At 35.9% G+C, this 230686-nt stretch carries 213 protein-coding genes, 1 pseudogene and 5 riboswitches (2 of these 219 cut by a window edge); of the genes and pseudogenes, 157 read left to right on the top strand and 57 right to left on the bottom strand.

Going from position 1 to position 230686, the window contains the following annotated elements; all coding sequences use genetic code 11:
• On the top strand, positions 1-2 hold a 2-nt sliver of the coding sequence (gene ilvB, locus DFR57_RS02005; RefSeq protein ID WP_114351455.1) for a biosynthetic-type acetolactate synthase large subunit. It extends 1672 nt beyond the left edge of the window; a 2-nt sliver of its 1674-nt coding sequence is all that appears in the window; its start codon lies beyond the left edge, outside the window; its stop codon straddles the left edge of the window (only 2 of its three bases are visible, at positions 1-2).
• A 288-nt stretch (positions 3-290) separates the two neighbouring features.
• Here ilvB and DFR57_RS02000 read toward each other — a convergent pair whose 3' ends face one another.
• The 4 genes from DFR57_RS02000 to DFR57_RS01985 all read right to left on the bottom strand — a co-directional run bounded on the left by DFR57_RS02000 (position 291) and on the right by DFR57_RS01985 (position 5475).
• A complete protein-coding gene (locus DFR57_RS02000) occupies positions 291-1952 on the bottom strand; it encodes a glycerol-3-phosphate dehydrogenase/oxidase (RefSeq protein ID WP_114351454.1) in 1662 nt (553 codons plus the stop codon).
• Between the two features lie 209 nt (positions 1953-2161).
• Positions 2162-3652, bottom strand: a complete 1491-nt coding sequence (glpK, locus tag DFR57_RS01995) for a glycerol kinase GlpK (RefSeq protein WP_114351453.1) — start codon at positions 3650-3652, stop codon at positions 2162-2164.
• Positions 3653-3969: 317 nt separating this feature from the next.
• The gene (locus DFR57_RS01990; RefSeq protein WP_114351452.1) at positions 3970-4512 is read right to left on the bottom strand and encodes a glycerol-3-phosphate responsive antiterminator; all 543 of its coding nucleotides are present in this window, start codon (positions 4510-4512) and stop codon (positions 3970-3972) included.
• A gap of 147 nt (positions 4513-4659) precedes the next feature.
• Entirely contained in the window at positions 4660-5475 is an 816-nt protein-coding gene (locus DFR57_RS01985) for a ZIP family metal transporter (RefSeq protein ID WP_114351451.1), read from the bottom strand.
• 179 nt (positions 5476-5654) lie between these two features.
• Between DFR57_RS01985 and DFR57_RS01980 the strand changes: the two genes are divergently transcribed.
• The 5 genes from DFR57_RS01980 (at position 5655) to DFR57_RS01960 (ending at position 9102) form a co-directional block, all read left to right on the top strand.
• Entirely contained in the window at positions 5655-5975 is a 321-nt protein-coding gene (locus DFR57_RS01980) for a lmo0954 family membrane protein (RefSeq protein ID WP_245937355.1), read from the top strand.
• Between the two features lie 19 nt (positions 5976-5994).
• Positions 5995-6624 (top strand): PspA/IM30 family protein, encoded by a 630-nt coding sequence (locus DFR57_RS01975; RefSeq protein WP_114351449.1) that lies wholly within the window; start codon positions 5995-5997, stop codon positions 6622-6624.
• A gap of 78 nt (positions 6625-6702) precedes the next feature.
• Positions 6703-7422, top strand: coding sequence for a cell wall-active antibiotics response protein LiaF (gene liaF, locus DFR57_RS01970; protein ID WP_114351448.1), 720 nt, complete (start codon positions 6703-6705; stop codon positions 7420-7422).
• The gene (locus DFR57_RS01965; RefSeq protein ID WP_114351447.1) at positions 7419-8459 is read left to right on the top strand and encodes a sensor histidine kinase; all 1041 of its coding nucleotides are present in this window, start codon (positions 7419-7421) and stop codon (positions 8457-8459) included. The genes liaF and DFR57_RS01965 overlap by 4 nt, the downstream gene beginning before the upstream one ends.
• On the top strand, positions 8452-9102 hold the full coding sequence (locus DFR57_RS01960; protein WP_114351446.1) for a response regulator: 651 nt from the start codon (positions 8452-8454) through the stop codon (positions 9100-9102). Before DFR57_RS01965 ends, DFR57_RS01960 begins: the two co-directional genes overlap by 8 nt.
• 13 nt (positions 9103-9115) lie before the next feature.
• Here the strand turns inward: DFR57_RS01960 and DFR57_RS01955 are convergent, their stop codons facing one another.
• From DFR57_RS01955 to DFR57_RS01945, 3 genes are all read right to left on the bottom strand, one after another.
• Positions 9116-9715: a YpmS family protein gene (locus tag DFR57_RS01955; RefSeq protein ID WP_114351445.1), complete on the bottom strand. Its 600-nt coding sequence runs from the start codon at positions 9713-9715 to the stop codon at positions 9116-9118.
• A 24-nt stretch (positions 9716-9739) separates the two neighbouring features.
• The gene (locus DFR57_RS01950; RefSeq protein WP_114351444.1) at positions 9740-10684 is read right to left on the bottom strand and encodes a GDSL-type esterase/lipase family protein; all 945 of its coding nucleotides are present in this window, start codon (positions 10682-10684) and stop codon (positions 9740-9742) included.
• A 239-nt stretch (positions 10685-10923) separates the two neighbouring features.
• The gene (locus tag DFR57_RS01945; RefSeq protein ID WP_114351443.1) at positions 10924-12645 is read right to left on the bottom strand and encodes a PLP-dependent aspartate aminotransferase family protein; all 1722 of its coding nucleotides are present in this window, start codon (positions 12643-12645) and stop codon (positions 10924-10926) included.
• Between the two features lie 98 nt (positions 12646-12743).
• Positions 12744-12849, bottom strand: a riboswitch (SAM riboswitch).
• Between the two features lie 240 nt (positions 12850-13089).
• Between DFR57_RS01945 and DFR57_RS01940 the strand changes: the two genes are divergently transcribed.
• The 5 genes from DFR57_RS01940 to DFR57_RS01920 all read left to right on the top strand — a co-directional run bounded on the left by DFR57_RS01940 (position 13090) and on the right by DFR57_RS01920 (position 19358).
• A complete protein-coding gene (locus DFR57_RS01940; protein ID WP_170132874.1) occupies positions 13090-13551 on the top strand; it encodes an Hsp20/alpha crystallin family protein in 462 nt (153 codons plus the stop codon).
• Between the two features lie 110 nt (positions 13552-13661).
• On the top strand, positions 13662-15104 hold the full coding sequence (cls, locus tag DFR57_RS01935; RefSeq protein WP_114351441.1) for a cardiolipin synthase: 1443 nt from the start codon (positions 13662-13664) through the stop codon (positions 15102-15104).
• A 150-nt stretch (positions 15105-15254) separates the two neighbouring features.
• Positions 15255-16079 carry a VOC family protein gene (locus DFR57_RS01930; protein ID WP_170132873.1) on the top strand — a complete coding sequence of 275 codons (825 nt, stop codon included), beginning with the start codon at positions 15255-15257 and terminating at the stop codon, positions 16077-16079.
• Positions 16080-16137: 58 nt separating this feature from the next.
• Positions 16138-18015, top strand: a complete 1878-nt coding sequence (locus DFR57_RS01925; protein WP_114351439.1) for an ABC-F family ATP-binding cassette domain-containing protein — start codon at positions 16138-16140, stop codon at positions 18013-18015.
• 101 nt (positions 18016-18116) lie between these two features.
• Positions 18117-19358, top strand: a complete 1242-nt coding sequence (locus tag DFR57_RS01920) for an aminopeptidase (RefSeq protein WP_114351438.1) — start codon at positions 18117-18119, stop codon at positions 19356-19358.
• 304 nt (positions 19359-19662) lie between these two features.
• Here DFR57_RS01920 and DFR57_RS01915 read toward each other — a convergent pair whose 3' ends face one another.
• The 5 genes from DFR57_RS01915 to DFR57_RS01895 all read right to left on the bottom strand — a co-directional run bounded on the left by DFR57_RS01915 (position 19663) and on the right by DFR57_RS01895 (position 23512).
• The gene (locus DFR57_RS01915) at positions 19663-20853 is read right to left on the bottom strand and encodes an IS110 family RNA-guided transposase (RefSeq protein WP_114351437.1); all 1191 of its coding nucleotides are present in this window, start codon (positions 20851-20853) and stop codon (positions 19663-19665) included.
• A gap of 491 nt (positions 20854-21344) precedes the next feature.
• Positions 21345-21854 carry a YfiT family bacillithiol transferase gene (locus tag DFR57_RS01910; RefSeq protein ID WP_114351436.1) on the bottom strand — a complete coding sequence of 170 codons (510 nt, stop codon included), beginning with the start codon at positions 21852-21854 and terminating at the stop codon, positions 21345-21347.
• A gap of 111 nt (positions 21855-21965) precedes the next feature.
• Positions 21966-22949, bottom strand: coding sequence for a DUF4003 family protein (locus DFR57_RS01905; protein ID WP_114351435.1), 984 nt, complete (start codon positions 22947-22949; stop codon positions 21966-21968).
• A 53-nt stretch (positions 22950-23002) separates the two neighbouring features.
• Positions 23003-23287 carry a hypothetical protein gene (locus DFR57_RS01900; RefSeq protein WP_114351434.1) on the bottom strand — a complete coding sequence of 95 codons (285 nt, stop codon included), beginning with the start codon at positions 23285-23287 and terminating at the stop codon, positions 23003-23005.
• Complete coding sequence (locus tag DFR57_RS01895) at positions 23288-23512, bottom strand: helix-turn-helix transcriptional regulator (RefSeq protein ID WP_114351433.1); 225 nt, start codon at positions 23510-23512, stop codon at positions 23288-23290. It lies immediately after the preceding gene.
• A gap of 273 nt (positions 23513-23785) precedes the next feature.
• Between DFR57_RS01895 and DFR57_RS01890 the strand changes: the two genes are divergently transcribed.
• Positions 23786-24490 (top strand): phosphatase PAP2 family protein, encoded by a 705-nt coding sequence (locus tag DFR57_RS01890; protein WP_114351432.1) that lies wholly within the window; start codon positions 23786-23788, stop codon positions 24488-24490.
• A gap of 57 nt (positions 24491-24547) precedes the next feature.
• On the opposite strand, the gene recQ is transcribed toward DFR57_RS01890, so the two are convergent.
• Entirely contained in the window at positions 24548-26683 is a 2136-nt protein-coding gene (recQ, locus tag DFR57_RS01885) for a DNA helicase RecQ (protein ID WP_114351431.1), read from the bottom strand.
• Positions 26684-26862: 179 nt separating this feature from the next.
• On the opposite strand from recQ, the gene DFR57_RS01880 reads away from it, so the two are divergent.
• Positions 26863-28719, top strand: a complete 1857-nt coding sequence (locus DFR57_RS01880; RefSeq protein WP_114351430.1) for a cation:proton antiporter — start codon at positions 26863-26865, stop codon at positions 28717-28719.
• Positions 28720-28741: 22 nt separating this feature from the next.
• Here the strand turns inward: DFR57_RS01880 and DFR57_RS18180 are convergent, their stop codons facing one another.
• Positions 28742-28906, bottom strand: coding sequence for an SE1832 family protein (locus DFR57_RS18180; RefSeq protein ID WP_170132872.1), 165 nt, complete (start codon positions 28904-28906; stop codon positions 28742-28744).
• Positions 28907-29239: 333 nt separating this feature from the next.
• Between DFR57_RS18180 and DFR57_RS01875 the strand changes: the two genes are divergently transcribed.
• The 3 genes from DFR57_RS01875 (at position 29240) to dctP (ending at position 32325) form a co-directional block, all read left to right on the top strand.
• The gene (locus DFR57_RS01875) at positions 29240-29809 is read left to right on the top strand and encodes a TRAP transporter small permease (protein WP_114351429.1); all 570 of its coding nucleotides are present in this window, start codon (positions 29240-29242) and stop codon (positions 29807-29809) included.
• A gap of 34 nt (positions 29810-29843) precedes the next feature.
• The gene (locus DFR57_RS01870; protein WP_114351428.1) at positions 29844-31115 is read left to right on the top strand and encodes a TRAP transporter large permease; all 1272 of its coding nucleotides are present in this window, start codon (positions 29844-29846) and stop codon (positions 31113-31115) included.
• 115 nt (positions 31116-31230) lie between these two features.
• Positions 31231-32325 carry a TRAP transporter substrate-binding protein DctP gene (gene dctP / locus DFR57_RS01865; RefSeq protein WP_245937354.1) on the top strand — a complete coding sequence of 365 codons (1095 nt, stop codon included), beginning with the start codon at positions 31231-31233 and terminating at the stop codon, positions 32323-32325.
• A gap of 58 nt (positions 32326-32383) precedes the next feature.
• Here the strand turns inward: dctP and DFR57_RS01860 are convergent, their stop codons facing one another.
• Entirely contained in the window at positions 32384-33466 is a 1083-nt protein-coding gene (locus DFR57_RS01860) for an AI-2E family transporter (protein WP_114351426.1), read from the bottom strand.
• A 187-nt stretch (positions 33467-33653) separates the two neighbouring features.
• Between DFR57_RS01860 and DFR57_RS01855 the strand changes: the two genes are divergently transcribed.
• The 4 genes from DFR57_RS01855 (at position 33654) to DFR57_RS01840 (ending at position 38548) form a co-directional block, all read left to right on the top strand.
• Positions 33654-35387 (top strand): phospho-sugar mutase, encoded by a 1734-nt coding sequence (locus DFR57_RS01855; protein ID WP_114351425.1) that lies wholly within the window; start codon positions 33654-33656, stop codon positions 35385-35387.
• Between the two features lie 256 nt (positions 35388-35643).
• Entirely contained in the window at positions 35644-36429 is a 786-nt protein-coding gene (locus DFR57_RS01850; protein ID WP_114351424.1) for a TerC family protein, read from the top strand.
• A 103-nt stretch (positions 36430-36532) separates the two neighbouring features.
• Positions 36533-36979 (top strand): OsmC family protein, encoded by a 447-nt coding sequence (locus DFR57_RS01845; RefSeq protein ID WP_114351423.1) that lies wholly within the window; start codon positions 36533-36535, stop codon positions 36977-36979.
• Positions 36980-37150: 171 nt separating this feature from the next.
• A complete protein-coding gene (locus tag DFR57_RS01840; RefSeq protein WP_114351422.1) occupies positions 37151-38548 on the top strand; it encodes an L-cystine transporter in 1398 nt (465 codons plus the stop codon).
• 42 nt (positions 38549-38590) lie between these two features.
• Here DFR57_RS01840 and DFR57_RS01835 read toward each other — a convergent pair whose 3' ends face one another.
• Positions 38591-41665, bottom strand: coding sequence for an efflux RND transporter permease subunit (locus DFR57_RS01835; RefSeq protein ID WP_114351421.1), 3075 nt, complete (start codon positions 41663-41665; stop codon positions 38591-38593).
• Positions 41666-41833: 168 nt separating this feature from the next.
• On the opposite strand from DFR57_RS01835, the gene DFR57_RS01830 reads away from it, so the two are divergent.
• Together DFR57_RS01830 and DFR57_RS01825 are read left to right on the top strand one after the other, a co-directional pair.
• On the top strand, positions 41834-43075 hold the full coding sequence (locus DFR57_RS01830; protein WP_114351420.1) for an aminopeptidase: 1242 nt from the start codon (positions 41834-41836) through the stop codon (positions 43073-43075).
• Positions 43076-43269: 194 nt separating this feature from the next.
• Positions 43270-44295 (top strand): acyltransferase family protein, encoded by a 1026-nt coding sequence (locus DFR57_RS01825; protein ID WP_114351419.1) that lies wholly within the window; start codon positions 43270-43272, stop codon positions 44293-44295.
• A gap of 500 nt (positions 44296-44795) precedes the next feature.
• On the opposite strand, the gene nagE is transcribed toward DFR57_RS01825, so the two are convergent.
• Positions 44796-46241: an N-acetylglucosamine-specific PTS transporter subunit IIBC gene (nagE, locus tag DFR57_RS01820; RefSeq protein ID WP_114351418.1), complete on the bottom strand. Its 1446-nt coding sequence runs from the start codon at positions 46239-46241 to the stop codon at positions 44796-44798.
• 543 nt (positions 46242-46784) lie between these two features.
• Here nagE and nagA (DFR57_RS01815) point away from each other — a divergent pair.
• The 5 genes from nagA (DFR57_RS01815) (at position 46785) to DFR57_RS01795 (ending at position 51378) form a co-directional block, all read left to right on the top strand.
• Positions 46785-47966 (top strand): N-acetylglucosamine-6-phosphate deacetylase, encoded by a 1182-nt coding sequence (gene nagA / locus DFR57_RS01815; protein ID WP_114351417.1) that lies wholly within the window; start codon positions 46785-46787, stop codon positions 47964-47966.
• A gap of 5 nt (positions 47967-47971) precedes the next feature.
• Positions 47972-48694 carry a glucosamine-6-phosphate deaminase gene (nagB, locus tag DFR57_RS01810; protein WP_114351416.1) on the top strand — a complete coding sequence of 241 codons (723 nt, stop codon included), beginning with the start codon at positions 47972-47974 and terminating at the stop codon, positions 48692-48694.
• Between the two features lie 107 nt (positions 48695-48801).
• The gene (locus DFR57_RS01805) at positions 48802-49524 is read left to right on the top strand and encodes a GntR family transcriptional regulator (RefSeq protein ID WP_114351415.1); all 723 of its coding nucleotides are present in this window, start codon (positions 48802-48804) and stop codon (positions 49522-49524) included.
• Between the two features lie 21 nt (positions 49525-49545).
• Positions 49546-50445 (top strand): N-acetylmuramic acid 6-phosphate etherase, encoded by a 900-nt coding sequence (gene murQ / locus DFR57_RS01800; RefSeq protein WP_114351414.1) that lies wholly within the window; start codon positions 49546-49548, stop codon positions 50443-50445.
• A 33-nt stretch (positions 50446-50478) separates the two neighbouring features.
• On the top strand, positions 50479-51378 hold the full coding sequence (locus DFR57_RS01795; RefSeq protein WP_114351413.1) for a Gfo/Idh/MocA family protein: 900 nt from the start codon (positions 50479-50481) through the stop codon (positions 51376-51378).
• Between the two features lie 72 nt (positions 51379-51450).
• Here DFR57_RS01795 and DFR57_RS01790 read toward each other — a convergent pair whose 3' ends face one another.
• From DFR57_RS01790 to DFR57_RS01775, 4 genes are all read right to left on the bottom strand, one after another.
• Positions 51451-52323 (bottom strand): fructosamine kinase family protein, encoded by an 873-nt coding sequence (locus DFR57_RS01790; protein WP_114351507.1) that lies wholly within the window; start codon positions 52321-52323, stop codon positions 51451-51453.
• Positions 52324-52578: 255 nt separating this feature from the next.
• Positions 52579-53490 carry a VOC family protein gene (locus tag DFR57_RS01785; protein WP_114351412.1) on the bottom strand — a complete coding sequence of 304 codons (912 nt, stop codon included), beginning with the start codon at positions 53488-53490 and terminating at the stop codon, positions 52579-52581.
• Positions 53491-53516: 26 nt separating this feature from the next.
• Positions 53517-54032 (bottom strand): SRPBCC family protein, encoded by a 516-nt coding sequence (locus DFR57_RS01780; RefSeq protein WP_114351411.1) that lies wholly within the window; start codon positions 54030-54032, stop codon positions 53517-53519.
• Between the two features lie 128 nt (positions 54033-54160).
• Entirely contained in the window at positions 54161-54487 is a 327-nt protein-coding gene (locus tag DFR57_RS01775; protein WP_114351410.1) for an ArsR/SmtB family transcription factor, read from the bottom strand.
• A gap of 271 nt (positions 54488-54758) precedes the next feature.
• Here DFR57_RS01775 and DFR57_RS01770 point away from each other — a divergent pair, with 271 nt between their 5' ends.
• Genes DFR57_RS01770 through DFR57_RS01760 form a run of 3 tightly spaced genes read left to right on the top strand, consistent with a single transcriptional unit; the run spans position 54759 to position 56852 of the window.
• A complete protein-coding gene (locus tag DFR57_RS01770; RefSeq protein ID WP_114351409.1) occupies positions 54759-56096 on the top strand; it encodes a sodium-dependent transporter in 1338 nt (445 codons plus the stop codon).
• Between the two features lie 36 nt (positions 56097-56132).
• Positions 56133-56444, top strand: a complete 312-nt coding sequence (locus DFR57_RS01765) for a YwdI family protein (protein WP_114351408.1) — start codon at positions 56133-56135, stop codon at positions 56442-56444.
• 36 nt (positions 56445-56480) lie between these two features.
• Positions 56481-56852: a DUF423 domain-containing protein gene (locus DFR57_RS01760; RefSeq protein WP_114351506.1), complete on the top strand. Its 372-nt coding sequence runs from the start codon at positions 56481-56483 to the stop codon at positions 56850-56852.
• On the opposite strand, the gene DFR57_RS01755 is transcribed toward DFR57_RS01760, so the two are convergent.
• From DFR57_RS01755 to hemQ, 3 genes are all read right to left on the bottom strand, one after another.
• Positions 56836-57099, bottom strand: a complete 264-nt coding sequence (locus DFR57_RS01755; RefSeq protein ID WP_114351407.1) for a hypothetical protein — start codon at positions 57097-57099, stop codon at positions 56836-56838. The genes DFR57_RS01760 and DFR57_RS01755 overlap by 17 nt on opposite strands.
• 274 nt (positions 57100-57373) lie before the next feature.
• A complete protein-coding gene (gerQ, locus tag DFR57_RS01750; protein WP_114351406.1) occupies positions 57374-57790 on the bottom strand; it encodes a spore coat protein GerQ in 417 nt (138 codons plus the stop codon).
• Positions 57791-57987: 197 nt separating this feature from the next.
• Positions 57988-58734, bottom strand: coding sequence for a hydrogen peroxide-dependent heme synthase (hemQ, locus tag DFR57_RS01745; protein WP_114351405.1), 747 nt, complete (start codon positions 58732-58734; stop codon positions 57988-57990).
• 226 nt (positions 58735-58960) lie between these two features.
• On the opposite strand from hemQ, the gene pta reads away from it, so the two are divergent.
• The 3 genes from pta to menC all read left to right on the top strand — a co-directional run bounded on the left by pta (position 58961) and on the right by menC (position 62303).
• Positions 58961-59935 carry a phosphate acetyltransferase gene (gene pta, locus DFR57_RS01740; protein ID WP_114351404.1) on the top strand — a complete coding sequence of 325 codons (975 nt, stop codon included), beginning with the start codon at positions 58961-58963 and terminating at the stop codon, positions 59933-59935.
• A 150-nt stretch (positions 59936-60085) separates the two neighbouring features.
• Entirely contained in the window at positions 60086-61021 is a 936-nt protein-coding gene (locus DFR57_RS01735) for an NERD domain-containing protein (RefSeq protein WP_114351403.1), read from the top strand.
• A 169-nt stretch (positions 61022-61190) separates the two neighbouring features.
• Positions 61191-62303 (top strand): o-succinylbenzoate synthase, encoded by a 1113-nt coding sequence (gene menC / locus DFR57_RS01730; protein WP_114351505.1) that lies wholly within the window; start codon positions 61191-61193, stop codon positions 62301-62303.
• A gap of 19 nt (positions 62304-62322) precedes the next feature.
• On the opposite strand, the gene DFR57_RS01725 is transcribed toward menC, so the two are convergent.
• Positions 62323-63150, bottom strand: coding sequence for a lipoate--protein ligase family protein (locus DFR57_RS01725; protein ID WP_114351402.1), 828 nt, complete (start codon positions 63148-63150; stop codon positions 62323-62325).
• 128 nt (positions 63151-63278) lie between these two features.
• On the opposite strand from DFR57_RS01725, the gene DFR57_RS01720 reads away from it, so the two are divergent.
• Both DFR57_RS01720 and DFR57_RS01715 read left to right on the top strand, forming a co-directional pair.
• Positions 63279-64574: an HD domain-containing protein gene (locus DFR57_RS01720; protein WP_114351401.1), complete on the top strand. Its 1296-nt coding sequence runs from the start codon at positions 63279-63281 to the stop codon at positions 64572-64574.
• A 36-nt stretch (positions 64575-64610) separates the two neighbouring features.
• Positions 64611-65105, top strand: coding sequence for a YwgA family protein (locus DFR57_RS01715; RefSeq protein WP_114351400.1), 495 nt, complete (start codon positions 64611-64613; stop codon positions 65103-65105).
• Between the two features lie 456 nt (positions 65106-65561).
• On the opposite strand, the gene DFR57_RS01710 is transcribed toward DFR57_RS01715, so the two are convergent.
• Positions 65562-65753 carry a hypothetical protein gene (locus DFR57_RS01710; protein WP_114351399.1) on the bottom strand — a complete coding sequence of 64 codons (192 nt, stop codon included), beginning with the start codon at positions 65751-65753 and terminating at the stop codon, positions 65562-65564.
• A gap of 113 nt (positions 65754-65866) precedes the next feature.
• Positions 65867-66133, bottom strand: a complete 267-nt coding sequence (locus tag DFR57_RS01705) for a 2-hydroxymuconate tautomerase (RefSeq protein ID WP_281270452.1) — start codon at positions 66131-66133, stop codon at positions 65867-65869.
• 55 nt (positions 66134-66188) lie between these two features.
• Here DFR57_RS01705 and DFR57_RS01700 point away from each other — a divergent pair, with 55 nt between their 5' ends.
• Positions 66189-66713, top strand: a complete 525-nt coding sequence (locus DFR57_RS01700) for a YwhD family protein (RefSeq protein WP_114351398.1) — start codon at positions 66189-66191, stop codon at positions 66711-66713.
• A gap of 156 nt (positions 66714-66869) precedes the next feature.
• Here DFR57_RS01700 and DFR57_RS01695 read toward each other — a convergent pair whose 3' ends face one another.
• A complete protein-coding gene (locus tag DFR57_RS01695) occupies positions 66870-69131 on the bottom strand; it encodes a transglycosylase domain-containing protein (RefSeq protein ID WP_245937351.1) in 2262 nt (753 codons plus the stop codon).
• Positions 69132-69397: 266 nt separating this feature from the next.
• Here DFR57_RS01695 and speE point away from each other — a divergent pair, with 266 nt between their 5' ends.
• The 5 genes from speE to argS all read left to right on the top strand — a co-directional run bounded on the left by speE (position 69398) and on the right by argS (position 74453).
• Positions 69398-70225 (top strand): polyamine aminopropyltransferase, encoded by an 828-nt coding sequence (gene speE, locus DFR57_RS01690; protein WP_114351397.1) that lies wholly within the window; start codon positions 69398-69400, stop codon positions 70223-70225.
• Positions 70226-70237: 12 nt separating this feature from the next.
• Positions 70238-71110: an agmatinase gene (gene speB / locus DFR57_RS01685; RefSeq protein WP_114351396.1), complete on the top strand. Its 873-nt coding sequence runs from the start codon at positions 70238-70240 to the stop codon at positions 71108-71110.
• A 151-nt stretch (positions 71111-71261) separates the two neighbouring features.
• Complete coding sequence (locus tag DFR57_RS01680; protein ID WP_114351395.1) at positions 71262-72338, top strand: AimR family lysis-lysogeny pheromone receptor; 1077 nt, start codon at positions 71262-71264, stop codon at positions 72336-72338.
• On the top strand, positions 72331-72780 hold the full coding sequence (locus DFR57_RS01675) for a YwiB family protein (protein WP_114351394.1): 450 nt from the start codon (positions 72331-72333) through the stop codon (positions 72778-72780). Before DFR57_RS01680 ends, DFR57_RS01675 begins: the two co-directional genes overlap by 8 nt.
• A gap of 5 nt (positions 72781-72785) precedes the next feature.
• Positions 72786-74453, top strand: a complete 1668-nt coding sequence (argS, locus tag DFR57_RS01670) for an arginine--tRNA ligase (RefSeq protein ID WP_114351393.1) — start codon at positions 72786-72788, stop codon at positions 74451-74453.
• Positions 74454-74599: 146 nt separating this feature from the next.
• Here argS and DFR57_RS01665 read toward each other — a convergent pair whose 3' ends face one another.
• Positions 74600-75109 carry a MepB family protein gene (locus DFR57_RS01665; protein ID WP_114351392.1) on the bottom strand — a complete coding sequence of 170 codons (510 nt, stop codon included), beginning with the start codon at positions 75107-75109 and terminating at the stop codon, positions 74600-74602.
• A gap of 240 nt (positions 75110-75349) precedes the next feature.
• On the opposite strand from DFR57_RS01665, the gene DFR57_RS01660 reads away from it, so the two are divergent.
• Positions 75350-76141 (top strand): GNAT family N-acetyltransferase, encoded by a 792-nt coding sequence (locus DFR57_RS01660; protein WP_114351391.1) that lies wholly within the window; start codon positions 75350-75352, stop codon positions 76139-76141.
• Positions 76142-76206: 65 nt separating this feature from the next.
• On the opposite strand, the gene DFR57_RS01655 is transcribed toward DFR57_RS01660, so the two are convergent.
• On the bottom strand, positions 76207-76371 hold the full coding sequence (locus DFR57_RS01655; RefSeq protein ID WP_114351390.1) for a XapX domain-containing protein: 165 nt from the start codon (positions 76369-76371) through the stop codon (positions 76207-76209).
• A 270-nt stretch (positions 76372-76641) separates the two neighbouring features.
• Between DFR57_RS01655 and DFR57_RS01650 the strand changes: the two genes are divergently transcribed.
• From DFR57_RS01650 to wecB, 22 genes are all read left to right on the top strand, one after another.
• On the top strand, positions 76642-77229 hold the full coding sequence (locus tag DFR57_RS01650; RefSeq protein ID WP_114351389.1) for a P-loop nucleotide/nucleoside kinase family protein: 588 nt from the start codon (positions 76642-76644) through the stop codon (positions 77227-77229).
• 461 nt (positions 77230-77690) lie between these two features.
• Positions 77691-78266 carry a DNA-directed RNA polymerase subunit delta gene (rpoE, locus tag DFR57_RS01645; RefSeq protein ID WP_114351388.1) on the top strand — a complete coding sequence of 192 codons (576 nt, stop codon included), beginning with the start codon at positions 77691-77693 and terminating at the stop codon, positions 78264-78266.
• Between the two features lie 269 nt (positions 78267-78535).
• Positions 78536-80131, top strand: coding sequence for a CTP synthase (locus tag DFR57_RS01640; protein ID WP_114351387.1), 1596 nt, complete (start codon positions 78536-78538; stop codon positions 80129-80131).
• Between the two features lie 250 nt (positions 80132-80381).
• Positions 80382-80747: a response regulator gene (locus tag DFR57_RS01635; RefSeq protein ID WP_114351386.1), complete on the top strand. Its 366-nt coding sequence runs from the start codon at positions 80382-80384 to the stop codon at positions 80745-80747.
• A gap of 206 nt (positions 80748-80953) precedes the next feature.
• Positions 80954-81814 (top strand): class II fructose-bisphosphate aldolase, encoded by an 861-nt coding sequence (locus DFR57_RS01630; RefSeq protein ID WP_114351385.1) that lies wholly within the window; start codon positions 80954-80956, stop codon positions 81812-81814.
• 442 nt (positions 81815-82256) lie between these two features.
• Complete coding sequence (locus DFR57_RS01625; protein WP_114351383.1) at positions 82257-83543, top strand: UDP-N-acetylglucosamine 1-carboxyvinyltransferase; 1287 nt, start codon at positions 82257-82259, stop codon at positions 83541-83543.
• Between the two features lie 441 nt (positions 83544-83984).
• Positions 83985-85271 (top strand): transcription termination factor Rho, encoded by a 1287-nt coding sequence (gene rho, locus DFR57_RS01620; protein WP_114351382.1) that lies wholly within the window; start codon positions 83985-83987, stop codon positions 85269-85271.
• 184 nt (positions 85272-85455) lie between these two features.
• Complete coding sequence (locus DFR57_RS01615) at positions 85456-85701, top strand: type B 50S ribosomal protein L31 (protein WP_114351381.1); 246 nt, start codon at positions 85456-85458, stop codon at positions 85699-85701.
• Positions 85702-86126: 425 nt separating this feature from the next.
• Positions 86127-86744: a thymidine kinase gene (locus DFR57_RS01610; protein ID WP_114351380.1), complete on the top strand. Its 618-nt coding sequence runs from the start codon at positions 86127-86129 to the stop codon at positions 86742-86744.
• Between the two features lie 98 nt (positions 86745-86842).
• Positions 86843-87913, top strand: a complete 1071-nt coding sequence (prfA, locus tag DFR57_RS01605; RefSeq protein ID WP_114351378.1) for a peptide chain release factor 1 — start codon at positions 86843-86845, stop codon at positions 87911-87913.
• Positions 87914-87916: 3 nt separating this feature from the next.
• Positions 87917-88846, top strand: a complete 930-nt coding sequence (gene prmC, locus DFR57_RS01600) for a peptide chain release factor N(5)-glutamine methyltransferase (protein WP_114351377.1) — start codon at positions 87917-87919, stop codon at positions 88844-88846.
• A gap of 71 nt (positions 88847-88917) precedes the next feature.
• Positions 88918-89586, top strand: a complete 669-nt coding sequence (gene spoIIR / locus DFR57_RS01595; protein ID WP_114351376.1) for a stage II sporulation protein R — start codon at positions 88918-88920, stop codon at positions 89584-89586.
• 70 nt (positions 89587-89656) lie between these two features.
• On the top strand, positions 89657-90070 hold the full coding sequence (locus DFR57_RS01590) for a GNAT family N-acetyltransferase (protein ID WP_114351374.1): 414 nt from the start codon (positions 89657-89659) through the stop codon (positions 90068-90070).
• A 133-nt stretch (positions 90071-90203) separates the two neighbouring features.
• Positions 90204-91247 carry an L-threonylcarbamoyladenylate synthase gene (locus tag DFR57_RS01585; RefSeq protein WP_114351373.1) on the top strand — a complete coding sequence of 348 codons (1044 nt, stop codon included), beginning with the start codon at positions 90204-90206 and terminating at the stop codon, positions 91245-91247.
• 71 nt (positions 91248-91318) lie between these two features.
• The gene (locus DFR57_RS01580; RefSeq protein ID WP_114351370.1) at positions 91319-91861 is read left to right on the top strand and encodes a manganese efflux pump MntP; all 543 of its coding nucleotides are present in this window, start codon (positions 91319-91321) and stop codon (positions 91859-91861) included.
• A 243-nt stretch (positions 91862-92104) separates the two neighbouring features.
• Entirely contained in the window at positions 92105-92692 is a 588-nt protein-coding gene (locus tag DFR57_RS01575; RefSeq protein WP_114351369.1) for a low molecular weight protein arginine phosphatase, read from the top strand.
• Positions 92693-92725: 33 nt separating this feature from the next.
• Positions 92726-94021 (top strand): methyl-accepting chemotaxis protein, encoded by a 1296-nt coding sequence (locus DFR57_RS01570; protein WP_114351368.1) that lies wholly within the window; start codon positions 92726-92728, stop codon positions 94019-94021.
• A gap of 33 nt (positions 94022-94054) precedes the next feature.
• Positions 94055-94495, top strand: coding sequence for a ribose 5-phosphate isomerase B (gene rpiB / locus DFR57_RS01565; protein WP_114351367.1), 441 nt, complete (start codon positions 94055-94057; stop codon positions 94493-94495).
• Positions 94496-94517: 22 nt separating this feature from the next.
• Positions 94518-95054: a TIGR01440 family protein gene (locus tag DFR57_RS01560; RefSeq protein WP_114351366.1), complete on the top strand. Its 537-nt coding sequence runs from the start codon at positions 94518-94520 to the stop codon at positions 95052-95054.
• A gap of 176 nt (positions 95055-95230) precedes the next feature.
• A complete protein-coding gene (glyA, locus tag DFR57_RS01555; RefSeq protein ID WP_114351365.1) occupies positions 95231-96466 on the top strand; it encodes a serine hydroxymethyltransferase in 1236 nt (411 codons plus the stop codon).
• A 479-nt stretch (positions 96467-96945) separates the two neighbouring features.
• Positions 96946-97575 (top strand): uracil phosphoribosyltransferase, encoded by a 630-nt coding sequence (gene upp, locus DFR57_RS01550; RefSeq protein WP_114351364.1) that lies wholly within the window; start codon positions 96946-96948, stop codon positions 97573-97575.
• 21 nt (positions 97576-97596) lie between these two features.
• Positions 97597-98742: a non-hydrolyzing UDP-N-acetylglucosamine 2-epimerase gene (wecB, locus tag DFR57_RS01545; protein ID WP_114351363.1), complete on the top strand. Its 1146-nt coding sequence runs from the start codon at positions 97597-97599 to the stop codon at positions 98740-98742.
• Between the two features lie 140 nt (positions 98743-98882).
• Here the strand turns inward: wecB and DFR57_RS01540 are convergent, their stop codons facing one another.
• On the bottom strand, positions 98883-99281 hold the full coding sequence (locus DFR57_RS01540; protein ID WP_114351362.1) for a hypothetical protein: 399 nt from the start codon (positions 99279-99281) through the stop codon (positions 98883-98885).
• Positions 99282-99612: 331 nt separating this feature from the next.
• Here DFR57_RS01540 and DFR57_RS01535 point away from each other — a divergent pair, with 331 nt between their 5' ends.
• From DFR57_RS01535 to fabZ, 23 genes are all read left to right on the top strand, one after another.
• The gene (locus DFR57_RS01535) at positions 99613-101724 is read left to right on the top strand and encodes a S8 family serine peptidase (RefSeq protein WP_114351361.1); all 2112 of its coding nucleotides are present in this window, start codon (positions 99613-99615) and stop codon (positions 101722-101724) included.
• A 293-nt stretch (positions 101725-102017) separates the two neighbouring features.
• Entirely contained in the window at positions 102018-102206 is a 189-nt protein-coding gene (locus DFR57_RS01530) for an AtpZ/AtpI family protein (RefSeq protein WP_114351502.1), read from the top strand.
• A gap of 2 nt (positions 102207-102208) precedes the next feature.
• Positions 102209-102577 carry an ATP synthase subunit I gene (locus DFR57_RS01525; protein WP_114351360.1) on the top strand — a complete coding sequence of 123 codons (369 nt, stop codon included), beginning with the start codon at positions 102209-102211 and terminating at the stop codon, positions 102575-102577.
• Between the two features lie 22 nt (positions 102578-102599).
• Entirely contained in the window at positions 102600-103325 is a 726-nt protein-coding gene (gene atpB / locus DFR57_RS01520; RefSeq protein ID WP_114351501.1) for a F0F1 ATP synthase subunit A, read from the top strand.
• 47 nt (positions 103326-103372) lie between these two features.
• Positions 103373-103585: a F0F1 ATP synthase subunit C gene (gene atpE, locus DFR57_RS01515; protein WP_089742974.1), complete on the top strand. Its 213-nt coding sequence runs from the start codon at positions 103373-103375 to the stop codon at positions 103583-103585.
• Positions 103586-103796: 211 nt separating this feature from the next.
• A complete protein-coding gene (atpF, locus tag DFR57_RS01510; RefSeq protein WP_114351500.1) occupies positions 103797-104261 on the top strand; it encodes a F0F1 ATP synthase subunit B in 465 nt (154 codons plus the stop codon).
• Positions 104258-104800 (top strand): F0F1 ATP synthase subunit delta, encoded by a 543-nt coding sequence (locus DFR57_RS01505; RefSeq protein ID WP_114351359.1) that lies wholly within the window; start codon positions 104258-104260, stop codon positions 104798-104800. The genes atpF and DFR57_RS01505 overlap by 4 nt, the downstream gene beginning before the upstream one ends.
• Before the next feature lie 21 nt (positions 104801-104821).
• Positions 104822-106330 (top strand): F0F1 ATP synthase subunit alpha, encoded by a 1509-nt coding sequence (gene atpA / locus DFR57_RS01500; RefSeq protein WP_114351358.1) that lies wholly within the window; start codon positions 104822-104824, stop codon positions 106328-106330.
• Between the two features lie 46 nt (positions 106331-106376).
• Complete coding sequence (gene atpG, locus DFR57_RS01495) at positions 106377-107240, top strand: ATP synthase F1 subunit gamma (protein WP_114351357.1); 864 nt, start codon at positions 106377-106379, stop codon at positions 107238-107240.
• A gap of 65 nt (positions 107241-107305) precedes the next feature.
• The gene (gene atpD, locus DFR57_RS01490) at positions 107306-108709 is read left to right on the top strand and encodes a F0F1 ATP synthase subunit beta (protein WP_114351356.1); all 1404 of its coding nucleotides are present in this window, start codon (positions 107306-107308) and stop codon (positions 108707-108709) included.
• 78 nt (positions 108710-108787) lie between these two features.
• A complete protein-coding gene (locus DFR57_RS01485; protein ID WP_114351355.1) occupies positions 108788-109189 on the top strand; it encodes a F0F1 ATP synthase subunit epsilon in 402 nt (133 codons plus the stop codon).
• Between the two features lie 501 nt (positions 109190-109690).
• Positions 109691-109924 (top strand): DUF1146 family protein, encoded by a 234-nt coding sequence (locus DFR57_RS01480; protein WP_114351354.1) that lies wholly within the window; start codon positions 109691-109693, stop codon positions 109922-109924.
• Positions 109925-110008: 84 nt separating this feature from the next.
• A complete protein-coding gene (locus tag DFR57_RS01475) occupies positions 110009-110758 on the top strand; it encodes a YwmB family TATA-box binding protein (RefSeq protein ID WP_114351353.1) in 750 nt (249 codons plus the stop codon).
• 34 nt (positions 110759-110792) lie between these two features.
• Positions 110793-112121: a UDP-N-acetylglucosamine 1-carboxyvinyltransferase gene (gene murA, locus DFR57_RS01470; protein WP_114351352.1), complete on the top strand. Its 1329-nt coding sequence runs from the start codon at positions 110793-110795 to the stop codon at positions 112119-112121.
• 208 nt (positions 112122-112329) lie between these two features.
• Positions 112330-113394, top strand: a complete 1065-nt coding sequence (gene spoIID, locus DFR57_RS01465) for a stage II sporulation protein D (RefSeq protein WP_114351351.1) — start codon at positions 112330-112332, stop codon at positions 113392-113394.
• A 93-nt stretch (positions 113395-113487) separates the two neighbouring features.
• The gene (spoIIQ, locus tag DFR57_RS01460; RefSeq protein WP_114351350.1) at positions 113488-114411 is read left to right on the top strand and encodes a stage II sporulation protein SpoIIQ; all 924 of its coding nucleotides are present in this window, start codon (positions 113488-113490) and stop codon (positions 114409-114411) included.
• A gap of 820 nt (positions 114412-115231) precedes the next feature.
• The gene (locus DFR57_RS18540) at positions 115232-115363 is read left to right on the top strand and encodes a hypothetical protein (protein ID WP_281270450.1); all 132 of its coding nucleotides are present in this window, start codon (positions 115232-115234) and stop codon (positions 115361-115363) included.
• Positions 115364-115764: 401 nt separating this feature from the next.
• The gene (gene spoIIID, locus DFR57_RS01455) at positions 115765-116040 is read left to right on the top strand and encodes a sporulation transcriptional regulator SpoIIID (protein WP_114351349.1); all 276 of its coding nucleotides are present in this window, start codon (positions 115765-115767) and stop codon (positions 116038-116040) included.
• Positions 116041-116240: 200 nt separating this feature from the next.
• Positions 116241-117239 carry a rod shape-determining protein gene (mreB, locus tag DFR57_RS01450; RefSeq protein ID WP_114351348.1) on the top strand — a complete coding sequence of 333 codons (999 nt, stop codon included), beginning with the start codon at positions 116241-116243 and terminating at the stop codon, positions 117237-117239.
• Positions 117240-117279: 40 nt separating this feature from the next.
• Positions 117280-118104: a flagellar hook-basal body protein gene (locus tag DFR57_RS01445; RefSeq protein ID WP_114351347.1), complete on the top strand. Its 825-nt coding sequence runs from the start codon at positions 117280-117282 to the stop codon at positions 118102-118104.
• A gap of 30 nt (positions 118105-118134) precedes the next feature.
• Positions 118135-118962: a flagellar hook-basal body protein gene (locus DFR57_RS01440; RefSeq protein WP_114351346.1), complete on the top strand. Its 828-nt coding sequence runs from the start codon at positions 118135-118137 to the stop codon at positions 118960-118962.
• A 59-nt stretch (positions 118963-119021) separates the two neighbouring features.
• A complete protein-coding gene (locus DFR57_RS01435; protein ID WP_245937348.1) occupies positions 119022-119351 on the top strand; it encodes a DNA-directed RNA polymerase subunit beta in 330 nt (109 codons plus the stop codon).
• Positions 119352-119471: 120 nt separating this feature from the next.
• Positions 119472-119888: a 3-hydroxyacyl-ACP dehydratase FabZ gene (fabZ, locus tag DFR57_RS01430; RefSeq protein ID WP_114351345.1), complete on the top strand. Its 417-nt coding sequence runs from the start codon at positions 119472-119474 to the stop codon at positions 119886-119888.
• A 187-nt stretch (positions 119889-120075) separates the two neighbouring features.
• Here fabZ and DFR57_RS01425 read toward each other — a convergent pair whose 3' ends face one another.
• Complete coding sequence (locus DFR57_RS01425) at positions 120076-121017, bottom strand: NERD domain-containing protein (protein ID WP_170132870.1); 942 nt, start codon at positions 121015-121017, stop codon at positions 120076-120078.
• A gap of 202 nt (positions 121018-121219) precedes the next feature.
• On the opposite strand from DFR57_RS01425, the gene DFR57_RS01420 reads away from it, so the two are divergent.
• The 4 genes from DFR57_RS01420 to DFR57_RS01405 all read left to right on the top strand — a co-directional run bounded on the left by DFR57_RS01420 (position 121220) and on the right by DFR57_RS01405 (position 126623).
• Positions 121220-121516, top strand: a complete 297-nt coding sequence (locus tag DFR57_RS01420) for a hypothetical protein (protein ID WP_114351343.1) — start codon at positions 121220-121222, stop codon at positions 121514-121516.
• 236 nt (positions 121517-121752) lie between these two features.
• Positions 121753-122652, top strand: a complete 900-nt coding sequence (locus DFR57_RS01415) for a TetR/AcrR family transcriptional regulator (protein ID WP_114351342.1) — start codon at positions 121753-121755, stop codon at positions 122650-122652.
• On the top strand, positions 122653-123537 hold the full coding sequence (locus DFR57_RS01410) for an efflux RND transporter periplasmic adaptor subunit (protein WP_114351341.1): 885 nt from the start codon (positions 122653-122655) through the stop codon (positions 123535-123537).
• Positions 123534-126623: an efflux RND transporter permease subunit gene (locus tag DFR57_RS01405; RefSeq protein ID WP_114351340.1), complete on the top strand. Its 3090-nt coding sequence runs from the start codon at positions 123534-123536 to the stop codon at positions 126621-126623. Before DFR57_RS01410 ends, DFR57_RS01405 begins: the two co-directional genes overlap by 4 nt.
• Before the next feature lie 52 nt (positions 126624-126675).
• Here DFR57_RS01405 and DFR57_RS01400 read toward each other — a convergent pair whose 3' ends face one another.
• Positions 126676-127359, bottom strand: coding sequence for a hypothetical protein (locus DFR57_RS01400; protein ID WP_114351339.1), 684 nt, complete (start codon positions 127357-127359; stop codon positions 126676-126678).
• Positions 127360-127540: 181 nt separating this feature from the next.
• Between DFR57_RS01400 and DFR57_RS01395 the strand changes: the two genes are divergently transcribed.
• The 11 genes from DFR57_RS01395 (at position 127541) to DFR57_RS01345 (ending at position 143220) form a co-directional block, all read left to right on the top strand.
• Positions 127541-128734, top strand: a complete 1194-nt coding sequence (locus DFR57_RS01395) for a glycosyltransferase family 4 protein (protein ID WP_114351338.1) — start codon at positions 127541-127543, stop codon at positions 128732-128734.
• Positions 128735-128747: 13 nt separating this feature from the next.
• Entirely contained in the window at positions 128748-130028 is a 1281-nt protein-coding gene (locus tag DFR57_RS01390) for a glycosyltransferase (protein WP_114351337.1), read from the top strand.
• A gap of 33 nt (positions 130029-130061) precedes the next feature.
• Positions 130062-131318, top strand: a complete 1257-nt coding sequence (locus DFR57_RS01385) for a nucleotide sugar dehydrogenase (protein ID WP_114351336.1) — start codon at positions 130062-130064, stop codon at positions 131316-131318.
• A gap of 25 nt (positions 131319-131343) precedes the next feature.
• Positions 131344-132153 carry an ABC transporter permease gene (locus DFR57_RS01380; RefSeq protein ID WP_114351335.1) on the top strand — a complete coding sequence of 270 codons (810 nt, stop codon included), beginning with the start codon at positions 131344-131346 and terminating at the stop codon, positions 132151-132153.
• Positions 132154-132167: 14 nt separating this feature from the next.
• Complete coding sequence (locus DFR57_RS01375) at positions 132168-133088, top strand: ABC transporter ATP-binding protein (protein WP_114351334.1); 921 nt, start codon at positions 132168-132170, stop codon at positions 133086-133088.
• A 32-nt stretch (positions 133089-133120) separates the two neighbouring features.
• Entirely contained in the window at positions 133121-133363 is a 243-nt protein-coding gene (locus DFR57_RS01370; RefSeq protein WP_147269764.1) for a hypothetical protein, read from the top strand.
• Between the two features lie 5 nt (positions 133364-133368).
• On the top strand, positions 133369-136089 hold the full coding sequence (locus DFR57_RS01365; protein WP_114351332.1) for a glycosyltransferase family 2 protein: 2721 nt from the start codon (positions 133369-133371) through the stop codon (positions 136087-136089).
• Positions 136090-136296: 207 nt separating this feature from the next.
• Positions 136297-139755, top strand: a complete 3459-nt coding sequence (locus DFR57_RS01360) for a glucosaminidase domain-containing protein (protein WP_114351331.1) — start codon at positions 136297-136299, stop codon at positions 139753-139755.
• A 79-nt stretch (positions 139756-139834) separates the two neighbouring features.
• A complete protein-coding gene (locus DFR57_RS01355) occupies positions 139835-140653 on the top strand; it encodes a glycosyl transferase family 2 (RefSeq protein WP_114351330.1) in 819 nt (272 codons plus the stop codon).
• A 30-nt stretch (positions 140654-140683) separates the two neighbouring features.
• The gene (locus tag DFR57_RS01350) at positions 140684-142156 is read left to right on the top strand and encodes an MBOAT family O-acyltransferase (protein ID WP_114351329.1); all 1473 of its coding nucleotides are present in this window, start codon (positions 140684-140686) and stop codon (positions 142154-142156) included.
• Positions 142157-142173: 17 nt separating this feature from the next.
• Positions 142174-143220, top strand: coding sequence for a hypothetical protein (locus DFR57_RS01345; RefSeq protein ID WP_114351328.1), 1047 nt, complete (start codon positions 142174-142176; stop codon positions 143218-143220).
• Between the two features lie 152 nt (positions 143221-143372).
• Here the strand turns inward: DFR57_RS01345 and DFR57_RS01340 are convergent, their stop codons facing one another.
• From DFR57_RS01340 to DFR57_RS01325, 4 genes are all read right to left on the bottom strand, one after another.
• Positions 143373-143897 (bottom strand): hypothetical protein, encoded by a 525-nt coding sequence (locus DFR57_RS01340; protein WP_114351327.1) that lies wholly within the window; start codon positions 143895-143897, stop codon positions 143373-143375.
• 246 nt (positions 143898-144143) lie between these two features.
• A complete protein-coding gene (locus DFR57_RS18635) occupies positions 144144-144347 on the bottom strand; it encodes an IS3 family transposase (RefSeq protein WP_114351498.1) in 204 nt (67 codons plus the stop codon).
• A complete protein-coding gene (locus DFR57_RS01330; RefSeq protein WP_281270460.1) occupies positions 144287-144886 on the bottom strand; it encodes an IS3 family transposase in 600 nt (199 codons plus the stop codon). The genes DFR57_RS18635 and DFR57_RS01330 overlap by 61 nt, the downstream gene beginning before the upstream one ends.
• A 1128-nt stretch (positions 144887-146014) precedes the next feature.
• Positions 146015-148117, bottom strand: a complete 2103-nt coding sequence (locus DFR57_RS01325) for a polysaccharide pyruvyl transferase family protein (protein WP_114351325.1) — start codon at positions 148115-148117, stop codon at positions 146015-146017.
• Positions 148118-148287: 170 nt separating this feature from the next.
• On the opposite strand from DFR57_RS01325, the gene DFR57_RS01320 reads away from it, so the two are divergent.
• Both DFR57_RS01320 and DFR57_RS01315 read left to right on the top strand, forming a co-directional pair.
• Complete coding sequence (locus DFR57_RS01320) at positions 148288-152274, top strand: S8 family serine peptidase (protein WP_114351324.1); 3987 nt, start codon at positions 148288-148290, stop codon at positions 152272-152274.
• Positions 152275-152526: 252 nt separating this feature from the next.
• Complete coding sequence (locus DFR57_RS01315; RefSeq protein ID WP_114351323.1) at positions 152527-153600, top strand: glycosyltransferase family 4 protein; 1074 nt, start codon at positions 152527-152529, stop codon at positions 153598-153600.
• A 23-nt stretch (positions 153601-153623) separates the two neighbouring features.
• Here DFR57_RS01315 and DFR57_RS01310 read toward each other — a convergent pair whose 3' ends face one another.
• The gene (locus DFR57_RS01310; protein ID WP_245937347.1) at positions 153624-154655 is read right to left on the bottom strand and encodes an LCP family glycopolymer transferase; all 1032 of its coding nucleotides are present in this window, start codon (positions 154653-154655) and stop codon (positions 153624-153626) included.
• Positions 154656-154939: 284 nt separating this feature from the next.
• Here DFR57_RS01310 and DFR57_RS18175 point away from each other — a divergent pair, with 284 nt between their 5' ends.
• From DFR57_RS18175 to DFR57_RS01295, 4 genes are all read left to right on the top strand, one after another.
• Entirely contained in the window at positions 154940-155089 is a 150-nt protein-coding gene (locus DFR57_RS18175) for a hypothetical protein (protein WP_170132869.1), read from the top strand.
• 163 nt (positions 155090-155252) lie between these two features.
• On the top strand, positions 155253-155477 hold the full coding sequence (locus DFR57_RS01305) for a DUF1659 domain-containing protein (protein ID WP_114351322.1): 225 nt from the start codon (positions 155253-155255) through the stop codon (positions 155475-155477).
• Between the two features lie 36 nt (positions 155478-155513).
• Positions 155514-155726, top strand: coding sequence for a DUF2922 domain-containing protein (locus DFR57_RS01300; RefSeq protein ID WP_114351321.1), 213 nt, complete (start codon positions 155514-155516; stop codon positions 155724-155726).
• A 61-nt stretch (positions 155727-155787) separates the two neighbouring features.
• On the top strand, positions 155788-155925 hold the full coding sequence (locus DFR57_RS01295; protein WP_114351496.1) for a YvrJ family protein: 138 nt from the start codon (positions 155788-155790) through the stop codon (positions 155923-155925).
• Positions 155926-156009: 84 nt separating this feature from the next.
• Here DFR57_RS01295 and DFR57_RS18535 read toward each other — a convergent pair whose 3' ends face one another.
• Both DFR57_RS18535 and DFR57_RS01290 read right to left on the bottom strand, forming a co-directional pair.
• Positions 156010-156132 (bottom strand): hypothetical protein, encoded by a 123-nt coding sequence (locus DFR57_RS18535; RefSeq protein WP_281270448.1) that lies wholly within the window; start codon positions 156130-156132, stop codon positions 156010-156012.
• Positions 156133-156137: 5 nt separating this feature from the next.
• A complete protein-coding gene (locus tag DFR57_RS01290; RefSeq protein ID WP_114351320.1) occupies positions 156138-157418 on the bottom strand; it encodes a helix-turn-helix domain-containing protein in 1281 nt (426 codons plus the stop codon).
• Positions 157419-157831: 413 nt separating this feature from the next.
• On the opposite strand from DFR57_RS01290, the gene DFR57_RS01285 reads away from it, so the two are divergent.
• The 24 genes and pseudogenes from DFR57_RS01285 to DFR57_RS01170 all read left to right on the top strand — a co-directional run.
• Entirely contained in the window at positions 157832-158407 is a 576-nt protein-coding gene (locus DFR57_RS01285; RefSeq protein WP_114351319.1) for a nitroreductase family protein, read from the top strand.
• A 522-nt stretch (positions 158408-158929) separates the two neighbouring features.
• Positions 158930-159448 carry a 5' nucleotidase, NT5C type gene (locus tag DFR57_RS01280; RefSeq protein ID WP_114351318.1) on the top strand — a complete coding sequence of 173 codons (519 nt, stop codon included), beginning with the start codon at positions 158930-158932 and terminating at the stop codon, positions 159446-159448.
• 186 nt (positions 159449-159634) lie between these two features.
• Positions 159635-160801: an N-acetylglucosamine-6-phosphate deacetylase gene (gene nagA, locus DFR57_RS01275; RefSeq protein ID WP_170132868.1), complete on the top strand. Its 1167-nt coding sequence runs from the start codon at positions 159635-159637 to the stop codon at positions 160799-160801.
• 145 nt (positions 160802-160946) lie between these two features.
• Positions 160947-161035: riboswitch (cyclic di-GMP riboswitch) on the top strand.
• Positions 161036-161172: 137 nt separating this feature from the next.
• Positions 161173-161799 (top strand): response regulator transcription factor, encoded by a 627-nt coding sequence (locus tag DFR57_RS01270; RefSeq protein ID WP_114351316.1) that lies wholly within the window; start codon positions 161173-161175, stop codon positions 161797-161799.
• Positions 161800-162087: 288 nt separating this feature from the next.
• A complete protein-coding gene (locus tag DFR57_RS01265) occupies positions 162088-162852 on the top strand; it encodes a YveK family protein (protein ID WP_114351315.1) in 765 nt (254 codons plus the stop codon).
• Complete coding sequence (locus DFR57_RS01260; protein ID WP_114351314.1) at positions 162827-163519, top strand: CpsD/CapB family tyrosine-protein kinase; 693 nt, start codon at positions 162827-162829, stop codon at positions 163517-163519. The genes DFR57_RS01265 and DFR57_RS01260 overlap by 26 nt, the downstream gene beginning before the upstream one ends.
• Before the next feature lie 353 nt (positions 163520-163872).
• Positions 163873-164631 (top strand): tyrosine-protein phosphatase, encoded by a 759-nt coding sequence (locus DFR57_RS01255; RefSeq protein WP_114351313.1) that lies wholly within the window; start codon positions 163873-163875, stop codon positions 164629-164631.
• Between the two features lie 197 nt (positions 164632-164828).
• Positions 164829-165596 (top strand): tyrosine-protein phosphatase, encoded by a 768-nt coding sequence (locus tag DFR57_RS01250; protein WP_114351312.1) that lies wholly within the window; start codon positions 164829-164831, stop codon positions 165594-165596.
• A gap of 106 nt (positions 165597-165702) precedes the next feature.
• Entirely contained in the window at positions 165703-166584 is an 882-nt protein-coding gene (galU, locus tag DFR57_RS01245) for a UTP--glucose-1-phosphate uridylyltransferase GalU (protein ID WP_114351311.1), read from the top strand.
• Between the two features lie 42 nt (positions 166585-166626).
• The gene (locus tag DFR57_RS01240) at positions 166627-168456 is read left to right on the top strand and encodes a polysaccharide biosynthesis protein (RefSeq protein WP_114351310.1); all 1830 of its coding nucleotides are present in this window, start codon (positions 166627-166629) and stop codon (positions 168454-168456) included.
• A gap of 1411 nt (positions 168457-169867) precedes the next feature.
• Positions 169868-171118 carry a DegT/DnrJ/EryC1/StrS family aminotransferase gene (locus tag DFR57_RS01235; protein ID WP_114351309.1) on the top strand — a complete coding sequence of 417 codons (1251 nt, stop codon included), beginning with the start codon at positions 169868-169870 and terminating at the stop codon, positions 171116-171118.
• Between the two features lie 4 nt (positions 171119-171122).
• A complete protein-coding gene (locus DFR57_RS01230; RefSeq protein WP_114351308.1) occupies positions 171123-171752 on the top strand; it encodes a sugar transferase in 630 nt (209 codons plus the stop codon).
• A gap of 15 nt (positions 171753-171767) precedes the next feature.
• Positions 171768-172499: a GNAT family N-acetyltransferase gene (locus DFR57_RS01225; protein ID WP_114351307.1), complete on the top strand. Its 732-nt coding sequence runs from the start codon at positions 171768-171770 to the stop codon at positions 172497-172499.
• Between the two features lie 513 nt (positions 172500-173012).
• Complete coding sequence (locus DFR57_RS01220) at positions 173013-174173, top strand: glycosyltransferase (protein ID WP_114351306.1); 1161 nt, start codon at positions 173013-173015, stop codon at positions 174171-174173.
• 19 nt (positions 174174-174192) lie between these two features.
• Complete coding sequence (locus tag DFR57_RS01215; protein WP_114351305.1) at positions 174193-174990, top strand: glycosyltransferase family 2 protein; 798 nt, start codon at positions 174193-174195, stop codon at positions 174988-174990.
• A 643-nt stretch (positions 174991-175633) separates the two neighbouring features.
• Positions 175634-176137 carry a hypothetical protein gene (locus tag DFR57_RS01210; protein ID WP_114351304.1) on the top strand — a complete coding sequence of 168 codons (504 nt, stop codon included), beginning with the start codon at positions 175634-175636 and terminating at the stop codon, positions 176135-176137.
• 35 nt (positions 176138-176172) lie between these two features.
• Positions 176173-177027 carry a hypothetical protein gene (locus DFR57_RS01205; protein ID WP_114351303.1) on the top strand — a complete coding sequence of 285 codons (855 nt, stop codon included), beginning with the start codon at positions 176173-176175 and terminating at the stop codon, positions 177025-177027.
• Positions 177024-178220, top strand: a complete 1197-nt coding sequence (locus DFR57_RS01200; protein ID WP_114351302.1) for a glycosyltransferase — start codon at positions 177024-177026, stop codon at positions 178218-178220. Before DFR57_RS01205 ends, DFR57_RS01200 begins: the two co-directional genes overlap by 4 nt.
• A gap of 21 nt (positions 178221-178241) precedes the next feature.
• The gene (wzx, locus tag DFR57_RS01195) at positions 178242-179675 is read left to right on the top strand and encodes an O-unit flippase-like protein (RefSeq protein WP_114351301.1); all 1434 of its coding nucleotides are present in this window, start codon (positions 178242-178244) and stop codon (positions 179673-179675) included.
• Positions 179672-180235, top strand: coding sequence for an acyltransferase (locus tag DFR57_RS01190; protein ID WP_114351300.1), 564 nt, complete (start codon positions 179672-179674; stop codon positions 180233-180235). The genes wzx and DFR57_RS01190 overlap by 4 nt, the downstream gene beginning before the upstream one ends.
• A 24-nt stretch (positions 180236-180259) precedes the next feature.
• Positions 180260-180682 (top strand): serine O-acetyltransferase, encoded by a 423-nt coding sequence (locus DFR57_RS01185; protein ID WP_114351495.1) that lies wholly within the window; start codon positions 180260-180262, stop codon positions 180680-180682.
• A 749-nt stretch (positions 180683-181431) separates the two neighbouring features.
• Entirely contained in the window at positions 181432-182412 is a 981-nt protein-coding gene (locus DFR57_RS01180) for an SDR family oxidoreductase (RefSeq protein ID WP_114351299.1), read from the top strand.
• A gap of 38 nt (positions 182413-182450) precedes the next feature.
• Complete coding sequence (locus DFR57_RS01175; RefSeq protein WP_114351298.1) at positions 182451-183731, top strand: nucleotide sugar dehydrogenase; 1281 nt, start codon at positions 182451-182453, stop codon at positions 183729-183731.
• A 1319-nt stretch (positions 183732-185050) separates the two neighbouring features.
• Positions 185051-185173 (top strand): annotated as a pseudogene (locus DFR57_RS01170) (ATP-binding protein); the annotation flags it as partial.
• Between the two features lie 141 nt (positions 185174-185314).
• A riboswitch (cyclic di-GMP riboswitch) is annotated at positions 185315-185399 on the top strand.
• Between the two features lie 378 nt (positions 185400-185777).
• On the opposite strand, the gene DFR57_RS01165 reads toward DFR57_RS01170, so the two are convergent.
• The gene (locus tag DFR57_RS01165; RefSeq protein WP_281270458.1) at positions 185778-186485 is read right to left on the bottom strand and encodes an AAA family ATPase; all 708 of its coding nucleotides are present in this window, start codon (positions 186483-186485) and stop codon (positions 185778-185780) included.
• Positions 186486-187062: 577 nt separating this feature from the next.
• On the opposite strand from DFR57_RS01165, the gene pseB reads away from it, so the two are divergent.
• The 5 genes from pseB to pseI are packed head-to-tail and all read left to right on the top strand — an operon-like array spanning position 187063 to position 191539.
• Positions 187063-188043 carry a UDP-N-acetylglucosamine 4,6-dehydratase (inverting) gene (pseB, locus tag DFR57_RS01160; protein ID WP_114351494.1) on the top strand — a complete coding sequence of 327 codons (981 nt, stop codon included), beginning with the start codon at positions 187063-187065 and terminating at the stop codon, positions 188041-188043.
• Between the two features lies 1 nt (position 188044).
• Complete coding sequence (gene pseC / locus DFR57_RS01155) at positions 188045-189214, top strand: UDP-4-amino-4,6-dideoxy-N-acetyl-beta-L-altrosamine transaminase (RefSeq protein ID WP_114351296.1); 1170 nt, start codon at positions 188045-188047, stop codon at positions 189212-189214.
• A gap of 8 nt (positions 189215-189222) precedes the next feature.
• On the top strand, positions 189223-189954 hold the full coding sequence (locus tag DFR57_RS01150; protein ID WP_114351295.1) for a cytidylyltransferase domain-containing protein: 732 nt from the start codon (positions 189223-189225) through the stop codon (positions 189952-189954).
• Positions 189955-189957: 3 nt separating this feature from the next.
• Positions 189958-190500, top strand: coding sequence for a UDP-4-amino-4,6-dideoxy-N-acetyl-beta-L-altrosamine N-acetyltransferase (gene pseH, locus DFR57_RS01145; RefSeq protein WP_114351294.1), 543 nt, complete (start codon positions 189958-189960; stop codon positions 190498-190500).
• The gene (gene pseI / locus DFR57_RS01140; protein ID WP_114351293.1) at positions 190493-191539 is read left to right on the top strand and encodes a pseudaminic acid synthase; all 1047 of its coding nucleotides are present in this window, start codon (positions 190493-190495) and stop codon (positions 191537-191539) included. Before pseH ends, pseI begins: the two co-directional genes overlap by 8 nt.
• A 113-nt stretch (positions 191540-191652) precedes the next feature.
• Here pseI and DFR57_RS01135 read toward each other — a convergent pair whose 3' ends face one another.
• Complete coding sequence (locus DFR57_RS01135) at positions 191653-192267, bottom strand: pseudaminic acid biosynthesis-associated methylase (RefSeq protein ID WP_114351292.1); 615 nt, start codon at positions 192265-192267, stop codon at positions 191653-191655.
• A 325-nt stretch (positions 192268-192592) separates the two neighbouring features.
• Complete coding sequence (gene pseG / locus DFR57_RS01130) at positions 192593-193666, bottom strand: UDP-2,4-diacetamido-2,4,6-trideoxy-beta-L-altropyranose hydrolase (RefSeq protein WP_114351291.1); 1074 nt, start codon at positions 193664-193666, stop codon at positions 192593-192595.
• Positions 193667-193942: 276 nt separating this feature from the next.
• Here pseG and DFR57_RS01125 point away from each other — a divergent pair, with 276 nt between their 5' ends.
• From DFR57_RS01125 to DFR57_RS01100, 6 genes are all read left to right on the top strand, one after another.
• Positions 193943-194869, top strand: a complete 927-nt coding sequence (locus DFR57_RS01125; RefSeq protein WP_114351290.1) for an ArsR/SmtB family transcription factor — start codon at positions 193943-193945, stop codon at positions 194867-194869.
• A 359-nt stretch (positions 194870-195228) separates the two neighbouring features.
• Positions 195229-196524, top strand: coding sequence for an extracellular solute-binding protein (locus DFR57_RS01120; protein WP_114351289.1), 1296 nt, complete (start codon positions 195229-195231; stop codon positions 196522-196524).
• Positions 196525-196606: 82 nt separating this feature from the next.
• Positions 196607-197488, top strand: coding sequence for a carbohydrate ABC transporter permease (locus DFR57_RS01115; RefSeq protein ID WP_114351288.1), 882 nt, complete (start codon positions 196607-196609; stop codon positions 197486-197488).
• Complete coding sequence (locus DFR57_RS01110; protein ID WP_114351287.1) at positions 197489-198352, top strand: carbohydrate ABC transporter permease; 864 nt, start codon at positions 197489-197491, stop codon at positions 198350-198352. It abuts the gene before it with no gap.
• Between the two features lie 15 nt (positions 198353-198367).
• Entirely contained in the window at positions 198368-200131 is a 1764-nt protein-coding gene (locus tag DFR57_RS01105; protein ID WP_114351286.1) for a glycoside hydrolase family 2 protein, read from the top strand.
• A gap of 88 nt (positions 200132-200219) precedes the next feature.
• Entirely contained in the window at positions 200220-201215 is a 996-nt protein-coding gene (locus tag DFR57_RS01100; RefSeq protein WP_114351285.1) for an acyltransferase family protein, read from the top strand.
• A gap of 166 nt (positions 201216-201381) precedes the next feature.
• Here DFR57_RS01100 and DFR57_RS01095 read toward each other — a convergent pair whose 3' ends face one another.
• The 3 genes from DFR57_RS01095 to DFR57_RS01085 all read right to left on the bottom strand — a co-directional run bounded on the left by DFR57_RS01095 (position 201382) and on the right by DFR57_RS01085 (position 204915).
• On the bottom strand, positions 201382-201987 hold the full coding sequence (locus DFR57_RS01095; protein ID WP_114351284.1) for a DUF624 domain-containing protein: 606 nt from the start codon (positions 201985-201987) through the stop codon (positions 201382-201384).
• A 57-nt stretch (positions 201988-202044) separates the two neighbouring features.
• Positions 202045-203049 carry a response regulator transcription factor gene (locus DFR57_RS01090; protein ID WP_114351283.1) on the bottom strand — a complete coding sequence of 335 codons (1005 nt, stop codon included), beginning with the start codon at positions 203047-203049 and terminating at the stop codon, positions 202045-202047.
• Between the two features lie 120 nt (positions 203050-203169).
• The gene (locus tag DFR57_RS01085; protein ID WP_114351282.1) at positions 203170-204915 is read right to left on the bottom strand and encodes a sensor histidine kinase; all 1746 of its coding nucleotides are present in this window, start codon (positions 204913-204915) and stop codon (positions 203170-203172) included.
• 140 nt (positions 204916-205055) lie between these two features.
• Between DFR57_RS01085 and DFR57_RS01080 the strand changes: the two genes are divergently transcribed.
• From DFR57_RS01080 to DFR57_RS01050, 7 genes are all read left to right on the top strand, one after another.
• Complete coding sequence (locus DFR57_RS01080) at positions 205056-206381, top strand: ABC transporter substrate-binding protein (protein WP_114351281.1); 1326 nt, start codon at positions 205056-205058, stop codon at positions 206379-206381.
• Positions 206382-206525: 144 nt separating this feature from the next.
• On the top strand, positions 206526-207395 hold the full coding sequence (locus DFR57_RS01075) for a carbohydrate ABC transporter permease (protein WP_114351280.1): 870 nt from the start codon (positions 206526-206528) through the stop codon (positions 207393-207395).
• A 30-nt stretch (positions 207396-207425) separates the two neighbouring features.
• On the top strand, positions 207426-208307 hold the full coding sequence (locus tag DFR57_RS01070) for a carbohydrate ABC transporter permease (protein ID WP_114351279.1): 882 nt from the start codon (positions 207426-207428) through the stop codon (positions 208305-208307).
• 132 nt (positions 208308-208439) lie between these two features.
• A complete protein-coding gene (locus tag DFR57_RS01065) occupies positions 208440-210773 on the top strand; it encodes a glycoside hydrolase family 2 TIM barrel-domain containing protein (protein WP_114351278.1) in 2334 nt (777 codons plus the stop codon).
• 89 nt (positions 210774-210862) lie between these two features.
• Entirely contained in the window at positions 210863-211999 is a 1137-nt protein-coding gene (locus tag DFR57_RS01060) for a Gfo/Idh/MocA family protein (RefSeq protein WP_114351277.1), read from the top strand.
• Between the two features lie 271 nt (positions 212000-212270).
• Positions 212271-212789, top strand: coding sequence for a sigma-70 family RNA polymerase sigma factor (locus tag DFR57_RS01055; protein WP_114351276.1), 519 nt, complete (start codon positions 212271-212273; stop codon positions 212787-212789).
• Positions 212790-212878: 89 nt separating this feature from the next.
• Positions 212879-213475 carry a Fic family protein gene (locus tag DFR57_RS01050; RefSeq protein WP_211315328.1) on the top strand — a complete coding sequence of 199 codons (597 nt, stop codon included), beginning with the start codon at positions 212879-212881 and terminating at the stop codon, positions 213473-213475.
• 66 nt (positions 213476-213541) lie between these two features.
• Here DFR57_RS01050 and DFR57_RS01045 read toward each other — a convergent pair whose 3' ends face one another.
• From DFR57_RS01045 to DFR57_RS01035, 3 genes are read right to left on the bottom strand one after another with little or no spacing between them, the layout of a single operon-like run.
• Positions 213542-214465: a polysaccharide deacetylase family protein gene (locus tag DFR57_RS01045; RefSeq protein WP_114351275.1), complete on the bottom strand. Its 924-nt coding sequence runs from the start codon at positions 214463-214465 to the stop codon at positions 213542-213544.
• A gap of 12 nt (positions 214466-214477) precedes the next feature.
• Positions 214478-215845 carry a glycosyltransferase family 2 protein gene (locus DFR57_RS01040; protein ID WP_114351274.1) on the bottom strand — a complete coding sequence of 456 codons (1368 nt, stop codon included), beginning with the start codon at positions 215843-215845 and terminating at the stop codon, positions 214478-214480.
• Positions 215845-216732 (bottom strand): glycoside hydrolase family 16 protein, encoded by an 888-nt coding sequence (locus DFR57_RS01035; protein ID WP_170132866.1) that lies wholly within the window; start codon positions 216730-216732, stop codon positions 215845-215847. Before DFR57_RS01035 ends, DFR57_RS01040 begins: the two co-directional genes overlap by 1 nt.
• 779 nt (positions 216733-217511) lie before the next feature.
• Here DFR57_RS01035 and psiE point away from each other — a divergent pair.
• Positions 217512-217958, top strand: a complete 447-nt coding sequence (gene psiE, locus DFR57_RS01030) for a phosphate-starvation-inducible protein PsiE (RefSeq protein ID WP_114351272.1) — start codon at positions 217512-217514, stop codon at positions 217956-217958.
• Between the two features lie 336 nt (positions 217959-218294).
• Here psiE and DFR57_RS01025 read toward each other — a convergent pair whose 3' ends face one another.
• Both DFR57_RS01025 and DFR57_RS01020 read right to left on the bottom strand, forming a co-directional pair.
• Positions 218295-218714 (bottom strand): DUF3237 family protein, encoded by a 420-nt coding sequence (locus DFR57_RS01025; RefSeq protein WP_114351271.1) that lies wholly within the window; start codon positions 218712-218714, stop codon positions 218295-218297.
• A gap of 29 nt (positions 218715-218743) precedes the next feature.
• Positions 218744-219670, bottom strand: coding sequence for an alpha/beta hydrolase (locus tag DFR57_RS01020; protein WP_114351270.1), 927 nt, complete (start codon positions 219668-219670; stop codon positions 218744-218746).
• 375 nt (positions 219671-220045) lie between these two features.
• Between DFR57_RS01020 and DFR57_RS01010 the strand changes: the two genes are divergently transcribed.
• On the top strand, positions 220046-221212 hold the full coding sequence (locus DFR57_RS01010; protein WP_114351268.1) for a nucleotide sugar dehydrogenase: 1167 nt from the start codon (positions 220046-220048) through the stop codon (positions 221210-221212).
• 126 nt (positions 221213-221338) lie between these two features.
• On the opposite strand, the gene mnmH is transcribed toward DFR57_RS01010, so the two are convergent.
• Together mnmH and selD are read right to left on the bottom strand one after the other, a co-directional pair.
• On the bottom strand, positions 221339-222376 hold the full coding sequence (gene mnmH, locus DFR57_RS01005; protein WP_114351267.1) for a tRNA 2-selenouridine(34) synthase MnmH: 1038 nt from the start codon (positions 222374-222376) through the stop codon (positions 221339-221341).
• Between the two features lie 30 nt (positions 222377-222406).
• Entirely contained in the window at positions 222407-223450 is a 1044-nt protein-coding gene (selD, locus tag DFR57_RS01000; RefSeq protein ID WP_425450931.1) for a selenide, water dikinase SelD, read from the bottom strand.
• A gap of 278 nt (positions 223451-223728) precedes the next feature.
• Here selD and DFR57_RS00995 point away from each other — a divergent pair, with 278 nt between their 5' ends.
• The 4 genes from DFR57_RS00995 (at position 223729) to panF (ending at position 226549) form a co-directional block, all read left to right on the top strand.
• Positions 223729-224310 (top strand): transposase, encoded by a 582-nt coding sequence (locus DFR57_RS00995; RefSeq protein ID WP_245937346.1) that lies wholly within the window; start codon positions 223729-223731, stop codon positions 224308-224310.
• A gap of 17 nt (positions 224311-224327) precedes the next feature.
• A complete protein-coding gene (locus DFR57_RS00990; RefSeq protein ID WP_114351266.1) occupies positions 224328-224657 on the top strand; it encodes a hypothetical protein in 330 nt (109 codons plus the stop codon).
• Positions 224658-224792: 135 nt separating this feature from the next.
• Positions 224793-225086: a YhdT family protein gene (locus tag DFR57_RS00985; protein ID WP_114351265.1), complete on the top strand. Its 294-nt coding sequence runs from the start codon at positions 224793-224795 to the stop codon at positions 225084-225086.
• The gene (gene panF / locus DFR57_RS00980; protein ID WP_114351264.1) at positions 225083-226549 is read left to right on the top strand and encodes a sodium/pantothenate symporter; all 1467 of its coding nucleotides are present in this window, start codon (positions 225083-225085) and stop codon (positions 226547-226549) included. Before DFR57_RS00985 ends, panF begins: the two co-directional genes overlap by 4 nt.
• A gap of 202 nt (positions 226550-226751) precedes the next feature.
• On the opposite strand, the gene DFR57_RS00975 is transcribed toward panF, so the two are convergent.
• From DFR57_RS00975 to DFR57_RS00960, 4 genes are all read right to left on the bottom strand, one after another.
• Positions 226752-227669 (bottom strand): aldo/keto reductase, encoded by a 918-nt coding sequence (locus DFR57_RS00975; protein WP_114351263.1) that lies wholly within the window; start codon positions 227667-227669, stop codon positions 226752-226754.
• A gap of 59 nt (positions 227670-227728) precedes the next feature.
• Positions 227729-228136: a VOC family protein gene (locus tag DFR57_RS00970; RefSeq protein WP_114351262.1), complete on the bottom strand. Its 408-nt coding sequence runs from the start codon at positions 228134-228136 to the stop codon at positions 227729-227731.
• Positions 228137-228185: 49 nt separating this feature from the next.
• Positions 228186-229130, bottom strand: a complete 945-nt coding sequence (locus tag DFR57_RS00965) for an aldo/keto reductase family protein (protein ID WP_114351261.1) — start codon at positions 229128-229130, stop codon at positions 228186-228188.
• A gap of 220 nt (positions 229131-229350) precedes the next feature.
• The gene (locus tag DFR57_RS00960) at positions 229351-229749 is read right to left on the bottom strand and encodes a hypothetical protein (protein WP_245937345.1); all 399 of its coding nucleotides are present in this window, start codon (positions 229747-229749) and stop codon (positions 229351-229353) included.
• Between the two features lie 444 nt (positions 229750-230193).
• Positions 230194-230311: riboswitch (SAM riboswitch) on the top strand.
• A gap of 77 nt (positions 230312-230388) precedes the next feature.
• Positions 230389-230497, top strand: a riboswitch (SAM riboswitch).
• An 85-nt stretch (positions 230498-230582) separates the two neighbouring features.
• Between DFR57_RS00960 and DFR57_RS00955 the strand changes: the two genes are divergently transcribed.
• Positions 230583-230686, top strand: the start of a protein-coding gene (locus DFR57_RS00955; RefSeq protein WP_114351260.1) for a thiolase family protein. Its footprint extends 1060 nt past the window's final position; only the first 104 of its 1164 coding nucleotides appear in the window; the start codon lies at positions 230583-230585; the stop codon falls past the right edge of the window.

The raw sequence follows: 230686 nt of genomic DNA, 5'->3' as shown, positions 1-230686 counted from the left end.
AGAGTACTTAGCGTAGTCTATAAAACTTTCAATGAAATTCAAATAAAAAAGTGATACTTCCCCTTTAATCGGAAGTATCGCTTTTTCTTAAAATGTAAATAAGCTTCAATCTTAATTTTTTTTAGCTTTATTAACTTAGAGATTATAAATAGGTACTCCAACTATATTTTTCAGCGAGACTTATACAGGGTTCTCTTTAACCTAATCTTAGCAAGATAAGGCGAATCAATCCTATTTTGCCTCGATAAAAAACGCATAGCTTGAAGAACGAACGTACCTTTCATTAAAAATTATTCACTCTCTACTGGGTTTTTAGCCTCAAAAAGTAGCTGGTCGAGTTCGTTGGTATAGTTTTCTTTTGTTTCGTCAGACCAGCCGAATTTCTTCGCCATGTAATCGATAACGGGTTCTTTGTTTGCATGTACCCAGTTAATATCAAAGAACAAAGCACCAGTTCTGCGAATGAAGAAGTCAGCAGGCGTATAGGCTAACTCGTAATTAATCGAATACTCTAACACAGCAAACAGCGTAGGATCCAGGGCTGTTGTATCAGAAGTTCCCTTGTTATTTTTATAAATATTCAAAATAATGTCAATATTGGAGCCGTATCTTCTAATTAATCCCTCAGCAGCAAAAGTAGCTAGTCCAATCTCTTTTGCCTCTGTTAGTTTTTGTGTAACAAACCGTTCAAACTCTGCAGAACCGCCAACTTCACCACCAGATAGAGGAAGGTGTTTTGTTTGGGTAGCTGGATACTGACGGTTCTCTGTTTGATGCAAGTTCTTGGCAACAAGGTCAATGATACTCTCAGCCATTTTACGATAACCAGTCAGCTTACCGCCAGCAATCGATATAAATCCTGACTCAGAAATAAAAATCTCATCCTTACGTGAAATATCTGATGGAGACTTACCCTCTTCATGGATTAATGGACGTAATCCAGCCCAGCTAGATTCTACATCAGATGCTGTAATTTTCACTTTTGGGAACATGAAGTTAATCGCATCTATTACGTAATCCCTGTCTTGAACAGTCATCTGTGGACGCGCGATGTTTCCGGTATAAACGGTATCAGTTGTCCCAACGTAAGTTTTTCCTTCGCGTGGGATTGCGAAAACCATTCGTCCGTCCGGTGTATCAAAGTAGATGGCTTGTTTTAATGGGAACCTCTCTCCGTCAAAAACAAGATGTATCCCTTTCGTAAGTCGTAAAGTCTTTCCTTTTTTAGAGCCGTCTTTTTCTCTTAGCGTATCTACCCACGGTCCAGCTGCATTTACAATCTTCTTTGCAAATATTTCTGTAGTAGTATTATCAATTAAATCTAATACTTTTACGCCAACTACTTTTCCTTCTTTATATAAAAGCTCTGTCACTTGCAGGTAATTTAAGGCAAGAGCACCCTTTTCTACAGCTTTTTTCATTACTTCAAGTGTAAGACGGGCATCATCTGTTTTATATTCTACATAATAGCCAGCACCTTTTAATCCATCTTTTTTTAGTGTAGGTTCCCGGTCCATTGCAACATCTGAAGAGAACATTTTTCTACGTTCACTCTTTTTGACGCCAGCTAGAAAATCATACATCATTAGACCAATGTTGGTTGTTAAAGGACCAAACGTTCCACCTTTATAAAAGGGAAGCATCATCCATTCGGGAGTGGTTACATGTGGTCCGTTTTCGTATACGATAGCACGTTCTTTACCAACTTCTGCAACAACCTTGAATTCAAATTGTTTTAAATAGCGAAGACCACCGTGCACTAATTTTGTGGACCTGCTGGAAGTGCCAGCAGCAAAGTCTTGCATTTCTACAACAGCTGCTTTCATTCCACGGGTAACGGCATCCAAGGCAATACCAGCACCGGTTATTCCTCCACCTATTACAAGCACATCTAAAGCTTCGTCTTGCATTTTTTGTTTCATATTTTTTCTTCGTAAACTTGAAAATTCCATACGATCGTCCCTTTCGTTTTTTTCTATTAATATGGTTATCTCCGTTAGAAAAACAAAAAGAGACCACAAATAATCAATTGTCTATATCGTACACATAGCAATTGATTAATGTGGTCTCTCTATTCTCCAACCGAGTTATTAACTTGTATTTAGTATAGCATGAGGAGTAGGGGAAAGGAAGGTATACACCCCAGTCTCCTATCATCAACCTATTTAAAGTGTCTTGCTGCGGCGACAGCTTTTTGCCAGCCAGTATAGAGCTCATCGCGTTTTTCTTCGTCTAGAGCATGAATAAACGTACGTTCATTTTTCCACTGCATAGCAATTTCTTCTTTTGATTTCCAATATCCAACCGCAAGTCCTGCAAGGTAGGCTGCGCCTAATGCAGTTGTTTCCTCCACTACAGGACGTTCAACTGGAACGCTTAACATATCACTTTGAAATTGCATCAAAAAATTGTTTTTAACAACACCACCATCAACACGTAACGACTTTAACTCCATGCCGGAATCCTCTACCATTACGTCGATAACATCTTTGGTTCGATAGGCTAATGCTTCGAGTGTAGCACGAATAAAGTGTTCCTTCGTGGTACCACGAGTTAGTCCAAATATCGCGCCACGTGCATCACTATCCCAGTAAGGTGTTCCCAAGCCAACAAAGGCGGGTACCAAATAAACGCCTTCGCTAGAAGAAACCTTTGATGCGTATTTTTCCGTATCTTTTGCTTTTCTGATCATTCGTAAGCCGTCTCGTAACCACTGAACAGCAGAACCAGCAACGAAAATACTACCTTCTAAGGCATACTCTACTTTTCCATCCACACCCCATGCTAGAGTGGTTAGTAGGCCATGATCAGATTTTACGCCTTCTTCTCCAGTGTTCATTAGCATAAAACAACCAGTTCCGTATGTGTTTTTAGTCATCCCTTTTTCAAAGCAAGCTTGACCGAATAAAGCGGCTTGTTGATCGCCAGCAATACCTGCAATTGGCACTTCATATCCGAAAAAGTGATGCCCCACGGTTGTAGTATAGACCTCACTGGATTGCCTTACCTCAGGTAGCATGCTTTTTGGAACAGTAAGAATGTCAAGTAGCTCGTCATCCCATTCTAAGTTGTAAATGTTAAACATTAATGTACGCGAGGCATTCGAGTAATCTGTCACATGAACTTTACCACCTGAAAGCTTATAAACTAACCAGGTATCAATGGTTCCGAATTGTAAATCTCCATTTTCGGCTTTCGCTCTAGCGCCTTTCACGTTGTCTAAAATCCATTTCACCTTCGTGCCCGAGAAATATGGATCGATAAGTAAACCAGTTTTTTCTTTAAATAGATCCTTGTAGCCTTTTTCCTTTAAATTACGACAAATATTTTCTGTTTGACGGGATTGCCAAACAATCGCTTTGTAAATTGGTTTCCCTGTGTTTTTATCCCAAACAACAGTTGTTTCTCGTTGATTGGTAATGCCAATACTTGCTATATCGGCAGCAGAGATATCTGCTATTCGTAAAACATCTGCAATACAGGCCAGGATAGATGTCCAAATTTCATTAGCATCGTGTTCTACCCATCCAGGTTTGGGGAAAAATTGTTCAAATTCATGCATGGATGTTGCGATGATGGTACCTTGTTTATCAAATATAATAGCACGTGAGCTTGTAGTTCCTTGATCGAGCGATAAAATATATTTCCCCACTGTTTTCTCTCCTCTATATATGCGAATTTAAGAACTGAAAATAGGGATATCCCCATTATGCTTTGTTCTCTTTTGGATAGTGAATGGTTTATGTTCACCTTTATTAGTGTTTAATAAACCAACTTTTAAAACGTTTAAGTTTGTAAAAAGCATAAAAAAAGACACGACTAAAGTTCTTTGAAAAAATCAAAGATAATAGTGTGTCTCCGCATCTCGTCACAAAATATTAACTTAACTAAGATTATAATCTTTTGTGGAATTATCGTCAACAAATGTTCACAATTATATCTTCCTTTTTTAGAGTAACTATTCGAATATTATGACCAAAGATCTTTATTGGAGGTTGTAATGGCAGTTGCGCCACCGTTTAATGCATGAGAGACGTCCTCTTTGGTACGGATTAATCCACCCGCGATAACCGGAATGCCTGTTTCCTCGTGTATTTCCTTTAATATATTTGGAATGATTCCTGGTAATACCTCAATGTAATCGGGTTTTATTCGCTTACAAATTTTTAAATTATGATTAATGGCATGACTATCTAATGCGAAAAGCCGTTGGATACCAATAACGTTATGTTTTTTAGCTGTGGTAATTACATTACCTCTAGTAGAAATGATTCCATCGACCTTCAAATCATTAATTAAATATTCTAATCCATATTCATCCACTTTAAGCCCCTGAATTAGATCAACATGCATAAAAACCTTTTTATTTTGTTGCTTCGTATATTTTACAAGACTGCTAATTTGCGACAATCTACACTCTAAAAAGATAATATTTTCATGATGACTTCTAAGGACACTTTCAAAGTCTTTCATGCTTCTTACTGCTGGTAGTACGCCTTCTAATTTCGTCAATGTGCTCACCTCCATAGAAATCATCGATCAAACAAGTTCATTATACTTATCTTTGTGAGATTGACAAGTCAATGGATTCAATAAGAGAAATACGGTATATTCCTACTTAGCTTTATTATGATAAAAGAAGGGGAGTTTTTCTTACTCCTAGCCCAGTGCTACATCTAATATCATCATGATGGTGAAACCAATCATTAAACTCATTGCAGCTAAGTCTTTGTTTCCATTTTCCTGTGAAGCTGGAATTACTTCTTCTGCAACCACAAATATCATTGCACCTGCTGCAAAGCTTAAAGCAAAAGGAAGCAATGGCTCCATCATTGTTACAGCCAAAACCCCTATTACTGCTGCAATAGGCTCGACCATTCCAGAGAATTGTCCATATAAAAAGCTTTTCCTTCTAGACATCCCTTCACGTCGAAGCGGCATAGAAACTGCCGTGCCCTCCGGTAAATTTTGTATTCCAATTCCTATGGCTAAGGTGATCGCGGCACCTAATGAAGCAGTTGGCAGACCTTGCGCTACTGCCCCGAATGCAACCCCAATTGCTAAGCCTTCTGGGATATTATGCAAGGTAATTGCTAAAACAAGTAAGGTACTTCTTTTTCTTTTCGCAGGTTGAATCCCTTCTGCATCCTTCATATTTGAATTTGGATGTAAGTGAGGAATCAATTTATCCACTGCCCAAAGAAATATTGCCCCTGACATAAAGCCAATTGCAGCAGGCACCCATGCCGGAAGACTGTCTTGTTCTGCCATCTCAATAGCTGGTGAGAGGAGGGACCAGAAGCTTGCAGCGATCATGACACCGCCGGCGAAGCCTAGCATGGAATCCAATAGTTTTTCGTTCATTGTCTTAGTTGTAAAGACAAGTGCAGCTCCAAGAGCGGTCATTCCCCATGTAAATAGCGTAAAAATAAATGCTTGTAAAACAGGACTGAGCTCGATAAAATAGGCGGCCATTTTCTAAAACTCCTTCGTTAACTTACTTATACAAAATAGAATACTAGTATTGCGTGTAAAGGAAAAGCACACAGTCTTATCTAAATTACGCCTTAAGGCTTAGTGTGAAATACAGCTTAAGCCCGTTACCTAAAGATTAAGGACAAGCTATCATTAAGTCATGGAAGGAGGGAATGACATTGAAAACATTTTTACTTATCAGTTTAGCGATCATTGCTTCGATTGTTTTATTATCCAATCTTGGTCCAATGATTATGCTACTTATCAGTGTCGCGGTGGCCTATTATGCGCTTAGAAAGTTTGTAGTCGCAGAAACGGTTGGCAAGAAAGTGCTATGGGGGATCATCATTTTGATAGGTGTTTCAATTAGCCTTTCAAACATACCAGCACTAATAGGTGTTGCAGCTATCTTTGTTTTGTATTACACCTATAAAAAATGGAAAGAAGAAAAAGAAAACAAAAGCATCCAAGATGACTACTTAAATTGGGAAAATATCTAAATAAAAAAGGAGAATGAAGATGACAAACTTATTTTCAAGATTAAAAGAAACGGTAATGGCAGATTTGCATGACTTAGTAGACCAAAAAGAACAAAAGAATCCAATTGCGCACGTGAATCAATATATTCGTGAATGTGAGCAAGAAGTAAAGAAGATTAAGCATCTGGTTGAAAAACAATATCAAATTAAACAAGATATTGACCGAGAATGGAACCAAGCAAAAATGATGGTTGAAAAACGCAAGCGTCAAATGCAACTAGCTGAAGAATTAAATGAAGCACAGCTTCAGGAAGAAGCTCAACAAGAGCTTTCGCAATTCGAATCAAGAGTAGAGCACCTGTCAAAGCTTCGAGATCAATCCATTAAAGACATTGAAGGATTAGAAACAAAATATGTACAAATGAAACAGAAGCTGAAGGATTTGTATGTAAAAAGGTTAGAAATGAAGAGTAGGGAAAACGTTGCTCGCACGCAGCAAGGTATCAACAAGGTACTACAAACGGACCTTGTTTCAAAGAGCGCTTCAAAATTTGCAGAACTAGAAAGCTACATTGAAAGAATCGAGCAACAAGTCCAATCAGACTATCGTTTGCATACATTAGACGCTAGATTTGCAGCATTAGAAAAAAAGGCTTCTAATTCTAATTAAAAACATGGTAATCTAAAGGAGTGCAGAAAATTTCTGCACTCAATCATTTTGTATAAAAATAAAAAAAGGAGGGCCAGTATGTTTAAAAAAAATCCAACCGATTTGATACAGTTATTGCTGATTATTGCTATTGCTTTATTTGTAATCGAAGTTATTTTTATCGATACTGGTCTTCTTTTTGTATTGATACTAGCAATTGTAGCGATCTATTTTGGAAAAAGAAGTTACTATAAAACATCTGGGAAAACATTTTTCTGGGGTGGTATTGTAGCAATTCTTCTTTTTTTGTTAAATACATTCGCAATTCGCTTGTTTATATTTATTATTGTTATTTATTTTATTTATCAGTGGTATAAAGGGAAAAAAGAACAAAATGATGCAAATCATTTACTTACAGATAATAAAGAGCAAACAGTAGTAAAGGAAAAAATCAGTCAAAACAGTTGGTTTCATAAATTTAGAACGAACGAAGAATCCTTTGCATGGCAGGATATGAATGTTCAGGGCATTATTGGGGATGTTGTAATTGACTTAAACTACACGGTTTTGCCAAAGCAAGAAGCGATGATGCTAATTCGTAATGTGGTTGGAAATGTGAAAGTTATTGTGCCCTACGACGTCGAAGTCGTTATCCAGCATAACGTGATGTATGGTGCAATCTCTGTTTTTGAGCACCACGAGGAGCATGCGTTTAATCGAACAATCGAGTTTCAATCGAAAGATTATATAGAATCACAGAAAAAGATTAAAATCTTCACCTCTATGATTGTCGGTAAGTTGGAGGTGAAGCGGGGATGAAATTATATTCTCGTGCGATTGTTTTTGGCTTTTTCTTATCCATTCTATTAATGATTATTTTGTATGCCCTCGTTTTTGTAGCCTATCCATTGGATAATTGGCAGCTATTTTGGACGAGAAAAATATGGGGGATGCCTTTTATTGCATTGGCTCCATCTGTGACGATGGTTTTCGGATTAAGCGTTGGAATAGGGGTGTCGCTTTATTGGAGTAACCGAATGGCCTTTTTAGAAGAAACCGTTGATCGGCTCAGAAAAAGTCAATCTTTATTAGATGAACAGCCATACGATGATATGGCTGGCTTGATGGAAAAGATAAAATCACTTCAATCCTATATGCAAGAACAAACCCAAAGGTCACAACGCCTAATTAAAGAAAGAACAGAAAATCAACAAGAAAAAATTGATCAAGTTATTTCAGATGAACGGAATCGTCTTGCTCGTGAGCTACATGATTCAGTTAGTCAGGAACTATTTGCAGCTTCCATGCTTGTTTCTGCCTTAAATGCATCGGAAAAAGCGAAAGAAGGAATGCTTCAAAAGCAGTTATTACAAATCGAAACCATTATTCAGCAGGCCCAGCTCGAAATGAGGGCTTTGTTATTACATTTACGACCAATTGCTTTAAAGGATAAGACGTTATCAGAGGGAATGGAGCAACTCTTGGAGGAGCTAACAGCCAAAGTGCCACTTTCCATTACATGGAAGCTGGAAAAAGTAAAAGTGAATAAAGGCGTGGAGGATCATTTATTTAGAATATTGCAGGAATCGATTTCAAATACATTAAGACATGCGAAAGCTGATACATTAAACGTTCTTTTATTAAATCGAGATGGATTTGTAATTTTGAAAATAGAGGACGATGGTATAGGATTTGATGCAAAAGAAGAACACTCTGGTGCATACGGCCTTCTTAATATGAAGGAAAGAGCGGGAGAATTAGGGGCTAATTTTAGAATTGTGAGTATTCCAAATGAAGGTACAAGGCTTGAAGTACGCGTGCCAATTATAAACGAAGATGGTGAGAATAATGATTAGTGTATTATTTGTAGATGATCATGAAATGGTCCGTATCGGAGTAAGTGCATATTTAGCAACCCAGCCTGACATCGAAGTAGTTGCAGAAGCGGATAATGGGAAAAAAGCGGTAGAACTTGCTTTAGAAATGCGTCCGGACGTAATTTTAATGGATTTGGTAATGGAAGAGATGGACGGGATTGAAGCAACCAGACAAATCATGAAGTCTTGGCCAGAAGCAAAAATCTTAATTGTTACTAGCTTTATTGATGATGATAAGGTGTATCCTGCAATAGAAGCGGGAGCGACTAGCTATATTTTAAAAACCTCAAAAGCAGACAAAATTGCAAAGGCTATCCGCGATACACATGTAGGGGAGCAAGTTTTTGAAAAAGAGGTAACCTCAAAAGTAATGGCAAAAATGCGTAAACAATCAGATTTGGTACTTCATGACACACTTACGAACCGAGAGAATGAAATATTACTCCTAATCGCAGAAGGCAAAACAAACCAAGAAATAGCAGACCAATTATTCATCGCCCTAAAAACAACCAAAGTACACGTCTCCAACATTCTCAGCAAACTAGAAGTTCAAGACAGGACTCAAGCAGCCGTTTACGCGTATCAGCACGGCCTCGTTGGTTCGACAAAAAACGGGGGGTGACAGGCACCACCCCCTACAACCCGAGTGATTGATTTGGTACTTTGATGCGGAAAGAAATGTTGTTATTTTCTAGGTCGATTTGTTGTGCGCGTATTTTGAAGTTGCTTTTGATTTCCATTTGGGTGACGGCGATATAAATATTTTCTTCTTTTGGGTTAATGACGAGCCATTCTGGTGGGTCCACACGGTTGTTGACGTATTCTAAAATTTTATTGTTTGGAAGGTTTAACAGCCCTAAGGACATATCCTCTGTTTGTAATATAATATCTCCATTTTCTTGTACAATTGGTGTGAGACTGATGCTTATTGGTACCTCTGTCATAAAGGCATCAATAGTGCCCGTGACATGTACTTGATCCTCAAAGCTTACACGATATTTATCTTCATCATCTTTAAGTAATTTATCAATATAGGCATTTACGAGTTCTGTCAAATTCTCTTTACTCGAATTAATCGTAAATTCTGCTCCTTCTTCTTCTTCAATAAATTCTTTTTCAGGTGGTTCAACCTCTGAAGTTGGCCAAAAGATAAAAAGCATTACGGATAATAAAAATAATACATTGAAACCTAATAATGCAATAAAAAATGCTTTCCAATTCTTTTCAATTTTCATATGTTGTCACCTTTTCATTTAAGTCTATTCTTCATCTTGGTCTTGTTCAGCTTCCTCTTCATTTTCATCTTCCTCTAGAGCTGCTTGCATGTATGATTGGACTCGATTTGCTATAATTACATATCCCTCACGATTTGGATGGATATAATCCTCTGCGAAAAAGTTACCTTCACGATTTTTATAAATATCCTTCATCGGAATGAAGGTCACCTGTTCAAAAGATTCTGCTACACGCTTACTAGAGTCATTCCACCTGATCATGATTTCATTTAAAGCTGGAATATCACCAAAGTATTTCTCGAAAGGATTAAAAAAACCTAAGAGGTAGATATCTGCTTCAGGTTGCAATTCCGTAATTATTTCTAAAATGGTGCTCATTCTAACTTCGTAATCATCCCGGTCCGCCATAAAGGGTTCCTCAGTTAAATTAGTGAAATTATCTCTCATAATTCGCATAATATCATTTGCACCAATAGTAAGGAGAACGACGTCCGCATTTTCTAAAGAAGATCTTAAGTCTTCATTTTCTTCTAAACGTTTAATGAGGTGTTTCGTCTGATTTCCTCTAACTCCATAGTTTTCAAAGCTTACCTTAAAGTCATTATCTACTAGACGGTCTTCTAAAATACCAATATAACCTGCATTTCCTGTTTCGTCACCAACTCCTTGTGTTAAGGAATCACCAACAGCAACTATATGCGTCTCTTTTTTAAATATATTTAAGGCACCTTCTACTACGTCCTTTACTGTTTCGCGAAAATCCTGTGAAAAGCCTTCTTCCTCTTCATCAGTTTCATCTTCTTCATTTTCTGCTAACTCTTCTTCAACTCTTTGTTCTTCTTCTGCAATAGGTCTAACATTTTCGGTTGTTTGTGTCGGTTCTTCGAAAATTGCAGCGACATAACTAACCATCACAATGAAAATCACTAAACTTGCTAGGATAATAATTACTGCTTTATTGCCCTTCATTTTATATACACCTACACGTTTATAGTCTATGTTGATTTACCCTATTTTCTAATATATTAATCATTTTAATACGCAGTATTATACTTATTCGTCTACGCCGATAATTATTTAGGGAAACTGCTTGTATTTTATCATGTATAAGATAGAAGTAAAATATAAAGATGAAAAAGCCGCCCTGAAAATCAGAGCGGCTTCATTTATATTATCTTGGGGAGATAATAACAATAATTAAGTCTTGCCTAGTAATTTTGACGCAAACGGTCAAATTCTTTAAATGGACAGCGATCCTCTACAAAGATTTTCCCTTGTCCTTCTGTATGGTTTTTAATAGTAGAAACATCTTGATCTGTGTTTGCCCATACAATACTTGCTTTTTCAATTGCTTCATTTGATACTTCTTTTGGATCTACAATATATAAAACATCTACAGGGCCTTCTATTTCATTGATAGAAGAGACTGATTGCGCACCATAAAGTTGATTATCCGCATTACTTAATGGGATGATTTGAAATCCTGCTTTTTGAAGCTTGCTAACTGCTTCTGCTTTTTCTTCTTTGTAACCTGCTACAACGATAGTTTTCGGGCGGATTCCACCATCTTCTCTTGCAAAAGAAGAAGCTAAAGCCCAGCTGATTGCTTGTTCTGAAGAAACACGGATAGTTGGTTCTGTGTCAGTAGCAATTGCAATTGCTTGGTCTAGATCATTTATTGTATCTTCAACTGATTCAAGACCTACAGATAAACGAATTAATTCTTCTGTTACACCACTGCTCTTTAGCTCATCCGCATTTAACTGCTGATGTGTAGTAGAGGCAGGGTGAATGATTAATGATTTTGCGTCTCCAACGTTTGCTACGTGTGACCACAAATTAACATTATCGATTACTTTGCGTCCAGCGTCTCTTCCGCCTTTGATGCCAAATACTACAATGGCGCCATAATGTCCATTTAAGTATTTTTGAGCAAGTGCATGAGAAGGGTGATCCTCTGTGCTAGGGTGTGATACCCATTCCACTTGAGGGTGGTTCTCCAAATATTGAACAATAGATTTCGCATTTTCAGTGTGTCGCTCTACACGTAAATTCAATGTTTCTAAGCCCTGTAAAAAGTTGAATGCATTTTGTGGACTTAGGCATGCGCCAATATCACGTAACCCTTGCACACGTAATTTAATCGCAAATGCTGGTGGTCCAATATCAATTCCAAATCGAATGCCATTATAAGAATCATCTGGCTCTGTAAAGCCTGGGAAGCGTTCGCTATTCCAATTAAACTTACCGCTGTCTACAACAACTCCTCCAATAGAAGTTCCGTGTCCACCGATCCATTTCGTTGCAGAATGAACGACAATGTCAGCGCCCCATGTAATTGGCTTACAAGCATAAGGTGTAGCAAAAGTGTTATCGATAATTACTGGAATTCCACTTTCGTGAGCGATATCTGCTACTTTTTCAAGGTCGAATACATTCAAGCTTGGATTCGTAATAGTTTCACCAAATATAGCCTTTGTTTTTGGTGTAATTGCATTTCGGAAGTTTTCAGGATCAGTTCCGTCGACGAATTTTACATCAATTCCGTATTTTGGAAGTGTTTTGTTAAATAAGTTAAAAGTTCCTCCGTATAAATTACTATCAGCAAGGATCTCGTCCCCAGCATTCGCTAAGTTTAAGATTGCTAGAGTAATAGCTGAAGCACCTGAAGCTGTTGCAACAGCAGCTACCCCATCTTCAAGTAACGCGATGCGTTGTTCAAAAGCATCTACAGTTGGATTCATAATTCTTGAATAAATGTTACCTAGTTCTGCTAAAGCAAAAAGGTTTTGAGCATGTTCTGTGTCGCGAAAAACATAAGAGGTTGTTTGATAAATAGGTACTGCGCGAGATCCCGTTGTTGGATCTGGTTCCTGTCCACCGTGTAGTAATGTTGTTTCTACTCCTGGAAATTGAAAAGATTTTGTCATAATAAAAGCCTCCTAATAAAGTTTTTACACGTCTCTAATCAAGAGAAAACAAAAAACCCTCTTCTATGTAAGAAGAGGGTTGTATGTATCATTTCCTCCTCTTATCTACCAGGCTATTAACCTGTAGGATTTAGCACCTTTTCAATAAAATTGACGGTTGCCGGGCTTCATAGGGCCTATTCCCTCTGCCACTCTTGATAAGAGATATGCGATTAAGTTTTCTTAGTATGGATTATATGGCATTAAAGTTGGGAAGTCAATCCTTTATTAACAATTATTTTTCAATTTTTTGTAAATAAAGGATATTATTCTAAAAATATGCACGAAAACCCTATTGATAGCGGGGTTAAATTTATTTTAAAAAATTCCAAAAAATTAAGTGCCTATTCAATTTTTCTATTCCAACATATCGTAATTATAAAAGAGATGAGGAGAGTGATTGTTGTGAGTCAAAATTTTTCTGAGAAAGAAAATAAAAGTAAAAAGGAACAATTTCAAGAAAAGATAGATCACCTTAGAAGGCAGGATCCAACTAAAATTCTGCAATCTGTTGATGAGTTTTTTAAACAATCGTTTGCAGCACTTGATATGCCTGTAGATATTTTAGATACAGAGGATGAATGGCTAGTAAAAGCTTATCTACCTGGGATTGAAAAGAAACAAATTAATCTAGAAGTTTTAGACGAGGAAATAAATATTGTAGTTTTGCATAAAGAGGAAACCAATCAATATGATGAAACGTATCACTATCATAAACGCGAAAGAAAAATGGAGGAAGCAACAAGAAAAATAAGATTACCTTTTACAGCAAATACTGAAACTGTGCATGCTAATTATGAAAATGGGGTACTCTATATCAAAGGAGAAAAATCAGAAAAAAATACAAAGCGAATAGAAATTGATTAAGGGATGAGACGTATTCTATCAACAGAATAGACTTGTTCACATAGCACGCTTTTCCATGAGAAGTGTGCTATATTGATAGAACAGTAGAATGTAAGAGAGGGGGAAGAAATTTGGATATTACTCCTTATTTATTAGGCTTTATTATATTTTTTAATATTGTATTAGCTTTTGCAATTGTATTTTTAGAAAGAAGAAATCCAACAGCTACATGGGCTTGGTTGATGGTTTTATTATTTATTCCAGTAGCCGGCTTTATTTTATATCTCGTGTTTGGAAGGAAATTAAGTAATAAATCAATTTTTACCTGGGACACGAAAAGTAAGCTAGGTGTAAAAACTGCTGTTCAGCATCAACTAAGAGAAATGGAACACGGGAAGTACCAAATTTCAGATGAGCAAATGCTCCCGTACAAGGATATTTTTTATTTGCATCTACGTAATAATGACGCTCTAATTACGCAAGATAATAAGGTTGATGTTTTCACAGATGGCAAGAAAAAATTTAATGAATTATTGAAGGATATGGATAAGGCAACTGACCATATTCATTTACTTTATTATACAATTCGTGATGACTCTTTAGGGCAACGAGTAGCGCAGATGGTTGCTAAGAAAGCAAAAGAAGGCGTTCAGGTAAAAGTCTTGTATGATGATATGGGATCAAGAACTATAAGTAAAAAAATAATCCGATTGATGCGCGATGCAGGAGCAGATGTGGACTCCTTTTTCCCGCCATTAATTCCGAAGGTTAACCTTAAAATTAACCACCGTAACCACCGTAAGATTGCTGTCATTGATGGTAAAGTAGGTTATATCGGTGGATTTAACATAGGTGATGAATATCTCGGATATAAAAAGAAGTTTGGATATTGGCGTGACACACATTTACGCATAACAGGGAGTGCAGTATTGCACTTGCAAACTCGATTTATTTTGGACTGGAACCAAGCATCACGCAATGACATTGTATATGATGAACGCTATTATCAAGCAGAACCAGCAGGGACAGTCGGCATGCAAATTGTTTCTAGTGGACCAGATTCAGAATGGGAACAGATTAAGCATGGCTACATAAAAATGATCATGTCAGCTAAAAAATACGTGTTTATTCAAACGCCTTATTTTATACCGGATGAAAGCCTATTAGACGCACTGAAGATTGCTAGTTTATCAGGAATAGACGTTCGCATCATGATCCCAAATAAACCAGATCATCCATTTGTATATTGGGCAACATATTCTTACGTAGGAGATCTTTTAAGTGCCGGTGCTACCGTGTATATCTATCAAAATGGTTTCTTACATGCCAAAACGATTGTAGTAGATGGAAAAATAGCTTCAGTTGGAACGGCTAATATAGATGTAAGAAGCTTTCGTCTTAATTTTGAGGTTAACGCATTTTTATATAATGAGACATTAGTAGAAATGTTAGTTGATGAATTTGAAAAAGATATGGAATATGTATCTGAATTAACATTTGCACTCTACAAGCAACGTTCGCTATGGATTCGTTTTAAAGAATCATTAGCACGATTAATTTCTCCTATACTGTGAAGGCTAAGGGCAAACATTCTTAAATGTTTGTCTTTTTGTTTGCCTTAGAATATGGGAAAAATTAAAAAAGCATTGATTGACATTATTCAATTACTAAAATATACTTACTTACATAAAGTAAGTTAAATAATGAAAAAGAGGCGATTAATCATGACAACCAGATCAATTGAAAAGTTTCATATAGAAAGCGTTGAATTAGAGGTAACCAATCTTGAAAAATCCATTAGCTTTTATGAGGATATATTAGGATTTACCGTGATCAGAAAAGCAGACAAATATGTAGAGCTAGGAACAAAGGATGAGCAAATTCTCGTAGTATTGCATGAAAATAAAGAAGCACGAAAGATGAGACAAGGAGAAACGGGAATTTACCATTTTGCTATTTTAGTACCAGAAAGAGCGCAATTAGCAGCTTTTCTAAAACATATATCAGATAAAAGATATCCTTTAATTGGCGCTTCAGACCATTTATTTAGTGAGGCCATCTATTTAGAAGATCCAGACCAAATAGGAATTGAAGTATATTGTGATCGACCAAAAGAAGAATGGGAAGAGGATAATGGAGAGATAAAAGTAGCGACTTTACCGCTTCAGGTAGAAGATTTAATGGCCACCTATAAAGAGCCGTGGACAGCGTTACCGATTGGTACGATAATCGGACACCTGCATTTTCATGTAAGCTCAATTAAACAGGCACGAACCTTTTATATGGATCAGTTTGGATTAGATAAAAAAGTAGAAATGGGTTCACAAGCACTGTTTGTTTCTGGAGAAGGGTACCATCATCATATTGGTTTAAATGTATGGAATGGAAGAGATGCAGTAGTACCAGAAGAAAACGTGGTTGGTCTGAAAAAAGCGAATGTAACTATATCAGTAGAAGACCTTCATGCATTAAGGAAGAGTGGTGTCTTAAAAGAGGAATCAATGCAATTAGAAGATCCATTTTCCATTAAATATGGTCTAAGCATTTAGTCTGGCTTTATGCCTATCTGAATTTCGCGTATACTAATGATTGGAAAGGATGAGTCATATGCGCGGATTAAAAGTGGACCATTTATATAAATCTTACGGTGAAAAAGTATTATTTAATCAAATTTCATTTTCAATTGGAGAAAACGATCGTATCGGTTTAATTGGAGTAAACGGTACGGGGAAATCCTCTTTATTAAAAGTATTAGCTGGAATTGATACAGCAGAGTCAGGAGAATTTGAGCATCCAAATGATTACCTTGTGGAGTATTTAGATCAGGATCCAGAATTAGACGATACTGTATCAGTAATGGAATATATTTATAATGGCGAACAAAAGGAAATTGTAACGCTAAGGAAATATGAAAAAGCTGCACTAGCTCTTGAAAACAACCCAACGGATGAAAAATTGCAACAGCAGCTTTTGCGCGTCCAACAGGAAATGGATGAAATTGATGCTTGGGATGCAATGACAAGAGCAAAAACAATTCTTTCAAAGCTAGGTGTAACGAAACTAGATCAACAAATTAGCGCACTTTCAGGTGGCCAGAAAAAAAGAGTGGCAATTGCCAAAGCCTTTATTCAGCCTGCAGATCTACTCATTTTAGATGAACCAACAAACCATTTAGACAATGATACGATCGAATGGTTAGAGGAATTTTTACCACAATATAAAGGTGCATTATTACTAGTTACACACGATCGTTATTTCTTAAACCGTGTTACCAATCGTATTTTTGAGTTAGATAAGGGTAAGCTATATACCTATCAAGGTAACTATCAAATTTTCTTAGAGAAAAAGGCGGAAAGAGAAGAACAGGAAGTAGCTAGTGAAAAGAAACATAAAAATGTTTTAAAACAAGAGTTAGCTTGGCTTCATCGGGGGGCCAAGGCCCGAACTACTAAGCAAAAAGCACGAATCGGTCGTGTGGAGGAAATGAAGGATAAAACCTTTGATACAAAAAAAGAATCAGTCGCTTTTGCAGTTGGTGCAAATCGGCTAGGCACAAAAGTGTTAGAAGTAGAAGGCCTAACAAAGGGATATGGAAACGAAATGTTATTTGAAAACCTTGATTTTTTAGTGAAACCACATGATCGAATTGGCATAGTAGGTGCAAATGGTAGTGGAAAAACTACTTTATTAAATATTTTAGCCGGACAGATTGAGCCTGATAAAGGTTTCGTGGAGAAAGGTTCGACGGTGAAAATTGGGTACTATACCCAAAACCATCCCGCTATTCCAGACGATTTAAAGGTGATTGAATTTATTCGAGATGTGGCTGAAGTGGTGCATACCCAAAAAGGGGATATCATTACAGCGGAACAAATGCTAGAGCAATTTCTATTTCCGAGATCTATGCAATGGACGTATGTGAAAAGACTCTCGGGTGGCGAACGAAGAAGGTTGTACTTATTAAGTGTATTGATGAAAGAACCCAATGTACTCTTCTTAGATGAACCGACCAATGATTTAGATACACAAACGTTAATGGTCTTAGAGGATTACTTAGAAAATTTTCCTGGTGTTGTTATAACTGTTTCGCACGATCGGTATTTCCTTGATAAAACGGTTGATCAGCTTTTAGCTTTTGATGGAAGCGGAAATGTTATTTATTTTTATGGGAATTATTCCGAATACAGAGAACAAGAAAAGGTTGCCGAAACTCCAATACAAAAAGAGAAAAGCAAACCTCTTCCTGAAAAGAAAAAAAGAAAAAAGCTTTCCTATAACGATCAAAAGGAATGGGAAACGATTGAAGATACCATCGGTGACATAGAGGGCCAAATAGAGAGTGTTCAACAAGATATTGAGGATGCCGGAAGTGATAGTGAAAAAATCCAGAAGCTCTATAAAAAGCAACAGCAATTAGAGCAGGAGCTTGAATTCAAAATGGAACGATGGGAAGAGCTTTCTTTATTGGTAGAAGAGATGGACTAACCAAATGGTTTGGTTTGGTGAATCGATTATGGGATAATTGTTGGGTGAAAAAGAGTTAATAAAAAAAGATACTCTAATGGTGAAAAAATGGAGGGAATGTTATGGCAGATTTGAAGTTGAAAGAAAAGTATGCGGAATTAGCTCTTAAAACAGGAGTGAATCTTCAAAAGGATCAAGCACTTGTCATCAATTCATCGATTGAGGGTGTGGAATTCACTCGTATTGTAGCTAAAAAAGCATACGAACTTGGAGCGAAAAATGTCCATGTCAATTGGACGGATGACGAATTAACCTTACTAAAATACGAAAATGCTCCAGAAGAGGTTTTAACGGATATTCCGGAATGGCAGGTTGAGAAACATCTTGATTTTGCTAAAGATGGAGCTGCACTTTTTGCAATTCGTTCCACGAATCCAGATTTATTAAAGGATATTGACCCTGCTCGTGTTGCAAAGGCAAACAAAGCTGGAGCGGAAGCGATGAAGGAATTTCGCCAATATACGATGAATGATCGTATTCCATGGTCGATTATTTCTATCCCAACAGGTGACTGGGCGCAAAAGATATTCCCAGATAAAGAAAAGGAAGATGCCATCGAAAGCTTATGGGAATCCATTTTCCAAATCGTCCGAGTGGATCAAGAAGATCCTGTTAAAGCATGGGAAAAGCATAATAAGCAATTAAAAGTTGCTCGTGAGATTTTAAATAAGAAGGCATATAAATCATTACAATTTAAATCAAAAGGAACAGATATTACCTTTGATCTTCCAGATGGCCACATATGGAAGGGTGGAGCAGCAAAGACTACTGCTGGGTTTGCATTTAATCCCAATATGCCAACAGAAGAAGTTTTCACAGTTCCGCATAAATATGGTGTAAATGGAAAAGTAACAGCTACTAAGCCATTGATTTATGGTGGTAACATGATTGATGACTTTAGTTTAACGTTTAAAGACGGAAAAGTAGTTGATTTCCAGGCAGAAAAAGGCTATGAAACGTTGAAGCATTTGCTAGATACGGATGAAGGTGCCAAGCGATTAGGAGAATTAGCCCTAGTTCCACACGCATCTCCTATATCACAATCAGGTTTGATTTTTTATAACACCTTGTTTGATGAAAACGCATCTTGTCATATCGCACTTGGGAAAGCTTACCCTACCAATTTAGAGGGTGGTTCTGACATGGATGAAGAGACATTAGATAAACATGGGGTGAATGATAGCCTGACTCATGTTGACTTTATGATTGGATCAGAAGACTTAGATATCGACGGTGTTAAAGAAGATGGCACAACAGAAGCGGTATTTAGAAAAGGTGCATGGGCATTTGAACTAACTGAATAAACACATAGAAAGGCTCCTTTCACTATGGAAAGGAGCCTTTTGTATATAAAGATCGTGCAGCATTTAATTTAGCGCAGGCGTCCACTTCGACTCCCAGGGGATTAGCGTGATCTGAAGATCCACTTTTGTAAAGTGAATTTCTTTTAAAAAAGTTAGCTGAAGACACGCCCCCTAGGAAAGACCAGCTATGGAAAGTCAACCACATATAGTTATTTTTTAATATTATTTTTCATTTAAAAAAATGCATGCGAAAGTACACCTCATCTGAGAGGTGTTTTGAGAGGAATATACGTTTGGTTATTACTTACTTAACTTGTGGTTCGTATGGCTTGTTATCTCGTAAAATGGCAAAAATGATGTGAGCTAGCTTTCTGGCTACGGCCCCAACAGCTACGTGATGTCCTTTTCCTCTATCCTTTAATTTATTGTAAAACTGTGATAACGCTGGATCACTCTGGCTTGCAGAAAATGCGGCATGCCAAATAGCTCTTCGCAGGTAAGGAGAACCCCTTTTGGATATGTGTACTTCGGTAGCATTAAATTTGCCAGATTGTTTTACAGCTGGGTCTAGGCCTGCGAATGCAACTAATTGTTCTGGTCGATAAAAGCGCTCTATCGATCCAATTTCGCCTATAATTACAGCTGCTGTGACATCTCCAACGCCTTTTATAGTAGTTAAATAGGTTGCTTGTTGTTTCACGAGTGCAGAAAGCTTCTCTTCAATCTGATGGATTTGACGGTCCAGTAAGGACAGTTGTTCAAGTAATAGATGGATTTGCATTCGAAATGAATCGTTGGCCATTGTAATGCCAAAGCTTTCTGCTGCAGATTGTTTAATTTTTGTTGCTTTTTCATGTGCTCTTTTTTCTCCATAGGATTGTTTACTGGACTCATTTAAGAATGCAGCTAAGCTATCTGTATCAATGGTTTGTATGTCTTCTGGCATAGGATAATGAAAAAGTAATTCAGAAGAAGAGGTCCCAAATACTTCGGAAAACAGCTCCTCATATTCTGGAAATATCTGATCGAGAAGAGCTATGACCTTTCGTTTGATATCAGAGCTTTGATCTACCAGAGAATAACGCAATCTTTCCAAATGCCTTATCTGAAGCAAGGCTTCTTCTATAAAAGGTGTTGCTTCTGGAACGTCAATCCGAATAACTTGAGCAATGAGAAAAGCATCACGAGTATCTGTTTTTGTTTTACGTATATAAAAATTTCGCAAAGCATCAGATTGTAACGGATTGAAGGCCGTTACCTTAAAGCCAAGTTGGTAAAGATAAGTGAACACAGAAAGCCAATAATGGCCAGTCGCTTCTAGGCCACAAGCACAATTATCAGGGGTGAGCTGATGTTGGTTTAAAAAAGCTAACAACTTGTCACTCCCGGTTTTTGAATTAGAAAAACGAAGAGTTTTTCCAACTGAATTACCTTGTTGGTCAATCACCCCAGCTTCGTGGTTTTTTTTACCAATATCAATCCCTAAGTAGTACATGTAAACACCACCCGTATGATAGATTAATCAGAAAAGAGGAATCCTCCACATCTTTATAGATATCCATGCTCGTTCGATATTCGACAACATCGTGTCATCCAGCTGATACGAATCATTCTATAAAGAAGGAGGCATCAGACTTTCCAACGAAGACTCTGCTTCAAGCGAAGTTACGATACCTCCATCTGATTACCCCCAGTATACAATGTCATGGGGATACCTTAAAATTAAGGTTACCTATATCATACGAGCGGAGTGGGCAAGCCGTAGCGATTGTTAAGCCGTTCATCTGTTTCAAAGTGAAAACTTTATTTTATCGTTACTCTTTTCTTGGCTTCATATGATTCAACAACTAATTTTTTTCTACTAAAAGGATCGGGTTATCTTCCCGGGTTTCTGTAGAAAAACAGAACTTCCGATTAGTAGAAAGTTCTGTTTAATGTTATTGCGTATTAAAAATAAGCGTATCGAAGCTAACTTCATATACTCTTTTATTTAGATAGTGCGATTTCTATATGAGCTAAGTGGTGCTCTTCATGCCAAGATAATTTAGCAACGGTTGATGAAACAGTAATTTCACCATCTGCTTGGTGAGTGAAAGTTCGTTCTAATTGCTCTTCAGTTAAACTGGAGCCCAACTGAACGACACGTTCATTGATACCTTCGAGCATTTTAATAGAGCTTTCGACTGGAAGTCTTGTATCTGGTTGATTAGCCCACTTTTCTTGATCAAAACCTAGTACGGTTGGATTCTCTTCTGATAAAGCAAGCTTCAAACGAATATACAGGTTCAACTGAGAATCTGCGATGTGATGCACAAGTTGACGAACAGTCCAACTCCCCAAGCGATAGGTTTTATTTAATTCCTCATCACTTAAAGTGTCCACAGTTTTTCTTAATCGAATCGTGTAAGTTTCGATTTCCTTTAGCCATCCATCAATATGATCTAATGTAACTTTTTCAGGAACCTGTAATGGTCCAATTGGAAACCTTACATCCATTTTAATTCCTCCTTTTTCCTTTACTATACTAAGTTAACACAACAAACAAGAGAGATGTGTTTTTATCCATCATTACTTTACTAGACATTGTTCCTTTAATTAGGTCCTCCCCTAATTACTGCTATTACTCGCTGCTGCAGCTGCTGCGACACCAGCGATCATTGCCGTTTGTTGTGCTTGAATAATCGTTTCAATGGTCGTTTGAATACCAGTTGTTAGCAAATTCGTATTTTCTACTTTATCTTTCACGATAAAATTAGTAGCGATAATAAAATTGATATCCTTTTTCCAACGAAAGTGCTTTTCATTATTGAACCGATCGTACAAGGCCATAAGAGTTTCAATATCCTTTGAACTGTTTTCAATCAATGCAAGTAGACCAATCACTGGGTAAAACATAGGCTTTACTCGCAACCCCATTTTTTTGAAATCTTGTGTTAAAGACTTAGCTCGGTCAACTAGAACAGAAGGATCCTCGTCTTGTTGAATGGTGAAAATATGACTTAAAAACTGCAAATCGTTTCCTTTTCGAAATCCATTTTGATTCAACTGGTCATAATATCTATCCATATCATTTATAAGTTCGTCAGTATTTCTATCTAATTGTGCCAATAATAAAGCTAAGGGGTAATCATTGTCACCAGTTAAAAAGTAATGGCTTTTCTTCATATTCTTATAAATAATCATTGCTCGATCAATAAGGAGGTCACTGTCTGTTTCAGTATTAGATGTAAATAAACTTAATGCAGCAATATAAGTGAAGCTTCCTCTTTTGAATCCACCTTCTACGAGCTTTTCATAGACAGCAAGATATTTGTGAAAATTATCTTTAGGCTCATCAAAATGCAGATCAAGCATCGCTCCTACTGTAAAGCGGTGGGAGGATTTTAATGTTGAAAAAGTCCCAACATTTTTCTTAATATAATCAGTTATAGTAGAAAATCGCTCCATTTGGAATGGCTTTTCGTTCATACTATAAAGTGAAGAAATCATCATTATCGAGCTTGTATCTGCCATACCCCACTTTAATTTTTTCTTTAACGCTGTAAATACCTCCATGTATTCAGTACTAATTTGGTTAACGTCTCGCCCCATTAGAACACATCCTTTATATTGTGATTATTATAAGATTTTTTTAAAAAAATGTTTCAATATATTCGCCTAAAAACATAAATCAGAAAAGAGTGTAAAATCATAATTCCTGTTATTAAATACCACATAGCCATACGCCAATCATCGCCATCTAATGGCATTACAAAGTCTTCGATTAATCTAATAATAATCCATCCTATAATAAACATCGGAAAAATAATTGTATAAGACCTATTGAGAATTATTTGTCCACGTTCATCTTTTCCTTCGTGTCCAAATTGAAATTTAGAAAAGAATATAATCGCAATAATGAAAACTACCAAATAAAAATAGATAAACATTTACAAATCCTCCTTAAGTTTATATTGAAAAACTTCATCCAATTCCACCTCAAACAAAAGTGCTAGTTCATAAGCTAATTTGAGTGATGGATTATATTTATTTTTTTCCAAAGAAGCAATTGTCTGTCTACTAACACTAATTTTTTCTGCTACATCTTTTTGTGAATATCCTTTTTTAGCTCTTAATACTGGTAATTGGTTTCTAATTTCACCGTGCTCATTCATTATTCATCCCCCTTGTGAGTTACTTGTAGTGTAATGTATTTTTAACTTAATGTAAACTATTTTTGTAAAAATGTCGTATATTTTTAACTTAAAGATGTTAAATCATAGTGTTTAGAGTTTAAATTAAAAAACCAGGATAAGTGGACAAGTTAAAAAATGCTGGGAGGATATATATAGCAAAACTATTCATTATACAAGAAGGATAGTTTGTAAAATGTACTTAACGGGTATCAATCAATAGTAGCCAGAAATGCATCAAAGAAAGGGATTTTTATGCCTAATCAATCTGAAATTATAGAATTTCTCAAAACATATAAGGCTCCAATTATCATTATACTTGCAGGATTTTTCTTAACAGGCATGAGTTTTTACTTGTTTATAGAAATCGCTGAAGAAGTATTAGAAAAAGAAGAGTTTTATATCGATTCTACTGTGCAAAATCTGATCGAGCCTATTAGATCTACATTAACAGATAATATATTTGGTTATATAACAGAAGGTGGCTCTGTATGGTTTTTATCTGTAGCATCGATTGTTTTACTAGTATATTTATTTCTCAATTCCAAATACAGTAATTGGTTTTTGATTTACTTTACCATTAATATGATTGGAATTGCTGGGCTTACAAAAGGCCTGAAATTACTTTTTGAAAGAGAACGTCCAGAAGTGTTAGAGCAATATGATGGTTCTGGCTTTAGTTTTCCGAGTGGGCATTCTACTGGGGCTATTGCTTTTTACGGTTTTGTAATTTATCTTATTGTGATTAGTCATTTAGATAAAAAGTGGAAATGGTTGATTAATATCGTACTCGGAATTTTTGCATTACTTGTTGCGACGAGTAGGGTGTTTATCAATGTCCATTATGTTACAGATGTAGTTGCGGGAATTAGCTTAGGTTTAACTTTTTTATTTGTATGTATCTTCGCGCTCGAAGTTACGTTATGGCAAAATAGACGTAAAAAAAAGAGAGTAGGCTAAGCCGCTAATAAATGAAAGAAGCCCATTTGCTTATAATTAAAGCGAATGGGCTTCTTTTCACATCTGGTTATTTTTAATGAGAACAGCACGTATTAATGTGTAAGTGAATGTTTCTGGTAATGCTTCTTTAATCAATTTTAATCTTGGTTCCTCTAGCTTGCTATGGGCATCTAATACTGCCTTTTCTTCATCCTCGTTAAAGAAATAACTCCAGTCAATTGGATGATCTTCTTTTACAGCCTGAAAAAGGTGCGCAATGATCGTATTTTCTGCAAGCCCACGTTGTAATGCAACCGCTTCTAGTGATTGTAGATCCTGAAAAAGATGATAAGTAGTGAGATAACTTGGTTCTTTTTTGGAGGAGGTGGGCGCATTGTTCATTTGAACCGGTGCGCTTTCTTTAGCTTCTCCAGGATTAGCGTTTTTCCAATTAGATATTTCGTTTAAAAACGCTTCTCCATATTGATCATATTTTTTCTCGCCGAGTCCGCGCAATTCGAGCATCTCACTCTTTGATTCTGGTAGAAATTTCGCCATTTCTTTTAATGTGCGATCACCAAATAACACATATGGTGGCACACCTTGATCGTCGGCCATTTTTTTCCTTAGTCTTCGTAAGGCTTCAAATAACTCGACATGGTAATCCTCCGCTTCACGCGTTGCTACTTTCTCTACTTTTAACCAAACTTTTTCTGTGCCCTTTAAAACCTCTAAGGCCCGTGGTTGTAATCGTAGTATTGGAAAGCGACCTTCACCTGGACTTAAATAATTCTCAGCAATTAAATAATGAATAAACTGGACAATTTCTTTTTCTGTTTGATCTTTTAATAATCCATACGTAGTCAATCGATCAAACCCGAAACTGAGCAATTTTTTATCGCGAGAGCCTTTTAAAACTTTAGCAGTCATTGCAGCACCAAAGGATTCTCCCATCCTTTTGACACAAGAAAGAATCATTTGTGCTTCTTTTGTTTTTTCAACCTTTGCCGCATCATCTATACAATTTGAGCATTTTCCGCAATCCTGAACATCAATTTTATCGTTGAAATAATCTAAGATATAGGCTTGCAGACAGCGATCGGTGTGACAATAGTTAACCATTGCTTGTAACTTTTGATATTCCTGCGTCTTTTTGTTTTCCTCTAAATCAGATTGTTCTATTAAGTATTTTTGCAGCACAATATCTTGTCCAGAAAAAAGGAGAATGCAGTCACTTGGATCTCCGTCTCTTCCTGCGCGTCCTGCTTCCTGATAGTAGGCTTCGATATTTTTAGGAAGGGCATAATGCATCACAAAGCGAACGTTTGACTTATCAATCCCCATCCCAAAAGCATTTGTTGCAATCATTAAGCCGATATCTTCATGGATAAATACGTCCTGAGCTTCTTTACGCTCAGCCTCTGATAAGCCAGCGTGATATTTTTGCACAGGGATTCCTTCTTTATAAAAATGTTGATAAAGCTGATCCACCTGTTTTCGTGTAGCTGCATATATGATACCAGCTTCATTTTGATGGTTTTTAATATAACGATCGATGTATTTTAGGCGATCTTGCCCTTTAATGATATAAAAAGATAAGTTTTCTCTTAAAAAACCTGTGTTCACAACATTTGTATCGTCAACTTCAAGAAGCTGTTTAATATCTAACTGAACATCTTCTGTCGCAGTCGCAGTCAATCCAACGAGGGTGGGCTTATTTCTTAGTGAAAGCACCGTTTGCACAACCGACCGATAGCTTGGCCTGAAATCATGTCCCCATTGCGAGATACAATGCGCTTCATCAAAAGCAATAAATGATAAAGGTATTGATTCGATAGCGTGTACGAAAAAATTGGAATCAAATCGTTCTGGGGCAATAAATATAAAATCGTAGGCCTGTTCCCGAAGCTGCTGCAAGCGCTCGTTTTGTTCAGCTGTTGATAACGAACTATTAATATAGGAAGCTTTTACACCTAACGTTTGTAATGCATCTACTTGGTCCTTCATTAACGAGATTAAAGGAGAAATAATAACAGCTGTTCCAGGTAGGGTGAGGCCGGGTATTTGGTAGCAGAGTGATTTACCGCTTCCTGTTGGCATAATTGCTAACGTGTTCTTTTTATCTAATATATAGCCAATTACTTCTTCTTGTCCTTGTCTAAATTGATCATAACCAAAATATTCTTGTAAATAGTGATTTGCCTTTGTGAGCATCGTATACATCCTTTTAAACTATTCTATTTGATTATTTTAACACGAATAGGTAGTAATTTTGTTGAATAAAAATAAAGAGTTATCTTGTGCAAAACTATTTACTTCACTTACAGTTAACTATAAACTTATGCTATAAATTCGAACGTGGGTTTTAGAGAGAAAGCAGGAGGGGGAGTTAGATGATAGATTCATTATTATTAGTATTTATGCTTATTGCAACACTTGGTATTGGCTCCCAGTGGATTGCTTGGCGGTTTCGCCTACCCGCTATCGTTGTTATGTCTATAGCAGGTCTTTTAGCGGGACCGATATTTCATTTGATAAATCCAGAAGAGGATTTTGGTGATTTATACCGACCGTTTATTTCGATTGCGGTTGCGATTATATTATTTGAAGGAAGTTTAAATTTAAACTTTAAAGAGGTAAGAGGCCTTGGAAAGCCTGTTTTTAGAATTGTAACCTTTGGGGCATTTCTAGCATGGATTCTTGGTTCATTAACAGCACATTATGTTGCTGGCATGTCCTGGGCAGTGGCCTTTGTAATTGGAGGAATTTTAATTGTAACAGGTCCTACTGTTATTTTACCACTCCTTAGGCAATCGAAGCTAAAACCAACACCAGCAAAAATATTGAAATGGGAAGGGATTATTGTAGATCCGTTTGGAGCATTAGTAGCTCTATTTGCTTTTGAGATTATCATCTTTTTATCAGCAGATGGTCGTGATTTTACTGCTTTACTTCTTTTCTTTCTAGCATCTATTTTTGCAGTGTTTTTAGGATATTTATTCGGTAAAGGAATTGGCTGGATGTTTGAAGAAGGGTATATCCCTGAATTCCTAAAATCACCGGTAGTGTTTGGTACGGTTATAGCATGTTTTACAATAGCAGATGAAGTAAAGCACGAAACAGGATTATTAGCAGTAACTGCAATGGGGATAACCTTAGCAAACTTAGGGATATCGTCAATTAAAGATATGCGCCATTTTAAAGAAAATATCTCTATTTTGCTTATTTCCACAGTCTTTATCTTACTTACTGCTTCTCTAACGCGTGAGACGCTTTTAGAGGTGTTTAGACCTGAAATTATTGCATTTGTTATTTTAATGCTTTTTGTAGTTAGACCCTTATCAATTTTCCTATCGACTTTTGGTACGGATTTGTCTAAACAAGAAAAAACATTGGTTGGTTGGATTGCTCCACGAGGTATCGTTGCATTAACCGTTGCTAGTTATTTTGCATCCGTTCTTGCTGATGCTGGATTTGAAGGGGCATCTATTGTCACTCCGCTTACCTTTGCTTTAGTATTCTCAACAGTTGTAATTCATGGCTTCTCAATTGGGTGGTTGGCGAAAAAGCTAGGCTTATCCTCAGAAGGAAAACCAGGCGTGATTATTGTTGGTAGTAACCGATTCTCAGTCTCTCTTGCGAAGCTCTTAGAAGAATTAAAGATACCGACGATTGTAACCGATTCTTCTTGGGAAAAGTTATCTAAAGCAAGAAAAGAAGGTGTCACCTCTGGTCATTGTGAGATCTTATCAGAGCAAACAGAATACTCCATTGATTTTACACCTTATGATTACTTAGTAAGTGCTACTGAATTTGATTCGTATAACGCCTTGGTGTGTTCTACCTTCGTGCCGGACTTTGGACGAAATAACGTCTACCGGTTATCAACACAGAGTCATAGTGGGGACGCAGTAGAAAATATTGACCATACCATTGGTGGACGCGTCTTGTTTAGTAAAGAAGATGGGTTAGAGGATTTAATCTATAAGATAAATAGTGGTTATGTTTTTAGAACGACGACGTTAACGAAACAATACGATATTGATGCCTATAAAAACGACAGAGAACATCAGACAATTGTTCTGTTAGTTATCAAGCAATCGAACCAAATTGAATTTGTGACAGAGGATTTAGAGATAAATGCTGTAGCAGGAGATAAAATTATTAGTTTAACTCCACCTAGTAAAGAATTTAATAAAATTAGAGAAAAGTTAAGTGAAAGAGAGACAAACAAAAGTGAAAGTAATTAAAAACAAGGTTAGCTGAACCCAGCTAACCTTGTTTTCTTAATTTAGAAATTTCTTCTTCAATCATAGCTAATTGTTTCTCGGCATTTTCAGTGTTGCCACCAACACTATCTAATTTTTCAAGATCCTGTGAGATTCGAACATAATCTGATTTTAATTCTGCTATTTTTTCTTCCGTGTTTTGGTCCATCAATACTTCACCTCAATTTATCAACCTCATTTATAATTCTATCCTATACAATTCAGAAAACGAGCGCAAGTATTCATGGTATTAAGTCATTTTTTCTAAAAATAAGAGGATTAGAACAATGAATTTTAAGGATAAAAGAATAAATCAAAGTATACAGTATTATATATACATGATTAATACGTATCTTTTTTTTAATAAGCAAATATGTCGTTTATTTGTTCCAAATGCGGGTATAGTAAATTTGTAATGATTGAAATACTTTTGTAACATGAAGGGTAACTGTTTATTGTGCGTTATTATACAAACTTTTAAATGAAGGGAGGGAAAGATAACTTGAAAATCTTTAAAACCATTGATTGGATGATTATGAAGCTAGAAGAATTTATTTTAAGTTTTGCTATCATATTAATCTCAGTTATGATTGTCGGTAATGTCATAGCTCGTGAGGTTTTTAAATCAGGTGCCTTCTATTTTGCATATGAAGTCAGTTTGTTCGCCGTAGTTGTTGCTACTTTTATGGGGCTTTCCTATGCAGCTCGAAAAGGAAGACATATCAGCATGTCCGCATTTTATGATTTTGCACCTTTTAAAATTCGAAAGATATTAATGATTATAATCAATGCGTTGACAGCAGTTGTTATGTTTGTACTCGCTTATTATTCTTATCAATTTTTAATTTTCGAATATGAAACAGGTTCTATCACATCTGCTTTAGCTATACCACGATATATTATGTATATCTTTATACCGGTTGGATTCTTCATGGCAGGAATTCAGTTTATTAGAAATACGATTGTTAACTTTACCGCCAAAGCGAAGGATAAGGTTTATTTGGGTATCGATGCCGTTGATTACAATGATGAAAAAGATAAAGATATAAAATTAGAAGATATATCTGTATAAACAATATGGATTCAGGGATAGAGAGGAAACCGATATGTTAACGACACTTTTATCGATAATGATTATATTGCTATTTTTAAATTTTCCAATGATGATCCCATTGATTGTAGCACCACTCGTGATTATGTTTATTTACAACCCAATGGTAAACATGGATTTATTGATGAAGCAATTAGTAACAGGGATAGAATCCCCGGTTTTATTAGCTGTACCGCTATTTATATTCGCAGCAGACATTATGACGTCTGGTAAAACTTCCAATCGATTACTCGATTTTATTGGCTCTTTTGTTGGCCATCTTCGCGGAGGTTATGCGGTAACAACAGCGGCTGCATGTACAATGTTTGGGGCTATTTCTGGGTCGACACAAGCAACGGTGGTTGCTGTAGGACGACCAATGAGAGAACGATTATTGAAAATTGGCTATAAAGATTCCAGTGCAATGGCACTTATTATCAACTCCAGTGATGCAGCACTTCTTATTCCGCCAAGTATTGGAATGATTATTTATGCATTAGCAGCTGGGTCAGGGGTTTCTGTTGGAGATTTGTTTATTGCAGGAATAATTCCAGGTTTAATGGTGTTTTTATCGTTTGCACTATATAGTGTAATTTATGCAAAGGTTAAAGACATTCCATTGGCAAACCGTGTTACTTGGCCAGAAAGATTGGCTTTTACGCGTAAAGCCTTGTTACCTCTTGGATTTCCAGTGGTAATAATTGGAGGTATATATACAGGTATTTTCACACCTGTTGAAGCATCAGGTATTTCTGTATTATATGCGTTTATTTTAGAGGTTTTTATATTTAAAACCATTCCGCTTAAAAATATTCCAAAGATTGCTCTTTCTACTGGGCTCGTAACCTCAGCCGTATTTATTTTAGTGGCTGGTGGGCAAGTATTTACTTGGGTGCTGGGTTATGCAAGGATTCCTCAGCAAATAACAGAAGCGGTATTAGGGACAGATCCTAGTGCGATCTATGTTTTATTAATGGTTAGTTTATTTTTCTTCGTCGGGTGTATGTTTGTCGACCCGATTGTAGTTATCTTAATTTTAACACCAATCTTTGTCCCAGCAGCACAAGCAGCTGGTATAGATTTAATTCACTTAGGTATTATCGTTACCTTCCAAGCAGCATTAGGTTCAGCAACACCGCCGTTTGGGGTCGATATATTTACCGCAAGTGCCGTGTTTAAGCGGCCATATTTAGAAGTAATTAAAAGTACACCACCATTTATAGCGATATTGTTAGTTATTGGAATTTTGTTAATATTCTTTGAAGAACTATCGTTAATCTTGATTTAATGTGTTATTAAGAGAGTTGAAGGAAACTTTAGCTCCTTGATATAAATGTAAAAAATTATAATAGGGGGTAATCACCATTTTTAACAAAAAACTATGGTTAGCATTATTTTCCGTATTGGCACTTAGCTTCTTGCTAGTGGCATGTGGCGGAGATGACGAAGAAGGTACAGAAGATACATCAGGGGAAGATACAGGAACAGAAGAAGGAACTGATGAAGGTTCTGAAGGCGGAGAAGAAGCAGCAGGAGACTTTGAAGCGCAAGAATGGCGTTTTGTTACAGAGGAACTTCCTGGAGAAGTACAATATGAGTATGCTGCAGAATTTGCAAATCGTATTGATGAAAAAACAGGTGGTCAAATTGAAGTAACACCTTACGAATTTGGTGGACTTGGTAGTGAAGTTGACCAAGCACAATCTTTACAACAAGGTGCAGTTGAGCTTGCTGTAATGTCACCAGGTTTCACAGGTGGGCAAGTAGTAGAAGGACAACTTTTCTCATTACATTTCTTGTTCCCAGAGGACCAAGAACAAACGCAAGAAATCTTAAATACGAGTGAAGCATTAAACACAGATTTAAGAGAACGTTATGAAGAACACAGTATTACACCACTTGCATATTGGACAGAGGGTGCAATGAACTGGACTAGTAACAATGGTATCTCTGCACCATCAGATTTTGAAGGATTCAACATGCGTGTACAAGAATCTCCATTAATGCGTGAAGCTTATAACGCTTATGGCGCAGAAGTTCAAGCACTTAGCTGGGGAGAATTATACACAGGGTTAGACCAAGGTACTGTTGATGGTCAAGAAAACCCACTTTTCTTCATTAACTCTGCCGGGTTCCATGAAGTACAAGATACACTTACTTTATCTAGTCACAATAACTATGTTGCAATGACTACGGTTAATACGGATTGGTATAATGGTTTAGATGACAATGTAAAATCAGTAATTGATGAAACAGTAGAAGAAATGCAAAGCTGGGTATTTGATGAGCAAAAACGTCAAAACGAAGAAGCTTTAACTGCAATTGAAGAAGATACCGAGAATGCAACAGAAATCATTGAGCTTACTGAGGAAGACCGTCAAGCATTTGTGGAATTAGCTACACCAGTATATGATTTCTATCGTTCTGAAGTTTCAGAAGTAGATGGTGCAATTCTTGATAAGCTAGAAGAAGAAATTGCAGAAGTTACAGGTGAATAATCATTAACATTAAAAAACTTCCTTAGGCATAGCTTAAGGAAGTTTTTTAGATTATTTTTTAAAATATATTTGGATCATTTCCAGGTTGTTTCTTTTGCCATTCATGATAAAAGTGAGCAACCACTGCTTTTACTACAGCATATGCTGGAATAATAAACAGTAATCCAAGAAAACCTGCTATGCCACCAGCCGCTAAAATAAGCGTAATAACGGTTAGGGGATGGATCGATAGCGCTCTCCCCATAATATTAGGAGAAATGAAATTTCCTTCAATTTGCTGCGCAATAACCATTACAAGAATGACCCAGACAACCATGATCGGATCCTGGAAAAATCCTACGATCACAGCGGGAATAGCAGATAAAAAAGGTCCTATAAAAGGGATGAAATTCATAATGATCGCAAATAACGCAAGTGTTAAAGAATAATCAAGATCAATAATGAAGTAACCTATATAAAGCATGACACCAACACAGAGACTTACAATGAATTGACCTTGTATAAAGGATGATAATGTGTGATTAATGTCTGCAGTTAATTCCTTAAAGCTTTTAGCCTTATGCTTACTTAAAAATTGAGAGACAAAAGGAACAAATTTATGCCCATCCTTTAACATGAAAAACAAAAAGAATGGAATCAGGAAAAATGCAAAAACAAAGCTGAAAATTTGCCCAATCAGATCAATAATAAAGGTAGTGATGGTCTCTGCATAACTATCTAAATTTCCGGTAATACGCTGTACCGTATCATCAAGTTGAGAAGGAATAATGTTTTGATTATCCTGCCACATATTTATAAATTTTTGAGTTGTCTCAACCATTGCTGGTATATTATCAATTAGATTTGAAAATTGACGTTGCACAATTGGTGCGATAATGGTAACAGAAATCATAATAACTAAGACAATGATCAAAAATACAATCCCGGTACCACCAATGCGCGGAACTTTCTTTTTTTCTAACCAATTAACGAGAGGGTTTGTTACATAAAAAATAGCACCGGCTCCAATAATCGGCACTGCAATAGCCGTTAAATAGGCACCTAACGGCTGAAAGACGAATGACGTAATGGAAATGAGGTAGATAAGTAGAAACAATAGTATAAGTGTAATGAGTATTCGAATGCTTTTTTTCTCTAACAACAGATATCCCAACCTTCTTTTTTTGTATAAGATAAGCTTTTTTTATTTTACCATAAAAATCCACATAAAATAGCAACAATATCAATAAGTATAGGGGAAAATGATTTTTTGTTATTCGTATAAAGTATGCGTTTATGATAATATTTAATATAGAATTTAGAAAGATTTCTAATAGGAGGAACGTCTTATGGATTGGAAAGAAACGTTAAAAAAATGGACATCAAACACGACTTTAGATGAGGATCTATTAAAACAACTGCAACAAATATCAGAAAACGAACAAGACTTAGAAGATGCTTTTTATAAAAATTTAACATTCGGAACTGGTGGTATGCGGGGAATGCTTGGTCCGGGTACAAACCGAATGAATATTTACACAATCAGAAAAGCTGTAGAAGGCTTAGCACTATACTTAGAGGAAAATGTAACAAATGCAAAAGCAAGAGGGGTAGCAGTGGCTTATGATTCTCGTTATATGTCACAAGAGTTTGCAGTCGAAACTGCGCGAGTACTAGGCGCGCATGGCATCAAATCCTATGTGTTTGAGTCACTTCGCCCAACTCCGCTTGCTTCATTTGCAGTTCGTCATTTACAAGCGGCGGCAGGTGTAATGATTACCGCTAGCCATAACCCACCAGAATATAATGGTTTTAAGGTCTATAACGAGGATGGTGGGCAATTACCACTTGAAGAGGCAGCAGCAGTGATTGAAAAAGTAGAGCAAGTTCCGGATGAATTACAAGTAAAAGTAGAATCTCAAGCAACTGTAGAAGAAAAAGGTCTATTAAACTGGATTGGTAGTGAAGTGGATACCGCTTATTTAGCTAATCTAAAAACCATTCAAAAACAAACGAGCGAACAAATAAAAGAAAATGATCCACTTCAAATCGTATTTACTCCATTACATGGAACAGCACATGACCTTGTTTTAAAAGGGTTAAAGCAAGCTGGTTTTTCAGATATTCATGTTGTAAAAGAACAAGCAGAGCCTGATCCAGAGTTCAGTACGGTAGCTTCACCAAATCCAGAAGAGCATCAAGCTTTTGAAATGGCTATTCAGCAAGGGAAAGAGATCGATGCTGATATATTAATTGGTACAGATCCTGATGCAGATCGCTTAGGGGTAGCGGTAAAGGATGGTCGTGGTTCCTATCAAGTATTAACAGGAAACCAGCTCGGTACATTGCTACTTGATTATACCCTGTCGTACACGGATAAAAGTGAACGCGCAAATGGTTATCTTATTAAGACAATAGTCACAACAGAAATGGGTCGTGCGGTTGCTGATTATTATGATGTAGGTACGATTGACACATTAACTGGATTTAAATTTATTGGTGAAAAAATGAAAGAGTTTGATCAAACAGACGATCACTTTTTATTTGGGTATGAAGAAAGCTATGGTTACCTTCTAGGAGACTTTGTTCGTGACAAGGATGCGGTGCAGGCTGCAGTTGCTGCCTCAGAGGTTGCAAGTTTCTGGAAGACGCAAGGTAAAACCTTATTAGAAGCATTAGAAACCCTGCATATGAAGCATGGTTATTATCTAGAAGGCATGAAATCACTAACACTAAAAGGAAAAGATGGAGCAGAGCAAATTGCTACCATTATGAAAGAAATTAGAGAAAATCCATTCGAAGAAATTGGTGGGCTTCGTGTTGAAAAAATAGAAGATTATCAATCAAGCGAACGGTTAATCGTGGAAACAAAGGATAGTGAAAAAATTCTTTTACCAAAAGAGAACGTGATGAAATTTTTATTAGAAAATAATAGTTGGGTTTGCTTTAGACCATCTGGTACGGAGCCTAAAATCAAGAGTTATTTCGGAGTGAAAAGTCCTGGGAAAGAAACGAGTGAACATTTATTAGAAAAACTGCAAAACGATGTAACCACTCGTATGGATGAAATTATCGAAGGCTAGTAGCCTTTTAAGCTTCTGACGATCAGAATACGATAAAGTCATGATCATCAATTAAAAAGAAAAGTTGACAGAATCCCCCAAAATAGGTATGCTAATGATTATATAAAGGGGAGTAGCTGTACAGTGAATGTCGTCATTTCGAGCTTTTTAGCTCCGGCCTCACTGGCAACTAAAACGTTGTTTGCGAGACCTTTACCACGCATGTGGTGAAGGTCTATTTTTATGGTCTTCACCAGGTGGTGGAGATCATTTTTTTATGGAGAAAAGGAGATGCTTTCGTTTGGAACTACTTATCGAATATGGTTGGGTACTTATTGTATTAATTGGGTTAGAAGGTATTTTAGCAGCAGATAACGCGCTAGTTTTAGCAATTATGGTAAAGCATTTACCAGATGATCAGCGGAAGAAAGCATTGTTTTATGGACTAGCAGGTGCATTTATTTTAAGGTTTGCTTCTTTATTTGTTATCTCATTTTTAGTGGACGTTTGGCAGGTACAAGCACTTGGTGCGGCCTATTTACTATTTATTTCTGGAAAACATCTCTATGATAAATTCTTAAAAGCCAAACCAGAGGAATCAGACGATGAGGATGCTAAATCAGGTAGTAGTTTCTGGGTGACTGTTTTAAAAGTAGAACTAGCTGACTTAGCATTTGCAGTAGATTCTATTCTAGCTGCTGTAGCCCTTGCTGTAGCTCTTCCTGCAACCGGCTTACCGAATGTAGGTAGCTTAGATGGTGGGCAATTTGCGGTAGTTTTAGCTGGTGGTATGATCGGCTTAATTATTATGCGTTTTGCAGCTAATGTATTTGTTAAATTATTACATGATCGTCCAGGACTTGAAATTGCAGCATTTGCAATCGTTGGCTGGGTAGGGATTAAGCTAGTCGTGAGTGTGTTAGCTCATGATGATATCCACATCTTATCGCACGATTTTGCTCACTCTTTAGGCTGGAAATTAACATTCTACATTGTGTTAGTATCGATAGCTGTTGCCGGATGGTTCTTATCAGGCAATAAGAATAAAAAAATCGAAGCATAAGTCATGGATCAAGCACAATTCTTTTTCAAAAAAGAGGTTGTGCTTTTTCTATTTGCGACAAATTTCTTTTTTTAGTAAATTAGAGTAAGAAAGGATGACGAATATGACCTTACATCAATTTCACTTACAAGCAACGTGGCCTGGGGGAAGAAATGAAGTTGGATATCTTCAAGCAGGGAATTTAAAAACGGAAATTTCGATTCCTCGAGAAATGAATGGACCAGGAGAAGGAACAAATCCAGATGAAATGTTATTAGGTGCGTCTTCCACCTGCTATTTAATAACGTTAGCAGCAATGATAGAACGGACTAAGCTTCCGCTTTCCCATTTATCGCTAAGTTCGGTCGGAGAAGTGGATGTAACAGATGGTGTCTTTACGTATCAAAAGATCACCCATAAGCCAGAAATGAAATTAAGTGCTGAAGCAACAGATAAAGATTTGGACAAGCTTCGATTATTAGTAGAGCAAGCTGAAGCCTCCTGTATGATTTCACGCGCGATCAATGGTAATGTGGAAATCGAATTAAAGCCATCTATTTCAATCGTATAATAAAAGGAAAAAAATACTCTATTACTTGGATAGAGTATTTTTTTAGGTTTAAATTGCATAAAATGAATCAAATCATTGACAAATATAGTAAAGGGTAGTAAATTTAATCGTAGTAAATTTATCGGAATAATATATTATATAGAATATAGAAATCAAAGGAGGAAGAGAAAGATGGATACACTGTTAATTTTAATCAATATTGCTATTATGCTGTTTTTTATTGGTATTCTTTTTGTGATGCAGAAAAAATATGTATCTTTTTCAAAACGAGTTTTTACAGGTTTAGGGTTAGGTATTTTACTAGGTGGTTTTTTACAGGTAGTTTATAACGTGGATTCAAGCGTTCTAGGGACTACTACAGATTGGTATAATATATTAGGGCGTGGGTACGTAAGGTTGCTCATGATGATCGTTATACCACTTGTGATGGTTTCCATTATCCAGTCGATTATTAATTTGGAGAAGTCAGCAGAGCTTGGAAAAATGTCTGCCTGGATCATTGGGATTTTAGTAACTACAGCGATGGTTGCGGCAATGATTGGGGTTTTCAGTGCAACCATTTTTGATCTTAACGCAGATCAAATTGAAGCAGGCCAGGAGGAACAAGATCGCGGATTGGCACTTGAAGAAACACTAGGGTCCGTAGAAGGGATGACTACACCACAGAAAATTTTAGAATTTATTCCTGCTAATCCGTTTTTAGATATGACAGGTGATCGAGCAACTTCTGTTATTGCAGTCGTTATTTTCTCCATGATTATTGGTATTGCAGTTCTTGGAATTAGAAAAAAACAACCGGAACAAGCAGAGAAGTTCGTGGAAATCGTTAATGCGATTTATGCTGTCGTTATGCGTATTGTAAAAATGATTTTACGATTAGCACCATATGGTATTTTAGGCTTGATGGCGAATACCGTTGCACAAACGAATGTAGCGGGAATACTAGAGCTAGGAAAATTTGTAGGAGCATCCTACGTTGCACTTATTATCATGTTCGCTATTCATTTAATCATTTTAGCGTTGTTTGGGCTTAACCCATTAACGTACACGAAAAAAGTATTGCCGGTGCTAGGTTTTGCATTTACATCTAGATCTAGTGCAGGAACGATTCCGTTAACCATTCAAGTTCAAAAGGATAGCTTAGGTGTGCACAGTGGTACGGCAAACATGGCTGCTTCCTTTGGTGCAACGATTGGTCAAAATGGATGTGCAGGGATTTATCCTGCGATGCTTGCTGTGATGATTGCACCAAGTCAAGGCATTGATCCATTATCACCTAGCTTTTTAATCCAGCTAGTTTTAATTATCGGTATTAGCTCCTTTGGTGTCGCCGGTGTTGGTGGTGGAGCAACGTTTGCTGCTCTAATCGTTTTATCATCGATGAATTTACCAGTAGCTTTAGCAGGTCTATTGATATCAGTAGAACCACTTATTGATATGGGTCGTACTGCATTAAATGTAAATGATTCTATTTTATCTGGAACACTTACTTCTAAAATTATGAAGAAATTAAATATTAAAAGATACCAGGATAAAGAAGCAACAAGTAAAGATCTTGTGATCGATTAATATAAAAATTCCACGCCAATCTCTGGCGTGGAATTTTTAATATTATGAAGTTGATTTTTTCATTTGTTTCTTGCTGCGCATTCCCTCCATCGTTAAATAGAATGCAGGTAACAATAAGAGTGTAAGAGTTGTAGAGAAAATGATTCCCGCTACAATCGATACAGCAAGAGGTCTGAATAATACATCTCCCGTAAAGATGATTGGAGACAGTGCCGCGATAGAGGTTAACGTTGTTAATAGAATCGGACGGAACCTTGCTCTACCTGCAGCAATAATTGCCTCATTTATAGACTTATCACGTTCCTTATTTTGTTCAATAAATTCGATAATCAGAATCGAATTTCGGACAACAACCCCTGATAAGGATACAATACCCAGGACTGCTAAGAAGCTTAGTGGCTGTCCGCTTACGAATAGACCGACAATGGCCCCAGTAATAGCAAGGAATACGGTACTCGTTATCAGAACTGGTGTTAACAGTGAATTAAATTGAATCGCAAGAGTGACATAAATTAAGAATAGTACCACGACAAACAATTTTGCTACTTCAACAAAGAATTCGGTCTCTGCACTAGCCTCACCGTCTTCTATCAGCTGATAATCACTATCTAAATCATTTCGATAGGAATCCAAGATATCTGCTGTATCAGAAGAAAAGGTTCCTACATCTTCATTTTCATAGGCAGAGATTGTAATTGTTCTTTTCCCATTGTCATGTGGAATTGCCCCGATTTGTTGATCAGTTGTTGAGTCAATAAATTCATCAAAACTATAAATCTGTGGTGCTCCGTCTTCACCCATTCCAGCAAATAAAGTTAATGCACTTAAATCGATGCCATTATCTTCGCCTTCATCTAAAATTAGCTGTAAAGGAATTATTTGTTCGTTTTCATCAAGTTCTCCAAGTGGTATTGCTGTATTTGCTAATTGCAGGGTCCCTCTAACCTGGTCAAGAGCAACACCTTCTTCTGCAAGGAAATCACGATCTATCTCATAGGTTCTAACAGGCTGCGTAGAGCCGGCATTAGTAGTAGCGATTTCTACAGAATCGAGTGCAGTTAAATCCTCTTGGATCGCTAATGCATTTTCCGTTAACATATCTAGATCTGGCCCCTGTAATTTTACTTCTAAAGCAGCAGAAGGAGGTGGACCAGATACAATCGTTTCTAAGAATATCTCTCCATCAGGAAAAGTTTCTCTTAAATTCTGCTGATTGTTTTCAATAAATTCAGTTGCAGAGGTAGTGTCACGATCAATTCGAACTGCTAGCTGACCCGTATTTTCGCCGGATCGATTTAGTCCAGAATTAAAAATATTTGGTAAGCCGCTTCCTGTGTAACGAACTGTTTCTGTGACGTGCTCATTTTCCTCCAATATATATGTTTCCATTTCCTCTAAAAGCTGATCTGTCTCGTCAATAGGAGTTCCGTCTTTAAGCTTGACAGAAACAGTCACTTCTTCTCTGTCTGCTGCCGGGAAGAATTCAAATGGTACTTTGATTGCTAAAAGCAATAAAAGTACACAAAGAACAATTCCACTTACAACAGTGATCCATGGTTTTTTAATCGTTCTTGGTAAAATCTTTTCTGCATAAACGGTTTCTAATTTACGGAAAAAGTTTGTGAGTAAACCAATTTTTCGTTTTTTCGTTTTATAGATTTTTAATTGTCTGGCGTATTGCACAGAAGGTATAACCGTTAATGCGATAGTTGTCGATGCGATAATAGTGAAAATCAAAGCAAGCGGCAACGCCCTAATAAAGTCTCCGTTACTTCCTGATAAAAAGGTAAGCGGGAAAAAGCTAAATACAATAAGAAGGGTGGATGTAACGATAGAAACCCCAACTTCTTTCACCCCACGAATGGTTCCATCAAGTGGGTTGTCACCTAATTGGAATCGCCGCATAATATTATCATTCACAACAATGGCATCATCAACTAGAATACCTATTGCAACTATAATACCAATAATCGAAATTTGGTTTAAATCGACTCCTGAATAAGGAAGCGGAATTAAACCGATTATAATCGAAAGTGGAATAGCTAAGGCAACTAGAATAGCAGATGAAATTGGCAATCCTAGAACCATTATAATGACCACAGAAAATAGTGATATGGCAAATGAAGTAAGTAAGCTAGAATACACTTCATCAATGACTTCACTTTGGGTATAAAAAAGATCTGCCTCTATACCATCTGGAAGATTTCCGCTTAGCTTATCTACTTTTTCATTGATTTGTTCCTGAAGGCTTGTGATATTAATGCCCTCTTGCGCAAAAACAGTAATAGAAAGAGCAGCCTTTCCCTCATAAGTGATAAGGTCTTCTGGACTTTCCTTTTCCATGGATAAAGATGCGATATCACCTAAGGAAATTGCTTCTCCTGCGGGGTTTTGGGCAATATAAAGCTCAGAAAGTGCATTGAAATCAGAAATAGAATCAAGCTTTAATTGGTAAATCGTGTCTTCATTTTTCTCTGTGCCAATAGCAGTTGGCGAGATTTCATTTTGAATAGCTGTAATAACTTGATTCGGTTGGATTTGTTCTTCCTCTAATGCATCCTGGTCTAAAGAAATCATCGCAACTTCATCTGGCATTCCTTTGATTTGTAACGATTCCACCCCAGAGAGCTCGGTTAAACTTTCTTCCCATTCATCAAGTTCATCTCGCAAGTCATATAGAGATTCCTGGTCTTCACTTAATAAGTGATACGTGGCAACACTAGACGTTACAATATCAGTCTCAACATCAGGTGCTTGGGCTTGATCAGGAAAAGATTTTGCGGCTTCCGTTACTGCTTGTTGAATCGAGCTATAGATAGCTGAAGGATTGTCACTGTTTTCTACACTAACAGTAATGGTAGAAAAGCTTGTTGCTGATGCCGATGTAACATTTTCAACGCCATCTAAATCTATCAGTAAATCTTCAATTGGATTGGTAATATCCGCTTCTACGATTTCAGCATTTGCTCCTGGATATACGGTTGAAATGGAAGCAATATTTTGTTTGATTTCCGGAATATCGCGCTTTGGAATTTGTAAATATGTAAAAATCCCTGTAACCACAAATAATAGCATAAAAATCCCAACTATTTTGCGGTATTTTAAAATTGTCTTCACATTGTCCACCCCATTATTTTCTATTAAACATTATATGCTATTAATGACATAGTTCATGCAAACTGTAAATGAAAATGATTCCAATTACCGATGGTTTTTTGCTAGAATAATCCAAATTCGTGTGCGATAATAATAACAGTTTTCTTTTAGATAAAAGGAGGAGTATAAATGGATCAATTTGAGCAGCAATTACATAAATATGCAGACTTAGCACTTAAAACAGGGGTTAACCTTCAAAAGGGGCAAGGGTTAATAATCAATGCACCAGTTGAAGCGATAGATTTTGTTCAAATAGTAGTAGAAAAAGCATATCTTATTGGGGCAAAAGATGTGCACGTAGAATGGAAGGATGACAGGTTAACCTATTTAAAAATGAAGCATGCCCCGATGGAAGTATTAGAGACTTATCCAACGTGGCGTAAAGAGGCATTAGAATCAATGATTGAAGATGGATACGGACTTTTAAATATATATGGGGAAGACCCTGATTTATTAAGTGATATCGAATCAAAAAGAATTTCAGCAGTTACAAAAGCAAGCTCAATAGCACTGAAAAAATATCGTGATTACCTAATGAATGATAAAGCCAGGTGGTCTATTGTTGGTTATCCTACATTAGAATGGGCAAAGAAAATTTTCCCTGAGTTAAATGATGAGGAAGCGATAGATCAATTGTGGCATGAAATATTTAGAATAGCGCGTGTCAACCAAGAAGATCCTGTTAAAGCATGGGATGCCCATAATAAATTATTGGAAAATGCACATCAATATTTAAATGAGAAAAAATTTGCCAAGCTTCATTTTAAAGGTCCTGGCACCGATTTAGAGTTAGCTCTACCAGAAAATCATATTTGGGCAGGTGGAGCAGCAAAAGCAGTGGACGGATTTATGTTTAACCCTAATATACCTACAGAAGAAGTTTTTTCCATGCCACATAAGTATGGTGTAAATGGTAAAGTGACAAGCACTAAGCCTTTAAGCTATGGTGGTCAGCTGATTGATAATTTCACGTTAACGTTTAAAGACGGAAAAGTAGTTGATTTTCAAGCAGAACAAGGAGAGGAGGCACTCAAAAATCTATTAGAAGCGGATGAAGATGGGGCGAAAAGGTTAGGGGAAGTGGCTATCGTTCCACATTCTTCCCCGGTGTCGCAGTCTGGTCTTATTTTCTTTAATACGTTATTTGATGAAAATGCTTCATGTCATATAGCGCTTGGAAAGGCCTATCCAACGAATATCCAGAATGGATCTGACATGAATAAAGAAGAATTAGATAAAAATGGAGTCAATGATAGTATTGTCCATGAAGATTTCATGATTGGGTCTGATAAACTGGATATAGATGGAATTACTGTAGAAGGTGAAAGAGAAGCTTTATTTAAAAACGGAGAATGGGCGGTAAAATTTTAATCAAACTGTAACACGCATGATAAATTTCATGCGTGTTTTTTCATGCAGATTAAGCGGTCATTACATTTGAGTAACAACTGCATACTCAAAAGTCTATTGGGTATACAATGGTAAGTAGTAGAACAGAAATGAGAAAAACTTTGTTCGAACTTATCATTTTCGTTCATGCTCTAAATTTGAAAAGGATGATTTTTATGCAACGAGAAGCTTATTTTGACCATGCGAAAATCCTCTTTATCTTTTTGGTTGTATTTGGCCATATGATTCAACCGCTTAAACAAGATATTGTGTTAGTAGATAACTTATATCAATGGATTTATTTATTTCATATGCCAGCCTTTGTGATGATTAGCGGCTTTTTTGCAAAAGGTTCTGGTGACAAAGGATATATTATGAAGCTTGCGAAAAGATTAATTGTACCTTATTTAATTTTCCAAGCATTTTATACGATTTATTACCGATTTATCGGTAAGTCAAATTGGGAATCAAGCTTCTTTGATCCTCACTGGGGACTCTGGTTTTTGCTTAGCTTATTTAGCTGGCACTTATTATTAATTGCATTTAAAAAGCTACCACCTCTTTATGGTGTACTTATTGCCTTTACTTTGGGAATAGGGATAGGTTATATAAGTGGAATTGGAGAGGCGTTTAGTTTATCCCGTACGATTGTATTTTTCCCATTCTTCCTTTTAGGATATTGGGCGACCAAGGATCGTTTAATGCAATTAAAGAATGTCCGATTTAAATTGGCATCTCTAGCTGTATTGCTTGTGATTTTTGCGGTTATTAGCTTTACACCAACTATGTCTGCATATTGGTTGTTTGGCTCTACTCCGTATCAAGCTTTAGATTACCCAATCACAGGCGGTTTAATTCGAGTAGGGTTATATGCACTTGCTGTCATTATGACCTTTTCTATTCTGGCATGGGTGCCACGCCAAGAAATGCGTTTTACCTATATGGGACAATACACATTATATGTATATTTATTACACGGTACGGTTATCCAATATATCAGGCAAGCAGACCTGTTAAAGTTAAATAATAATTTTGATGTAATAGGGTTGGCCGTTATTTCGATTCTTTTAGTTGGTTTCTTATCATCTAAATGGATTGTAATGTTCACCCAGCCAGCGATTGAATTGAAAAATTCAGAATGGAAAAAATGGATACAGGATTCTAATGGAAAAAGTCGAAAAGAGAAGCATGCTTTAAGGTAATTTCATTTTATTTAAAACAGCACGCATGAAATCAGAGTTTATTATCCTGATTTCATGCGTTTTTTAGTATATTCCGGTCCTTTTATTGCGCTGCTATATTATAATAATAATTTTTTTGAAGTAGACGCGCGGAATTGCGCAGTTGAGGAGGAAGTCGAGAAGAAATCGAGAAAGTCGAGAACAAATCGTGAAAGTCGAGAATAAATCGTGAAAGTCGAGAACAAATCGTGAAAGTCGAGAACAAATCGAGAAAGTTGCAAGCAAATCGAGAAAGTTGCAAGCAAATCGAGAAAGTTGCAAGCAAATCAAGAAAGTTGCAAGCAAATCACAAAAGTACAAAAAGCGAAGTAACTCCAACAAGTTTGCATCAAAAGCTACACTATTTGCACGAAAAAAATTCTCTTTAAGTATAGCTAAAGCAAAAGAAAATCCTCTTTCAAGAATAAGTTAGTATGACCAACTATTCTAGAAAGAGGAAAGTTATTTCTCATGAACGGTAATTATTTTCGTATGCGATTTATTTCATCTGCAACGAATTGGACTTGTGTCCCAACTATTACTTGAATACTGTTTTTCCCTACGATATTAATGCCAGGAACACCAGTGTTTTTAATGCGTTGTTGATCGACACTACTCATATCGTTTACTTCTAATCGTAATCTCGTTACACAGTTATCAACACTGACAACATTATCATCTCCACCAAGGCCTGCATAAATTTCGGAAGCCATTACGGATATGTCGTCCCCTTTTGAGGTAGGTTGATCTGAGGATGTAGTAACTTCTGCATCATCTTCTCGACCTGGAGTTTTTAAATCAAATTTTACAATTAAGAAACGGAACAGTACATAGTAAATGACACCGAATACCAAGCCTTGAACGAGTAGCATAAATGGTAGGTTGGCTAGTGGTAATCTTGCACTTAAAACAAAGTCTACAAAACCTGCACTAAAACCAAATCCGGCAGTCCATTGGAATGTGGCTGCAATAGCTAACGATAAACCTGTTAAAGCTGCGTGCACAACATAAAGTGCTGGTGCTAAAAACATAAACGAAAACTCAAGTGGTTCGGTAACACCTGTGAAAAAGGATGCAAATGCTGCTGCTAATAATAAAGATGCAGCTGTTTTTCTTCTAGATGTCTTTGCAGTGTGGTACATCGCAAGTGCGGCAGCCGGTAAGCCAAACATCATCACTGGGAAGAAACCAGCTTGATACATTCCGGTAACTCCTTTGGTGCCTTCTCCAGACCAGAAATTAGCAATGTCATTTATTCCTGCAACATCAAACCAAAATACCGAGTTTAAGGCATGGTGTAAACCAGTAGGAATCAATAAACGGTTAAAGAAACCATAAATTCCTGCGCCAAAAGCTCCCATATCACTGATCGACTTACCAAAAGAAACTAATCCAGTATAAATGACAGGCCAAGCAAAGAATAACAACGCGGAAACGAACAACATAGAAGCTGCAGTCATAATTGGCACTAAACGTTTACCACTAAAGAAGGCAAGTGCAGCTGGCAACTTCACTTGGCTAAAGCGGTTATACATAATAGAAGCAATAATACCTGAAAGAATACCGATAAACTGGTTGCCAATTTTACCAAATGCAGCATTGACAGTTTCGGGATCAACGCCTTGTAAGAGTGCAACAGTATTAGTGGAAAGAAGCGTCGTTACAACTAAATATGCGACTAGCCCACTAAGTGCTGCTGAGCCATCTTTATCCTTTGACATACCTAACGCTACACCAACCGCAAAGAGTATCGCCATGTTGTCAATGATCGATCCCCCAGCCTTAATTAAAAATGCGGCAATTACATTTCCTTCACCCCAACCTGTGGGATCTATCCAGTACCCAATCCCCATCAGGATCGCAGCAGCAGGTAACACTGCAACTGGAAGCATTAGAGACCGTCCAATATTTTGGATATATTTCATCATGTTTGTTCCTCCTCAAAATAACATTTCCATCTAAACTAAGAAAAATAATAGCTATAGTTTTTTAATTCCTTCTCAAAACCCTGTGATTTGTAATCGATTGCATAATCGTTTAAAAATAACAAACGATACATAATAATCTCCCCAAAAAACTACGAGATAACGGTTGAATATTTCATATAACATAGAAGCATGTATGAATAGTCATCTATCCCTCCTTGAAAACTCATTATGTTGTAGAAAAGCGTGCTAGTCCTTCACCCTATTTTGTTTTAACAGGGCATGCCACTTTTATCACTGAATCTAAAAGAATAATAACATGTAAAGGTTCAGTTGTCTATACCTCTTTTGGTGTAGTGCTAAATTATTTTGAACAGAAAAATGAAACTAAAAGACGTTTTTATCAATGTTAATACAGTAATACCCGTGAGTGTAAGTTATTTTAACCAAACAATTTATAATACCACAGCCTTTAAATTGGTATAGACAACTATATCTAATTTTGATATGATAAACTTAATAGTAAAAATGGTAGGATGTGATGAAATGGCGGGCAATGTATTACTCAAAAATATTCAAATCTATGTTGAAAACAATGTCATCGAAAATGGATTTGTAAAAATAGAGGAAGGCAAAATTACTGAACTGGATACCATGGATAGACTGAATAATACGCATTTTAGTAGTGAAGTTCTAGATTTTAATAATCAACAAGTAAAAGTCATTCCAGGGATGATTGATGTGCATATCCATGGTGCCAATGGGGCAGATGTAATGGATGGAACGCGTGCTGCACTTGAGACGATGAGTCGAGTTTTACCAAAAGAGGGAACAACAAGCTTTTTAGCCACAACCATGACACAAAGTAATGAAAATATAGAAGCAGCACTGACTAATATAGCATCATATATGGAAAAACAAGAAAAAGCGCAGGCAGAAATATTGGGTGTTCATCTAGAGGGCCCTTTTGTTAATGGAAAAAGAAAAGGCGCGCAACCACTAGAATATATTAAAAAACCTGATATCGATTTATTTAAAAAATGGAACAAATTAGCGCAGAACCAAATTAAATTAGTCACTTTAGCACCTGAAGTTGAAGGAGGGATGGAATTCATCCAGTATCTCAACGAGCAGGGTGTGATTGCTTCAGCTGGTCATACAGACGCTACAGCAGAGGAAATTTCTGTAGCGGTTGATTACGGCTTATCCCATATCACACATTTATATAATCAAATGAGAGAATTCCATCACCGAGAACCTGGAGTCGTAGGGGCGGCATGGTTAAATAACGATTTAATGGTTGAAATTATTGCTGACGGAATTCATTCCACACCAGAGGCTGTTCAGACTGCTTTTTCGCTAAAAGGAAAAGATAACCTGCTTCTTATTACAGATTCAATGCGAGCAAAATGTTTAGAAGATAACAAATATGATCTCGGAGGACAACCTGTAATCGTTAAAAAAGGAAAGGCCACATTAGAAGATGGCACACTAGCTGGAAGTACGTTAAAGCTTGGAGAAGCTTTTAAAAATATCCTTTCCTATACCGGTTGTTCGTTGGAAGAAGCTATATGCATGTCTTCTAGAAATGCTGCTAGAGAGTTAGGTCTTTATCACAGAAAAGGAAGTATTTCAGTAGGTAAAGATGCAGATATCATTTTGTTAAATCAAAAAAATGACATTCTGTTTACATTTTGTCGAGGGGAAATTGCATATAAAGGAGATTAGAAACAATGAAAGTTATACAAGTAAACAATTATGAGGAAATGAGTAAAAAAGCAGCTGAGATAATTATCAATCGAATTCAGGCAGATAATAAGATAACCTTAGGATTAGCAACTGGGGGTACACCAGTTCAAACTTACGAGCGTTTAGTAGAAGATTTTCGTAAAAACCATACCTCATATAAACAAGTAACAACCTTTAATTTAGATGAATATATCGGATTACCTATCACTGATCCAAATAGCTATCATTTTTATATGAATAAGCATTTGTTTCACCATATTGATATAGATCCAAATGAAACCTTCATTCCAAACGGATTAGCAGAAAATTTAGAAGAAGAATGCCGTCTGTATGATGAAAAAATAAAAGAGTATGGTGGTATCGATTTACAGCTATTAGGGTTGGGGGAAAATGGTCACATCGGATTTAACGAACCAGGCACACCATTTGAACAGAAAACGCATGTAGTTACGTTAGAGGAATCCACTAGAACTGCCAATGCGCGATTCTTTAACGATTTAAGTGAAGTGCCAACTAAGGCGATTACGATGGGGCTAGGGACGATTGTAAAAAGTAAAGAAATACTCGTTTTAGTTTCTGGAGAAGAAAAAAGACATGCGCTAAGCCAATTACTTCATTCCGACAAAGACGAGGACTTCCCGGCTTCTATTCTAAAGACACATGAGAATGTTACCATCATTGCAACTGAAGATGCTATAATGAAATGAGAAAAAAAGGAAAAATCACATTAAATAGCGTTATATTCATGTAATGATTTTTGATCAAAATATTCCAATTTATGTTGCATGTTTTATTATAGAAGGGAGTAGAAATAGTGATTGATAAACATTCTCCGATTCCTATCTATCACCAATTAGAAGAACAAATTAGACAAAAAATTGAAAATGGTGAATATAATCCCGGTGACGCATTACCCTCTGAAAGAGAGTATGCAGAACAATTGAATATAAGTCGAATGACTGTTAGACAAGCGATAAGTAATTTGGTAAATGAACGGTATTTAATTCGTATTAAAGGTAAAGGAACGTTTATAGCTGAACAAAAATTAGAACAAAATTTAAATGGTTTGACTAGTTTTACAGAAGACATGATTGCACGTGGAATGACACCGAGTAATAAGCTGTTGAATTTTGAAATAATTCCAGCAAAGCCTAGTATTGCGCAACAACTAAATATTAAGGAACATGCACCAGTATATGAAATAAAGCGGATTAGGTTAGCGCAGGGGATTCCGATGGCATTAGAAAGGACATATGTGTCGGCTAACCTAATCAAAGGTCTGACAGATGATATTGTGGAATCTTCCCTTTATAAATATATTGAGGAGAATTTAGGTTTAAAAATTGGGAGAGCCAGTCAAATATTTGAAGCTACTCACGCAAACGAAGAGGAAATAAAATATTTAGAAATACCAGAGCAATCTCCTGTGCTGTTTATGAGAAGAGTGACAAAATTAGATAACGGTACCGTTTTTGAACTTGTAAAATCTAGCTATCGTGCAGATCGATATAAATTTATGCTTGATTTAGAACGTTGAGTTAAAAGGGAGGGAATGTAGGTGACAGAACTTAGTACGGAAGCTGTCAATCATCATTCTGTAAATATTGATGAAATGAATACGATCGATATCATTCAATTAATGGAGAAAGAAGATCGGGAAGTTCATCAAGCGATTGAAGCCAATGTAGAAAATATTGCATTGGCTGTTGATTTAATATTAGAAAAATGGAAGCTTCACGGAAGGGTATTTCTAGTTGGAGCTGGCACAAGTGGACGAATTGGAGTACTAGATGCTGTCGAGCTAGAACCAACCTTTTCGATTGATCCAAAACGTTGGGTCCCCTTAATGGCTGGTGGCAAAGCTGCAATGTGGGAACCACTTGAGCAGCATGAAGATAGTGAAAATAAGTCTGTCGATGAACTTAAAGAACATGATTTTGATCACAATGATGTGTTAATTGCTATTAGTGCCAGTGGTTCAACGCCATATTCTGTAGCAGCTCTAAACTATGCGAAAAAGATGCAAGCTGGAACCATTTCAATTAGTTGTAATAAAGGTACCGTGTCTTCTGAGATAAGTGACGTTGGTATAGAATTAGTTGTTGGTTCAGAAATAATCCGAGGATCGACTAGACTTAAGGCCGGAACAGCGCAAAAAATGGTCATGAACATGATTTCAACGGCAACAATGATTCGACTTGGAAAAGTTTATAAAAATGAAATGGTAGATATGCAGCTTATTAACAAGAAATTAGTGAAAAGAGCCATACATATTTTAATGGATCTAACCAATATATCTGAAAATAAAGCGATTGAATTAATGGACTTAACAAGCAATGATCTAAAAAAAGCTATTTTTATAGCCGAAACAAATAGTGACAACGAGTTAGCGAATCAGTATTTAGATGAAGCTAATGGTCATCTAAAAGAGGCGATTAAAAGCTATCAAAAACGTTGATTTTTTAAAATATTGATAAGAGGAGGCTAGTATATGAAAATAGGCGTAATTGGAATTGGTGATATTGCAAAAAAGGCTTATCTACCAGTGCTCACACAAACGAAAGATATTGAACTGCATGTATGTACGAGAAATAAAGAAACGTTAAAAGAAATAAAATCTACTTATCAATTACAAAACACTTATACTCAAATAGATGACTGGCTACAATGCGGTATGGAAGCGGCGTTTGTTCATTCTTCAACGGATTCCCATGAAGGCATTATTGATACATTGCTCGATCATGACATTCACGTATATGTGGACAAACCGATTACATATGAAGCTTCGTCCACAAAGCGATTAATCAACAAAGCGAAAGATAAAGGCCTTATATTAATGGTAGGCTTTAATCGAAGATATGCCCCTTCTTATCAAAAATTAAAAGAAATAGATGATCCAAATATGGTACTGATTCAAAAGAACCGAGGTAATCAAGCTGAAAAAATAAGAACTTTTATTTTTGATGACTTTATCCATGTGATCGATACCTTGCTCTACCTATTCCCTTATGACATAGAGAATGTCAACGTCCGTGGAAAGCGAAAAAATGGTATTTTGCATCATATTGTTCTTCAATTAGAAGCAAAAGAAGGAACTGCAATTGGAATCATGAACCGAGAATCTGGTACTTCAAAGGAAACAGTAGAAGTACATAGTCCAAAAGAGACTAGAATCGCTGAAAATGTAAATAAAGTTATTTCACAACAAAATAAAAGCAACATGATCCATGCAGAAAATGATTGGGAACCAACACTAAATAAAAGAGGTTTTAGAGGTATAGTTGATACATTTTTTAATAGAGTAGAGAAAAAAGAAGTGCTAAATGAATCGGATGAAGCGGACTTAAGAACACATCTATTAGCTGAAGAAATAATAGAACTGTTAAAGTAATGTTTTCCAACATTATTTAACATATAAAATTTCAGAGAGAATATTCTCTCTGAAATTTTTTGCACTGTTCATTTATACATAATAATCCAAAATTCTATCAACACTCGCCCCATAACCCTCACCAAAAATATTTAAGTGTACTAGTAAATAGAATAACTGATAGATTTCCTTCACTTCTTCATAATGGGGAGGTAGCGGAAAAATGTCTTGATAACGAGTGTAGAAATCGTTGCCAAATCCTCCGAATAGCTCTGTAAATGCAAGTTCAAAAGCATGATCACCATAAAGAAGAGAAGGGTCTATTAAATAAGGTGTGCCATTTTTATCAGCCATCCAGTTTCCTCCCCATAAATCCCCGTGAAGTAAGGAAACAGGAGGATGTGCTTCTATATATTTATCTAATTGATTAATTAACTTTTCAAGCTTCTTCCTTCTGCCTGCCTGAATTCGACCATTTTCAATTCCTAGATTTAATTGAGGTGTTAGCCGTTTTTCTTTGTAATAGCCCAGCCAATCCTCGTACCATCCATTTTCCTGCGTGATCTCACCGACAAAGGTGTCATGGGGTGCGCCAAACTTTTTATCTTTTTGCGGGTGATGCATCTTAGCAAGCTGTTCCCCTAATAATTTGGAACTACTAGCGTTAGGAGAACCCTTTTCAATCCATTCTAGTATCAATAGTGCTTTTTCGTCTTGTTCAGGCTGGTTATAAAAGTACACCTCTGGTACCTTTATCGTTTTGGTATCCTTTATTGCCTGAAGACCATTTGCTTCTATTTCAAAAAAATCACGGGGTACATCCTGATTTACTTTAATGAAGTAAGCTTGTTCGTTGGTTTGGACAAAGTAAGCATCATTAATATCTCCGCCAGATACACGCTCCATTTTTTTAATTTCGCTATGATCCTCGATATTTGCTAAAGCTTGTTGAAAAAAATCTTGCATTTTACGCACGGTCCTTTCCATCAAAAACTGATATAAGAGAAGTATAACAAAGTGTCAATGACTTTGTTAATTGACCATAACGTTTTTAATACCAGTAAACTTGCTTCATTATATTAAAAAATAATTAGATGACTTAACTTCAGGACCGAACTGCAGAGTCATATGTTATGTGTTAGCCAGAAAATGTGTAATAAAAAAAGCTGGCATTAACCAGCTTTAAAATAAATCCATATTAAAATTGATCGAACATAATTATTACTCATCTTGATAAGCTCTTTTTAATTTTTCTATGTCGAATTTTTTCATTTTGAGAAAAGTTTTTGTTAATCGCTCCATTTGTTCGTCCGTTCCGTTTGCCATCATTTCTCCCATAATCTCTGGCCAGATTTGCCAGGAAACACCGTATTTATCTTTTAACCAACCACATTGTTCAGCTTTTGAATCTGAGGAAAGCTTTTCCCAGTAGTAATCTATCTCTTCTTGATTTTCACATCGAACTAAAAGTGAAATAGCTTCATTGAATTTGAAGTTATGTGATTGAGCGCTATCCATAGCAGCAAACCACTGATTCTCTAGCATAAAATCCGTAAACATCAATGTTCCTTCCTTGTCTGGTTCCATGCCAGCAGGGTAAGTAGCGATTTCACCTCGTTTGGAACCATGGAAAACAGAAAGATAAAAGTCACTGGCTTCTTCTGCTTTACCACATACGTCTTGAACATACATCAAAGAAGGTACGATAAAAGGTCGTTCCTCCTCTTCTTGGTTCGTGAGGATCAGTTGCCATGTCAGGCCATACTTATCCTGGATCCATCCGTAGCGTTTACTGAACGGATATTCCTGCAGTGGCATAATGGCTGTACCGCCTCGAGAAAGCTTTTCCCAGAGCTCATCTAAATTTTCTCTGGCGTTATCGTCCCTTGAAGGATCAAAATTCACAAAAAATGAAATCGAGGGATTGAACTGAAAATGTGGGCCTCCATTAATCGCCATGAATGAAAAGTCTGCTAAATTAAAAGAAACAACATCGCTATCTCCAGATGGTGTATCTTCAACTGTTGCGATATTGGTAATTTTTGAATTCGGAAAAATGGATGTATAAAATTGTGCAGCCTCTTTTGCTTCTTGATTAAACCATAAATGGGGAACGATTTTTTGTTCTATCATGGATACTTCCTCCTCTATAATGATACTTATTTAGTTTCGTTTAGATGCTGTTCCAAACGATTCCAAGTTTCAGTGATACCTTGAAGCATGCCCATATCTAAGACGGAGTTAAGAGCTTCAGCAGATACATACTCAGCTCGATTAATCAGCTTTGTTTTTCCTTCCAGATCAATGAATTCCAAGGTGACCTCGGTTGATGGCATATCCTTGTCGATATTGCCCTCAGCATCGGAAAAGTAGTCGGTGTAAGTAATCATTTCGGGTTCAATAATATCCTTGTAAACAACTTTCCCCCAAGATTCCATACCGTAATATTCCCCTTGATTTTGATCCATACATTTCATGCAAAAATGCCATGAACCACCCGGTCGGAAATCAATGTGGCAAACGGGCAGTTCCCAACCAAAAGGGCCCCACCAGTGCGTGAGGTGTTCAGGTTCTTTAAACATTTGGAACACGAGCTCGCGCGGTGCATCGAAAACACGTTCTAATACTAGTATCCGGTCATTCTCAACTCTAGAATTCATTTCGTTAATTGACATAATAATTCTCCCATCTAATTCAATAAATTTTACTTTCATACTCATCGTGTAAAAGTTAGTATTGATTCCATCGCTAAATCTGCAAGTTCATGGGGGTGGATAACGATACTGTTTCTACTAACCAATGTTCAATTGAGTGTTTTTTTTCCTTGTATTACATTGAGATAATCATCCAAACGGTCCATTCGTGCACCCCATATTCTACGATAGGAATCAAGCCAGGCATCTAACTCTTGAAAAGGTTCGGGTTTTAACTTATATATTCGACGATTGGCTATTGGCTGAACCTCCACGAGGCCAGCTTCACTCAAAACACGAAGATGCTTTGAGGTTTGAGACTGGTTTAGCTTTAATTTTTCTGCAATATCCCCAACTGGAAGTGGTTCACTGAGAAGAAGTTCGACGATATTAAAACGATTTGGTTCCGCCAGTGCACTAAATGTCTGTGTATTCATGCTGAATCAGCTCCTGCAATTTTAATTTACGTATATTTATCCGAACTGTATTAAGAAGATCACCTCCAAATTTTTCACTTTAACTTTGAGCGATCTTGTTGTTAAATAGATTATTCCATATTAGGAATATTCCTGTCAAGGAATATTATAAATTGGTTCCCATTAAATAGTTTTTTTCATTCCATATATTTCTCTCTAGATTAGGGGTGAAATTCGTGCTATTCTCGTGTAAAATAGGATAGTCTTTGAATGGAAGAAGGGAAGTGAAAACATGCAACGTGAAAATTGGGCATCAAGATTAGGTTTTATGCTTGCAGCTATGGGTTCTGCTGTAGGTTTAGGGAATATATGGCGTTTTTCTTATGTAGCAGGTGAGAATGGTGGAGGCGCCTTTTTGATCTTATATATTATTAGTGTATTTGTTATTGGGATTCCGCTTCTTTTAACTGAAGTTGCAATAGGGAGAAGAGCGCAACAAGATATTGTTGGTTCCTATAAAAAACTAGCACCCACCAAACCATGGTTTATGGTTGGATATCTAGGAGTTATTAGTGCGTTTTTAATCTTAGGCTTTTATAGTGTGGTAGCTGGTTGGTCACTTTATTACTGGTGGAATTCTGTTACTGGAGCGTTAACTGTCGAGCCTGCCAGTGGATATGCAGCTGAATTTGGTGCTTTCACTTCAAGTGCGTATGCACCATTATTTTGGCATGCTTTATTTTTAGGCTTAACAATGGCGATTGTGTTAGTTGGTATTAAAAAAGGTATCGAAAAGACGAATAAAATTTTAATGCCATTACTTGCAATCATGTTAATTGGACTTGCTATCTATAGTGTTACTTTAGATGGGGCAAAGGCCGGATTAGATTTTCTATTTAAACCAGATTGGTCCGTACTTGATGATCCATCTGTTTATATTGCGGCATTAGGTCAAGCGTTTTTCTCGTTAAGCCTTGGAGTAGGGACGATGATGACTTATGGAAGCTATTTATCTCATAAACAACGATTGCCAGGAGCAACTGTTGGTATTGGTGTAATGGATACGGTTTTTGCAATTATATCAGGGATTGTTATCTTCCCTGCAGTGTTTGCCTTTGGAATAGAACCGGCATCTGGTCCGCCACTAGTCTTTATCACACTACCAAGCATATTTAGTGCGATGCCTTTTGGTGGATTGATCGCACTCGTTTTCTTTACAGCATTAAGTTTAGCAGCAATATCTTCTTCGATTTCGTTATTAGAAGTCCCGGTTGCCTATTTCATTCGTGCTCGTAATTGGACGAGAAAATTCGCATCCTTTATATCTGGTCTGATTGTGTTCTTATTGGGAACAGCGGTATCGCTTGGATTCGGTGTGTGGTCTGGTGTTACACCAATTGGGAAATTAGACATTCTAGATTCGATGGATTATCTAGCTTCAAATATATTTTTACCAATTGGTGGGTTGACGATGGCACTCTTCCTTACTTGGCAATTTAAGAAACAAGAAGCACTCGAAGCTACTGATATGCAAACAAATCCAATTAGAAATATCTGGTTTGTGTTAGTGAAATATATTGCACCAATCTTAATAGTGATTATTTTCTTAAATGCAATCGGGCTTGTATAATAGAAAAGAAGGTAATAGAAAAGGGGGCATTTTCAAATGGCCATTACGAGTCAAGCACTTGTAGAAAAAATGTTAGTAGAAGCAACAGCCGCTTCTAGGCAGACGGATCACCAAAAGGTGAGAGAACATGTCCGTGCGATCAGGCTGTTGTGTGATGTAGTTTTAGATGAGAGCGACGAAAGCCAAGAACCTGCGGTGCCAGTTTCAAAGCAGAATATCGACCAGCAGGAACTTTTAAAAATGATGGGTAGTAATGCGCCTAGTCCTAAAATTAGTGGGGAAAAGCCCGCAGGTAAAGATAAAGAAAATCACGGGGAAGCAAACGGCAATTCCTTATTTGATTTTTAAAGGATCAATAATGAACGAGAGGAGAACAATCAAATGATTAAATTGTTTTTATTGATTGGTATCATAAACGGCTTTTTAGCGGTAGCTTTAGGTGCATTTGGTGCACATGGTTTAGAAGGAAAGCTTTCTGCTAAAATGATTGCAACTTGGGAAAAGGCTGTTACGTATCAAATGTTTCACACGACCGCTTTACTTGTAACTGGCTTACTGCTGATGAAAACGACGCAGACAAGCATCGTTTCAGCAGGTTGGTTTTTCTTAGCGGGTATTATTTTGTTCTCGGGTAGTCTCTATATATATTCGACTACAAGTATCAAAACATTTGCGATGATCACACCAATTGGAGGACTAGCCTTTTTAATTGGGTGGGTCATACTTGGATATGCAGTCGTTAAACATATTGGATAAGCACAAATAAAGAAATAATACTAAATGAAATCGATCGAAGCAGCTGCTGGCTAAATATAAGGCGTTGCTTCTTTTTGTATGCAATTATGGCTTCTATCAAAAAAGCAATGGCTATTAAAGCCGGAATAATAGTAAGTGCTGCCCATATTTTAAAAATAAAACTAAATGCCATTAATGTGAGAATGACAATAACAATAGCTCCTAACACGTCGTGAAGTGTTGCCTTTTGTTCAGCACGTTGATTCAATATTTTTACCTCCTTTATTTAAGTAGGAAATTTATATCTTTAGAAATAAAGTAAAACGAAAGTGGAAGACGGCGACTCCTAAGGGATAAGCACGAGTCCGAAGATCCATTTGGTAAAGTGTTTTTCTTTATCAAATTAGCTGAGGCCGTGTCCCTAGGAAAGCGACTGTCTGCAACGGAAGTGTATATAGAAACTCTTGAGGTCGTGCAGAAATTTTTATAACAATAAAAGGTTATGAAAAACCCCGCTTCGAATGGAAGCGGGGAATAGGAACTTATCTTGGAGGATAAGATGCCATTGGATTTACTGCTGTGCCATTAAACGGATAATCGTAAACAATTTCCTCATCAAACGTTATATAATCCAAATAAATCATCAATAAAACATACCGTTTCTTTGTTTCTGGATCACTAAGAATAATGTGATCCCTCCCAGCAGCTTCAATTATTCCCTTGAAAATTTTTGCATTCCAGCGTTCATTATTTTCAAAAGTCATGTATACCGTAGCAAGTTTACCTTTATTCAGGCGTAGAATATTTTCAATGTAAGACTCTTCGGCTGGAAGCATACCAGGCACATCGGCTCCATTTTGCTGCGGTTGAGGTTGCGGCATCATTTGAGGGTAGCCATAATACCCTCCTGGATATGGATAATAGCCCTGCATATCCATGTTTTGTGGCTGGTTTATCATCGTTAACCATCTCCAATCCTATAATAACTATTTCTACTAGCTATTGATATGCAGGCAGGGTTAGCTTCATGCTAATTATTTTATTAAGAGGTGCATGCTTGCCTTTTTTATACAGAAAAATAGCGGGAGCACTGTTTAATTTTTAGCCATACAAAAAAGCACACGAAAATAACGTGTGCTTTCCACTTACATTTTCCCTATATTTCTAAAAAGGCTGGGACGTCTTCAGTCGTTAACAGGTTCCCAACATAGAAGGGACCGAATTCTCCGTAACGGGCACTTACAACGTCAAAGCGCATTTCGTAGACAATCTTCTTAATTTCTAAGACGTCATGAGCGAAAAGGGTGACGCTCCATTCCCAATCATCAAAGCCCATGGAGCCGGTTATAATTTGTTTGATTTTACCGGCATATTTACGTCCGGTTTTACTATGCTCGTACATCAATTCTCTACGCTCATCCATTGGTAGCATGTACCAGTTATCATTACCTTCACGACGCTTGTCCATCGGATAAAAACAGATATGCTCCCATTTTGGCAGGCGCGGCTTCAAGCGGGCACGAACTCCTGGGTTTTCCATAGGATCTTCGCCTTCTTTAGTCATGTACTTGGATAATTCTACGACTGATACGTAGGAATAGGTACTTGTCGTAAAGGCGGCAAGCTTTGATTTATTAAAGGCAAGTTCAATCTCACCTAATTCCTTCATTGTAGGACGTAAAAGCATAATGATAAAATCCGCTCGGTGTCCCATCAAGCTATAAAAAGAGTAACTACCTTCACGGTTTTCCTCTACTTCTTCCCATTTTGTAAGTAAGTCTTGTAATTCTTTGATTGCTTCGTCGCGTTCTTCTTGTGACGCTTTTCTCCATGCGCTCCAATCGATTTTACGTAAATCATGGAGGCAATACCAACCATCCATTGTTTCTACTGCTTCTGGCATAACTGAATCTCTCCTTCTTGATTCTTCCGTTTTAATATAACATAAATAGGGAACACTTATCATAGAGTTTGCAGGTTCAAGAATTAAAAATTTTCAGTCAGTTTGACAAAAATATGAACATTTAAAAGAAATGATGAAATAAAGCGCATACATTTAACGAAGGACTTTCATTATTACACGAAAAAGCGTATCATATAGTACAGAAGGAACTTTGGAGGGTTAAAACATGAGTGATTTATTTTCTGAAATCAAAGGTAGATTAGAAGGAAAAACGAATAGAATTGTATTCCCAGAAGGTTTAGATGACAGAATCTTAACAGCAGCTAGTAAATTAAGCGCAGAAGGAATATTGACTCCTGTATTAGTCGGAGATAAGAGAAAAATAGAACAGAAAGCCAAAGAAATTGGGGTAGACATCTCTAATGCAGTTGTTGAAAACCCAGAAGATTATGATGCATTTGAAGAAATGGTAGCAGCGTTTGTTGAAAGAAGAAAAGGCAAAGCAACTGCAGAAGATGCTCGTAAGATTTTACTGGATGAAAACTATTTCGGTACCATGCTTGTGTATATGAATAAAGCTCATGGATTGGTTAGTGGTGCCGTACATTCTACAGCTGACACCGTTCGTCCAGCGCTTCAAATTATTAAAACAAAAGAAGGCATTAAGAAAACATCTGGCGTGTTTATTATGGTTCGTAATGATGAGAAATACGTATTTGCTGATTGTGCGATTAATATTGCACCGGATAGTCAGGATCTAGCTGAAATTGCAATAGCAAGCTCAGAAACAGCGAAGCTATTTAATATTGATCCGCGTGTTGCGATGCTAAGCTTCTCGACAAAAGGATCTGCTAAATCTGAAGAAACGGAAAAGGTTTCAAATGCTGTCGCAATCGCTAATGAGATGGCACCAGATTTAGTTTTAGATGGTGAATTCCAATTTGATGCTGCCTTTGTTCCATCTGTTGCAGCGAAAAAAGCACCGGAATCTGAGATTCAGGGTGATGCCAATGTGTTTGTTTTCCCTGGACTTGAAGCTGGTAATATTGGATACAAAATCGCGCAGCGCCTCGGAAACTTCGATGCAGTTGGGCCGATTTTACAGGGCTTAAATAAACCAGTGAACGATTTATCACGTGGCTGTGATTCGGATGATGTGTACAAACTAGCTATCATCACAGCAGCACAAAGTATTTCTTAAATTTAGATAATGGCGTAGCACTTAATCGGTGTTACGCTTTTTTTATGCCTGAAAATAACTATTTCGGGGCAACATCAGACGGGAAAATTAGAATATTGCGGTTAGCATCATGGCCTACCTTCATACTATAATCAAAGGAAAAAGGACACGATGATGAACAATAAATTTTTCCAATTGGCTAAAAGATTGCATTCAAGTCATCCTTGTTTTGCGGAAATTAGCGATCAGGCGAGGCGAACGGCGGCTGGTGATTATGGGGAACAGGATTTGAAGTATTATCTGGAAATGTCGGGTTGTAGGGATTATCTTCACGGGATTCGGATCGAAGCGGAGTCTGTGTTTCAAATCGATTATTTAATCATGACGCGTTGCTATGGTTTATTAATCGAGGTGAAAAATATTGCCGGAGAGATTTACTTTGATCCGCATGCGAGGCAGATATTTAGAAAAAATAAGGATGAAGATGATGTATTTCCTGATCCAATCCTGCAGGTTGACCTTCAAAAAAAGCAGCTTCAAAAATTTCTTCAAAAGCACAACTACCCAAATATCCCTCTATACGGTGTCGTGGTTTTCACCAATCGAAGCGGAAGGCTGCTACTTCAACATTATCCAGATCGTGATCGTATTCTAACGGCACAAGCGCTGCCATTTTTCTTAGAGAGGCTAGAAAAGAAATACAGAGAGTCGCACATTTCAAATACGGATTTAGCTGCTATGCGGGATTTTCTCAAGTCTTCGCATAGACCTGCTAATCCAGATTTAATTGCGCGATACAATATTAAGTGGGGCGATATAATAAAAGGCGTCAGGTGCCCGGAATGTGAGGCATATAGAATGAAGCGTGTAAGGCTGTTGTGGGAGTGTGGTTACTGCAAGCATCGCTCGGGGGTTGCACATATAATTGCCCTTGAGGAGATGTTAACGCTATTTAGTGGAGGGCTCTCGAATAAGCAAATACAAGAGGTGCTCTCTTTACATTCTGCCGATGCGGTTCAAAAATTAATGAATCGAAGCAAATTCACGCGCATAGGGAAGACAAAAAATAGTAAATATATATTGAAGAAGGACGAGTGGCGGAATTAACAGATAGACTGGCGGAAATATGCTTGAGAGTGGCGGAAATAAGGTGCAGACTGGCGGAATTATGCACCACAGTGGCGGAATTACCCTGCGCGACGGCGGAATCAAAAAAATTTGCCTCACTACTTTCTATCGACTACAATGAGGGGAAATGAAAGGAACGTGTAATAGAATGACAATGCGAATTAAAAAATTGATCCTTCATCGCCTGCAAATGCCATTGAAAGAGCCTTTCAAAAATAGCCTCACGACAACAACGCACAAGGACTTTACCCTTGTTGAGCTCATTGATGAGAGTGGGCTACGTGGCTTTGGTGAAACGGTCGCCTTCCGATCGCCATGGTATACAGAAGAAACAAGCGATTCGACTAGACTGATGATTGAGAAGCATCTCTGTCCAATCGTTAAAGAACAGCCCTATGAACATCCGAGCGAATTTGGAAAAAGGATACGTGACGTCCGACGGAATAACATGGCCAAAGCGGCAGTAGAAGGGGCGCTCTGGGATCTTTACGCCAAAAAAGAGAACGTGCCACTTTATAAACTAATAGGTGGAGTGCGCTCGCAAGTCCGGGCCGGTGTGAGCATTGGCATGCAGGATTCGATTTCAACTGTACTAGAGGAAATCGAACAAGCGCTGCTTGCTGGGTATGAGCGCGTCAAGCTTAAGATAAAGCCGGGGAATGATATCGCATTAATAGAAGCGGTGAGAAATGATTATCCAGATCTTGCGCTGATGGTTGATGCGAATTCAGCGTATACGATAGACGACATCGAACATTTGAAGCAATTGGATAAATACAACCTTTTGATGATCGAGCAACCGCTTGGGACAGATGATTTTGTCGATCATGCGAAGCTCCAGCAACAAATCGAAACACCGATCTGTTTAGACGAAAGTATTCATACCCTTTCAGATGTAAAAACAGCGATCACACTTGGTAGCTGTCAGATTATTAACATGAAGTTGGGTAGAGTCGGTGGTTTCACGGAAGCGGTTCGGATCCATGATTATTGCAGGGAGAATGGAATTCCCCTTTGGGGTGGCGGGATGCTTGAAGCAGGAGTTGGACGGTTACAAAGTCTTGCTTTAGCTACGTTAGATAACTTTAAGTTTCCAGCAGACACAGCAGCTTCAGATCGGTATTTCAAACGAGATATATTAAGGCAACCAGTAGAGGTAGATAATGGATTTATCCATCTATCGGAGTCGGCCGGTATTGGTCATGATATTGACCGGGAAGCACTTCGCTTATACCGCGTTGAGAAAAAAGTTTTAACATGAGAAAAAGCACTTGAAGCGACTAAAAATAGTCGCCAAGTGCTTTTTTATTTCGATCGATCATCAGCTTCATTCGTTTTTCGAAGATCTCAAGCTCTGATTCGGTTAAGCTATCGTATTCACCATCTATTTGTTTGACAATGCGGTCACACACTTCGCTTACTGTTAGCGGATGATCCAACAACTCTGATAACGAGCGCATCGTGTCTGGGACAATTTCCGGATAATCAAACCGTGTTTCTTCTGAGTCTAGACCCAACTCATAGAAGTTGCGCACAAGTTCTGCACGTTTCGTCCCGCTTCCTTCTATATCTAAATATATCTGCACAGCGGTTCCGTTTTTTACCCGGCGCTGGGAGATACCTGCGAATTTCTTTCCCCCTATACTCAAGTCGTAATCACCAGGGCAATAGGATCCTTTTATTTCGTAGGCGTCGATATCTGTGGTTAGATCTTGAAATAAATCACGCACAAAATCCACCATAATCAGATAACCATCATGAATTCCGAGCTTCGTCGCTTCGCCCAGGATGATCGAAAAATTGAGTACACCTTCATCGAGCACAACCGCCAGGCCGCCTGAATTCCTCACAACCATCTGATAGCCCTGCTCACGCAAATAGCTCATCCCTTTTTCCAAAAAAGGTAGTCGGGCATCTAATATGCCGAGTACGATGGTCGGCTTATGGACCCACAGTCTTGTTGCTAGGGTGTTCGTTTTTTCACTCACATGAATGCAAAGGGCGTCATCTGTTGCGAATGATGCCATCGGTGTTTCAAGTATATCTGGATCGCTATGGTCGATGATACGTATTTTTTTCTGGTCAAATGCTTGCTTCCAATCCTTCATTTTCTGTTCTCCTTCACCAAAAACATGCATTTATTATAGCAGAAAATTGTACTGGCTGTTTTAGTCGACCTTGATTTGTATTATAATAAACAAAGATGAAAAAATTGACGTTAAGAGAGGACCCTGCCATGGCTTATAAAGACGAGCAACTGCATGAAGAAAAAGTTTTTAAGGATCCGGTGCACCGCTACATACATGTTCGTGATCAGGTGATTTGGGATTTGATTGGGGCGAAGGAATTTCAGCGATTGCGCAGAATTAAGCAGCTTGGTACGACATACGTCACGTTCCACGGGGCTGAGCATAGTCGTTTTAATCATTCCTTAGGGGTTTATGAAATTGTTCGTAGAATTTTGATCAATTTTGAGAATCGCCCGAATTGGAATCAAGAGGAACGCTTGTTATGTTTGTGTGCGGCGCTGCTTCATGATTTAGGCCATGGCCCTTTTTCGCATTCCTTTGAAAAAGTATTCAAGCTTGATCATGAGGATTATACACGTGCTATTATTTTAGGGGATACCGAGATTTGTCAGATTTTATCTAGAATTAGTCCTGATTTTCCGCAAAAAGTAGCGGATGTTATTAATAAAACCTATCCCGATAAGCTTGTTGTCAGCTTGATATCTAGTCAGATTGATGCCGATCGCATGGATTATCTCCAGCGTGACGCGTATTATACCGGCGTTAGTTATGGTCATTTTGATATGGAAAGAATTCTTCGCGTCATGCGTCCGGTAGAGGATCAGGTTGTCATAAAAGAATCTGGGATGCATGCGGTAGAGGATTACATTATGAGCCGCTATCAGATGTACTGGCAGGTTTATTTTCACCCAGTAACGAGAAGCGCGGAAGTAATTTTGTCTAAAATTCTGCACCGGGTGAAAAGGTTATATACAGAGGGCTATGCGTTTAAATTTGAGCCGATTCATTTCCGTTCTTTTTTTGAAGGGGAAGTTGATTTACAGGATTATCTGCGACTCGACGAAGCGGTCGTGTTATTTTATTTTCAACAATGGGCCGAGGAAGACGATGCGATTTTAAAAGACTTGTGTCTACGATTTACTAATCGCCAACTGTTTAAATATGTACAGTATAATCCGAACTTACAGATGAAGGATTGGATGGAGCTTTACCGTTTATTTGATGCGGTTGGACTTGATTCAGAGTATTACTTAGTGGAAGATTCGTCCTCTGACTTACCATATGATTTTTACCGGCCAGGAGAAGAAGAGGAGCGCGTCCCAATTCATTTATTGATGCCAAATGGAGATTTGCGTGAATTGTCCCGCCAATCCGAAATCGTAGAAGCCATCTCGGGTAAAAAGAGAACGGATCATAAGCTCTATTTTCCGCTTGATAGTATTGAGGCGCTGTCGGACGATATACCTGAGAAGAAAAAAATACTAGAGATTCTTGGACGATAAAAAGAGAGATTTACTAATAGATTTGGGGTGTTCGTTTTGCTGAAGAACCATGCGAAATTATTGAAGGTATTTGAAGCTTCAGAAGAAATTACCGGACGGAAAAAGCTTCAAAAGATGGTCTATATCTTGAAAAAGGTAGGATTTCCTTTTGAAGAGAAATATGCCTTCCATTTTTATGGACCATATTCGGAGGAGTTAAGCCTTCGAACAGAGGAATTATGCAACCTAGGATTCATCGATGAAATCAAGGAAAAGAAAAGTAATTACACCCAGTATCGTTATCAAGTAACCGATCAAGGGGAAATGTTCCTGAAAGAATCGACGTTAGATATGCCGCCAGTAGACGAAAAAATAGCTACGTTAAAAGAAGAGAGCTCACGCTTTTTGGAGCTTGTTGCGACAATGCTTTATTTTGAACCGGCTACGAAAGCGGAAGTAGAGAAGAAGGTACAAGAAGTAAAGAAAAAATCGAATTATACAGAAGAAGATCTAGCGAAAGCTTGGACCTTTATCGACAAAATGAAACATTAGCCTCCCTTTGTGCGGAGGCTTTTTCTGTTTGGTTATTGAATAAGAGGGACGTGTATAATTAAGGGTCACTACTCTTATTGGTCAAGGAGGAAAAAATTCAAATAATACTGCTTAGATGCCATGCTGATCAGGAATAGCGGATATAGTTTGATATTAGCGGATATCTGAGTAGAATCGCGGATATATCAGAAACATCGCGGATATCCAAATGAAAGTCGCGGATATTATCAAAATATCGCGGACATCCAAAGGAGGAATACGAATATATCAGATAAATTACGAATATCTAACCGGAATTTGCGAATAAACCAGAAAAATAGCGAATATCTAAATAGAATCGACGAATAAATTCAAAATTTAACGAATATAATACATCCTGAAATAAGCTTCCCAATCTCTAGTCAGCGGAATATTCCAAAAAATATTACAAAACCTAGCATCATAAAGCCTAAACAATTAGCTCTTATCTCGCTCTAATAGAGCATCGACCTTTTCTTCCACTCTTTTTAGCCGAGCTTTAGTTTGTGAATTGCGTCTGTAAAGATAGATGATGACCGTTGTAATTAAGAACATAATGGTAAAACTAAACAAGGCAAAGAACATATCGCCTGCTCGAAAACCGCCAACTTCAGCAAAAATTAATTCCATGATTCACACATCCTTATCCATTAATTGGTATCTCTAGCATAAACCAGCATGATTAAATCAGCAATACCATTAAAAAATGCTTGATGCATAGCTGCATCAAGCACATTTTAAAATCAATCGATTAAACGTTTGCCGCCTACACCATAATAGCGTTTGTCGATATCCTCAACAAAAACAACGACCTTTTCTTTTTTAGCGCCAGTAGTTTCTACAACAGCGTCGGTTACTTTTGCGATCAAGGCTTTCTTTTGATCATCAGTGCGACCTTCTAACATTTGAACGGTTACGTATGGCATATTTTTTCTCTCCCTTTTTATCTGAATATACTTATATTTTAACCCAAAATGTAGTGGAGCGAAACACAGAGGATGAAAAGGCATTTTTGATTATGCTACAATGGATACACAAAAAGCAAATTAGTAGGAGGTTCAACTTATGGCAGATAATCAAAACCCTACCAATAAAAAGAAATCAAATCCCTTTACGATAATGAAAGATGATTCCACTGATGGTCATGGTGGGTATGGCGTTGGAACGGTTAGTTTAGAGAATATTTCGCCAGTTATTATTGACCCTAATGAAGAGCGAGCTTATGTTGACATGGCAGCAATGCATGCGCGAAGTGATGTGGAGCGTCGAGTGAAGTTTCTTCCGAATAGGGATGAAGTGCCTAATGGTTTATTATACTGGATCGTTTGGGTAACGGTAGAGCGTGGTGAAAATGGACTTTACTATCACGGGGTTGCCGGTAGTGAAATTCGGGTTGATCGTTCGATTAAGCGTGCTTATAAATCGATGCCAGAGCATGTAAATCATATGGATAAATCGATGAAAGGCCATGTGATCATTGACCATATGGATGAGAAATCTAGACAATTGCTAAGTGATTTCTTGAAGGAATTTAATGAGGAAATGTGGCAGAATGCTTCGGATGAATTAAGAAATGCATTGGCGAAATAATGAACATTTTGTGAACATACATGAAAATTCTTGTTGTTTACGTTAATCCTTTATACAATTAGTTGTATGGTAACTCTTTGTTACTAGGACAGGAAAATGGCTGGGCTTCTATGCCCGGCCATTTTCTTGCCCTTTTTTAGATGTGTAAATACCTCATTATTCCTCTCCGATCCATAGCCATTTCCACCACCTTTTAAAAAAATCAGTGGTTGGCTCGAGATGATTTTTTTCTTTCGAAATTTGATTCTTTAACCCTTCTAGCTCATCAAGGACATCAGCTTCTCCCGTTTCATTTTGCTCTGGGTTGTCTCCGTCTGGTAAATGAAGGGTACAGTAGCTATTTGGTTCAGTACCTTTTTTAAAATAGAGTGTTTTGGGTTGTTCACAATAATCTGTCGCCAATTTCCCGGATTCTAAATCAATTTCTACTGCTACTACGTCTTCAGGAGGCGCTTCTTCTTCTCGATCAGCGAAATTCTCGTGTGCATTTTCCATAAAAGTCGCCCATATATCCTTCGAAAGTTTCTGCTGACTGGGCTCTTTCATTTCACGATTATCATCATATCCGAGCCACACCCCAGTTGACACATCTGAACTAAAGCCTATCATCCAGCTGTCTGTATCAGTGGTCCCTGATTTCCCGGCATATTCTCTTGTTAGTTCATTCGCTATAGAAGAACCTGTCACACTCATATAACCATTTAGCTCCTCATTAAACATCCCTGACATTAGCTTCTTTAAAATAAAGGTATTTGCTGGGTCTAGGACACGTTCTACTTCAGTATCCTCTGTTGCCATCGTTTTCGGTAAAATGGGTTCGAAAATTGTGCGCTTTTTTTCTTCACTGAAAAGTCCGGTCTGAAAAAAGCTGGATAGACTTTGATTCTCTTTATCAAGTACCTTGTCGCGATCATAGATGACTTCACCTGTTGCGTCTGTTACCTTTGTAATAGTATAAGGCTCAACGGCATATCCGCCATTTGCAATGCGGTTGTATCCGTTCACCATTTCCTCCATTGTTACAACCTCCGTTCCAAGAGCGAGGGATGCTACTGGTGAAAGTTTTTCTGTGATCCCAAACTTATCCTTTGCTGTCTGCACTAATTTTTCCGGGGTAACAAAAAGGTTTGTTTTTACCGCATAAATATTATCTGAAAGTGCTATTGCTTGTGCAAGTGTAATGGGTTTTTCAGCATAATAGCCTTGATAATTACTCGGCTCATACACATCTCCTTCTGCTAAGGCAAATCTAGTTGGCTTACTCATCAGGGTGGTAGCTGCCGTCATGCCTTGTTCTAAAGCGGTATAGTATAAAAAAGGTTTAAAGCTTGAACCAGGCATCCGCTTCGATTGTGTCACGCGATTAAAGCTGCTGTTTTGATAATCTCGTCCACCGATTAACGCATTAACTGCACCGGTCGATGGATTCATAGCAACTGCACCAACCTGAAGCTCCTTATCTGTTGCTGCTAAATTTTCCTTTACAGCTTGTTCTAGCTTTTCTTGTTGATCGACTTTTAATGTGGTAAAGATTCGATAGCCACCGCTTTTGATCGATTCGACGTCCAAGTCTAAGATTGTTTCTAGTTCATCCAAGGCTGTATCCTGAAAGTATGGACCAATCACCGCTTCTTTTTTCAAACCTTCTTCATTAAAGGTTAATTCCGTATCCCTAGCTTCAATGTAATCGGCATGACTGATCACTTCTTTTTCCACCAGATTTCTTAAAATTTGCTGGTGCCTGCGATTAGCATTTTCCGGATTAGTTATCGGTGAAAAAAGGGATGGACCATTCGGTATACCCGCAAGCATGCTTGCCTCTGCTAACGTAAGGTCTTGTGCTGATTTATCAAAATAATAACGACTTGCAGCTTCAATTCCATATGCTCCGTGCCCATAATAAATCGTATTCAAGTACCCCTCGAGTAATTGGTCCTTGTCATAAAACATTTCAAGCCGAATCGTGTAAAAAGCTTCATAAATTTTACGCTTCCACGTTTTCTCGTGGGATAAAAATAAATTTCTGGCGTATTGCTGCGTAATCGTACTGGCGCCTTCTTTAAAGGACATTGTTCGCACATTTTCAAAAATTGCTCCCACAAGGCGTTTAAAATCAAATCCGACATGTGAATAGAAATGCTGATCCTCTGTCCAAACGGTAGCATCAATGACGTGCTCACTCATTTCTTCTAGAGGTATAATGTAGCGGTTTTCTGATCCGCGTTCTTCTCCGATCACATCTTTATCTGCGCTATAAAAAATCGTGTTTTGTACACTGTCTAAAGAGGGGGGCCCCAAAAGATAGCTGGATAGAAGGATAACACTTATAAAAGAAAGCATAAAAAACAATAAAAAGACTGCACTATACAACACCTTTTTCTTCCGTCTTTTTTTTCGCATAACTCGTCTTTCTATCAATCTTATTTCCTCCCATCCACTCGATCTTTTTTTAGGCCCTTCGCTCTAACTGGATATTCTTATATAATTATGGGAAAATGTAAGTCAATCTAAACGTCAGAAAGGAAAATAATACTTGCTTTTTTTCCATTTATATTTTAAATTTAGCAGGCAGGGAAACGCGTTTCCTTCCATAGAAGTTCGGGAAAAGTAAGTAAAAAACCAAAGAATAATTTTCCATTTAAATAAATATTTACAAGCATGATTGATCAGAAGGAGTGTTTTAATTGAGTATTTGGTTTACAGAAAAACAAACAGAGAATTTTGGTATTACTGCAAAAATTAATAAAATCCAGCATAGTGAACAAACAGATTTCCAAAAGCTAGATATGGTTGAAACAGAAGAATGGGGCAATATGCTTTTGCTCGATGATATGGTAATGACCACGGAAAAGGATGAATTTGTCTATCATGAAATGGTGGCACACGTCCCATTATTTACACATCCAAATCCAAAGCATGTCCTTGTAGTTGGCGGGGGAGATGGTGGAGTAATTCGAGAGGTACTGAAGCATCCATCTGTTGTAAAAGCGACACTTGTGGAAATCGACGGAAAAGTAATCGAATACTCAAAGAAATACTTACCTACGATCGCAGGAACATTAGAAGATGCGCGCGTAGAAGTGAAAGTTGATGATGGCTTTTTGCATATTGCGCAAAGTGAAAAAGCGTATGATGTGATTATGGTTGATTCAACCGAGCCAGTTGGTCCAGCCGTGAATTTGTTCACCAAAGGCTTTTACTCAGGCATTTCAAAAGCATTAAAAGACGACGGAATCTTTGTTGCACAAACAGATAATCCATGGTTTAAAGCAGATTTAATCTCACAGGTATTTTCTGATGTAAAAGAAATCTTCCCGGTAACTCGCCTCTATACCGCAAACATTCCAACATACCCTAGTGGACTGTGGACGTTTACCTTAGGAAGTAAAATTCATGATCCGCTAAAAGTGAAAGAGGATCGTTTTAATGAAATGGAAACAAAATATTACACAAAAGAACTACACTTTGCTTCTTTTGCCCTGCCGAAATTTGTAAAGGATTTGACTGAATAAGGAGGATGCCCCTTGCGCTTTGATGAACAATACTCAGGAAAAGTTTTTATTTTATCCCACCCTACCCATGAAGATGCAGATGTGATTTTATACGGAATGCCGATGGACTGGACTGTTAGTTTCAGGCCAGGCTCCCGCTTCGGTCCCAATCGTATTCGTGAGGTATCACTTGGGTTAGAAGAATATAGTCCATATTTGGACAAGCATTTAGAAGATGTTCGCTATTTTGATGCAGGGGATATTCCGTTACCATTTGGTAACCCCAAACGAAGTATTGATATGATAGAGGATTATGTCACTAAAATTTTAGAAAAAGGAAAGTTTCCACTTGGAATGGGCGGGGAGCATTTAGTCACTTGGCCAATCGTAAAAGCGATGCACCAAAAGTATCCAGACATTGCATTTATCCATATTGATGCACACGCAGATTTACGAGAGGAGTATGAGGGAGAAACGCTATCACACTCTACACCTGTTCGAAAAATAGCAGAGCTCATTGGCCCGGAGAACGTTTTTTCCTTTGGTATTCGCTCTGGCATGCGAGAAGAATTTCAGTACGCGAAAAACTCAGGCATGCACATGTCTAAATTTGAAGTCGTAGAACCCCTAAAGAAGGCTTTACCAGCTCTAAATAACCGGAATGTCTATGTAACGATTGATATTGACGTTTTAGATCCAGCATATGCACCTGGAACCGGAACGCTAGAGGCTGGGGGAATAAGCTCCAAAGAACTTTTAGAAGCAATCCACCTTATTGCAGGAAGTGACGTGTTTGTAGTTGGTGCTGACTTAGTTGAAGTAGCCCCAAGCTATGATCCTGTTGACCAAACAGCAATAGCAGCAAGTAAAATGCTCCGGGAAATGCTGTTAGGTTGGGTGAAATAACGAGAAAGAGAATTCTGATTAGTTTAAGTTTCTCCCTTTTTTAAAAAGCTGGTTTGTTGATTTTTGCTAAGTCTATGTGTTGCAAGGTTATTTGGTCTGTTTATTAGGTTGAGGAATGATACAAAACTAATCTGATTTAAGGGGTATCGGTATGGATTTTAATCATGAAAAAAAAACATGGGTTGAAACCTTTAAAAACAGCATAGTTGAACCAGCTTTATCCACAATATGTATTCAGCTGCATGCTTCTGAAACGATGGAAGAAGCCACGAGACAAATGAAGGAAATTTGTCTGTTAAGTAAAGATGATAACAACAAGCGGGTAGCGATGGAATTTTTATACGCGAATGGATGTCTATCGGAATTAGCAGAAATGATCGAATACAACAATCAGTCTGACAATCCGGTAAATCATAAATGGGCTTCTGTGTACAGTATTTTACTAAAACGTAGAACAAATGAAAATATAACTAAAAACGCCCGTTCCTCCATGCAATATCTAGAGGCGATTGAAAAGATTAATATGGAAGAAGAGGAACACGCACTTTGGATTTTAAAGCATTTATTGTATGTCTATTGTTATTTTGATAACCATCAATATGGTAAAATTGGAGATTATAACGATAGTATCCGAAGAAGAATGAGTCTTGTGAAGGATCCACTTCTCCAGGAGTTACTCGACGGACGATTAGCAGAAAGCTTAATGGTATATCATTGGAAGAGAAATGAAATGCTGATTTCTAGAAAATATGGCTATCATCTATTGCAGTCTACATGTAATTGGCGAAAAAAGATTGACATTCATAATATGATGGCGCAGGGTTATTTATATGACAGCTATGACCAAGCCATGTACCATGTAAATGAAGCGTTGAGAATTGCTGAATCACTCGAATATGACCGAGCAATTTATGGTCTTTCTAACTATACAAAACCTTTTATCTCAGCCTATTACAGAGAGGTAGAAGGAATTGAAACAGAGGATCAGGCTGAAAAAGCCCACCTTCTTTTAGCGCAAGGCAAGCGCACAGAAGCAATAGAAATCCTTGAGAAGTTAGAAAATTTAACACCATTTCAGCAATACTACTTAGGAAAAGCTCGCAATGATCGATCTTTATTGTTCGAATCCTACCAACGCTTTGTTAATGAACGAAATGATTATTTCTACGCTCGCTTACCACATGAGGCTTTGGAAAAATTAGAAGGGGAGGAATGGATAAATGAATAAAACTCCAATTTCCCTTAAAATGATAACAAGGATTCACGACGCAGAAGATGAAACAGAAACAGTCGTCGAAGAAGTCGGTTCCTTTATCGAAAAAGGCAACACTGCTGTGCTTACTTTTTCTGAATGGAATGAAAACCAGGAAAAGGTTGATTCATTAATTACCATCCAACCGGAAAAAGTAAATGTGAAACGTTCGGGAGCAGTGACGATGAATCAGCAATTCCTCACAGGTCGTGAAACAGAAAATGTTTATCGCCATGAATTTGGAACGATTCATATGCAAACAACTACCGATCGAATCTTTTTTGAAACGCCAAAAACAGATAAAGCAGGAAACCTTTTTATTCAATATAAAACGATATTAAATGGTGAGGAAGAAAGGGAGCATGAACTGACGATTTCCTTTCAACTCTTAGGACCGGAAAACGAAATCAGGGGGTAAACGTGATGAACATTATGCAACAAATGCAGGAAGCATTAAAGTCTCAAATTGAAGATGCTGTTGTAAAAGCAGATCTTGCTACAAAAGAAGAACTTCCTGCTATAATACTTGAACAACCAAAGGACAAGGCACACGGTGACTATGCAACCAACATCGCTATGCAGCTTGCTCGAATTGCAAAGAAAGCACCACGTAAAATTGCAGAGGACATCCTTGCAAATTTTGATGGGGAAAAAGCTTCTGTGACAAAAGCGGAAATTGCTGGACCTGGATTTATTAACTTCTTTTTAAATAATACCTATTTATCAGATTTGATTCCGACTATTTTAGAACAAGGAAAAGACTACGGTAATTCAACTATCGGTAAGAATGAAAAAATTCAAGTGGAGTTTGTCTCAGCAAATCCTACCGGTGATTTGCATCTAGGTCATGCTAGAGGTGCCTCTGTTGGGGATTCCTTATGTAATGTATTGCAAAAAGCAGGCTATGATGTTGCGCGTGAGTATTATATTAATGACGCGGGTAACCAGATTGTTAATTTGGCTAAATCCGTTCAGGCTCGCTACATGCAAGCTTTAGGGAAAGAAATGGATATGCCAGAAGATGGCTATCAAGGTGCTGATATTATTGCACTTGGGGAAAAATTAGCAAAAGAACATGGCGATAAATTGCTAGAAGAATCAGAAGAAAAACAGCTAAGCTATTTTAGAGATTATGGCTTAAAATACGAGCTAGATAAGCTAGCTACAGATTTAAAAGCTTTCCGCGTATCGTTTGATCACTGGTTTTCTGAAACCTCCTTATATGAGGATAAAAGAATCGAGCCAGCCCTTGATGTTTTAAAGGAAAAAGGCTATATCTTTGAAGAAGACGGAGCGACTTGGTTCCGCTCAACTGATTTTGGGGATGACAAAAACCGTGTATTAATTAAAAATGATAGCACCTATACGTATCTCACTCCTGATATTGCATACCACAAAAACAAATTAGATCGTGGCTTTAATAAATTGATTAATATATGGGGCGCCGATCATCACGGTTATATCCCACGCATGCGTGCAGCTATTCAAGCCTTAGGCTATGACGCTGACACGTTAGAAGTAGAAATCATACAAATGGTAAACCTTTTTGAAAATGGTGAAAAAATTAAGATGAGTAAGCGTACAGGTAAAGCAGTTACGTTACGTGAATTAATGGAGGAAGTTGGCATTGACGCGATCCGTTATTTCTTTGTTATGCGTTCTTGTGACTCTCACCTTGATTTTGATATGAACCTAGCAAAGTCTGAATCCAATGATAATCCTGTATACTACGTGCAGTATGCACATGCGCGAATCTGTACAATGTTAAAGCAAGCAGCAGATAAAGGAATCGATTTTAAAGACTTTGATGCATCCTTATTAACGTCAGAAAAAGCAGAAACTCTATTGAAAAAGCTCGGTGAATTTACACAGGTTGTAGGAGATGCTGCGATGAACAGAACACCACATCGCATTACAAATTATGTGTTTGATTTAGCTTCACTCCTTCACAGCTTTTACAATGCAGAAAAAGTATTAGATCCAGAAAATGTAGAAGGTACAAAGGCAAGACTAGCATTAATGGATGCGGTACGAATCACAATAGCGAATGCCTTAGACTTAATTGGTGTAGAAGCACCAGAGAGTATGTAATAGGTTATGAGTTTGAATTAGGTATAAAACAATTAACAAGCATGACGAAGAGAGCATTGAATTGCAAAAGCAATTTAATGCTCTTTTTGGTGTGGGGTAAAATTCAAGTCAAAGTTCTGGACACATTTGAGAATGCCGCAAAAATTCTAGTTTAAGTATAGGTTTAATAGTTTTTGAGTGGTTAAATGATTTATATTGTTCATATTCACAAAATAAGGTAATTGCCACGTTTGAGTTGCGATAGCCTGCTTACTCGTGGGAGTTTCCCAGTCAGGATATACTCTTATTGCCATTTTTCCTTTTGAAGTTTCTGTTTTAAGTATGTTTTGCTTACGCAGTATTTCCTTTGGGAAAATAAATTGGCCAAAATCTTCATTATCTGTAAAAGTATTTATAACCAATAAATCAGGAGCATCTTTATATGAAAAAGCTTGATTTTTATTATTTTCATCCTTTTCCCAGAAGGCAACAAACTGACCTATCTTGTTGGGTGTTATTTTGGCGACTCTAAACCTAACAGATTTAGAACCTAACTGAAAAATCCCAGCCCCATAAGCTGAATTTTGTGGTTCTTCTCGAATTTCATTCAGATTTAAATGATTAGGTTTATAAAAAATTTCATTTACATAAGCTAATGTATTGGAAAAGTTGTGCATAGGTGGACTCCTTATTTTTATATTTTAAATAATACACGATACTTTAATCTTGATGGGAAAATGAATGACACAGAAGATATCAGAATGATCACAGTAATTTATATTAAAAAATAAATTTAATATTAATATGAGACTAGCATTTAGTCCTTCGATTAACAAATAATTCTGAAAATTACTTTACAAACGAATCCCTCACTTGGTAAGATAGCATTTATAAAACCGAGCGAAGAGGGAATAGCAATGATTCGACAGCTAACAGAACAAGATAATGAAGCATGCCAAGCACTGATTCAAACGCGTCCTGCTGAGAATTTGTTTATTATTGGCGATATAGAAGCGTATGGATATGACCAACCCTTTCAAAAGCTATGGGGAGATTTCGATGAGCTTGGTAACTTACGCGCTGTTCTATTAAAATATGAAAAAAATTATCTTCCATTTGCATTAGGAGATTTTGATGCAAAAGGGTTTGCAGAGATAATGAGTGCTGACCCTGAATTTTCGATGCTCTCTGGTTTGGAACATTTAACTGGTGCAGTGGAACCCTTTATAACAAGAGCAAGAATTGTAAAACGAAAGCTATATTACGCAAAGCTTACATCGCGTGAGCATTTAAACTTTGAAAAGATGAAAAACGTAAAAACGTTAAAACCGGATGAAATATCCAGATTAAAGGAATTACTTGAAACAATTCCGGAATTTCATGATAAACCATTCAATTTAGAAATAAAGAAGCGGAATATGGAACAAGGGGTAGCGCGTTGTTATTATATCGAAGAAGATGGTGAAATGGTCTCAACTGCTTCTACTAGTGCAGAAAATAAGGCTTCTGCCATGATTGTAGCAGTAGGAACGAATAAACGTGCCAAGAGAAAAGGCTATGCAACAAGATGCATGAGTAAGCTTTGTTTTGATTTATTGGAAGAAGGTAAAGAGCTTTGCTTATTTTATGAAAATCCAGAAGCGGGAAGCATATATAAACGAATTGGCTTCAGGGATATTGGTTTTTGGATGATGTACCATTATGAATAATTGTTTTTCTAACAAATTATCAAAAGGGGAGCAGAACCTTTACGTTCCGCTCCCCTTTTTTAAAATTAAAGCATTTGTTGAATCCACTCAAAAGCTTTAAACCCAAGATATACTCCTACAATCCCCATGACACCAGCAAGTGCAGGTGGTGCCGGTATCGGAAGCTTGATCCACGCAAATAAAAATCCAACAATTAAGCCAGCAATTAGTGCTAAAATAATTTCTCTCAAAAAATAACCTCCTTATACTTCTATTTAAACCGAAATACGGTAATATTTAAATTTTTTTAAAAAGTGAACTAACATACTTTATCATGAAAAGAAGAGCTCGTACAAGAAAAAATATCATAATTAAATAAGACATATTTTAGAACTAAGTTTCCCGGAACTCTAAATTTAGAAACATAGAATTTATCTGATGAAGCGTATAATAGGTGCGTTTTAAGATAGAATGCGTTAACATAGAAAAAGATATACATATATTTAAACGAGGTGAGTTTTTTGCAAAAATTAGTGTTTTTTGTAGGCGTAGCAGGGACAGGTAAGACAACGGTAGCTGAGAAAATTTCGGAACAAATTCCTTGTGCTTTTCTAGACCGAGATACAGTAGGGGGAAGGTTTGTTGAAAGATTTCTAGAAATGAAAGGACTCGATCCGAATGATCGTGACTCCGCCTTTTATAAAGAAAATCTTCGTGACCTAGAATACGATACAACCAAGGATATTTGCATTGAAAATATTCGAGTAGGACAAAATGTATTCATGATCTCTCCTTTTACTGCGGAGCTGAAAAATCGTGATTGGATTCAAGGAGTAATAGAAGCAAGTGGTAAATCGATGGCTGAAGTGGATGTGAAAGTAGTAGTCGTGACGCTACAAGATATTGATACCCAGCGTGAGCGCATTGAAGATCGCGGTACAGAACGCGATACATGGAAATTAGAAAACTGGGATTCTTATGAAACGCGCGTAGATTTTGTGCCAACAATTAATTGGGATATTCCACAAGACAATATTCATATTTATGATAACTCAGGTGACTTATCAGATGAAAAAGTGGAAGGTCTAGTATCGTTTATTAATGCATAAATGATATAATAGATCACTTTTTAGCAATTAGACATAGAACATAATAAAAGGGCGTTCAGGTTTATACATAATCTGAACGTCTTTTATTCCTCTTTTTTAATATGCTTTTTTAGAGGAGATAATAAAAAGTGTGCGTAAGCGAGGTAAAACTGTGCGAGAGAATCAGAAAACTGTGTGTGAGTGAGGTATAAGTGTGCGTGAGAATCAGAAAAGTGTTCGTGAAACTGACTGCCGACATCCAAACAAGTATAAAACACAAGTGAAAAAGAATTGATTCCTCGCAAATTTATAAGTTCCTTTTTACAGAAATATACGACAGGTTGCATTTCAGAATGTAAAAACATATAATATGATGGTATACTTAGAACCGTGCTAATTATTAGCAGAAATTTAACAGCTGAAATAATTTAAAAAAGATAAACAGAATGTATTAATTATGATAATAAAGGAGTGCGGTAGCCATGAGTTTAAAGGACTTAACTGCAAAACAAATAGATGAATTTGCAATGATTGATCTAGCTAATATTATGTTATTAGATGAGAAAAAAGCAATGGACTTTCGTGAAATTTTTGATCGTCTTGCTGATTTAAAAGGAATGAAACAATCTCAAAAGGATGAAATGATCTCCCAGTTTTATACGGACTTAAATATTGATGGTCGTTTTTTAACGAAGGGTTCTAATTTATGGGGATTAAAGCGCTGGTATCCTGTTGAAGAGTTTGAAGAAGAAATTACACAGGTTCCTAAAAAGAAGAAAAAGAAAAAAGCAGCTACTAAGAAAAAAGCGAAGAAAAAACCTATCGATGAGACCGATGATTTAACAGAAGATGATGTAGACTTTGATGATGTTTCAGACTATGATGCTGATCCAGTAGGTTTAACTATTGATGACGACGCAGAAGATGATACAGATGATTTCGACTTCGATGAAGACTTTGAAAATGATTTGTTAGATGAAGATGAGGACGAAGAGGAAGACGACGATGATTATGATGATGACGAAGATGATGATGAAGAAGAGGAAAAGAAAAAATAATTTTTGTCGTTAAAAAATGAATTAAGAGCTATATATAATAAAGATTTCTTATCAAAAGTGGTAACAAATCGTGCTTGACTTTCTAAAACTAACTGAGTACAATTTTACTTGGGCTCCATATTTTAGATTACAATGCACAGCGTTCCCCCTGAGTGGGGAGCGCTTTTTATATTTTAAAGGGCACTCAAATATGAAGCAATAATCATGTTTATTAAAAAAAAAGTAATCAAGGGCTTAAAAAATAAAAAAGTGAGAAAGAGGGATAAAGCGTGACAAATTATATCTTTGTAACAGGTGGGGTAGTTTCTTCGATAGGGAAGGGTATTACAGCTGCATCACTAGGACGTTTATTGAAAAATCGTGGCTTAAAAGTAACCATTCAAAAATTCGATCCATACATTAACGTGGATCCAGGTACAATGAGTCCGTACCAGCATGGGGAAGTTTTTGTTACCGAAGATGGGGCAGAAACAGATTTAGACTTAGGTCACTATGAACGCTTTATCGATATCAACTTAAATAAATATAGTAATGTAACAACTGGGAAAATATACTCAACTGTTATTAAAAAAGAACGCCGTGGTGACTATTTAGGTGGAACGGTTCAAGTAATTCCACATATTACTAACGAAATAAAGGACAAGGTATTCCAAGCAGGAAAACAAACGAATGCAGATGTCGTAATAACAGAAATTGGCGGAACGGTTGGGGACATTGAGTCTCTTCCATTTATTGAAGCAATTCGCCAAATTAAAAGCGATATTGGCCGTGAAAACGTGATGTACATCCACTGTACATTGGTTCCATATATTAAAGCAGCAGGTGAAATGAAAACAAAACCAACACAGCACAGTGTAAAAGAATTACGCTCCTTAGGTATTCAACCTGATGTGATTGTTTTACGTACGGAAATGTCCATTAGCCAAGAAATGAAAGAAAAAATTGCGTTGTTCTGTGATATTAATGAAAAAGCTGTTATTGAATCTGGTGACGCAGATACGTTATACCACGTTCCACTAGCAATGCAGGAACAAAAGTTAGATCAGCTAACATGTGATCATTTTGGATTGGACTGTGCTCCTGCAGACATGACCGAGTGGAATGAGCTAGTTGATCGTGTATTAAATTTAACTAAGACAACAACAATTGCGCTTGTTGGTAAATACGTAGAATTACCAGATGCATATATCTCTGTAGTAGAAGCGTTGAAGCATGCTGGTTATTACTACGATACAGACGTTACGGTTAAGTGGATTAATGCTGAAGGCATGACACAGGCTAATTCAGCCGAGCTGTTAAAAGATGCAGATGGCATACTGGTGCCAGGTGGATTTGGAGATCGTGGTATTGAAGGAAAAATAGAAGCGATTCGATATGCAAGAGAAAACAAAGTGCCTTTCCTAGGAATCTGCCTAGGCATGCAGTTAGCAACAGTAGAATTTGCGCGTAATGTGGTAGGGTTAGCGAACGCTCACTCAGCAGAAATTGATCCGAATACACCTTATCCAATTATTGATTTATTACCAGAACAAAAGGATATTTCTGATTTAGGCGGGACGCTTCGCTTAGGTATTTATCCTTGTCGTTTAAAAGATGGCACGAAAACAAAAGCATGTTATGAAAATGAAGACGTTATTTATGAACGTCATCGTCATCGTTTTGAATTTAATAACGAGTATCGTGAGCAAATGGAAGAGCATGGCTTTATCTTTTCTGGTACAAGCCCTGATGGAAAATTGATCGAAACAATTGAACTAGAAGATCACCCATGGTTTATTGCCTCCCAATTCCATCCTGAATTCAAATCACGTCCGACAAGACCACAACGCTTGTTTGATGGATTTATTGGAGCTTCTGTTAAATAATAAAAATCAACGAGTAACGTAGCTGTGTGCTGTGTTACTCGTTTTTTGATAAAAAAGCTTGAAATACGATTTTTTGTGGGATGAAATGAATTCTTTGAGAGAGAAATGTTAAAAGAATGACACAAATTTGCTTAAAAATCATTTTTTTATGGTTCATACTGGAAAAAAAGAGTTATTATAGCAGGAAAAACAAACTTTATAACGAATGTTTATACCATAAAGGGTTTCGAGATAGAAAGGGGAGGATTAAATGCATCACGTTTTAATTGTGGATGATCAACCTGGCATTAGACTATTACTAGAGGAGATAATGAAAATAGAAGGATTTCAAGTCACTACTGCTATTAATGGAAAGGACGCTTTAGAGAAAATAGAAGCGCGAGCCCCGGACCTTATGTTAGTTGACTACAAATTGCCTGTGATTGACGGGCTTACTTTAGTGAAGCAGTTAGAGTCAGAAGGGACTGTGATTCCTACTATAATCATGACAGGTATGCCTGAGAAAATCAGTGATGAAGTTAAGACACTTAAGTCAGTACAGACTATTTTTTCCAAACCATTTAATATCAACGATGCTAGAAGCACAATTAAAGCATTTTTCCTTCAAAATAAATAATTTTTGTGTGATAGCATTTAAATTATGACGGAAAAAGGACAGTTGAGAAATAGCGAACACAAGAAAACGCTTACCTGAAAAGGTTTTGTTGCACATTCTTCTTGGTATTGGTATTCTATTAATGGGTGCAATTTCTCAAGAGCGTTATAGAGTAAATTGCCAGTGTAATTAAAAAAGTTTACATATTTTCTTAAGGAGGATCATTTATGCCATTAGTTTCAATGAAAGAAATGTTGGAAGAAGCAAAAAAAAATCGTTATGCAGTTGGACAATTCAATCTTAATAATCTTGAATATGTACAAGCAATCCTACAAGCTGCAGAAGATGAAAAATCTCCAGTAATTTTAGGGGTTTCTGAAGGTGCAGGTAAATATATGGGAGGTTTCGGCGTTGTAGTAGCAATGGTTGAAGCAACAATGAAAGCACAAGGTACTACTGTACCAGTTGCAATTCATTTAGACCACGGTTCAAGCTTTGAAGCTTGTGCAAAAGCTATTCATGCTGGATTTACTTCTGTAATGATTGATGCTTCTCACGGAGAATTTGAAGAAAACGTTGCGGTATCATCTAAAGTTGTTGAATTAGCACACTTCCATGGTGTATCTGTTGAAGCTGAATTAGGTGTTGTTGGCGGACAAGAAGATGACGTAATCGCTGATGGCGTTATCTATGCTGACCCTAAAGAGTGTCAAGAATTAGTAGAACGTACTGGAATTGATTGTTTAGCTCCAGCACTTGGTTCTGTTCATGGACCATACAAAGGTGAACCTAACCTAGGATTTAAAGAAATGGAAGAAATCGGTTCTGCTGCTAGTGTTCCATTAGTATTACACGGTGGTACTGGAATTCCTACAAAAGATATTAAACGTGCGATTTCTTACGGAACTTCTAAAATCAACGTAAACACAGAGAACCAAATTCAACAAGCAAAAGTAGTACGTGAAGTATTAGCTGCAAACCCTGATATGATTGACCCACGTAAATACTTAGGACCATCTCGCGACGCGATTAAAGAAACAGTAATCGGCAAAATGCGCGAATTCGGATCCTCAAACCAAGCAAAATAATTATCCAAAAAGGCTGCCGCGAATATGGCAGTCTTTTTTTTGGTTTTTGTGGTGCCTGTCACCTGTGGTTTTCGGTGCCTGTCACCTGTCGAATAATCTTTACCCTCATACTCCATTACTTTTATCTCATTTTTAATATTTTCTGAACCTGAAAAGGGTTATTTTAAGGCGAATTTGATACGATGATGAAATTGAATCGATTTATACGGTTTCAAAATAAGGATAGATAAGCTATAATAGTCCATATGTGTTTGGTTTTATATGACAATTTGTTAATATACATGGAATAATAATTTTTATTTTGAAACATGAACTAAAAGGGCATGAATACACAATAATTGTACAAACTAATCTTAACTATTTAATCGGTATAGACGTTCTAAGCAAAAAAATCAAGACAATTTATGGATAAAAGTTCGTTTCGGAAGAGAGGGAACACTAGATGCAGAAATTACTAATCGAAGGTGGGCATTTGCTAAACGGAAAGGTTCGTATTAGCGGAGCGAAAAACAGTGCAGTTGCACTACTGCCAGCAGCAATTTTAGCTGATTCTAAAGTGATAATTGAAGGTTTACCGAATATTTCAGACGTAGATACATTAAGTGGGTTGTTAGAAGAAATTGGTGGAAAAGTAGAACAACGCGGAAAAACCCTACATATTGATCCAAGTGGAATGACATCCATGCCATTACCAAATGGTCGTGTGAAAAAATTACGCGCTTCCTATTATTTTATGGGAGCGATGCTTGGTCGTTTTAAAAAAGCTGTAATCGGCTTACCTGGCGGGTGCTATTTAGGTCCAAGACCAATCGATCAGCATATTAAGGGCTTTGAAGCACTTGGGGCAGAAGTGACCAATGAACAGGGTGCCATTTATTTACGTGCAGATGAGCTTCGCGGTGCACGAATTTATTTGGACGTTGTTAGTGTTGGTGCGACTATTAATATAATGCTCGCAGCAGTAAAAGCAAAAGGGAAAACTATTATAGAAAACGCGGCTCGTGAGCCAGAGATTATTGATGTAGCTACGTTACTAACTAGTATGGGTGCTAAAATCAAAGGTGCTGGTACGGATGTGATTCGTATTGAAGGTGTGGATCAGCTATCCGGATGTATGCATACCATTATTCCTGACCGTATTGAGGCGGGTACGTACACGATCTTAGCAGCAGCACAAGGAGAGAAAATGTTAATCGATAACGTTATCCCTCAGCACTTGGAGCCATTACTTGCAAAGCTTCGTGAAATGGGAATTGAGATTGAAGAAGGGGAAGAACAATTACTTGTTCATCGTCGTGAAGATCTTAAAAGTGTGGATATAAAAACACTGGTTCATCCAGGCTTTCCAACGGATCTCCAGCAACCTTTTACCTCACTTCTTACAAGGGCGAATGGTACGGGTGTTGTGACAGATACCATTTATCAAGCACGATTCAAGCATATAGATGAACTTAGAAGAATGAATGCTCAAATAAAGGTTGAAGGTAGCTCAGCAATCGTTTCCGGACCAGTTAAATTAGAAGGGGCAAAAGTAAAAGCCACAGATTTACGAGCAGGGGCTTCCTTAATTGTTGCTGCGTTAATGGCAGAAGGCATTACTGAAATAACTGGACTCGAACATATCGATCGCGGTTACGAAAATATTACTCAAAAATTAGCTGAACTAGGCGCCAAAGTCTGGCGCGAAGAAATGACACCAGAAGAAATCGAACAATTCCAGAACTCCTAACTAAAAGCCTGCCCAGCCGCAGGCTTTTTTCAATTTCTTTTTTTATTCCTCAATTCGACAAGTAATAACATAAGACGACGGGTGACAGGCACCCCTCTCTTCATCCGTAACTTGAGAAAAACCTTGAATATTTAAGGGAAAAAGGGTACTATAGGGTCATATGCAAGATTTGTATTGGATCTCCAAGAATGACGGGCTCATTCTTAATAGCTTCTATTTCATATTCTTCTTGGGATTGATCGAGATTAATCTCGCTACTTCAAAAATGCTTCGATGACATTCATCCTTAATTGTAAAAAGCAATAGCGAGTTTCAAATCTACCAGTGATACTCTCAACGATCTGCGTAACATTCCAACCGTTAAATCTCTTGAATATGGTACGAAAATCCAAAAATCTAACGAATACTATAATACAGAATAGAATAGGTGTGGTGATATCTTTGAGTGAAGTAACAATCACAAAATTAGAATCCATGACACTAAAAGACCTCTATGCAAAAGCTAGAGAGTTCAAAGTGTCTTATTATGCAAAATTAACAAAAAAAGAATTAATTTTTGCCATTTTGAAAGCACAAGCTGAAAAAAGTGGTTATTTATTCATGGACGGTATTTTAGAAATTATTCCTTCAGAAGGTTTTGGCTTTTTGCGTCCAATCAATTACTCCCCGAGTGCAGAGGATATCTACATATCAGCCTCCCAGATTCGTCGCTTCGATTTAAGAAACGGGGACAAAGTATCGGGTAAAGTACGCCCGCCAAAAGAAAATGAGCGCTATTACGGGTTATTGCACGTAGATATGGTAAATGGAGAAGATCCTGAAATTGCAAAAGAACGCGTGCACTTTCCAGGGTTGACAGCGTTATATCCAGACCGCCATATGCGTTTAGAAACGACCACAAAAGCCATATCAACCAGAATCATGGACCTGTTAACACCGGTTGGTTTTGGACAACGTGGGTTAATTGTTGCTCCACCAAAAGCAGGTAAAACAGTTCTTTTAAAGCAAATCGCTAATAGTATCTCTGAAAATCATCCAAATTCCAAGCTTATTATTTTGCTTGTAGATGAACGTCCAGAGGAAGTGACCGACATAGAACGCTCGGTGAATCCTGACGTAGATGTTGTTAGTTCTACCTTTGATGAAGTACCAGAAAATCATATTAAAGTGACTGAGCTTGTTTTAGAACGTGCAATGCGGTTAGTAGAGCACAAACGTGACGTTATTGTTTTAATGGATAGTATTACTCGTCTAGCACGTGCCTATAACCTCGTTATCCCACCAAGTGGTAGAACACTTTCAGGGGGGATTGACCCAGCTGCCTTCCACAGACCAAAACGATTCTTTGGTGCAGCGCGTAATATTGAAGAAGGTGGAAGCTTCACGATCCTAGCAACTGCTTTAGTTGAAACTGGCTCTCGTATGGATGACGTAATTTATGAGGAATTTAAAGGAACCGGTAACATGGAACTGCATCTTGATCGTAACCTTGCCCAGCGTAGAATTTTCCCTGCGATTGACATTTTACGTTCGAGTACACGAAAAGAAGAATTGCTATTATCGAAGCCTCACTTGGATAAAATGTGGGCGATTAGAAAATCGATGCAAGACTCTCCAGATTTCTTAGAGAGATTCTTACGTAAGCTAAGAGGAACGAAGAGTAATGAGGAATTTATTAGCGTGCTAGAAGAAGAAATGAAGCGTAAAGGCACAGCGAAAAAAGCATAATTTTCCTTCGATCTTACAAAGTTTATTTTTCTTAAAAATCGATAGAATAGTGCTTGCAATCAATAAATGACACTGTTATAATTCTTCTGTGTGACATTTATAACTAAAAAGTTGCTTTAACGTTGATTAAAGTACGAATCTAACTCTGTTTCTTAAGGATTCAGGGCAAAAGGAGTGGAATGATATGAAAAAAGGACTTCATCCAGAATACAAAAAAGTTGTATTTCTTGATACAAGCTCTGACTACAAATTTTTAGGCGGATCAACTCAATCTCCAGAAGAGACAATTGAGTGGGAAGATGGTAACACATACCCATTAATCCGTGTAGAAGTTAGTTCAGCTTCACACCCATTTTATACTGGGAAGCAAAAAGCTGATAAAGTCGGTGGCCGTGTAGACCGCTTTAAGAAAAAATATAACCTTAACTAATCAAAGGATTTTTTCTTATCTCGAATTAGTTTATATCCAGGGATCAAGAGGATCCTATTGAAACAGGCAAATTGTCGAATTCGTTTGCCTGTTTTTATTTTGCTTGAAATCACCCTTTTTAGCCTTGTACGTCCAGGATAACAAAAACAAACTAGTAAATAATATAGACTACTAATGAAAACTTTCCTCTCAGTGGTCGGTGACACAAATTCCAAACAATGAGTGGATGAATAATATTAAATAAAAAATAGATTTGAATAGAATTATACATAGAAAAAGGTGAGACCTTTATCAATAGGTGTTCGGCCAACTTTTAGCACTTAAAAAAAAGAAGTTCGTTCGATTATACCATGGCGAATTAGGTCATTTTTCGTCATAATAGAAGAAAAGAATTGAGAGAAGAATAGGAAAGGGGCAACTTTAGCGTGCATGTCATTCATTATAATGGTTGGATAGAATTAATATGTGGAAGTATGTTTTCCGGAAAATCAGAAGAGCTTATACGTCGAGTGAGACGTGCCACATATGGAAACCTTACCGTTCGCGTATATAAACCACAATTAGATAATCGCTATGCAGAAGAATCAGTCGTTTCCCATAATGGGAATGAATTTATCGCAAGACCAATTTCTGATCCGAGAGAAATACTAGAAGATGTCACAGAAAATGTCGATGTAGTCGGAATTGACGAAGTACAATTTTTTGACCCGGCAATTGTGGAAGTCGTAGATCAATTAGCAAATAAAGGCCATCGCGTCATTTTAGCCGGACTTGATACAGACTTTCGCGGCGAACCGTTTGGTGCGATGCCTGCATTACTTGCTGCAAGTGAATTTGTTACAAAATTAAATGCGATTTGTCCGGTATGTGGCTCACCAGCAAGCAGAACCCAGCGCCTAATTGATGGACAACCTGCAGCATATGATGATCCTGTTATTTTAGTTGGTGCTAGTGAAGCTTATGAACCTAGATGTCGTCATCATCATGAAATAGTCAACCATCCACATAAAAAAGAAAAGCAAATCACCACACAAAAAAGCTGATAAAACAAACGTGATTTTGACGTTAAGCTAGCGCATATACTATAATAGAGCTATTGACTAAAATAATCGGATGTGAACGATAAAAAGAGGTGGAACACGTGTTAGATAGATTAGAGTCGCTAGAAATGCGATATGATAAATTAAATGAGCTTCTCAGTGATCCAGATGTTATCAACGATAATAAAAAACTACGAGAATATTCAAAAGAGCAATCTGATTTAGCGGATATTGTTGCCGCTTATCGTGAATATCGTCAGGTGAACGAAGAATTAAAAGACGCAAAAGAAATGCTTAACGAGGATCTCGATGCTGACATGCGTGAGATGACCAAAATGGAAATTGATGAATTAGCAGACAGCAAGAAAGAATTAGAAGAACGTCTAAAAGTATTATTGCTTCCGAAAGATCCGAATGATGACAAAAACGTAATCATGGAAATTCGCGGAGCTGCGGGTGGAGATGAAGCAGCATTATTTGCAGGAGACCTTTTCCGCATGTATTCTCGCTACTCAGAAGCACAGCGCTGGAAAATTGAAATAATGGATTCAAACTCAACTGGGGTTGGTGGATATAAGGAGATTATTTTTATGATCTCTGGAAATGGTGCCTACTCTAAATTAAAATATGAAAACGGTGCACACCGCGTGCAACGTGTACCAGAAACAGAATCTGGCGGACGTATTCATACCTCCACTGCTACGGTTGTAGTTTTACCAGAAGCAGAAGAAGTGGAAGTCGATGTCCATGAAAATGATATTCGTGTAGATACGTTTACGTCAAGTGGACCTGGCGGACAAAGTGTTAACACTACTATGTCAGCAGTTCGTTTAACACACGAGCCAACCGGTATTGTGGTTTCGTGTCAGGATGAAAAATCACAAATTAAAAACAAAGAAAAAGCAATGAAGGTATTACGTGCACGTATATATGATAAATTTCAACGTGAAGCACAGGCAGAATACGATCAAACAAGAAAATCTGCAGTTGGTTCTGGAGATCGTTCTGAACGTATTCGTACCTATAACTTCCCACAAAACCGTGTTACGGACCACCGTATTGGTCTAACGATTCAAAAGCTTGATCAGATTCTAGAAGGAAAGCTTTCCGAAGTGATCGATGCCCTTGTCATGGAAGAGCAAGCTAAAAAAATGGAACAGATTGGGGAATAACCCATGGAAAACACAGAAATGACCATACAAGAAGCCCTACGCTGGGCTTCTCTTTTTTTAGAAAAAGGTAACCGCGAGCCCCGTGTTGGAGAGATTCTTTTAATGCATGAGCTAGGCATAAATAAGGTACAACTAATCAGTAGCTTGCGCGAGCCAGTGCCCAAAGACATAGCAGTAACATACAAAGAAAAAATCACCCAACATGTAAAGTCCGGCATACCCGTCCAACACCTAACCGGACAAGAAACATTCCTAGACCGCACCTATCACGTAAATAAACACGTACTCATACCAAGACCCGAGACAGAAGAGCTCGTAAAGGTGGTGCCTGGCACCGCGAACATTTTGCCCCTAAGTCACGAGTTTGAGAGTGCTAATCGTCAGGTGGTGCCTGTCACCACGAACGAAAATAGTCCCGCTCCGACGATTGTGGATGTTGGGACGGGCAGTGGTGTGATTGCGATATCGTTGTTTCATGAGATGGTTGGTGCACGTCTCATTGCTACGGATATTTCTGAGGATGCGCTAGAGGTTGCTAAAAAAAATGCATCAAAGCATGATGCTACTATTACATTTTTTCAGGGAAGCTATTTGGAGCCGTTAATCGAACGAAAGATTAAAGCGGAGATTATTGTCTCGAACCCTCCCTATATCGCGTATGAAGAAAAGAAAACCTTATCTGACACGGTGAAAAATTTTGATCCAGCACTTGCTTTATTCGCTGAAGAAAATGGTTTAGCCGCTTATCAAGCAATTATCCAACAAGCAAAACACGTATTAACTCCAAACGGCATGCTTTTCTTTGAAATTGGAATGACTCAAGGCGAAGCTGTTAAGAGCATAATTAAAGAGGTATTTCCACATGCAGAAGCAGAAGTTATCCAAGACATCAGTGGAAAAGATCGAATCGTGTCGGCAAAAATAAAAGAATAATTTGTTTAAAAATATTCCTCTCGGCGATACTGATGGCTAAATAAAAAGTCAGATTTTCGAGGGGAATAAAAATGAAAAAATTAATCATGTTGCTCGTAGTAGCTTTAGTTATTAGCTTCTTTCCAGTACCGACGTTTTCAGGGGATCAAAAAGAAGAAAAGCTTGACGTTACCGTTATACCAGACGATGCGATCCGACTTCGCATTTTAGCTAATAGTGATGATGAAAAAGATCAACAAGTAAAAAGACAAATCCGTGATGCGGTTAATGAAGAAGTGACCAAGTGGGTAGAAGAGATGGCGGATATCGAAAAGGCGCGTAATTTAATCGAATCGCGACTTCCTGAAATCGATGAAATCGTCAAAAATGAATTGCAAAAACTAGATTTAGAGATTTCCCACACGGTTGATTATGATGATAGTGTCGAGTTTCCTACAAAACTATACGGTGACTATCTTTACCCAGCAGGTAAATATGAAGCTATTCTTATCACCTTAGGTGAGGGAAAAGGTGCGAACTGGTGGTGCGTTGTCTTCCCGCCGCTATGCTTTTTAGATTTCTCTTTCGGAACTACAGTAGAGGACCACGAACAAGAAAAAGAAGCAGAAGATAAAGAAGCCCAAAAAGACCAACAAGTTACTGATAAGGAATCCAGCAATTCAAATAAAGAAAGCGAAGAAAAACAGGAAGATGACGAAGAAATCAAGTTCCAATTTTTCTTTATGACGTGGTTTAATTAAAATCTAGCATACATGTCCATTCTATTCATAGATTAATAGAGAGAAGAACGATAGAATAGGAGATGAGTGAATGGATATTTTAGAAACCCAAGACGTTGCCGTAGAAAAGGTCGAAGCATTTTTCAGTCAAGCTGATCAATCGATCAAAGAGCATGTCAGCGAAAATCAATCCGGTTACTTTTTAACAGAGAATGAGGAATTACTAGGCTTTTTCTCCTTAACGACTATAGACGAACAAGCAGTTTGGCTACGTTCTCTATTTGTCCAACCAAAAAGTCGAGTGGAAATGCCGCTTCTTTTGTTTGAGGCAGCAGAACAAATAGCAAAACAACAAAAAAAAGAGATGCTGTGGATAAAAGTGGATAAAGAAGCAGTCAAACAGCTCGTACTTTGGTTAGAGTATAAGCGAGCAGACTCAACTCCTGCAATCGATACACTAACTGAAAAGGAAAAGATGCAGGACTGGTTTCAAAAAAGTTTATAATTGACCACGACCTGTGGATAATGTGGATAACCATAATAAATAAAGCTAATCCGCACCAGCGACTGTGGATAAAATGTGGAACAAAACAGCACTTATCCACAATTAAACGTAAATCGCTAGAGAGGGAATAACCATGATAGAAAAAGAGACACATTATTGGACAATAGATCCAAATAATATCCAACAAGAAAATAAAAAAATAGCAGAAGCGGCAACCCTGCTTCAAGCTGGAGAAGTGGTGGCATTTCCAACCGAAACCGTTTATGGACTCGGAGCAGATGCCACCAATTCTGATGCAGTCGCGAAAATTTTCCAGGCGAAAGGTCGTCCTGCGGATAACCCGCTGATCGTTCATGTGGCAGAAAAAGCGCAAATTAAAACATATGTAACAGAAATCCCGCAAATAGCTGAAAAATTAATTGATGCTTTTATGCCAGGCCCGTTAACTGTGATTTTAAAAAGTAATCAAAAAATCGCTAGTATAGTTACTGCTGGCCTTGATACCATTGCGATCAGAATTCCAGATCACACCGTCGCACGTGCCTTAATCGAAGCGTCAGGCAGACCTTTAGCAGCACCGAGCGCTAACACCTCAGGAAAGCCGAGTCCGACTCAAGCCATCCATGTATTCCAGGACCTCAATCAAAAGATCGCTGGAATCGTTGATGGAGGAGAGGCAGGCGTGGGTGTCGAGTCAACAGTTGTTGATTGTACAGGTGAGCTTCCGCTTATTCTGCGCCCAGGTGGCGTGACAAAAGAGGAAATGGAAGCAGTCGTCGGTGAGGTGTTAGTCGATCAAGCATTAAAACAATCGACCGAACAACCGAAAGCACCAGGTATGAAATATAATCATTACGAACCGGATGCACCGCTTCATCTTATTCAAGGCGACACGGCATTTTTCCAAGCGCAAATCGACCAGCTCATAAGCGAATCGAAGAAAGTCGGTGTGATCGCTAGCGAAGAACTTGCAAACGAATTACAAGCAAGTCACATTAAACAAATTGGCACGCGTTCTGATTTAAAAACGATTGCCAAGCATTTATACGACGCACTCCGCTTCTTTAATGAAAAAGAAATTGACATCATTCTATGCGAAACCTTTACAGATCAAGGCGTCGGCCAAGCAATCATGAACAGACTACAAAAAGCCGCAACAAAGGAAATTAAACAGTAGTAAAAATCAAACATATTTAACAGCTCCCGGACATAGACTCAACTAGCATGTCCAAAAGGGAGCGAACGACGATGAATCAAATCGCACTAGAAATGATCGGAATCTCAATCGCCTTAGCCATGGATGCCTTCTCCGCCAGTCTCGGAATCGGCTTACAACCAATAAGGCTAAAACGAATCTTCATGATCGGCCTCATTATCGGGGTCTTTCATATTATCATGCCACTTCTCGGCTTAATTCTAGGTACCTTGATCTCCAGCAAACTCGAAAGCATTGCCCTTTTAGGCGCCGGCTTAATCCTTTGTGCGATTGGCGTACAAATGATTCTCCATCGCTTCTTTTCCGAGCATAAAATTATCCCAGCCCCAGTCGGAACAGCACTCCTCTTATTTGCCCTTAGCGTCAGTCTCGACAGCTTCTCCGTAGGCATCAGCCTAGGCCTGTCCGGCACCAAAACACTCATCGCTATTCTTATGTTCGGCATCACCGCCACCCTTTTCACCTGGTGCGGACTCATTATCAGCAAAAAAACCCACCATTATCTTGGTAACAACAGTGAATTACTAGGAGGCTCCATCCTTTTTGCAGCAGGATTGCATCTTCTTTTTGGTTAAAGGTAATGCCTCCTTCCTCTTTCCCCCCGTCATCACGCATTTAAGCTACATAACAAGATGATTTCGTAAGCCCCTACCCCGGCGGATAAACAGTAATATGGTCGCACCATATTCATACGTGTCCACCATAAGGACAGCACCCTCTTCATGGCAAATAGCTTCCCGGTCCCAATCTTTCTTTGTTGCATCCTGTGAGATATGATAAAATTTGGTTAAACAGGATAAGCAAAAGGGAGAAGACAGATGAGGATTTTATTTGTGTGCACAGGAAATACATGTCGTAGTCCAATGGCAAAAGCGATATTTAAAAATAAAACAGATCACGAGGTACAGTCAGCTGGAGTGTATGCAGGATTTGGTCAGCCTGCTTCAGATATGAGCCTAAACGTTTTACGCGAAGACGGCATTGAATTAAAGCATGAATCACAGCCAGTCACAGATGACTTACTAGAATGGGCCGATCTCATTTTGACCATGACGAAGGAGCATAAAAGAGCGCTTGACATGCAATTTCCGCACTACTCGGAAAAATCGGCAACGCTTGGTGAATATGTACAAGCAGATAAGGAAGAAGCTTGGGAAAAGCTAAAAAAAGATTATAGCGAGTTAGAAGCTATCAAGCTTGCAATGAAGCAGGAAAACGCTCATGGAGATCCGGAATTAGGTGCAGCCTTTAAAGAAAAACTGCGGGAAATTGAGAAGCAGGAATTAATATTAAGTAATCAAGATATCTCCGATCCGTTTGGTGGAAGCTATGATACGTACAAAAAAACATTTGATGAACTAAATAAGTATCTTGACCTACTAGCGAAAAAAATAGACAATAGATAAGTAAAAAGCACCAAGAGTACAGGAGGAGACCAGATGACGGGGGTAAAAAAAGATTTCAATTTGCGCTTGAAATTAGTCGTATTCATCACACTTTTAGCGTTAATTACGTATTCAACAAGTGCAGTATTTATTTATTACGTGCAGGATAAGGTACGCACATGGATCGACATTCCAGAGGTATACTTTGTATTAATTACCTTTCTGCTAGGAATTATTTGGTCAGGTATTTTAGCATTTTTTGCAGCAGGCTTCATTACGAAACCACTAATACGCTTAGAAAAAGCAGCAAATCATGTGGCAAATGGTGATTTAAATCATGAGTTAGCCGTGGAGAAATCTAAGGATGAAATAGGCGCACTCAGCATGTCCTTTAATCAGATGGTGACAAATTTAAAAGGAATTTTAACGGACATTGATAACCATGCTACCCACACGACGAGCTCTGTGGAAAAAATGAAGGAAGCTGCATCGAACTCAAAAGCACAAACAAGAGAGCTAGAAGAAACGATTGAACAAATATCAAAAGGTGCAGAGGAATCATCCAATGCCATACAAGGCACAGTTGAAGCAATTGAACACGCAACAACTATTGCAAAGAAAGTAGACGAAAAAGCTAATCTCTCAGAAGAAAAAGCAGCAGTTATGGTGAGCGAGTTAAAAGCGACAAACGAACAAATAGAGGACCTCTTAAAAGGTATTGGCAGCTTAGCAGAAAATCAAGATCAATCACTCATAAATGTAACCCAGCTGTCAGATAAAGCAAAAGAGGTAGAACAGGTAATAGGTTTAGTCGGCGACATTAGTGAGCAGACAAATTTACTAGCCTTAAACGCTTCGATTGAAGCATCACGAGCAGGCGAAGAAGGTCGTGGGTTTGCAGTAGTCGCAGAAGAAGTTAGAAAATTAGCTGATCAAAGCTCCAATGCGGTTAAAAGCATTAGTGAATTGATTCAAGCTATGCAACAAGACGTCGAAGTAGTCGTAGCCAGTATAAAGACAAGGGCAAATGAAACGCGAGAAGAATCAGAAAAAGGAAAAGAAGTTAAATCAACGATCCAGTTAATGTCAACCTCTGTCCTCAACGTGGCAAACGGTATTAAAGAAATATCTAAATTAGTGGAAGAACAATTACATGAAATTGAAACAACACGCTCAAACTCAGAACAGGTTTCAGCAATTGCAGAGGAAACCTCAGCCGGTGCAGAGGAAATAACAGCTTCTATGGAAGGTCAGGCCAAATTGGCTGAATCTTTAGAAGCATTAGCATTTTCTCTCGGAGAAGAGGCACAAAACTTGAAAAGACAAATGCGTCAATTTAAGCTAAGCTAAATGATAGTAAATTAAAAAAAGGAGCGATAGAAGATGAAAGTAATTTTAGCATCGGATCATGGTGGCATTCATTTATCAAAGGAAATAGCAAGTCTAATGGAGGAAATGGGTATTGAGTATGAGGATACCGGCTGTAAATGTGCAGATTCCGTAGATTATCCGGATTATGGTATTCCTGCAGCAGAGCGCGTAGCAAGTGGAGAGTTTGATCGTGGAATTTTAATTTGCGGGACGGGCATAGGAATGTCAATCGCAGCGAATAAAGTAAAAGGAATACGTGCAGCACTTGTGCATGATGTCTTTAGTGCAAAAGCAACAAGGGCGCACAATGATTCCAATATGCTTACAATGGGTGAGCGTGTCGTAGGACCAGGGCTTGCACGTGAAATTGCAAAAGCTTGGCTTGAAACAGAATTTGAAGGTGGCAGACATGCGAATCGTGTTGGAAAGCTAACAGAATACGAAGGAAAATAACACGTGAAAGTGAGGCGATGTCATGAAGCAAATTGAAACAGACATCGAAAAAACAATCGATGAATGGGTAAGTGGTTCCCTATTAAAAGAGGGAGATTTATTTGTGATTGGCTGCTCTACGAGTGAAGTTGCCGGTGCGCATATCGGAACAAAAGGTAGTGAAGATATTGCAGCTATCCTTTATAAGGCCTTTGACAGGCTTAAAAAGGAGAAGGGAGTGCACCTAGCATTTCAGTGCTGTGAGCACTTAAACCGTGCAATCGTGTTAGAAAGAAAAGTCGCAAAAGAAAACGGACAAGATGAAGTATCTGTCGTACCACACCGGTCTGCTGGTGGATCGATGGCAACATACGCCTATTCCCATATGGAGGATCCAGTGGTAGTCGAGCATATAAAAGCAGACGCTGGGATCGATATTGGAGAAACCTTAATTGGCATGCAATTAAAACATGTAGCAGTACCGCTTCGCCATAAACAACGTTATGTTGGGCATGCGCGAATGAATGCCGCTGTCACAAGACCAAAATTAATTGGTGGAATGCGGGCTAAATACCTATAAAAATAGAACGCTTATTGCACCTTTTTTCTTAAATGACGAATAAAGGTGCATATTTTTATATTTTTATTCGTAAAAAGGCTAGAAATTTTCTCCATTTGATGTTATTTTAGTAATGAATATATGAAATACCGAATATTTAATAGCAGTACCTTAATCATTGATAGGGGGATTTATTTATGGAGCATGTGAAACAAGCAGATGTCGAGCTATACAACGCCATCCAAGACGAGAAAAATCGTCAAAATGATAAGATTGAATTGATCGCATCAGAAAATTTTGTCTCAGAAGCAGTAATGCAAGCGCAAGGATCTGTACTAACGAATAAATATGCAGAGGGGTATCCAGGCAAACGTTACTACGGTGGCTGTGAGCATGTCGACGTAGCTGAGGATCTTGCACGAGATCGCGCGAAGGAATTATTCGGAGCAGAATATGTTAACGTTCAACCACACTCAGGCGCACAAGCAAATATGGCTGTATATTTCACCATTCTTGAGCCAGGTGACACAGTATTAGGGATGAACCTTAGCCATGGTGGACACTTAACACATGGTAGTCCAGTAAACTTCAGTGGACTTCTTTATAACTTCGTCGAGTACGGCGTAGACGAAAAAGACGAAAAATTAGACTATGATGCTATTTTAGCAAAGGCAAAAGAAGTAAAGCCGAAATTGATCGTAGCGGGTGCAAGTGCATACCCACGTAAAATCGATTTCAAGAAATTCCGTGAGATTGCAGACGCAGTTGGCGCATACTTAATGGTGGATATGGCGCATATTGCAGGTCTTGTAGCAACAGGGCTTCATCCAGATCCAGTACCACATTCACACTTTGTTACAACAACCACACATAAAACACTTCGTGGACCACGTGGTGGTATGGTTTTATGTAAAGAAGAATTCGGTAAGAAAATTGATAAAACAGTTTTCCCAGGTATACAAGGTGGCCCATTAATGCACGTGATTGCAGCAAAAGCATTAGCGTTTAAAGAAGCATTAGATCCATCATTTAAAACATACGGAGAAAACATTATCAAAAATGCAAAACGTTTCGGTGAAGTGCTTCAAGAAGAAGGCATCCGCATTGTTTCAGGTGGAACCGACAACCACTTACTTCTATTAGATGTTCGCGGACTTAACCTTACTGGTAAAGTTGCAGAAGCAGCACTTGACGAAGTAGGAATTACGACAAACAAAAATACAATTCCATTCGATCCAGAAAGCCCATTTGTTACAAGTGGTGTTCGTGTAGGTACAGCAGCTGTAACCACACGCGGATTTGGCGAAGCGGAAATGGAAGAAATCGCAAAAATCATCGCATTCACTTTGAAGAATCATGAAGATCAAGATAAGCTAAAAGAAGCTAAACAACGCGTTTCAGCTTTAACTGCAAAATTCCCATTATATAAATAATACGAATCAGCCACTTTCTTCAATGAGGTGGCTGATTTCCTATTTCTCGGCCAAACTATAGCTTTGCTTGGCCAAATGCACGTATTTCATGACAAAATCTAACGCGTTCATGGCCTAATGTAAAAGTTTCTCGGCCAAACTCTCCAATTTCATGACCAAACGTAGCAAAAGCATGGCCAAATAAACGATTACTTCAAAATTATCTGCTGTTCACGTAAGATTTTTCCTCACTTACGCACAAATCCCAGCTTCTCTCGTGCACTTTCTTCCCATACACGCACAAACTCAAGCCTTTCGCGCACACTCTCCACAATCATACATTCAATCATCCACACACAATTAAATTTCTGAATAATTCGACTTTTAGTTTAAGCTTGAATCACCTAGCAATATTGAGTACACTTTTAAGGATGAACAAAATCAGATATAATTAGTGATAATCAGATTCGACATCCAAAAATATGAGGAGTGAATAGATCATGAGCAACGTATTCGTATTAGATCACCCATTAATTCAACACAAGTTAACCTACATAAGAAGAACAAAGACTGGAACAAAGGAATTCCGCGAGCTTGTAGACGAAGTTGCAGGTTTAATGGCCTTTGAAATCACACGCGACCTACCAACCGAAGAAATTGAAATAGAAACACCCGTAACCACGGCAAAAGCAAAAATTTTAAGCGGAAAGAAAATTGGACTTGTACCGATTCTAAGAGCAGGTCTTGGCATGGTTGACGGCATCCTTCGTTTAATTCCAGCAGCAAAAGTTGGACATGTTGGTCTTTACCGTGACCCAGAAACGCTAATGCCCGTCGAATATTATATTAAGCTTCCTTCCGATATTCAGGAACGTGAGCTAATCGTAATCGATCCAATGCTTGCTACTGGAGGCTCAGCAAATGATGCTATTCATTCCCTCAAAAAGCGCGGCGCAACGCACATTAAATTGATGTGTCTAATCGCAGCACCAGAAGGAGTAGAAGTCATTCAGAAAGAGCATCCAGACGTAGATATTTACCTTGCAGCACTTGATGAAAAATTAAACGAAAAAGGCTATATCGTCCCTGGACTAGGTGACGCCGGAGATCGACTTTTCGGAACAAAATAAGATTAATTTGGAGTGATAAGCTTGACAAAGCCAATTAAAGTAATGACTATTTTTGGGACAAGACCTGAAGCAATCAAAATGGCTCCGCTCGTATTGGAGCTTAAAAAGCGTCCTGAACAATTTGAAGTAGACGTAACAGTAACTGCCCAGCACCGCGAAATGCTTGATCAGGTATTAGAAATTTTCGGTATAACGCCTGACCATGACCTTAATATTATGAAAGCCCGTCAAACCCTAGCACAAATCACGACACGTGCACTAGAAGGCTTAGACGAAGTCATGCAGGAGGCAAAGCCAGATATCGTATTAGTTCATGGGGACACTACGACAACCTTTGCCGCTTCCCTTGCAGCATATTACAACCAGATTGCTGTTGGACATGTGGAAGCTGGTCTTCGTACATGGAATAAATACTCGCCATATCCAGAAGAGATGAACCGTCAACTAACCGGTGTCATGGCTGATTTGCATTTTTCTCCAACCGAGAAATCAGCAGCTAATTTGGAAAATGAAAATAAGCCAAAGGATTCGATCTATATTACTGGAAACACTGCAATCGATGCACTTAAAACAACCGTCGATGAAAATTATAAGCACCCAGTATTAGATCAAATCGGTGATAAACGCTTAGTATTAATGACCGCACATAGACGTGAAAATCTTGGACAAAACATGCAGCAAATGTTCCGCGCAATTAAGCGACTTGTAGAAGAACATGACGACGTTCATGTCGTTTATCCTGTGCATTTAAATCCCGTTGTGCAAGAAACGGCGAAGGAAATTCTTGGCGACGATGACCGCATTCAGTTAATCGAGCCACTTGGAGTTGTTGATTTCCATAACTTCGCTTCACGCGCACACCTGATCCTTACCGATTCTGGTGGCGTCCAAGAAGAAGCACCGTCCTTAGCCGTTCCCGTTCTAGTATTACGTGATACGACGGAGCGCCCGGAGGGAATCGATGCCGGCACATTAAAGCTAGCTGGAACAGATGAAGATAATATCTTCCAATTAGCAAATGAGCTCTTATCAGACGACGAAGCTCACAAGAAAATGGCACATGCCTCAAACCCTTACGGTGATGGTGACGCATCTGCTCGTATAGCAGAAGCAATCCGCTATCACTTTAAGCAAGAAAAGAATAGACCAGCATCATTCAGACCATAAACCTTAAGCACTCGCTTTCAACACGAAGCGGGTGTTTTCTTTATTGAGATATTTTTCGTAAAGGTTGTTTTTTTATAAAAAAATAAAGGAAGGTATATACCAACCTTTATTTTCCGATTTTGATGAATTGTTTAAGTACTCTAATCAACAAAGCCATTACCAATGTAGTCAAAATTATTCACATCAGCATAGACAATCATATTATTCGGAATAGATTTACTTTTAATTGGGAAATCAATTAAATAGACTTCTTTTCCTTCGTAAGACTTATTACCAACCTGACGTACATAATTTTCATTTAAAGTAACTTTGGATACCTTTCCGTCCTTCCAAGTACCATCAATCCATTCTTTTTGTTCAGAGGATAATTGTTTCCAAACAACTTCTCTTACATCATTATTAATTTCCTCGTTGGCTTCCTCATTATTACTAATAATGAATTGATTATCGTTATGCTTCGCTTGCTCGTTCTGGTTAGAACAAGCGAATAAACCTAATAAGATACAAGATGAAAGAATGAATAGAATTCTCTTTTTCAATACCGCCACCTCCTCATATAATTAGACAATACACTTCTTTTTCCGTTTCAATATAAAATTGCTTTTCTCTTTTACCTATGAACATCTTAACATTTCAACTGCTGCATATTTTGATTATGAGACTTAAAATAATCATTTGTTCTAATCGTTTCTCAAATCGTACTTTCTTACCTAATTCAAGCTAAGAGAATTATTAGAGATAGCTGTCCAGATAGTTTTCATCCAACCAAGCACACCCAATAATCCTCATACCCTTAAGAAAAACATTCTCCCCCTGTATGATATACCACAACTCACACATACTAGAGAAAAAATATAAAGGAGTATCAGCATGCACAAAATAATCCCCATGCTTATTCTAACGCTTCTTTTAGTAGCATTTGATACGGATAAAGAGACGTACATAATTGAAGTAAAAGGTGATCCGCATGAAGTAAGACAAAAAATCGAACGGCACCACCCACGTCTTGAAATCGTAGAAGTCTACGATACGATCTTTAATGGGCTTGCTATTCGTGCTACAAAACAAGAACAAGCAGCATTAAATCGCTATCCCTTTTTTAAAAAAAGCTATCCAAATCTTACCTATAAAACACAGGAGGAAGGAAATCTCAATCAGACTGTTCCCTTTCTTTTAAGCGAATCTATTCCCTACACAGGAAAAGGTGTAAAGGTTGGCGTAATCGATACGGGAATCGATTATTCGCACCCGGACCTGCAGGCGAATGTAAAAGGCGGCTATGACTTTGTCGACTTTGATGACGATCCAATGGAAACGCTACCTGAGGAAGGGGAACCGACATTGCACGGGACACATGTTGCTGGTGTAATTGCTGCAAACGGAAGAATGAAAGGAATAGCTCCAGATGCAGAGCTTTATGGTTACCGAGCGCTCGGCCCAGGTGGTGCTGGAACCTCGGTTCAAGTAATGGCTGCGATTGAACGGGCGGTAAAAGACGGGATGGATATTATAAATCTATCTCTAGGTAATGAGGTGAATGGACCAGACTGGCCAACTAGTGTCGCCGTGAATAAGGCGACAGAAAATGGAGTAACCGTCGTTGCTGCTGCTGGTAACGCAGGGCCTTTAGCATGGACACTCGGATCTCCAGCTACTGCCACCTCGTCAATTGCAGTGGGTGCATCAACACCTACAACGACATCCCCCTTTTTAACCGACAAATTAGAACGGAGAGAAATGAAGCTACAACAATTAATTGGAGCACCTAGCTGGAGTTTCACTCGGGACATGAAGCTAACAATAAACAAAAAAGAGGCAGAACGGAATATTCTTTTAGTAGAAAGAGGAGAAAAGGAGTTTGGGAAAATAGCAAGTGAAGCACAGGAGTTAGGAGCGTCAGCTGTCGTTATTTATAATAATGAAAAAGGAGCGTTTCAAGGATCAATTGAAGGCGCAGAAATTCCGATTACGATTCCAGTGGTAAGCATTACAAAAGAAGACGGACAATTTTTAAAGGGAAAAATTGAGGAAAAGGATACATATTGGATCGATACCATCTACAAAAAAAGCGCGGATCTCTTAGCTGATTTTAGCTCGCGTGGTCCGGTAACCGTTAATTGGGCGATTAAGCCTGACCTTTTAGCACCAGGAACAGAGGTGACGAGCACTATTCCTGGAGGATATAAAACTCTGCAAGGGACAAGTATGGCAGCCCCGCACGTGGCAGGAGCGCTTGCTTTAATTAAAGAGGCGCATCCAAACTGGGGTCCATCTAAGCTCAAAGCAGCCTTAGTCTCAAATACTGATCTTCTCGCGTCTTATAAACCAAGTGAACAAGGCGTGGGAAAAATAAATGTCGCTGCAGCAATCAGGGCAGATACACTAATTTACGATCATGCGCTTAACTTTGGGAAAATTGATCAAAAAGGGGATAAATACGCAACAGTAACGATAGAAAATGTCTCAAAAAAAGAAAAAACCTATACCTTTCACCAGCCTAATCTAAAAATAGGAACCCGTTTCGACTTACCAAAACGCTTTACACTCCCGCCAAAGGAAAAAAAGACGGTCAAAATAAACCTTTCTGTAAATCCGATTGTCTTAGACCAAGGGATCCATGAAGGATACTTAACGTTAAATGATATAAAGCTACCTTATCTATATATTAATCAAACGGCAGCATTCCCTAAAGCGATGGGGATGGATTTACAGCTATTACCTTTATCAAAAGGCAAATATGAGTATCAGGTATATGTAACAGAAGGAGACGCCACACTGACGATCGATCTCTATGATCCAGACACGTTTCGATTTATTCACACTTTGGTAGAACGGTCTGTCTCAAAGGCTGGTGTTATAACAGGGGAGCTGAAGGAAAAGGAAATGCCAAAACCCGGCACCTATCTAGCGAATGTGGAAGTGAAAACGAACAAAGGTGACGTTTCCCATTATCAAACAATTGTAGAGGTGCCTCTTCAGTAGAATTTTAGCTCAAGCATTTCGGTATACGAATGAAGTGTCACAAACTGTTCAAATTTGAAGGAAATTCATGTTAAAAGTTACTTAGAAAAGGGCTTTCACACGTTTGATCACAAGGGTTTGACTTGTCCGTATAATATTCAGATTGTTTGGTGAAATCAATTGACATTAGGCTACCCCTATTGTATGCTAATTTAGTGTGGATGATAAGGGTTACAAGGTGTGATGTAAATCACTGCAAATTATTTCTGAATGTGATTGGGGTGGTTTCTTTGCCACGAGGCACATTAAAAGGAATGGCAATAACCAGTGCAATACTGTCTCAGCTTGTAGGCGCACCGCTTGTAGGAATCCTTATTGGAAGGTGGTTGGATCAACAATTTTCCACTTCTCCACTTTTTTTAGTGCTCACATTACTGTTAGGTTTGGGAGCCGGTACATATGGAACGGTCCATTTGATTAGAGAATTAACGGGAGACGAATAACTATGGAGCAATACCAGAGCATGATAACCCGTCAGCGTAAATGGATGTTCTACCTTCTTGCATTGTTTGTACTTGGATTAGGTTTTACACCTTACACAAGTATATTCCTCGGACTCCTTCTAGGGACAGTACTTAGTTTTTACAACCTTTGGGTAATGCAACGAAAGATAACCCGATTTGGACAAGCAGTGGCCCATCAAAAAGGTACTGCTGGTATTGGAACCTTCACGCGCTTAGCATCAGTAGCGCTAGCAGTCTTAATCGCCTTTCGATATGAAGAATACTTCCATTTAACAGCTGTAATTATTGGATTAATGACAACTTATGTTGTTATTATGATAGATTTTATGATCTTCAGATTAAGATATTAGCAAAGGAAGTGAGGTGAAGCAATTGGATCATACATCACCACTGTTGAACGATCTTTGGGGTATACCATGGTTAGATTTTAATTTGTCCACCGTTTTAATGACCTTCATTTCATCTGTTATCGTCTTTTTTATTTGCTTTTTTGCAGCAAGAAACCTTCAGATGAAACCAACAGGTTTTCAAAACTTCATGGAGTGGATAATTGATTTCGTTAAAGGAATCATCGGCGATACCATGGATTGGAAGACAGGGAAAGTTTTTTTACCACTTGGTTTAACCTTGTTGGTGTTCATTTTTGTAAGTAACATCCTAGGTGTCATTACAATGGGTGTTTGGGGGCATACGCTATGGTGGAAATCACCAACCTCTGATGCAACGATTACGCTAACGTTGTCAGCGATGGTTATTATATTGACCCATTTCTACGGGATACAGGTCAAAGGGTTTAAAGAGTATGGGAAAGATTATTTCAGACCCGCACCATTTTTATTCCCGTTGAAAATCATTGAAGAGTTTGCTAATACCTTAACACTAGGTTTGCGTCTTTTCGGTAACATCTTTGCTGGGGAGATTTTATTAGGACTAATAACAAAAATGGCGATGATTTTCGTCCCATTTACTACCGTGTTTGCAATCTTACCGATGCTAGCATGGCAAGGATTTAGTTTGTTTATCGGTGCCATCCAGGCATTTATTTTCGTAATGTTAACAATGGTTTATATGTCTCATAAAGTGAGTTCTGACCATTAAAATAAAAAATACACATAGGTACACAATTAAAAGGAGGAAATTATAAAATGGGAGCTTTAGCAGCTGCAATAGCAATTGGACTAGCGGCACTTGGTGCTGGTTTAGGTAACGGAATGATCGTAAGTCGTACAGTAGAGGGGATTGCACGTCAACCAGAATTAAGAGGTGCACTTCAAACTACAATGTTTATCGGGGTAGCGTTAGTAGAGGCGATTCCTATTTTCGCCGTAGTTATTGCATTTATGGTAATGGGTAGCTAATAAATTTTTAAAGATAGAAATGGCGAAGATCGTCTAAGACAACCTTCGCCATTCCTTTATGAAAAACTTTTAGAAGATTTTTGAAAATGTAAATGATGAACGATAAAGATAGAGGCTAAACAAGGACTGGTAGGAAGGAGTGAAGACTGTGCTAATAGATGCAAGTTGGCTCATTATTGGTGCTGAAGTTGGTGGTTTCAGAGCTGGAGATATGTTTTTCGCACTAGCTAGTTTCTTGATTCTATTATACCTTTTAAAGCGATTTGCTTGGGGTCCATTAATGAACAAGATGGAAGAACGTGAGAATCATATAGCAAATGAAATCGATACAGCTGAAAAAAATCGCATCGATGCTGAAAAAGCATCAACAGAAGCGAATGAACAGCTAAAAGCAACGCGTCAAGAAGCGATGACAATCATCGAAGAAGCGAAAAAAGCTGGACAGCAACAAGAAAAAACAATTATTGAAGCGGCACATGAAGCTGCAGCTCGTATGAAGAAATCTGCAGAAGAAGATATTGCCCGTGAAAAAGAGAAAGCAATCGAAGCCCTACAAGCACAGGTTGCTACATTATCTGTACAGATTGCTACAAAAGTTATTGAAAAAGAAATTAACGCACAGGATCAAGAACAATTGATCAACGACTACATTAAACAGGTAGGCGAAGAGCGATGAGTAAAGCGAATGTAGCAAAACGTTATGCAGAAGCTCTTTTTCAAATTGGTAAAGAAAAAGAAACATTAGACCACTTAGAACCTGAATTATTAACAGTAAAAGAAGTGTTCGAAAGCAATGATGCATTTCTTAAATACTTACAACATCCACAAGTAGAGTTGGAAAAGAAAAAACAATTACTTAGAACGGCTTTTGATGGTTTTTCTAGTGATGTTTTAAATACACTCTCCTTACTTGTCGATCGCCATAATCAAGCCATTGTGCCTGAGGTTATCGAACATTTTATTACGTTAAAAAATGAATTGCAAAAGGTAGCAGTTGCTACTGTTTACACAGTTCGTGAATTAACGGAAGAAGAGCAAGTAAGCTTGAAGAAAGTATTTGTCCAGCGCCTTGAGGTAAAAGAAGTAAAAATAAACCAAGTAATTGATTCAACTGTCCTTGGTGGTGTGAGAATTAAAATCGGTAATACCGTTTATGATGGAACACTTAAAGGAAAGCTTGATCGATTAGAACGCCAAATCGTAACGGCGAATTAAAGATGATAGGGGTGAAATGGCATGAGCATTAAAGCTGAAGAAATCAGTGCACTGATTAAACAGCAAATTGAAAGCTATGAAGCAGACATCGAAGTAAGTGATGTCGGTACAGTTATCGAAATTGGTGACGGTATTGCACGTGCTCATGGTCTAGACAACGTCATGTCTGGTGAGCTCGTTGAGTTTTCAAACGGTGTCATGGGTATGGCACAAAATCTAGAAGAATCAAACGTCGGGATTGTAATCCTTGGACCATATACAGAAATTCGTGAAGGTGCAGAAGTTCGTCGTACCGGACGTATCATGGAAGTGCCAGTAGGTGAGGAACTACTTGGTCGTGTTGTTAACCCATTAGGTCAACCACTTGATGGTAAAGGGCCAGTGGAAACAACAAAAGCTCGTCCGATCGAATCACCAGCACCTGGTGTTATGGATCGTAAATCAGTAGATGAACCATTACAAACTGGGATTAAAGCGATTGATGCTTTAGTACCAATCGGTCGTGGTCAGCGTGAGTTGATCATCGGTGACCGTCAAACTGGTAAAACTACGATCGCAATTGACGCTATTATTAACCAAAAGAATGAAGATATGATTTGTATCTATGTTGCCATTGGACAAAAGGATTCGACTGTTCGAGGAACTGTTGAAGTACTTCGTAAGCACGGCGCATTAGATTACACAATCGTTGTATCTGCTGGTGCATCTGAACCAGCTCCACTTCAATACCTAGCACCATATGCTGGTGTATCGATGGGTGAAGAATTCATGTATAACGGTAAGCACGTATTAGTTGTATATGATGACTTATCTAAACAAGCGAACGCATACCGTGAGCTTTCCTTATTACTTCGTCGCCCGCCAGGTCGTGAAGCATTCCCAGGGGATGTTTTCTATCTACACTCTCGTCTTCTTGAGCGTGCTGCAAAGCTTAGTGATGCAAAAGGTGGCGGTTCTTTAACTGCACTACCATTTGTTGAAACACAAGCAGGCGATATTTCAGCTTACATTCCAACCAACGTAATCTCGATTACGGATGGACAAATATTCTTACAGTCAGACTTATTCTTCTCCGGTGTTCGTCCGGCGATTAATGCTGGTCTGTCAGTATCACGTGTTGGTGGTTCGGCACAAATTAAAGCAATGAAAAAAGTTGCGGGTACGTTGCGTCTAGACTTAGCATCATTCCGTGAGCTAGAATCATTTGCGCAATTTGGTTCTGACCTTGATAAAGCAACACAAGCAAAATTAAACCGTGGTGCTCGAACGGTTGAAGTACTAAAGCAAGGCTTGCATAAGCCACTTGTAGTTGAAAAGCAAGTTATGATTATTTTTGCATTAACTCAAGGTCTTATCGATGACATTCCAGTAAAAGATGTTACACGTTTTGAAGCAGAATTAATGGACTTCTTAGATCATAACCATAAAGATCTATTAAGTGAGATTCGTGAAACAGGTAAGTTAGCAGACGCAGATCAGATGACTCAATCGATTGAAACATTCAAAAAACAATTCGTTGTTTCTGAATAATCGTTTGAAACACATCAACCTTTGAAAGAAAGGGCGGTGAAACAAAGTGGCATCACTTAGAGATATTCAAAATCGTATCGGATCGACGAAAAAAACGAAACAAATCACGAAAGCCATGCACATGGTATCAGCTTCTAAATTGAGCCGTGCGGAAGAAAATGCAACAGCATTTGTTCCTTACAGTGCAAAAATTCAAGAGGTAGTAGCAAGCATTGCTGGAAGTGGACAGGATGCAGAACATCCGATGCTTCAAGAAAGAAAAGTAAAAAAGACAGCATATTTCGTGATTACTTCTGACCGTGGTCTTGCTGGAGCATTTAACTCAAGTATTCTACGTGAAGTATATCGTACGATTGAAAAACGTCATTCCTCTAAAGACGAATATGCAGTTATCACTGCTGGTCGTGTTGGACGTGACTTTTTCAAGAAACGCGATATTCCTGTTTTAAAAGAAATCGTTGGTTTATCCGATCAACCGAATTTCGCAGATATAAAAGATTTAACTTCAGAAACGGTACAGCTATATATCGATGAAGAGATTGATGAATTAATCGTCTTTTACAATCACTATATTAGTGCCATTTCACAAGAGGTAACGGAGAAAAAACTATTACCACTAACAGATCTATCTGAGAATGCAAGTGGGAATAATAGTATGTACGAATATGAGCCAAATCAACAAGATATTTTAGATGTGTTGTTGCCACAGTATGCAGAAAGCTTAATATTTGGTGCCTTACTTGATAGTAAAGCAAGTGAACACGCATCACGTATGACAGCTATGAAAAGTGCTACGGATAATGCGGATGATCTTATCGGAGATCTTACGCTTCAATATAACCGTGCACGTCAAGCTGCAATCACCCAGGAGATTTCTGAAATCGTTAGTGGGGCAGCTGCACAAGAATAAGAAATATTTGGATAAACCGCTATTCTTTTTAGGAACAAGTGGTAAGAAAGTTAGGAGGGAAATCGATGAGCAAAGGACGCGTTACACAAATCTTAGGGCCTGTAGTTGACGTTAAGTTTGATGATGGGCACCTTCCTGAAATATATAACGCATTAAAAGTACAGTACCAATCTCAAGGTGAGGAATTCGAGCTTACGCTTGAAGTTGCCCTGCACTTAGGAGATGACTCTGTACGTACGATTGCTATGTCATCGACTGAAGGTGTACAACGTGGTGCAGAAGTAATTGACTTAGGTTCACCTATTTCAGTTCCTGTAGGAAACGAAACATTAGGTCGTGTATTTAATGTATTAGGAGAAAGCATTGATTTAGATGAAAAATTAGCAACTGATCAACGCCGTGATCCTATTCACCGTCAGTCACCAAAATTTGATGACTTAGCAACAGAAACAGAAATCCTAGAAACAGGTATCAAAGTAGTAGACCTTCTAGCACCTTACATTAAAGGTGGTAAAATCGGTTTATTTGGTGGTGCCGGTGTAGGTAAAACTGTATTAATTCAAGAATTAATCAACAATATCGCACAAGAACACGGTGGTATTTCCGTTTTCGCAGGTGTTGGTGAACGTACACGTGAAGGTAATGACCTTTATTATGAAATGAAGGATTCAGGTGTTATCACAAAAACAGCGATGGTATTCGGTCAAATGAACGAGCCACCTGGAGCACGTATGCGAGTAGCACTTACAGGTCTTACTATGGCGGAATACTTCCGTGATGAGCAAGGTCAAGATGTGTTATTATTCGTTGATAATATTTTCCGTTTCACACAAGCAGGTTCTGAGGTATCAGCCCTACTAGGCCGTATGCCATCAGCCGTTGGTTACCAACCGACACTTGCAACAGAAATGGGTCAATTACAAGAGCGTATTACATCAACAAATCTTGGTTCAGTTACATCGATTCAAGCAATCTATGTACCTGCCGATGACTATACCGATCCAGCACCAGCAACAACGTTCGCACACTTAGATGCGACAACAAACTTGGATCGTAAACTTTCTGAGCAAGGGATTTACCCTGCGGTGGATCCATTGGCATCGACTTCTCGTGCACTTGACCCAGAAATCGTTGGAGAAGAACACTATAACATCGCTCGTGAAGTACAACGTACATTGCAGCGTTATAAAGAATTACAAGATATTATTGCTATCTTAGGTATGGATGAATTATCGGATGAAGACAAGTTAACGGTATCTCGTGCACGTCGCATTCAGTTCTTCCTATCTCAAAACTTCCACGTAGCTGAACAATTTACTGGCCAAAAAGGTTCTTATGTTCCAGTTCAGGAAACAGTTCAAGGCTTTAAAGACATCTTATCTGGAAAGTACGATGACCTTCCTGAGGATGCATTCCGTCTTGTTGGACGCATTGAAGAAGTAGTGGAAAAAGCAAAACAAATGGCATAAACATCTTTTGTGTTATGTCTTCTAGACAATACAAAAGAATGAGCCTAATTAGATATTCCAGCCCAAGGAGGGGTACCATTGAAAACAGTAACGGTGAGTGTTGTCACTCCTGATGGCCCTGTTCTGGAAGATTCATTTGAAATGGTTAGCTGTAAAGCGGAAAGTGGTGAACTGGGTATCTTACCTGGTCACATTCCGCTTGTTGCGCCATTGACGATCAGTGCGGTGCGATTAAAAGGCGAAAGGCCCCAACGAATTGCAGTTAGCGGTGGTTTTCTTGAGGTTCGACCGGATAAGGTAACCATCTTAGCACAATCTGCTGAGAAACCTGAGAATATTGATGTCGAAAGAGCGCGTAAAGCAAGAGAGCGTGCAGAACGTCGACTTCAAGCTAAAAAAGATGAAATTGATTTCAGAAGGGCAGAATTTGCATTAAAGCGTGCACTAAATCGTTTGGACGTAGTTGAAGAAAAACGATAAAGTAATCCTGCTTTACATGCTAAAAAACGTGAACCATTATCCATATGGCTCACGTTTTTTATTTTGGAAATAAGCTAAACATGTTAACAATGTAAGTATACGACCTAATACATAACGAAAAAGGCGAATATATTATGAATTTAACGGATAAATCAAAATACTAACGTATATATCTAGAAATTAGCGGATAAATCAAAATACTAACGGATATATCTCAAAGTTAGCGAATAAATCATAAAATTAACGAATAATTTAAAAGCTCCCCGGATACATTAAGATGTATATATCCAACGTAATATTCACGAATAAAAGCATTTAATCTTAAACTGTGCTGCAAAAATATATATAAATTAAACTAGTTTAATAATGATCACAATGTATAAATGTAAAAATAACAGGTTTTATGTCGATATTTCCCGGGAAATGTTATTAATTAGTCACGGCATTACCAGTATGATATGATGATAGAGAATCAATTATAGAAACAAACGAGGGATAATTATGATGCAAACTTTAGCACAAGATGCCATAGTAAGTATAATGTCGCATGTCATCTTTATTATTATTACATGGCAAGTACTCCAATCCTTGAATTTTGACGATTGGTTTAAGAAAAGTAAAGTCTTCGAGGCTAGAATATTAATTATATTTCTAACTATTACAATTGGAACAACGGTGAGTAATTTCTTCTTAGATTTCTTGAAATGGTCACAGCAATTAATATTTCTATTTTAAAGCTTGTCGAAAATTGAATAAGAATAATGTGTATGAACGCTTTGATTCTAGACAATACTCTTTCATAGAAAGGGGATGTTTTAATTGAAGCGTTTATTTTTGTTTAAGCTATCTAATTGGGTAATCATAACTGGACTTATTCTAATCGTTATTTTTGCGTTTGTAATCAATACTAATACAGCGAAAGCGAAGGATCATACTTTTGATGAAATAGAAGATATGGTCGAACTAATTCAAGAAAAAGAGTTTCAACTAGAAACATGGGGGGTAACATTCAAGAAGAGAAGGCAAATACAAGAGATTGATAGTTTCATAGAGGAAATAAAAGTAACTTATCCATCTGCCAGTTTAGAAATAACAGAAGACGAAGAAATCATTAAATATCATTTTAAACGTCAAAAAAAGAAAAACGTTAACGAATCTATCTTATTAGTGATTCAAAAAAGCGCAAGAAGAAATGTCGACATTATTTATGAAATTTCAGGAAGCGAGTGGACCAAGGAGGGTCAATCAACCTATAGTTTGTTCACAGATAGAGCTACCAAGGTCTTATTTAATGGAGAATTCACAAAATTCTCTTGTATTACTTCTTACAAAAGTGCTATTATTGATATTGTTTGTTTATTAGAAGAGCTATCGAATTTATGGCAGATAAATAGATTAGATTATTTAAATGAAGACGATTTTGTTGTACTTTCGGGGAATACGCCTATATGGGATGACACAGTCTCCCTTACAGATGAGAAAATGAATGTTCAACTAGCAGCTAGAGAAGGAATGGGCGGAAAGACAACTTTAACAATAGGAACACCTATCCTAACATCGGAATACTAATATATAGAATATGGACTACAGAGGAGAATGAACCGTGGAAAAAATCATCGTCCGTGGTGGGAAGCAGTTAAACGGCACTGTTAAAATTGAAGGTGCTAAGAATGCAGTACTGCCTGTCATCGCAGCAAGTATAATTGCAAGTGAAGGAAAAAGCAGATTATATGAAGTACCAAAGCTAGCAGATGTTTATACAATGCGTGAAGTATTACAACATATAAATGCAGATATGGAAATACACGAAAATGTAGTAGAAGTAGATGCATCTAGACCATTACTAACAGAAGCACCTTTTGAATATGTAAGAAAGATGCGTGCCTCTGTACTTGTTTTAGGGCCATTACTTGCCCGTTATGGTCATGCGAAAGTTGCATTACCAGGAGGATGTGCGATCGGTTCCCGCCCTATCGATCTTCATCTAAAAGGCTTTGAAGCAATGGGAGCAGATGTGAACGTCGGTAACGGCTTTGTAGAATTATCTTCTAAAGGTCGTCTACACGGTGCGAAAATCTACTTGGATATGCCAAGTGTTGGAGCAACTGAAAATATTATGATGGCAGCCGCTTTAGCAGATGGAAAAACCGTTATTGAAAATGCTGCGAAAGAACCTGAAATTGTTGACTTAGCAAACTTTTTAAATAAAATGGGTGCTAAAGTTGTAGGTGCAGGTACTGAAAAGATTAAAATTGAAGGCGTAGAGAAGTTATACGGTGCAGAGCATACGATTGTATCGGATCGAGTAGAAGCAGGCACATACATGATAGCAGCAGCTATTACTGGTGGGGATGTATTTTTAGAAAATACAGAGTTAGAACATTCCAGTGCACTAGTTTCTAAGATGGAAGAAATGGGTGTTCAGTTTTTCCAAGAGCCAAATGGTATTCGAGTGATTGGCCCTGAAAAATTAAAAGCAACAGATGTAAAAACATTACCACACCCTGGCTTTCCAACCGATATGCAATCACAAATGATGGCATTGATGTTACAAGCTGAAGGAACCAGTGTTATTACAGAAACAGTCTTTGAAAACAGGTTCATGCACGTAGAAGAATTTCGTCGTATGAATGCTAAATTAAAAATTGAAGGGCGTAGCTGTATTGTAGAAGGTTCATCTAAACTTCAGGGTGCTGAAGTAGCAGCAACAGACTTAAGAGCTGGTGCAGCACTTATTTTAGCTGGATTAGTAGCAGACGGTTATACACGCGTAACAGAATTAAAGCATATCGATCGTGGATATGTAGATATTACAGAAAAGTTCAAGCAGCTTGGAGCTGATATTGAACGAGTAAAAGAACCAGAAACAATTATTGCGATGAATATTTCACAGAAAGTTGCAGAAACAGAGCAATCATCTATCTATTCATAAAATATTGTTTATAGTATATGTAGAGGCTATCCTAATGGGTAGCCTCTTTTAAATGAAAAAAACTAACTGTTTTTCAGATTAATAGACAAGTTGCCATGCTTCTATAAAAAGCTGTAAAAATCTCCTGCAATATCTAAAAATAAGTTCTATTATCTATCTTTAATTGATATAGATTTAATAGAGAGAAAATGTCAGTAGGAGGTAGCATATGCCAAAAAGATGGAAAAACCGAACACAATCCAAGATTCAGAAAAAACCGATTATAATCACCCTATTAAGTATCTGTTTTATGATGTTAGGTCTTCCTATGTTAATTGTACTTCCATTTGAAAATGATCCCCCAGTATCTTACACAGATGAGTCTGCTTCTGTACCAACAAATCAAAAAGTAGAAGCCAAAAGTTTGGAATCTGCCTTTTCAGTAGAAGTTTTCCGTTCAAAAGAGAACACAACTGAAGACGTTCCCGTAGAAGAGTATGTGACAAGGGTCGTAGCTTCTGAGATGCCATCAGAATTTGAAATGGAAGCTTTAAAGGCACAGGCTCTTGCAGCAAGAACCTATATTGTACGTTTTCTAATCTCAGACACCGATTCTAAACTCCCAAATGGAGCAGATGTGACAGATACGGTAGAACATCAGGTATACAAGAGCGATGAGGAACTCAGAACAGCATGGGGACAGGAATATCACAATAAAATGGAAAAAATTAAAACAGCCGTTTCACAGACACAAGGACAAATCATTACGTATAATGATGCTCCTATTACACCTGCATTTTTTTCAACGAGTAATGGGTATACAGAAAATGCTGAAAAATATTGGGAAAATGAACTACCTTACTTAAAATCAGTTGAAAGCCCATGGGATGAGAGTGAGTCACCAAAATTTTATGATCAAAAGATTTTCACCAAGCAACAAGTGAATGAAAAATTAGGAATTGCACTTGGCTCCGCGTCACCTGAAATAAAATTGAAACGCACAAAAAGTCAACGTGTGGAAGAAATGGTTATTGAAAGTGAAAGCTTTAGTGGTAGAGAAGTTAGAGAAAAGCTAGGGCTTCAGTCGAGTGATTTTACCGTAACCGAAAGAAATGATCACTTTGTATTTACAACGAAAGGGTACGGTCATGGGGTAGGAATGAGCCAATACGGTGCAAATGGAATGGCGAAAGAAGGAAAAAGCTATAATGAGATTATCAGCTATTATTATAAGGGGGCAGAAGTAGCAACAGTAGATCAGGCTGCTCCAAAATTAGTAGCAAAAGGAAGTTAAAATAGGTAACTCCTATGAACTTTTACCAAAATTTTTAAAAAGATGTATAGTTTTCCTCTATTCTGTTCAGAATGATTCTTGAGGTGATGAACAATGGAGGAAAACAAAAACGTTTCAAAAAAGGACTGGAAACGTATTTTCCGTAAAAAATGGTTTTTTCCTGCAGCATATTTAGTGCTAGCAGCTCTTATGCTGACAGGGGTGTTGTGGTATCAAAACTCGTTGAAGTTTGTACCGGAGGTCAGTGAGCAAGGTCAGTTTGAGAATCAGCCGCCAGAATCTAGTCGAGATTTCAGTAGTGACTTTAATGAAGATTCAACAGCTGTATTAAATCAAGAAGAAGTCGTAAAAATGCCAGTAGCAGAAGACATGCAAACGGAAATCGTCACTAAATTTTATGATTACAACGCAGATAGCGAAGACCAAGAGAAAGCCTTGATTTTACACCAAAATAGGTACTATCAAAGTGACGGAATTTCTATCTCCACAAAAGACCAAGCGGCATTTGACGTGTTCGCTTCCTTAAGTGGAACTGTCTCAGAAGTAAAGCAGGATCCACTTCTAGGTAATGTCGTAAAGCTCGAGCATGCTCAAGAGGTTTCTACTTATTATGCTAGTCTTGGTGAAGTGTTTGTAGAAGCTGGAACTGAAATTAAGCAGGGTGATACAATTGGAACAGCAGGACAAAATTTATTTGGTGTAGATAACGGTGTTCACGTTCATTTTGAACTAAGAAAAGACGGGGCTCCTTTAAATCCAGAAGAATTCTTCAATCAACCTATGAATAAAGTGAAAGCTCCTAAAGCAGAAGGTTCAGAGGATGAAGAAAAAGAAGAGGACAACGCAGAAAATGAAGTAGATGCTGACACAGAAACAGGTACTGATGGAGATGCAGATACGGACATCGAAGAAGAGGATGATTCCGTTAACGACGAGGATCAAGAGAACAGTGAGGACGACGCTGATTCTGAAGCAGAGGAAGAGAATGAATCCTCTGCAGCGATGACAAATACTTGATTTTTTAAGCTCTTAGCTCAATTCCTTTGGGTTAAGAGCTTTTTTCTATTTTAAAAGTGGAATTTTCACATTCACTCTTATGATGGAATTTATTATTAGGAGAAAAATAAGATTTTAGTCAATATTTGCACTTCCTAAAGTTACATAATATTCGCCAAAATAATATCTTTTTATCAATAAATTTCGGCAGATTTCTAAATATAATGAATATAAAGGTAAGATTTATATAGAAAGTGTCGAACGATTTTACAATAAATAGCATTGATTTATTTGTAAAATGTGGAATAATTAATAACTGTGAAGGGATAAAAGGGCAAAAATGGAACTATAGGTTTAATATGTAAATCATATTTACGTGAAAAATCTACCCATCCATCCATTTATCACCTTAAAAGTGTATAGTTATTATTAAAGAAAAGGACGTGATTGATGATTTGTGAAGAACGACGTAACTCCTCAAACCTTCATCTAGATACCTCATAAATACTTGCTTTTATTTTGTTAAAGGCCCAAGTATGCATTTCCTCACCTAGAGATATCACCTGGCATTTAAAAAAGGAAAAAAGATTGCAATGGCATGAAGATTCCTAGTTCGATTTGTACGTGTTTAAGCTGATAAAAAGATGGAAATTCTGTGTCGTAACGCTCATTTACCTTGTTCCGATGTCCAAGCACTGCCTTTCACAACCTACTTCCTAGACATGGCTTTATTAAAATGACAGTTTTTTTAATAGAATGAATGAGAAAAACGCGCATTGGAATAATGAAGTAAGTCAGTCAATAAACATATCTCAGTAAGATATAAATTGGAGGGAATAGGATGAAAGGAAAATTAGGTTTGAAATTATTTTTTGGAGCATTCTTAATATTAGGTTTTTTTGGTCTTGAAGGTAGTGTGGATGACGTGGACTTAGCAAGACACATGGATCCGGACTATGGAGATATTGGTTAAGATATTTTAAAGCGCAGGTACCCCTTACCTGTGCTTTTTCTATGGGCGAAAATAGTGTAAAAAATGAAAGATCAATGATAAAGACAGGCTATATATAGGCTTGGACGACTATTTTTTAATCATAATACCCGAACTTGACTAATAAACTGATACAAACTATTTATCCTTCTGAGTGCTAACTAATTCTTTTGTTTAAAACGGTATGCAGGTAGGGGTTATAGGATAAGAAAAACAGGGGTTAACGCCATTTGAAAGTGGTAAAAGATCCGTTTTTCTAAAAATAAGGTCAGCTGGCGTTGGATAATCTCATTCTTTGTATTGGTATAATGACTATTCTCTTTCAATTTTCTACTTGTCTCAGTTGCGCCTAAGACTTTTTACAACATAGGGAGGCGAGTGCGGTGCACGATTACATCAAAGATCGAACCATCAAGATTGCGAAATACATTTTAGAAACAAAGAAAACGGTTCGAGTGATAGCAAAAGAGTTTGGTGTGTCTAAAAGTACGGTTCATAAAGATCTGACAGAGCGTTTACCAGAGCTTCATCCCACTTTAGCAAAAGAAGTAAAAGTAATATTAGATCATCATAAGTCTATTCGACATTTGCGCGGGGGTGAGGCCACTAAAATGAAATATAAATTAAAAGAGAAGGATCAGCCTCTACAAATGAAATAAAAATATTCCTCCCAATTCTTATTCAATCGCCAAATATCTACATATTCCCGTCTTTTTGTCTAATTAAACAAAAAAATTCACTTATTTGATAAAATGTGGTAACACAGTACTTGTAATTTATGCTATCATATATATTTAGAGGCATTGTGTTCAAGTACGGATACGAAGCAATTGAATGAAGCAGGGAGGATCAATTTTTCATGTTTTCTAGGGACATAGGTATAGATTTAGGAACGGCTAATGTATTAATTCATGTAAAAGGTAAAGGCATTGTATTAGATGAACCATCAGTAGTAGCGATGGACAGAAATACAGGTAAGGTTTTAGAAGTCGGTGAAGAAGCAAGGCGCATGGTTGGGCGTACACCTGGGAACATCGAAGCGATCAGACCTCTTAAAGATGGTGTTATAGCAGATTTTGATGTAACAGAAGCAATGTTACGTTATTTTATAAACAAAATAAATGTAAAAGGATTTTTATCCAAGCCAAGAATGTTAATTTGCTGCCCTACAAACATAACAAAGGTCGAGCAAAAAGCAATTAAGGAAGCAGCTGAGAAATCCGGCGGCAAGCGCATATACTTAGAAGAAGAACCAAAAGTGGCAGCAATTGGTGCAGGCATGGATATTTTTCAACCAAGTGGAAACATGGTTGTAGATATTGGTGGTGGCACAACAGATATCGCAGTATTATCTATGGGCGATATCGTAACAGCACAGTCGATAAAAATGGCCGGTGATAAATTTGACGGTGAAATTTTACAATATGTAAAACGTAAATATAAAATGCTAATTGGTGACCGAACGGCGGAAGATATTAAATTAAATGTAGCAACCGTATTCCAAGGTTCTCGTAACGAAGAAATAGATATTCGTGGACGTGATATGGTTTCAGGTCTACCACGAACCATTACGATTCGTTCGGAGGAAGTAGAAGAGGCACTTCGTGAGTCGATTGCTTTAATCGTCCAATCCGCAAAGACTGTACTAGAGAAAACACCACCAGAGCTATCCGCAGATATTATTGATCGCGGCGTTATTTTAACCGGTGGTGGAGCTTTACTACATGGTTTAGACCAGCTGTTAGCGGAAGAATTAAAAGTACCAGTGTTACTAGCAGATGAACCAATGAATTGTGTAGCAAAAGGTACAGGAATTATGCTTGATAACATTCACAAAATAGAAAAATCAGTCGTTTAATATATATTAAAATTTGGATCAACAAAAGAGGGTGTAGCTAGTGTTAAGAGGATTTTATACTGCGACTTCCGGCATGATGGCACAGCAAAGACGTCAAGAAGTATTATCAAATAACATGACAAATTCATTGACGCCTGGATATAAGCAGGATCAAACTACTTTACGTGCTTTTCCTGAGCTGTTACTTCATCGCATGGAAAATCAAGATATTCCGGTAAAACGAAATTTGTCTTTTGGCAGCATGTCAGAAATTGGTGCCATTAATAGCGGTGTTTATGTACAGGAAACGATCCCTGATTTTGTTCAAGGATCGCTTCGTGAAACGGGCATGATGTCAGATCTTGCGATTGTAGAAGGGGAAACCCCGGATGAATCTGGCACAGTGTTCTTTACTGTTCAAAACGAAGAAGGTGACGTTCGTTATACGCGAAACGGTAACTTCACTGTTGATGGTGACGGCAATTTAACAACAAATCAAGGACTTTATGTCTTAGATGATGATGGCAATCCGATTAATACAGATGGTCTTGATTTTTCCGTTTCGTCTGAAGGAAATGTAATGATAGACGGTGCAGAAATCCCTTTAGCATTAGCTTATAGTGATGATCCAAATCAATTAACTAAAAATGAACAAGATATGTTTCAGTTAGACGAAGGAGCGGCTGCACTTGTTGATGCAAGAGACAACGCTTTGCTTCAATTTAATGTGCAACAACGTTATTTAGAAAATTCTAATGTGGATACAGGACAAACTATGGTGCAAATGATGGAAGCTTATCGTAATTTTGAAGCCAATCAAAAAATGGTGCAAGCTTATGATAGAAGTTTGGAAAAGGCTGTTAATGAACTCGGTCGTCTTGGATAAAACGTTATTTAAAAAAGGAGTCGAGTGTGGATGACACGCATGACCATGCAAGCTGCCGTAACAATGGGGCAGTTACAAAAACGATTAGATGTTATTGGACATAATGTCGCTAATATTAATACAAACGGGTATAAGACTCGCGAGTCAAATTTCTCTTCTTTACTCAGTCAACAACTAAATATCGAAGACGATCCGACAAATGAAGCAGGCCGTCTTACACCTGAAGGATTGCGGATGGGAACAGGAGCAATGCTTGGCCATACCAATATAAACCTTGATCAAGGTTCGATTCAAACAACGAATCGTGGTCTTGATATTGCGTTACTTGAGCCAAATCATATGTTTCAATTAAATGTTACAGAGAATGGGATAGAAGAAACCCGTTATACACGTTCTGGTAACTTTTATTTGCAACCGATGGAAAATGATCAAGTGATGCTTTCCACTTCTGATGGGCACCCGGTTATGGGCGAAGATGGTCCAATTATGTTAGATCCAAATATGGAATCTATCCAAGTATCATCAAATGGTGAAATTTTAGTTACTCGTGGTGGAGAGCAACAGGTAGAAGGTCAGCTTACGATTGTAGAAGCTACTCGTCCGAGAATGCTTGAAGCAACTGGTGATAATATGTTTCGTCTATCTGAAGCATCACTTGCAACTTACCCATTAGCAGATATAATTGATGCTGTTGGTGCGGGAGAGATAAATGTACAAGCTGGCGCATTAGAAGCGTCTAATGTAGATATGGCTAAGCAGATGACTGAATTGACTCAAACACAACGTGCATACCAGTTTAATGGACGTACGGTGTCAATGCATGATCAGATGAAAGGTCTCATTAACCAATTAAGATAAATCATCCTTTTTAAAGATAGATTCGATTTAAATTGATGGTAAGTAAGGAGTTACTCTGTATGACAACGCAAAAAAACGAGAATAAAAAAATGCGAGCTAAAAAAAATCAGACGTTACTGCCCAAAGAAGCTAAACACGAAAAAAAAGTAACGAAAGATGAAAAAGCAGAAAAGAAACAAAGCAGACAAGAGAAAAAACAACAGAAGAAAGCAATCCGCCGAGTAATTCCTATTTGGCTAAAGCTCTTAATTTTGATTGTTCTCTGTCTTTTTGCCTTGCTCATAGGCTTAATCGTTGGCTTTAGCATACTAGGAGATGGCAGCCCACTAGATGTCTTACGAATAGAAACCTGGCAGCATATCATAGATATAGTGCTCGGTGAAGGATAATAGCAAGCCAATCATTCATGGATGATTGGCTTTTTTTATGGTAGAGCAATATTTCATATGATGACCAAATTTGGTATACTCATAAAGAAATGTTTATAATCGAGAGGAGCTCAGTCAGCTATGGACGTACAAGAGATTAAAGAAATTATTCCGCACCGCTATCCATTCTTACTAGTCGATCAAATTTTAGAAATAGAGGAAAAGCGCATTGTCGGAAAGAAGAATGTCACAATAAATGAACCTTTCTTTCAAGGTCACTTTCCAGATTATCCTGTAATGCCAGGTGTTTTAATTGTAGAAGCATTAGCACAGGTTGGTGCAGTATCTATTTTAAGCAAGGATGGTAATCGTGGTAAAATCGGCTTCTTAGCAGGAATTGATAAATGTCGATTCAAGCGCCAAGTAAAGCCAGGTGACACACTAAATCTTGAAGTAGAGATCATTCGAGTAAAGGGTCCAATCGGAAAAGGAAAAGCCATCGCAACCGTAGACGGTGAATTGGCATGTGAAGCGGAAATTACATTCGCAGTAAAATAAAAAAGATCCAGCACCTGTTATTTGGGTGCTGGATTTTGTCTTTCATGGCCAATTCGTGAAGGTTCATGACAAAATTTTATAAGTTCATAACCAAACCTATTTGATACTCGGCCAAAATTTGAAAATTCATGACCAAACAGCCAGATTTCATGGCCAAATACAAGCCCTTCATGACAATTTATCCTTCCTACGGTAATCTATAATATCTCGAATTTCTATCCCCTTCAGCTCTACACATAGCTAATAATAACCTTCTCGCGGTCCTTAATTTACCCAGGCCCAAAAACGAACAGGCCTGTCTTGCTGTAATTCTCTCCCCAAATAAAACCTTCCAATCCTGTAATGCACTAATGTGTGCGTGAGGATTACTGCATGCGCATTGTGGACAAATCCACCTCCCATGAGTTCGGTTCATGATCGAAGAGCGACAACTAGAGCACCTCACACCTAAAACCAAATCCTCTAAAGACAAGCCATAATAAGTCATCACATCTGCCTGTTTCGGTTTATGGGAAGCTGCCAGTAGCTTTCCGATTTGAACAAGTTCCCGAATCTCACGTGCCTTCCCCTTGTATTTCATTTCTAGCTCCGCAATTCTATCCAACAGCTTTTCATGGAGAATAACGTCAGCGCATGTTCCCTGGACGTCTAACAATGCTTTCGAATTAGCAAATACAACAAGAGAATGTAATGGGAGTGCTGTCACGCCCCTCTCAGATAAAAACTGTGCCAGCTGCAGCTTCTGCAAGTTAACCTGCACCGTAGGGTCAGAAAATCTTTCTATCACGCCTTCGATTTCGCGTGTTAAAAGTCCGCTCGCTGGATGAAATATAAGATTACCTGCATAATTTTTCACTTCAATTAGCAAAATAAAGCTAGGAAATAATATTAATGTATCAATCTGAAAGTTAAAAGTGGTATCACACACGCGAAGTCCATGCAAAAGAGGGAGGTTAGAGTTGAGGAAGCGAAGGTAGTAATCAAGTGAAGCTTCACCAGAAGCCCCAGCAGCTTCTTGCTTAAAGCGGGTAGAGACTTTTTCGTAAAAAGGGTGATGTGTAGGTAAACGGGGGAGCAACGTTTCTAATTGGTGGTGAATCATTGTTTTTTCACGAGTTAATAAGATCAATGGCATTCCTCCTTTCACTTATTATAACTGCAGCAATGTAAAAAAATATTTAGAAAATATTGCAATTTAATGAATAAATTACACTCAGATGACAAATATTAATAAGAAGTTAAATGTATAGAAAATAGGATTATTATTAAAAGTACATGGGTATGCTATATATGTACAACGTATTAAGAAAACAATTAAGGAGGAATTACACATGAATATCAACAAAAAATGGTTATCCCTTATAGGAGCAACAACACTATCTGTAGGTTTACTAGCTGGTTGCGCGGAGGATGAAGAAGAGCCGATGGAAGAAAATCCACCGGTAGAAGAAGAAGCACCAGCTGAAGACGACGCTGGTATGGAAGAAGAAGCTCCGGCTGAAGGTGAAGAAGATGCTGGTATGGAAGAAGAAGCACCAGCAGAAGGTGAAGAGGATGCTGGTATGGAAGAAGAAGCGCCAGCAGAAGGTGAAGAAGACACTGGCATGGAAGAAAATACAGAAGAATAACAGTAATATCACAGGGATCCTTTAAGGGTCCCTTTCCTTATGCACGTGCTACATCGCCAAAAAAATTTCTCCATCTGCTAAAAAATTTCCCATACATCGCATACAATTAAATTGCACAATATTCACACCCATGGTAAACTATCAAAAGAAATGACTGACCGGTCATTCATAAAAATAATCGAAACTTTTCTAAACATAAAACGTAAACAATAGAGTAACTAGAAAGCAGGGAGGATATGCACGAGAAAAAGAAACGAATCATTGAAGAAAGTCTGAAGCTTTTTTCCACTAAAGGCTTCCATGCAACCTCAATTCAGGAAATCGCTAAAAAGAGTGAAGTTTCCAAGGGGGCGTTCTATTTATACTTTGAATCAAAGGATGAGCTGTTACTTGCTATTTTTGATTACTACACCACGATGGTGATGGGGAAATTAGAATATTTACAGGAACTAGATATCGAACCTGTAGAGCGCTTCGAAAAACAAATAGAAATCCTTCTCCAAATCTTCAGAGACCATAAAGAATACCTCATGATACATATAAGAGATAATGTTCAACTTGGCGATGAGATGAATGATCTTATTGTAAAACTAAATAAACAAGGCTATGAATGGATTTCGATGAATTTAACTTCCATGTATGGAGAAAAAATAGAACCATACTTAGTCGATGCTAGTATTCAATCGGATGGAATTTTACAAGGATATTTTAAATGGATGGTCTTACACGACTTGGATTTTGATGCAGAGGATTTAGCCATCTTTATTGTAAAAAGAATTAATGGTGCGGTTATGTCGATGATAAACGAACAATCTCCACCGATTTTTAATCCGAGTCAATTAAAGTTCCCGGCCACCTTCTGTGAGACAAAAGAGAATAATAAAGCAACAACCAGTGAATTGTTAAATAAAATCAATAGGAAGCTAAAAGAAAAGGAATTGAATAAGGAAGAAGACAAACAGATAAAAGACGCTTTGAAAGTATTAGAGGAAGAAAGTAACAAGGATAATCCAACTGAAATTATTGTAAATAGTATGCTTACCCATTTAGAAGCGGTAGGGGACATACAAAGTGAAACAAAAAAATTAAGAAATAACTTACTAAATAGAAAGCAAAATGGAGAGGGGACAAAATAAATGAAAAATTTAAAATGGCTTGTAATTAGTATGTTTGTATTATTTTTAGTAGCCTGCTCGAATGAAAGTGACGAGGAAGAAACAGAAGTAGAACGAGTTGCACCAGTTGAAGTTGCTGAAGTAACAGAAGGTGATTTAGAGGTAACGCGTACATACCTTGCACGGACGATGCCGAATCAAACAACACCAGTTATCCCGCCGGTGGCCGGAGAATTGGAAGAAATAGAAGTAGATAATGGTGAAGAAGTGGAAGAAGAGGACCTCTTAGCTACTGTAACCAGTGTAGAAAATGGACGTGAATTTGAAATAGAAGCTCAAGCTGATGGAGTTATATCTGGATTAAATGCAAAAGAAGGAGGTATGGTATCTAATTCAGATCCATTATTAACCATTTTAGATTTGGATACAATAACCCTTGATTTGCAGGTTACAAATGAGCAGCTTGCTTTATTTGAAGACCTAGAAGAGTTGAATGTCAGTTTTGAAAAAACAGAAGATGCAAAAAGCTATCAAGCAACAGTTGAAAATATCGCAAATACAGCAGGAGAAACTGGTCTATTTTCGATTACACTTACGCTTGATAACGAAGAAGCAGGAGTGCGCGCAGGAGTTGTTGCACACGTGGCAGTGCCAGAAAAAGTTTATACAGATAGTTTACTTGTACCAACTACATCCTTAGTTGAAGAAAATGAACAAACCTTTGTTTATCTAGTAAATGAGGATGAAACTGTTAGTAAAGTTGAGATAACAGTGGAAGAAATGCAGTCAGATATAACTGCAATCACATCTGAAGAACTAGCAGCAGGAGATCAAATCGTCATTAGTGGTCAGCTGACCCTAGCAGATGAAAGTAAAATTTCCATCATAGAGGAGGATCAGTCGTGAAGCTAGTCAATACTTCCGTCAAACGTCCAGTTGGCGTAATCATGATTGTTCTTGCCATTATTGCGATGGGAATTATTTCTGTTAGGAACCTGGCGATTGATCTGTTTCCAGAAATTGATTTACCAATTGCAGTAGTAGCTACAAGTTATCCAGACGCCGCACCACAAGAGGTAGAAAAACTAGTGTCAGAACCGATGGAAGGTGCGTTAAGTTCGATAGAAGGAGTTAACACGATTCAATCACAGTCACAATCAGGTTCATCCTTAGTTATTATCATGTTTAACAACGGAACAAATTTAGATAACGCCTTACTCGAAGTCAGGGAAAGTGTCGATCAAGTGAAAGGCTTTTTACCAGAATCAGCAAATGACCCAAGTGTACTGCGTTTTAATCCAAATCAGATGCCGATTATGTGGGTAGGGTTAACTGGAGATGACACAGCAGGTCTTCAAGCAACTGCAGAAGATATTGTACAGCCTTATTTTGAACGTCAAGAAGGCGTTGCTTCTACCAGTATTGAAGGTGGAACAGAACGAGCCATTGATATTGTATTAGATAGAGGCAAAATGCAACAGTACGGCGTTAATACGAATATTATTATGCAGTCACTAAATGGTGCAAACCAATCAGGCTCCGCAGGCACAGTGCAAAAAGGAGATCAAGGCCTGCAGCTTAGAATTGACGGTACATTCGATTCGATTGACGATATTCGGGAGGCAATTATTCAATCACCTCAAGGAGCAAAACTACAATTAGCCGACGTCTCCAATGTAGAGGAAGTATTAAAAGACAATGGTACCTCCTTGGTTAACGGAGAGGATGCAGTAGTTCTTAGCGTGATGAAGCAATCAGACGGGAATACTGTTGATGTTTCCAATAACATCACTTCTGCTATCTCTGATATACGAGGAGATTTACCAGAAGGTACGAATATGGAGGTTGTTGTAGATACTTCCGACTTTATTAAACAATCGATAAACTCAGTTGTTCAAAATATGATTTTCGGTGGAATATTTGCCTTGCTTGTTCTTTTACTATTTCTAAAAAGTTTTAGAGCAACGCTGGTGGTTGGTGTTTCAATTCCAATCGCAATTGTATCCACTTTTGTATTGTTGTACTTCACAGGGGAAACCTTAAACATCTTAACCATGGGAGGTTTGGCACTAGGTATTGGGATGATGGTCGATAGCTCCATTGTAATACTCGAGAATATCGTGTCATACCGGAAACAAGGTTATCCAATCAAAGAAGCGGCTAAAAAAGGTGCCGCTGAATTGGCACCAGCAGTTATCGCATCCACCACAACGACGTTAGTAGTATTTTTACCAATCGTCTTTGTTGACGGAATTGCGTCTGAATTGTTCACACCACTAGCATTAACGGTATCGTTTTCCTTAATTGCATCGTTAGCTGTTTCGATCACGCTAATTCCGATGCTTTCATCTAAATTATTGACGAAAGCAATGGAAGACCATGGTCGCCGTTACTGGTTTGATCGTTTTCTTGATCGATTTAATAATGGCTATGAAAAACTCTTAAGAAAAGCGCTGAAATTTAGAAAAACGATGATTGCTATTACAATCGCAGCAATTATTGGAAGTGTTGCCTTATTACCACTTATTGGAACGGAATTTATTCCACAAGGGGATCAGGGACAAATTAACATTACAGCTGAGACACCAACAGGGACCTCAGAAGAAAAGACATTAGAAGTAGTGGAAGAAGTTAATGCAGTATTAGCGGAGTATGATGACGTCATCGATGTGAATTATGTTACCGTGAATAGTAGTGATCCCCAAGCAGCGGTTATGTCAGGTGGGTCGAATCAAGCCGCTTATACCGTGCAACTTGTGCCACCTGGAGAAAGAGAGCAAACAACAGAACAGGTTGTTACAGCGCTAGACGAAGATCTTAGTGAAATAGTCGGTGCTGAAGTTACTGTTTCAGAATTAGCAGGTGCTGGCTTTGGATCAGGAGATCCAATTCAAATTCAGCTCTCAGGACCTGAACACGAGGTATTAAACGAATTAGCAGATCAAGTTGTTACACTAATATCAGATGTTGAGGGTGTATACAATCCTACAACTTCTATTTCAGAAACGCAGTCAGAGTTAAATATCAATGTGGATCGTGAATTAGCAGCAGAATATGGACTCAGTCATCAAGAAATTATGAGTCAGGTGCAATTAGGCTTTACCGGTCAAACTGTTATGCAGTACCGAGAAAACGGAGAAGAACTCGCTGTAACTATGGTATATCCTGAAAATGAGCGCTCCACCATTAGTGATTTAGAAAATATGACATTGCAAAATCAGCAAGGTACATCCGTTGCTTTAACCACCGTTGCAGATCTGGAACAAGTTCAAAGTGCTGCAACGATTTCTAGAAGCAATCAACAAAGACAAGTAAATGTAAGCTCGGCAATCGTTGGACGGGACCTTGGTAGTGTTAGAGCAGATATTGAGAAGAAAATGGAGTCTTTACCAAGGCCAGAGAATTACAATTATTCTATTGGCGGGGAAGCAGAAGATATGGTGGAAGCATTTGCTGACTTAGCACTTGCGCTTGTATTATCGATTTTCCTTGTATACGCAGTAATGGCGATACAGTTCGAGAATTTCTTATTCCCACTTATCATCATGTTCTCGATGCCAGCAGCGACAATAGGGGTGTTTGGTGGACTATTTATAACAGGCAAGCCATTATCCATTACCGCCTTCATTGGGGTGATCATGCTCGCTGGTATTGTCGTAAACAACGCCATTGTGCTCGTCGATTATATAAATATATTAAGAAGACGAGGCATGGAGCGATTTGAAGCAATTATTGAAGCGGGTAAAAGCAGGATGAGACCGATCCTGATGACCACATTAACTACCGTCCTAGCCATGATTCCACTTGCAATGGGGATTGGGGAAGGTGCAGAAGCGCAACAACCAATGGCCATTACCGTTATCTTTGGTCTAACAGTAGCAAGTTTCTTTACCTTGTTACTTGTACCAGTAGTATATGTGTATTTCGATAATCTATCAGTTCGAGTTAAAGGACTTTTCTCTACGAAAAAGTCTCGTACGAAAAAAGCATAGGATAAACAAGAAGCCTGGCTCTTTTGAGTCAGGCTTCTTGTTTGTATTATGTTTATTCTGTTTCAGAATGATCATGCTCTACACCAGAGATGATCCATTTACTATCTTTTTTTGAAAAAGTGAAAATTTGTTTAAATGTGCCATGTAATTTATTCGTTTGTGAATTGATTAATTTATAAGTAATTGAATCTTCTTTTTTAATTTGATAAGGATCCTTTTTGTCAAAGTCAGGAGGACTATCCGTCGGTATAACGTACAGTTGGTTTTCAGCTTCTATTAAACGTTCATCCCATAATGAGATGACTACCCTGGGATCAATAAAATCTTCAAACAAATCCCCAACTTCTTGTTTAGTGGTTATGTTATGAAAGGGAGACCCATATCCATCATGATAAGTTTCATGATCCACTAATTCATGGAGGCTATCATTGATCCCATTGTATTTTTCCAGTAGAGATAACGCGAGTTCCTCGTTGAATGGGTTTTCCAGTTGCGCAGGCTTTTCTTCATCTGAGGGACTTTCTTCTTCAATAAATTCTTCGCTGCCATTTTGATTGCTATCTGTTACATCCTCATCATCTGATATATTCGGTTCATCTGACTCGACTTCACCTTCATCGGATACCAAGGTTTCACTTTCATTGTCGTTCTTTGACTTAGTTGTTGAATCAGCTTGCTCATTACTGCAACTAACAATAAATAATAAAAACATGAAAATAATTATTGCTTTTTTCATAAAATCACCCCATAGCATTATTAATGTATATGATAACACAACATTACCATATAATGACACTTATATTTCATTTCTTGTAATATCCTTTTCAGTAATTGCCAATAGACTTTTTTTATCGTAAAATGTAATATTGTGATAGATTAGAAAGAAGGACCTCTCTATCTATAGGAGATAAATTATTATGAGAAAAAAAGTATTAATAGTCACACAAAATTTCTACCCAGCTATTGGAAGCGCTGGAAATCGAATGAGAAATATTTTTCGCTTGCTTTCTGAAGAAAGTATCGAAGTCGAAGTTTTAACAATTGAGCCATCCTACCCAAATAAAAGCATGTATCAAGATCAAAAGTTTTGGGATGATGAAGTAGTAAATAATAGCTTGGATAAAATCAAAAGAGTCCCTATAAAAAGTAGAAAATTTACGAATAGAATATTAAGTAGACTCTTTTTTTACCTAGAAATAATGTATCGATTCACATTTGAGCTATTCAAGAGAAGAAAAGATAATTATGATTATATCTACGTATCTACACCACCAATATTCATCGTTTTTTCAGCGTGGATTGGTAAGAAGCTCATGAAATCAAAATTGATATTAGAAGTACGAGATTTGTGGCCTGATAGCTTAATTGGTGTTCAAACAATGGATCATAAATGGATTATTGGTTTATTTCAGAAATTAGAAAAGAAAATGTATCGTATGGCTGACTTAATCGTTATAAATAGTATTGGTTTTAAAGAACATATTGAAGCGAAGCTAAAAAAAGAAAAAACAATAATATACTTGCCAAATGGCCCTCGAAAGGAAGAAATAATCGAGGATAAAGGGAGTAGTGAGAAATTTCGAGTAATTTATGCAGGCAATTTAGGCTTAGCTCAAGATATCGGCCGGTTGAAAAAAATGGCACAGGTATTAGACTCTTACAATATTCACTTTGATGTTTTAGGTTATGGGATGAAAACTGATTCTTTCCGCACTTTCATTGACGAAAGTAAATTATCGAATATAGAGCTTCATGAACCAACAACGAGACAAGAAAGCTTGGCATTAATCGCTCAAAGTGACCTAAGTATTGCTTTTTTAAACGATGCCGCAGTGTTTTCTACAGTTCTACCAGGGAAAATAATAGATTACATGACATGTCAAACACCGGTTATTGCTGGGGTAACTGGAACAGCTGCCTCTTTAATAACAAATCATCATACTGGCTTTGTTTTTGAATATAGGGACACAGATAAAATGATAGATAAAATCTTAGAGCTAAAGGAACAGCCGCATAAGCTAGAACTTCTTCGTAATAACTGTAAAAAAACAGTAGAAGATCACTTTTTATGGGAAAAAAATATAAAAGAATTATCAAAGTTCTTAAAATAAAGAAGGTTATTAAATGAAAAGAGTAGGAATGTTTGTATGGAATCATTTCACAAATGATGCTCGTGTAATGCGAGAATGTACCACTTTATCAAAGAATGGCTACGATGTTGAATTAATTTGTATTGATGACCCTAATGATCCCACCATTTCAAAATATGAGGAAATAAATGAACATTTTAGAGTTCATCGTATGAAAAGATACCCGTCATTGCTCATGTGGATGCAAAAGGTATATCGATTTGCTTTCGAAAAAAAATGGCCATTAATACCAATGGCGGTCATATGGGCTTTTCTTGTTTACCTTTTGCCGTGGGTAATCATCCCATTAACAATTTTAGCGGGGTTAATGCTAAAAACAAAAGCAAGAGTGTTATGGATTAGGGGAGCATTGATTTTAAGAATGATGATTAAAGGCCATAATGGTAACTATGACATTTATCATTCAAATGATTTAAATACAATGCCACAAGGGTATGTTTCAGCAAAATGGAGGTTAAAGAAAAAACCGCTAATCTATGATTCACATGAGGTGCAAACTAGCAGAACAGGATATGAAAGCCCTTGGTATCAAAAGTTTGAGCATTTTTTCATAAAACGAATGGATTCAATGATGGTAGAAAATGCAACAAGGGCTAAATACAATGAAGACTTGTACGGCTTTTATCCAGCTGTCTTGCACAACTATCCCACCGAAGAAATTAGTATTGAACAGGACAAAGTGGATTTACATCAAGTATTAGAGTTACCTAGGGATGAAAAAATACTACTTTATCAGGGCGGTGTACAAACCGGTAGAGGGTTAGAAAATCTAGTAGAAGCTTTTCCTCTATTTAAAGAAGGTACTTTAGTTTTTATTGGTGATGGGAAAATAAAAGATAAATTAGTATCGATGGTTAAAGAAAGAAATTTAGAAGAAAAAATTAAATTTATTCCAAAGGTTCCACTTAAAGAACTACCTAAGTATACTAAAAATGCTTATTTAGGTTTTCAGGTATTAAACAATGTATGCTTTAACCATTATTCAGCTTCATCAAATAAATTGTTTGAATATATGATGGCAGAAGTCCCAGTAGTGGCTTGTGATTTTCCTGAGATTAAAAGTGTCGTGGAGGAAAATCAAATTGGGGTTACGATTGATCCACATGATCCCAAAGAAATTGCCAAAGGTGTGAATGAACTTTTGGAGGATCCAGTTAAAAGGGAATTGTTTAGTAAGAATTGTATTCCTGCAAGAAAGAAGTATAATTGGGAAAGAGAGCAAGATAATTTGCTAAATGTTTATCGAAAATTTTAAAAAATGGATATAGGAAGAGAAAGGATGTAAAAAATGAAACTTTGTACTGTGGGATTGGGATATATTGGTTTACCGACTTCTATTATGTTTGCTAAATATGGTGTGGATGTAGTAGGGGTAGATGTTAGTCAAAATGTAATTGATTCGTTAAATAATGGAAAAATTCATATAGAAGAGCCAGGCTTGCAAGAAGCTTTAGAAGAAGTGATTAATAAAGGGAACTTTAAAGCAACTTTAAAACCAGAAAAAGCTGATACATTTATTATTGCTGTACCAACACCGAATAACGAAGATGAGCATAAATCGTGTGATTTAACATACGTACTATCAGCGGTAGAAAGTATTTTGCCATATCTAGAAAAAGGTAATACAGTCATTGTAGAATCTACAATTGCACCACGAACAATGGATGACAGTGTAAAGCCTAGACTGGAAGAAGAAGGTTACACTATCGGTGAAGATATTTTCTTAGTCCATTGTCCTGAGAGAGTTTTACCAGGGCAAATCATGCAAGAATTAATTTATAACAACCGTATTGTAGGTGGAGTTACAGATGCGTGTACTGAAAAAGGTGCAGAAGTATACGAAACTTTCGTTAAAGGTGAAATTATTAAAACACAAGCTAAAACTGCAGAAATGTCTAAATTAATGGAAAATACTTTTAGAGATGTAAATATTGCCTTAGCAAATGAATTGGCAAAAGTTTCAACAGAATTAGGTATCAATGCTTTGGAAGTAATCGAAATGGCGAATAAGCATCCACGTGTGAATTTGCATACACCAGGGCCAGGTGTTGGTGGACACTGTCTCGCGGTTGATCCATACTTCATTATCGCAAAAGCTCCAGAAAGTGCAAAATTAATCAATCTTGCACGTGAAATTAATAGTTCTATGCCAGAATACGTTGTAGAGGTGGCAGAGAAATTATTAGCTAATAACAATGGCAAGAAGATTACCGTTTTCGGATTAACCTATAAAGGAAATGTTGATGATATTAGAGAGAGTCCAGCAATGGATATATATGAAGAGCTGAATGCTAAACCCCAATATGATGTTGTAGCATATGATCCACATGTGAAATTAAGCTTTGTCGAAAAAGACTTGTCTAAAGCTTTAGATGGATCTGATCTAGTGCTTGTTTTAACAGATCATAATGAGTTCAAAGCATTAACTAGTGAGCATTATTCTAAAATGCATACACCATTAGTGTTTGATACGAAAAATATTGTAAAAGAAAATACTGATAAAATAAACTATATTAATTATGGAAACTTGTATAAATTTTTATAAAAACTAATGAAGGAAGCTATTAAATATGTTTAAAGTTGTTAGACAAATTATCAACGAACAAATTTCACATTGGGATTTAATTTTGCGAATGGCTAAATTCGATGTTAAAGGTAAATACGAGATACATTATTTAGGATCTTTATGGGAATATATTAACCCTTCTATTCAGATCGCTATCTATTGGTTCGTTTTTGGACTTGGTTTAAGACAAGGAGCCCCAATAGGAGATATCCCATTTTTTTTATGGATGTTAATGGGGTTAATTCCTTGGTTTTTTATTAGTCCAACCCTACTTCAGGGATCAAATAGTGTTCATTCAAAAGTAGCATTAGTATCAAAAATGAACTTTCCAACGAGTGTTTTACCAACGGTAAAAATTGTGAGTAACAGTTATAAATTTTTTACGATGATGGCAATATTGCTTATAGTATTAATAGCATATGGTATATACCCATCTATATATATCATCCAATTAGTATATTATGTAATTTGTCTATTCGCATTTTTATTTGCATTTACAATTATGAGTTCTACGCTATCTACATTGGTTCGCGATTATCAAATGTTTTTACAATCAACCATGAGAATGTTATTGTACCTCTCGCCAATATTATGGGATACAAGTCGTTTGCCAATCCCAGCGTTAGAAAACATATTAAAATTGAATCCATTTTTCTATATTATACAAGGAATAAGAGATTCTCTTATTGGCGGTAAATGGTTTTTTGAGGATCCTATATATTTGGTGTATTTTTGGATGTTAACTTTTGCTATCCTATTTTTTGGTTCAAAAGCACATTTAAGATTTCGTAAAAATTTCATGGATTATTTATAAGGGGTATAAAAGCGATGAAGTTAAAAGTAGAATTAAACAATGTGTATAAAAGTTTTTTAATGAGAGGCAATCAATATGAAAAGCTACTAGAATTATTCTCAATACAAAAAAAACACAAGAAAAACCAAAAAGAATTTTTGGCGGTGAGAAACCTTACGTTTAAAGTATATGAAGGTGAAAGTGTTGGTATTATTGGATTAAATGGATCAGGAAAATCAACACTTTCAAATTTATTAGCTCAGGTTATTCAGCCTACTTCTGGTAATATTAATATCGATGGGGAAACCTCTTTAATTGCAATATCGGCTGGATTAAACAATAACCTCTCAGGATACGATAATATTGAGCAAAAATGTATGATGCATGGCATACCTAAGGAAAATATTGAAAAACTTAAACCAGAAATAATAGAGTTTGCAGATATAGGTGATTATATTTATCAACCCGTTAAAAATTATTCAAGTGGTATGAGATCTAGATTAGGGTTTGCAATTGCAGTGCATACAGATCCAGACATACTAATTATAGACGAAGCCTTGTCAGTTGGTGATTCAACTTTTGCCGATAAATCATTGCAAAAAATGAATGAATTCAAAAAACGAGGGAAAACACTATTTTTTGTTAGTCATTCAGCGGCGCAGGTTAGAAAATTTTGTGATAAAGCACTTTGGATTCATTATGGTGAATTAAAGGCTTTCGGCGAAACAGATGAAGTTGCAAAACAATATCAAGATTTTGTTACTTGGTTTAATCAGCTACCTCAAATTGAAAAAAACAATTATAAAAGGGAGCAATTAGCTAGTCAAAAAGTTCCGTATATCAAAAATAAAAGTAAATTACAAAAAGAAACTAATTCTTCATCAGAATGGGTAATAAATCTGTTTGTAGCTCTGCCAGTTTTAGTATTAGGATTACTTGTTGTATTAGGGTGGTAAATCGAATTATCATGAGGTGAGAATTGTTAACTATGAGTGAAATCCAAGGTAAAATAATAAAAGAATTATCAAAGAAAATTGAAAGCTTGGAAATAGAATTAAAGCAGCAAAAAAAAGAAAATTTGCAAATAAACAAATTTTTATATGAAACGTATACTAGAGAAGAAAATGTATTGTATCACTTTAAGAAAATAAAAGAAAAATATGAGGCGTTAAAACATTCAAAACTTGGTAAATTGACAATTAAGTATTGGGAGTTAAAAAATAGGAGGTGATAAAAATGAATTTTTCGGATATAGAAAAAAGACTGCGCTTAATAAATAAACAAAAAAAAGATGTTACGCAACATCTTTTTTCAAATGTAGATATATTAAATGAATTAATGGCTGAAGACCCAACTTGGGCTTACTTTATCAAAAGTAATTTTAGTTTAGATGATGAAATATATATAGAAGATGAAGAAGGTTCTTCTGAAGAATATTTAGAAATAAAGAAAATACAAGAAAATAAAAAACTAATTGATAATACTTTCACAACAGAATTAGAAGAAACTATACAACAACAAAACCGTTATTACGAAAAGATAAATTTCAATATAGGACTTTTAGTAAACGATAAGTTATATGAGATTTTTAAAGATGTAGCAAACATAACTCGGTTAAATTTAAATAGTCTCCAAGATTCTCAAAATCAAATGAATTTGTTCATAATAAGTAACACTTATTTCGAAGAAAATCCATATTATTATAAAATACTTGATACTTCTGCGTGGCAAAATGAGTTAATAAACTATATTGAAATCCTTAACCAGAACTCTATACCTTCTATATTCTATGATTATAATAACGATACTGATTTCACTAACTTTATTCCAATTGCGGAAAAATGCGAAACTATATTAACAAATTCTAGGGAGAATAAAAGAAGATATGAAAGTCAATTTCCAGATAAAAATATAATTTATGTAGAATATGCTGTTAATCCACATATATATAATCCTATTGGAAAACATTACAATAAAGAAACATTACTTTTTAAAGGTTTTTGGGATCGGCATGACAAAATTAAAACCAATAATCTTTACTCGATTTTTCAGGGAGTATTAAATTCCGAAAAAAAAGTAGCAATTATTGACGAAAAATTCTCAAATAAAGATAAGAGATTTTACTTTCCTAAAAAATTAGTAGCTTCAACATATAATATTGAAAATAATGATAACAAAAAAATTAATAAAGGGTATGACTTAGTAATTGCTTTCAATAAACAAGTAGAAAGTCATGACTTAATTGACGAATCTATTTACCAAGCATTGGCTATGTCTAATGTAGTTTTTACAAACTATAATCCTGCTATTAACAATAAATTTCCACATGTATTTATAGCTAATTCTCAGTTTGAAACAACTAATATGTTACAAACTCTATCAGAAAAAGACATTCTTGATATGCAGGTTGAAGGCCTTCGAAATATCATGACAAATGATAATTCTTTTTTGAGGATAGAGGATTTATTATGTGATTTGGGTTTAAGAAGTAGGGTAACTAGTAAAAGAATATTAGTTGTAGGTGATAGTGATAAAGAATGTATAGAAGCTTTTAATCAACAAACACTTACTAATAAAAAGTTTGTAACTTGGGATGATTTCACTTTGGAAAGCTTTAATAACTCTGATTTCATTGCATTTTTTAGTAAAGATTTTGAATATGGTGCTTATTATCTCGAGGATCTTGTAAATGGTTTTAAGTATAGTGATTCAGACTTTATTTGTAAATCTACTAATATAAATACAAATTATAAGTATAATAGAGAAGTTGAAAGTTTATATCTCGCAATGTTTGATTCTCAAACCTATTCATATGAAACTTTTCTTAAATATACACCTGAACAATCTATAAAAGGAAATGGATTGTTTATAGATAATACTGAATGGAAGAAAATTAATAGAGATATTATAATTAATTCAGGGTCCCATGAAAGAGAGCTTTCAGTTATTGTACCCATTTACAATAATGGTAAATATCTAATGTATAAATGTTTTCAAAGCTTAAAACGAAGTAGTATTTTTAATGAAATGGAAATACTGTTTGTGGATGATGGATCCACTGATGAAGAAACCATAAGAATTACTAATCGCATATATAGAGAGAATAAAAATGTAAAATTATATAGATTTAATGACGGAGGAAGTGGCAGTGCTTCAAGGCCACGAAATAAAGGCTTAGACTTGGCTTCGTGCAAGTATATTACTTATTTGGATCCAGACAATGAAGCATTAAACGATGGATATGCCCAATTGCTTTATGAAATAAAAGAAGATGAATCTTATGACACAGTAATTGGCAATATTATAAGATTTGACAATAAAAAAGCAGAAATTAATTACTATAAATATGTTCATTTACACAATCAAATGGGCATAATTGAGCACCCTTTTCAACTATTAAAAGATACTAGTTTAAAAGTCCAAAGTATTCAAGCAATGATTATAAAAAGAGATTTATTAGTTCAAAATCAATTAAAAATGGTAGAAAGTGCTGCCGGTCAAGATACTTTATTTTTCCAGGAAGTAATGACAAAAGCAAAAAAGGCAAAAGCTATAAATGTTAATATACATTTATATTACGCTGCAGTTTCTAATTCAGTAACCAATACTATTTCAAGTCGCTTTTATGAGAAGTATTACAAGGTTGAATTAGAGAGAATAAAATTTTTAAAGAAAAATAATTTATTTGAAATTTATTTAAACGAGAAATTTGTTTTTTATTTTACGAATTGGTATCTAAAACGTCTAATTCTCATTAAAGAAGATGATGAAAATGAAGCTATAGAGATAATAAAGAAAATTTATGATATGTATGCACCTTATATTCAAATAGAATCTTCAATCTTGAGAACTTTTGAAAAATATTCCAAGGCAGGGGAAAATGTAAAATTGATGTCATTTTTAAGAGAATATTTCAGGCGAAAAACTATTGTTAACAAAAAAATAATCAAAGTGTAGATTATTTAAAAAATGTTTTTAATATAAGCAGGTTAAAATAATAATTTTAACCTGCTTATTTCGTTATTAAGGGAGAACGTATGCAAATAGTCCCTATTATATACCCGGAAAGTTAGTAGTATAAACTCTTTTTGAACTAGATTATTATTGGTAAAATATAGATTATTAGTGTAAAGCTAAATATTTTAAAGGGGGCCTATATAATTTATGACTAAATGTCTTAAATTAAGCTTAGTATTTTTCCTATTACTAGGCACAGTTTTCAATTCATCCATTGTTCTTGCAGCCGAGAGTTCTTCCGAAGAAAGTAAAGATGTCCTTATTCAATTATTAGACTCAGTTGAAATTAACGAATCTATCAATATAGCAAAAGAAACTTATCTTTATGCTACTAGTGTTGATGAAAAAAATGCTTATATAGATTTTGGTAAAGAAAGTATAAAAATTCCATTGGATAGCTTCCAAGTTGTTTCAGATGAAGAAGAATTAAAATTAGAAATTTCAAAATTTGAAGATAAAGAAGAGAGTAGTAGCCTAGAAGAGAAAGAAATTACGGAAAAAGTAATTGTTTATGGAAATCAACAACTATCCCAAAAGATTGAAATATCAGAAGGCATAACTATTCCAGTCCTTGAAAATAATGACGCTGTTTTTTCAATAGTTATAGGTGAAATAGCTTTTTCGACAACTTATAATGAAGTAGAAGAAGTAGAAGAAGTAGAAGAAGTAGAAGAAGTAGAAGAATCAAATGACGATTTAAGTTCAACTGATGATACAGTTAAAGAAAAAGAAGAAGATAATCCAACTTCCGAAAAAGAATTAGGCTCTGAAAATGAAGTAGATGAAAGTTTAACAGATGAGAATAACAATGAAGAAAAATCCGATAAAGTAAATGAATCAGACGGTAAAGAGTATTATTTAATTAAATTATTAAAAGAAAAAGAAATTAAGAACATTACTATCCCAAGATCGGTAAGTGTATACGCATATGTAAAAGATGAGGATACATATCTTTTTAATTTTGAAGAAGAATGGTATGAACTAAAAAAAGAAAATATAGAAATAGTTTCAACTAAAGAAGGTTCAGAAAAAAGTTTTCATACAATAGACAGCTTGAAAGTTTTAGAAAATGATAATGTAGAAATAAAAACCATATATGACGTTGATACTAAACAATATTTCAGTATAGAAAATAATTTAGACAATATAAATGTTTATACACAAGATGGTAATGAAGTTATATTATTAGGAAATAGAACATTTCATATGAATTATGACAATGCACCTCAAAGTGAAACAGAAAGTGAAGAGATAGAAGAAGTTGAATCAGTAGAACCCAAAAAAGAAAACTTGGATAATAATGTTTCTACATTATCTACAGCACAAAGTTATTTTACTATTGATTCTTCAAGTGCATCTTTATATGATATAAGTTCAGGTTCATATCGAAAGATTGCCACGCTGAAAAATGGACAATCATTCAAGTTTAATGGGCAGTCTGGAAACTATTTCAAAATTGCATTTGGAAATAAAAATGGATATGTGCATAAAGGGCATATCACATGGTCTGGAAACAATGAAAATTTCACAAACAATCCAAGTCATACTGAAAGATATTTCACCACAAAATCTAATCTAACAGTATATGATAACTCATCTGGTGCATTTGAACAACTTGCTGTTATTTCTTCTGGAGAAAAAATGGTAATTGACTCTTTTGCTGGCAACTATTACAAGGTTAGCATAGGTGGACGTTCAGGTATTATCTATAAGAGTGGGGTTCAATTTGATTTTAAAGACAGTGATGAGTATATTAGTGTAATAAGGGATGGAGCATCAATTTTTGATATTCGAAGTGGCTTTGAAAAAGTTGGTGAATTAAAAACAGGGGAAACTTATAGAATAATTGAACAATCTGGTAACTATCATAAAATTCAATATGGAGACTACTATGGATATGTACATCAAGGGAATACAGAAATAGGATATAAGACAGATATTCCAAAGTTAAGTACTTCTACTTCTAATTCAGGAAGGGACTTTATTGCTAAGGTTAATTTGACTATTTATGATAACTCTACAGGTTCTTTTAAGGATATAGGTACAATAAAAAAAGGTGAAGTTTTTTCAATCGTAAGCACATTATCTAATTTTTATAAAGTTTCTGTTGGAGGTAGACAAGGGTTTGTTTACAAAAGCGGAACAAACTTCAAATTTTTAGATACAGATAAGTATTTTAAAGTTACCTCTGATAATGCAACAGTTTATGATATAAGAACAGGTAATTATGTAAAAATGGCAACATTAAAGAAAGGCCAAACTTTTCTAACTAATAGAATATCTGGTAATTACCATCAAATTACAATGGGAAGTATCAGTGGATATGTCCATATAAGCAATACAGAAATTGTTACAATTGCTCAAGTAAATAATGAAATGAGCAGTAATACAAGTGGAGAAGCATTCATTGCTATGAAAAATGCTCCAGTTTACGATAATACTTCTGGGTCGTTTGTTAAGATGGGTGAGATAATGGAAAACACAACATATTCTACCCTCTCAAAAGGTGAAAATTATTATAAAGTGGTATTTGGAAAAAGAATAGGATATGTCAATAGAGCAAATGCCTCTAAAAATATTATGGAATATTCACAATATGATATTACGTTGGACGAGGCAGTTAGTAAGCAAATGAGTTTAGGTTTTCCACAAACTACGAATTACAATTACGCTTTTGTGCATAAAGATTATGTTAAAAGAAAAACTTCGGGCACAAGTTATCCTTTTACTGGGGTAATCACAGTAGATAGTAAGTTGAATGTGCGTGATTTCCCTTCGACTGCATCAGGAGTAAATATCTATGGACAAGTCAATAAAGGTGCGGAAGTTACAGTAGTAAAAGATTCATCTGATAATAGTGATTGGTATAAAATTATTAACCCTTTTAGTAAGAATCCACCATCTTTATTTGTTAATGCAGATACGGATTTAACTAAATATTATATGGATGCTACTAATTTTATAAGCAACCCTGTCCAGCAATATCAGTTTTTAAGATTAGATTATTATTCAAATATATCAAATACAGAATTAAATAAGTTATTATCTGGCAAAGGCATATTGGAAAATCGTTCCAATTCATTCATGCAAGCAGCTATGGAAAATAAACTTAACGAAGTTTATTTAGTATCACATGCCCTACTTGAAACTGGTAATGGTACATCACCTTTAGCAAAAGGAATAAGTAGATGGACAGAAAGAGATAGTAGAGGCCGAATTGTATATAAGAACGGGGTACCAAATATTATAGATATTTCACCAAAAAAAGTATATAATATGTATGGATATGGAGCATTTGACAATTGTGCACATGACTGTGGTGCACAGTATGCTTATAATAAAGGATGGTTTTCCCCAGATAAAGCAATTATAGGTGGTGCTGTTGATATTGGAGCAAATTATGTAAATAGTGAAAGATATAACCAAAATACTTTATACAAAATGAAATGGAATCCTGCATATTGGGTTGATAGCACAGTACCAGCACCCCATCAGTACGCAACTGATATTGGATGGGCATTCAAACAAGTGTCAAGGATATCAAATTTATATGACCAGTTAGATAGTTTTGTATTACGTTTAGATCTTCCAAATTATAGAAAATAATATCGAAGCTAAGGGGATTCCCCCTTAGCTTCTCTAGTCTATAATTTCTACAGCAAAAATATAACAAGAGGTGAATAATATGTTAGAAGACACTCCCATAATTGAAGTTAATGAAGAAGAATTAAATACTTTCAAGATCCCTTTAGATACCCATTTTAGATTAATTGTACTTATTAATAGTGTCAAATATGAGTATTTCATTAGATTAAAATCAAAAAGTGAAAAATTATTAATTCTTGGTTCTGGTGCTTACAAACCCTCTGCAATGTCGTTACCTGTGTTTCAAAGACATTCTTGGATAGACGATTTAGACGATTCGATGATTTTTTATAATGACCCAACTTTATATCTTGATAGGTTAATGTTAGGTTGGGGATTTGGAGATAGAGATACACATTATTTAGAAAAAATAAGTGAAATAATAAATATTATCAAAGACCGAATTAATATACAAAATGAAAACATGTTTTTCTATGGAAGTTCTGCTGGTGGTTTTATGTCTTTGATTTTAGCAGCAAGTATTAAAGGTGCAACTGCAATTGTAAATAATCCACAAACAATATTTACAAATTATCATGAAGTTCACATAAATAAACTATTGCGTTTATTTGATATCAATAAAGAAGACATGGAAACAATTTATAAAGACAGAACGAATGTGGTAGAGTATTTTAAACATGTTTCTAATATCCCGAAAATATTTTATATGCAAAATGCACTTGTGGAACATGATGTGGATAATCACTTGAAACCTTTTATAAACCAATTAAAAGATATTGATGAAAATATTACTTTAAATAAAATAAAATTAGAGTTATATTTCAATTATAAATTAGGGCATAATCCAGTGAGTAAGTCAGAAACGATAGATTACATTCGAAAAGCTATGAGGAATTAATTAAAATCATATTGAGAGGTCAATACATCCATGTTATTTAACTCTGTCCCTTTTATATTTTTATTTTTACCAATAGTATTTATTGGGTATTTTGTTATAATTAAGTCTGCTCCATCAAAAAAAGCATCTATTATATGGTTAGTGATTTCATCTTTATTTTTTTATGCATTTTGGAATCCAATGTATATATTTTTAATACTATCTTCTATATTTGTAAATTATAATATAGCTAAAATTTTCCATGCAAATATAGATGGAAAATATAAAAAAATCGGGGTAATTGCAGGTGTTATATTTAATGTAGCATTATTAGGGTATTTTAAGTATGTAGATTTTTTTATAAAAAATATAAATGGAATTTTTGAAACGGATTTTGCTCTTTTGTATATAATGCTGCCACTAGCTATAAGTTTTTTTACATTCCAGCAAATTGCTTTTCTAGTGGACAATTATAGAGGGGAATACGAAAAGAATACATTCTCAAGTTATGCTTTGTTTGTTTCGTTTTTCCCACAGTTAATAGCAGGACCTATTGTTCACCATAGAGAAATGATGCCTCAGTTTGAAGATGAAAATAATAAAAATATAAATATAAATAATATATCAAAGGGGTTATTTATATTTATAATAGGACTTACAAAAAAAGTAGGTATTGCAGATACAGTAGCAATTTGGGCAAATACAGGTTTCCAAAACTATGAAAGTTTAAGTACAATAGATGCTTGGATTACTTCATTTAGCTATACACTACAATTATATTTTGATTTTAGTGGTTATTGTGATATGGCTATAGGAATAGCTTTGCTATTTAACATCAAGTTGCCTATTAATTTTCTCTCTCCCTATAAAGCAAGAAATATACAAGATTTTTGGAAAAGGTGGCACATAACATTAAGCAGATTTTTAACTAGTTATATTTATATTCCATTGGGAGGAAACAGAAAAGGAGAAATTAGAACTTATATTAATATTTTTATAGTATTTTTAATAAGTGGTTTTTGGCATGGAGCTGGGTGGACTTTCGTATTATGGGGAATATTTCATGGTATTGCTTCAATGGCGGTCAGACTATGGGGAATAATTGGCTTTAAATTGCCATACTGGTTTTCTTGGATAATAACATTTATGTTTGTAAATATTACTTGGGTTTACTTTAGAGCCACTTCAATAGAACAGGCTAATACAATTATTTCTAAAATGTTTCAATTTAATTATAATTATAATTATCCTTTAAGTTCATTTTTCCAAAAGCCCTTAAAAATATTCGAGGCAGCTGGACAATATGATTTCATTTTATTTAAATTAGACAATCCTAAAATAATTGTATTTACTATTATTACTTTATTGATAATTACTTTTATTACTAAAAATTCAATCCAATTGTTAGATCGGTTTAGAACAAATATTAAAACATTGCTTTTTAGCCAGGTGCTGTTAATTGGACTAGTGATTATTATTTTTTTCATTCATAAAAATAGTGAATTTCTGTATTTTAACTTTTAAAGGTTGGTGTAGTTCTGATGAATGCTAAAAAATGGTTAATATTATTTATATTGTCTTCAATTATTTTCGTAGCAGTGCCCTCAGCAGTTGTTTTAGGATTTAATTACTATGTAGATCCATTATGGAATTTTGATCATAAAAATAAATATAATACATTACAAGCAAGTTTTAATGAGCGTCAACAGAAAACTAATGATATTTCAAACGGAAAATTTAATTATCAAAGTTTACTTATTGGCACTAGCCGAACTACTTATATTAATCAATATGAATTTCAAGAGAAAGTTTATAATTATGGTCTTAGTGGACAATCAATTTTAGAATATCCATATTATATCTCTTACGCTCAGGAGAGAAATAATCAAATTTTTAATAAAATATACATGGAAATGACTTTCTCTTCTTTTAAAAGTACTACTCGAATGCCCATGGAACATCCTGATTTTTATTTTGAAAAATCGAATGCTCTATTTTATCGTTATACTTCACTTTTTTCATATGATACATTACAAAAATCTCTAGACAATATAAATTTATCAACCAATGATAAATTTAGAGGACATCGGGCATACCATAGAAATAATGTAGCAATTACCGGTCGAGAGGGAAATCAAGTAGCAAATGAACTAGATAAATATGCTGAAGAAATGAAAAGTATAAAAAAAGAAAAATTCCCAGTAAATAAAAAATATAATGATATTTTATTAACAATTAATAATAAATTTAGTGATTCAGAAATCATTCCATTTACTGATCCTATTCCAGTAAGAAAATTAGCAGCAATGTTGGAAGTAGAAGCGTACAAAGAGGGATATGAAAAATGGTATAAAGAAATGGTAAACCATTTTCCCAAAGTCTATTCTTTTCAAAAAATAAGTCCAATTACGGAGAATCTAGAATATTGGATTGATGATTCTCACTTTACTCCTGAAGCTGGAACAATGATGATAAAAGCTCTCGAAGACCCTAAAGGAAATTCCAACATTATTACTGTAGTCACAAAGGAAAATGTAGACATGTATTTAAAAAATACTTTTTCTGAGTTAGAAAAACAAATAAAATAAATGAATTTTACTTTTTGTTGTATCCTATTTTCAAAAAGGTGGACTCAGTTAAAGTTTAGTGTTGATGTATATAAACAATACATAACTTCCAGATATCGGAAGTTATGTATTGTTTTTGATTTATTAAACAGTTCGTTAGCGTAATAATTAATTCATTCAACATCTAAAGAAAAAGCATAACTTGCGGTACCTTGTTCCCAATGTGCTAGTACCTCGTAAACAATTTTTCCTTTGCCAGACAGAAAAAACTCAACGGAGCTGTTTACAACATTGTTGTCGTCACCCCATATTCTCACGGTATAGCTTTCTGGCTGTACTTCGAAGTCCAATTCAATATTGGTATTGGCTGTTGCCTGCATTGGATTACTATCTTTAACCAATTCTGGGGGTGTAGAAGAACCCGCCTCTATTCCACTTGCTGTTCCGTCTCCATTGTCTACACTCCAACTATAAGTACCAAGCGATGGTCTAACAATCTTTTCTCCAACATAAACTGTTAGACTTGGCGGCTTAAGAGTAGGACTCTCTGAAGAACCGCCAAAATCTTCCTTGTTACTAACATCCGTAACTTTACTATTATTATCAGCTATTTTATTCGTATCATTTATGACAGAACAACCTATTATTGATAAAAGAAATATAAGAGTTAAGGCAAAAAATAAAATTCTAAAATTCATCATAATACCCTCCTTACTTATTAGACGATAAATATATGAGAACGTTACATTACACTTTAATTGGTATTATTAAACTTGACGTTAGCAATTGATAAGCGTTTAGGGTTATCTCCTGCTTTTCCCCTGCTCCACACGGAACGTGCCAGTTTCCAAGCATTCCGCACTCCATTTAACGATGTTTTATTAATTATAAGGTAAGCGTCAAATAGCCCAGACCGGTGGTTACCCCCGAAAGTTAGAGTTTTATTATGAAGCTGATTGGCTGGATTGAGTTCGGTATTCAACTGGACTCAATTCAGCTAATTTTTCTTTTGATCGTTCATGGTTGTACCAATAGATATATTCTTCAATACGGCTTTTTAATTCTTCATAGCTTACTAATTCTTCCCTTAATACATTTCTTGCTTTAAAATGCCGAAGAAATTCTCCATCGAAGTGTTGTCTGGGCAGGTTGCTTTACGTGACATGCTTTGGAATACCCTATTTTCTTTTAGTGTCCTTACCCATTGGTTATGCTCGTAATGCCAGCCTTGATCGGAATGGATGGAAGTACGATAGGCTGCATGATTCTTTATTATCTCTATCGTATCCATTAAAGGTTCCATGACAAGATCTAACGTTGGACGTTTTTTGGTTTCATACGTAATAATTTCTTCATTATAAAGGTCAATAATAGGGTTTAAATATAACTTCTCTTCGTCTAGATATTTGAATTCTGTAATATCGGTTACTAATTTCTGAAGAGGAATAGGTGTGCTAAAACGACGGGATAATCGGTTTTTCGCTACTTTTCCAACATTCCCCTTATAGGAATTGTATTTACCAGATTTCCGCATAAATTTCACACATTTTAACACTAGTTCCCGCATAATGCGGTACACCTTTTTATGGTTAATAGAATGTCCTGATTTCTTTAATTTTTTCGTAATCCGTTTATAACCATAGCGTTCATGAATTTTTTTAAATAGATCCGCAATGACTTTTTTAATGTTGTGTCGGAATATTCTATGCCAAAATTTTCACATAATAGTGGTAGGTTGCTTCCGGAATGCCTACCACCAAGAGTATATCTTTTAATCGGAATCCTTCATCTTTGAGTTCGATTGCCATCTTTGTTTGTGCTTTTCGTGGAAGGCATTCGGATTCTCTCGAAATGCTCTCACCTTTTTTAGGTACGCATTTTCTAGTCGCAATAATTCAATCTCGCGTTCTAATTCTTCTTTGCATGTTAACTTTTTCTTTTGTTTATTGATTTTCTTAGACATATATAAATTATAGATTAAGAACGTAAAGAAATGATTGTTTAGAAATGTACAATTTCGACAATTAACTGCATAATATTCTAGAGGTGAATATTATGCATATACAACTAAATATAAATACATATATCGAAATTACTAGTCTATTAGATTTACCTAAATTAAATTGAACAGAATACTCCTTCTTAGTATTTCTTCGTTTTAATCCATCCAGCCCCTGTACTTTATAGGATCTCACCCAATTTTTTTATGGAGAAGGACTGGACATATTATACTTTTTCGTCAATGATTTATATCCAAGATTCCCGTACAAACCCTCGGTGACAAGCTTTACTTTAAACTTTCACTATATTTAACCATAAAAACACCCCCGAAAGTTAGATTTTTTACTCTAACTTTCGGGGGGCAGTACCACCCCTGAATAATAGGTGTGGGCTATTTGACGCTTACGCTCGGATTAAAGGGGTATCAACATTGAACTTTAACAGAGTCATAAAATTAAACTCCTTATATCATCCAAAATAAATACAATAATAAAACATTTAAAGAGTTGATATTTTTGGGGAAACTGCAGAATGTTTACATTTTAAATATTATATTGATTTTTTAAACTAAGTGTCAAATAGCAGACATCTAATTAAATTGATAGGTGTGCAATATTTGTCGCTTACATTTTAATTATAACCAGCTTTCATGAATAGCGGGACCTAGTACTAACTCCAAAATTCGGAATAGTAGTAGGACCCTAAAATGAGAGTGTGGTACGTTCCTCTTTCAGCATTATAGAGAAGAGCCTACTTAAAAACCTTATTTATAATTTTCAAGATTATAAAGGGATGATTATTAATTTAAGACAAATTAGGACAACCCAATAATTTCCCATTTTGTGGATGTTCGTTCTATGCTTCCTTTTCCCTCGACTCTTAGAGACAATGATATATGATTAGCTTCGTTATGACTTTGAAAATCGAAATGAAACTTTCCACTTTTAAGACGATATTTATTCTCTGAAAGTCTCTCCTTTGAATTATATTCTATTATCCACAATGAAACTTTTATATTTTCAAAATATAAAGCTCCACGCAATTGATAAATTTGATTGTTTTGTATATCTATTGGTTGCTTGGTTTCAGGTTTATTAAAGTCAAAATCATTTTTAGAAGTGAAGTATAGGTGTTCATTTTTAGGCAAGTCAATATAGATATTATCATTACTCGCATTACATTCTTTTTCTCTATTACATTTCAAAATCAGATTCAATTCACTTTTAGTAGCTTTAAAGGGAATTTCCAAAAATATAGATGAAGTATTTTTAGTTTGCTTTTTAAAGAAATAATTTAAGTTTTTCGAAAGTGCTTTTTTGATATTATTAGAATTAGAATAGTGTTCGTTAAGATGAGTTAATTTTTCGTACTGAAAATTAATCTCACGATTTTGCTTTATTACTTTTTTTTCTAATAATTCATTATTTTCTTCTAATTCCTTTAATGCTTTAAAAAGTTCTAGATATTTATTCTCTAAATTGATAAGTGAGTTGTGTTGGTCAGAGTTTATAGATTCCAATTCAGTTAATCTCTTATTGAAAGTTTTATCTTGGAGTTTAACTAATTTTTGTAATTCTTTCGTATTTTTATGAGCTTTATCTATTTGATTGAATAAGTCATGGTCTATTAAAGTTCTAAAATATTTATTAATTGTAGGCATGGTAAGTTTATCTTTAGAATAAAAATCTTCTTTTGATAAAAGGTTCTCCAACCAATCAACTGTTAGTTGTCTGTATTGTTCTATATTCTTTTTAGCAACCTTGTAAGATGACTGTTTATCATTATAAATATTCCAAAAGTTCGAAGGTATAGATTCAATTGATTCATTCGTCAATTCAAAACAAATATTATCTAAATGCAACATTTTATAAAGACCAGGCATTTTATGCCCATGACTTTTAAAGTAAACTGCCATTGGTGTGACTCCTGCCAGTAAAGATAAAATGCATCCGTGAAAGCGGGAAGATATAACAAAATCAGCTTTAGAAAGATGTGTAAGGTAATCCTCAATTGAGTTTGGTTCAATAATATTAATTATATTTTCTAGACCTTCTTCATCTAGGTCTTCTTTTAATTGTAAAGCTAAATCTCGATCATATCTAGTTTGAATATATATATCTATGATAGGATTACTAGATTCTTTAGAGAATTTTTTCGAGATTTCATACGAAAATTTATACGATAAATTGTCTTTGAAATGATTTTCTTTCATCTCTCTATAATTTTTAGAGCTATTGCTTCCGCCAACTCTTAAACCGAAATTGTCAAGTCTCATGATAAGAGCCAATCTTTCGTAATTTGTTTTCTCCTTAGGAATAGGTCTATGAGTTATAAAGAAAGCTGGATCTAACAATAATGCGGTGGGATCTTCATTAGTTAATTCAGTTATATGGTCTAATGAATTTGCATCCCGCACAGCGTATCCAAAGTTAGAGGCAAAAAATTCTTTAATTAAAGTAGAACCAATGTGATCTTCAAAAGGTCCCAGCGTAGATGGCAAAGTAATAAATTTTTTCCCGGTTTTGTTAGCGGCATATGCAGGTAAAATTCTCCACAAAAGATCTAAACGTGGATCATCATTATAAGAAAATATAAATTCACCAGAATTATTCAGAATTACATCACAATCTTTTAAACCCATATCAATTAAAAAAACCTCAGGATGGTTTAAGTAGTATTCTAAAAGGGCAACACTTTCTTCAATCCCTTTTGGGGTTTCAAATATATGAAATGTAACATTACTATTTTCATTAAATGTTCGTTTTGATTCATTCAAATAAACTTGATTGGGGTTTCTAAGAACAACTTCTATTTCTGTATTTGGATAAATCTCGTTTATAAGAGAAATAACCCCTTGGTTAATACACAAATCTCCAATGTTGCTTGCTACATGTCCATAAGAAAGTCCAATTCTCAACTTTCAATCACCTCTAGTATTAGAATTTTACACATACATTAAATATTATCATAATGTTGGTCGATATAATATAGATATATAGTACTTATGAGTAATTTATAGTATTGCTAATATTACTTATTTTCATTACTATATAATTATGAATCTATTTTTGGAGGAGATCGTTTTTAATGAATAATAAAATTCGCTTATTTATTAGTTTAGTGTTAGTAACTGTTTTTTTATCAGTTAATATATATGGAGATGAAGGGCTAAATGAACCAAATTCCACCGAAGAAAACTCAAATGAAATAGTAGAGAATGGTGATTCATCAGTAACTACAGAAGATAATCAAGTTGAAAATGAAGAAAATATAGATAGCAATAATGAATCCACTACTGATGAAAATTCAGAAGCACTAAATGAAAAGGTTATTTCTGAAAATGATGAAGATGTTTTAAATGAAGTTATTATTGAGTATAAGGATCAAAATACAAAAGATAAAATTATTACTTTAAGTGAAGAAATATTATCTGATTTTCAACTTTTAAATGCTGTTGGAGTAAAAATAACAGATGAAAATTTAAAAGAACTATCACTATTAGAAGGTATTAACAACATTGAAGTAAATAGTGAAATTAATTTATTTGATGAAGAAGTTAATAAAACGTCTGACACGTTTAAAGTAAATAGCACTGAAATTAGTTGGAATTTAAAGTTATTACAAACACCCTTAGCGTGGGAGTCTGGTCTTACTGGAAGTGGTATTAAAATTGGAGTTATAGACACAGGTGTTGCTTCTCATTCAGATTTAAAAATTACTGGTGGAGTTTCAACAATAGATGAAGACCCTACTTGGGAAGACACGAACGGCCATGGAACTCATGTAGCTGGAATAATTGCAGGATTGTATAATAATAATGGTATTGTAGGGGTTTCACCAGAGGCGGATCTTTATGCTATTAAGGCACTATCACAGGATGGAACAGGTAATCTAATAGATATATTAGAAGCACTTGAGTGGTCCATTAATCAACAGATGGATGTTGTTAATTTGTCTTTAGGAACTGCGGAAAACAGTGCTTATCTTGAAAAATTAATAAATAAAGCCTATGATAATGGAATTTTAATCATTAGCTCTGCAGGGAATGATGGCAATTCTTCATCTGTTCTGTATCCAGCTAGATACGAAAAAGTTATTGCGGTTGGATCTTTAAATAAAAGCTTAGCTTTAAGTAATTTTTCAGCTACCGGTCCAGAAATTGAATTTACATCATTGGGAGAAAACATATTAAGTACTTCACTAAATAATAACTTCGAATATATGAATGGTACATCTCAAGCTGCAGCAAATGTGACAGGAATTGTAGCTTTGTTTAAGCAACAAAATCCCAATATGAGTAATGATGAGCTTCGAAAAAAATTAACTGAAAACGTTGAAGACCTAGGGACTGTAGGATTAGATGAAAAGTATGGTTATGGATTTTTAAAATATAATACTACAGAAAATAGCTCGAGTACTACCACTACTGTAGATACTAATGACGCAATTAAAATTACTACTAACAACGCAAGTATTTATGACATAAGATCGGGGGAATATAATGAAATTGGTAAATTAGACCAAGGTGAAACATACAGACATAGAGGTAAGTCTGGAAAATATTATATTATTCAATTTGATGATTTTAATGGGTATGTCCACGAAGGTCATACTATTACTGGTGACGGAAGCCAAATCGTTAATCCTTACCCAAATAATGATGTCTTCCCTCATCTAATCTCAACAATCGAAAATACGATTGTCTACGATAATAGTTCTGGTAGTTTAGTACCTTTTGGTCAAATAGCTTCAAATACAACATATAACGTAAAAGAGGGAAGCGAAAATTGGTGGGAGATTCAGTTTGCTGACAGAATTGGATATGTAAAAAAAGCAAGTACTAAAGAGATATTTAGTGATAATGATGATTTTTTTGAAGTTCAATCTAATGATGCAACAGTTTATGATATTAGATCTGGAGATTATAAAGAAGTTGGTAAGTTGGAGAATGGCCAGGTTTATAAACGATTAGGGATGTCTGGAAATTATCATAAAATTCAATTTAGTGATTATGTGGGTTACATTCATAAGGGACACTCCACTGTTTCACAAAATAATTTGTCTAATATATATTCAGATACCAAAAGCTTTGAGAGGATTGTCAAAACTAAAGAAAAAGTAAATGTTTATGATAATACTTCAGGAAGTTTTGTGAAATTTGGTGAATTAAATGCAAATATCAATTATAAAATCATAGATGGTGGGACAAATTGGTGGAAAGTTATCTTGGCAAATCGAGTTGGCTATATAAATAAACAAAGTGTAAAAGCTGATTTCATAGCTTCTGATAACTATTTTAAAGTAAACTCAAATAGCGCAACAATCTATGATATTAGTAGTGGGAATTATAGAAAAGTAGGAAAATTGGAAAATGATCAAGAGTATATTCGTAAAGGTAGGTCAGGAAATTACCATAAAATTCAATTTAGTGATTTTATTGGTTATGTGCATTTTGGTCATACTGAAACTTCAACGGGTTCATCTATAAATAATGAGAATAGAAAGATAAGTAGTGGTAATAGTTCTGTTAAAATATCTGAAAATGTAAATGTCTATGATAATACATCGGGAAGTTTTGTTAAATTTGCAGAAATAAGTTCAAATATGCAATATCGAATTATAAATGCTGGTGAAAACTGGACTAAAATAAAATTAGGAGATCGCATTGGATATATAAATAGTAAATTTATTCTTTCAGAGTTCAATTCATCGGATAAATACTTTCAGATAACTTCAACAAATGCTACTATTTATGACATAAGGTCAGGAAGCTATAAAGATATCGGAAAATTGAATAGAGGTCAGACCTATATAAGAGTTGGTCAATCAGGGAATTATCACCAAATTAGGGTGGGAGATTATTATGGCTTTGTACACACTTCTCATTCAATACCGATTAAAAATGCTGATATTAAAAATCAAACTAGAAATAGAAGACCTATAGGAGATTTAACCACTATAAGAGAAACAAATGTTTATGATAATACAGGAAATAATGGTTTTACTTCGTTTGTAGAACTGAAAAAAGGGGTTAAACTATCTATAGTAAATAAATCTGGTAATTGGTATGAAGTCAATATTAGTGGAAGATATGGTTATATTAGTGCTTCTAATGTTAATGCAAATATTGTAATTGCTAAAAATCTTGTAAATCCAAGGAAAGTTTACTCTTATGATGATATGAGAGTAGATATTTCACAATTAAGTAATCAGTATAACGATTTAGTATCATGGTCAACAATAGGAAAGTCTGTAGACGGGCGGAACCTATATTCTATAAAACTTGGAAAAGGTTCAACTAAAATCTTTCTAAATGGTGCACATCATGCTAGAGAATGGTTAACAACAAATTTACTAATGGAAATGGTAGATTCTTATAGTCAAGCTTATGCAAACAATACATCTGTGGGTGGTTATAATGCCCGTGATATCTTAAATAAGGTTTCCATATATGTTGTTCCAATGGTAAATCCAGATGGAGTAACATTAGTTCAAAAAGGTGCATTTAGTTCTAAAAGACCTGCAGACGTGATTAGAATTAATGGTGGTAGTACTAATTTTGATCGTTGGAAAGCAAATATTCGTGGTGTGGATTTAAATAGACAGTATCCTGCCGATTGGGCTGATATACAGCGAAATCGCACTTCACCATCTTATATGAATCATAAAGGTCAATTTGCCTTAAGTGAGCCTGAATCACGTGCAATTTATGATTTTACTAGAAGTCATGATTTTAAAACTGCTGTTGCTTACCATTCATCGGGAGAAATTCTCTATTGGAATTACAAATTAAGAAATGGAACAGCTTTAAAGGCAACTAGTAGAAGAATCGCAAATATGATTAGTAACAAAACAGGGTATCCTTTATTTATGCCAGGTTCAAATCCAAGTGGTGGTGGATTTACTGATTGGTTTATCCAAGGTCAGAAAAAACCAGGCTTTACACCAGAAATTTCGCCTCATGTTGGAGAGAGACCCGTTCCAGTTAGTTATTTTGACTCCATTTGGAATGAAAATAATTCAATCGGTTTAATGCTTGCAAAGGAAGCATATGACAATCGATATAATCGATAATTAATAGAAGTTCATGGCCATTAATAATAGCGCTATGGACTTCTTTTTTTGTAAATTGGTTTCAAATTGCTAGAAATAGTGAAATATAATAATTAACGACAGAAATATAATGCTCATAACGAAATAATATAATACTTTTTGTAACTTATGAGTTATTTTTTTCGTCTCATTAAATAGGGATAGGATAATAGGAAAAGTTGTGATAAAATATGTGGGCAGTACACATAACTATTTTAAGTAGGTGTGAATGGAATGTATAATATCTCTGAGCTTGTGATCGCGTTTTTGATATCAACATTGGTGGCATTTATAGTGACACCTTTAATTAGACGAATAGCTATTTACTTTGATGTCGTAGATAAACCGAATGAAAGAAAAAAACATAACGGATCTGTAGCACGTTTAGGTGGTTTAGCAATTGTTATAGGTGTGAGTGCTGGGCTGATTTATCTTCAACCTCAACATCCTCATATGTTAGAAATAATAATTGGTGGATTAATAATTGTATTAACAGGTTTGTTAGATGATTTCTTTACGTTAAAACCATATCAAAAATTAATAGGGCAATTTTCTGCAGCTATAGTAGTTGTGTCCTCTGGACTTGTTATCGATAAGGTCACGATGCCTTTTGTAGGCCAGGTGCAATTAGAAGGACTAGGAATAGTCTTAACAATTCTCTGGATTGTCGGCGTTTCTAATGCTATTAATTTAATTGATGGTTTAGATGGTTTAGCGGCCGGAGTATCGGCCATTGGGTTGACCAGTATTTTAATTATTGCTATTACAGATTATCGTATTATTGTAGTATATTTAGGAATTATTCTAGTTGGAAGTTGCTTAGGTTTCTTATACCATAACTTTTATCCAGCTAAGATTTTTATGGGGGACACGGGTGCTTTATTTCTAGGTTACGCAATCGCTGTAATTTCAATGTTAGGTCTGTTTAAAAATGTAGCTTTATTTAGTTTTATTATTCCAATAATTGTGATAGCAGTACCAATATTTGATACCATGTTCGCAATTATTAGGCGAGCAATAAACAAGCAAAGTATAGGAACTGCAGACAGAAAACATATCCACTACCAATTAGTAGAGATGGGATATAGCCATAGAGCTTCTGTTTTGATTATTTATGGCTTCAGTGGTTTTTTTGGAATAATGGCTGTCATTTTTAATAGTGCAACCATGCTAACATCCCTCATAATCATAGGATTGATAGTGCTTGGAATACAGTTGATTGCTGAGTTATCTGGTATTTTACTGAATGGTCAGCAACCATTACTTGGAAGTATAAAGAAGTTATTTCGAAAAAGACAAAAGGTATAAAAAATAGGAAAGAAGCAGCAATCTCAGTTGATTGCTGCTTCTTCTATGTTTGTGGATTCAGTTCTTAAGGAGGAAGTATTATTTAAATCTAAGTGATTTTTTAATTCATTTTGGATATTAGCTAATGATGTTTCATCTGGAACATAATAGTAGACACCATCAATTCGATCGTCATAGCCGTCTAATTTTAACTGCTCAATATTAGAAGTTCTAAAATTGGAATATTTTTTTAAAAAGCTGAGTCCTTCACTAACTTTCATGTTTGTCTCTACATTTTCCCCCAGATCTTTACCAAGATCATCAACTTTTGTCACTGTAGAAACTGAGGTCACTTCTTTTATTATAGCTTCAATTACTTGTTTTTGACGTTCATTTCGTCCAAAGTCACCAGCAGGATCTGCCTTTCGCATTCTAGCATATGCTAGAGCGTATCGACCATTCAGGTCCATTTCACCTTCTCGGAACTGTAATTTTTCAGCAACTCGATCATCACTATTTTGTTCGAATTCAAATGGTACATCAACAGTTATACCACCTAATGTATCTACAATAGCTTTAAATCCTTCAAAATTAACTGTTGCATAGTAATCAATAGGGATATCTAAGAAATTTTCTACTGTTTTAATAGTTAGTTCCTTACCACCAAAAGCAAATGAATGATTAATTTTATCTCTATTGTCTCTTCCAGGAATGTCAACTAACGTATCTCTCGGTATACTTAGTAGTTTTAAATGTTCATCTTCAGGGTTAAAAGTAGCCACCATTAAGGTATCAGAACGACCATGATCTCCGTCAGAAGTATAATTTTCGACCCCCATCATTAAGATTGAAATAGGGTCATTACTAATAGAGACAGCTTGTTCTCTCTTTTCTGATTTTTCTCCTCGTTCTAACTCATCGTAAGTATCACTTGCAGCTTGATACGTTTCATAAATTAAATATACGCCAGTTCCTATTCCTATAATTAAAGCTAAAATAAAAACAGAGAGAAATACTCGTAACTTTTTTCTTCTTCCCTGTTTTTTTTGTAATTTACGCATTTCTTTACGTTCCATATTCATACTCCTTAAAATTTCATACTCAAAATGTCATAACTTAAACTATTATAAAGATAATTTCAAGAATTTGCAATTGAATCTGAATAGTATATTACTAATTTAATAGCAATGTAATATTTCATTATGTTTTTACTTATTCTATTCCGGGTAAATAAAATTTAGCAAAAGATTTATTATCACAAAAGTTTTAAAATAATGTAGTGTGTTAAAAAAAGTCATAAAACGAATAAGAAAACGAACTATTCTATCAGTTAAAATTTTTAGTTAACAGGAGGCTAACGATGTTAAAGGTAGCTACAAAAGAGCAACAACAGCTATATTATATTTTAACAAGCATACAAGAAAAAGAATCAAAGGGTGAAAGTTTTGATGACATCATGGAAAACTTAAAGTCAGAACTACCGAAAATAATGGAAAAAAAACTAATATAGTACAGTCTACTTGAGAAGTATCCATATTATACTGGGTACTTCTTTTTAGTATGCACAAAAGTCCTTATTACATAAGACGAATTAAATATTAAAAAGTTACAAAAAACAGACACCTTTTTTTCTCTTCTTTTGATTATAAGAGTGAAAGGAGGGTGAGGCAGTCATGGCAGTAGCACAACGAATTGATAGTCGCTTGCAGTTAGTATTTGAAAATGGCTTGGATTTAGAAACGGGAAAACAAATCTACAAAACAAAGTCGTTCAATAACGTAAACATGGACGCAACTCCGGATCAATTGCTTGCAATCACAGAAGTATTGATTCCACTTCAGCAGCTTACACTTTACAGAGTAAAGCGTAATGACACAGAAGTAATCACAGCTGAGTAATGAACAATTCGATGCTATAGAAAGGAGGAATAACCCTTGAAGACTTTAGAACTTAAATTTGCAAATGAATTAGAAAAAATCGTTACGATTTCGCTTGATAATCCGATTGAACCAGTTGATCCAGTAGCTGTTGATGCAGCAATGGATACGATCATCGCCCAAGATGCTTTTCACTCGTCTGGTGGATCGCTTGTAAGCAAGAAAAGTGCGCGTGTTGTAGAACGAAATGTATTTGATATAGAAATTTAATGAGGAGGAGAGTTGGCTATCGCTGACTCTCCTTTTTAGCTAAGAAGGGTAGGTGAAACGCTTGGAAGAGACATGGATCGCTTTAGTGACGGATGTAGGATTTCCTGTTGCGGTGACCTTTTATTTATTGCACCGTATTGAGACGAAACTGAACACATTAATAGAGTCCATTGTGGCGTTGCCGTCAAAAATGAACTAATAAAAACATCGCGCGAAATTTTCGCGCGATGTTTTCGATGTGGGAATCTTGGAGTATTCTTTTGAAGAATGAGTGATGATGAAATTAGAAGTTCTCGGTTACGCTAGTGGGATAATCTGCATCATTTCCTGCAATTGTAGCTTGTCCAGCAGTTGTGAAAATAAGACTAATCGCAATAATCGCAATAATTAAGTATTTTCTTTTCATAAAGTTCACCTCCCTTCATTATTATATTTAAGCTGAAGATTTTCTAAATAATGTACTTGCTTTTTAGTTTTTCGATAATCAGCAGCCATCTTGTAGATTCTTGCATTGTAATATATATCACCAAGCATTTTTGAAATATCCTCTATCTCTGTTTGATCATCGATTTGTTTGAAGTAGGGAAGTATTTCATTCTCTAATTTTTCGATGAAGGGCTTTGTAGTTGTCTTTCCTAGGATAATATTTTTCAGTATAAAGGCTTTGTACTGATACTTTGGGTTTTCTTTAATAGACTCACATATATCAATAAACGTTAATGCTAATTTTGCGTATCCTTCCCATGCATACGTCTCTGCAATCAAGTAATAGCTAGAGCTTTTTTCTTGATCAGTCGTTTTTGTTTTTATTGCCTTTTTTAAATATTCAACTGCTTGATCATATTTCTTTAGTCGTAAAGAAACATAGCCAATATTATGTGTGATGAAACTCTCTTTTAAGAAAGATGGCTTTGATTGCTGGTAGGCTTCAAGTAAGTTAAATAGTTTTTTTTCAGCTGTTACATAATTTTCTGCAATAATATAGTTTATGCATACAAGCACTTCACACGCTAAGGTGTTATTGTGTTGATTTAAGCTACGATAATACAGTAATGCCTTATTGACAGATTCAATCGAGTCCATTATTTTCTCTAATCGGCTATAAACTAGTGCTAAGTAGTAATTTAGCTCTGGGTCTTCTTGAGACAATGTATTTGTCTCAGTTGAGATTTCTTCGAAGTATTGTAGAGCAGTTGAGAATTGATTTAATTTCACGAAATAGATACCGATAATTTTTCTAGCAAGCTTCTGATATAACCCACTTGCTCCGAGTGAATGTTCTTTAAATTCAGGGAAAATATGCATAGCTTCAGTTATCTTGTCTGTTACTAACAAGTAGCGGAAGTGATAGAGCTCGTATTTCGTGTTTAATGTCGTATAAAAAGGTTTTGGCAAATAGGAGGATAGCTTCTCAGCTAGTCTTTCCACTTCAGGAAGGTTTTTATTTAGCATAGCCTGATACCAAGTATCTAGTGCTTGATCTATTTTTGTGAAATCCTCCTCTACACGAAGTAATTCAGGTGCTTCCAATACATTTGCTAATGTTTCTAATACAACGACGCTAGAACTATGTCGCCCGTTTTCAATCTGACTAATATAACTGACGGAGTAAGACGTTTCCTGGGACACTTGCTTTAAGGTGTAACCTTTTTTCTTACGATGGTAACGAATTAATGAGCCAAAGTCCTGCATAAATTCCTCTCGCTTTCCAAATAGTATACCCTAAAGTATTCGATCAATAGACCTAAAAATCCTTTTAAAAAGTTGTGAATATTTTGTGAAAGGATGTATTTTCATGAAATAATTTGTCGTATTAGCTTTATGCTGAATCCAATAATAAAGAATCCTAATAAAAAAAAGAGAGTCCTCAACCCGAATAATGGTGCTACAAACAGTATCCATATAATATATAGAAGGACACCGATCATCATCATTAACATAAACCGGATTAAGAAGATAATATAATCCATCTCATCACCCCATGGTAGTGTATGACAAAAGCCCACTAGGTGTAACTAGACAAGTTAATAAGTCGGATTTTTTGTAGAATATTCCACAAAGCAATATAATTAGATTTAAATAAAAAAATTAGAGGAGGATTAGTTTTGCCAAAAGAAACAAGCGAAGAAATTCGAAAAGCGGATTATGATGTAGACGAAATATTTCTAAAAAGGTGGTCACCTAGATCTTATGAAGACAAAAATGTAAGTGAGGAAGATCTATTTAGTGTGTTAGAAGCGGCGCGCTGGGCACCATCGTCAATGAACAAACAGCCATGGCGCTTTATCGTCGCACGCACTAAAGAAGATCGTGAAAAGTTCCATTCATTCATTATGGATGCAAACCGTGTTTGGTGTGAGAAAGCACCAGCATTGGTACTAATTATATCGGATGAAGAACAGGGTGGAACACATGCTTTTGATACTGGAGCCGCATGGGGATTCATGTCGTTACAAGCCGCTAAAAAGGGTATGATCACACATGCAATGGGAGGATTCTTTAAGGATCAAGCGAAGGAAGCGTTAAACATTCCTGACCATTTCACACTTCATGCTGTTGTGGCTGTTGGTTATCAAGCGGATAAAAGCCTACTAAGTGATGAACTACAAGAAAGAGAAAAACCATCTGATCGCAAACCACTTTCAGAAACAGTAATGGAAGGTACATACATCCAAAGCTAGATATCCTTTATGCAATACGAGATAAGTGGATACAAAGCCAGATAACCAAATAGGAATACGAGAAATCACACTGATAAAGCTAGATACTATCTATCAATACTAGAAAACTCTCAGCACAAGCTAGATAGTACCAACTTAATATCAGATAACTCGATCCCACCAGTTTAATTCAGATTAATCTCTGTTTTAAGCTGGTTTTTATTTTTGTTGATACTTCCGTCCGCGCTTATTACCTACTTGAGCTAATAAAGAGCATTGCTTCAAACGCGTCCATCTTCGTCGTAATAATTCGACAGCCAAGCAAGATTTCCTCTATTTATTTTGGGAAAAGATAGATATCCGGTATTCAGATGTAACTATCTAGCATGGAGAGAGGTTTATCTCGTTTTAGACACGAGATATCGGGTCTTGTAAGATTGTATTCTAGTATTCGATGAGAATATCTAGTCTTTCTCACAACCTATCTAGTATTGCCACCATTTATCTAGTATTCTAAAAATAATTGAAGAAAGGATGATGACAATGAAGCGAATAGCAATAGATATGGATGAAGTAATAGCTGACTTTATACCGGAGCAGCTTAAAAGATTTAATATAGCAACAGGTAAAAACATCACAATTGCGGATCTGCACGGTACTAAACTAAAATACTTACATAATGACAAAATAGAAACCATTCATACATTCCAGAACGATCCAACATTTTTTAGAGATTTAAAAGTGATGCCAGATAGCCAGGAAGTAATTGAAACCTTAAGTAAAGATTATGAGATATTTATAACAACTGCAGCAATGGAATTTCCAGGATCGTTCACAGCAAAATATGAATGGCTAAAGGAACACTTTTCCTTTCTCAGTGACATGAATTTCGTATTCTGCGGAAATAAAAGTATCATTCATGCAGATTATCTAATTGACGATAATGTTAGACATTTCAAGAATTTTAAAGGAAAAGGAATTATCTTCACCGCACCTCATAATATAAACGAACGAGGATATGATCGCATTGACAATTGGAAAGCAGCGCTTGATTATTTTTAATTTTATAAGGGTTTAAAAAAAGAAGTCACGTTTATAAAAATGCAGTGGAGTAAAAGGCTCCATTGCATTTTCCAGTTTGAAAAGGAAATGATAGGGAATGAAATAACTAAGAACGAAACGGGGTGAGATCTTTCTAATCAAATGTCTCTACAAAAGCATTTTAAAAGAATTGAAGGAGCCAACAACATGATTACGTATATCACCAATGCCACCATCCATACGCCGACAGAAACGATACCGAATGGCTATGTAAAAATAATAGATACGAAGATTAAAGAAATACACGCTAATAAAAAGCCAACCAAAACAGAAGCGGATGCAACAATAGTCGATGCAAAAAGAAATCACGTCATTCCTGGATTTATCGATACTCATATTCATGGAACGCATGGTGCAGATATGATGGACGGCCTTCCTTCAAGCTTAGAACAAATTGCGCTTAGTCTACCTAATGAAGGGACAACTAGCTTTTTAGCAACAACGATGACACATCGCGAGAAAAAAATTGAAGCGGCATTAAAAAATGTAGCACGATACGAACAAGCCCCAGGTCAGGCAAAGCTCTTAGGAGTACATTTAGAAGGTCCATTTCTAAATAGGGACAAATCAGGAGCACAACCAAAGAGCTATATTCAAAAGCCGAATTTAGAATTATTTGAGCGGTGGCAGCGGGATTCTGAAAACTCTATTCGTATTATTACAATGGCGCCAGAACAAGATCAGGACCTATCCTTCATTAAAGCTCTCAAAACTCAAGATGTACTCGTATCTGCGGGGCATACGAATGCCACATTTGAAGAAGCGTCTATTGCAGTAGAACAAGGCTTATCCAGATTGACACATGTAGGAAATGCCATGCCACCTCTACATCACAGGGAAGTTGGCATACTAGGTGCTGCGATATTAAATAGCAAGGTGCAAGTAGAAATAATCGCAGACGGTATTCACGTATCCAAAGAGATGATTCAAATATTGTATCAGCTTATAGGTCCGGACAGACTCGTGCTTATTACCGACAGAATCCGTGCAAAAGGCTTAGCATCAGGTAGATTTGATTTAGCCGGACAAGAAATTTTTGTCGAAGGTAATATGGCAAAAAGAAAAGATGGTGCATTAGCTGGAAGTGTGCTTCGAATGAATGAAGCGGCTAAAAATATCCAGGAATATACCCAAGCATCGATGCAAGACATTATCAAGATGACATCAACTAACGCAGCACGTGCTCTCAAAATAAATAATTACACTGGAAGCATTGAAAAAGGAAAAGACGCAGATGTTTTAATCGTAAATGATGATTGGAAGGTTAAACATACCTTTGTGAGAGGAATCCGTACAAAGCGAAACTACAAATAACAAAAATCACAAATTATAGTTATTTATAACTATATATAGTGGGGCTAATGGTTCAAAATTGGTCAGACCACTAAAATGTTATTGTGAATAAGTAGTGTCTTTGGTATCATTAGTCTAGAAGAAATTACAGAAAACGACAGGTTAAAATAGAAAAAGGCAAACTATTTGAAAAAATAGGACGCAAAGCTAATGGGTCTAAGGATAAATTTTATCTACGATCGCCTGGCTACCTAAATGATAACTTTTTATATGGTTATTTAGGCTACTTCTATTTTAGAAGTAGCTTTTTTATTGGCACTTTCTATCAGGCTATTCGTTTCTGTCATTTTTTCAAGACTTTTATCTTTAAATAAAAGTAGGAGGAATGGAAAATGCGCATTGCGATTATGAAAGAAGCGTCGATTTTCAGAGAGGGACTAGTCGGTGTTATTCAGGATGCATTTCCAAATTATAACGTCATTGCCATCTCGCCAAAGAAACAAGAGGAATTAGAAAATTATTTAATTGATCTGCTGATTATTGATATCGATACGAGAGTTGATTTAATGCCACTCATCCATGACTATACAAAGCGGAATAAAAGAGTAGTCGTGTGGACAGAGTATATGGATCATAAAAGTTTAGTAGAATTGTTCAAATTACAATTAACAGGCTATTTCTATAATGGAATGGAAAAGGAAGAGTTAATCCATGCGATTAAAAAACTTCTAAAAGGACAAGAGTATATTCATGAAGAACTTGCGCCAATTTTGTTGGGTGACTACCGGGCGCTTAATAAACGCGAGCAGCATCGACCAGTTGGAGTATTCACTAATCGCGAATGGGACGTTATGAGCTTATTAATCCAAGGGTATAGTAATGAAAGAATCGGTAATCATTTATATATCACAGAAAAGACAGTCAAAAATCATATTAGCTCGATTCTTAGGAAATTAAATGTACCTGACAGAACCAATGCAGTGCTCGCTGCACTGAAAAATGAATGGTTTTACGTGTAGTATAAACATACACTGGCCGGAAATGTGTGTACTAGATATACACACATAATGAAAGTGAATTCTATCAATTTCCGGCCTGTTTAATTATGTGAAGTTTAATTTATCTATGTGTCCTCACTTTATCCTTTCACTTTTGTATATTTCCCATAAAAAAGAAAATCATATGTTGTATTTTAAGTTACTATGTTATAATTTCGTTTGTAGTGTGATTTTTCGTCATGTAGAAATGTAGACACAAGTCATAAATACTTATTAAAGCTATTTAAAAGATCCGGAGGTAAGGCAGTAATGGAAGAAACCATATCACTAAAGGAAATATTCGAAACACTTAAAAAGCGTTTTTTGTTAATTTTATTACTAGTAGTAGGAGCAGCCTTAGTTAGTGCAGTCATTAGTTTTTTTGTTTTAACACCAACCTATCAGTCGAGTACACAATTTATTGTTAATCAAGATAGTGGAGAAACAGCGAACGTTGATATTAACCAAATTAGATCAAATGTTGAAATTATAAATACATATAACGATATTATAAAAAGCAATCGCATATTAGACCAAGTCGTAGAAGAATTGAATTTGAATATTTCAGCAGGAGCTTTAAGTGATAAAATTAGTGTCGCAAGTTCACAAAATTCACAGGTTGTAACACTAACAGCTACTGATTTTAGTGCATCTTTAGCAACTGATATCGCGAATACAACCGTTGAAATTTTCCAGGAGGATTTACCAGGATTAATGAATGTGAATAACGTAAGTGTGTTGTCCGAAGCAGTTACTCCATCAAACCCAACACCAGTAGATCCCAAACCACTTCTTAATATCGCCATCGCCATTGTTGTGGGCGGTATGATTGGAGTCGGGTTAGCATTTTTATTAGAATATATGGATAACACATTAAAAAGTGAGCAAGATGTTGAGAATAAACTCGGCTTACCGATACTTGGTGTTATTTCGCACATCGACGACAAAGACATAGTAACAGGTCATTTACAAAAAGTATCCGGAAAAAATAAAGGAAGAGGTGAGTTTAGTGGCGCGAAGAAAAAAACAGTCTAAACAAAGTAATATCCGTCACCTAATAACCAAACTAAACCCACGTTCACCTATTACAGAACAATATAAAACAATTCGAACTAATTTACAGTTTTCCTCTGTGGATGGTGAGCTAAGAACAATGCTGGTGACATCTTCTGGTCCATCAGAAGGAAAGTCATCGACAACAGCTAACTTGGCAATCGTTTTTGCTGAGCAAAATAAAAAAGTATTACTAATTGATGCAGATATGAGAAAACCAACACTTCATTACACTTTTCGAATGGATAATAGACGAGGTTTAAGTAGTGTCTTAGTTGGAGAGTCAGGATTAGATGAGTCAGTAGCAAAAAGTGATGTGGCTAATTTAGATTTACTATCCTGCGGACCAGTCCCACCAAATCCTTCTGAACTTCTAGGTTCAAAGGCGATGGAGAAAATGATTAGTGAAGCTCTAGAGTATTATGATCTAATTCTATTTGATACACCACCAGTATTAGCAGTAACAGATGCACAAATCTTAGCGAATATTTGTGACGGTGCGATCATGGTAGTAAGAAGTAAGCAAACAGATGTAGAAGCATCTCAAAAAGCAAAAGAATTACTTGAACAAGCGAATGCGAAACTTTTGGGTGTTGTCTTAAATGACCGCGAACAGAAAAAGGCCCATTATTACTATTACGGAACCTAAAATAAAAAAGTCATGGTGTGTTTACATATTAGTAGCTCACCATGGCTTTTTTAGATTCCATTTATCTAACTTTTAATTTTGATCTAATTCCAAAATTGAACCAAGACTAAAGTCATATGAAGTTAAAAAACATCTCAACCCTTGAATCGTTCTTTATATTGTACTTAATTCCAATCAAAACACTCAATCAAATTTTATTAAAATGTTGATAAAATAAGAAAGTTACAAAAAGATGTCTATTTAAATAGTAATCGACAAAACTTTTCACCCCTCGACAAAAGCATTATGTTATCCTTTAAAAAGAACATTAATTCGAATTGAAGATAGTTAAAGAAGGAATGGGGGAAGGACTTATGATCGATGTAAATTGTTATATATTACCTAATTTTGGTGAAGGTGCAAAACATATGGAAGAAAGTGTAGCGATAGCGAAAGAAGCTGAAAATCAAGGTGTAAAGTCGATTATTGCATCACCAAAACAAATGATAGAGGAGCACCATTTTTTTATTCCCGAAGTAATTGAAGGGGTAAGGGAATTAAATAATCGATTAGAGAAAGAGCATGTGAAGGTTAATATACTGACTGGTCAAACGGTTCCAATCCATGGAGATATAATCGAAATGATTGATGCTGACGAGTTATTATTCCTTAACAATACAAAGTATATGTTAATGGATTTGCCAGAAAACCATTTGCCACAATACACCTCAAAAGTGATCTATGATTTGCAACTTAGAGGTTATCAGCCAATCATTGCACATCCTGAAAAGTATGGATGGGTAGAAGAAGAACCAAATGCTATTTATGAATTGGTGAAAGCGGGAGCATTGATACAGGTGTGTAGTTCAAGTGTAATAGGTGCTCATGGGAAAAGAATAGAAAAACTTAGTAAGAAATTAATCGAGCATAATTTGGTACACTTAGTAGCTTCAGAAGCGAAGGACCGAAAACATTATCACTATAAAAAAGCATTAGATAGCATAAGGAAAGAATTTGGACATAATCAGGAGTATTATTTTATAGAAAATGGATTTGCGGTTGCAAATGATGAACCAGTGATTGGAAATGAACCTTTGCGTATAAAAGTGAAGAAAATTTTTGGGCTATTTTAGACTGTGGCATCATAATAGTGTTCTAAATATTAATTTTCTTGAAATATTAACAATTGTAAACTTGTTTCGACAAAAACATACAAATTATAGGGTTTTATTTGTAAACCATTCCTGCTATACTTGGGCTAATAGCAACAAAAAAGTCAAATTTCATTATGATTATTATGCCAAAAGGAACAGTTGAAGGAGACATCCATGTGATTGATATACATTGCCACATACTGCCAGGGATTGATGACGGTGCAAAACATACCGAGGAAAGTGTCAGAATGGCGAAAGCTGCAATTGCACAAGGTATAGATACCATCATTGCTACACCTCATCATTTAAACGGTTCATATACAAATACAAAACAAGATATATTACAAATGGTAGATAGTTTAAATAACAGATTACAAGAAGAAAATATTCCTCTTACAGTCCTTCCCGGCCAGGAAACGAGAATTTATGGGGAGATGATCGCTGATTTAGAAGTAGGTGCATTACTTCCATTAAATGAAACGTCCGGCTATTTATTTGTAGAACTCCCTTCTAACCATGTACCAAGATACACCAAACAATTAATGTTTGATTTGCAGATGCAAGGAATCAAACCGATTATTGTTCATCCTGAAAGAAATAAAGAACTCTTGGAAAACCCCAATATCTTATTTGATTTAGTCAGAGACGGAACACTCACCCAAGTCACAGCAGGAAGCGTGGCAGGGAAATTTGGTAAAAAGATCAAGAAGTTTAGTCTGCAGCTAATCGAGTCCAATCTCACTCATTTTATTGCAACAGATGCACATAACACAACGTCAAGAGGATTTGTTATGCAAGAAGCGAATAGTGTCATTAAAGATGAATTTGGTTCCTCGATGGTTTATTGGTTTATGGAAAACACACAATTTCTTATTAATGGAGAAAATGTCGTAGGTGAAGCGCCAGAAAAAATCAAAAAAAAGAAAATATTAGGATTTTTTTAATTGGAGACAGTTCTAAGGTCCAATAGACTAGAAAACATGTATTGATAATACACATTAAATTATTTTAAATTCAAGAAATATTATCGCATGATTGGAGACTTCTCACATGAAAAAAGTTAGAAAAGCCATAATTCCGGCAGCAGGCTTAGGGACGCGCTTTTTACCAGCAACGAAAGCAATGCCAAAGGAAATGTTGCCGATCGTAGATAAACCGACAATCCAATATATTGTCGAAGAAGCGGTAGCATCCGGAATTGAAGATATAATTATTGTTACTGGTAAAGGGAAACGTGCAATCGAAGATCATTTTGACAATAATTATGAACTAGAAGATATTCTGTTTAAAAAATGTAAATATGATCTATTAGAAAAAGTAAAACAACCTGCAAAAGTTGAGATCCATTATATTCGTCAAAAAGAACCACTAGGATTGGGACACGCTGTCTGGTGTGCCAGAAAATTCATCGGAGACGAACCTTTTGCTGTATTGCTTGGTGACGACATTGTTGAAGCAGAAAAACCTTGTCTAAAACAATTAATGGATCAATACGAAGAAACAGGTAGATCCATTATAGGGGTGCAACAAGTGCCAGATAGTGAAACACATCGCTACGGGATTGTCGATCCAAAATCAAACGAGGGTAGAAGATACTCACTAAATCATTTCGTTGAAAAGCCAGAACAAGGGACTGCACCTTCTAACTTAGCCATTATGGGACGATATGTACTATCTTCCAAAATTTTCGATTATTTAAACGAACAAGAAACAGGTGCTGGTGGAGAAATTCAATTGACAGATGCGCTTGTCAGACTAAATGACGAAGAACAAGTACTTGCGTATGACTTTGAAGGCAAACGATATGATGTTGGTGAAAAGCTAGGATTTGTTCGTACTACCTTAGAATTTGCATTGAAGAATGACGAAATTGGTGAAGATGTAAGAAAAATGATTCAGGAATTAAATGAATCAATAACTTCACAAACCTAACAAATGTTCTAATAAAGTTATTGTGATGAAGGGATGAAACCCATGGGTTATCGTATAAGACTACTTTTATTAATAGCATTAGATTCAGTAATTGTTACAACAGCAATATTCATAGCGGCATGGATTGCTTATCCAACTACCAATGTAACAGGGTTGGATGCAATCTTTATCGCTTCTTTGTCGTTGTTATTTTTTCATCATCTATTTGCCTTTATTTATAAACTTTATAATAAGGTCTGGGCTTATGCCAGTGTAGGCGAGCTAGTTGCTATTGTGAAAGCTATTACTTTTTCTGTTATTTCAGCAGGCATTGTTCAATATGTGGTAAACGACTTTACTATTTACCGTCGGGCACTCATTGTCACCTGGATGCTACATATTCTATTAATCGGAGGTTCAAGATTTATCTGGCGAATTTTCCGTGACAGATATATTAATGATACGGAAAATAGTAAAAGAACCCTGATTGTAGGTGCGGGGTCTGCAGGAGCTATGATTGCACGACAACTAAAAAATGAGCAACAAAATAACGAACTAAATGCAGTAGCTTTTGCAGATGATGATTTAAATAAACAAAAAATGCAAATCTATAATCTACCAGTAGCTGGAACAACGAAGGACATTCCTGAAATTGTTACACAATTTGAGATAGACCATGTTGTTATTGCTATTCCTTCTCTATCTAATGGTGATTTAACAGAAATCGTGGCAACTTGTAACAAAACAAATGCAAAAGTACAGATGGTTCCAAAGATTGAAGATATAGTGTCCGGAAAAGTATCTGTCAACACACTTAAAAATGTCGATGTAGAGGATGTCTTGGGACGAGATCCGGTCGAGCTTGATATCAACACGATTTCTGAATACGTGACAGGTAATACAGTAATGATAACTGGTGCTGGGGGATCGATAGGTTCAGAGATATGTAGACAACTCATGCGTTTTACACCTAGTAGAATTCTTCTTGTTGGTCATGGCGAATTTAGCATTTATACAATTGATATGGAACTACGAGACATGTACAAGGAAACAAATATTGAAATAATACCTATTATTGGTGATGTCCAAGACAGAGAGCGGATCTTTGAGATTGTTGAAACCTATCACCCTAGAATTATTTATCACGCCGCGGCACATAAACATGTGCCATTGATGGAATATAATCCGCATGAGGCTGTTAAAAATAATATTATTGGAACTAGAAATGTAGCCGAAGCGGCTGATGCTTATGGTGTTCACACGTTTGTATTAGTTTCCACTGATAAAGCAGTAAATCCTACAAATGTGATGGGTGCTACCAAGCGAATTGCTGAAATGGTAGTGCAAGATTTAGCAAAACACAGTACTACTAAATTTGTAGCCGTTCGTTTTGGTAATGTGCTTGGTAGTAGAGGTAGTGTTATTCCATTATTCAAAAAGCAAATTGAAAAGGGTGGGCCTGTAACCATTACTCATCCTGATATGACGCGTTATTTTATGACCATTCCAGAAGCTTCTAGACTTGTGATTCAAGCAGGAACACTTGCTAAAGGTGGAGAAATTTTCGTGTTAGATATGGGTGAACCAGTCAAAATAGTAGATTTGGCAAGAAACCTTATTAAGCTATCAGGTTCTAATGAAGACGAGATACCTATTTCATATAGTGGTATTCGTCCTGGTGAGAAAATGTACGAAGAGTTACTTGGTGAGGATGAAGTATTACCTGGTGAAGTTTATAATAAAATTTATGTTGGACGTACAGTTGAAGTTGATAGAGATCAATTACTTAAATTAATAACAAATTTCAATCGTTATTCAAAAGAAGAGTTAAAAGAGCAGTTGATGGAAATTGTTTATGCAGAACAAAGAATGAAGCTTGCGCAAGTGAAATAATGTGAAATACTTATTGGATTAGCTGGTAATATCTCCTTAACCAATATCAATGGTGGTACTCAGCTGTTTTGTAGTTAGCGATATTACTAGTACTGCAATTACGTCTGTAGGTAATATAATAAGACAATCAAAGATAGAAGTTTGTAATGCAAATCAATTAACATTGAAAAAGAATTATAAGCATCATATTGTCTTAAGAAAATTAGATCAAATCTCGTTGTCATTTAATCAATTTGTAATGAACTAAATTATTATGAAAAAATCGATGTCCTGCCGGTGGAAAATACACTTGGATTAACGAAGAATTACATTCTAGCATTCATGTGAATTATGGTAATGATATTCCGTACATTCCATTTTTGTAGGACCACATGCGTTTATGGAGTCATATTTTTCTACTTATTATTAAAATAGCTATTATATTAAATAGTAATGAAATTCATTTTATTGTTGATAGGAGAATCAAAATAAAAATTATAAAAAAGTATTTTGACAGACTTTTTTAAATGAGATTTTCATGAAAAGGGATTGAATGCAATTGAGGAAGTGACTATTGGGGTTAGGTTAACATAATATGTAGAGTGTCGAAATTTTTAGATATCAAAAAAACACACTATATAGGGTTTATCGGTTGTGCATAATACTCTTGGGGTTACTGTGTGATAGATGAAATAGATAAAAATGACTATTTATAAACATACGGTTTGTTAAAACATTGATTTAACAGGCTTTTTTAAGTAAGAATATTTTGAAAACGTATTGAATCCGTAGAAGGAATTGACTATGAAATACAGATAAGGTGCTATAAACCTTATGGGATAAGGGTTTGAAGCTGTATAGAAAGAAATCACAGGTTGATTTAATGGTAATTTAATAGAAGGAGAGCTATTTTTCAATAAAGGGGTGATAATAAAATGCAGCAGTTGATCCTAGATGATTGAATAGACATTACGAGGTGAGTATGTGTGGTAGATAAATTAAATGGAGTTGAGAGTTATGAAACTTAAAGAACTAATTCAGCAAATAAAGGACGATGTGGCTATTCATATAATTGTGGAGATTTAGTGATATCATATCACAAAAATGTTGGAAGCTGGGATTATAAAAATTTAGATTGAAACAAAGAATGCAGTTGGTTGTGGTGGTTTAGAATCACTTGGGTATAGCTTTGAAGTTGAAATATGAAAATGGAAAAAAGATTGCATTTTATCTACAAGAGGGTATATGGGATGGAATTAGATTTTAGTGGGTTACTAGTTGGTTGGAGTTATATTCCAGTTAAGTATTAAGCGACTAATTTCTATTGATTTTTTTCTAGGCCGAATAATGGATAGCTATGATTATTTGCAATAGTAAATTTCCGTATTAGTTAGCATGAAAAATAAATTTAAATGTAAAGCGAGGAAGCCATATGACTGATCCTAAATTGAGATACATACCTTTCTCTCCGCCCGATGTTACAGATGCGGAGATAGAGGAAGTTGTAAAAGCAATGAAATCCGGTTGGATTACAACTGGACCTAGAACAAAAGAGTTTGAAAAGAACATAGCTGGATATGTGGGTACAAATAAAGCAGTCTGTTTAAATTCTGCTACAGCAGCAATGGAACTTACCCTTCGTATATTGGGTATTGGTCCAGGTGATGAAGTCATAACCTCTGCTTATACATATACGGCATCTGCTTCAATTATAGATCATGTGGGAGCAAAAATTGTATTGGTTGATAATGCTCCAAATTCTTTTGAAATGGATTATTCAAAACTTGCTAATGCGATTACAGAGAAGACGAAAGCAGTTATTCCAGTTGATATTGCAGGGAAGATGTGTGATTACGAAACTATATATAAAATAGTAGAAAGTAAGAAAAATCTCTTTATAGCCAACAATGAGCTTCAAAAGTTATTTAATAGAGTAATAGTAATGACTGATGCTGCCCATGCTTTTGGAGCTGAGAGAAATGGCTTGAAATGTGGTCAAGTTGCAGATTTCACTTGCTACTCTTTCCATGCGGTGAAAAATCTAACAACGGCTGAAGGTGGTGCAGTTGTTTGGCGAAAAGTACAAGGATTGGATGATGAGTGGCTGTACAAACAATATATGTTATATAGCCTTCATGGCCAGTCTAAAGATGCACTGTCAAAAACACAAATAGGTGCATGGGAATATGACATTGTCTATCCAGCTTATAAGTGTAATATGACTGATATTATGGCTGGATTTGGTTTGATACAGTTAAGTAGATATGATGGTCTGATGAAAAGGCGTAAAGAAATTATTGAGATGTACGATATCCTCCTTACACCATTAGGTTTTCAAAGCTTGCAGCATTTTGGTGGGGACTTTGCTTCCTCTGGGCATCTCTATTTAACCAGAATCCCTGGCATTAGTGAAGCCGAGAGAAATAAAATAATTGTTATGCTAGCTGAGTCTGGGATTACTTGTAACGTACATTACAAGCCATTACCTATGTTTACAGCTTATAAAAATTTAGGATTTGACATTAAAGATTATCCAGTCGCTTTTGATATGTACAAGAATGAGATTACACTTCCCCTTCATACTTTATTGAGTAATGAGGATGTGGAGCATGTAGTTGAGAGTTTGAAGAAAGCATTGGAAGAGATTTTAGTTAGTGTGACTAATAATTCACAAGTGAGGTGAGAGGATGTATAAGAGATTTATTAAAAGAGTATTTGATCTAATTTTATCAATAATCGCTCTACCTTTCTGGTTCATTATATTGATTATTATTGGTCCAATTATGTATCTTCAAGACAAAGGGTCTATTTTTTATAATTCTCCACGTCTTGGTAAAAACGGACAAATATTCACAATGTATAAATTCCGTTCCATGAAAATGAATGCACCGGATTTAAGAAATACAGATGGCTCAACTTTTAATGCAGATGATGATCCAAGATTAACTAAGATAGGTAAGTTTATTCGCAAGACAAGTTTAGACGAGACACCACAACTTATAAATATTATAAAAGGTGATATGACCATCATTGGACCAAGACCAGATTTACCTGAGCATCGTGAATTATATAAGGGAAACGAGGCGCGTAAGTTAGAAGTGAAACCAGGAGTTACCGGCTATAATCAAGCTTATTATCGCAATACAGTACCCTGGAAAGAGCGGATTCAATATGATATTTACTATATTGATAATTTATCTTTTTGGCTTGATATAAAAATTTTCTTTAAAACTGCGTTATCGGTTTTAAAGCGTGAGGATATATATGTTTCTGAAAATAGCACAAAGTCAAGTAAGAGCAAGAGTGCAGGAATGTAGGAGGGAGTATTTCATATGAAAGAAAAAACCAAAAAAAATGCAATATCTTTCAATGAATTAGAATGGGACACAGAATTTTTTGGTGTTAATTGTGCTAAAGCAGTTTTATATAGGCCGCTTACCTCTACTACATGGAATGAACTTAAAACTAAATTTAAAGAATTCCAGTTTATTTCAATTGAAAATCGCAACTCAGATCCTATAAATGCACAAATGCTGGGGAAGGATACTTCAGCGTTTTTGGCAGATGTGAATATTCAGTTCAAGAAGACGTTAGGTAGTAAACATGAAAAAGCAGAAAACATTATAATTTATGAAGCTCTAGAGAGAAATGAGCAAGTCATTGAAATGGCAGATTTTCAATTTTCTAAGTTCACAGAGGATATTGAGCTTGATAGACGTGGTGGTGCTAAGGTCTACCAACAATGGCTTATAAATTCCTTTGAAAAGCCAAATAAGTTTTATGCTTTATCTAAGGATGTGAATGGTGAGATAAATGGGTTTTTATTACATTCCTATTCAGATAATGCTTGTGTAATAGAACTTATTGCTGTGTCACAAACATCTACTAAAGGCGGTATTGGTAAAGATTTATTTAAAACTGTAGAATATGCAGCTCGTCAACGTGGATATAATGAAATAAGAGTAGGTACTCAGGTGCGGAACATTAATGCAATTAACTTTTATCATAGACTTGGTTGTAAACAAATAGGATGCCATCAAGTATATCATTTGTGGAAAGTATAAAAGATTTATTAGAAGTGTTGACGAAGAGTTAAGGAATTGAGAACAGTCAGCACCTTCCATTTTTCACTGAAATGATTTGCAACAAAAGATAATCAGATAAGTTAATATGATTGTTACTGCGTTTATTTCTCACTCATGGGAAGAGTGAGAAATACTGATTTTTGGAATTACTAGCCAAAAGGTGGATCTCATATGTATGACATTTTATATTACATTCGGAATGAGATAGCTTGATCGTCTTTTAGGGCCGTAAAAATTAGAGATAATTCTAAAACATGGCATCCCCACAATTTATAATGTGTAGTTCATACAAGCATAGCGATCGTGTGCTTAATTATTCTCGAAATATGATTGGATAAGGGGAAAATGCTTTCCATAGTCTTAAAAGAGGATAGATCTCTAACTATCTAGTAAATTTATTTTTAAGATGTTAGTGGGGGATTGAGATTTTATATATGTAAGTAAGTTTGTTCTGTATTTAATTAAACTAGTCTTATAAACAGAGGTGTATGCATGAATAAAAAAGTATGCTTTATCAACACGGTTGGAAGGGCTTATGATTATTTTTTGAAAGATCAATTAAAACATCTCAAAAATAGCAATTATGATCTTACATTTATTTGCTCGGATAAAAATGATATTAAAAGTAAATTAGAACAGGAAATTAGAATTATAGAAATTCCGATGCGAAGAGGTGCTTCTATAACAGATCTAATAAAATGCACATTTCAATTTTATAATCACTTTAAAAAAAATAATTATGATATGGTAGTGTATTCTGGTCCTAACGCATCATTTTATGCTAGCGTAGCAGCTAAATTACATAGAATACCAGTAAGAGTTTACTCCCAATGGGGGATTAGATATACTGGTAATTTAGGAATTACTAGATTTATATTTAAACTGTTAGAAAAAATCACTTGTATTTGTTCAACAATAGTACAACCTGATAGTAAGAGTAATTTAGATTTTGGAGTAAAAGAAGGGTTATATATTTCTTCCAAAGCATATGTAATTTGGAATGGGAGTGCAAAAGGAATTGATTTTAATGTTTTTGATATAAATAAGAAGGTGTTATGGAGAGAGGAAATACGTAAAAAATATTTAATTAGTAGTAATGATATAGTGGTTGGTTTTGTGGGTGCTCTACGCAAAGATAAAGGAACAAATGAATTGCTAAGAGCATTTAAGGAATTATTATCCACGCTGGAAAGCGCCAAGCTATTGCTAATTGGCGATAAAGATTTATATCGGACCGTTAATAGTGAATTGCGAAATTGGGCAGACAATAGTAGTAATGTCATTTTCTGTGGTAATACACAGGAAGTCTATAAATACTATGCAGCTATGGACATATTTTTATTTCCTAGTTATCGTGAAGGTTTTGGGATGGGTCCAATAGAAGCTGGAGCCATGGAAATACCTGTTGTAGCTTCCAATATACCAGGACCAGTTGATTCAATTATAGATGGTGAAACAGGTTTTTTAGTTGAAGTAAAAGATTGGGTACAATTAAAAAATAAACTAATTCAGTTGGCTACAGATGTTCATTTACGAGTTGAAATAGGGAAGAATGCAAGAATATTAATTAAAGAAAGTTTTGATAAGGATGTATTAATGGATAAATATCTTGAGGATAAAAATAGATTAATAAATAGCTACAACTCAAGGTAAAATAGAGGAGTACGATAGTATGCCTAGGGTTACCGTTATAATGGCCGCATATAATGCAGAAGGTACAATAATAAGAGCAATTGAGTCAATACAAAACCAAACCTTTAGTGATTGGGAATTAATTATTTGTGACGATTGTTCTTCAGATTTAACAGTAGAAATAATTAAGAGTAAAACATTAAGTGACAATAGAATTAAGCTTGTTTCAAATTCAGTAAATATGTATGCCGCATTTAGTAGAAATAAATGCATCAAACAAGCTAGTGGAGAATATATAGTTATTCAAGATAGCGATGACTATTCTCACCATGATAGAATACAAATATGTGTTGATTATTTAGACAACACTAAGGATGTAGATTTTGTAAGCACATCTGCATTTTTTTTCGACCATAAAACAATTTGGGGACAGAGGGTGCTATTAAACGGTATTCGAAAGTCAGATGACTTAATTAAAGGCTTATGTTTTGTGCATGCAGCAACGACATTTCGAAAAAGGTCAATCGATGTTGTGGAAGGATATAGAGTAGATAAAGAGACTCGTCGGGGTCAAGATTATGATCTTTTCATGCGGATGTATGCTTCAGGATTGAGCGGGGCAACTTTATCAAATAAGCTTTATTATATTTATGAAACAAACAATGGTTATAAACGTAGAAAGTATAAATACAGAATTGATGAGGCGAAACTTAGATATAAAGGCTATAAGGCTATGAATACCGGTTTTGTTAACTATATATATATTCTAAAACCCTTGGTACTTGGCTTAGTACCAAATAAAGTAATGTTTTGGATTAAACGAATAATTCAAATGTAAATGGATAATAAAAGATTTGACCTGCACAAGGATTAAGATGAAAAAATACAATCTTGTATGTTTAAAGATAATAGTTTATGGTGGAATCAATAATGTTAAAAATCTATTAGACGTTAATAAAGATCAGTAGATAAAGAGAAAATACAATTTGATATATGAGACATGTCCAAAATATAGATTACTTGATATTTCCTAATATTAAAGTCAACCAATATCAGTACTTACAAAGTATAATCCTCCTTCAAGCAACTTAATGAAGTCTTGATTCTTGTATAGGTAAGTATTATCATCAAATTATTAAGTAGGGTTAACATTTTATTATAACGCAACTATATGTTACGTATGGTAGTATTAATTGTTAATTGTTAATTGTTTCAGGGATTTTATTTATGAAGGTGATTTCAAGTGAACAATAGAGGATAAACTATATTGGTGGGCATATATTGAGAAAATTTAAAGAATGAAGTTAAGTGCAAGGTTCGATAATTGTATATTGCGGTTGTTTAACAAATGATGATACTTCCGCAAGGAATTATTTGTAAAAGTCCATTTATTGCAGGTTTTATTTACAAAATAAAAAAATATTAGAAGAGATAAAAAATAATAACTATTAAAAATTATTATTAATACGGGAGCGAGAAATTTGAATAAGAAAATCCATGAGAAAACACTACTATTTTTTTGGATACTTGGAGTGATATCATTAACTTTAATTTTGATTATATTTAATCAAAATACTGATGCACTACTTTTGATTTGTGTTCCACTGATTTATCTTATATTATTTATTATTTTTGGACAAATACACAAGTATTATATATATCCTGGAATGTTTATTTTAAATGTTATATGTATAATAAGGTATATATTTATTCCTTTTTTTGTTCTTCTTGATGGTGAATATAGCGCTCAAGCATATATGACTGAAGGTATTATGCTTATGATATATGAACAAATATGTCTAGGATTATTTTTAATATTTATTACTAATAACTACTATAGAAAATACGAAAAAAATTCACAAGTAAACTATTTACAAAATGATATTACGAAAGGTCCAGAATTAGTTTTTAAAGCTATTATTGTTATTGCGATAATAATTGTGCTTATAAATCCAAACGCACTCAACAATTTTAACTTTTTTTAAATACTTCTAACGCAGAAATATATAAATACGGTGAAGTGGTAAGTGGGATTAATAGTTTAATTTTAGATTGGTCAAAATTAGTATTACCTTTATTGTTAGCAAGTATTTTCATTAAAAAATATAATAGAAAACCGATCGCTTTATATTTTTATGCAATTATTTTTATAGTTTTATTTTTTAATTTGATGATATTCACTGGAATCAGTCGAAATTCAGCTATAATTCCTGGTGCAGCAAGTTTATTTTTTATTATTAAGATATTTCCACATAAAAAGAAAGAAACGTTTGCGCTTGTGTCTATTTTGATACTGTTTGTTACTATTTCGCTTACGATATTTAAGAATACATACCTAGGAACAAATGAAACTTACACATTTTCTACTTTTACAAGCTATTTAGAATCTTATTTTGTAGGTCCCAAGAATTTAGGATATGCTTACAAAGCAAAAGAACTTTACGCTAATAATTTCAACTTGAATACTTTCTTTAACGATGTATTTGCTAATGCACCTATGATAAGTGGTTTTTTCGATTTAGAGAACAGAACATCAACTCTATATAATATAACAGTATACAATGGAGGCTTATCAAGAGATGCGATAATTCCAACTATAGGACAAGGTTTATTCTATACGGGTTACACGTTGTCTATCTTACCAGAACTACTTATTGTATGGTTAATGACTAAATGTGACCAAAAATATACTGAAGCAACAGATATTATTACAGCTTTTTTTATGTCATATTTTGCAGTTCGTTTTGGTTTTAATTTCTCTCAGAATTTCTCGATATTTTCCGGATTTGTTTTTAGTTCAGTAGTACCATTATATATATTACTTTATTTAAACAGGAAGACAAGAATAACTTTAAAAAGGAAGGATATTAAATGAAAAAAATATTATTCGTGTTGAATAATACAAATATTGGTGGACCTCAGAAAAGCTTATTAGCAATTCTAGACAACATTGATTATTCTAAGTTTGATGTCTCGTTGTTAGTGTTAAACTCAAAAGGTATATTACAGAAGTATATTAATCCAAAAACTAAAGTCTTGACGACTGACCCTTTAATTACGGCTGCAACAATTCCAGTAAATCAAACAGTAAAGTATCTTGGTATATTACTAAAAAATGGAAATGTCAGAATGTGTCTTTCCGCAATTTTCTCAATTATTAAACATCTTACTTTAAGGACAAACATGAATCAAGAAAGGCAAAAATTTTGGATGAAATATCACAGTCAGCTTCCTGTATTAACTGATAAGTATGATATGGCCTTTGGAGTATCGGCAGGATTGACGACATATTTCGTTGTAGACTGTGTAAGTGCCAATAGAAAATTCCATTGGGTTAGAAGCGATTACAGAATTTTAGGATTAAGTAAGGAAATTGAAGAAAAATATTTCAGACAAGTTGACGGTTCTTTGGCAGTTTCACAACAATGTGCGGATATTTTTATAAATGAATTTCCATTTATGAGAGGTAAGTTAAATGTGTTGTATAATTATATTCCACTAACCTACTACGATAACATCGGTTATGATGCTTCCCTAATGCCTAATGATCAAGCATATAAAACAATTCTAACTGTATGTCGATTAGACCCATTAAAAGGTATTGATATGGCTATAGATGCATGTGAAAAATTAATTAGTAAAGGTAAGAGAATAAAATGGTATATTTTAGGAGGCGGGCAAGAAAAGACGAATATAGAATCTATGATTAAAAACAGAGGCTTAGAAGATTCATTTATTCTATTGGGCTTTCAGAGTAACACTTTAGCCTATATACAACAATGTGATATTTTTGTTCATCCCTCACGAACTGAAGGGAAGTCGAATGCTGTTGACGAAGCAAAGTATGTAGGTAAACCCATCATCGTTACAAATTATGATACTGTTAAAGAGCAGATAGAAAATGAAGTAACAGGTTTAGTTTGCAGTATGAGTGGACAAGACATAGCAGAAGCAATTGAAAAGTTATTGGACGATGATACGCTGTGTGCAAAACTTTCAGATAATTGTAAGGATCACATGGACAATGCTTATAATTTAAATGACTACTTAATCCGATTGTTAAATTGATTGTTAAAAGTGAGGAAATGTATGGCTATTAAAATAAATAAGTTGGATGTAATGTGGGGATATTTAGGGGTGTTTTTATATAACGGTATAAACATTTTAATACTTCCCTTTATTCTAGTAATACTACCTAGTAATGAACTAGGTTTATGGTATACATTTATTGCAATTGCTGGATTAGCGGCTCTAATCGACTTTGGGTTTACTACGACGATTACTAGAAATGTATCTTACGCTTGGGGTGGCGCTACTAGAATAAATAAAACAGGAATTGTTCGTGAAAACACTTCTGAGGAACCCAATATAAAACTTTTTTCAGAAGTGTTTTCTGTAAGTAAATTAATATATCTAATTTCCTCGACAATTATTTTATTATTATTATCTACTATAGGGACGGTTTATATTATTTCTATAGTCGGCAATAGTATGGAAAAAAGCTATTATCTTCTAGCTTGGGGAATATTTGTTATTGCCGTTTTTATGAATGTCTATTATTCCTATTGGACTCCTGTTTTAAAAGGTGTGGGAGCCATAAAACAGGACTATCAGGTTTTAGTTGTATCAAAACTATTTCAATTAGTTATAACTGTTATTGGTTTATTGCTTGGTTATAAGTTGCTTGCAGTAGTAGTTGGTTATTTGATTGGTAATGTTCTTAGACGTGTATTGTCAAAGTATATGTTTTATTCTTATGAAGATATAAGGGCACTTCAAGGAAAGATAAAAGTATATAATGTAAGTAAGGATGATAAAATCAAAACATTCAAATTGATGTGGCCAAATGCATATAAGCAGGGAGCTATGTCAGTTTCAAAATTCATGACTTCGAGATTCTCGATACTTATAGTTTCAGCTTTTTTAGGACTGGAAATTTCAGCTAATTACGGATTGACAATACAACTTTTAGGTTTGTTGGGGACGATTTCTACTGTATTTTATAATACGTATTTACCATACTTTAGTCAGTTAAGATTGAGAGACGATAAAGAGAAAGGTTATAAATATTTTACAATGGCTGTTGGTATACAAACTACTATAATAGCTTTTGGTGGGCTACTTATTATATTTTTAGCCAATCCAATATTAGAACTATTTGGCTCTCAATCTACTGTTTTGCCATTACTTCAAACTTTCGGTCTCTATGTATTTTATTTTGTGCATTTCAATCAAAATATTTTTGTATCCTATATTGTAACTGCAAATAAAATGCCAATGTACAAACCGTACATTATATTTGCGATAGTAGTAGTTATAGCACAGTTCACTACTGTATATTTCTTTAGTGAATATGGTATTTGGAGTATTATACTTTCTCTTTTAATTGTGGAGTGTATATACAATGGTTGGAAATGGCCAGTGTATGTTATAAAAGATTTTAATGTTTCAATTACAAAGTTTTACATTGATTCAATTCATAATATAATAAAACTCGTTAAAAGGAGAAATAAATTATCTTGAAAAAGAAAAGAAAATACGATGTGATTACTGATTATTTGAAAATTTTATTCTCTTGTTTTCCGCGGAAATTTAGAGTGAAGTTATTTGAGTTTTCCAGGAAAATTATTGGACTAAAAGGGCAAATAATTAGAGGTAGTTTATTGAAGACTTTAGCAAAGGAATGTGGACAAAATGTTATAATTTTTCACGATGTATACTTGTCGCATATAGAGAGTCTTAGTCTAGGGAGTAATATTAGTATTCATCCTATGTCTTTTATTGATGCCGCAGGAAGGGTAAAAATTGGAGATAATGTTTCTATTGCACATGGTACTTCCATACTTTCAACAAGTCATAAATATTGTGAATTGGGTACTCCAATTAGAGAACAAGGATATATATTTTCTGAGACAGTAGTAAAGGAAAATGTATGGATTGGAGCCAAAGTTACAATTTTATGTGGTATTACCGTGGAATCTGGTTGTGTTATAGCGGCAAATTCAGTAGTAAATAAAAATACTGCAATTGATTCTATTGTAGGTGGTTGCCCAGCCAAATTTATAAAGTCAAGAGTAAATTAGGAAACCTGAATGGAAGGAGCTAATATGAACATAACAAAACAATATACTTTAGCAAGATGGCTATACTTAAGGAAAGTTCCTCTAATACCTAAAATAATTAAAATTATCATGAGAATACTTTTTTCTTGTGACATTCCTTACACATCTAATATACATAAGACTGTACAATTCCCACACCATGGAATAGGTGTTGTAATAGGGCATGATACTGTGATAGGAGAGAATACAAAAGTACTTCAAAACGTTACTATAGGAGGGCGAAGTGGAGTTAGAGCCAATCCAGTAATAGGAAAAAATGTGATAATAGGTGCAGGAGCTTGTATTTTAGGTGATGTTAAAATAGGAGACAACGCGAAAATTGGTGCAAATGCAGTGGTAATTAAGAATGTGCCAACTGGTTGTACTGCAGTGGGAGTCCCTGCAAAATTATTGAATTCTAAACTGTGAATAAAGATGTACCCTATTTAAGTTAAAAGTATAAATTCACGATCTTTTTAATGATTTTTTTAATAGGTTTATCTAATAACTTTATGAGGAAAGTAGTTGTCTTCAAAGTCGAAACTAGGTTGTCAGCACTTTTTACTTGTTTGCTGAAATTACTTGAGGTGAACTATCGAAGTAGATAAATTTTCGAAATAAGAGAAGTTCTTAATTACAGGGGAGCAGGGTTTATTGTTATAACGTTGCAGGCTATTTATTAGAATTATACTTTTAGGTTCATATTTCAAATGACCTTTAGAATGGAGAAAATAAAAATTTTAATAATTAGTTCAAAATCAAAGTTAAAAAGTTTATTTATGCTTCTACTTTTCTGCGTACAGTGATAAGTCTTCACTACTAAAGACTGAAAGATAAGTAGGAAAGTCTATATTTCCTCATAAATTCACTGAAAAAGTATATGAATTGTACGTGATAGAACTACTTGACCTAAAAGAACAATTGGTTTGAGGTGTTTTGGGAAGCGATATTACGATTTTCTTGCTTCTTTTTAGTCCAGATTGATAAATAGATAGGTTTACACTGTCTTGCTGGATAAACTTGAAAGCAAGTCCTAATATTATTTAGGACTTGGGGTAGTGGACACTCCTGAATTTGTGAGTTTTTATCTATATAATTTGAGGATAAAGATTACAAGCCAAAGAAATATAAGATTTATATGTTTATTAATTCAAAAATATGAAGAGTATAGGTGATATATGATTATAAAACGATTCAATAAAAATGATAAGTTTTTAATTACAGGTGGAGCTGGATTTGTTGGATCAAATTTAGCCGAATTTTTATTAGGGCATGGCTTTGAAATAAAGGTGCTAGACGATCTTTCAAACGGACAGAAAGGTAATATTGAAGAATTAAAGTTGAAATATGACTTTGAATTTATAGAAGGGGATATTAGAGACTTCAATATTTGCGTTGACGCAGTTAAAGGTGTTGATTATATTCTTCATCAAGCCGCTTGGGGATCCGTACCTCGTTCTATTCGTATGCCACTTATCTACGATGAAGTAAATGTGCATGGTACGTTAAATATGTTAGAAGCTGCGAAAGAAGAAGGAGTAAAGAAAATAGTTTATGCCTCTTCTTCGTCTGTTTATGGTGATGAAGCTACTTTACCTAAATATGAAGGTAAAGAGGGAAAGCTGCTTTCACCATATGCGATCACCAAAAAAGTTAATGAGCTATATGCAAAGAATTACTTTGATCTATATGGCTTAGAAACAGTTGGTTTACGTTATTTTAATGTGTTCGGTCGTAGACAAGATCCTCATTCTACCTATGCTGCAGTGATACCTGTTTTTGTTCGTGACTTGTTGAATGATAAGGCTCCAGTTATAAACGGAGATGGGACGCAAACGAGAGATTTTACTTACATAGATAATGTGATTGAAGCGAATTTACTTTCTTGTTTGGCAGGTTCTGAAGCCAGTGGAGAGGCGTTTAATATTGCCTATGGAAAGAACATTACATTAAACGATTTATATGAAATTGTCTGTGAATTATTGAATAAAAATATTGACCCTAACTATGGCGAACCTCGAGTTGGAGATATACCTCATTCTTTAGCTGATATTTCTAAAGCGAAAAAATTGTTAGGTTATGACCCTCAAGTTGATGTTTATGAAGGTCTGAAAAGAACGATGGATTGGTATGTAGCCAATTTACAACCAAGTAAATAAACTAGAGAAATTTAGATATATGATAGGGGAGAAGTTTAATGGACAGAAAAATTGGATTAGTAGGACTTGGCTACGTGGGACTTCCTGTAGCCGTTGCTTTTGGCCAAGAGCATAAGATTGTTGGTTTTGATATTAGTGAACACCGAATTGCAACGTTAAAACAAAATATAGATTATACAAATGAAGTAGAACCAACAGATTTAGAGAAAGCCAATATTGACTTTACTACAAATGCTTCTCAATTAAGCGAGTGTGATTTTATTATTGTTGCTGTACCTACACCAATAAATGGGAATAAGCAACCTGACTTAACACCATTAAAAAAATCTTCTAAAACTGTAGGGGGAAGTTTGCAAAAAGGGACGATAGTAGTCTATGAATCCACGGTTTATCCAGGAGCAACAGAAGAAGTTTGTATCCCTATTCTAGAGAAAGAATCAGGTTTAAAAGCAGGAGAGGACTTCTTTGTAGGATATTCACCAGAAAGGATTAATCCAGGTGATAAAATGCATACATTTAGAACTATTAAGAAAGTAGTTTCAGGTCAAACTCCTGAAGTGCTTGATATAGTTGCAGAAGTATATGAGAGTGTCGTAACGGCAGGTGTTTTCAAAGCTAGTTCATTGAAAGTAGCCGAAGCAGCCAAAGTTATAGAAAATACACAAAGAGATTTGAATATTGCATTAATGAATGAACTGTCATTAATATTCGACAAGCTAGATATTGACACGAATGATGTTCTTAAGGCAGCTGGAACAAAATGGAATTTTATTCCTTTCTCTCCTGGTTTAGTCGGTGGACATTGTATTGGAGTCGACCCATATTACTTAACACATAAAGCAGAGAGTATTGGTTATCACCCTGAAATGATTTTAGCAGGTCGAAGAATCAATGATAGCATGGGAAAACATATTGCTACTTCATTAATCAAACAAATGATCCACAAAAATAAACAAATACAAGGGTCACGAGTGACAGTTCTTGGGTTAACATTTAAAGAAAATGTACCTGACTTACGTAATTCACGAGTAATCGATGTAATTAAAGAATTGGAAGAGTTCGGTGTAGAAGTTCAAGTCACAGATTTTTATGCAGAACATGAAGAGGCAAAAGAAGAATATGGCGTCGGTCTTGTCAATTATGAAAAGTTAAATCCAGCAGATGCTGTAGTTCTAGCAGTACCACATCAATTCTATTTAGATAAAGGATGGCTGCAATTTGACGAGTTGTTAAAACATGGTAAAGGGATTGTGATCGATATCAAAGGAAGATTAGATAAAGAAAAAGTTCCAGAGCATGTTTCTTTATGGAGTCTTTAATTAAAACAGATTTCCAGATGTTGGCAGGTGTGTGATTGTGCTTGTCTTCTTATTTTATGAAGAGGAAGATTTATCAAAAGAATAATTTAAATAATTGTTGGCTTTTAAAGTAGACCTACAACATCTTGAACATAATTCTTTTATAAATTTGGTGATACAGAAGATACATACATTTTAAGATATAGTTAAGGCCTTGAAGATCTGGTGAATTCCCGGATTATGTCTTTTGATTTGGGGTGATTACTAAGAGCCTAAAAGGGTCTCTTGAAGCAGCAATCCTTGAGTTGCAAAGACCCACCCGAATTGCAATGTTGTAAAGTATCACGTTACTAGTCATTAAATAATGATGCCCATCTTTTTAGTAGATAGGCATGATGTAAAAAACTCATTTTATAAATATTTAAAATTACTCTGAAAATAAACTGGGATACGTGTCTATATTTTCATTACTCTTATTAATCCGGCTTTTAAGCTTATCAAATTCGTACTTTATAGATTTACCATTAAACCTTAAAGCTTCTTTTGTAAACATTTTTTAAGCCCTTTTGAAGTTACCTGGATGTTAATCTGAAATGTTTGACAAAATTGAGCACCTCCTTACACTAGTAATTTGCTAACCGAATTAAATGTAATTTGTGAATGAGATTTTGATTTAATTTAGGTGTTGGTGCATGAAGTCACATCCTGAAGCGAGAAGTATCATCCATTGCTGTTAGCCAAAGATTAATAGAATCAGGCTCTTCGGTGGTTATGACCTCATTGCAATCAAGAGTGCCAAACATATCCTTCCAGCAGCAGTAAAAGGTGCTTACATTTGACATTGTATCTATTCTTACAGAATGGGATGAAGTGAAAGCAGTCGAGCTTTCTCTAATAAAGAATTATAAGATTTCAAAGGTAAGCGTCAAATAACCCATTATCCTGATTTTAGGATAATGGGTTATTTGACGCTTGCGGATAATTTCCTAGTACAATCTTCTATTTTGGCTGAGATTGAAAGCGTATGGATGGAAGAGTAGTGGAGTAAAGAATAAATAAAAAGCTAGAAAAAGTTTACAAAAATTAATGGAGAAATTAAAAATTGGTCAGATTTTATTTCCGGTGTTGTATTCTATAGGATAACACTGAAATTATAACCTAGTTATACGAAATCAGAGTAATCCACTTAGTAGGCAGATTAAGAAGCCAATGGTAGGATCTTTTTTTGTTTTAGGGAGACAAAGATCAAAGTAATGTTAATATATGACAAAAACTATATAATACACGTTGTAGTTGTGTAATCCGTATATTGATTTTTTTATCCATTCAGCTTCACGGCGATGCTACGGCAACGGATGGAAACAGGAAAAGTTACGATTAGTAGGGCCGCTTTAACGGTAACGTATCCTGCGCAATTTATTTTTCTGGGTGCGATGAATCCCTGTCCATGTGTCTATTTAGGATGAAGACATTTTTATTGTATATGTACACCTAAGCAAACCCATTATTTTCTTTTTTAACGAACAAATGCGTTTTCTAACATAAGTACAAATACCCATTTAAAATAAAACTCTTTGTAAGATAGTACAATTGAGAACATAAATCGTACGAAATGGCAAGATCAGCGAAAGCTGATTACACAAAACTATAGGCGCTAAAGTCAAATGACTATGCTAGCCAGGTGTCGAATACATCCTCTGTTGATTTTATGGTAGTACGAGGAGGGATATGTCTGAAGATAGTGTATTATCGTAGCAAATTTTATTGGCACCAATTTAGGTTAAAGGAATTGTCGACTCTTTTTTCCGACTGTATAGATGAGAAATTTAAACATAAACTTGAGAAGAAAATTAATTATCATGAAAAAGCAACATTGAATTACATAATGAACTATTTATAGTTAGTAAATCTTACATGATGAGAAAAGAAGCATGGGGACGGTTGTTAAACTTCCTCAGGAATTATTCCTCTAATTTTTATTTGCTTCATTTTAGAATAGTAGGTTTAAATAGTCAGTGTTTGAATTGCTGCTTGGATTTAGTTAGATAGAGAATATAAACTATACCATTATCTGCTTTTCTTAATACCGAGGTCAATTGATAAATCAATTGGTATGTCTTCATCTAAAAGACGCCTAGCTATTCTGTTAAAATTATCGATAATACTGAGATTTAGATTTTTTCTTTTCACGACTGGTAAACCATAGGCTAACGATTCCATATACAAATCAAAATCCCATGGTATCAAACCTATTACTTCCACTGGGAAGATTTCCTTAATAGCATCGATATCTAACATTATGCCCTTTTCCACTAAATCGGGTTTTAACTGATTAATGAGCAGAAGTTGTGATGCTATATTAAACTGTTTCTGTAATGCAACAATGATAGCGTCCGACCACCTTATAGAAAATGTATCTGGTTTTATAATTACAATAGCTTTATCAGCACCTTTTAATGCTGACTCAAATCCCTCTCCAATACCAGTTGGGTAATCAATAATTATATAGTCAAACTCATTACGCATTTTTATTAATAACCTTCTCATCTCCTCTGATTTAACATGCCTTGGCCTTTTATCAATAGCAGCTGGTAGTAGCAAGTAAAGATCGTTATTCTTGTCTTTAATAAGCGCGGAATTTAACTTGCACCGATTTGTAAGTACGTCAACAACATTAGAAATTATTCTACTTTCCAATCCCATCAATAAATCCGAAATTCTTTGGCCTATATCTAAATCAATAATACATACTTTTTTGGTTTTTAAAGAATGTATAATGCTAGAAATATTCTTCTGTTACCATAAACTGAAACCAATTAATTTTTAAGTTTAAGTTATTATAAATTGCAACTTGAACCAAGTCTTTTACATAAAGGGAAAAGTGAAATATGAATTAGTAGGTAAAAAGTTTGAATAACCCTTATCTTGTGGACAATAAAATTAAGGACAAGTAAAATGGTAAATAAGAAGCGTACTATTTAACTGAAAAGTAAAATGCAATTCTAGGCTTTTAGTATAGGTCATAGATTTTTAATTTTAAAAGTAACTGAAAACTCTTGCTATATGATGAATTATATAAAGAGACCCCAAAATATAAAAACTCTAATCTTCCTTACATGAACACTTTCATACGATTAAGCGAAATCCTTAGCTTAAAAAATTAATTAATATAACAGATGTTTATATTCTTTAGGAAATACATTGCTGGAGATATGAATAAAGTTTTTTACATTACAAAAAGCTTAACTGGAAATAAAGAATTATAAATCAGACTTAATTTTTCCCTAAACTAGCCGATCAAAATTATAGAATAGAGATTTAATTAATTCTTAAAAAGGTGGAAAATAGAATGATGAACTTCGAGAATAAAACATTATTAGTAACAGGTGGTACAGGCTCTTTTGGTAAGAAATTCATTAAAAGAATATTATCAACAAATTTAAGCAAAGTCATTGTATTTAGCCGAGATGAATTAAAGCAGTATGAGATGGAAAAGGAATTTACTGATAGTCGTATGCGTTTCTTTATAGGCGATGTTCGTGATAAGGATCGGTTATATAGAGCGTTTGATGGTGTTGATTATGTTGTGCATGCTGCTGCTCTGAAGCATGTGGGGGCATGTGAATACAATCCTTTTGAAGCTGTTAAAACCAATATTAATGGTGCTCAAAATATTGTTGAAGCTGCTATTGATAGAGGTGTAAAGAAAGTCATCGCTTTAAGCACAGATAAAGCTGCTAATCCGATAAATTTATATGGTGCTACTAAATTAGCATCAGACAAGCTTTTTGTAGCAGCTAATTCATATGCTGGGGATAAAGAAACTTCATTTGCAGTAGTACGTTATGGGAATGTAGTTGGTAGTCGTGGTAGTGTTGTTCCTTTCTTTGAGAAGATAAAAGAAACAGGAACAATTCCTATTACAGATGAGCGCATGACTCGTTTTTGGATTACTTTAGAACAAGCTGTCGAATTCGTTATTGATAATTTTGAGAGAATGCATGGGGGGGAAATATTTATTCCTAAAATTCCAAGTATGAATATTACTGATTTAGCCCAAGCCATTGCTCCGGAATGCAAAATGGAGTTCATTGGTATCAGACCTGGTGAAAAACTCCACGAAGCAATGATAACAGAAGATGATGCTCGAAAAACATTAGATATGGGAGATTATTATGTCATTCAGCCAGAATTCCCCTGGTGGAATAAAGACCTTGCCCATCAAGGAAAAGTTTTAGAAGATGGCTTTAGTTATGTGAGTAATGTAAATGATGATTGGTTAACTATAGAAGACTTACGTGAATTAGTGAAAACAAGTAAAGGTGACAGCTAATATGGAGAATTCAAAGCACCCGTTTATTCCTTACGGCCGTCAATCTATTGATGAAGATGATATTCAAGCAGTTGTGGATGTTTTAAAAAGTGATTATCTTACAACAGGGCCAGAGGTAGAAAAGTTTGAAGCGAAAGTTGCTGACTATGTTGGTGCTAAATATGCGGTCGCCTTTTCAAATGGTACAGCTGCATTACATGCAGCATGCTTTGCTGCATGTGTAGGTAATGGCGATGAAGTAATCACAACACCTATGACCTTTGTGGCTAGTGCTAACTGTGTCTTGTATCAAGGGGCAAAACCAGTCTTTGCGGACATTGATCCAGAGACATATAATATTGACCCAGATGGAATTCGCAAAAAGATTAATGGAAATACGAAAGCAATATTACCGGTTGACTTTACTGGTCAGCCTTGTAACTTAGATGAAATTATGGAACTCGCAAAAGAGCACAATTTAATTGTAATTGAAGATGCAGCACATGCAATAGGTGCTACGTATAAAGACTCTAAAGTGGGTTCCATTGCTGATATGACAATGTTTAGCTTTCATCCCGTAAAACATATTACTACTGGGGAAGGTGGAATGATCACTACAGATAATAAGGATTTATACGAAAAATTACACCAGTTTCGTACACACGGAATTACGCGCGACCCCTCCTTATTAAATGAAAATGATGGTCCGTGGTACTATGAAATGCAATTTTTAGGATATAACTATCGAATTACCGATATACAAGCTGCATTAGGCTCAAGCCAATTGGATAAGTTAGAAGGGTTTATTGAAAGACGTAGGGAGATAGTTGGTCAATATAATAAGGCATTTCGTAGCTTGAATGAACTTATCACTCCGTTTCAACATACTGATGGGGATTCTAGCTGGCATTTGTATGTTATTCAATTAAAGAAAGACTTGCTATCGATTGATCGAAAGCAGTTTTTTGAAGAATTAAGACAAGCAAATATCGGGGTAAATGTTCATTATATACCAGTACATTTACAACCATATTATCAAGAACTGGGATATAAAAAAGGTGACTATCCGATAGCAGAAGATTTGTATGAACAGACTATTTCCTTACCATTGTTTCCAACGATGACGAATGAAGATGTGCAATATGTAATCGATACTGTTAAAGGATTAATTAAAGAACACCAAATAGGGTAGGTGAATTTATGAAGGTTGTAGCAATTATACAGGCGCGAATGGGATCGACAAGGCTCCCTGGCAAGGTATTAAAAAAAGTACTAGACAAACCTTTATTGGAATATCAGATAGAGCGTGTTAAACGCTCTAAATTAATTGATGAAATTGTTATTGCAACTACAACTAACGAAGCTGACGAACTGATTATAGATTTTTGTGAAAGGTTATCTATTTCCTATTACCGCGGATCAGAAAATGATGTGTTATCAAGATATTATGAAGCAGCCAACATACATAAAGCAGATGTGGTTGTTAGGTTAACTTCTGACTGTCCTGTTATTGATCCTGTCGTTATTGATACGAATATTCAATACTACCTGGATAACCAGACTGATTTTGATTATGTATCTAATACGCATAAACGAACTTTTCCTCGCGGTTTTGATACAGAAGTCTTTTCTTTTGACGCTTTGGAAGCAGCTTTTAAGAAGGCTGAGCTAGCATCTGAGAAAGAACACGTAACGCCGTATATCTATCAAAATCCATCACAGTTTCGTATTGGGCATGTATTTGGTGAAGATGATCATAGTGATCTCCGTTTAACGGTTGATACGAAAGAAGATTTTTTATTAATTGAAAAAATAATAGATGTTTTATATAAGAACAATCCGAACTTTACATATGATGATATCGTTAAATTGCTAAATGAAAATAAGGATTGGTTAAAAATAAATGCAGAAATAAAGCAGAAAAAGGTTTAAGTGATGAATATGGAGAGTTATTTACGTCCTGTTACAAAAGATGACTTGGAGATTATTCTAACTTGGAGAAACAAACCTGAAATACGTAATTTAATGTTTAATGATCGTGAAATTGAATGGGAAAACCACTTAAAATGGTTTGAATCTTTAACAAATAAGGAAACAGATGTTATAAAATTATTTGTAGAAAGTAATGAACCAAGAGGTGTCGTGCAATTAAACAAGATAGATAAGCTCCATGGTACGGCTGAATGGGGCTTTTATATTGGCGATGCCTACCGAAAAGGTTTAGGGACCTTACTTGCCTATCATGCTTTAAATTACATTTTTGATGAATTAAAGATTAGGAAATTATCGGCTCAGGTATTAGATTTAAACGAAAAATCTCTTGAATTCCACCGTAAACTTGGTTTTAAACAAGAGGGAATACTACAAGAGCAAATTTGGAGAAATGATAGGTATATAGATGTTTTTTTATTTGCACAGTTTAATTATCACTGGAATCAAAACAAATCAAGGCTAGCGGAGGGATACATGAATGGCTAAAGAGATACGTATTGGTGATTATTTAATTGGTGAGAACCATAAACCCTTCATCATAGCTGAAATGTCTGGTAATCATAATCAATCTTTAGATAAAGCATTGGAAATTGTCGAAGAAGCTGCACAAACAGGAGCTGATGCTTTAAAAATACAAACATACACAGCTGATACGTTAACGTTAAATGTAAAAAGTGGAGATTTTGTCATCAATGATCCTAAAAGCTTGTGGGACGGGGAATCTCTATATGATTTATATAGTAAAGCATACACACCATGGGAATGGCACGAACCTATATTTACAAGAGCTAGAGAGCTTGGACTAATTCCATTTAGTACCCCCTTTGATGAAACGGCAGTGGACTTTTTAGAAGAGCTAGATACACCCTTTTATAAAATAGCTTCCTTTGAAAATAATGATATTCCATTAATTGAAAAAGTTGCTGCTACGGGTAAACCTATGATTATATCAACAGGGATGGCAACGGTTGCTGAACTAGATGAAACAGTACGTGCAGCTAGAGCAGCAGGTTGTAAGGATATCGTACTTTTAAAATGCACGAGTACCTATCCTGCAACACCAGAGAATACTAACATTTCTACCATCCCACATATGAAAGAACTATTTAACTGTCAGGTTGGTTTATCTGATCATACAATGGGAACCGGTGTATCTGTAGCAAGTGTTGCACTCGGAGCTACTGTAATCGAAAAGCATTTTGTGCTCGACCGTTCTGAAGGAGGAGTGGATGCTGCATTTTCAATGGAACCTCATGAAATGACAGCATTAGTTGAAGAGACTACACGTGCGTGGAAAGCTATTGGATCAGTAACATATGGTCCAACGAAAGCTGAAGAAAAATCCTTGCAATTTAGACGCTCTATCTATGCAGCTAAGGATATTAAAAAAGGTGAAAAGTATTCCCCTGATAATATAAGAATTGTGCGCCCAGGATATGGATTGAAGCCTAAATATTATAAAAGTCTATTAGGAAAAGAATCTCAGAAAGACTATCAAGTTGGAGATCGCATTAATTTTTTATAAATAAGTATAATAGTGACTCATTCGTAGGCATCAAAAAGCCCACACCTATTATTCAGGTCTGGGCTTTTTCACGCTTACGATATTAACAGTAATGAAGGTTTTGATTTGTGGAGTTATCTAGTTTTTTTTAATAAAAACCATGTTATATCATCTTGTGGGAAGTTATTATCTCTGTGATATACAAATCCGTAGTCAACTAGCTCTAAGTCATCAAATTTATCAAGAACTTCTCCTGCAAAGTCTCTTTTAAACAACTTATCCTCATGTCCCCTATAATTTACTCCAACAGGTGTGGGGTTATAATATTCAGCAATACAAATATATTTGTCTGTTAGATTGTATAGTAAATCATATACTTCATCTAAGAAATCAGGATTTATATGTATAAGTACACCTTTAATCAAAACAAAATCACGTTTATAATCCACATTAAAGTCCAATAATGATTCATTATAAACATTTAAGTCTTCAATTTGTTCTAACTCTTTTACTGCATCACTGCTAATTTCTACTGCAGATAAATCAGTATTAGGTAAAACAGTTTTTATTGCTTTAAGATTAAGACCAATATTTGCCCCTAATTCAATAATCGATGTTACGTTATTTGTTTTAGAGAATATTTTTGAAAACAATGGGATATTTCCTAAATAGTCTGTATTTCTATTTATATAATTTTTTCCAAATTCGCCTGCCCAAAACTTTTCCTGTTCTGTTTTAAATTCTGGCATTTTTGTCACCACCTATCATATTTCCTCTATTTTAACAGAGAATACTAGTAAAAGACATGAGTACTTACTAGGGAATTGTATCAAATTTTTGCATTTAGACAGTTGTCAACTTATGTCGAATTGATAATAAGGGCTTGTATACTTCAAGTATTAACTTCAAGAAAATTATAAAAAGAAAGTGCAGCAAAGCACGATTTTAATCTTTATTTATAAAATCTAATAGCTTTTTTGACGCAGGTTTTTTTATGAACTCCTTAAATACATAAACAGTTAACGAAAACCGCCATTATCCTTATTTTGTATAATACGTTATTTGACGCTTACTTTAATTCAGTGTCTTGAGCAATTCAATCACACGTTGTTTCCCCTTACCATCTACTTGTTTTTTAGCTTTTTCACTTAAATCGGAGAGATTATCCCTTTGTAGCAATAAATCTATCTCATTTTGTATGGTTGCTTGAGTGATCGTATCATATTGACCAAGGTAATAATCGATCGCTAATAGACTTGCATTTTCACAAAGTTCAATCTGATTATATGCAACAGCAGTTACTATTGCTGGGGTGCCGAGACAGTACCTTTCCCAAGTTGTGCTTCCACCTGCACAAATAGAAAAATCTACTTCATGCATAAGCTTTGCCATGTAATTAATGTTGTAATGAAAAGTAATGTTTTGTTGCTTGCAACTTCTTTCTATCTCTTCTTTATTTGGGTTAGATGGTCCAACCACTACATGCGCATCGATCTTTTTGTCTTTTATAGCATTTATTGCTTTAAGGGTTTCATTTGTAGGATCACTACCACCGTAAAAGATTAATGCTGTTGGATTGTTGTTCTTTTTCTTTTGTGTATTATGAAGATTTATAAACTCATCGCGTAATAATGCATATTTAGGCCCTAATAATAGTCTGCAGTTAGAGGGAACTAGATTTGTATACCTGCTATTTGCATTCAGATAATAGTTCTGATCTAACAATAGATCACAATTATGCGCACGGTCAGCGAGATCGTCTATGACCATAATGTTTGGAATTATTGTACGTATTTCCTTTTGCCAGGTTATATCTATGGCGTAATGATCAATTATTACCCAATCAAATTGTATACCACTTGAAGCTAATAGGTGCCGTGTTTCATTCGCATCTTGCTCTTGTGTAACACTTAACCATGCTGCGTGTTTAGGAGTTTCATTTACAATATTATTGTTTGGTGCCTCTTTAAGGTTAAAAACTTGAAATCCTTTTTGTGTTATCAAATGATTTAGATTACCTTTATGTAGTCTGGAAATAAACGTTACATTATGATTATTCTTTTTTAACTCTTCAGCAAGAGTTAAGCAACGCATCACATGTCCTGTACCAATTATAGTTGAAGCATCAACTCGGAAGCATATATTCATGTAAACACCTTTTCAATTAGAATTTGTTCTTTCATTATAACAATATGTGAAGTTGAGTGGGAATTGTAATAGTGAAGTTAGAAGAAGTATGAAACACCCGATTAATAATAGTACATAGTTTTAAATCCTATGGTCAACCACACATAAAACCTTGTATAAAACAGATTTCATAAAATATTAATCAAATACAAACAAAAATCATGGATTAAATCATGATTTTAGTTTATATTTAAGGTAGAACTTAAAGATTGTAGTAAATTACTAGGGGGAACTATTTTGTTAGAATTGTCTATTAATGAACCGGATTTGTTGAGCAAGATAGCACATGCTTTATCATCCAAAGTGCGAATAAGTATTCTCGATTTATTGAGCAAAGATAATTTAAATATACATCAGTTGTCGGAAACCTTGCAAATTCCGGTATCAACAGCTGCATCTCATGTTAAAGTACTAGAAGAAGCCATGTTGATCCAAACTGAATTAAGGCCAGCGAGCAGAGGTGCTATGAAAGTATGTACTAGAAACTATGATGACATACACATCTTATTAAATATATTGGACAAAAAAGGAGATCAACTCTCAGAAACCTATGAAGTTGAAATGCCGATCGGACAATATGTGGACTTTCAAGTCGCTCCAACTTGCGGAATGGCAAATCAAGAGAAGTTTATTATTCCAGACGACGCACCAGTATATTTCTATAATCCTGAACGGATGGGGGCCCAATTAATTTGGACAAGAAAGGGTTTCTTAGAGTATAAATTTCCTTTCGTTTTAAAGGCGGATGCGAAAATAAAGGAAATTCAATTTTCATTAGAGATTTGTTCAGAAGCACCGAACTATGATCATAATTGGCCTTCAGATATTACTGTATGGGTTAATGGTGTAGATGTCGGAACTTGGACTAGTCCAGGTGACTATGGGGATCGCCCTGGCAAATTAAATCCTAAGTATTGGGCTGAAAGTACAAGTACACAATACGGTACGATGAAAACATGGAAAATAACGAATGAAAATACGATGTTAGATGATTTCCAACTCACGAGTAAAAATTTAAGTGATATAAATATAGTTGAAAATGAACATATCTCCTTTAGAATTGGAATTAAAGAGGATGCTGTTCATAAGGGTGGAATGAATATATTTGGTCGTGAATTTGGTGATTATGCACAAGATATTAAAATGAAAGTTATTTACGAATAGTTTAAAAGGTTTTCATAGAATAGGTATCTTCTTGTAAGTGGATGAGTGTGGTGAATACTTGTTTTGAAGACCTATTGGCATTTTAATGAGGTAGTCCAGCTATACTTAAAAGTAGCTGCACTACCTTTTTATTTTGTGAAAATGGAGTGGATATAGGTAAGTATTGTTTTCCTAAACTATATATTATGCTTATCATTTTATTTAATACATAAAATCAGTATTAAAACAATAAAAACTAAAATAACCATTGACATCCACTTAAATGTAAGCGTATACTATGGTTTATATTATAAGTATGTTGTTTTAATACAAGATTATTGTAATATATGCCTATTGTTAAAAAAAAGGAGGAGTCATTCATGAAAAAGACGTTTTTATTTTTGTTGTTGTCCTTATTACTAGTTTTAACTGCTTGCTCTGGGTCTGGTGGATCTGAAGAGGTTGCGCCAGAAGTAGAATTACCTGAAGGTACTACAGAAGTAGTGATGTGGAATTTATTCGGTGGTGGTGATGCAGAATACATGGAAGAAACTGTTGATGCCTTTAATGAAAGCCAAGACGAATATTATGTAAATAATGTTATGCAGGAATTCGAAGAGTATTATACAAAATTACTAACGAGCATCGGTGCAGGGAAGGGTCCAGATTTAGCTATCTCACACTCACATGTTTTACCAGAACTAGTGAGTCAAGGCTTGGTGGTTGATATGACCGATATAGCAGCTGACGTTGGCGTAAGCTGGGAGGAATTTAACCAAAATATTTTAGATGCGACAGTTTATGAGAATCAGCATTTTGCAATTCCGATTGACACACATGCACAAATTATGTATGTAAACAATGAATTAGTAGAAGAAGCTGGACTGATGAATGATGACGGATCAATTGATATCGAAGAATCACCAGAAGGATATATAGAATTCTTTAAAACTTTAGATGAGAAATTACCAGAAGAAAAAATACCATTTTCATTCTCGTCGACAGGGAGCGATCCCTATTGGTTGTGGTGGGCAATGTATTCACAACTTGGCGGCGATCATATCCTAACGGAGGATAATCTTGAAAATCCAACATATGATATTGACTTAGAAAAAGCAAAAAAAGCAGCTGAATATGTACAAAGCTTATATCAAGAACATGAAATTATTCCATTAAATATAGCTGATTTTTACTCCGAGTTTCAATCAGGCAATGCCGCGACAACTACAACAGGTGTGTGGGCAACTGGCATATGGGAAACAACGGAAGATTTAGAATTCACTCCATTGCCAATTCCTAATGTGTTTGGTGAACAAGCTACTTGGGCTAGTTCTCATACATTAATCTTACCTTATTATGAAGATGCAGACACAGAAGTGCAAAAAGGTGCAGTTGAATTCATGAAATTTGCTACGGATAATGGAGCAATGTGGGCTGAAGCTGGACATATTCCTTCCAAAGATTCCGTGATTGAATCTGAGGAGTTCCAAGAATTGCCGTATAGAAGTGACTACGCAGAAGTTGCAGATTACGTTAATTTTGTTGACAGAAATATTTATGCTCGTGGTATAGAAGAAATTATTACTAGAAATCTCGATTCCATTTGGTCTGGGGAAGTAGGGGTAGAAGAGGCATTTTCTTCTATAGAGACAGAAATAAAAGATCTGATTGAATAAGGTTTTAATTAGTGGATGTCTAATATAGTAAGGGTTCACAGACATCCACTTCCATATCTATTCTATTTAAAGGAGTCTTGTCATGAATTCAAAGAGAAAAGCATGGATGCAAGATCTGAGAGCTATTCCTTTTTTACTGCCTTTTTTTATTGCATATATGATTTTCACTATATTCCCTATTCTTAAGGGATTAGAAATGAGTTTATATGATTGGAATTTGGTTAGAAAACTAGAATTTGTTAGGTTAGAAAACTATAAAGATATGATCGGGGATCAATTTTTTTGGGACAGTTTATGGAATACAACGTTATTTGTAATCTTAACGACGCCAACGATGGTTGCGTTAGCATTAGGTTTAGCTTTACTAGCTAATTTAAATACAAAATTCCAAACCTTTCTCAGAGGATCTTTTTTCTTACCTAGTATCTTATCTGTCGCAGTAATCTCATTTTTAGCTATTTTTATGCTTCAACCTTATAACGGTCTAATAAATAGTGTGCTTCATTTAATAGGAATTGAGGCAGAACCATTCTGGATGGCTGACAAAGTATTAGCTTGGGTTAGTATTGTTGTCGTTACTCTATGGTGGACAGTTGGTTTTAATATGATTTTGTTTTTGGCTAGTTTGCAGGATATCCCAGAATCTTTGTATGAGGCGAGTGAAATTGATGGAGCTACAAGGTGGGAACAATTTCGATATATTACATTTCCACAATTAATACCTATAGGCCGAGTGATATTATTATTGCAAATTCTTGCCTCTTATAAAGTGTTTGCACAAATTCTTTTAATTACCGGTGGTGGTCCGAGTGGTTCTACTCGTCCTTTGATTCAATACATTTACGAAGTCGGGTTCACAAAAAATAATTTAGGATATGCGGCGGCAATGTCCTATGCATTATTTTTTATCCTGCTAGTGCTTTCAATCGTGCAGCTTAAAAGCCAAAGATCGGAGGGGAATTAAATGGCTGAAAATAGTAGGAAGAAAAGAGCTAAAATTTTGGAGAAAAAGCGAGACCCATTTCGAAGTTTAAAAATTGCTATTGGATTGGGAGTTGCCGTAATTTTTATATTTCCGATTATTTGGATGTTATTTGTATCGATTAAACCAGATGGGTTTACTACAACCAATCCTTTTGAATGGTTTGCACCTCCGTATACATTTTCAAATTATATAGATTTAATCATGAACAGTTTGATTTTGAAATGGCTTTGGAATAGTTTATTCGTGGCAACCATTACAACTATCCTTACTTTGTTTATCACAGCTTTAGCAGCTTTCGCCATATCACAGATGAAATTCCGATTTAAAAATACTATTTACATCTTTTTCTTACTTGGACTAATGATTCCAGGCGAAGCAACTATTATTCCGCTGTATGAGATTGTGAAAAATCTTAATATGATTGATAGTTATGCAGGGTTGATTCTTCCAATGATTGCCTCTCCCTTAGGTGTCATTATTTTAAAAAGCTTTTTTGATGGTGTTCCACAGGAAATAATAGAGAGTGCCACTATCGATGGATGCTCCTATTTTAAATTATTTTATAAAATTGTCTTACCATTAGCAAAACCTGCGATGGCTGCTATCGGTATTTTTACATTTATCGGTTCTTGGAACAATTTCCTATGGCCGTACTTATCGATACTTTCTGAAACATTGTATACATTACCAGTGGGCTTGCCTGTTTTTAATTCAAATTATTCGCAGGCATACGTAGAACCAATGACAGCCAATGCGATTGCATCCATACCTGTGATCGTAGCATTTCTCATTTTTGAGAAGCAAATAGTAAAAGGAATAAGTTTTACAGGAATTAAAGGATAAAAGGAGAGAAATAACATGACAGCAAATAATACAACATACGAACGTACAGAATATCCAAGACCTCAATATGTTCGCGAATCTTGGTCAAATTTGAATGGAAACTGGAAATTTGCATTTGATGATCAAAATAGAGGAGAAAGCGAAAACTGGTATGCACAGCCGTCCTTTTCTACCGATATCAAAGTGCCATTTACTTATGAAACAAAGGCAAGTGGTATTGGCGAGGAAAAATTCCATCCATATATTTGGTATAAGAGAGACTTCGATATTCCAGAAAAAGAAAAGGATAAAAGGGTGTTATTAAGATTTCAAGCTTCAGATTATCTAACAAAAGTATGGATAAATGGTTCTTTTATAGGGGAACATGCGGGGGGAAATGCTGCTTTTTCATTTGATATTACCAATGCGGTGAATATAACCGAAAAAAATGAATTAGTCGTTAAGGTGGAAGATAGCAATAGCTGTTTTCAACCAAGAGGTAAACAACGGTGGATGGATGAAAACTTTGGTTGTTGGTATGTACAAAATACAGGTATTTGGCAGACTGTATGGTTAGAATTCGTCCATACCAGGAGCATTGATAATGTTAAGGTTACGCCAAACATTGATCATAACTCCGTAGCATTTGAATATAAACTAAACGGTGAAATAGATGACTCATATAGAATAGACACCAAGATTACATTTAACGGGCAATTGGTGAAAAAGGTTTCTATAACACCTACTCGTGCAAATGCAAATATGGAAGTGGAGTTATTGTCCGAAATGCACGAATGGAAAGTGATGTTATGGTCCCCAGAGCAGCCAAATTTGTATGATGTAGAATATCGATTATTAAAGAATGATGAAGTAGTCGATGAAGTGACATCCTATTTTGGTATGAGAAAAGTATCCACGAAGGATGGACAGGTGCTGCTTAATAATCGCCCTATCTATCAGAAATTATTATTAGATCAAGGGTACTGGACAGAAACTATGCTTACACCACCTTCCGATGAAGCAATGCTAGAAGATATTGATAAAACCATGGCAATGGGTTTTAATGGTGTACGAAAACATCAAAAAATAGAAGATGATCGCTTTTTATACTGGTGTGACAAAAAAGGCTTGTTAGTATGGTCTGAAATGGCAGCAACCTATGAATTTTCTGATGAAGCTGTAGAGAACTTTACGAAGCAATGGCTGGAAGTTATGCAACAAAACTATAACCATCCATGTATCATTACGTGGGTACCGTTTAACGAGTCATGGGGTATTCCAAATATTTTAACGGATAAAAAACAGCAAGCTTTTACTGAATCAATCTACTACTTGAGTAAAGCAATCGATTCCGAGAGACCGGTCATCGTAAATGATGGCTGGGAGCACACGATCTCTGATATTATAGCGCTTCATGATTATGAAGAAGTAGGAAAAATCTTTTACGATCGTTATAAAGATAAAGATAATATTCTCGGGAATAAGATCCCACACAATAATCAGAAATATGCCTTTGCAAATGGCTATGAATATAAAGGGCAACCAGTAATACTAACTGAGTATGGCGGTATTGCATTTAATGAAGGAAATGGCTGGGGTTATGGAAATCAAGTTGACTCAGAAGAGGAATTTTTGAATAGATACAAAGATATTACTGATGCAATTAAAGATATTCCATATATATCTGGTTACTGTTATACACAAACCACAGATGTGCAACAGGAAATAAACGGACTGTTAAATGAAGATCGCACACCAAAAATCGACATGGAGAAAATAAAGAAAATCAATGATGCATAAATAATTGGTAAAGACTAGAGGGGTTGTTCATTAGATTTATGAACAACCCCTTGTTCAATTAAAAATAGTTAAAATAGAGGGTGAGCATGTGAAACGAGATTATGCAATGGATTACTTTAAAGGTCTATTGGTTATTGGAATGATTTATACGCATGTATTGCAATTTTTTAGTGATGTAAGCATTTATCCGAATACTAGATTTAGTATGGAGTTTTTCAATTTAGTTACTTTTTCAGGCTTTATCTTTTGTTTTGGTTATGTGAATGAGTTGGCTTACTATAGAAAATCGTTTTCTAAGGTGCGTGTGAAATTGTTAGTTACTGGGATGAAGACATTATTAGCTTTTTATATTTCTGGTCTAGCTTTTCAGGTGTATGTAGATGACATGTCTTTGGACATCGCAACAATTCTACCGATTATCTTGTTGCAGGTGATTCCGGGTTGGTCAGAATTTTTACTATCCTTTTCGTTAATTATGCTAATGGGGTTAGTTCTATTTCCTTTTATCAATTGGATAAAGGGGAAGCCACTGCTTTTGTGGGCACTTGTATTTCTGTTTTTGATGACTTCCTTCATTGATTATAGCCTTATTCAATCATCTTATTTAGGATTATTTATTGGCACAGAATTATTTCCGGTATTTCCAGTAGTGCAATATCTGCCATTCTATTTAATTGGCATCTATTTTGCGAATTACAAAATAGTTTTTATATGGAAATATTTTATTGGTTCTATTTTAGGGACAGCTTTATTTTTTTACTACCTTATTCGGAATGATTTTCAACTTCCGATGAGGTTTCCACCTTCTATTTATTGGTTAGTTGGGTCGGCTTTTTTCTTGTATATGTATTATTTACTTTGCAAGTTTTTAGAAAGACAGAAAATCGAATTTATTTTCTTAAAGGTGATGGGCCAAAATACTTTATTTTATTTGGTTATAAGTAATGTATTCATTTTTTCTTTAGATGACACGCTTAGTGGGATGATATTAGGGCCATGGATTGGACTGTTGTTTAGCGTAATATTGTTGTTTATAATTGGTTTTTTGATTAGTATTGTCAGTTCAAGGAAGCTGTACACTTAAATAAACAAGTCTAATAAAGGTGTGTTTCTAAATTTAAGCGCAAAACGAAAAATACAAAAATAAAATTAATTTAATTTTTATTCCGACAGCTTTGTAAAATAGTCGATACTTAAATATAGAGTGTTTAGCTTGAAAATCAGTGTGAAAATTTATTTTGGGGTGTTCTTTATGCTTTAATCTGAATGATTCTCCGATCCTCTGCTATGCTAAAAGCTTTTTTGCACAATAGGTAAATTAAAAATGAGGAAAGAGATATATTAATAAATATCATTATTGGGAATCTTAACGTCGCAAAGGCCAAACTTATTAGTATAGATACGTTCAAAAGAGAAACTGGTAGAAATAATATAGAAAAAAGTAATGAATTCTTGATTAATTCTATCAATGTAAATTTATAGATACTCATGATCGGAAAGATAAAAGTAGCCATTGCTACAACGAGTAGGGAGAACGTAAGAAAGAATGTAAGTAGTAATAAGTTATCATAATTTAATACATATATAAAATTAATAATCAGAGCAATAATTAATATTGGAACAACAAGACCAATAAAAAGACTTTTCTTAAATAATTCCTTGAAGTAAGTAAAATAGGGCTTTATTACTCTAGTTTCTTTCTTTTCGATAAAATCTTTAGTAACACTATACAGTGCCGCAGTTGCTGGCCCGATAGTAATGACAGGAAATGAACAAACTAACCATAAAAGATTGAGCAATAAAAGATTGATGAAAAATTCAACAAATCTATATAGTCTACTTTCCATTAAATTCATCGTTTCAACCACCCTTTCATTGATAAACGCGAAACAGTATTAAAATTTTGCTGAATTTTATTTGTAGAGAAGTTTATGGTTTTTACGATATTGATTTGGACTGAAACCAACCGTACTTTTAAATTTTTTTCGGAAATTTTTAATATCATGATAACCAGTTTGTGATGCTACGTCTTTTATTTTAATAGATGTATCCTTCAGTAAAGATTTGGCTTTTTCGATCCGTAATCGTGCTACGTACTTACTAAATGATTCTCCTGTCTTTTCTTTAAAATAATCACTAAAATAGTTTGGGTTAAGGTGGACTGCTTCAGATACCTCTACTAGTGTTGGCGGCTCATGAAGATGATGCTTAATATAGCTTTTGGCTATATCTATAAGTGAGCTTTCATTGTTATTTTCTTGTAAGGTATCAATTAATTCTGAAGTGATTTGAATAGTTTGTTTAATATTTAATGGTTGGTGATGATATTGATAGTCCGGACCATATATGTTGTGTTTTATTGAAAAGGAATTAATAATACGTTGTAGCTCATGGCATAGATAGTGTTTATTTTCTATTTGATCAAATATTTTATTTATTAAACCTTCAGTAGCTTGCTTATTCAATGATTCTAAGGAATTTTGTATTTCGAATTCAAATTGCTCCATATTATTTTTAGTGATTTCAGATATTGCATAACCGACACTTTTAAGTGAGTAGTCTAGTGAAGTGTTTATGACTTTTTTTAGTTCATCACCGTTTAAGGGCTTGAGTAAGTAATCGATGACCCCATATCGCATCGCCTGCTGTACCAATTTAAATTCTTCCAAACCCGTAAGGAAGATTAAAGGTATTCGAAAATCTTTTTTTACAAGTTCATTTGCAAATTCCATACCATTCATAATAGGCATTTTAATATCTGAAATAATTAAATCTATTTTTCTCGATTCCACAATATCAAGTGCACGTTGGCCATTCTCTGCTAAAATACATTCGTGTCCAGGAATAATTCTATTAATCATTGCATGAATTCCGTCTCTTATTAATTTTTCATCGTCCACTATTAAGACATGAGCCATGACGTAATCTCCTTTGTAAGTTATTAAAAACTTATTAAAGTTCGTAAATATGGAAGAAAATAAATTGAATTTATTCGTATTTTGTTTTTATCAAATTTATAAATCAAGAATTTTTCAGATTCAACTAACATAAGGAACAATTAAAATAATGGTGGTTCCTTCTTGGACTTTGCTTTCTAACTGAAGTCCGAATTTTTCTCCGAACGTCATTTTAATTCGAGAGTCAACGTTTTTTAACCCAATACCAAGTTGATTTGCATCGTGATTATTTTCTCGCAAGGCATTATTTATCTGTTCTAATTTCTCGTTTTCTATGCCAAATCCATTATCTTTTACTGTAATTATAATCGTTTCATTATTATGCACACGTCCTTCTATAATGATTTTCCGAACATGAATGTTTTCTTTAAATCCGTGTTGTATGGCATTTTCTACAATTGGTTGCAGGATAAGTGGAATTGTTTTGCATTTTAATGCTTTTGGATCTAGATTATATTGCACACCTAAACTCCCAAAGCGTAGCTGTTGAATGTTGACATAGTTCTTGACCTGATTAATTTCATCCGAAAAAGAGACAAAATTATTATGTTCTTTTATGCTATACCTCAAGAATGCTCCTAGTGATGAACTCATTTCAACAATATTCAAATTTCCTTTTATTTCTGCAAGAGAGCGTATGGACTCGAGGGTATTGTATAAGAAATGTGGTCGAATTTGATATTTTAAGTTTTTTAATTCGGCTTCTTTTTGTTTGAATTTCTCTTCAAGTACTTGGTGCACCAACTGATTTATATTAGATTTCATATCATTAAACGTTCGTGCTAGATCTCCAATTTCATCATTTCTAATTTCTTTCATTGCAATATTATAATTTCCTTTTTTAACTTCTTTCATCAATCTATTTAAACTGGATAAAGGCTTGGTGATTCTGTAGGAAACAACTATACATGCACCAGCAATTAATAAAATGGTTATTCCGGCTATAATTAAAATCAATCGTTGAATTTCATTTAAGTCCATAAATACTTCTTTTCTTGATACAATACCTACAATTTTCCAATCAGATGTATTTGATTCAACAAAATTAGAGATTAGTATTTCATTATTTGAATTAATTTCTTGGACTCTGGGTATGTCAAAATCAATTTTGTTGAAAGCGCTTAAAAATTGTTTATTTTGACTCATAATCAAATTGTTATTCTGATCCAATATTAGTATATTGGACTGATCTCCAATATCGACATCTTTTATGATGTTTTCAAGACCAGTATAATTAATATCTATAACTAGAGCAGCCAAGCTTGGCTGATCATAAAGATTAATCCCTCTTGCAACTGAAAATGCTCTGGATGGTCGATTATTTACGCCACTCATATTTAATTCATTGATAAAAAATTTTTCTTTTTTTGTTTGCGTAATATTTTTAAACCAATCACTCTCTATATAGTTTGTAGTCGGATCCATTGTTATCCTATACCTAGATTTCGAAAAGATAGTCCCATCATTTCGATAGAAATATACCCCCTGAATATCCTCGCGAAGTGTAGTTAAAATGGTGTAAAGTTCTTTGTCCATTAATGTAGATTCATCTAAAGGGGAAAGATTAGAATTATTTTCTAAGACTTTCATAATATTATCGTTATAATAAGGACTATGTGTTAGTCGAACTATATCATTTAGATAAGTATCTAGATGGAAGTTAACCTGCACTAATGTTTCCTTCACCAACCTTTCATAAGAATTCTGAAGTGAATTACTGTAAAGAAAAAAACTAGATAATGAAATAATGAGTAAGGCGAATACGGTTAATGGTATAAATGTCATAATCATTTTGTTTTTTATAGTGTAACGTTTTTTTTGATTCAATTTAAGACTTCCTCTCAATAATCTGTAAAATTACTCCCTTATCTGAATTTTATCCTTCTTTTTAACCCACTTATTATTAGATACACTATAAATGTAAACGCTTTACTTTTCAACAAAATATTAAAAAGGGTGGAGAGATAATGAAAAAGCAAAAAGTTTTTGGAATGCTAGTGGTAGGTATTTTATTTTTATTCCTTATTGGATGCAGTGAAACAGAGTCAAGTAATGATGCAAACAGTCAAACCGGTGAAAGGGAAAATGCCGATTCATCCAATGAATCCTCAGAAACGGTAACACTAAACTTTTTTGATTGGTTTGATGAAGAAAATTACATGGAAGATGTTATTGCAAAGTTTGAAGAAGCCAATCCTGATATAAAAATTAATGCTACGTTTGTTCCAACAAATGAATACGAACAAAAATTGTTAGTGAACATGTCTTCTGGTGAAGGGTTAGATGTGTTTGCAGTTGCAAATGTGGGTGGTATGTCCAACTATCAGAGTAAAGGCCAATTGCTAGACATTAGTGACCTCATAGATAGGAATGAATTAGAGAATCTTTCTCCTTTAATCGAACAGCTTGAGATAGAGGATGGGTTATATAGCCTTCCATATCGCTCTGGAGCATGGGCTTTATATTATAACAAAGATATTTTTGATGAAGCAGGCGTTGATTATCCTGATGAGACTTGGACTTGGGAAACGTATGAAGAAAAAGCAAAAGAACTAACGATGAAAGGTGAAAATGGTCAGATATGGGGTTCATTAAATTATCAACCTTCTTCAACTTGGTGGAGAGTACCTGCAAATACAGCTGGAATAAATAATCCGAATAACCCTGAAGATTTAGCTGGATTTAAAGAAGCTGCAAAGTTAAATTATGAATTATCCTATGAAGATAAAGCGCAAGAACCATACAGCGACCTTGTCGGTGAAGCAGGAAAAGATTATACTGGTAGATTTCTTCAAGGAAACCACGCAATGCTTTTTAATGGGGAATGGTTGGTTGAAATGTTGAATAGTGCTATGGAAGATGGTAGTGGTGAAATTAATTATGATGTAGCACCGCTTCCTTACACAGAAGGAATGGAACCAAGATCTGCTGGTGCAATGGCAGTTGCAATGGTTTCAAAAAATACTGAACATCCTGAAGAAGCAGTAAGGTTTCTAAGTTACCTTGCTTCAGAGGAAGCTGGAGAAATTATGGCAGGTCACGGAGTTCTTCCTGCATGGCAGTCAGATATTACAACAGAAGCTTTTGTAGAACGCCTTGACCAACCAGAAAATGCTGGAGTGTTTTTTGAACGACCGATTAATAGTCAGGTTCCAGTAGACGATCCACTATATACAGAAGGCATGAAAATAATGGAGGAAGAAGTTTCCTTATATCTTTTACAAGAGAAGGAACTAGATGAAACTTTCAATACGATACAGGAAAGAATTGATTCCGAAGTATTAAATAAATAAAAGTAGAATAAAGTCCCTCGAGTATCAAGTATTTTGTGAGGGGCTTCCTTCATGATATTTAAATGAATTTCCTATTGGTAAATTCGGTTTAAAATATGAGTTCATTTCGTGAAAAGAATAGAGTAAAGAGAAAGGAGTGTAAGAATGAAGAGATTTAACAAAAAATATCTTGTGGCTTTTATGTTTCTTTTACCCAGTTTAATAGGTTTAAGTATATTTGTCCTATATCCCATATTAGCTTCCTTAGTGATGAGTTTTACTAATTGGGATGGACTTACACCTATGAAGTTTAATGGAATAGAAAACTACATTCAATTATGGAAAGATGAAACATTTAAGATTTCTCTTATTAATAATTTTTATTACACAGGCGTATCTGTTCCTTTAACAATTATATTTTCTGTTTTATTAGCGATTATGATGAACGCAAAAGTAAAAGGGATTGGTGTATTTAGAGTACTATACTTTCTTCCAAATGTAACAGCAGCGATCGCAGTTGGAGTAATTTGGTCTTCTATGTTTACGAAGGAAGGACCGATAAATCAAGTGATTGCATTATTTATTGAGAATCCCCCACATTGGTTAGGTTCTTCTTTATGGGCAATGCCAGCGATTATTATTGTTTCTGTTTGGAAAGGGGTAGGATATTTCGCGATTATATTGCTTGCTGGTTTACAAGGAATTCCCCACCATTTGTATGAAGCAGCAACAATAGATGGTGCAAACAAGTGGAAACAATTTATTCATGTAACGGTACCGGTGCTATCACCCGTTATATTCTTCTGTACCATTATGGCGATGATAAGTTCGTTTCAAGTTTTCGATACGATTGTTGCCATGACAGAAGGCGGGCCCGGTAGAGCTACTAATGTGTTAGTTTACCATATCTATAATACAGCATTTTTAGATTTCGAATTTGGCTATGCTTCAGCAATGTCCTATATTCTATTTATCATTATTTTGTTGGTAACAATCATTCAATTTAGAACCCAAAAAAGATGGGTGCATTACTAAACAAAATAAATTATAGAAGGATGTGCAGAAATGAAACAGTCAAATGTATTAGATAATAAAAATATACCTCAAAATGGAAATAATATTAAGTTGAGAAAATCACTTTTTTCTCTATTTACTTATTTCATTCTTTTAATAGTAGCTGTGGTGATGGTAATGCCGTTTGTTTGGATGTTATCTGGCTCATTAAAAGATGCAGCAACAATTTTTCAAGATAGCATGAATTTAATCCCCGATAATCCTAGGTGGGATAATTATCCAAAGGTATGGACAAGTGTACCATTTGCCATGTTCTATTGGAATACCACAAAAGTTGCTTTTCTCACAACGGTTGGAACGGTATTAACGTCAGCACTTGCTGCTTATGCTTTTGCAAAGTTAGAATTTCCTGGGCGTGATAAGATATTCTTTTTATATATCGCAACGATGATGATTCCGGATCAGGTAACAATGATTCCTCAGTTTGTTTTAATGAGAGATTTGGGACTAATTAATACACACACCGCTTTGATATTAGTTAAGTTATTTCATCCATTTGGTGTATTTCTATTAAGACAGTTCTTTTTAACAATCCCAAATGAATTAAGCGATTCCGCACGGATTGATGGGTGCTCTGAATTTCGGATTTTTTGGAATATTATATTACCGCTCTCTAAGGCTGCGCTGGGAACATTGGTTATCTTTTCCTTATTAAATAGCTGGAATGATTTTATAAATCCACTGATTTATCTAAGTGATCAGTCTTTATTCACTTTACAAGTTGGGATTCGTTATTTCCAACAGTTATATGGAGCAGATTATCATTTAATTATGGCTGCAACAACATTGTCTTTAATTCCGATAATCATTGTATATCTTTTTGCGCAAAAATATTTTATTGAGGGTATTTCAACAACAGGTCTTAAAGGATAGTATTAATTAATCTGTTAATTCTGGTATAGCACACAACTGGTAACCAATAGATAATTACATTTAAATAGAGACTTTCATCTGAACTTGTGAACACCTCACTTAAGTCAAAAAATTAAGAAAGGATGTTAAATAATGAATGAATTAAGTAGAAAGAATATTGATTTTGATGCTAATTGGCTTTTTTACAAAGGAAACCCAAGTGGAGCAGAAGAAATAAATTATGATGATTCAACATGGCGAAAGTTAAACGTACCACATGACTGGAGCATTGAAGGTGAATTTGACGAGAATAATGAAAGTGGGAAAAGTGGTGCATTTCTATCAACTGGAATTGGTTGGTATAGAAAACATTTTGATTTAGATGAATTAGAAGAAAATAAACAAGAATATCTTTATTTTGATGGTGTTTATCATAATAGTGAAGTGTGGTGTAACGGTAACTATTTAGGCAAACATCCTTATGGATTTACTGGATTTTATTATGATTTAACCTCTTATCTGAATAAAGATGAAAAAAATATAATTGCCGTAAAAGTAGACAATTCTGATCAACAAAATTGCCGGTGGTATACAGGTTCAGGTATTTATAGACATGTGGAGATGATTATCTGTGACCGAGTACATGTAGACCATTGGGGTACTTATATAACAACATGTTTAGATTCTTTAGAACAAGCAACTGTCACTATTCAGACTACTATCACGAATAACCACACTGTTGATAAAACAATTAGTTTAAAAACTTCGATATGTGATGCAAAGGAAAATGAAATTACAACCGATGAAAAAATAGTAAGGATTGAAGCAAATAAAAAGCTTACTATTTCGCAAAAAGTAGTTGTACAAAACCCAGTTTTATGGTCCATTGACACGCCAAATCTTTATAGTGCGAAAAGTGAAATATCCAAACAAGGGGGTATCATAGATCAATATTCCACAGCTTTTGGGATAAGAAATATAGAGATATTAAATAAAGACGGAATAAAAATTAATGGTAAGTCTATTAAGTTAAAGGGTGTAAATATACACAATGATGCAGGAAGTCTAGGTACAGCTGTACCAGATCAAATTTTAAAAAGTCGATTGAAAACATTGAAGGAGTTAGGTTGTAATGCAATTAGATGTAGTCACAATCCACCTGCAAAAGAATTACTTGATATGTGTGATGAAATGGGCTTCTTGGTTATTGATGAAGCTTTTGATAAGTGGTGGTCAGGAAGCTATGGAGAAATTTTTGAAGCTTGGTGGAAAAAAGATCTGGAAATGATGTTATTAAGAGATAGAAACCACCCTTCCATTTTTATGTGGAGTGTTGGAAATGAGGTAGAAGATCAAGGTTCTACGAAAACTTTGGATACATTAAAACTCTTGGTAGAACATGTCCATCAATTTGAACCAACTCGTCCAGTTACATGTGCAATAAGACCACCTGGGGAAGTAGATGGGATTACAAATCTAAATGAAAAACTCGACGTCATCATGAGTATGGCAAATCTGACGGATGTAGTCAGCTTGAATTATCAGGAGCAATGGTATGACGATATAAAAAAACGAAATCCTGATATTATTATAACCGGAAGTGAGACATACCCTTTCTTTCGTGGTACGCGTGACTTTTTTAAAGGCTATGAACCAGTAAATCCATGGTTTGATGTAGTAGCAAACGATCATGTAATTGGACAATTTATCTGGGCTGGAATAGATTACTTGGGAGAAAGCATGAATTGGCCAAGTAAAGGATGGGCAGCATGTTTAGTTGATACAACAGGAAAAAGAAAGCCGCTGTCATATTTTCAACAAAGTGTGTGGACAGAGGAGCCAATGGTTCATATTGCAGTGAATGCCGATAGCATTACATCTCCTTCAACCAAAATGCATTGGAATGCACCTAAAATGGCTTCACACTGGACATTTCCTGATTATGAAAATGAGTTAATTAGAATATTCACCTTTACTAATTGTGAGAAAGTAGAACTATATATTAATGATGAATTAAAAGGATATAAATTTTTAAAGGACTTTCCAGATAAAATAATGAAGTGGTATTTACCCTATGAAGCTGGAGAAATTAAAGCGGTCGGATACATCAATGATGAAAAGAAGTGTGAGCATTTATTAGCTACTTCAGATTCCCCATATGAGATTCAACTTCAAGCTGATCGTAACTCTATTCATGCTGATTCAAAAGATGTTTCTGCTGTAGAAGTGGTTGTAGTAGATGAAAAAGGTGTTGTTGTACCATTTGCGGAACATAAAATATCATTCGATATTGATGGAGAAGGGGAAATTATAGGGGTAGATAATGGCAATTTAGACAGTAGTGAATTATATAAAGCAAAGGAGAGGTCAGCTTACCATGGAAGGTGTCGCGTATTTGTTCAAAGTAAAGGTAACGCTGGTAATATCTTAATTCGAGCTAATGCAGAAGGTCTTAAAGGTGCCGTGGCTAAGATATTAGCTATATAGTTGATTTTTGTTTTACCTTTTTTAAACTAGAATTGTGCAACTCGTGTTTTTTCTGGAATTTTTATAAAAATGGGAAATGGAGTGATGGCGTGATTCAAGTAGCAATAATTGGAACAGGATCGATTAGTCAATCGCATCTAGAAGGATACTTAACATTTCCAGATGAATGTAAGATAGTTGCTTTGTGTGATTTATATCTGGAAAAGGCAGAGGCTCTAAAAGAAAAATATAGTTTAGAAGCGAATTTATATGCAAATTATGAAAATCTCTTTAAAAGTGAAAAGATAGATTTAGTTTCAGTTTGCACGCCTCCGTATACACATGCAGAAATATCCATAAATGCAATGAGAGCTAAAGCGCATGTTCTTGTTGAAAAGCCAATGGCTTCTTCTTTAGAGGAATGCGATCAAATGTTAGTTGCAGCAAATAAATATAACCGTAAACTATCTGTCATTGCTCAAAATAGGTTTACCACTACCATGATGAAGTTGAAAGCAATGCTAGACTCTGGCCTTGCAGGTCCTATTGTTCATACGCAAGTTGATTCCTTTTGGTGGAGAGGATATAGTTACTACGATCTATGGTGGAGAGGCACATGGGAAAAAGAAGGTGGTGGCTGCACGCTAAATCATGCAGTTCATCATATTGATATTTTCCAGTGGATGAAAGGAATACCATCCTCTATTCAAGCAGTAACATCGAACACATCCCATGACAATGCAGAAGTAGAAGACATATCCATTGCAATTGCTAAATATGATGATGGGAGTTTAGCACAGATAACTAGTTCAGTAGTGCATCACGGAGAGGAACAACAATTAATATTCCAAGGAAAAGCAGCGAGAATATCAGCACCATTTAAAGTGAGATCTTCAAGTGTGATGCCTAATGGATTCCCGGAAAGAAATGCTGCTTTAGAGTCGGAAATAGAAGCTATGTATGAATCACTAACCCCGTTAGAATATGAAGGACACAAAGGTCAAATTGAACATGTGTTACAATCATTAACCAATGACAACATTGCTCTCTTATCAGATGGTATAGAGGGTCGTAGTGCTTTAGAAATTATTACAGCAATCTATCAATCAGCGCATGATGAAAGAGCAATTGACTTGCCTCTAGAAAAAAGCAGTAAATTTTACACAAGAGAAGGTCTACTAAAAAATATAAATCATTTTCATGAGAAAAAGAACTCTATTGAAAATTTTATAGAAAATAAAAGTTAGCGATAATGATTTGTAAATTTAACTTGCCACTATTCTTTTTGTGTGGAAATTCATCATTCAATAATTGAAAATATCTTGGAACTTGTTTAAACACTTCAAAGGTTAGATTTTTTGAAGTGTTTATTTTTGAAATTAGCATTTTCATGAAAGGAAATCTATTTTTCAAGTTATTCTATGAAATAGATCGACATGACTTAGGTCAAATGCTCTTATAAGATGGTGTTACCGCGGAATACCAAGGTAATGGCCATGCCTACATAGGAGAAAGACCGTGAAGGAAGTAGATTTTAGTCAATTATTAAAGGAATTTGAGCCTCTTATCTATCATTTAATCAAAAAATACGGGATTAGAGATCCTGAGGATGAGTTTTATCAAGAGGCAGCCATTTCTTTATGGCAAGCATATCAAAGCTATGATAAAGAAAAAGCTAAATTCTCTACATATGCTTATTACTGTATTAGTCGAACGTTATGTAATCTAATTGCGAAGGATCAGAAGGAAATCGCTAAAAAAGAAAAGGTGTTAAGTGCTACTACCTTTGAGGATTTATTGGTGGAAAATAAAACTGGCATTGGCATTGATGCTGGGTTATTAAAGAAGATACGCACATCTTTAACCGATAACCAATGGAAATGGTTCTTGCACTTTGTGATAGAAGATAAATCGATAAAAGAAATAGCAGGAAAAGAAAATGTCACAGAAGATGCCGTAAAGAATTGGGGACGACTCGCTAAAAAGAAAGTTCAAAAGATATTGGTGGACGAAGAGTATGTGGAGCGAAGATTGTAAAGTTTTGCAAGGTTTGCAAGGTGCCTGTCACTTGTCGAATCTAATTGATAGTTAAGAAAGATTGATTCAATTTATTGGAAAGCATCTGAATGATAAATTTTTATTTAGAGAAGGATCAAAGAGTCAGTCTAAGAGATACGATATTTAGAGAAGTAGTATCGAACATTCTTGTTCATAGGGATTTTTCAAATCCTTTTCCAGCAAAACTAGTTATTGAAAATAAAAGAGTATTTGTTGAGAATAGCAATAAATCTCATGGTAATGGAATTATTGATCCTATAAACTTCTCACCATTCCCAAAGAATCCAACGATTGCAAAGTTCTTTAAAGAGATTGGTCGAGTAGATGAACTCGGTTCAGGTATAAGGAATACATACAAATATAATAAAATATATTCAGGTGCTGAACCTACATTTATAGAGGGCGATGTCTTTAAAACTATTATTCCATTAGTTTCTCAAGCTACCGAGCAAGCTACCGAGCAAGCTGATAATGAAATAGAAAAATTATTAGAATTTTGTAAGGTACCTAGATCTAGAAATGAGATGCAAGAATTTATGGGCTTGTACCACAGAGAACATTTCAGGTCCAAAGTATTAATCCCTTTAATTAAAGGTGGTTTAATACAATTAACTATACCCGAAAAACCAACAAGTCCAAATCAGAAATATTATTCAAGTAGATGATGTTGTAAAAGGTGCCTGTCACTTGTCGATTAATCGACAAGTGACAGGCACCGTTTTCTTCTCTTGCTATTCTATTTTCTGCTTGAAATCTTCTATGCTGTCGGATGGGAAGATTTCTTTTCTTGGTATTTCGTATGGGTTTGTGCCTATTTCTGTGCTTACTGGATTGGTGGTGAAGGCGATGTTAAAGCCTAGTTTTTTAAAGAGTTCAATATTCTCTTCATCATATTCCCCGTAAGGAGATGCGAAGGCTTGGTTTCTTCCTTCTAAGTTATATAGACTCGCCTGTAAATCCTTTTCAACGATTGGGTCTTCTTTTCCAATCAAGTATGGTGTATGGTCCTTCTCTCGTTTATGGAAATTATACGTGTGGCTCTGGAATTCAAAGACATCACATGTATTCTTAAGGTCATCTAAGCTGAAATACTGATACTCGGATGCTTGGTAATCTTGATCATACTTCTTGATTGCGCTTGTGATAATAAAACTAATGGCATTCATGTCATACTTTTTCAAAACTGGGTAGACTTCTATCGCATTATCCTTAAAGCCGTCATCGAAGGTTAAGACAACGCTTTTCTCTGGGATTTCTAAGTCACCTTTGATAAAGTATTCTAACTCCTTGGCGGTTAGAGTGGTGTAATTTTCGTCGTGAAGCAGTTTCATTTGTGCTTCAAATGCAGATTTTGTAATGACTGTGGAAAGCATTTCTCCATTTTCATCTAAGTGGATGTCTGCTACGTCATCATCCGCTACGACGCGGTGATACATTAAGACGCTGATTTCTTCTGCTACCTCAGTTGGATTAAAATCTCTAACGTCCTCTGTCCAGTTTTGGCAGGCGTTCATGCCAAGTGTGGCATCTTTAGGGAAGTAATCGTCTGAATCTAGCGCCTGTACAAAGTCATCCTTATAAAGAGAAAGGATGAAGGTAAAGGCAAGGAAAAAAACAACGGCGAATCCGACATTGAATAGAATGTGTGATTTCATTAGTTGGCCTCCTTATACTGCTTCTTTATCGGTGAGTGGTGTAGGCTTAAATGTGTTGGTATTACCAACTCGACGGGACACATGCCAGCTGTCTTTGTTCTTAAAATACATCAATGTGCCCGTTATAATGAACGCTAAGCCAAGCAGACGGTATGTAACGATCTCGAATGGGATAAAAAAGATTACTTTGATGAGGTTGATTCGTGAATAGTGCATCCCGAACCGCCTGCTTACAATCATCATGACAGTACTTTGATAGCTTGCTAGAAAGATGGTGATGGTGAAAAGGGCTAGTGCAATCATAAAGTTATCTGCATTAAAGAGCAGCATGAATGGAATGATCACAATTGGAAAGGCGTTAAGTGTGCCTAAAAGCAATGCGTCTACTAAAAAGAAGATAGAGAGTCGAATGCCGAGCTTTCTGAAAAATGCTTTTTTGAAATGGAAGAAACAGTCGACAAATGCCTTTTGCCATCTGATTCGCTGTCCATATAGGTCGCGTAGAGTTGCTGGACATTCGGTGTAACAAATGGCTTCTGGAATAAAAATCAGTTTGCTTTGTTTGTATTTTTTATTTGTTTTAATGAGCTGATGGATCCTTAGGGTGACGTCCATATCTTCTCCAACAGTTTTTCTGTAGCCATTGATATCAAAGAGTGCTTGTTTTCTGAAGGCGCCGAATGCTCCAGCAATGACGACGATGGATTTCAGTCTTGCTTGGGTTAACTTGTGTAAGTAAAAGGCGGTTAGATATTGAATCACTTGATAGCGAATTAAGCCTGGAATTCGGAATGTTGGTGTGGGATTAGTAAAGTTACCTTCAAATCCCTGGCTTATTTGGACAAGTCCCCCAGCAGCAACGACGTCTTCTTGTTGAAAGTTAAGTGAGATCGCCTTTAGGGAAGCTGAATCAAGGACACTATCGGCGTCTAATGTAACAACGATTTCTTTTGCTGCATACTCTGTTCCAGCGTTTAGGGCATCTGCTTTTCCTCCATTTTCTTTATCGAGTAGGAAGATCTTTGGATATTTTTTTGACTGATAGACATCGCGTACTTCTTCATGCGGAATTTTGACGGCCGGTAATTTTCTGTACGTTGGTTCGAATTCAAGATTATCGATAAGAATTTTAAGGGTATCGTCTTCGGACCCATCGTTAACGAAGATGATTTCGTAATTGCTGTAATCTAAGTTTAGAATCCCTTGCATGCAGTTAAGAATCACTTTTTCCTCATTGTAGGCAGGTACGATCACGCTGATGCCTTTTTCTAGTTCCTGCTGATCTGGGTCCTTTTTGACATAGAACAATGGATATAGAATATATAAGAGCTGAAAGACGATAAAGAGAGCGAATAAACCAAGGGTGATATGTAGAAACATTAGCGATCATCTCCTATTCTTTGTAATACACGTACATAATCAATCTCGAACGTTTGCGGAAACACCGTAGACGCATAAGGACTACCCGGCCACTCCCCACCAACCGCCGTATTCAAATACAAATACATCGGCATATCCGGACTATACGCATCAGACTCAAACCGCTTCTCCCCATCAATAAACCACGCTATTTTCTCCGGTGACCATTCCACGGCGTAAGTGTGGTGCCTGTCACCTGTCGAATTTTCTAGTGTTACATGTGAAGAGTCAGTGTTAATTTTTCCGTTTTTGTCTATCCAGTGTTGGACCATCCATATTTTTTGTGGTTCGTGTCCGAGCATTTCGAGGATGTCAATTTCAGGGAGCCAAACGTTTTCAATATCTGGCATCATCCAGAAGGCGGGAAATATTCCTTGGCCTTGTGGAAGCTTTGCTCTGATTTCTGCTCTTCCGTATTGGAAGGTGAATGTATCTCTTGTATGCACTGCGCCGGAAGTATACTTGCGACCTTGATAGTTTTCTTTTTTACTGATGAGCTGTAGGTGATCATCCTTTACTTCAACGTTCTCAGGTCGGTAATAATGAAGCTCTTGATTTTTTTCTGATGCCCAATTTTCTGTAGACCATTTTTGTTCGTTTAATTCGTTTGTTTGGAATTCATCATTCCAAATTAGGTCCCAGCCATCTTTTTTATAGCTGTTAACAAGTTCTTGGTGCTTAAGAAATGCTACTTCTTCGGGTGCTTCTAAGCTTGCAGGTTCTTTGGTGCTTTTATTCATATGCGGTAATGACATTAGCGTTCTGTCACGCTCGTTTGTATCGTTAAAAGCTTGTCCATCAATTGTGGTAAGCCAGAGAAAGAAGATTAGTAATAAGCCTGTTTTCATCGCGGTCACATCCATCATTCGAAATTGAGATAGTACTATTTAAAGAACAGTATAATAAGGTGTTTTATTGTTTTGTTCTTTATAAAGAACTTATTTGTAGTATATATCGGAATGTTTCGAATGAAAAACATCAAATTCGTCCGTTTTAACGAATATTTGGTTGTTTATGTTCTTATTAAGGAACATTTTGTTCTTTATCGTAGAATATCGAGGTTTTTTGAGGTTTTTGATCATTGGTTTGAATTGTGGAGGACGAATGTGGTTCTTTTTATCCTACTTTATTAATATTTAATCGGTTTGCTAAAGAATGAGGGAAGGGCAATATTTCTCATGGTGAGAAGATTGCATACGCGTGCATTGTTATAGGTTAGACGAGTGTGATTGTTTAAGTGAATCACGATAGATAAGGTTTATTTACAAGGTTTTAAGTTACTAAGTGTTAAAAAAATGGAAAGGTGTGGATTTTTATATAAAGTTACAACATTTTTTATTGCGTAGTAACTATATACTGCACGAAAATGTCTAAGCTTTAGCTAATATATTTTGAAAGAATGTACTTGATAATTGCCAGTTGATAAAATAGGAATTTTAAAAAGTACAAGAGCCCTATGCGTCTTTCTTTACAGGTAATAAGAGCATGCGTAAACTAAACACATGCTGACTATTGATTAAAAAGGATATGATTTGCAAGTACCACGAAATTTGTTGGTTTATATGGAAGTGGAATACTGTTTGAAGGCTATGTTTATGATTATAGAAATAGATGAAGGGGTGATAAAATGAGAAGCAAGTTTGCAACCGTATTAAGAGTAGCTCCGAAGTTTTTTCAAATCGTGTTAAATGTGTCTCTTCTTTTCTTAGCAGCAGTGCTCTCGTTTTTACTAGTACAAGAGTTGTTTGCCTTCGCTTTTATAATAGGGACGGATGGTGTGAATGATTATAAGGAATTTCTCGCAAGAATTCTTATATTTTTCCTATATTTCGAGTTTATTGCAATGATCGTAAAATACTTTAAAGAGAATTACCATTTTCCATTAAGATACTTTTTGTATATTGGTATTACGGCAATGGTAAGATTAATCATTGTTGACTATGATCAACCCATTGATACGTTAGTTTATTCACTTGTAATATTGGTTCTCATTATTTGCTATTTCATTATTAATATTACACCACGCGAAAGACCAGAGGTAAATGCTTTATTGAAAAGGGAGAAGCAAGAGTAACTCTCTCCCAAGCTTAAATAGAAAATACACATAAAAAATTATCACCTTGACTTTATTAAAGAGTTAAGCGAGAACTGCATTAGTAAGCAATAGTAGAATACGGCGAACTTGTTGTCTTTCTGTTGTACATCCTATAAAAGTTTTGTAAAAAATAAAAAGTCTTATTCTTTTTTTTTGCTAAAAGAATAAGGCTTTTGTAGATTTATGGATAAGAGAATCGAAGCAATCAATTCATAGTTACTTCGATCCTTTTTATGAAGTTGGTATTGTTTAGGCGGATTCTAGAGCTGAAAAAAACTTCCTCTTAATTCGCGTTTCAGTCTATATAAATATGGTTTAAATTAATCTATAGATTCTAATTTGGAGACCATTCTCTGCTTCAACAGCCTCTGCCACCAATGCAGCACCATTCAAAAAGGCTAATGCTTCGCTATTTGTAATGATCTTAGGATGGGTTTGAAACAAAACATCTTTACAATTACTCTTAGCATTTCCATTATTCTCGATGAATATTTTGCACAAGGCGCCGGTATAATCGGTGCCATCTATTATGTATCTAGCTGAGAGGGTATGGTGACCGCTAGATTTATTTATAATTTGTGTATCTACTCCACCTTCTTGTATCTCGCCGTTAAAGTAATTTCCAGTGGCATGCCCCTTAAATGTGATCATCACTACAGAATCACCTTTATTATTATCTAAAGTTATTGTTTCATTTAATTGAATGTGAACAGTTAGTAATTCTTCAAGCTCCATTTTTTATCCTCCTCAAGTTTGGATTTAAACTATTCTGTGTGCTGAAATAAAGGTTTTTCTAAATGTGGCTGTTTTAGATTGGCAGCTAAAAATTTTTCCGTTATACGAAGAACTTCTGGATTCCATACACCCAGACCATGATCTGCACCAACTACCTTATAAAATAGCACGCTTTGCCCGTGGGCTTGTAACGCCTTGTACATCTCAATACTTTGATTAATATGAACGATTTTGTCACGTTCCCCGTGGATAATTAACATTGGAGGAAGGCTTTTATTTAAGTTTTGATGGATTGGGCTTGCCTGCTTAGCAAGATCAATACGGTCTTGCACATTTCCTCCAAGTAGTAAGCCTTCTGGGGAGTCAGCGGCATCATGGTCAAGAATGTCATTGTATTTTCCTAGTGTTAGGATATCTGTGATGCCGTAATAATCCACCACTGCACTTATTTCATCTGAAAATTCTTTATACAGGCCGTTATTATATTCCCCTGTAGTAAGACCTGTCATCAATGCTAGGTGCCCACCAGAAGAGTCACCCCATACAGCCACTTTATTCGGATTAATCCCGTATTTTTCTGCATGTTTTCGCATAAAACGGATAGCTGTCTTTACGTCTTCTAGTGCTGCAGGAAAGGGCGCTATATCTGTATCCCTGATTTCTACACTTGCGATCACATAGCCTTTTCTGGCAATGAGTGAAAGATTAGGGATAGCTGCATAAATATCTTGCTTTCTCCAAGCAGATCCTTGAATAAATACAATAAGCGGAAAAGTTTGAACTCCTCGCTCTGGTGATATGATCTGGAGCCTTCTTTCTATATCGCCGTAAGATGCATAGACAACATCTGATTGGTAGGTACAAGCATAATTGCCACTCTCAGGAAATTCGCCATACAAAACTTGTGTTCCTACTGGCATTTCATTTGCTGCTATATCTGCTCTATTTTTATCCATTTATAACACACACCTTTTTCAAGATTGATTATAACTATACTTCAACATGAATAAAGAAATCCCCTCTTTTTAACTTCCTAGCAATCTTTATTTTTTCTGCAGAGATAGGTGGTGCCTGTCACCTGTCGTTACCTGTCGTTTGGTGCTGTCATTTGGTGTTGGTTTTTGTCACATGGAGTATTTCCTGCAAACATGTGTGGGTTCGATTATTAACGAAAGACATAATCATCGTAGAGGCTTTTTGGAGATGGTGTTTTCTAATGATTTTGCTGTTTTGTTTTTCTTTCAGGCGAATAATAGATTTTGCTCGCATTTTTTTAAAAGTAATCGTGTAAAATGGAGGGAAGGTAGATTCGGAAATGGGGGATGGGAAGGATGAAGATTGCAGTTGCCGGAATGGGATATGTCGGTTTGTCGAATGCGGTATTACTCTCGCAGCGGCATGAAGTGGTTGTATTAGATATTGTGAAAGAGAAGGTCGAGATGCTCTTGGAAAAGAGATCGCCGCTAGCTGATCATGACATTCAAGCATTTTTAGAGAATGTGCCGCTTGATTTGACTGCTACAACGGAAGCGGATATTGCTTTTGATGAGGCAGCTTATGTTGTGATTGCAACTCCTACTAACTATGATCCAGAAAAGAAGTTTTTTGATACGAGCTCTGTAGAAGGTGTGATCGTGCAAGTTTTGGAGGTTAACCCTGAAGCGGTCATTATAGTTAAATCGACGGTTCCAGTTGGTTGGACTGAAAAAATGAAGAGTCAGTATAATACAGACGCTATAATTTTTTCCCCGGAGTTTTTAAGAGAGGGACAGGCGCTATATGATAACTTATATCCTTCGCGGATCGTGATAGGGGAACAGTCATCTCGAGCAAAAGCTTTTGCTAATTTGTTAGTGGAAGGTGCTAGGAAAGAAGATATTGATATTGTGTATACAGACGCGACGGAAGCAGAGGCTATTAAGCTATTTGCGAATACGTATCTCGCGATGCGTATATCTTTTTTCAATGAACTAGATTCCTATGCTGAATTGAGAGATTTAGATTCCAAGAAAATTATAGAGGGAATTGGGTACGATCCTAGGATTGGGATGCATTACAATAATCCTTCTTTTGGTTATGGTGGGTATTGCCTGCCGAAGGATACGAAACAGCTTTTAGCTAATTATGAGGATGTGCCGAATAACATTATGGGTGCGATTGTGGATGCAAATAAAACGCGGAAGGATCATATTGCCGCTCAGATTCTGTCGCGCGGTCCAAAGGTGGTTGGTATTTACCGTCTTACCATGAAAACAGGAGCTGATAATTTTAGAGATTCAGCGGTGCTTGGAGTGATGAGAAGAATTCAGGAGCAGGGAATTCCAGTTATTGTTTATGAACCAAGTTTAGATGAAAAGGAGTTCAACCAAGCCAGAGTGGAAAATAATATTGAAGCATTTAAAGAAGCGGTGGATATAATCGTAGCAAACCGAATCACCAAAGAGCTATCTGCCGTTTTAGATAAAGTTTATACTAGGGATTTGTATAGTAGGGATTAGGGGTGTGGTGCCTGTCACCCGTCGAAATTTGTCACTGCTCATGCGTGGCTTTAGATGCTATATATGTGAAACAGCCTAGCTCTTTTTGTGCTAGGCTGTATTTCTGTGTTGGAAAGGTGGTGCCTGTCACCTGTCGTTTGATGTCAGTCTATGTTTGATTTTGTTGGTGGCTTCTTCTGTGCTGTGTGCTGTTATGTTTATTATTTTATCTTCTGGATAGCTGATGGCGCTGTGCTTGTATTGTGGATCGTAGTAATAGGTTAGTAGTTGTTCTACTGCGTGTGCATAATTTTCACTTTTTAAGTCTTCTTCTATTTCTTTTGCTATTGGTGTGTGAATTCTTTTTTTGATCAGTTTATAGGCTTCGATGATTTTATCTGGATAGTTCCATGGCTGATAGTCTTCTAGAATGTGTTTAATTCTTTCTTCTAACGGCAGGAGAACAAAGACTTGCGTACTTTCTTCTTTTTTCTGAAATAGGTGATCAGGCATAGTTACTTTCCCGATTCGCTTACTTTCGCCTTCGATAAACACATAATTTTCCTCTTGGAAGGCTAGTAATTTTTCAACTAATTGAGCATCGAAGCACTTTTGATTGCTACCTTCTAGCCCAATTTCCCCGAAAATTGAACCTCGGTGGTTCGCCATCCCTTCTAAGTCAATCACAGGGTATCCTGCTTTTTCTAATTGCTTAAGGATAACGGTTTTACCTGAGCCGGTGTACCCGTTCAGTACATAAAGCTTTGGTTTAAAGTCAAGCGTTGCCAGCGTGTCGACTACCCATTCTCGGTAGGTGCGGTAGCCTCCCGTTAATCTGTTCGCTTTTATTCCCATTAAATCTAATACAGTAGCGGCGGTTTTACTGCGCATTCCACCACGCCAGCAGAAGACGGTAATAGGTGTATCGATTTGTTTAAAGGCTTGGATAAAGGTCGGGAGTTTGGCTGAGAAGATCTCAAGGCCACGCTCTTCGGCTGCTTTTGGACCGATTTGCTTGTACAGGGTTCCGACCTCGGCTCGTTCTGCGTCGCTAAAAATGGGAATATTGATACTGTCAGGTATGGTCGCTTCATAGAACTCACTAGGCGAACGAACGTCGACAATCGTATGTTCTTCTGTTTCCTGCAGCGCTCGTAACTTTTTTAAATCAATATCTGAAAACATGTTGCTGTCACTTCCTATTTCTATAGATTCCTACTTGATAGTGATATGTCCGGGTTTGCCTTCTGTTATTTCACCTATGATTGCTGCTTCTACTCCTTGTTCCCTGAGTGCTTGTAGGAGTGGGGTGGCTTCTTCGTCATTTAGTGCGATCAATAGGCCGCCTGACGTTACTGCGTCACAAAGGATCCACTGGTCGATCTGATCCATCGAGTCTTTGAAGGTGATGGCATCCTTCACATGCGCAAAGTTATTTTTGGTGCCACCTGGAACTGCGCCTTGTGTGGCGAGTTCTTTGACGCGAGGCAGGACCGGTACGTCTTGATAGTTGATCGTTATTTCTAAGTTACTTGCTGTTGCCATTTCGTAGGCATGTCCTAATAAACCGAAGCCGGTGACATCGGTGCAGGCATGGACGTCGAATGGTTCCATTGTTTCCGCTGCTGTTTTGTTTAGTGTGGCCATGACGCTTGTGACGCGCGCGATTTCTTCTTCTGTTAGTAAGTTATTTTTGATCGAGGTTGTCATGATGCCAACGCCGATTGGTTTCGTTAGGATTAGCTTGTCGCCGGGCTTTGCACCAGCATTTGTTCGGACTTTATCAGGGTGGACAGTTCCGGTAACGGCTAAACCGAATTTTGGTTCTTTGTCGTCGATAGAGTGACCACCGACTAGAGTAACGTTTGCCTCAGCTAGCTTGTCGCCTGCCCCGCGTAAGATGTCAGCAAGGATGCTTTTATCTAGGGTGGAAATTGGGAATGCGACGATATTAAGTGCTGTGATCGGTGTTCCGCCCATTGCGTAGACGTCACTGATTGCGTTTGCCGCTGCAATTTGACCAAACTGGTATGGGTCATCGACGATCGGTGTGAAGAAGTCGACGGTTTGCACAAGTGCAGTGGTTTCGTTCAGTTTATATACACCAGCATCATCGCTTGTATCTAAGCCGACTAATAGATTTGGATTTTTCACCGCTTGAGGGAGAGCGTGAAGCACCTCTTTCAAGTCAGCAGGACCAATCTTACAGCCACACCCCCCTTTAGAAGACAAAGAAGTAAGCTTAATCGGTTCAGTCATATGTATACATCCTTTCAAATGGTTAGCGTTTTCTTCTATTGTAGCATAGGGGTGGTGCCTGTCACCCGTCGAAGTGTGTAACATTTTGCAGATGAAAAATAGGAAATTGGATTAATTGGGCGGCGGGTGTGTGTGGTTTGAGGGATTTTATGTCTGGTTTTCATGATTTTGGGTGGTGCGTTGTGCGTGGAAAATGAAATTTATCGATTTTACAGGGTAGAGTGATGATTGTATGATCATAAGCATAATCCTCCACATTTAATTAGGATGTGATCCACTTGGGAAGAAAGCCCCGTATTTGGCTTCCAGATTGTTTTTACCACATTGTGTCCAGAGGAAATCGTCGCGAGCCTCTTTTTAATGATCAAGGTGATTACCACACGTTTCTCTACATCATTAAGCAAGTCTATGAAAAATTCCCCTTTGAAATAGCTTCTTTTTGCCTGCTCTCTAATCATTATCACCTTCAGATTCGTTCACGTGATGTTTCCATTTCTAAAATTATTGGACTAATTAATAAACGATATGCGGATTACTACAACCACAAGAATGAAATTTCTGGTCACCTATTTGAAAAGCGGTTTTATGATCAGATCATCACTTCTAGATTAAGTATGTTAAAGGTTAGTCGTTATATTCATCTCAATCCGATTGAAGCGGGTATAGTGGAGCGGATGGAGGATTATCCTTTCAGCAGTTATCGTTATTTTTTAGCAGATAAGATGGATTGTGAGATGATTCCATATTTTAAGGCAGATTTTCTGCTTGATCATTTTCCTGCTGACTCTATCAATGAAAGGATGTGGTTATACGAGCAATGGCTAATGAATGAAAATCTGAGTATAAAACAAAATTCATAAGGAAAGGGTTGAAGATTGTGCATGATGCTCCCATTATAACGACAAAAGCACTTCATTTTTTAAAAGAAAATGTGTTTCAAGCAGCAGAAATGAAGAAGAGTGGAAAACTGAATGAAATTTTGGAGAGATTCAAAGATAATAGTGAGAATGTATTTGTAATGCAGCATGACAAGGAAAAGAGTTTAAAAGCTGTTCTCATTGATTACACGTATTTTGAGAAGTTGTTGTCCTGTCAAGAATTGATGGATGACAGCTATAACCGTAAGCCAAAACCCGTGCATAAATTCGAGGATGAAGATGATTTCCTCACCTTTTTAGATGCGCAAGAAACCTGGGATAGTGAGTAAGAAGACAAGAGTGCTGCACCAGCTCAAAGCTGGTGTGGTGCTTTTTTTTATTGTTGATTTTGGGAAGAGATGATTCGACAGGTGACAGGCACCCCGTCCCCATATTATACTGAAAACTAACTGGGGTGATTTAATATGAGTGATAATGTAAAGGAATATGAGGATGATCCGAGGTTTAGGGTTGCTAATCGGGAGGCTCTGATTGGTTGTGCGATTGCTGCTGTTAATTTTATTTGGTGGTTGGGCTTTGCTTATGGTTTGGGCTCAAAGCCTGTGGATGAGTATACATATATTTTTGGATTTCCTGCTTGGTTTTTTTACAGCTGCATCGTGGGAACCATTGTTATTACGCTAGTGGTTATTTTTGTTGTGAAGAGATGGTACAAGGAAATTCCCCTTGATCAAGCAGAGGGGAGAGACGACGAATGAATTGGTCCGTTATTATTCCATTACTGCTATTTTTAGTTATTATTATTTTTATTGGATTATATTCTTCCAAATATGTAAAAAGCACGCATTCCTTCCTACATGAATACTTCCTTGGGAGTCGTAATCTTGGTGGGTTTATCTTAGCGATGACAATGGTTGCAACTTACGGAAGTGGTAGTAGCTTCTTAGGAGGCCCAGGAGCTGCTTATTCGATAGGTTTAGCTTGGGTATTACTTGCCATGTCACAGCTTGTAACCGGCTATTTTACGTTATCGATTTTAGGGAAAAAGTTTGCCATTATGGCGAGAAAAATAAAAGCTGTAACGCTGATTGACTTTTTGAATGAACGATACCGGAATAAATGGGTTGTGATTCTTAGTGCTTTAAGTATAGTGATATTCTTATTCTCAGCCATGGCTGCTCAGTGGGTAGGTGGAGCTAGACTAATTGAATCGATTACAGGTTTATCCTATACCACTGCAATTTTTATTTTCTCGATAACACTTTTAATATATGTTATTTTTGGTGGATTTAGAGCGGTTGTAATCACGGATGCTATCCAAGGCTCGATTATGCTTATCGGTACTATTGTAATTTTAATAGCGACTGTGGTTGCGGGTGGTGGTATTTCAAATATCATGCAAGAGCTTACTGCACAAAATCCTAATTTAGTAACACCCTATGGGGCAGATCGAACGCTTACGCCATTATACATTTCTTCTTTTTGGATATTAGTTGGAGTTGGTGTAGTAGGGTTGCCTCAAGTTGCTGTAAGAACAATGTCGTACCGCGATTCTAAGTCAATGCACCGGGCCCTAATGATCGGCACCATAACGGTCGGTGTGATCATGTTAGGGATGCATTTGACTGGTGTATTCGCAAGAGCAGTTCTACCAGGTATTGAAGACGCGGATAAGGTGATTCCACTTATTGCGATGGATGTGTTGCCGAATTGGATAGCTGGAATACTTCTTGCTGCACCACTCGCAGCGATTATGTCTACGGTAGATTCCTTGTTACTTGTGATCAGTTCATCCATTGTAAAGGACCTTTATATAAATTATAAAAATCCTAACGCAAATGAAAAAAGTGTGCGGATATTAAGTGGAATCGTAACCACAACAGTGGGGATATTGGTACTGTTTATGGCAATTGATCCACCTGATTTACTGATTTGGCTGAATCTATTTGCCTTTGGAGGTCTAGAAGCGGCTTTCATCTGGCCAATAATTTTGGGGTTATATTGGAAAAAAGGAAATGCTTACGGGGCAATAGCATCGATTGTGATCGGTGTATCAAGTTACTTTATCCTTTCTAGCTTATATACAAACCCACTCGGCATGCATGCCGTTGTAATTCCAGTACTCTTATCCCTAATAGGATACGTAATCGCAAGCTTACTCACACAAAACATCAATACACTTCAACAAAAAGAAATCATTAAGAAACTATGGAGTGCTTAGGGTGTGGTGCCTGTCACCCGTCGAATTATGGCGATTAAAGTAGGTTGTTTAGAGTGCGAGTACTAGGATGGAAATTCTAAGTTTGGCTTGAGATTCGGAATTAGTATGTGTTTTTTGAAAGTATTTATTTTTATATAAAAGAGTTTTAACTAGAAAAAAACCTTCTGCCCGTTAATATGAGCAGAAGGATTTTTTTATCTTATTATTTCCATGTACTAGGATGGTCATCAGAAACGATATCTAAATCTGCTGCAGCAGCGTTCATTTCAACTTGCTCAGGACTTTTACAACCTGGAATAACGCAGGATACGGCGTCATGCTTTAGACACCATGCTAATGCCCATTTCGCCATATCGACACCTTCAGGAACTTCTCTTGCTTTGATTTGTTCAACCATTTTCAATTGAATATCAATTTCTTCCTGATCACGTCTACTTCTAACCTTATCTTCGAATTTAACCCCAGGATGGTACTTACCGCTAAGAAATCCGCTTGCTAGAGGCACGCGAGCGAGTACACCGAGATCTTGCTCGAGACAGGATGGGAAAACTTCATCCTCAGGTTCCTGTTGTAAACGATTATAGACAACTTGAATCGCACTTGCATTTCGATCGGTAGCTTGTTTTGTTTGGTATATGTTTTGGTTGCTACCGATGGAAATACCTAGATTGCGAATTTTACCAGCCTGCATTTCTTTATCAAGCATGGTCCACAAGTCGTCATTATCGAAATCTTCATCAGCACCAGAATGGAACTGATAAAGATCAATATAATCTGTTTGAAGTGCTTTTAATGAATCATCTAGCTGTTTATTAACATCGTCAACCTTCCAGGCATGACTCCATTCCTCTTCCCAGTGGTGACCAAACTTAGATGCGATTACCCAGTCTTCACGATTATGACGAGAGAGATAGTCACCAATAAAAGATTCTGATAAGTGATGAGGGCCATAGCATTCAGCAGTATCAATCAAATTAATACCTACATCTTGAGCCTTATCTAAAATCGCATCGACCTCAGATTGTTTAAAATCCTTTCCCCAGTCACCACCAAATTGCCATGTTCCAACGCCAACAACAGACACCTTTAAATCAGTCTTTCCTAAACGACGATATTTCATCTTTTAAACACTCCTTAGAATAAAGATTATTCGACGGGTGACAGGCACCACTTCACCACTTATGCTTTGGCTTGCGGCGAATCAGTTTCTAGTTGCATAAACTCGATTCGGTTTCCGTCTGGATCTTTTGCCCAGCATTGAAAGTTTCTATCTTTTCCCCTTGTAGGTTCTACGTCAAGGGTGATACCATTTTTCTTTAACTGGTCTGCTATTTCTTGGATATCTTCTACTTCAAAGCAAACATGATCCATGCCAATCGCATCGTTTACTGCCTCAGCTTTGTTCTTTCCACCATGGAAAAGCTCTACGAATTGACCGGGAGCTACTTTTAAGTATTCTATCCAAGGATCCTCCGCGTCATTCCGAATCTCAAATGCATGCTTAAATCCTAAAATATCACAATAAAAATGTAGTGATTTTTCCATATCTTCTACCTTGATTGCTATATGACCAATACCTTTTATCATGCTGGGTTCCTCCTAAAGATTATTCGACAGGTGACAGGCACCTTTTCCACTATCCCAATATGCCTTCAATTTTCTCTTGGATTTCTGTGCTTAATTCAAGTTCGATTGCTTTTACGTTTTCTTCGACTTGGCTTGGTCTGCTTGCTCCTATTAATGCGCTTGATACGTTGGGTTGTCTTAATACCCATGCTAAAGCAAGGGTTGGTAAAGAAGTATTTAATTCTTCTGCAACATCTTTTAACTTATCCACTTTAACTAGATTATCATCGGTTAACACATTCGCGATGAAATTATTAATGGATTTATTTGCTGCTCGACTATCCTTTGGTACATCTTTACCCGAATACTTTCCGGTTAACACACCTTGAGCTAGAGGAGAGAATACTACTTGTCCAATGCCATATTTTTCACTAACTGGTATGATTTCTTTTTCAATAGAACGATTTAGCATGTTGTACTGAGGTTGATTGACAACTATACGATCCAATAAATTTTTATCTGCAATCCTAACCGCTTCTTCAATCTGAGCGGCGCTCCATTCACTTACACCTGCATATAGAATTTTACCTTGGCGGATCATGTCATCAAGTACACGAAGTGTTTCTTGTACTGGTGTCTCCGGATCATGACGATGACAATAAAATACATCCACATAATCTACGTTCATACGCTTTAAGCTTGCGTTTAATTGCTCTGAAATGTGCTTTCGAGATAATCCACGATCATTTGGTCCATCGCCCATAGGGAAGAAAGCTTTTGTTGTTAACACATAGGATTCACGAGGATATGCCTTTAGAGCAGAGGACATAGCCTTTTCTCCTTCTCCTCGCTCATAAACATTTGCAGAATCAAAGAAGTTGATCCCGAGATCGTATGCCTTATGAATTGTTTTTTCTGCTGTATTATCTTCTACCGATTTACCGTATGTTAACCAACTACCTAAACTTATTTCACTTACTTTTAGTCCTGATTTTCCTAAACGTCTGTATTTCATTTATCCTTCACTCCTATATAAAGATTATTCGACGGGTGACAGGCACCACATCATGATAGCGTTATCTTTATTGTAATGAATTTACTATCTAAAGGGAAGGAGTGAAATAATTGAAACGTAATTACGTATTATATAGTTGCTATCTTTTTTATAGTGAATAGGGTGAGGTTTTAAAGTTATGTAAGTGCATTATTTATTGCGAGTAATTAATTCTGATGGATTAAAAAGACTGTTGTGTTAATTCTTTAAAATGATCTTTAGGCTTTTCAATGTTATTTTTCACCAGATATTGTGCTTGGTGCTTAAAAAGACTTACATAGCTTTCTCTATCTAAGAAGGATAGATCTCCTAGTTCATCAACGTCATTCTCTATTTGCACCGTATCTACTTTTACGTCCACAAATACAATCATAATTGTTTTACCTTTATATGTGACTTTACCAATCACTTGTTGTTGTGCTAAATCAACTAGAATAATCTCATGCTTAAATTCTGTTGGTTGATAAATGGTGTATCCAACATTAAATTTATTTCTTTTTCTTAATTTGAAATATAAAGTAATTACCAATGCAATTATTGAAAATAGCTTCAATAAAAGTACCCTAGCTTTCTTTTTCATTTTTTCACCTTCATTCATTAAAATAGTATGTAAGTTTTAATTCCGCCTTGATTGTATAAGAATAAATTTTAAAATAAAAGTTAATTTATTTAAGTCTTTCATCACTTTCATATTATGTATTAGAGCTTATTTCTTTTCAAATCAGTTATTCTAAATTACATTGAGATACTAAACTAGTATTGATCGAAAAATCCAATACCTCAATGGAAAATAGCGAAGTAATAGATTTGACTGAAGAGCAAATTAACAAAATCAAAAAGCAAATAAAATAGTGAAATAAATAATAAAGGTGGGCTTTTATAAAGTTCATCTTTTTATTTTTTTAAAAGATTATTCGACAGGTGACAGGCACCACTTATTCAAAAAATTATTGACATGATTAATTTGTTCTGCTAATCTCTTAGTTAATCACAAATTAAATATGAGTGTTTTACTCGGAAATAATTCTTATCAAGAGAGGTGGAGGGAACGGCCCTTTGAAGCCTCGGCAACCATTAAGTTTCGTGCTTAATATAGGTGCCAATTCCTACTGAAATCGTTTTGATTTTAGCAGAGATAAGAGGACTAATTTTACTTTTAACAGTCTCTCTTATCTACGGATAGGGAGACTTTTTGTATTTATAAAACTAAATAGTATATCTCTTATCGAGAGAGGTGGAGGGACTTGGCCCGACGAAACCCGGCAACCATTAAGTTACATACTTAATACAGGTGCCAAATCCATCAGGATAATCCTGAAAGATAAGAAGAGTGAAGCAGTCCTCTTTTTATTAAAGAGGGCTTTTTGTTTTTCTAATAGAATCATAGACCAATCAATAAAGGAGAAATTATATATGGCGATTGTCATCTTAGACGGAATTCGGACGCCTTTTGGAAAATGGAAGGGTGCCTTATCAGCTTATACACCGATTCAATTAGCTAGTAAAACCTTACAGCA

Source organism: Saliterribacillus persicus, assembly GCF_003337485.1.
In the GTDB taxonomy this organism is placed as follows: Bacteria; Bacillota; Bacilli; order Bacillales; family Amphibacillaceae; genus Saliterribacillus; species Saliterribacillus persicus.
This window is presented reverse-complemented; position numbering and strand designations above follow the sequence as displayed.

What these genes read in the sequence shown, in the direction of transcription:
- DFR57_RS02000 (WP_114351454.1), bottom strand. Translation starts at nt 1,952, where the DNA reads ATGGAATTTTCAAGTTTACGAAGAAAAAATATGAAACAAAAAATGCAA.
- DFR57_RS01985 (WP_114351451.1), bottom strand. Translation starts at nt 5,475, where the DNA reads ATGGCCGCCTATTTTATCGAGCTCAGTCCTGTTTTACAAGCATTTATT.
- DFR57_RS01975 (WP_114351449.1), top strand. Translation starts at nt 5,995, where the DNA reads ATGACAAACTTATTTTCAAGATTAAAAGAAACGGTAATGGCAGATTTG.
- liaF (WP_114351448.1), top strand. Translation starts at nt 6,703, where the DNA reads ATGTTTAAAAAAAATCCAACCGATTTGATACAGTTATTGCTGATTATT.
- DFR57_RS01965 (WP_114351447.1), top strand. Translation starts at nt 7,419, where the DNA reads ATGAAATTATATTCTCGTGCGATTGTTTTTGGCTTTTTCTTATCCATT.
- DFR57_RS01960 (WP_114351446.1), top strand. Translation starts at nt 8,452, where the DNA reads ATGATTAGTGTATTATTTGTAGATGATCATGAAATGGTCCGTATCGGA.
- DFR57_RS01955 (WP_114351445.1), bottom strand. Translation starts at nt 9,715, where the DNA reads ATGAAAATTGAAAAGAATTGGAAAGCATTTTTTATTGCATTATTAGGT.
- DFR57_RS01950 (WP_114351444.1), bottom strand. Translation starts at nt 10,684, where the DNA reads ATGAAGGGCAATAAAGCAGTAATTATTATCCTAGCAAGTTTAGTGATT.
- DFR57_RS01945 (WP_114351443.1), bottom strand. Translation starts at nt 12,645, where the DNA reads ATGACAAAATCTTTTCAATTTCCAGGAGTAGAAACAACATTACTACAC.
- DFR57_RS01930 (WP_170132873.1), top strand. Translation starts at nt 15,255, where the DNA reads ATGACAACCAGATCAATTGAAAAGTTTCATATAGAAAGCGTTGAATTA.
- DFR57_RS01925 (WP_114351439.1), top strand. Translation starts at nt 16,138, where the DNA reads ATGCGCGGATTAAAAGTGGACCATTTATATAAATCTTACGGTGAAAAA.
- DFR57_RS01920 (WP_114351438.1), top strand. Translation starts at nt 18,117, where the DNA reads ATGGCAGATTTGAAGTTGAAAGAAAAGTATGCGGAATTAGCTCTTAAA.
- DFR57_RS01915 (WP_114351437.1), bottom strand. Translation starts at nt 20,853, where the DNA reads ATGTACTACTTAGGGATTGATATTGGTAAAAAAAACCACGAAGCTGGG.
- DFR57_RS01910 (WP_114351436.1), bottom strand. Translation starts at nt 21,854, where the DNA reads ATGGATGTAAGGTTTCCAATTGGACCATTACAGGTTCCTGAAAAAGTT.
- DFR57_RS01905 (WP_114351435.1), bottom strand. Translation starts at nt 22,949, where the DNA reads ATGGGGCGAGACGTTAACCAAATTAGTACTGAATACATGGAGGTATTT.
- DFR57_RS01900 (WP_114351434.1), bottom strand. Translation starts at nt 23,287, where the DNA reads ATGTTTATCTATTTTTATTTGGTAGTTTTCATTATTGCGATTATATTC.
- DFR57_RS01895 (WP_114351433.1), bottom strand. Translation starts at nt 23,512, where the DNA reads ATGAATGAGCACGGTGAAATTAGAAACCAATTACCAGTATTAAGAGCT.
- DFR57_RS01890 (WP_114351432.1), top strand. Translation starts at nt 23,786, where the DNA reads ATGCCTAATCAATCTGAAATTATAGAATTTCTCAAAACATATAAGGCT.
- recQ (WP_114351431.1), bottom strand. Translation starts at nt 26,683, where the DNA reads ATGCTCACAAAGGCAAATCACTATTTACAAGAATATTTTGGTTATGAT.
- DFR57_RS01880 (WP_114351430.1), top strand. Translation starts at nt 26,863, where the DNA reads ATGATAGATTCATTATTATTAGTATTTATGCTTATTGCAACACTTGGT.
- DFR57_RS18180 (WP_170132872.1), bottom strand. Translation starts at nt 28,906, where the DNA reads ATGGACCAAAACACGGAAGAAAAAATAGCAGAATTAAAATCAGATTAT.
- DFR57_RS01870 (WP_114351428.1), top strand. Translation starts at nt 29,844, where the DNA reads ATGTTAACGACACTTTTATCGATAATGATTATATTGCTATTTTTAAAT.
- DFR57_RS01855 (WP_114351425.1), top strand. Translation starts at nt 33,654, where the DNA reads ATGGATTGGAAAGAAACGTTAAAAAAATGGACATCAAACACGACTTTA.
- DFR57_RS01850 (WP_114351424.1), top strand. Translation starts at nt 35,644, where the DNA reads ATGGAGAAAAGGAGATGCTTTCGTTTGGAACTACTTATCGAATATGGT.
- DFR57_RS01845 (WP_114351423.1), top strand. Translation starts at nt 36,533, where the DNA reads ATGACCTTACATCAATTTCACTTACAAGCAACGTGGCCTGGGGGAAGA.
- DFR57_RS01840 (WP_114351422.1), top strand. Translation starts at nt 37,151, where the DNA reads ATGGATACACTGTTAATTTTAATCAATATTGCTATTATGCTGTTTTTT.
- DFR57_RS01830 (WP_114351420.1), top strand. Translation starts at nt 41,834, where the DNA reads ATGGATCAATTTGAGCAGCAATTACATAAATATGCAGACTTAGCACTT.
- DFR57_RS01825 (WP_114351419.1), top strand. Translation starts at nt 43,270, where the DNA reads ATGCAACGAGAAGCTTATTTTGACCATGCGAAAATCCTCTTTATCTTT.
- nagE (WP_114351418.1), bottom strand. Translation starts at nt 46,241, where the DNA reads ATGATGAAATATATCCAAAATATTGGACGGTCTCTAATGCTTCCAGTT.
- nagA (WP_114351417.1), top strand. Translation starts at nt 46,785, where the DNA reads ATGGCGGGCAATGTATTACTCAAAAATATTCAAATCTATGTTGAAAAC.
- nagB (WP_114351416.1), top strand. Translation starts at nt 47,972, where the DNA reads ATGAAAGTTATACAAGTAAACAATTATGAGGAAATGAGTAAAAAAGCA.
- DFR57_RS01795 (WP_114351413.1), top strand. Translation starts at nt 50,479, where the DNA reads ATGAAAATAGGCGTAATTGGAATTGGTGATATTGCAAAAAAGGCTTAT.
- DFR57_RS01790 (WP_114351507.1), bottom strand. Translation starts at nt 52,323, where the DNA reads ATGCAAGATTTTTTTCAACAAGCTTTAGCAAATATCGAGGATCATAGC.
- DFR57_RS01785 (WP_114351412.1), bottom strand. Translation starts at nt 53,490, where the DNA reads ATGATAGAACAAAAAATCGTTCCCCATTTATGGTTTAATCAAGAAGCA.
- DFR57_RS01780 (WP_114351411.1), bottom strand. Translation starts at nt 54,032, where the DNA reads ATGTCAATTAACGAAATGAATTCTAGAGTTGAGAATGACCGGATACTA.
- DFR57_RS01775 (WP_114351410.1), bottom strand. Translation starts at nt 54,487, where the DNA reads ATGAATACACAGACATTTAGTGCACTGGCGGAACCAAATCGTTTTAAT.
- DFR57_RS01770 (WP_114351409.1), top strand. Translation starts at nt 54,759, where the DNA reads ATGCAACGTGAAAATTGGGCATCAAGATTAGGTTTTATGCTTGCAGCT.
- DFR57_RS01765 (WP_114351408.1), top strand. Translation starts at nt 56,133, where the DNA reads ATGGCCATTACGAGTCAAGCACTTGTAGAAAAAATGTTAGTAGAAGCA.
- gerQ (WP_114351406.1), bottom strand. Translation starts at nt 57,790, where the DNA reads ATGATAAACCAGCCACAAAACATGGATATGCAGGGCTATTATCCATAT.
- hemQ (WP_114351405.1), bottom strand. Translation starts at nt 58,734, where the DNA reads ATGCCAGAAGCAGTAGAAACAATGGATGGTTGGTATTGCCTCCATGAT.
- pta (WP_114351404.1), top strand. Translation starts at nt 58,961, where the DNA reads ATGAGTGATTTATTTTCTGAAATCAAAGGTAGATTAGAAGGAAAAACG.
- DFR57_RS01735 (WP_114351403.1), top strand. Translation starts at nt 60,086, where the DNA reads ATGATGAACAATAAATTTTTCCAATTGGCTAAAAGATTGCATTCAAGT.
- menC (WP_114351505.1), top strand. Translation starts at nt 61,191, where the DNA reads ATGACAATGCGAATTAAAAAATTGATCCTTCATCGCCTGCAAATGCCA.
- DFR57_RS01725 (WP_114351402.1), bottom strand. Translation starts at nt 63,150, where the DNA reads ATGAAGGATTGGAAGCAAGCATTTGACCAGAAAAAAATACGTATCATC.
- DFR57_RS01720 (WP_114351401.1), top strand. Translation starts at nt 63,279, where the DNA reads ATGGCTTATAAAGACGAGCAACTGCATGAAGAAAAAGTTTTTAAGGAT.
- DFR57_RS01710 (WP_114351399.1), bottom strand. Translation starts at nt 65,753, where the DNA reads ATGGAATTAATTTTTGCTGAAGTTGGCGGTTTTCGAGCAGGCGATATG.
- DFR57_RS01705 (WP_281270452.1), bottom strand. Translation starts at nt 66,133, where the DNA reads ATGCCTTTTCATCCTCTGTGTTTCGCTCCACTACATTTTGGGTTAAAA.
- DFR57_RS01700 (WP_114351398.1), top strand. Translation starts at nt 66,189, where the DNA reads ATGGCAGATAATCAAAACCCTACCAATAAAAAGAAATCAAATCCCTTT.
- DFR57_RS01680 (WP_114351395.1), top strand. Translation starts at nt 71,262, where the DNA reads ATGGATTTTAATCATGAAAAAAAAACATGGGTTGAAACCTTTAAAAAC.
- DFR57_RS01675 (WP_114351394.1), top strand. Translation starts at nt 72,331, where the DNA reads ATGAATAAAACTCCAATTTCCCTTAAAATGATAACAAGGATTCACGAC.
- argS (WP_114351393.1), top strand. Translation starts at nt 72,786, where the DNA reads ATGAACATTATGCAACAAATGCAGGAAGCATTAAAGTCTCAAATTGAA.
- DFR57_RS01665 (WP_114351392.1), bottom strand. Translation starts at nt 75,109, where the DNA reads ATGCACAACTTTTCCAATACATTAGCTTATGTAAATGAAATTTTTTAT.
- DFR57_RS01660 (WP_114351391.1), top strand. Translation starts at nt 75,350, where the DNA reads ATGATTCGACAGCTAACAGAACAAGATAATGAAGCATGCCAAGCACTG.
- rpoE (WP_114351388.1), top strand. Translation starts at nt 77,691, where the DNA reads ATGAGTTTAAAGGACTTAACTGCAAAACAAATAGATGAATTTGCAATG.
- DFR57_RS01635 (WP_114351386.1), top strand. Translation starts at nt 80,382, where the DNA reads ATGCATCACGTTTTAATTGTGGATGATCAACCTGGCATTAGACTATTA.
- DFR57_RS01630 (WP_114351385.1), top strand. Translation starts at nt 80,954, where the DNA reads ATGCCATTAGTTTCAATGAAAGAAATGTTGGAAGAAGCAAAAAAAAAT.
- DFR57_RS01625 (WP_114351383.1), top strand. Translation starts at nt 82,257, where the DNA reads ATGCAGAAATTACTAATCGAAGGTGGGCATTTGCTAAACGGAAAGGTT.
- DFR57_RS01615 (WP_114351381.1), top strand. Translation starts at nt 85,456, where the DNA reads ATGAAAAAAGGACTTCATCCAGAATACAAAAAAGTTGTATTTCTTGAT.
- prmC (WP_114351377.1), top strand. Translation starts at nt 87,917, where the DNA reads ATGGAAAACACAGAAATGACCATACAAGAAGCCCTACGCTGGGCTTCT.
- spoIIR (WP_114351376.1), top strand. Translation starts at nt 88,918, where the DNA reads ATGAAAAAATTAATCATGTTGCTCGTAGTAGCTTTAGTTATTAGCTTC.
- DFR57_RS01590 (WP_114351374.1), top strand. Translation starts at nt 89,657, where the DNA reads ATGGATATTTTAGAAACCCAAGACGTTGCCGTAGAAAAGGTCGAAGCA.
- DFR57_RS01585 (WP_114351373.1), top strand. Translation starts at nt 90,204, where the DNA reads ATGATAGAAAAAGAGACACATTATTGGACAATAGATCCAAATAATATC.
- DFR57_RS01580 (WP_114351370.1), top strand. Translation starts at nt 91,319, where the DNA reads ATGAATCAAATCGCACTAGAAATGATCGGAATCTCAATCGCCTTAGCC.
- DFR57_RS01575 (WP_114351369.1), top strand. Translation starts at nt 92,105, where the DNA reads ATGAGGATTTTATTTGTGTGCACAGGAAATACATGTCGTAGTCCAATG.
- DFR57_RS01570 (WP_114351368.1), top strand. Translation starts at nt 92,726, where the DNA reads ATGACGGGGGTAAAAAAAGATTTCAATTTGCGCTTGAAATTAGTCGTA.
- rpiB (WP_114351367.1), top strand. Translation starts at nt 94,055, where the DNA reads ATGAAAGTAATTTTAGCATCGGATCATGGTGGCATTCATTTATCAAAG.
- DFR57_RS01560 (WP_114351366.1), top strand. Translation starts at nt 94,518, where the DNA reads ATGAAGCAAATTGAAACAGACATCGAAAAAACAATCGATGAATGGGTA.
- glyA (WP_114351365.1), top strand. Translation starts at nt 95,231, where the DNA reads ATGGAGCATGTGAAACAAGCAGATGTCGAGCTATACAACGCCATCCAA.
- upp (WP_114351364.1), top strand. Translation starts at nt 96,946, where the DNA reads ATGAGCAACGTATTCGTATTAGATCACCCATTAATTCAACACAAGTTA.
- DFR57_RS01535 (WP_114351361.1), top strand. Translation starts at nt 99,613, where the DNA reads ATGCACAAAATAATCCCCATGCTTATTCTAACGCTTCTTTTAGTAGCA.
- DFR57_RS01530 (WP_114351502.1), top strand. Translation starts at nt 102,018, where the DNA reads ATGGCAATAACCAGTGCAATACTGTCTCAGCTTGTAGGCGCACCGCTT.
- DFR57_RS01525 (WP_114351360.1), top strand. Translation starts at nt 102,209, where the DNA reads ATGGAGCAATACCAGAGCATGATAACCCGTCAGCGTAAATGGATGTTC.
- atpE (WP_089742974.1), top strand. Translation starts at nt 103,373, where the DNA reads ATGGGAGCTTTAGCAGCTGCAATAGCAATTGGACTAGCGGCACTTGGT.
- atpF (WP_114351500.1), top strand. Translation starts at nt 103,797, where the DNA reads ATGTTTTTCGCACTAGCTAGTTTCTTGATTCTATTATACCTTTTAAAG.
- DFR57_RS01505 (WP_114351359.1), top strand. Translation starts at nt 104,258, where the DNA reads ATGAGTAAAGCGAATGTAGCAAAACGTTATGCAGAAGCTCTTTTTCAA.
- atpA (WP_114351358.1), top strand. Translation starts at nt 104,822, where the DNA reads ATGAGCATTAAAGCTGAAGAAATCAGTGCACTGATTAAACAGCAAATT.
- atpD (WP_114351356.1), top strand. Translation starts at nt 107,306, where the DNA reads ATGAGCAAAGGACGCGTTACACAAATCTTAGGGCCTGTAGTTGACGTT.
- DFR57_RS01480 (WP_114351354.1), top strand. Translation starts at nt 109,691, where the DNA reads ATGATGCAAACTTTAGCACAAGATGCCATAGTAAGTATAATGTCGCAT.
- spoIID (WP_114351351.1), top strand. Translation starts at nt 112,330, where the DNA reads ATGCCAAAAAGATGGAAAAACCGAACACAATCCAAGATTCAGAAAAAA.
- spoIIQ (WP_114351350.1), top strand. Translation starts at nt 113,488, where the DNA reads ATGGAGGAAAACAAAAACGTTTCAAAAAAGGACTGGAAACGTATTTTC.
- DFR57_RS18540 (WP_281270450.1), top strand. Translation starts at nt 115,232, where the DNA reads ATGAAAGGAAAATTAGGTTTGAAATTATTTTTTGGAGCATTCTTAATA.
- mreB (WP_114351348.1), top strand. Translation starts at nt 116,241, where the DNA reads ATGTTTTCTAGGGACATAGGTATAGATTTAGGAACGGCTAATGTATTA.
- DFR57_RS01440 (WP_114351346.1), top strand. Translation starts at nt 118,135, where the DNA reads ATGACACGCATGACCATGCAAGCTGCCGTAACAATGGGGCAGTTACAA.
- DFR57_RS01435 (WP_245937348.1), top strand. Translation starts at nt 119,022, where the DNA reads ATGACAACGCAAAAAAACGAGAATAAAAAAATGCGAGCTAAAAAAAAT.
- fabZ (WP_114351345.1), top strand. Translation starts at nt 119,472, where the DNA reads ATGGACGTACAAGAGATTAAAGAAATTATTCCGCACCGCTATCCATTC.
- DFR57_RS01420 (WP_114351343.1), top strand. Translation starts at nt 121,220, where the DNA reads ATGAATATCAACAAAAAATGGTTATCCCTTATAGGAGCAACAACACTA.
- DFR57_RS01415 (WP_114351342.1), top strand. Translation starts at nt 121,753, where the DNA reads ATGCACGAGAAAAAGAAACGAATCATTGAAGAAAGTCTGAAGCTTTTT.
- DFR57_RS01410 (WP_114351341.1), top strand. Translation starts at nt 122,653, where the DNA reads ATGAAAAATTTAAAATGGCTTGTAATTAGTATGTTTGTATTATTTTTA.
- DFR57_RS01400 (WP_114351339.1), bottom strand. Translation starts at nt 127,359, where the DNA reads ATGAAAAAAGCAATAATTATTTTCATGTTTTTATTATTTATTGTTAGT.
- DFR57_RS01395 (WP_114351338.1), top strand. Translation starts at nt 127,541, where the DNA reads ATGAGAAAAAAAGTATTAATAGTCACACAAAATTTCTACCCAGCTATT.
- DFR57_RS01390 (WP_114351337.1), top strand. Translation starts at nt 128,748, where the DNA reads ATGAAAAGAGTAGGAATGTTTGTATGGAATCATTTCACAAATGATGCT.
- DFR57_RS01385 (WP_114351336.1), top strand. Translation starts at nt 130,062, where the DNA reads ATGAAACTTTGTACTGTGGGATTGGGATATATTGGTTTACCGACTTCT.
- DFR57_RS01380 (WP_114351335.1), top strand. Translation starts at nt 131,344, where the DNA reads ATGTTTAAAGTTGTTAGACAAATTATCAACGAACAAATTTCACATTGG.
- DFR57_RS01375 (WP_114351334.1), top strand. Translation starts at nt 132,168, where the DNA reads ATGAAGTTAAAAGTAGAATTAAACAATGTGTATAAAAGTTTTTTAATG.
- DFR57_RS01370 (WP_147269764.1), top strand. Translation starts at nt 133,121, where the DNA reads ATGAGTGAAATCCAAGGTAAAATAATAAAAGAATTATCAAAGAAAATT.
- DFR57_RS01365 (WP_114351332.1), top strand. Translation starts at nt 133,369, where the DNA reads ATGAATTTTTCGGATATAGAAAAAAGACTGCGCTTAATAAATAAACAA.
- DFR57_RS01360 (WP_114351331.1), top strand. Translation starts at nt 136,297, where the DNA reads ATGACTAAATGTCTTAAATTAAGCTTAGTATTTTTCCTATTACTAGGC.
- DFR57_RS01355 (WP_114351330.1), top strand. Translation starts at nt 139,835, where the DNA reads ATGTTAGAAGACACTCCCATAATTGAAGTTAATGAAGAAGAATTAAAT.
- DFR57_RS01350 (WP_114351329.1), top strand. Translation starts at nt 140,684, where the DNA reads ATGTTATTTAACTCTGTCCCTTTTATATTTTTATTTTTACCAATAGTA.
- DFR57_RS01345 (WP_114351328.1), top strand. Translation starts at nt 142,174, where the DNA reads ATGAATGCTAAAAAATGGTTAATATTATTTATATTGTCTTCAATTATT.
- DFR57_RS01340 (WP_114351327.1), bottom strand. Translation starts at nt 143,897, where the DNA reads ATGAATTTTAGAATTTTATTTTTTGCCTTAACTCTTATATTTCTTTTA.
- DFR57_RS01320 (WP_114351324.1), top strand. Translation starts at nt 148,288, where the DNA reads ATGAATAATAAAATTCGCTTATTTATTAGTTTAGTGTTAGTAACTGTT.
- DFR57_RS01315 (WP_114351323.1), top strand. Translation starts at nt 152,527, where the DNA reads ATGTATAATATCTCTGAGCTTGTGATCGCGTTTTTGATATCAACATTG.
- DFR57_RS01310 (WP_245937347.1), bottom strand. Translation starts at nt 154,655, where the DNA reads ATGGAACGTAAAGAAATGCGTAAATTACAAAAAAAACAGGGAAGAAGA.
- DFR57_RS18175 (WP_170132869.1), top strand. Translation starts at nt 154,940, where the DNA reads ATGTTAAAGGTAGCTACAAAAGAGCAACAACAGCTATATTATATTTTA.
- DFR57_RS01305 (WP_114351322.1), top strand. Translation starts at nt 155,253, where the DNA reads ATGGCAGTAGCACAACGAATTGATAGTCGCTTGCAGTTAGTATTTGAA.
- DFR57_RS18535 (WP_281270448.1), bottom strand. Translation starts at nt 156,132, where the DNA reads ATGAAAAGAAAATACTTAATTATTGCGATTATTGCGATTAGTCTTATT.
- DFR57_RS01290 (WP_114351320.1), bottom strand. Translation starts at nt 157,418, where the DNA reads ATGCAGGACTTTGGCTCATTAATTCGTTACCATCGTAAGAAAAAAGGT.
- DFR57_RS01280 (WP_114351318.1), top strand. Translation starts at nt 158,930, where the DNA reads ATGAAGCGAATAGCAATAGATATGGATGAAGTAATAGCTGACTTTATA.
- nagA (WP_170132868.1), top strand. Translation starts at nt 159,635, where the DNA reads ATGATTACGTATATCACCAATGCCACCATCCATACGCCGACAGAAACG.
- DFR57_RS01270 (WP_114351316.1), top strand. Translation starts at nt 161,173, where the DNA reads ATGCGCATTGCGATTATGAAAGAAGCGTCGATTTTCAGAGAGGGACTA.
- DFR57_RS01265 (WP_114351315.1), top strand. Translation starts at nt 162,088, where the DNA reads ATGGAAGAAACCATATCACTAAAGGAAATATTCGAAACACTTAAAAAG.
- DFR57_RS01255 (WP_114351313.1), top strand. Translation starts at nt 163,873, where the DNA reads ATGATCGATGTAAATTGTTATATATTACCTAATTTTGGTGAAGGTGCA.
- galU (WP_114351311.1), top strand. Translation starts at nt 165,703, where the DNA reads ATGAAAAAAGTTAGAAAAGCCATAATTCCGGCAGCAGGCTTAGGGACG.
- DFR57_RS01240 (WP_114351310.1), top strand. Translation starts at nt 166,627, where the DNA reads ATGGGTTATCGTATAAGACTACTTTTATTAATAGCATTAGATTCAGTA.
- DFR57_RS01235 (WP_114351309.1), top strand. Translation starts at nt 169,868, where the DNA reads ATGACTGATCCTAAATTGAGATACATACCTTTCTCTCCGCCCGATGTT.
- DFR57_RS01230 (WP_114351308.1), top strand. Translation starts at nt 171,123, where the DNA reads ATGTATAAGAGATTTATTAAAAGAGTATTTGATCTAATTTTATCAATA.
- DFR57_RS01225 (WP_114351307.1), top strand. Translation starts at nt 171,768, where the DNA reads ATGAAAGAAAAAACCAAAAAAAATGCAATATCTTTCAATGAATTAGAA.
- DFR57_RS01220 (WP_114351306.1), top strand. Translation starts at nt 173,013, where the DNA reads ATGAATAAAAAAGTATGCTTTATCAACACGGTTGGAAGGGCTTATGAT.
- DFR57_RS01215 (WP_114351305.1), top strand. Translation starts at nt 174,193, where the DNA reads ATGCCTAGGGTTACCGTTATAATGGCCGCATATAATGCAGAAGGTACA.
- DFR57_RS01200 (WP_114351302.1), top strand. Translation starts at nt 177,024, where the DNA reads ATGAAAAAAATATTATTCGTGTTGAATAATACAAATATTGGTGGACCT.
- wzx (WP_114351301.1), top strand. Translation starts at nt 178,242, where the DNA reads ATGGCTATTAAAATAAATAAGTTGGATGTAATGTGGGGATATTTAGGG.
- DFR57_RS01185 (WP_114351495.1), top strand. Translation starts at nt 180,260, where the DNA reads ATGAACATAACAAAACAATATACTTTAGCAAGATGGCTATACTTAAGG.
- DFR57_RS01180 (WP_114351299.1), top strand. Translation starts at nt 181,432, where the DNA reads ATGATTATAAAACGATTCAATAAAAATGATAAGTTTTTAATTACAGGT.
- DFR57_RS01175 (WP_114351298.1), top strand. Translation starts at nt 182,451, where the DNA reads ATGGACAGAAAAATTGGATTAGTAGGACTTGGCTACGTGGGACTTCCT.
- pseB (WP_114351494.1), top strand. Translation starts at nt 187,063, where the DNA reads ATGAACTTCGAGAATAAAACATTATTAGTAACAGGTGGTACAGGCTCT.
- pseC (WP_114351296.1), top strand. Translation starts at nt 188,045, where the DNA reads ATGGAGAATTCAAAGCACCCGTTTATTCCTTACGGCCGTCAATCTATT.
- DFR57_RS01150 (WP_114351295.1), top strand. Translation starts at nt 189,223, where the DNA reads ATGAAGGTTGTAGCAATTATACAGGCGCGAATGGGATCGACAAGGCTC.
- pseH (WP_114351294.1), top strand. Translation starts at nt 189,958, where the DNA reads ATGAATATGGAGAGTTATTTACGTCCTGTTACAAAAGATGACTTGGAG.
- pseI (WP_114351293.1), top strand. Translation starts at nt 190,493, where the DNA reads ATGGCTAAAGAGATACGTATTGGTGATTATTTAATTGGTGAGAACCAT.
- DFR57_RS01135 (WP_114351292.1), bottom strand. Translation starts at nt 192,267, where the DNA reads ATGCCAGAATTTAAAACAGAACAGGAAAAGTTTTGGGCAGGCGAATTT.
- pseG (WP_114351291.1), bottom strand. Translation starts at nt 193,666, where the DNA reads ATGAATATATGCTTCCGAGTTGATGCTTCAACTATAATTGGTACAGGA.
- DFR57_RS01120 (WP_114351289.1), top strand. Translation starts at nt 195,229, where the DNA reads ATGAAAAAGACGTTTTTATTTTTGTTGTTGTCCTTATTACTAGTTTTA.
- DFR57_RS01115 (WP_114351288.1), top strand. Translation starts at nt 196,607, where the DNA reads ATGAATTCAAAGAGAAAAGCATGGATGCAAGATCTGAGAGCTATTCCT.
- DFR57_RS01110 (WP_114351287.1), top strand. Translation starts at nt 197,489, where the DNA reads ATGGCTGAAAATAGTAGGAAGAAAAGAGCTAAAATTTTGGAGAAAAAG.
- DFR57_RS01105 (WP_114351286.1), top strand. Translation starts at nt 198,368, where the DNA reads ATGACAGCAAATAATACAACATACGAACGTACAGAATATCCAAGACCT.
- DFR57_RS01095 (WP_114351284.1), bottom strand. Translation starts at nt 201,987, where the DNA reads ATGAATTTAATGGAAAGTAGACTATATAGATTTGTTGAATTTTTCATC.
- DFR57_RS01090 (WP_114351283.1), bottom strand. Translation starts at nt 203,049, where the DNA reads ATGGCTCATGTCTTAATAGTGGACGATGAAAAATTAATAAGAGACGGA.
- DFR57_RS01080 (WP_114351281.1), top strand. Translation starts at nt 205,056, where the DNA reads ATGAAAAAGCAAAAAGTTTTTGGAATGCTAGTGGTAGGTATTTTATTT.
- DFR57_RS01075 (WP_114351280.1), top strand. Translation starts at nt 206,526, where the DNA reads ATGAAGAGATTTAACAAAAAATATCTTGTGGCTTTTATGTTTCTTTTA.
- DFR57_RS01070 (WP_114351279.1), top strand. Translation starts at nt 207,426, where the DNA reads ATGAAACAGTCAAATGTATTAGATAATAAAAATATACCTCAAAATGGA.
- DFR57_RS01065 (WP_114351278.1), top strand. Translation starts at nt 208,440, where the DNA reads ATGAATGAATTAAGTAGAAAGAATATTGATTTTGATGCTAATTGGCTT.
- DFR57_RS01050 (WP_211315328.1), top strand. Translation starts at nt 212,879, where the DNA reads ATGATAAATTTTTATTTAGAGAAGGATCAAAGAGTCAGTCTAAGAGAT.
- DFR57_RS01045 (WP_114351275.1), bottom strand. Translation starts at nt 214,465, where the DNA reads ATGAAATCACACATTCTATTCAATGTCGGATTCGCCGTTGTTTTTTTC.
- DFR57_RS01040 (WP_114351274.1), bottom strand. Translation starts at nt 215,845, where the DNA reads ATGTTTCTACATATCACCCTTGGTTTATTCGCTCTCTTTATCGTCTTT.
- DFR57_RS01035 (WP_170132866.1), bottom strand. Translation starts at nt 216,732, where the DNA reads ATGAAAACAGGCTTATTACTAATCTTCTTTCTCTGGCTTACCACAATT.
- psiE (WP_114351272.1), top strand. Translation starts at nt 217,512, where the DNA reads ATGAGAAGCAAGTTTGCAACCGTATTAAGAGTAGCTCCGAAGTTTTTT.
- DFR57_RS01025 (WP_114351271.1), bottom strand. Translation starts at nt 218,714, where the DNA reads ATGGAGCTTGAAGAATTACTAACTGTTCACATTCAATTAAATGAAACA.
- DFR57_RS01020 (WP_114351270.1), bottom strand. Translation starts at nt 219,670, where the DNA reads ATGGATAAAAATAGAGCAGATATAGCAGCAAATGAAATGCCAGTAGGA.
- DFR57_RS01010 (WP_114351268.1), top strand. Translation starts at nt 220,046, where the DNA reads ATGAAGATTGCAGTTGCCGGAATGGGATATGTCGGTTTGTCGAATGCG.
- mnmH (WP_114351267.1), bottom strand. Translation starts at nt 222,376, where the DNA reads ATGTTTTCAGATATTGATTTAAAAAAGTTACGAGCGCTGCAGGAAACA.
- selD (WP_425450931.1), bottom strand. Translation starts at nt 223,450, where the DNA reads ATGACTGAACCGATTAAGCTTACTTCTTTGTCTTCTAAAGGGGGGTGT.
- DFR57_RS00985 (WP_114351265.1), top strand. Translation starts at nt 224,793, where the DNA reads ATGAGTGATAATGTAAAGGAATATGAGGATGATCCGAGGTTTAGGGTT.
- panF (WP_114351264.1), top strand. Translation starts at nt 225,083, where the DNA reads ATGAATTGGTCCGTTATTATTCCATTACTGCTATTTTTAGTTATTATT.
- DFR57_RS00975 (WP_114351263.1), bottom strand. Translation starts at nt 227,669, where the DNA reads ATGAAATATCGTCGTTTAGGAAAGACTGATTTAAAGGTGTCTGTTGTT.
- DFR57_RS00970 (WP_114351262.1), bottom strand. Translation starts at nt 228,136, where the DNA reads ATGATAAAAGGTATTGGTCATATAGCAATCAAGGTAGAAGATATGGAA.
- DFR57_RS00965 (WP_114351261.1), bottom strand. Translation starts at nt 229,130, where the DNA reads ATGAAATACAGACGTTTAGGAAAATCAGGACTAAAAGTAAGTGAAATA.
- DFR57_RS00960 (WP_245937345.1), bottom strand. Translation starts at nt 229,749, where the DNA reads ATGAAAAAGAAAGCTAGGGTACTTTTATTGAAGCTATTTTCAATAATT.